Annotated in this window: 217 protein-coding genes, 14 tRNA genes and 1 other RNA gene (2 of these 232 running past the window's edge); 117 read left to right on the forward strand and 115 right to left on the reverse strand. The window is 66.6% G+C overall.

The window, feature by feature from the left end; translation table 11 throughout:
- From B9Y64_RS02515 to B9Y64_RS02555, 9 genes are all read left to right on the forward strand, one after another.
- On the forward strand, positions 1–531 hold the 3' portion of the coding sequence (locus B9Y64_RS02515) for a tetratricopeptide repeat protein (protein WP_100439369.1). Its footprint begins 189 nt before the window's first position; only the last 531 of its 720 coding nucleotides appear in the window; its start codon lies off the left edge, out of view; its stop codon occupies positions 529–531.
- Between the two features lie 10 nt (positions 532–541).
- The gene (locus tag B9Y64_RS02520; RefSeq protein WP_100439370.1) at positions 542–1,219 is read left to right on the forward strand and encodes a Fe2+-dependent dioxygenase; all 678 of its coding nucleotides are present in this window, start codon (positions 542–544) and stop codon (positions 1,217–1,219) included.
- 164 nt (positions 1,220–1,383) lie between these two features.
- On the forward strand, positions 1,384–1,785 hold the full coding sequence (locus B9Y64_RS02525) for a hypothetical protein (RefSeq protein WP_100439371.1): 402 nt from the start codon (positions 1,384–1,386) through the stop codon (positions 1,783–1,785).
- Between the two features lie 145 nt (positions 1,786–1,930).
- Complete coding sequence (locus tag B9Y64_RS02530) at positions 1,931–4,351, forward strand: TonB-dependent receptor domain-containing protein (protein WP_100439372.1); 2,421 nt, start codon at positions 1,931–1,933, stop codon at positions 4,349–4,351.
- A 468-nt stretch (positions 4,352–4,819) separates the two neighbouring features.
- Positions 4,820–5,458: a PepSY-associated TM helix domain-containing protein gene (locus B9Y64_RS02535; protein WP_100439373.1), complete on the forward strand. Its 639-nt coding sequence runs from the start codon at positions 4,820–4,822 to the stop codon at positions 5,456–5,458.
- Positions 5,459–5,499: 41 nt separating this feature from the next.
- Positions 5,500–6,018, forward strand: a complete 519-nt coding sequence (locus B9Y64_RS02540; RefSeq protein WP_021202573.1) for a DUF2271 domain-containing protein — start codon at positions 5,500–5,502, stop codon at positions 6,016–6,018.
- A gap of 119 nt (positions 6,019–6,137) precedes the next feature.
- The gene (locus B9Y64_RS02545) at positions 6,138–6,941 is read left to right on the forward strand and encodes a DUF4198 domain-containing protein (RefSeq protein ID WP_100439374.1); all 804 of its coding nucleotides are present in this window, start codon (positions 6,138–6,140) and stop codon (positions 6,939–6,941) included.
- Between the two features lie 52 nt (positions 6,942–6,993).
- Positions 6,994–7,965 (forward strand): FAD:protein FMN transferase, encoded by a 972-nt coding sequence (locus B9Y64_RS02550; RefSeq protein WP_100439885.1) that lies wholly within the window; start codon positions 6,994–6,996, stop codon positions 7,963–7,965.
- Positions 7,962–9,566 (forward strand): sulfite reductase subunit alpha, encoded by a 1,605-nt coding sequence (locus tag B9Y64_RS02555; RefSeq protein ID WP_100439375.1) that lies wholly within the window; start codon positions 7,962–7,964, stop codon positions 9,564–9,566. Before B9Y64_RS02550 ends, B9Y64_RS02555 begins: the two co-directional genes overlap by 4 nt.
- A gap of 36 nt (positions 9,567–9,602) precedes the next feature.
- On the opposite strand, the gene B9Y64_RS02560 is transcribed toward B9Y64_RS02555, so the two are convergent.
- The 4 genes from B9Y64_RS02560 to B9Y64_RS02575 all read right to left on the reverse strand — a co-directional run bounded on the left by B9Y64_RS02560 (position 9,603) and on the right by B9Y64_RS02575 (position 12,756).
- Positions 9,603–10,214, reverse strand: coding sequence for a HutD/Ves family protein (locus B9Y64_RS02560; protein ID WP_100439376.1), 612 nt, complete (start codon positions 10,212–10,214; stop codon positions 9,603–9,605).
- Positions 10,215–10,248: 34 nt separating this feature from the next.
- Complete coding sequence (locus B9Y64_RS02565; protein WP_100439377.1) at positions 10,249–10,974, reverse strand: murein L,D-transpeptidase catalytic domain family protein; 726 nt, start codon at positions 10,972–10,974, stop codon at positions 10,249–10,251.
- A 17-nt stretch (positions 10,975–10,991) separates the two neighbouring features.
- Positions 10,992–12,077 carry a L,D-transpeptidase gene (locus tag B9Y64_RS02570; protein WP_100439378.1) on the reverse strand — a complete coding sequence of 362 codons (1,086 nt, stop codon included), beginning with the start codon at positions 12,075–12,077 and terminating at the stop codon, positions 10,992–10,994.
- A 352-nt stretch (positions 12,078–12,429) separates the two neighbouring features.
- Complete coding sequence (locus tag B9Y64_RS02575) at positions 12,430–12,756, reverse strand: ComEA family DNA-binding protein (protein ID WP_238379830.1); 327 nt, start codon at positions 12,754–12,756, stop codon at positions 12,430–12,432.
- A 201-nt stretch (positions 12,757–12,957) separates the two neighbouring features.
- Here B9Y64_RS02575 and B9Y64_RS02580 point away from each other — a divergent pair, with 201 nt between their 5' ends.
- From B9Y64_RS02580 to murU, 4 genes are all read left to right on the forward strand, one after another.
- A complete protein-coding gene (locus tag B9Y64_RS02580; RefSeq protein WP_100439380.1) occupies positions 12,958–14,451 on the forward strand; it encodes a M20 family metallopeptidase in 1,494 nt (497 codons plus the stop codon).
- A 69-nt stretch (positions 14,452–14,520) separates the two neighbouring features.
- On the forward strand, positions 14,521–14,790 hold the full coding sequence (locus B9Y64_RS02585; protein ID WP_100439381.1) for a GlsB/YeaQ/YmgE family stress response membrane protein: 270 nt from the start codon (positions 14,521–14,523) through the stop codon (positions 14,788–14,790).
- A gap of 64 nt (positions 14,791–14,854) precedes the next feature.
- A complete protein-coding gene (locus tag B9Y64_RS02590; RefSeq protein WP_100439382.1) occupies positions 14,855–15,880 on the forward strand; it encodes an aminoglycoside phosphotransferase family protein in 1,026 nt (341 codons plus the stop codon).
- The gene (gene murU / locus B9Y64_RS02595; RefSeq protein ID WP_100439383.1) at positions 15,877–16,587 is read left to right on the forward strand and encodes an N-acetylmuramate alpha-1-phosphate uridylyltransferase MurU; all 711 of its coding nucleotides are present in this window, start codon (positions 15,877–15,879) and stop codon (positions 16,585–16,587) included. Before B9Y64_RS02590 ends, murU begins: the two co-directional genes overlap by 4 nt.
- 623 nt (positions 16,588–17,210) lie before the next feature.
- Here the strand turns inward: murU and hda are convergent.
- From hda to B9Y64_RS02610, 3 genes are read right to left on the reverse strand one after another with little or no spacing between them, the layout of a single operon-like run.
- A complete protein-coding gene (hda, locus tag B9Y64_RS02600; protein ID WP_014646247.1) occupies positions 17,211–17,918 on the reverse strand; it encodes a DnaA regulatory inactivator Hda in 708 nt (235 codons plus the stop codon).
- A complete protein-coding gene (locus B9Y64_RS02605; RefSeq protein WP_100439384.1) occupies positions 17,918–19,090 on the reverse strand; it encodes an AI-2E family transporter in 1,173 nt (390 codons plus the stop codon). Before B9Y64_RS02605 ends, hda begins: the two co-directional genes overlap by 1 nt.
- A complete protein-coding gene (locus B9Y64_RS02610; protein ID WP_100439385.1) occupies positions 19,087–20,226 on the reverse strand; it encodes a DUF2066 domain-containing protein in 1,140 nt (379 codons plus the stop codon). The genes B9Y64_RS02605 and B9Y64_RS02610 overlap by 4 nt, the downstream gene beginning before the upstream one ends.
- 99 nt (positions 20,227–20,325) lie before the next feature.
- Between B9Y64_RS02610 and purM the strand changes: the two genes are divergently transcribed.
- The 7 genes from purM to B9Y64_RS02645 all read left to right on the forward strand — a co-directional run bounded on the left by purM (position 20,326) and on the right by B9Y64_RS02645 (position 25,245).
- Entirely contained in the window at positions 20,326–21,384 is a 1,059-nt protein-coding gene (gene purM / locus B9Y64_RS02615; protein WP_100439386.1) for a phosphoribosylformylglycinamidine cyclo-ligase, read from the forward strand.
- A 21-nt stretch (positions 21,385–21,405) separates the two neighbouring features.
- Positions 21,406–21,891 carry a hypothetical protein gene (locus tag B9Y64_RS02620; RefSeq protein WP_100439387.1) on the forward strand — a complete coding sequence of 162 codons (486 nt, stop codon included), beginning with the start codon at positions 21,406–21,408 and terminating at the stop codon, positions 21,889–21,891.
- Complete coding sequence (locus B9Y64_RS02625) at positions 21,888–22,310, forward strand: hypothetical protein (protein ID WP_100439388.1); 423 nt, start codon at positions 21,888–21,890, stop codon at positions 22,308–22,310. Before B9Y64_RS02620 ends, B9Y64_RS02625 begins: the two co-directional genes overlap by 4 nt.
- Positions 22,311–22,351: 41 nt before the next feature.
- Positions 22,352–23,014, forward strand: coding sequence for a DUF2238 domain-containing protein (locus tag B9Y64_RS02630; RefSeq protein ID WP_100439389.1), 663 nt, complete (start codon positions 22,352–22,354; stop codon positions 23,012–23,014).
- The gene (gene purN, locus B9Y64_RS02635; RefSeq protein WP_100439390.1) at positions 23,011–23,670 is read left to right on the forward strand and encodes a phosphoribosylglycinamide formyltransferase; all 660 of its coding nucleotides are present in this window, start codon (positions 23,011–23,013) and stop codon (positions 23,668–23,670) included. Before B9Y64_RS02630 ends, purN begins: the two co-directional genes overlap by 4 nt.
- A gap of 67 nt (positions 23,671–23,737) precedes the next feature.
- Positions 23,738–24,559, forward strand: a complete 822-nt coding sequence (locus tag B9Y64_RS02640; RefSeq protein WP_100439391.1) for a DUF3108 domain-containing protein — start codon at positions 23,738–23,740, stop codon at positions 24,557–24,559.
- Between the two features lie 2 nt (positions 24,560–24,561).
- Positions 24,562–25,245 (forward strand): DUF3108 domain-containing protein, encoded by a 684-nt coding sequence (locus B9Y64_RS02645; RefSeq protein ID WP_100439392.1) that lies wholly within the window; start codon positions 24,562–24,564, stop codon positions 25,243–25,245.
- A 137-nt stretch (positions 25,246–25,382) separates the two neighbouring features.
- Here the strand turns inward: B9Y64_RS02645 and B9Y64_RS02650 are convergent, their stop codons facing one another.
- From B9Y64_RS02650 to B9Y64_RS02660, 3 genes are read right to left on the reverse strand one after another with little or no spacing between them, the layout of a single operon-like run.
- Positions 25,383–25,709, reverse strand: a complete 327-nt coding sequence (locus B9Y64_RS02650; protein WP_100439393.1) for a hypothetical protein — start codon at positions 25,707–25,709, stop codon at positions 25,383–25,385.
- A complete protein-coding gene (murA, locus tag B9Y64_RS02655) occupies positions 25,706–26,977 on the reverse strand; it encodes a UDP-N-acetylglucosamine 1-carboxyvinyltransferase (protein WP_100439394.1) in 1,272 nt (423 codons plus the stop codon). The genes B9Y64_RS02650 and murA overlap by 4 nt, the downstream gene beginning before the upstream one ends.
- A gap of 21 nt (positions 26,978–26,998) precedes the next feature.
- Positions 26,999–27,229: a BolA family protein gene (locus B9Y64_RS02660; protein ID WP_021202589.1), complete on the reverse strand. Its 231-nt coding sequence runs from the start codon at positions 27,227–27,229 to the stop codon at positions 26,999–27,001.
- Between the two features lie 54 nt (positions 27,230–27,283).
- Between B9Y64_RS02660 and B9Y64_RS02665 the strand changes: the two genes are divergently transcribed.
- From B9Y64_RS02665 to B9Y64_RS02740, 16 genes are all read left to right on the forward strand, one after another.
- Positions 27,284–28,285: a KpsF/GutQ family sugar-phosphate isomerase gene (locus B9Y64_RS02665; RefSeq protein ID WP_100439395.1), complete on the forward strand. Its 1,002-nt coding sequence runs from the start codon at positions 27,284–27,286 to the stop codon at positions 28,283–28,285.
- A gap of 66 nt (positions 28,286–28,351) precedes the next feature.
- Positions 28,352–28,900 (forward strand): KdsC family phosphatase, encoded by a 549-nt coding sequence (locus tag B9Y64_RS02670; protein ID WP_014036245.1) that lies wholly within the window; start codon positions 28,352–28,354, stop codon positions 28,898–28,900.
- The gene (lptC, locus tag B9Y64_RS02675; protein WP_100439396.1) at positions 28,897–29,472 is read left to right on the forward strand and encodes an LPS export ABC transporter periplasmic protein LptC; all 576 of its coding nucleotides are present in this window, start codon (positions 28,897–28,899) and stop codon (positions 29,470–29,472) included. The genes B9Y64_RS02670 and lptC overlap by 4 nt, the downstream gene beginning before the upstream one ends.
- Before the next feature lie 101 nt (positions 29,473–29,573).
- Complete coding sequence (gene lptA, locus B9Y64_RS02680; protein WP_100439397.1) at positions 29,574–30,140, forward strand: lipopolysaccharide transport periplasmic protein LptA; 567 nt, start codon at positions 29,574–29,576, stop codon at positions 30,138–30,140.
- A complete protein-coding gene (gene lptB, locus B9Y64_RS02685) occupies positions 30,140–30,859 on the forward strand; it encodes an LPS export ABC transporter ATP-binding protein (protein WP_005415558.1) in 720 nt (239 codons plus the stop codon). The genes lptA and lptB overlap by 1 nt, the downstream gene beginning before the upstream one ends.
- A gap of 40 nt (positions 30,860–30,899) precedes the next feature.
- Positions 30,900–32,321: an RNA polymerase factor sigma-54 gene (locus B9Y64_RS02690; RefSeq protein WP_100439398.1), complete on the forward strand. Its 1,422-nt coding sequence runs from the start codon at positions 30,900–30,902 to the stop codon at positions 32,319–32,321.
- A 58-nt stretch (positions 32,322–32,379) separates the two neighbouring features.
- Complete coding sequence (gene hpf / locus B9Y64_RS02695) at positions 32,380–32,697, forward strand: ribosome hibernation-promoting factor, HPF/YfiA family (RefSeq protein WP_005415556.1); 318 nt, start codon at positions 32,380–32,382, stop codon at positions 32,695–32,697.
- Positions 32,698–32,718: 21 nt separating this feature from the next.
- Positions 32,719–33,171: a PTS sugar transporter subunit IIA gene (locus tag B9Y64_RS02700; RefSeq protein WP_100439399.1), complete on the forward strand. Its 453-nt coding sequence runs from the start codon at positions 32,719–32,721 to the stop codon at positions 33,169–33,171.
- The gene (gene hprK, locus B9Y64_RS02705; RefSeq protein WP_005408388.1) at positions 33,168–34,118 is read left to right on the forward strand and encodes an HPr(Ser) kinase/phosphatase; all 951 of its coding nucleotides are present in this window, start codon (positions 33,168–33,170) and stop codon (positions 34,116–34,118) included. The genes B9Y64_RS02700 and hprK overlap by 4 nt, the downstream gene beginning before the upstream one ends.
- A gap of 27 nt (positions 34,119–34,145) precedes the next feature.
- Positions 34,146–35,030 carry an RNase adapter RapZ gene (gene rapZ, locus B9Y64_RS02710; RefSeq protein ID WP_162292361.1) on the forward strand — a complete coding sequence of 295 codons (885 nt, stop codon included), beginning with the start codon at positions 34,146–34,148 and terminating at the stop codon, positions 35,028–35,030.
- A gap of 273 nt (positions 35,031–35,303) precedes the next feature.
- Positions 35,304–35,696: a PTS sugar transporter subunit IIA gene (locus B9Y64_RS02715; protein WP_014036239.1), complete on the forward strand. Its 393-nt coding sequence runs from the start codon at positions 35,304–35,306 to the stop codon at positions 35,694–35,696.
- Entirely contained in the window at positions 35,689–35,958 is a 270-nt protein-coding gene (locus B9Y64_RS02720) for an HPr family phosphocarrier protein (RefSeq protein WP_005408385.1), read from the forward strand. Before B9Y64_RS02715 ends, B9Y64_RS02720 begins: the two co-directional genes overlap by 8 nt.
- Positions 35,959–35,960: 2 nt before the next feature.
- Entirely contained in the window at positions 35,961–37,730 is a 1,770-nt protein-coding gene (gene ptsP / locus B9Y64_RS02725; protein WP_100439400.1) for a phosphoenolpyruvate--protein phosphotransferase, read from the forward strand.
- Positions 37,731–38,115: 385 nt separating this feature from the next.
- Positions 38,116–39,477, forward strand: a complete 1,362-nt coding sequence (mgtE, locus tag B9Y64_RS02730) for a magnesium transporter (protein ID WP_100439401.1) — start codon at positions 38,116–38,118, stop codon at positions 39,475–39,477.
- Positions 39,478–39,541: 64 nt separating this feature from the next.
- Positions 39,542–39,808 (forward strand): hypothetical protein, encoded by a 267-nt coding sequence (locus B9Y64_RS02735; RefSeq protein ID WP_100439402.1) that lies wholly within the window; start codon positions 39,542–39,544, stop codon positions 39,806–39,808.
- 71 nt (positions 39,809–39,879) lie between these two features.
- Positions 39,880–40,695, forward strand: coding sequence for a prolyl oligopeptidase family serine peptidase (locus tag B9Y64_RS02740; RefSeq protein WP_100439403.1), 816 nt, complete (start codon positions 39,880–39,882; stop codon positions 40,693–40,695).
- Positions 40,696–40,778: 83 nt separating this feature from the next.
- On the opposite strand, the gene B9Y64_RS02745 is transcribed toward B9Y64_RS02740, so the two are convergent.
- The 4 genes from B9Y64_RS02745 to B9Y64_RS02760 form a co-directional block, all read right to left on the reverse strand.
- Positions 40,779–41,270, reverse strand: coding sequence for an REP-associated tyrosine transposase (locus tag B9Y64_RS02745; RefSeq protein ID WP_100439404.1), 492 nt, complete (start codon positions 41,268–41,270; stop codon positions 40,779–40,781).
- 360 nt (positions 41,271–41,630) lie between these two features.
- A complete protein-coding gene (locus tag B9Y64_RS02750) occupies positions 41,631–42,581 on the reverse strand; it encodes an aspartate carbamoyltransferase catalytic subunit (RefSeq protein WP_049410639.1) in 951 nt (316 codons plus the stop codon).
- A 16-nt stretch (positions 42,582–42,597) separates the two neighbouring features.
- Positions 42,598–43,092 (reverse strand): Holliday junction resolvase RuvX, encoded by a 495-nt coding sequence (ruvX, locus tag B9Y64_RS02755; protein WP_100439405.1) that lies wholly within the window; start codon positions 43,090–43,092, stop codon positions 42,598–42,600.
- On the reverse strand, positions 43,085–43,651 hold the full coding sequence (locus tag B9Y64_RS02760) for a YqgE/AlgH family protein (RefSeq protein ID WP_100439406.1): 567 nt from the start codon (positions 43,649–43,651) through the stop codon (positions 43,085–43,087). Before B9Y64_RS02760 ends, ruvX begins: the two co-directional genes overlap by 8 nt.
- 89 nt (positions 43,652–43,740) lie before the next feature.
- On the opposite strand from B9Y64_RS02760, the gene B9Y64_RS02765 reads away from it, so the two are divergent.
- The gene (locus B9Y64_RS02765) at positions 43,741–44,286 is read left to right on the forward strand and encodes a DNA-3-methyladenine glycosylase I (protein ID WP_100439407.1); all 546 of its coding nucleotides are present in this window, start codon (positions 43,741–43,743) and stop codon (positions 44,284–44,286) included.
- A 43-nt stretch (positions 44,287–44,329) separates the two neighbouring features.
- Here B9Y64_RS02765 and B9Y64_RS02770 read toward each other — a convergent pair whose 3' ends face one another.
- Entirely contained in the window at positions 44,330–45,037 is a 708-nt protein-coding gene (locus B9Y64_RS02770; protein WP_024956077.1) for a YitT family protein, read from the reverse strand.
- Positions 45,038–45,148: 111 nt separating this feature from the next.
- The gene (locus B9Y64_RS02775) at positions 45,149–45,358 is read right to left on the reverse strand and encodes a DUF4287 domain-containing protein (protein WP_100439887.1); all 210 of its coding nucleotides are present in this window, start codon (positions 45,356–45,358) and stop codon (positions 45,149–45,151) included.
- Positions 45,359–45,474: 116 nt separating this feature from the next.
- Here B9Y64_RS02775 and B9Y64_RS02780 point away from each other — a divergent pair, with 116 nt between their 5' ends.
- Positions 45,475–46,374 carry a LysR family transcriptional regulator gene (locus B9Y64_RS02780; RefSeq protein ID WP_100439408.1) on the forward strand — a complete coding sequence of 300 codons (900 nt, stop codon included), beginning with the start codon at positions 45,475–45,477 and terminating at the stop codon, positions 46,372–46,374.
- Positions 46,375–46,498: 124 nt separating this feature from the next.
- On the opposite strand, the gene B9Y64_RS02785 is transcribed toward B9Y64_RS02780, so the two are convergent.
- The 4 genes from B9Y64_RS02785 to B9Y64_RS02800 form a co-directional block, all read right to left on the reverse strand.
- Positions 46,499–47,482 carry an aldo/keto reductase gene (locus B9Y64_RS02785; protein ID WP_100439409.1) on the reverse strand — a complete coding sequence of 328 codons (984 nt, stop codon included), beginning with the start codon at positions 47,480–47,482 and terminating at the stop codon, positions 46,499–46,501.
- 111 nt (positions 47,483–47,593) lie between these two features.
- Positions 47,594–48,277 carry a hypothetical protein gene (locus B9Y64_RS02790; protein ID WP_100439410.1) on the reverse strand — a complete coding sequence of 228 codons (684 nt, stop codon included), beginning with the start codon at positions 48,275–48,277 and terminating at the stop codon, positions 47,594–47,596.
- A gap of 86 nt (positions 48,278–48,363) precedes the next feature.
- Positions 48,364–49,506 carry a PilT/PilU family type 4a pilus ATPase gene (locus B9Y64_RS02795; RefSeq protein WP_005408369.1) on the reverse strand — a complete coding sequence of 381 codons (1,143 nt, stop codon included), beginning with the start codon at positions 49,504–49,506 and terminating at the stop codon, positions 48,364–48,366.
- Between the two features lie 100 nt (positions 49,507–49,606).
- Entirely contained in the window at positions 49,607–50,644 is a 1,038-nt protein-coding gene (locus B9Y64_RS02800; RefSeq protein ID WP_004147099.1) for a type IV pilus twitching motility protein PilT, read from the reverse strand.
- 87 nt (positions 50,645–50,731) lie between these two features.
- Between B9Y64_RS02800 and B9Y64_RS02805 the strand changes: the two genes are divergently transcribed.
- Entirely contained in the window at positions 50,732–51,409 is a 678-nt protein-coding gene (locus B9Y64_RS02805; RefSeq protein ID WP_100439411.1) for a YggS family pyridoxal phosphate-dependent enzyme, read from the forward strand.
- An 18-nt stretch (positions 51,410–51,427) separates the two neighbouring features.
- Positions 51,428–52,249: a pyrroline-5-carboxylate reductase gene (proC, locus tag B9Y64_RS02810; protein WP_100439412.1), complete on the forward strand. Its 822-nt coding sequence runs from the start codon at positions 51,428–51,430 to the stop codon at positions 52,247–52,249.
- Positions 52,250–52,297: 48 nt separating this feature from the next.
- Here proC and B9Y64_RS02815 read toward each other — a convergent pair whose 3' ends face one another.
- The gene (locus tag B9Y64_RS02815; RefSeq protein WP_100439413.1) at positions 52,298–53,173 is read right to left on the reverse strand and encodes a LysR family transcriptional regulator; all 876 of its coding nucleotides are present in this window, start codon (positions 53,171–53,173) and stop codon (positions 52,298–52,300) included.
- A 98-nt stretch (positions 53,174–53,271) separates the two neighbouring features.
- Here B9Y64_RS02815 and B9Y64_RS02820 point away from each other — a divergent pair, with 98 nt between their 5' ends.
- Positions 53,272–53,874 carry a short chain dehydrogenase gene (locus B9Y64_RS02820; RefSeq protein ID WP_100439414.1) on the forward strand — a complete coding sequence of 201 codons (603 nt, stop codon included), beginning with the start codon at positions 53,272–53,274 and terminating at the stop codon, positions 53,872–53,874.
- A 66-nt stretch (positions 53,875–53,940) separates the two neighbouring features.
- On the opposite strand, the gene soxR is transcribed toward B9Y64_RS02820, so the two are convergent.
- Complete coding sequence (gene soxR / locus B9Y64_RS02825) at positions 53,941–54,375, reverse strand: redox-sensitive transcriptional activator SoxR (protein ID WP_005415534.1); 435 nt, start codon at positions 54,373–54,375, stop codon at positions 53,941–53,943.
- Positions 54,376–54,404: 29 nt separating this feature from the next.
- On the opposite strand from soxR, the gene B9Y64_RS02830 reads away from it, so the two are divergent.
- Entirely contained in the window at positions 54,405–55,826 is a 1,422-nt protein-coding gene (locus tag B9Y64_RS02830) for an MFS transporter (protein ID WP_100439415.1), read from the forward strand.
- A 38-nt stretch (positions 55,827–55,864) separates the two neighbouring features.
- On the opposite strand, the gene B9Y64_RS02835 is transcribed toward B9Y64_RS02830, so the two are convergent.
- Positions 55,865–57,886, reverse strand: coding sequence for an esterase/lipase family protein (locus B9Y64_RS02835; protein ID WP_100439416.1), 2,022 nt, complete (start codon positions 57,884–57,886; stop codon positions 55,865–55,867).
- Positions 57,886–58,860, reverse strand: a complete 975-nt coding sequence (locus B9Y64_RS02840; RefSeq protein ID WP_100439417.1) for a DUF4105 domain-containing protein — start codon at positions 58,858–58,860, stop codon at positions 57,886–57,888. Before B9Y64_RS02840 ends, B9Y64_RS02835 begins: the two co-directional genes overlap by 1 nt.
- A gap of 172 nt (positions 58,861–59,032) precedes the next feature.
- Between B9Y64_RS02840 and B9Y64_RS02845 the strand changes: the two genes are divergently transcribed.
- Positions 59,033–59,437 (forward strand): GFA family protein, encoded by a 405-nt coding sequence (locus tag B9Y64_RS02845; RefSeq protein ID WP_100439418.1) that lies wholly within the window; start codon positions 59,033–59,035, stop codon positions 59,435–59,437.
- Positions 59,438–59,798: 361 nt separating this feature from the next.
- Here B9Y64_RS02845 and B9Y64_RS02850 read toward each other — a convergent pair whose 3' ends face one another.
- The 3 genes from B9Y64_RS02850 to B9Y64_RS02860 form a co-directional block, all read right to left on the reverse strand.
- Positions 59,799–60,677, reverse strand: coding sequence for a LysR family transcriptional regulator (locus tag B9Y64_RS02850; protein ID WP_100439419.1), 879 nt, complete (start codon positions 60,675–60,677; stop codon positions 59,799–59,801).
- A gap of 38 nt (positions 60,678–60,715) precedes the next feature.
- Entirely contained in the window at positions 60,716–61,597 is an 882-nt protein-coding gene (locus B9Y64_RS02855; protein ID WP_100439888.1) for an SDR family NAD(P)-dependent oxidoreductase, read from the reverse strand.
- Between the two features lie 156 nt (positions 61,598–61,753).
- Positions 61,754–62,617 (reverse strand): DMT family transporter, encoded by an 864-nt coding sequence (locus B9Y64_RS02860; protein ID WP_100439420.1) that lies wholly within the window; start codon positions 62,615–62,617, stop codon positions 61,754–61,756.
- Between the two features lie 132 nt (positions 62,618–62,749).
- Here B9Y64_RS02860 and B9Y64_RS02865 point away from each other — a divergent pair, with 132 nt between their 5' ends.
- A complete protein-coding gene (locus tag B9Y64_RS02865) occupies positions 62,750–64,129 on the forward strand; it encodes a PLP-dependent aminotransferase family protein (RefSeq protein WP_100439421.1) in 1,380 nt (459 codons plus the stop codon).
- 227 nt (positions 64,130–64,356) lie between these two features.
- Entirely contained in the window at positions 64,357–65,031 is a 675-nt protein-coding gene (locus tag B9Y64_RS02875) for a class I SAM-dependent methyltransferase (RefSeq protein ID WP_100439422.1), read from the forward strand.
- A 3-nt stretch (positions 65,032–65,034) separates the two neighbouring features.
- Here the strand turns inward: B9Y64_RS02875 and smqnr are convergent, their stop codons facing one another.
- Positions 65,035–65,682, reverse strand: coding sequence for a SmQnr family pentapeptide repeat protein (gene smqnr / locus B9Y64_RS02880; protein ID WP_100439423.1), 648 nt, complete (start codon positions 65,680–65,682; stop codon positions 65,035–65,037).
- A 169-nt stretch (positions 65,683–65,851) separates the two neighbouring features.
- Here smqnr and B9Y64_RS02885 point away from each other — a divergent pair, with 169 nt between their 5' ends.
- On the forward strand, positions 65,852–66,628 hold the full coding sequence (locus B9Y64_RS02885) for a DeoR/GlpR family DNA-binding transcription regulator (RefSeq protein ID WP_100439424.1): 777 nt from the start codon (positions 65,852–65,854) through the stop codon (positions 66,626–66,628).
- 11 nt (positions 66,629–66,639) lie between these two features.
- Entirely contained in the window at positions 66,640–67,773 is a 1,134-nt protein-coding gene (locus tag B9Y64_RS02890; protein ID WP_100439425.1) for an MFS transporter, read from the forward strand.
- A 9-nt stretch (positions 67,774–67,782) separates the two neighbouring features.
- Here B9Y64_RS02890 and B9Y64_RS02895 read toward each other — a convergent pair whose 3' ends face one another.
- The 3 genes from B9Y64_RS02895 to B9Y64_RS02905 all read right to left on the reverse strand — a co-directional run bounded on the left by B9Y64_RS02895 (position 67,783) and on the right by B9Y64_RS02905 (position 71,964).
- On the reverse strand, positions 67,783–69,288 hold the full coding sequence (locus tag B9Y64_RS02895; protein WP_100439426.1) for a PepSY-associated TM helix domain-containing protein: 1,506 nt from the start codon (positions 69,286–69,288) through the stop codon (positions 67,783–67,785).
- A gap of 12 nt (positions 69,289–69,300) precedes the next feature.
- Entirely contained in the window at positions 69,301–71,439 is a 2,139-nt protein-coding gene (locus B9Y64_RS02900) for a TonB-dependent receptor (protein ID WP_100439427.1), read from the reverse strand.
- A 129-nt stretch (positions 71,440–71,568) separates the two neighbouring features.
- A complete protein-coding gene (locus tag B9Y64_RS02905) occupies positions 71,569–71,964 on the reverse strand; it encodes a DUF2946 family protein (RefSeq protein WP_100439428.1) in 396 nt (131 codons plus the stop codon).
- A 240-nt stretch (positions 71,965–72,204) separates the two neighbouring features.
- On the opposite strand from B9Y64_RS02905, the gene B9Y64_RS02910 reads away from it, so the two are divergent.
- Positions 72,205–72,783 carry a hypothetical protein gene (locus tag B9Y64_RS02910; protein WP_100439429.1) on the forward strand — a complete coding sequence of 193 codons (579 nt, stop codon included), beginning with the start codon at positions 72,205–72,207 and terminating at the stop codon, positions 72,781–72,783.
- Between the two features lie 239 nt (positions 72,784–73,022).
- A complete protein-coding gene (locus B9Y64_RS02915) occupies positions 73,023–73,922 on the forward strand; it encodes an XVIPCD domain-containing protein (protein ID WP_406753912.1) in 900 nt (299 codons plus the stop codon).
- A 34-nt stretch (positions 73,923–73,956) separates the two neighbouring features.
- On the opposite strand, the gene B9Y64_RS02920 is transcribed toward B9Y64_RS02915, so the two are convergent.
- Entirely contained in the window at positions 73,957–74,337 is a 381-nt protein-coding gene (locus B9Y64_RS02920) for a tautomerase family protein (protein ID WP_100439431.1), read from the reverse strand.
- 564 nt (positions 74,338–74,901) lie between these two features.
- On the opposite strand from B9Y64_RS02920, the gene B9Y64_RS02925 reads away from it, so the two are divergent.
- Both B9Y64_RS02925 and B9Y64_RS02930 read left to right on the forward strand, forming a co-directional pair.
- On the forward strand, positions 74,902–75,330 hold the full coding sequence (locus B9Y64_RS02925) for a hypothetical protein (protein WP_100439432.1): 429 nt from the start codon (positions 74,902–74,904) through the stop codon (positions 75,328–75,330).
- A gap of 171 nt (positions 75,331–75,501) precedes the next feature.
- Positions 75,502–76,737 carry an integrase family protein gene (locus B9Y64_RS02930; protein WP_100439433.1) on the forward strand — a complete coding sequence of 412 codons (1,236 nt, stop codon included), beginning with the start codon at positions 75,502–75,504 and terminating at the stop codon, positions 76,735–76,737.
- An 88-nt stretch (positions 76,738–76,825) separates the two neighbouring features.
- Here the strand turns inward: B9Y64_RS02930 and B9Y64_RS02935 are convergent, their stop codons facing one another.
- Positions 76,826–77,302, reverse strand: a complete 477-nt coding sequence (locus B9Y64_RS02935) for an Arc family DNA-binding protein (protein ID WP_100439434.1) — start codon at positions 77,300–77,302, stop codon at positions 76,826–76,828.
- A gap of 113 nt (positions 77,303–77,415) precedes the next feature.
- Here B9Y64_RS02935 and B9Y64_RS02940 point away from each other — a divergent pair, with 113 nt between their 5' ends.
- The 12 genes from B9Y64_RS02940 (at position 77,416) to B9Y64_RS02995 (ending at position 85,958) form a co-directional block, all read left to right on the forward strand.
- Positions 77,416–77,637: a helix-turn-helix domain-containing protein gene (locus B9Y64_RS02940; protein ID WP_100439435.1), complete on the forward strand. Its 222-nt coding sequence runs from the start codon at positions 77,416–77,418 to the stop codon at positions 77,635–77,637.
- Between the two features lie 105 nt (positions 77,638–77,742).
- Entirely contained in the window at positions 77,743–78,144 is a 402-nt protein-coding gene (locus B9Y64_RS21865) for a hypothetical protein (protein WP_157804473.1), read from the forward strand.
- Positions 78,141–78,479: a hypothetical protein gene (locus tag B9Y64_RS21870; RefSeq protein ID WP_157804474.1), complete on the forward strand. Its 339-nt coding sequence runs from the start codon at positions 78,141–78,143 to the stop codon at positions 78,477–78,479. Before B9Y64_RS21865 ends, B9Y64_RS21870 begins: the two co-directional genes overlap by 4 nt.
- A complete protein-coding gene (locus tag B9Y64_RS02950) occupies positions 78,476–78,691 on the forward strand; it encodes a hypothetical protein (RefSeq protein ID WP_100439437.1) in 216 nt (71 codons plus the stop codon). Before B9Y64_RS21870 ends, B9Y64_RS02950 begins: the two co-directional genes overlap by 4 nt.
- Positions 78,675–78,932, forward strand: coding sequence for a hypothetical protein (locus tag B9Y64_RS21875; protein ID WP_157804475.1), 258 nt, complete (start codon positions 78,675–78,677; stop codon positions 78,930–78,932). Before B9Y64_RS02950 ends, B9Y64_RS21875 begins: the two co-directional genes overlap by 17 nt.
- 106 nt (positions 78,933–79,038) lie before the next feature.
- Positions 79,039–79,413 (forward strand): hypothetical protein, encoded by a 375-nt coding sequence (locus B9Y64_RS02955; RefSeq protein WP_157804476.1) that lies wholly within the window; start codon positions 79,039–79,041, stop codon positions 79,411–79,413.
- A gap of 484 nt (positions 79,414–79,897) precedes the next feature.
- Positions 79,898–80,173 carry a hypothetical protein gene (locus B9Y64_RS02960; protein ID WP_100439439.1) on the forward strand — a complete coding sequence of 92 codons (276 nt, stop codon included), beginning with the start codon at positions 79,898–79,900 and terminating at the stop codon, positions 80,171–80,173.
- Between the two features lie 236 nt (positions 80,174–80,409).
- Positions 80,410–80,868 carry a hypothetical protein gene (locus B9Y64_RS02965; protein WP_238379831.1) on the forward strand — a complete coding sequence of 153 codons (459 nt, stop codon included), beginning with the start codon at positions 80,410–80,412 and terminating at the stop codon, positions 80,866–80,868.
- A gap of 575 nt (positions 80,869–81,443) precedes the next feature.
- Positions 81,444–81,905: a hypothetical protein gene (locus B9Y64_RS02975; RefSeq protein ID WP_157804477.1), complete on the forward strand. Its 462-nt coding sequence runs from the start codon at positions 81,444–81,446 to the stop codon at positions 81,903–81,905.
- Positions 81,906–81,918: 13 nt separating this feature from the next.
- Complete coding sequence (locus B9Y64_RS02980; protein ID WP_100439442.1) at positions 81,919–82,377, forward strand: hypothetical protein; 459 nt, start codon at positions 81,919–81,921, stop codon at positions 82,375–82,377.
- 134 nt (positions 82,378–82,511) lie between these two features.
- Positions 82,512–82,934, forward strand: coding sequence for a hypothetical protein (locus B9Y64_RS02985; RefSeq protein ID WP_100439443.1), 423 nt, complete (start codon positions 82,512–82,514; stop codon positions 82,932–82,934).
- 216 nt (positions 82,935–83,150) lie between these two features.
- The gene (locus B9Y64_RS02995; protein WP_100439445.1) at positions 83,151–85,958 is read left to right on the forward strand and encodes a phage tail length tape measure family protein; all 2,808 of its coding nucleotides are present in this window, start codon (positions 83,151–83,153) and stop codon (positions 85,956–85,958) included.
- A gap of 148 nt (positions 85,959–86,106) precedes the next feature.
- Here the strand turns inward: B9Y64_RS02995 and B9Y64_RS03000 are convergent, their stop codons facing one another.
- Entirely contained in the window at positions 86,107–86,352 is a 246-nt protein-coding gene (locus tag B9Y64_RS03000; protein WP_100439446.1) for a hypothetical protein, read from the reverse strand.
- A 417-nt stretch (positions 86,353–86,769) separates the two neighbouring features.
- On the opposite strand from B9Y64_RS03000, the gene B9Y64_RS03005 reads away from it, so the two are divergent.
- Entirely contained in the window at positions 86,770–87,126 is a 357-nt protein-coding gene (locus B9Y64_RS03005; protein ID WP_100439447.1) for a helix-turn-helix transcriptional regulator, read from the forward strand.
- A 44-nt stretch (positions 87,127–87,170) separates the two neighbouring features.
- Positions 87,171–87,383: a hypothetical protein gene (locus tag B9Y64_RS03010; RefSeq protein ID WP_100439448.1), complete on the forward strand. Its 213-nt coding sequence runs from the start codon at positions 87,171–87,173 to the stop codon at positions 87,381–87,383.
- A gap of 96 nt (positions 87,384–87,479) precedes the next feature.
- On the opposite strand, the gene B9Y64_RS03015 is transcribed toward B9Y64_RS03010, so the two are convergent.
- From B9Y64_RS03015 to B9Y64_RS03080, 14 genes are all read right to left on the reverse strand, one after another.
- Positions 87,480–87,554, reverse strand: a tRNA-Val gene (locus B9Y64_RS03015).
- Between the two features lie 135 nt (positions 87,555–87,689).
- On the reverse strand, positions 87,690–88,043 hold the full coding sequence (locus B9Y64_RS03020; protein WP_004146965.1) for a PilZ domain-containing protein: 354 nt from the start codon (positions 88,041–88,043) through the stop codon (positions 87,690–87,692).
- On the reverse strand, positions 88,040–88,996 hold the full coding sequence (locus B9Y64_RS03025) for a DNA polymerase III subunit delta' (RefSeq protein WP_100439449.1): 957 nt from the start codon (positions 88,994–88,996) through the stop codon (positions 88,040–88,042). The genes B9Y64_RS03020 and B9Y64_RS03025 overlap by 4 nt, the downstream gene beginning before the upstream one ends.
- Positions 88,993–89,658, reverse strand: a complete 666-nt coding sequence (gene tmk / locus B9Y64_RS03030; RefSeq protein WP_100439450.1) for a dTMP kinase — start codon at positions 89,656–89,658, stop codon at positions 88,993–88,995. Before tmk ends, B9Y64_RS03025 begins: the two co-directional genes overlap by 4 nt.
- Positions 89,655–90,716: an endolytic transglycosylase MltG gene (gene mltG, locus B9Y64_RS03035; protein ID WP_100439451.1), complete on the reverse strand. Its 1,062-nt coding sequence runs from the start codon at positions 90,714–90,716 to the stop codon at positions 89,655–89,657. The genes tmk and mltG overlap by 4 nt, the downstream gene beginning before the upstream one ends.
- Before the next feature lie 151 nt (positions 90,717–90,867).
- Positions 90,868–92,232 carry an aminodeoxychorismate synthase component I gene (locus tag B9Y64_RS03040; RefSeq protein WP_100439890.1) on the reverse strand — a complete coding sequence of 455 codons (1,365 nt, stop codon included), beginning with the start codon at positions 92,230–92,232 and terminating at the stop codon, positions 90,868–90,870.
- A 91-nt stretch (positions 92,233–92,323) separates the two neighbouring features.
- Positions 92,324–93,586 carry a beta-ketoacyl-ACP synthase II gene (gene fabF, locus B9Y64_RS03045; RefSeq protein WP_100439452.1) on the reverse strand — a complete coding sequence of 421 codons (1,263 nt, stop codon included), beginning with the start codon at positions 93,584–93,586 and terminating at the stop codon, positions 92,324–92,326.
- Between the two features lie 143 nt (positions 93,587–93,729).
- Entirely contained in the window at positions 93,730–93,969 is a 240-nt protein-coding gene (gene acpP / locus B9Y64_RS03050) for an acyl carrier protein (protein ID WP_005415509.1), read from the reverse strand.
- Positions 93,970–94,121: 152 nt separating this feature from the next.
- Entirely contained in the window at positions 94,122–94,865 is a 744-nt protein-coding gene (gene fabG / locus B9Y64_RS03055; RefSeq protein ID WP_004146899.1) for a 3-oxoacyl-ACP reductase FabG, read from the reverse strand.
- A gap of 81 nt (positions 94,866–94,946) precedes the next feature.
- Entirely contained in the window at positions 94,947–95,891 is a 945-nt protein-coding gene (fabD, locus tag B9Y64_RS03060; protein ID WP_100439453.1) for an ACP S-malonyltransferase, read from the reverse strand.
- 168 nt (positions 95,892–96,059) lie between these two features.
- Positions 96,060–96,842 (reverse strand): serine/threonine protein phosphatase, encoded by a 783-nt coding sequence (locus tag B9Y64_RS03065; protein ID WP_100439454.1) that lies wholly within the window; start codon positions 96,840–96,842, stop codon positions 96,060–96,062.
- 77 nt (positions 96,843–96,919) lie between these two features.
- The gene (locus tag B9Y64_RS03070) at positions 96,920–97,897 is read right to left on the reverse strand and encodes a beta-ketoacyl-ACP synthase III (RefSeq protein WP_100439455.1); all 978 of its coding nucleotides are present in this window, start codon (positions 97,895–97,897) and stop codon (positions 96,920–96,922) included.
- 91 nt (positions 97,898–97,988) lie between these two features.
- The gene (gene rpmF, locus B9Y64_RS03075; protein ID WP_004154640.1) at positions 97,989–98,183 is read right to left on the reverse strand and encodes a 50S ribosomal protein L32; all 195 of its coding nucleotides are present in this window, start codon (positions 98,181–98,183) and stop codon (positions 97,989–97,991) included.
- A 107-nt stretch (positions 98,184–98,290) separates the two neighbouring features.
- Positions 98,291–98,800: a YceD family protein gene (locus B9Y64_RS03080; RefSeq protein WP_100439456.1), complete on the reverse strand. Its 510-nt coding sequence runs from the start codon at positions 98,798–98,800 to the stop codon at positions 98,291–98,293.
- A 113-nt stretch (positions 98,801–98,913) separates the two neighbouring features.
- On the opposite strand from B9Y64_RS03080, the gene B9Y64_RS03085 reads away from it, so the two are divergent.
- Complete coding sequence (locus B9Y64_RS03085) at positions 98,914–99,483, forward strand: Maf family protein (RefSeq protein ID WP_100439457.1); 570 nt, start codon at positions 98,914–98,916, stop codon at positions 99,481–99,483.
- Positions 99,484–99,534: 51 nt separating this feature from the next.
- Here B9Y64_RS03085 and B9Y64_RS03090 read toward each other — a convergent pair whose 3' ends face one another.
- Positions 99,535–101,370, reverse strand: coding sequence for a glycosyltransferase family 39 protein (locus tag B9Y64_RS03090; RefSeq protein WP_100439458.1), 1,836 nt, complete (start codon positions 101,368–101,370; stop codon positions 99,535–99,537).
- A 42-nt stretch (positions 101,371–101,412) separates the two neighbouring features.
- Between B9Y64_RS03090 and B9Y64_RS03095 the strand changes: the two genes are divergently transcribed.
- The 4 genes from B9Y64_RS03095 to B9Y64_RS03110 are packed head-to-tail and all read left to right on the forward strand — an operon-like array spanning position 101,413 to position 105,779.
- Entirely contained in the window at positions 101,413–102,366 is a 954-nt protein-coding gene (locus B9Y64_RS03095) for an AAA family ATPase (RefSeq protein ID WP_100439459.1), read from the forward strand.
- Positions 102,367–102,389: 23 nt separating this feature from the next.
- Positions 102,390–103,313 carry a DUF58 domain-containing protein gene (locus B9Y64_RS03100; protein WP_162292364.1) on the forward strand — a complete coding sequence of 308 codons (924 nt, stop codon included), beginning with the start codon at positions 102,390–102,392 and terminating at the stop codon, positions 103,311–103,313.
- The gene (locus B9Y64_RS03105; protein ID WP_100439461.1) at positions 103,306–105,255 is read left to right on the forward strand and encodes a transglutaminase TgpA family protein; all 1,950 of its coding nucleotides are present in this window, start codon (positions 103,306–103,308) and stop codon (positions 105,253–105,255) included. The genes B9Y64_RS03100 and B9Y64_RS03105 overlap by 8 nt, the downstream gene beginning before the upstream one ends.
- A complete protein-coding gene (locus B9Y64_RS03110) occupies positions 105,252–105,779 on the forward strand; it encodes a Slp family lipoprotein (protein WP_014036182.1) in 528 nt (175 codons plus the stop codon). The genes B9Y64_RS03105 and B9Y64_RS03110 overlap by 4 nt, the downstream gene beginning before the upstream one ends.
- 86 nt (positions 105,780–105,865) lie before the next feature.
- Here B9Y64_RS03110 and B9Y64_RS03115 read toward each other — a convergent pair whose 3' ends face one another.
- The 4 genes from B9Y64_RS03115 to dnaX form a co-directional block, all read right to left on the reverse strand.
- Positions 105,866–106,225 (reverse strand): histidine triad nucleotide-binding protein, encoded by a 360-nt coding sequence (locus tag B9Y64_RS03115; protein ID WP_014036181.1) that lies wholly within the window; start codon positions 106,223–106,225, stop codon positions 105,866–105,868.
- 67 nt (positions 106,226–106,292) lie between these two features.
- Positions 106,293–106,892 (reverse strand): recombination mediator RecR, encoded by a 600-nt coding sequence (gene recR, locus B9Y64_RS03120; RefSeq protein ID WP_154262515.1) that lies wholly within the window; start codon positions 106,890–106,892, stop codon positions 106,293–106,295.
- Between the two features lie 81 nt (positions 106,893–106,973).
- Positions 106,974–107,294, reverse strand: coding sequence for a YbaB/EbfC family nucleoid-associated protein (locus B9Y64_RS03125; protein ID WP_100439463.1), 321 nt, complete (start codon positions 107,292–107,294; stop codon positions 106,974–106,976).
- Between the two features lie 6 nt (positions 107,295–107,300).
- Positions 107,301–109,355, reverse strand: a complete 2,055-nt coding sequence (gene dnaX, locus B9Y64_RS03130; RefSeq protein WP_100439464.1) for a DNA polymerase III subunit gamma/tau — start codon at positions 109,353–109,355, stop codon at positions 107,301–107,303.
- Between the two features lie 144 nt (positions 109,356–109,499).
- Between dnaX and B9Y64_RS03135 the strand changes: the two genes are divergently transcribed.
- From B9Y64_RS03135 to B9Y64_RS03215, 17 genes are all read left to right on the forward strand, one after another.
- Positions 109,500–109,592, forward strand: a tRNA-Ser gene (locus tag B9Y64_RS03135).
- Positions 109,593–110,328: 736 nt separating this feature from the next.
- Positions 110,329–110,658, forward strand: a complete 330-nt coding sequence (locus B9Y64_RS03140; protein ID WP_157804478.1) for a hypothetical protein — start codon at positions 110,329–110,331, stop codon at positions 110,656–110,658.
- Positions 110,655–111,710, forward strand: a complete 1,056-nt coding sequence (locus B9Y64_RS03145) for an OmpA family protein (protein WP_100439466.1) — start codon at positions 110,655–110,657, stop codon at positions 111,708–111,710. The genes B9Y64_RS03140 and B9Y64_RS03145 overlap by 4 nt, the downstream gene beginning before the upstream one ends.
- Positions 111,711–112,248: 538 nt before the next feature.
- Complete coding sequence (locus B9Y64_RS03150; RefSeq protein WP_100439467.1) at positions 112,249–112,521, forward strand: pilus assembly protein; 273 nt, start codon at positions 112,249–112,251, stop codon at positions 112,519–112,521.
- 190 nt (positions 112,522–112,711) lie between these two features.
- Positions 112,712–114,163: a pilus assembly protein TadG-related protein gene (locus B9Y64_RS03155; protein ID WP_100439468.1), complete on the forward strand. Its 1,452-nt coding sequence runs from the start codon at positions 112,712–112,714 to the stop codon at positions 114,161–114,163.
- Entirely contained in the window at positions 114,160–114,945 is a 786-nt protein-coding gene (locus B9Y64_RS03160) for a hypothetical protein (protein WP_100439469.1), read from the forward strand. The genes B9Y64_RS03155 and B9Y64_RS03160 overlap by 4 nt, the downstream gene beginning before the upstream one ends.
- Before the next feature lie 15 nt (positions 114,946–114,960).
- A complete protein-coding gene (locus B9Y64_RS03165) occupies positions 114,961–115,776 on the forward strand; it encodes a hypothetical protein (protein WP_100439470.1) in 816 nt (271 codons plus the stop codon).
- Entirely contained in the window at positions 115,760–116,428 is a 669-nt protein-coding gene (locus tag B9Y64_RS03170; RefSeq protein WP_100439471.1) for a hypothetical protein, read from the forward strand. The genes B9Y64_RS03165 and B9Y64_RS03170 overlap by 17 nt, the downstream gene beginning before the upstream one ends.
- A gap of 10 nt (positions 116,429–116,438) precedes the next feature.
- The gene (locus B9Y64_RS03175; RefSeq protein ID WP_100439472.1) at positions 116,439–116,624 is read left to right on the forward strand and encodes a hypothetical protein; all 186 of its coding nucleotides are present in this window, start codon (positions 116,439–116,441) and stop codon (positions 116,622–116,624) included.
- A complete protein-coding gene (cpaB, locus tag B9Y64_RS03180) occupies positions 116,621–117,415 on the forward strand; it encodes a Flp pilus assembly protein CpaB (RefSeq protein WP_100439473.1) in 795 nt (264 codons plus the stop codon). The genes B9Y64_RS03175 and cpaB overlap by 4 nt, the downstream gene beginning before the upstream one ends.
- Complete coding sequence (locus B9Y64_RS03185) at positions 117,402–118,898, forward strand: type II and III secretion system protein family protein (RefSeq protein ID WP_100439474.1); 1,497 nt, start codon at positions 117,402–117,404, stop codon at positions 118,896–118,898. The genes cpaB and B9Y64_RS03185 overlap by 14 nt, the downstream gene beginning before the upstream one ends.
- Positions 118,899–118,911: 13 nt before the next feature.
- Positions 118,912–120,642: an ATPase, T2SS/T4P/T4SS family gene (locus B9Y64_RS03190; protein ID WP_100439475.1), complete on the forward strand. Its 1,731-nt coding sequence runs from the start codon at positions 118,912–118,914 to the stop codon at positions 120,640–120,642.
- Complete coding sequence (locus B9Y64_RS03195; RefSeq protein WP_100439476.1) at positions 120,635–121,489, forward strand: type II secretion system F family protein; 855 nt, start codon at positions 120,635–120,637, stop codon at positions 121,487–121,489. Before B9Y64_RS03190 ends, B9Y64_RS03195 begins: the two co-directional genes overlap by 8 nt.
- A complete protein-coding gene (locus B9Y64_RS03200; RefSeq protein ID WP_100439477.1) occupies positions 121,486–122,376 on the forward strand; it encodes a type II secretion system F family protein in 891 nt (296 codons plus the stop codon). Before B9Y64_RS03195 ends, B9Y64_RS03200 begins: the two co-directional genes overlap by 4 nt.
- A 10-nt stretch (positions 122,377–122,386) precedes the next feature.
- Positions 122,387–122,770 carry a DUF192 domain-containing protein gene (locus tag B9Y64_RS03205; RefSeq protein ID WP_100439478.1) on the forward strand — a complete coding sequence of 128 codons (384 nt, stop codon included), beginning with the start codon at positions 122,387–122,389 and terminating at the stop codon, positions 122,768–122,770.
- The gene (locus B9Y64_RS03210) at positions 122,767–123,453 is read left to right on the forward strand and encodes a TadE/TadG family type IV pilus assembly protein (protein WP_202909035.1); all 687 of its coding nucleotides are present in this window, start codon (positions 122,767–122,769) and stop codon (positions 123,451–123,453) included. Before B9Y64_RS03205 ends, B9Y64_RS03210 begins: the two co-directional genes overlap by 4 nt.
- 1 nt (position 123,454) lies before the next feature.
- Positions 123,455–124,081 carry a hypothetical protein gene (locus tag B9Y64_RS03215; RefSeq protein ID WP_100439480.1) on the forward strand — a complete coding sequence of 209 codons (627 nt, stop codon included), beginning with the start codon at positions 123,455–123,457 and terminating at the stop codon, positions 124,079–124,081.
- A 143-nt stretch (positions 124,082–124,224) separates the two neighbouring features.
- On the opposite strand, the gene B9Y64_RS03220 is transcribed toward B9Y64_RS03215, so the two are convergent.
- Together B9Y64_RS03220 and B9Y64_RS03225 are read right to left on the reverse strand one after the other, a co-directional pair.
- A complete protein-coding gene (locus tag B9Y64_RS03220) occupies positions 124,225–135,120 on the reverse strand; it encodes an autotransporter-associated beta strand repeat-containing protein (protein WP_100439481.1) in 10,896 nt (3,631 codons plus the stop codon).
- Between the two features lie 358 nt (positions 135,121–135,478).
- A complete protein-coding gene (locus tag B9Y64_RS03225) occupies positions 135,479–135,796 on the reverse strand; it encodes a DMT family transporter (RefSeq protein ID WP_100439482.1) in 318 nt (105 codons plus the stop codon).
- A 300-nt stretch (positions 135,797–136,096) separates the two neighbouring features.
- Between B9Y64_RS03225 and ffs the strand changes: the two genes are divergently transcribed.
- Positions 136,097–136,193: signal recognition particle sRNA small type (ffs, locus tag B9Y64_RS03230), an RNA gene on the forward strand.
- A gap of 90 nt (positions 136,194–136,283) precedes the next feature.
- Here ffs and B9Y64_RS03235 read toward each other — a convergent pair.
- Genes B9Y64_RS03235 through B9Y64_RS03245 form a run of 3 tightly spaced genes read right to left on the reverse strand, consistent with a single transcriptional unit; the run spans position 136,284 to position 138,186 of the window.
- Positions 136,284–136,673, reverse strand: a complete 390-nt coding sequence (locus B9Y64_RS03235; protein WP_100439483.1) for a DUF4440 domain-containing protein — start codon at positions 136,671–136,673, stop codon at positions 136,284–136,286.
- On the reverse strand, positions 136,670–137,437 hold the full coding sequence (locus B9Y64_RS03240; RefSeq protein ID WP_100439484.1) for an MBL fold metallo-hydrolase: 768 nt from the start codon (positions 137,435–137,437) through the stop codon (positions 136,670–136,672). Before B9Y64_RS03240 ends, B9Y64_RS03235 begins: the two co-directional genes overlap by 4 nt.
- The gene (locus B9Y64_RS03245; protein WP_100439485.1) at positions 137,437–138,186 is read right to left on the reverse strand and encodes a 3-deoxy-D-manno-octulosonic acid kinase; all 750 of its coding nucleotides are present in this window, start codon (positions 138,184–138,186) and stop codon (positions 137,437–137,439) included. Before B9Y64_RS03245 ends, B9Y64_RS03240 begins: the two co-directional genes overlap by 1 nt.
- A 20-nt stretch (positions 138,187–138,206) precedes the next feature.
- Here B9Y64_RS03245 and B9Y64_RS03250 point away from each other — a divergent pair, with 20 nt between their 5' ends.
- Positions 138,207–139,253 carry a glycosyltransferase family 9 protein gene (locus B9Y64_RS03250; RefSeq protein WP_100439486.1) on the forward strand — a complete coding sequence of 349 codons (1,047 nt, stop codon included), beginning with the start codon at positions 138,207–138,209 and terminating at the stop codon, positions 139,251–139,253.
- 72 nt (positions 139,254–139,325) lie between these two features.
- Here the strand turns inward: B9Y64_RS03250 and B9Y64_RS03255 are convergent, their stop codons facing one another.
- Positions 139,326–139,730 carry a DUF6165 family protein gene (locus tag B9Y64_RS03255; RefSeq protein WP_100439487.1) on the reverse strand — a complete coding sequence of 135 codons (405 nt, stop codon included), beginning with the start codon at positions 139,728–139,730 and terminating at the stop codon, positions 139,326–139,328.
- A 150-nt stretch (positions 139,731–139,880) separates the two neighbouring features.
- On the opposite strand from B9Y64_RS03255, the gene B9Y64_RS03260 reads away from it, so the two are divergent.
- Together B9Y64_RS03260 and fabF (B9Y64_RS03265) are read left to right on the forward strand one after the other, a co-directional pair.
- On the forward strand, positions 139,881–140,393 hold the full coding sequence (locus B9Y64_RS03260; RefSeq protein WP_100439488.1) for a winged helix-turn-helix transcriptional regulator: 513 nt from the start codon (positions 139,881–139,883) through the stop codon (positions 140,391–140,393).
- Between the two features lie 20 nt (positions 140,394–140,413).
- The gene (fabF, locus tag B9Y64_RS03265; RefSeq protein ID WP_162292362.1) at positions 140,414–141,748 is read left to right on the forward strand and encodes a beta-ketoacyl-ACP synthase II; all 1,335 of its coding nucleotides are present in this window, start codon (positions 140,414–140,416) and stop codon (positions 141,746–141,748) included.
- Between the two features lie 192 nt (positions 141,749–141,940).
- Here fabF (B9Y64_RS03265) and B9Y64_RS03270 read toward each other — a convergent pair.
- Positions 141,941–142,031: transfer RNA gene (locus tag B9Y64_RS03270), tRNA-Ser, on the reverse strand.
- Between the two features lie 165 nt (positions 142,032–142,196).
- Here B9Y64_RS03270 and B9Y64_RS03275 point away from each other — a divergent pair.
- Positions 142,197–142,901: a PP2C family protein-serine/threonine phosphatase gene (locus B9Y64_RS03275; RefSeq protein WP_049446668.1), complete on the forward strand. Its 705-nt coding sequence runs from the start codon at positions 142,197–142,199 to the stop codon at positions 142,899–142,901.
- 65 nt (positions 142,902–142,966) lie between these two features.
- Here B9Y64_RS03275 and dnaQ read toward each other — a convergent pair whose 3' ends face one another.
- From dnaQ to B9Y64_RS03290, 3 genes are read right to left on the reverse strand one after another with little or no spacing between them, the layout of a single operon-like run.
- Complete coding sequence (dnaQ, locus tag B9Y64_RS03280) at positions 142,967–143,698, reverse strand: DNA polymerase III subunit epsilon (protein ID WP_075675240.1); 732 nt, start codon at positions 143,696–143,698, stop codon at positions 142,967–142,969.
- A 4-nt stretch (positions 143,699–143,702) separates the two neighbouring features.
- Positions 143,703–144,155: a ribonuclease HI gene (gene rnhA, locus B9Y64_RS03285; protein ID WP_014036151.1), complete on the reverse strand. Its 453-nt coding sequence runs from the start codon at positions 144,153–144,155 to the stop codon at positions 143,703–143,705.
- Positions 144,156–144,167: 12 nt separating this feature from the next.
- A complete protein-coding gene (locus B9Y64_RS03290) occupies positions 144,168–144,812 on the reverse strand; it encodes a methyltransferase domain-containing protein (RefSeq protein WP_100439490.1) in 645 nt (214 codons plus the stop codon).
- A gap of 11 nt (positions 144,813–144,823) precedes the next feature.
- Between B9Y64_RS03290 and gloB the strand changes: the two genes are divergently transcribed.
- Together gloB and B9Y64_RS03300 are read left to right on the forward strand one after the other, a co-directional pair.
- A complete protein-coding gene (gene gloB / locus B9Y64_RS03295) occupies positions 144,824–145,588 on the forward strand; it encodes a hydroxyacylglutathione hydrolase (protein WP_100439491.1) in 765 nt (254 codons plus the stop codon).
- Complete coding sequence (locus tag B9Y64_RS03300) at positions 145,585–146,787, forward strand: lytic transglycosylase domain-containing protein (RefSeq protein ID WP_100439492.1); 1,203 nt, start codon at positions 145,585–145,587, stop codon at positions 146,785–146,787. Before gloB ends, B9Y64_RS03300 begins: the two co-directional genes overlap by 4 nt.
- A 239-nt stretch (positions 146,788–147,026) precedes the next feature.
- Here the strand turns inward: B9Y64_RS03300 and B9Y64_RS03305 are convergent, their stop codons facing one another.
- From B9Y64_RS03305 to B9Y64_RS03400, 19 genes are all read right to left on the reverse strand, one after another.
- Positions 147,027–148,982 carry a peptidyl-prolyl cis-trans isomerase gene (locus B9Y64_RS03305; protein ID WP_100439493.1) on the reverse strand — a complete coding sequence of 652 codons (1,956 nt, stop codon included), beginning with the start codon at positions 148,980–148,982 and terminating at the stop codon, positions 147,027–147,029.
- Between the two features lie 181 nt (positions 148,983–149,163).
- Positions 149,164–149,240, reverse strand: a tRNA-Asp gene (locus B9Y64_RS03310).
- 106 nt (positions 149,241–149,346) lie between these two features.
- Positions 149,347–149,423: transfer RNA gene (locus B9Y64_RS03315), tRNA-Asp, on the reverse strand.
- Positions 149,424–149,507: 84 nt separating this feature from the next.
- Positions 149,508–149,584: transfer RNA gene (locus B9Y64_RS03320), tRNA-Asp, on the reverse strand.
- Positions 149,585–149,667: 83 nt separating this feature from the next.
- Positions 149,668–149,744, reverse strand: a tRNA-Asp gene (locus tag B9Y64_RS03325).
- Positions 149,745–149,770: 26 nt separating this feature from the next.
- A tRNA-Val gene (locus B9Y64_RS03330) sits at positions 149,771–149,845 on the reverse strand.
- Positions 149,846–149,856: 11 nt separating this feature from the next.
- The gene (locus B9Y64_RS03335; RefSeq protein ID WP_004146343.1) at positions 149,857–150,129 is read right to left on the reverse strand and encodes an HU family DNA-binding protein; all 273 of its coding nucleotides are present in this window, start codon (positions 150,127–150,129) and stop codon (positions 149,857–149,859) included.
- Between the two features lie 219 nt (positions 150,130–150,348).
- Complete coding sequence (lon, locus tag B9Y64_RS03340) at positions 150,349–152,799, reverse strand: endopeptidase La (RefSeq protein WP_100439494.1); 2,451 nt, start codon at positions 152,797–152,799, stop codon at positions 150,349–150,351.
- Between the two features lie 142 nt (positions 152,800–152,941).
- Positions 152,942–154,231 (reverse strand): ATP-dependent Clp protease ATP-binding subunit ClpX, encoded by a 1,290-nt coding sequence (gene clpX, locus B9Y64_RS03345; RefSeq protein WP_100439495.1) that lies wholly within the window; start codon positions 154,229–154,231, stop codon positions 152,942–152,944.
- A gap of 126 nt (positions 154,232–154,357) precedes the next feature.
- A complete protein-coding gene (gene clpP / locus B9Y64_RS03350) occupies positions 154,358–154,984 on the reverse strand; it encodes an ATP-dependent Clp endopeptidase proteolytic subunit ClpP (protein ID WP_004146318.1) in 627 nt (208 codons plus the stop codon).
- Positions 154,985–155,060: 76 nt separating this feature from the next.
- Positions 155,061–156,356: a trigger factor gene (gene tig, locus B9Y64_RS03355; RefSeq protein WP_014036145.1), complete on the reverse strand. Its 1,296-nt coding sequence runs from the start codon at positions 156,354–156,356 to the stop codon at positions 155,061–155,063.
- A gap of 189 nt (positions 156,357–156,545) precedes the next feature.
- Positions 156,546–156,630 (reverse strand) — tRNA-Leu (locus B9Y64_RS03360).
- Positions 156,631–156,737: 107 nt separating this feature from the next.
- Positions 156,738–157,016: a hypothetical protein gene (locus B9Y64_RS03365; RefSeq protein ID WP_413482187.1), complete on the reverse strand. Its 279-nt coding sequence runs from the start codon at positions 157,014–157,016 to the stop codon at positions 156,738–156,740.
- A 654-nt stretch (positions 157,017–157,670) separates the two neighbouring features.
- Positions 157,671–157,746: transfer RNA gene (locus B9Y64_RS03370), tRNA-Lys, on the reverse strand.
- Between the two features lie 198 nt (positions 157,747–157,944).
- Positions 157,945–158,020: transfer RNA gene (locus tag B9Y64_RS03375), tRNA-Lys, on the reverse strand.
- A gap of 79 nt (positions 158,021–158,099) precedes the next feature.
- Positions 158,100–158,176 (reverse strand) — tRNA-His (locus tag B9Y64_RS03380).
- Positions 158,177–158,369: 193 nt separating this feature from the next.
- The gene (locus B9Y64_RS03390; protein ID WP_238379833.1) at positions 158,370–159,116 is read right to left on the reverse strand and encodes a BPL-N domain-containing protein; all 747 of its coding nucleotides are present in this window, start codon (positions 159,114–159,116) and stop codon (positions 158,370–158,372) included.
- Positions 159,117–159,240: 124 nt separating this feature from the next.
- Positions 159,241–159,317 (reverse strand) — tRNA-Arg (locus B9Y64_RS03395).
- 39 nt (positions 159,318–159,356) lie between these two features.
- Positions 159,357–159,433 (reverse strand) — tRNA-Pro (locus tag B9Y64_RS03400).
- Between the two features lie 179 nt (positions 159,434–159,612).
- Here B9Y64_RS03400 and B9Y64_RS03405 point away from each other — a divergent pair.
- Both B9Y64_RS03405 and B9Y64_RS03410 read left to right on the forward strand, forming a co-directional pair.
- Complete coding sequence (locus B9Y64_RS03405; protein ID WP_100439499.1) at positions 159,613–160,371, forward strand: Bax inhibitor-1/YccA family protein; 759 nt, start codon at positions 159,613–159,615, stop codon at positions 160,369–160,371.
- A 92-nt stretch (positions 160,372–160,463) separates the two neighbouring features.
- Entirely contained in the window at positions 160,464–161,084 is a 621-nt protein-coding gene (locus B9Y64_RS03410) for a flavin reductase family protein (protein WP_100439500.1), read from the forward strand.
- A gap of 3 nt (positions 161,085–161,087) precedes the next feature.
- On the opposite strand, the gene B9Y64_RS03415 is transcribed toward B9Y64_RS03410, so the two are convergent.
- The 6 genes from B9Y64_RS03415 to grxC form a co-directional block, all read right to left on the reverse strand.
- Complete coding sequence (locus B9Y64_RS03415) at positions 161,088–161,849, reverse strand: sulfite exporter TauE/SafE family protein (protein ID WP_100439501.1); 762 nt, start codon at positions 161,847–161,849, stop codon at positions 161,088–161,090.
- A 25-nt stretch (positions 161,850–161,874) separates the two neighbouring features.
- Positions 161,875–162,783: a LysR family transcriptional regulator gene (locus B9Y64_RS03420; RefSeq protein ID WP_100439502.1), complete on the reverse strand. Its 909-nt coding sequence runs from the start codon at positions 162,781–162,783 to the stop codon at positions 161,875–161,877.
- Between the two features lie 53 nt (positions 162,784–162,836).
- Complete coding sequence (locus tag B9Y64_RS03425; RefSeq protein WP_100439503.1) at positions 162,837–163,577, reverse strand: cysteine hydrolase family protein; 741 nt, start codon at positions 163,575–163,577, stop codon at positions 162,837–162,839.
- 243 nt (positions 163,578–163,820) lie between these two features.
- Positions 163,821–164,825 (reverse strand): isocitrate dehydrogenase, encoded by a 1,005-nt coding sequence (locus B9Y64_RS03430; protein WP_014036138.1) that lies wholly within the window; start codon positions 164,823–164,825, stop codon positions 163,821–163,823.
- A gap of 382 nt (positions 164,826–165,207) precedes the next feature.
- Positions 165,208–165,600, reverse strand: coding sequence for a carboxymuconolactone decarboxylase family protein (locus B9Y64_RS03435; protein ID WP_100439504.1), 393 nt, complete (start codon positions 165,598–165,600; stop codon positions 165,208–165,210).
- Entirely contained in the window at positions 165,597–165,887 is a 291-nt protein-coding gene (gene grxC, locus B9Y64_RS03440; protein ID WP_100439505.1) for a glutaredoxin 3, read from the reverse strand. Before grxC ends, B9Y64_RS03435 begins: the two co-directional genes overlap by 4 nt.
- Positions 165,888–165,975: 88 nt before the next feature.
- On the opposite strand from grxC, the gene B9Y64_RS03445 reads away from it, so the two are divergent.
- From B9Y64_RS03445 to lpxH, 9 genes are all read left to right on the forward strand, one after another.
- A complete protein-coding gene (locus tag B9Y64_RS03445; RefSeq protein WP_202909036.1) occupies positions 165,976–167,676 on the forward strand; it encodes a M48 family metalloprotease in 1,701 nt (566 codons plus the stop codon).
- A gap of 116 nt (positions 167,677–167,792) precedes the next feature.
- On the forward strand, positions 167,793–168,482 hold the full coding sequence (gene phoB / locus B9Y64_RS03450) for a phosphate regulon transcriptional regulator PhoB (RefSeq protein WP_005408258.1): 690 nt from the start codon (positions 167,793–167,795) through the stop codon (positions 168,480–168,482).
- A gap of 106 nt (positions 168,483–168,588) precedes the next feature.
- Positions 168,589–169,920 carry a phosphate regulon sensor histidine kinase PhoR gene (phoR, locus tag B9Y64_RS03455; protein WP_100439507.1) on the forward strand — a complete coding sequence of 444 codons (1,332 nt, stop codon included), beginning with the start codon at positions 168,589–168,591 and terminating at the stop codon, positions 169,918–169,920.
- A gap of 4 nt (positions 169,921–169,924) precedes the next feature.
- Positions 169,925–172,012 carry a polyphosphate kinase 1 gene (ppk1, locus tag B9Y64_RS03460; protein ID WP_100439508.1) on the forward strand — a complete coding sequence of 696 codons (2,088 nt, stop codon included), beginning with the start codon at positions 169,925–169,927 and terminating at the stop codon, positions 172,010–172,012.
- A 111-nt stretch (positions 172,013–172,123) separates the two neighbouring features.
- Entirely contained in the window at positions 172,124–173,650 is a 1,527-nt protein-coding gene (gene ppx, locus B9Y64_RS03465; RefSeq protein WP_100439509.1) for an exopolyphosphatase, read from the forward strand.
- Between the two features lie 317 nt (positions 173,651–173,967).
- Complete coding sequence (locus B9Y64_RS03470) at positions 173,968–176,910, forward strand: TonB-dependent receptor domain-containing protein (RefSeq protein WP_100439510.1); 2,943 nt, start codon at positions 173,968–173,970, stop codon at positions 176,908–176,910.
- Between the two features lie 170 nt (positions 176,911–177,080).
- Positions 177,081–178,226, forward strand: a complete 1,146-nt coding sequence (locus tag B9Y64_RS03475; RefSeq protein WP_100439511.1) for a glycosyltransferase family 4 protein — start codon at positions 177,081–177,083, stop codon at positions 178,224–178,226.
- The gene (locus tag B9Y64_RS03480; protein ID WP_100439512.1) at positions 178,207–178,746 is read left to right on the forward strand and encodes a phosphatase PAP2 family protein; all 540 of its coding nucleotides are present in this window, start codon (positions 178,207–178,209) and stop codon (positions 178,744–178,746) included. The genes B9Y64_RS03475 and B9Y64_RS03480 overlap by 20 nt, the downstream gene beginning before the upstream one ends.
- Before the next feature lie 94 nt (positions 178,747–178,840).
- The gene (gene lpxH / locus B9Y64_RS03485; protein ID WP_100439513.1) at positions 178,841–179,587 is read left to right on the forward strand and encodes a UDP-2,3-diacylglucosamine diphosphatase; all 747 of its coding nucleotides are present in this window, start codon (positions 178,841–178,843) and stop codon (positions 179,585–179,587) included.
- An 87-nt stretch (positions 179,588–179,674) separates the two neighbouring features.
- Here the strand turns inward: lpxH and B9Y64_RS03490 are convergent, their stop codons facing one another.
- On the reverse strand, positions 179,675–180,928 hold the full coding sequence (locus tag B9Y64_RS03490; RefSeq protein ID WP_100439514.1) for a zinc-dependent metalloprotease: 1,254 nt from the start codon (positions 180,926–180,928) through the stop codon (positions 179,675–179,677).
- Between the two features lie 225 nt (positions 180,929–181,153).
- Here B9Y64_RS03490 and B9Y64_RS03495 point away from each other — a divergent pair, with 225 nt between their 5' ends.
- Positions 181,154–182,611 carry a DUF2235 domain-containing protein gene (locus tag B9Y64_RS03495; protein ID WP_100439515.1) on the forward strand — a complete coding sequence of 486 codons (1,458 nt, stop codon included), beginning with the start codon at positions 181,154–181,156 and terminating at the stop codon, positions 182,609–182,611.
- A 67-nt stretch (positions 182,612–182,678) separates the two neighbouring features.
- Here the strand turns inward: B9Y64_RS03495 and B9Y64_RS03500 are convergent, their stop codons facing one another.
- The 7 genes from B9Y64_RS03500 to B9Y64_RS03530 all read right to left on the reverse strand — a co-directional run bounded on the left by B9Y64_RS03500 (position 182,679) and on the right by B9Y64_RS03530 (position 191,318).
- Positions 182,679–183,503 carry a ferritin-like domain-containing protein gene (locus tag B9Y64_RS03500; RefSeq protein WP_100439516.1) on the reverse strand — a complete coding sequence of 275 codons (825 nt, stop codon included), beginning with the start codon at positions 183,501–183,503 and terminating at the stop codon, positions 182,679–182,681.
- Between the two features lie 9 nt (positions 183,504–183,512).
- A complete protein-coding gene (gene purF / locus B9Y64_RS03505) occupies positions 183,513–184,979 on the reverse strand; it encodes an amidophosphoribosyltransferase (RefSeq protein WP_100439517.1) in 1,467 nt (488 codons plus the stop codon).
- 30 nt (positions 184,980–185,009) lie between these two features.
- On the reverse strand, positions 185,010–185,789 hold the full coding sequence (locus B9Y64_RS03510; protein ID WP_100439518.1) for a CvpA family protein: 780 nt from the start codon (positions 185,787–185,789) through the stop codon (positions 185,010–185,012).
- A 46-nt stretch (positions 185,790–185,835) separates the two neighbouring features.
- Positions 185,836–186,867, reverse strand: coding sequence for an SPOR domain-containing protein (locus B9Y64_RS03515; protein ID WP_100439519.1), 1,032 nt, complete (start codon positions 186,865–186,867; stop codon positions 185,836–185,838).
- 80 nt (positions 186,868–186,947) lie between these two features.
- Positions 186,948–188,219, reverse strand: coding sequence for a bifunctional tetrahydrofolate synthase/dihydrofolate synthase (gene folC, locus B9Y64_RS03520; RefSeq protein ID WP_100439520.1), 1,272 nt, complete (start codon positions 188,217–188,219; stop codon positions 186,948–186,950).
- A gap of 41 nt (positions 188,220–188,260) precedes the next feature.
- The gene (locus B9Y64_RS03525; protein WP_010483945.1) at positions 188,261–188,905 is read right to left on the reverse strand and encodes a histidine phosphatase family protein; all 645 of its coding nucleotides are present in this window, start codon (positions 188,903–188,905) and stop codon (positions 188,261–188,263) included.
- 250 nt (positions 188,906–189,155) lie between these two features.
- A complete protein-coding gene (locus tag B9Y64_RS03530) occupies positions 189,156–191,318 on the reverse strand; it encodes a S46 family peptidase (RefSeq protein ID WP_100439521.1) in 2,163 nt (720 codons plus the stop codon).
- Positions 191,319–191,621: 303 nt separating this feature from the next.
- Between B9Y64_RS03530 and tdh the strand changes: the two genes are divergently transcribed.
- Positions 191,622–192,644 carry an L-threonine 3-dehydrogenase gene (tdh, locus tag B9Y64_RS03535; protein WP_100439891.1) on the forward strand — a complete coding sequence of 341 codons (1,023 nt, stop codon included), beginning with the start codon at positions 191,622–191,624 and terminating at the stop codon, positions 192,642–192,644.
- A 254-nt stretch (positions 192,645–192,898) separates the two neighbouring features.
- Here tdh and B9Y64_RS03540 read toward each other — a convergent pair whose 3' ends face one another.
- The gene (locus B9Y64_RS03540) at positions 192,899–193,591 is read right to left on the reverse strand and encodes a TorF family putative porin (RefSeq protein ID WP_100439522.1); all 693 of its coding nucleotides are present in this window, start codon (positions 193,589–193,591) and stop codon (positions 192,899–192,901) included.
- Positions 193,592–193,796: 205 nt separating this feature from the next.
- On the opposite strand from B9Y64_RS03540, the gene kbl reads away from it, so the two are divergent.
- Entirely contained in the window at positions 193,797–195,005 is a 1,209-nt protein-coding gene (gene kbl / locus B9Y64_RS03545; RefSeq protein ID WP_100439523.1) for a glycine C-acetyltransferase, read from the forward strand.
- 125 nt (positions 195,006–195,130) lie between these two features.
- On the opposite strand, the gene B9Y64_RS03550 is transcribed toward kbl, so the two are convergent.
- The 4 genes from B9Y64_RS03550 to B9Y64_RS03565 all read right to left on the reverse strand — a co-directional run bounded on the left by B9Y64_RS03550 (position 195,131) and on the right by B9Y64_RS03565 (position 198,194).
- Positions 195,131–195,466, reverse strand: a complete 336-nt coding sequence (locus tag B9Y64_RS03550) for a hypothetical protein (RefSeq protein ID WP_100439524.1) — start codon at positions 195,464–195,466, stop codon at positions 195,131–195,133.
- A gap of 84 nt (positions 195,467–195,550) precedes the next feature.
- Complete coding sequence (locus B9Y64_RS03555; protein WP_238379834.1) at positions 195,551–196,357, reverse strand: pseudouridine synthase; 807 nt, start codon at positions 196,355–196,357, stop codon at positions 195,551–195,553.
- Positions 196,358–196,377: 20 nt separating this feature from the next.
- Complete coding sequence (locus tag B9Y64_RS03560; RefSeq protein ID WP_049463430.1) at positions 196,378–196,884, reverse strand: hypothetical protein; 507 nt, start codon at positions 196,882–196,884, stop codon at positions 196,378–196,380.
- A 218-nt stretch (positions 196,885–197,102) separates the two neighbouring features.
- Complete coding sequence (locus B9Y64_RS03565; RefSeq protein ID WP_100439526.1) at positions 197,103–198,194, reverse strand: OmpA family protein; 1,092 nt, start codon at positions 198,192–198,194, stop codon at positions 197,103–197,105.
- Between the two features lie 357 nt (positions 198,195–198,551).
- Here B9Y64_RS03565 and B9Y64_RS03570 point away from each other — a divergent pair, with 357 nt between their 5' ends.
- The 5 genes from B9Y64_RS03570 to B9Y64_RS03590 all read left to right on the forward strand — a co-directional run bounded on the left by B9Y64_RS03570 (position 198,552) and on the right by B9Y64_RS03590 (position 203,965).
- On the forward strand, positions 198,552–199,571 hold the full coding sequence (locus B9Y64_RS03570; protein WP_100439527.1) for a zinc-binding alcohol dehydrogenase family protein: 1,020 nt from the start codon (positions 198,552–198,554) through the stop codon (positions 199,569–199,571).
- Between the two features lie 175 nt (positions 199,572–199,746).
- The gene (locus tag B9Y64_RS03575) at positions 199,747–200,376 is read left to right on the forward strand and encodes a YczE/YyaS/YitT family protein (RefSeq protein ID WP_100439528.1); all 630 of its coding nucleotides are present in this window, start codon (positions 199,747–199,749) and stop codon (positions 200,374–200,376) included.
- Positions 200,377–200,482: 106 nt separating this feature from the next.
- Positions 200,483–202,513: an NADPH-dependent 2,4-dienoyl-CoA reductase gene (locus B9Y64_RS03580; protein WP_100439529.1), complete on the forward strand. Its 2,031-nt coding sequence runs from the start codon at positions 200,483–200,485 to the stop codon at positions 202,511–202,513.
- 297 nt (positions 202,514–202,810) lie between these two features.
- Entirely contained in the window at positions 202,811–203,269 is a 459-nt protein-coding gene (locus B9Y64_RS03585; RefSeq protein ID WP_004154513.1) for a cell wall hydrolase, read from the forward strand.
- An 84-nt stretch (positions 203,270–203,353) separates the two neighbouring features.
- Entirely contained in the window at positions 203,354–203,965 is a 612-nt protein-coding gene (locus B9Y64_RS03590; protein ID WP_100439530.1) for a glutathione S-transferase N-terminal domain-containing protein, read from the forward strand.
- A 71-nt stretch (positions 203,966–204,036) separates the two neighbouring features.
- Here the strand turns inward: B9Y64_RS03590 and B9Y64_RS03595 are convergent, their stop codons facing one another.
- From B9Y64_RS03595 to B9Y64_RS03620, 6 genes are all read right to left on the reverse strand, one after another.
- On the reverse strand, positions 204,037–205,092 hold the full coding sequence (locus B9Y64_RS03595; protein WP_100439531.1) for a suppressor of fused domain protein: 1,056 nt from the start codon (positions 205,090–205,092) through the stop codon (positions 204,037–204,039).
- A gap of 46 nt (positions 205,093–205,138) precedes the next feature.
- Positions 205,139–205,642 carry a hypothetical protein gene (locus B9Y64_RS03600; protein ID WP_100439532.1) on the reverse strand — a complete coding sequence of 168 codons (504 nt, stop codon included), beginning with the start codon at positions 205,640–205,642 and terminating at the stop codon, positions 205,139–205,141.
- Between the two features lie 191 nt (positions 205,643–205,833).
- Positions 205,834–207,714 (reverse strand): propionate--CoA ligase, encoded by a 1,881-nt coding sequence (gene prpE, locus B9Y64_RS03605; protein WP_100439533.1) that lies wholly within the window; start codon positions 207,712–207,714, stop codon positions 205,834–205,836.
- A 423-nt stretch (positions 207,715–208,137) separates the two neighbouring features.
- On the reverse strand, positions 208,138–208,752 hold the full coding sequence (locus B9Y64_RS03610; protein WP_100439534.1) for an RluA family pseudouridine synthase: 615 nt from the start codon (positions 208,750–208,752) through the stop codon (positions 208,138–208,140).
- Positions 208,753–208,874: 122 nt separating this feature from the next.
- Positions 208,875–209,861: a malate dehydrogenase gene (locus tag B9Y64_RS03615; RefSeq protein WP_004153634.1), complete on the reverse strand. Its 987-nt coding sequence runs from the start codon at positions 209,859–209,861 to the stop codon at positions 208,875–208,877.
- Between the two features lie 118 nt (positions 209,862–209,979).
- Complete coding sequence (locus tag B9Y64_RS03620; RefSeq protein WP_004153629.1) at positions 209,980–210,471, reverse strand: peptidylprolyl isomerase; 492 nt, start codon at positions 210,469–210,471, stop codon at positions 209,980–209,982.
- Between the two features lie 272 nt (positions 210,472–210,743).
- Here B9Y64_RS03620 and typA point away from each other — a divergent pair, with 272 nt between their 5' ends.
- Genes typA through B9Y64_RS03635 form a run of 3 tightly spaced genes read left to right on the forward strand, consistent with a single transcriptional unit; the run spans position 210,744 to position 214,734 of the window.
- Entirely contained in the window at positions 210,744–212,591 is a 1,848-nt protein-coding gene (gene typA / locus B9Y64_RS03625; protein ID WP_100439535.1) for a translational GTPase TypA, read from the forward strand.
- Positions 212,592–212,602: 11 nt separating this feature from the next.
- Positions 212,603–213,070, forward strand: coding sequence for a DUF2127 domain-containing protein (locus B9Y64_RS03630; protein WP_005415426.1), 468 nt, complete (start codon positions 212,603–212,605; stop codon positions 213,068–213,070).
- A 41-nt stretch (positions 213,071–213,111) separates the two neighbouring features.
- Positions 213,112–214,734, forward strand: coding sequence for an amidase (locus tag B9Y64_RS03635; RefSeq protein WP_100439536.1), 1,623 nt, complete (start codon positions 213,112–213,114; stop codon positions 214,732–214,734).
- A gap of 106 nt (positions 214,735–214,840) precedes the next feature.
- Here the strand turns inward: B9Y64_RS03635 and B9Y64_RS03640 are convergent, their stop codons facing one another.
- Entirely contained in the window at positions 214,841–215,983 is a 1,143-nt protein-coding gene (locus tag B9Y64_RS03640; protein WP_100439892.1) for a mechanosensitive ion channel family protein, read from the reverse strand.
- A 474-nt stretch (positions 215,984–216,457) separates the two neighbouring features.
- Positions 216,458–217,849 carry a class II 3-deoxy-7-phosphoheptulonate synthase gene (locus B9Y64_RS03650; RefSeq protein ID WP_100439537.1) on the reverse strand — a complete coding sequence of 464 codons (1,392 nt, stop codon included), beginning with the start codon at positions 217,847–217,849 and terminating at the stop codon, positions 216,458–216,460.
- A 213-nt stretch (positions 217,850–218,062) separates the two neighbouring features.
- Between B9Y64_RS03650 and B9Y64_RS03655 the strand changes: the two genes are divergently transcribed.
- Positions 218,063–220,183, forward strand: a complete 2,121-nt coding sequence (locus tag B9Y64_RS03655; protein WP_100439538.1) for a TonB-dependent receptor — start codon at positions 218,063–218,065, stop codon at positions 220,181–220,183.
- Positions 220,184–220,290: 107 nt separating this feature from the next.
- Here the strand turns inward: B9Y64_RS03655 and B9Y64_RS03660 are convergent, their stop codons facing one another.
- From B9Y64_RS03660 to rpsM, 6 genes are all read right to left on the reverse strand, one after another.
- Entirely contained in the window at positions 220,291–220,797 is a 507-nt protein-coding gene (locus B9Y64_RS03660) for a disulfide bond formation protein B (protein WP_100439539.1), read from the reverse strand.
- A gap of 241 nt (positions 220,798–221,038) precedes the next feature.
- Complete coding sequence (gene rplQ, locus B9Y64_RS03665; protein ID WP_005408217.1) at positions 221,039–221,422, reverse strand: 50S ribosomal protein L17; 384 nt, start codon at positions 221,420–221,422, stop codon at positions 221,039–221,041.
- Between the two features lie 191 nt (positions 221,423–221,613).
- Entirely contained in the window at positions 221,614–222,612 is a 999-nt protein-coding gene (locus B9Y64_RS03670; RefSeq protein WP_005408216.1) for a DNA-directed RNA polymerase subunit alpha, read from the reverse strand.
- A gap of 55 nt (positions 222,613–222,667) precedes the next feature.
- Positions 222,668–223,297, reverse strand: coding sequence for a 30S ribosomal protein S4 (gene rpsD / locus B9Y64_RS03675; protein ID WP_004145446.1), 630 nt, complete (start codon positions 223,295–223,297; stop codon positions 222,668–222,670).
- 15 nt (positions 223,298–223,312) lie between these two features.
- Positions 223,313–223,702, reverse strand: a complete 390-nt coding sequence (gene rpsK, locus B9Y64_RS03680; protein WP_004145443.1) for a 30S ribosomal protein S11 — start codon at positions 223,700–223,702, stop codon at positions 223,313–223,315.
- Between the two features lie 11 nt (positions 223,703–223,713).
- A protein-coding gene (gene rpsM, locus B9Y64_RS03685) for a 30S ribosomal protein S13 (RefSeq protein WP_004145437.1) crosses the window boundary here: on the reverse strand, positions 223,714–223,739 show its end. It continues 331 nt past the right edge of the window; only the last 26 of its 357 coding nucleotides appear in the window; the start codon falls outside the window, past its right edge; it ends in the stop codon at positions 223,714–223,716.

Genomic DNA, 223,739 nt, shown 5'->3' on the forward strand with positions numbered 1-223,739 from the left:
GAAACCGCCGCCAACAACGGTGCTCCGATGGCGATGAACATGCTCGGCCGCTGCCATGAGCTGGGCCACGGCACGGCCGCCAACCCGGCGCTGGCGGCCGTGTGGTACCGGCGTGCGGCCGACACCGGGCTGGACTGGGGCCTGTACAACCTGGCCAACCTGCTGGCCACCGGCCGCGGCGTGGCACAGGACCGCGCGCAGGCACTGGCCCTGTACACCCGTGCCGCACACCTGGGCCACGCCAAGTCGATGAATCTGCTGGCCCGCCACCTCGAAGACGGGCTGGATACCGCACCCGATCCGCAGGCAGCACTGGCCTGGTACCAGCGCGCGGCCGAGGCCGGTGATTTCCGCGGCCAGGCCAACTACGCCTCGATCCTGCTGCAGGCCGGCCAGGTCGAGCAGGCAGTGCACTGGCTGCAGCTTGCTCTGGCCCACGGCAGCCCGGCGTTCATGGCGCACATCGTGCCGGAACTGGCCGCCTCGCCGCATCCACAGGTGCGCGCCCTGGTCGCACCGCCGTCCCTCTGAGGAGTCCCGCATGCTGCTGCACATCCCCGACATTCTCAGCGCCGACCAGGTGGCCGGCTTCCGCCGCCGCCTCGATGCTGCCGACTGGACCGATGGCCGCGAAACCGTCGGCCATCTGGGCGCGCAGGCCAAGGCCAACCAGCAACTGCCCGAGGCTTCGCCGCTGCGCCGCGAGCTCGGTGAGGTCATCCTCCTCGCACTGGCCCGGCACCCGCTGTTCTTCAGCGCCGCGCTGCCGCTGAAGTACCTGCCGCCGCGCTTCAACCGCTACAGCGGTGGCGGCACCTATGGCTTCCATGTCGATGGCGCGGTGATGAACCTGGCCAACGGCGAACAGCTGCGTTCGGACATCTCCTGCACCCTGTTCCTGTCGGCGCCGGACGAATACGAAGGCGGCGAGCTGATCATCAGCGATACCTACGGCGAGCACGAAGTGAAGCTGCCGGCCGGCGACCTGATCGTGTACCCGTCCAGCAGCCTGCACCAGGTGCGGCCGGTCACCCGAGGCGCGCGCGTGGCCTCCTTCTTCTGGGTACAGAGCATGATCCGCGACGATGTGCAGCGGCGCCTGCTATGGGAAATGGATGGATCGATCGAGCGCCTGCGGCAGACCGGCGGCGACGCAGAGGCGGTCCTGCAGCTGACCGGCGTGTACCACAACCTGCTGCGGCGCTGGAGCGAAGTCTGAGTCCCGTCTGGCGGGACTGCGACATTTTGGCAATCATTCTCATTTGCAACGGCTAACAGCTCTCATTACAATCACGCCCCGTTGATGCCGGCCGCTGCCGGCAGACCCTTGGGGACCCCCGCTTGCTGCGCCCGCTTCGCCCTCGCCCACTCATCCATCGCAAGATGGGCACCGCCATGCGCGGCCAGCGTCCCGCGCTGGCCAGCCTGCTGGCATGGGTGGCGATGCTGGCGCTGCTGCTGGGCACCCTGCCGCTGCTGCCACAGGCCCAGGCCGGACTGGCCGTGCAGATGCCGCTGGAGGAGCGCGGTGGCGAAGCTCCCCTGCAGGAAGAAGCGCCGGCCAAGCTGCGCCGCTGCGCCTCCGCTCCGGTGAAGCCGGCCGAGAAGGCACGCCCGCCACTGCTGCTGGCCAGCCAATGGCTGCGCACTGAACTCGAACTCGTACCCGCCACGCCGGCCATGCCCGGCGTGCGCCCGGACTGGCCGCTGGCCGCTCCGGACACGCCCTGGGCCGATGCGCCCGGACGTCGCCAGCAACGCGGCCAGGCGCCGCCGCTCGCCTGATCCACGGCCCGGCGTGACCGCCTTCGCGGTCGCGCCTGCACGCCGCTGCCTGCTTCATCCCTGCCGCCCCTGACCGGGCCTTCCGTGCCTGCCGCGCCCTTCGCGCACGGCAATGCACCACCCTGCATCCTTCGAGGTAACTGCCATGGCCCAGCGCCATCGTGTCCGTTCGTCCCTGTCCCGCCCCCTGCTGACCAGCGCCGTGCTGGCGGCCTTCGCCAGCCCCGCCTTCGCCCACGGTGACGCCGCAGGCGCGCCGCAGACGCTGGACAAGGTGGTGGTCACCGCCTCCGGCTTCGAACAGAAGGTGATCGATGCCCCGGCCAGCATCAGCGTGGTCAGCCGCGAGGAACTGAGCAAGCGCCCGTACACCAGCCTGGTCGATGCGCTGCGCGACGTCGAAGGCATCGATGTCGGCCTGGAGGCGACCGACAAGAACGGGCGTGCCACCGTGTCGATGCGCGGCCTGCCGTCGGAGTACACCCTGGTGCTGATCGACGGCCGCCGCCAGAGCAATGTCGGCCAGATCTACCCGAACAATTTCGGTGGCGGCCAGTTCGCCTACCTGCCGCCGCTGGATGCAATCGAACGCATCGAAGTCGTGCGCGGGCCGATGTCCACGCTGTACGGCTCGGACGCGATGGGCGGCGTCATCAACATCATCACCCGCCGCAACCAGGACAGCTGGCACGGCGCGCTGACCCAGGGCTTCACCGTGCAGCAGGACGACCAGTTCGGCGATGCACGCACCACCGACCTGTACCTCAGCGGCCCGCTGCTGAAGGACCGCCTCAGCCTGGCGGTACGTGGCAGCTACTACGACGCCAAGGCCTCCAACCCCGAATGGGATGCGCTGCCGCTGCCGGATGGCACCCTGTGGGAACGCAGCATCGGCTTCGGCGGTGGCGGCAAGTCGGTCGCCAACACCAACTGGAACAGCGGCGTGCGCCTGGACTTCCGCGTCAACGACGATCACGAACTGTGGCTGGACTACGACGTGTCGCGGCAGAAGTTCGACAACAGCGAAGGGCAGACCGGCACCCTCGACAGCCTGGCCAGCCTGTGGCGCGTCGGCAATGCGGTCATTCCCAACCCGAACGGCAACGGCACGCTTACCCGCCGCGTGGTGCAGCCGCGCGTGGGTTACACCGCCTACCAGCGCTACGAGCGCGACCAGTTGTCGCTGACCCATCAGGGCCGCTACAGCTTCGGCACCTGGCAGACCTCGCTGACCCACAGCAAGAGCAGCAACCTCGGCCGCTCGCTGCCGCTGACCCTGGACGAGCGCGCCAACCTGCAGACGCTGTGGAATGACGTCTGCCGCCGCACCGGTGCCGCCAACAACTGTGCCGCCGGCCGTGGCAATGCGCTGACCGCGCTCAACCCAAGCGAGATGGCGCGCCTGCAGGCATTCCTGCCGCGCCCGCTGCGCACCATGGAACTGGAAGGCTACGTGCTCGACACGATGCTCGATCTGGACTTCGGCGCACACAAGCTGACCGTGGGTGGCCAGTACAACGACACCGACATGGTCGACGGCGTGTTCGGCATGGACGGCGCCGGCTACCGCAGCAACGTCAAGCAGAAGCACCGCATGTGGGCACTGTTCGCCGAGGACAACTGGGCACTGACCGACACCCTCACCGCCACCTTCGGCCTGCGCTACGACGACCACAACGTGTTCGGCAGCCATGTCAGCCCGCGTGGCTACCTGGTGTGGAACGCCAGCGACGCGTGGACCTTCAAGGGTGGCATCAGCACCGGCTACAAGACCCCGCGGCCGGACCAGCTGTTCCCGGGCATCACCGGCTTCGGTGGCCAGGGCGTGCTGCCGCTGGTCGGGTCGCCGAACCTCAAGCCTGAAACCAGCACCAACTACGAGCTGGCCGCCTACTACGAAGGCCAGCGCTGGGGCTTCAACGTCACCGGCTTCTTCAACAGGTTCGAGGACAAGATCGCCAGCGGCGGCACCTTCCCGAACTGCGAAGTGGCGCGCGCCGGCAGCGGCTACTGCGTGGACATCGGCCCGGGCTGGGCGGCACTGGGCTACAGCACCTTCACCCAGAGCGTGAACATCGACAAGGCCGAGACCCGCGGTGCCGAACTGGCCGCGCATGTCGACCTGCTCGACTCCCTGCAACTGCGCGGCAACTACACCTGGACCCGGAGCGAGCAGACCAGTGGCGCGCAGAAGGGCCTGCCGATCAGCGGCACGATGCCGGCCAGGCACATGGCCAACGCCAGCCTCAACTGGCAGGTCAACGAAGCGATCAGCCTGTCGCTGATCGGCGAAGGCCGCTACGACCGTTACCGCGACACGCTGCTGGACGCCAACGGCGCCAGCCACACCCGCTACTACGAGGACTACACGATCTTCCATCTCGGTGGCAGCTGGAAGGCCACGCCATGGCTGACGGTGAACGCGCGGGTCAACAACCTGTTCGACAAGGACTTCGTCTCGCAGTCGTGCCTGCTGATCAGCCAGAGCGAGTTCAACTGCGTGGATGACTATGCGACCAAGGACCAGCGCCGCAGCTACTGGATCTCGCTCAACGCGAAGTTCTGATCGCGGTCTGGTGGATGCCGACCTTGGCCGGCGCTCCATCCACGCATGGCGTGGATCTACTGATCCGCGGGATTGCCGGCCGTTGGCCGGCATCGCCCCGACCTGGTAGATGCCGACCTTGGTCGGCGCTCCATCCACGCATGGCGTGGATCTACTGATCCACGGGATTGCCGGCCGCTGGCCGGCATCGCCCCGACCTGGTAGATGCCGACCTTGGTCGGCGCTCCATCCACGCATGGCGTGGATCTACTGATCCGCGGGATCGCCGGCCGCTGGCCGGCATCGCCCCGACCTGGTAGATGCCGACCTTGGTCGGCGCTCCATCCACGCATGGCGTGGATCTACTGATCCGCGGGATTGCCGGCCAGCGGCCGGCACTACCCCGCCAGGGATACAGAACGACACGCAATTGCGAGCTATTCTCATCAATGATGTAATGAGCAGTCCCCATCCGCCCCGAACCGTGCCGTGAGCCGTCCTGCCCCCTCCACCGTGCAGCAGCAACAGAACCGTGGCTTCTGGCTGCGGACGCTGCACCAGTGGCACTGGATCAGCTCGGCGGTATGCCTGATCGGCATGCTGCTGTTCGCGGTGACCGGCCTGACCCTCAACCATGCCGCGAAGATCGAGGCCAAGCCCGAGGTGCAGAACCAGCACCTGGAACTGCCGGCCGGGCTGCTGGGCCAGCTGGGCACGCGCGAGGACGGCAACGCGCCGATTCCGCGCCCGGCCCGGCAATGGCTGGACACGCAGTTGGGCATCGCCATTGGTGGACGCCCGGCCGAGTGGTCGGCCGGGGAGATCTACCTGTCGCTGCCGCGCCCCGGTGGCGACGCCTGGCTGAGCATCGATCGCGAGACCGGCGCGGTGGAGTACGAATCGACCTCGCGCGGCGTGGTGTCCTACCTCAATGACCTGCACAAGGGCCGCAATGCCGGCCCGGCGTGGGGCTGGTTCCTGGACCTGTTCGCCGTGGCCTGCCTGGTGTTCTGCATCACCGGCCTGTTCCTGCTGCACCTGCATGCACGGCAGCGGCGCATGACCTGGCCGCTGGTCGGCCTCGGCCTGATGATCCCGCTGCTGATCGCCCTGCTGCTGATCCACTGACTTCCACCCGTGATTTCCATCCGTTTCCCCGGAGCCGCCCCATGCGCGTCACCCTGACCATCGCCCTCAGCGGCCTGCTGGCCACCTCGCCGGCCTATGCCACCACCCTCGACATCAACGTCGAAGTGCCCAAGCTCAACGTGGCCGAGTACCACCGCCCGTACGTGGCGGTGTGGCTGGAAGGCGCCGACCAGAAGGTCGCCGCCAACCTGTCGGTCTGGTACCAGCAGACCAGCAACAGCGAAGGCCACGGCACCAAGTGGCTGCCCGACCTGCGCCAGTGGTGGCGCAAGAGCGGCCGCACCCTGCAGGTGCCGGTGGACGGCGTGACCGGTCCGACCCGCCCGGCCGGCAAGCACGCGCTGTCGTTCAACGACAAGCAGCCGGCACTGAAGCAGCTGGCCCCGGGCAACTACACCCTGGTGGTGGAAGCCGTGCGCGAAGTCGGTGGCCGTGAACTGCTGAAGATCCCCTTCACCTGGCCGGCCACCGCCGCGCAGAACGGCAAGGCGCAGGGCGCCACCGAACTGGGCCAGGTCACCCTTTCCGTCAAACCGTAATCGCCTGAGCCGGGGTCGGATCCCTTCCGCAGGAAGGGCTCTGACCCCATCGCCATCCCCGGGGTCAGAGCCCTTTCCGTTGGAAAGGGATCCGACCCCATCCAACTGGAGTCTTCCGCATGAAGCGCACGCTCGTCCTCGCCGCCGCCCTGGCCGCTGCCCTTCCCTTCTCCGCCCTGGCCCACAAGGCCTGGCTGCTGCCCTCGCAGACCGTGATCGCCGGCAACGCGCCGTGGATCACCGTCGACGGTGCGGTCTCCAACGACCTGTTCTACTTCAACCACGTGCCGCTGCGCCTGGAATCACTGGTGATCACCGCGCCGGATGGCAGCAGCGTGCAGCCGCAGAACGCTTCGACCGGCAAGTTCCGCAGCGTGTTCGACCTGGAACTGAAGCAGGCGGGCACCTACCGCATCGCCTCGGTCAACGACGGCCTGTTCGCCACCTACGAACAGAACGGCGAGCGCAAGCGCTGGCGCGGTACCACCGCTACCTTTGGCGAACTGCCCAAGGATGCGAAGAATCTGGAAGTGAGCCAGTCGGTGGGCCGCGTGGAGACCTTCGTCACCAACGGTGCGCCGAACGCTACCGCACTGAAGCCGACCAACCGCGGCATCGAGCTGGTCGCTGCCGGCCATCCGAACGACCTGTTCGCCGGTGAGGAGGCCACCTTCCGCGTGCTGGTCGATGGCAAGCCGACCGCCGGCCTGGAATTCGAGATCGTGCGTGGCGCCACCCGCTACCGCAACGCGCAGGACGAGCTGAAGCTGACCAGCGATGCCAACGGCGAAATCAAGGTGACCTGGCCGGAAGCCGGCATGTACTGGCTGGAAACCGGCACCGAAGACAACAAGACCTCGGTGAAGCAGGCCGCCAAGCGTCGCCTCAGCTACGTCGCCACGCTGGAAGTGCTGCCGCAGTAACGTGGACCGCGATGCCGGGCACGCCCCGGCATCGCCGCCGCAACGCATCACCATGACCGATTCCCTGCTCGACATCGCCCGCCTCGGCGGCACCACCATGGGCACCACCTGGAGCGTGTCGCTGGTCGCGCCGCGCCAGCGCGACCTGCACCCGCTGCATGCCGGCATCCAGGCGCGGCTGGACGATGTGGTCGCGCAGATGAGTACCTGGGAAACCCGCTCGAACCTCAGCCGCTACAACAGCGCCGATGCCGGCCAGTGGTGCACCCTGCCGGCCGAAACCCGCAAGGTCGTTGCCTGCGCCCAGGCCATCGCTGCCGCCAGCGACGGTGCCTTCGATCCCACCATCGGTCCGCTGGTGGCACTGTGGGGTTTCGGTGCACATGCCGGCGAACGCCGCCAGCCCAATGCCGCCACCGTGCAGGCCACGCGCGAGCGCTGCGGTTGGCAGCGCCTGCAATGGCACGGCGATGCGCTGCTGCAGCCGGGCGGACTGGAACTGGATCTGTCTGCGATCGCCAAGGGCTTCGGCGTCGATCACGTTGCCGCTTGGCTGCGCACACAGGGCATCGCTGCGGCGCTGGTCGAGGTCGGTGGCGAACTGGCCGGTTACGGCCGCAAGCCCGACGGCCATCCGTGGCGCGTGCTGGTGGAATCGGCGCCGGAAGAAGACGCGCACACCGAAACACCACCGCGAGTGCTGGCGCTGGACGGCAAGGCGGTGGCCACCTCCGGCGATCGCTGGCACCAGTACCAGGCAGACGGTGAGGCCTACAGCCACAGCCTCGATCCGCGTACCGGCAGGCCGGTGCGGCAGGTCGCAGCGGCGGTAACCGTGGTGGCCGACGACGCCATGCACGCCGACGCCTGGGCCACCGCACTCACCGTACTCGGCCGCGAGCACGGCATGGCACTGGCCGAACGCGAAGGACTGGCCGCACGCTACCTGCAACGCGCCGCAGAAGGCCCGCGCGAATTCCTCAGCAGCGCCTTCCAGCGCCTGCTCGACGAGCAGCACGCATGAGCACTCGGCCGTCGCGCGCATGGCTCGGCAACGCACTGGTTCTGCTCGTGCTGGCGCTGATCGGTTGCGCGTTGCTGCGCCTGCACCTCGGCGAAGCCTGGTGGCAAGGCGCGCCACCGATACGGCACTCGCAGATTGCCGGAATCGCCACGGCGCTGTACGCGCTGGCCTGCGCCGCACTGTGGTGGCGGGGTCGTCCGCGCGACGATGCTCCATCCGGTGATACCCCACCGATCCTGCTGGTCTGGTCCAGCCAGACCGGCTTCGCCCGCGAACTCGCCGAGCGCAGCGCCGAGGCCCTGCGCGGCACCGGACTGCCGGTGCGCGTGCGAGGCCTGCACGAGGTCGACGCCACGCTGCTGGCCGGCAGCCAGCGCGCGCTGTTCATCGCCAGCACCACCGGCGAAGGCGATCCGCCTGACCACGCCCTGCCGTTCCTGCGCGGCGTGATGGCCACGCCGCCGTCGCTGCAGCACCTGCACTACGGCGTGCTCGCACTGGGCGACCGCAGCTATGGCCACTTCTGCGGATTCGGCCACCAGCTCGACCAGTGGCTGCGCCAGCACGGCGCGCATCCGCTGTTCGATGCGATCGAAGTTGACAACGCCGATCCCGCAGCACTGCGTCACTGGCAACAGCTGCTGGGACAACTCGGTGGTGGCGCCAGTGAACTGCCCGACTGGAGCCCGGCCGAATATCAGCCGTGGACGCTGCTGCAGCGCGAGCATCTGAACCCGGGCAGCCCCGGCGGTCCGGTGTATTGGTTGCGCCTGCAGCCACCGGCCGACGCAGATGCGCAGTGGCAGGCCGGCGACATCGCCGAGATCGGTCCGCAGCATGCCCGCCACAGCGCGCGCGCCTGGCTGGACGCGCAGGGCTTCGATGCAGACACGGTGCTGGATGACGGGCAGACGTTGCTGGCCCGCATCGAGCGCTCGCATCTGCCTTCGCTGGTCCCCCCGGGTGATCTATCTGCGTTGCTGGCCGCGCTGCAACCACTCCCCCATCGCGAGTATTCGATCGCGTCGGTGATGGCCGACGGCGCGGTGGAGCTGCTGCTGCGCCGCCAGCTGCGCGCCGATGGAATGCCCGGCATCGGCAGCGGCTGGCTGTGCGACCACGCCACAGCTGGCGAACCCGTGCAGCTGCGCCTGCGCCGCAACGACAATTTCCATGGCGTCGCCGCCGATGTGCCGCTGCTGCTGATCGGCAACGGCACCGGCATCGCGGGCCTGCGCGCACACCTGCACGAACGCGCCCAGCGTGGCGCGCGCCGTACCTGGCTGCTGTTCGGTGAGCGCACCGCCGCGCACGACTTCCATTTCGGCGAAGAGCTGCAGGCGTTGCTGGCCGACGGCACGCTGGCGCGGCTGGATGCAGTATTCAGCCGCGATGGCGGTGCGCATCGCTACGTGCAGGATCGGCTGCTGGCCGAAGCGGCAACGCTGAGGCAGTGGGTGGATGAAGGTGCGACGATCCTGGTCTGCGGCAGCCTGCAGGGCATGGCCCCGGCGGTGGATGCAGTGATCGAGCAGGTGCTGGGTGTTGCGGGCAAGGAAGCGCTGCTGCTGGCCGGTCGCTACCGGCGCGATGTGTATTGAGGTCGCACCATCCACGCATGGCGTGGCTCTACACGGTCATGCCACCATCGCCACACTCACCCGGATTGCCAGCAGCTCACCGCCGCCCTGCAGTGCATGGCGCTGGCGCGCTCCGGCCGCAAGCCAGGCGGTATCGCCGGCCTGCAGGGCAGGCAAGCCGCTGTCAGCACCAAATTCGGCGTGCCCGGCCAGCAGATGCAGCGCCCAGGCCACGCCTGGTTCGCAGAAGAAGAACATCGCGCCCACCAGCGGCCGGTGCAGCAGCTCTGCCTGCAGCACATCGCGTTTCCACATCAGGTTGAAGTCGTGGGTGGTGCCATCAACCAATTCGCCGTGCAGTGCTTGCTCACCCGCAAACCGTACCCGCCCATGCGGCGGCAGCACCTCGGCCACGCGGCCATCTTCGAAGCGCAGGCGCACGCCATTGCCCTGCAGCAGCACCAGTTCGCGCTCCACCCCGGGGAAGGCGGAGAACGCGGCGTCCTGCTCGATCTCGGCCACCGACAGGCGCAGCGCCCAGTCATCCCCCTGTGCGGGCAGGCGCAGGATCTCGCGGGTCCAGCCCAGGCCGTTGCGCCAACGTTCGCGGCGGTAGTCCAGGCTGGAGATCACCTGGCTCGGAGTGTGCAGCAGGGAGTCGATGTTCATCGGCGCATTGCATCACGCCACGCGCCTGCATGCATCACCGCGTGGCGAGCGTGCCCTGGCCACCGCACTCGCCGGCCAGCAGCTGCGAGTGCTTCAGCCAATCCTGGTCCGGGTAGTAAGCAAACACCATCGTGCCGCCACGCAACGCATCGATCAGCGGCCTGGCCACCGACAGCCGCACCGCAGGGCAGCCCAGGCTGCGACCGAGCCGCCCCTGCAGCTGCGCGGTGGCCGGGTTCACGTACGGCGCACCGTGGATGACGATCGCTCGATCACGCGCACGGTCGTTGAAGCCGGGCTCCAGCCCGGCCAGGCGCAGCGAATAACCGTTGCCGCCCATGTAGGTCTCCTGCGCGGTGAACGCGCCGAGACTGGACATGAAACTGCCATCGCGGTTGGAGAAGTGCTCGGTGCGGTTCTCGCCGCTGTTGCGGCCATGCGCCACCCATTCCTCGAACAGCAGGCGCTGGTGGGCCAGGTCGAACACCCACAGGCGCGGCTCGGTGGATGGCCGCGAATAGTCGATCACGCTGAGGCGGTCACCGTTGATGCCCAGCTCCGGTCGCTGCAGCGCACAGCGCATGGCGTGCGCCGCCAGCTGCAACACATGGCGATCAGCCTTGGGCGCACTGCGCGACAGCAAGGCAGCCAGATCATCGGCACTGGTGGCAAGGGCGGGCGTCTGTGCCAGCGCCGGGGCGCTGGCCGAGGTCGCCAGCAGGCCGAACGCGGCCAGCCGGCACAGGCGGGATGCAGTCATGGGCACAACAGGGGGGCTCAGTTGCCCTTGAGGGTGGACCCTGGCGGCTCGGATTCCAAGACCGGCTGCATTCCGGATTCAGCCGGGCTTGGGCGGACCGCCGGCAGCGAGGTCACCAGCAGGGTCGTACCCGGCACCAGCACCTGGTACAGCTGACGGGCGAAATCGGCCGGCAGCGCCATCGGCAGCGAGGGCGTGGCCAGCAGGTCCGGCGTGGCCTGGGCGCGGTCCTGGCCCAGCAGCGGATAGGCCGTCCACTGGTGCAGGCGCTGGTTCACGTCCAGCGGGCTGGGGGTCGCGCTGTATCCCTGCCCCATCACGAACAGCGTCGTGCCCTGGAATGCCGGCAGGGCATCGGCCTTCAACGGCGACTCGCCGATCATCACGCCATCGCGCAGCACGTACAGGCGCTGGTCGTGCAGGCTGACCAGGATACCGACCTGCCCGGCCGGCGCCGCAGTGTCATCCCACCAGGCCTGCGCCGGCGTCCCGCCCGCCGTCTCTGGCAGGGCCTGGCCGCGCGCATTGACCGGCGCCAGCACCGACGGATAGGCCAGGGTCATCGGCGAGCTCTTGGCGTCGGCCACGACCACCGTATCGCCGCGCTGGGTTTCGCTGAACAGCTTCTGCGCAAAGGCCTGTGGCAGGCGCACGCAGCCATGCGAGGCCGGATGCCCGGGCAGGCTGCCGCCATGCAGGGCGATGCCGTCCCAGGTCAGCCGCTGCATGTACGGCATCGGCGCGCTGTTGTAGAGGTTGGACTTGTGGTCCTTGTCCTTCTGCAGGATGGTGAACACACCGGTCGGTGTTTCGTGCCCGGCCTTGCCCGAGCTGATCGTGGTCAGGCCGATGGCGATGCCGTTGCGGTAGACGTAGGCGCGCTGCTCATCGAGGCTGACCACCAGCACGATCGGGCCGGTCGGCGAGATTTCCGGATGCCACAGGTACTCGCCCGGCTTGAGGTCGGTCGGCCCGCGTACCTCGGCGGTACCGGCAGCGGCCGCCGCGGGCTTGGCAGCCGGCGTCGGCGCAGCAGCATGGGCCAGCAGCGGCAGGGCCAGTACCAGGGCGAGCATCAGGGTCGTGGGGCGGTGCGGAAGCATCCAGCGGGGGTCCTTTCCATGCGGAGCGGCCACCGTACACCATCGGCCCGTGGTGGCCGTGGCAAAACCAGGTGCCGGAAATGAAACTGCCCGGCGACACAGCCATGTGTCGTACCGGGCAATCGTTACGTCCTTGTCGGCCTGCTGCCGCCCCCTCGCATCCTGCGCTGTGGGGGTAGCGTTGCATCCTGCACGCGGCCGCGTCTGTCCTGTTTGTATCTCAGCCCCTTCCACAGGTCTGTGATGCCACCATCCTGGTGATTGGTGCCGCGTCCTGCGGCGGTCGGTGGTCACGGCCGTCCTGTCCGTGACCGGAGAACCAGCTTCCTGCCGGTTCCGACGATTCCTGCTGTCAGCGCCTTGGTACGGTTCGCACCGGTACCGATCCGGGTACCGGATCCGCCGGCAACAGCCTGTTGCCTACGGTGATCCGCTGTCGATTCCGTTCGACGATCGCTTTCCCTACTCCCTTCACCTGCGTCAGGTCCTCGACGCGGTGAAACGGGCCGTGCCTGCGCCGGTGCTCGACGATCGCCTCGGCCTTGGCGGCTCCGACCATCGTCAATCCCTGCTGCAGCGCCTGGGCATCGGCGCGGTTGATGTCGATCGGTTCGGCGGCATGCGCCCCAGCGATCCCCACTACCAGCACCAGTGCCCTCAACACGACAAACCAAGGCACAACGTGTATCTCCTTGTGATTCTGGCCGTCCCGACCGGCAATCCCGTCGGTAGGAACAGTGTCCGTCACCACATGTGCACAGCCTATCGGTTTCCCGCATTTTCGTAAGCCAGCCAAATACCCGACGTGATGTAGGAAAAACCCTACCCCTGGCACAGGCGTAGAATGGCCGGATCACAGCCCATGCAACCGGAGTTTCAGATGGACAGCGCCAAGCTCGGCCAATTCGTCAATGACAAGTGGGACAGCGAAATCGTCCCGCAGTTGGTCGACTACATCCGCATTCCCAACAAGTCGCCGATGTTCGACGCCAATTGGGTGCAGAACGGCTACATGGAACAGGCGGTCACCCTGATGGAGAACTGGGCCAAGGCCCAGCAGCTGCCCGGCCTGAAGGTTGAAGTGGTGCGCCTGGAAGGCCGTACCCCGCTGATCTTCCTGGAAATTCCGGCTACCGGCGGCGAAACCGGCGACGACACCATCCTGCTCTACGGCCACCTGGACAAGCAGCCGGAAATGACCGGCTGGGACGACGACCTCGGCCCGTGGACCCCGGTCCTGCGTGGCGACAAGCTGTATGGCCGCGGCGGTGCGGACGACGGCTACGCCATCTTCGGCTCGCTGGCCGCAGTGCTGGCGCTGCAGGCCCAGGGCCTGCCGCACGCCCGTTGCGTGGTGCTGATCGAAGCCTGTGAAGAATCGGGCAGCTACGACCTGCCGGCCTACGTCGACCACCTGGCCGACCGCATCGGCAAGCCGTCGCTGGTGGTCTGCCTGGATTCGGGCTGCGCCAACTACGACCAGCTGTGGTGCACCACCTCGCTGCGCGGCCTGACCGGCGGCAACTTCACCGTGAAGGTGCTCAACGAAGGCGTGCACTCCGGCGATGCCTCCGGCGTGGTGCCGTCCAGCTTCCGCCTGCTGCGCCAGCTGCTGTCGCGCATCGAGGACCAGGACACCGGCCGCATCCTGATCGACGGCATGAACGTGGAAATCCCGGCCGAGCGCCAGGCGCAGGCCAAGCGTGCCGCCGAAGTGGTCGATACCGAGATCTTCGAGAAGTTCCCGATGGTCGACGGCCTGCGCCCGATGAACGAGGACCTGACCGAGCTGGTGCTCAACCGCACCTGGCGCCCGGCGCTGTCGGTCACCGGCGTCGGCGGCATGCCGGCGCTGGAATCGGCCGGCAACGTGCTGCGCCCGCAGACTTCGGTGAAGCTGTCGCTGCGCCTGCCGCCGACCGCCGATGGCAAGACCTGCGGTGAGCTGCTGAAGGAAGCGCTGCTGCGCGATCCGCCGAACGGCGCCCACGTCACCCTGGACCTGGAAAAGGCCTCCACCGGCTGGAACGCCCCGGCGATGGCGCCGTGGCTGACCCAGGCCATCGACGACGCCAGCCAGGCCTTCTTCGGCAAGCCGGCAATGTACATGGGCGAAGGCGGCTCGATCCCGTTCATGGGCATGCTGGGTGAGAAGTTCCCGGGTGCGCAGTTCATGATCACCGGCGTGCTCGGCCCGCACTCCAATGCGCACGGCCCGAACGAGTTCCTGCACATTCCGATGGGCAAGAAAGTCACCGCCTGCGTGTCCAAGGTGATCAGCGAGCACTACGCCGCCAGCCTGCGCGGCGAGACCAGCGGTTCGCCGGTGGCTGCCGACAGCGGCACCCGCCACGGCGACCACGGCTGCTGCTGATCCGGCACTCGTGACGGACGCAGCCTGGCCTTGCTAGGCTGCGTCCACACTCAAGCGGAATCCGCGCGCATGAATGGTCTGTTCGGCAGCAGCAGCTGGCTGTACATCCTGCTGGTCGGCTTCTTCGTCGGCCTGCTCGGGCGTTTCTTCATGCCCGGCAACAACCGCATGGGCTGCCTGCTGACCATCGTGCTGGGCATCCTCGGTGCCCTGCTGGCCGGCTGGTTCGGCCAGTACATGGGCTGGTACGCCCGTGGCGAACCGGCCGGTTTCCTCGGTGCGGTAGTGGGCGCGGTGGCCGTGCTGGCCGTCCTGCGCCTGTTCAGCGGCCGCCGCTGACCCTGTCCGCCCTCCCCTTCCTGTTCCCGACGTTGGCGCGCCCGGCGCGCCCGGATATGCCCGCATGACCGAACCCGCCTCCGATCCCCAGCGCAGCGCGCAGCGCCTGCAGTGGGCCCGTACCCAGCTCGACGATGCCAACGCGGTGGTCGAACGCGCTTCGGTTGACGCCGGCATGCGCAGCTACTGGCGCACCACCAGCACGCGTGGCAGCCACATCGTGATGGACGCCCCGCCGGGGCTGGAAGATCCGCGGCCGTGGCTGCGCATGCGCGGCCTGCTGCACGACAACGGCCTGCGCGTGCCCGCACTGCTGGCACAGGACCTGGATGCCGGCTTCCTGCTGCTGGAAGATCTCGGCGGCCCGACCCTGGCCAGGATCCTCGACGAGCGCAATGCCGATGAATGGTTCGGTCGCTCGATCGAACAACTGCTTCGCCTGCAGGCGATTCCGGTGCCGGCCGACTTCGGCCAGTTCGGCGAAGCGCTGCTGCAACGCGATGCCGGGCTGTTCGACGAGTGGTTCCTGCAGCGCCACCTGAACCTGGAGCTGGACTGTGGTGAGCTCGAAGGGCTGCAGCTGGTGCATCGCCGGTTGATGGACAACGCGCTGGGCCAGGCCCAGCTGATGACCCACCGCGATTACATGCCGCGCAACCTGATGCCGGTCGACGATGGCCCCGCAGTGCTGGATTTCCAGGACCTGGTGCGTGGCCCGATCGCCTACGACGCGGTCAGTCTGTTCAAGGACGCCTTCCTGAGCTGGCCACTGCAGCGCGTGGACGGGTGGCTGGCGCAGTACCACGAGCGTGCGCGCGATGCCGGCCTGCCGGTGCCCGACCGCGCCACCTTCCTGCGCGATGCCGACTGGATGGGCATCCAGCGCCACGTGAAGATCCTCGGCCTGTTCTGCCGCCTGCGCTACCGCGACAACAAGGGCCATTACCTCGACGACGCGCCGCGCTTCATCGGCTATCTGGAGGAAGTGCTGCCGCGCTATCGCGAACTGGCCCCCCTGCAGCAGCTGCTGGAAGATCGCATCAAGCCGGCGCTGGCCGAACTGGCCGCACCGATGCGCGTGGCGCGATGAAGGCGCTGGTCTTTGCCGCTGGCCTCGGCGAGCGCATGCGCCCGTTGACCCTGCACACGCCCAAGCCGCTGCTGGACGTGGCCGGCAAGCCCCTGATCGTCTGGCACCTGGAGCGCCTGGCGGCGCTCGGCGTGCGCGAGGTGGTGGTCAACACCGCATGGCTGGCCGAGCAGTTTCCGGCGACGCTGGGCGATGGCAGCCAGTGGGGCCTGCGCCTGCATTTCATGTACGAAGGGCAGACCCCGCTGGAAACCGGCGGCGGCATCCTCAACGCACTACCGGTGCTGGGCGACGCCCCGTTCCTGGTGGTGAACGGCGACATCTGGACCGATTTCGATTTCGCCACGCTGCCCCGCGAGCCGCAGGGCCAGGCACACCTGGTGCTGGTCGACAATCCGGTTCAGCACCCGGCCGGTGACTACCGGCTGGACGCACAGGGGCTGCTGCATCACGACCGCGCTGGGCCGTGCCTGACCTATGCCGGCATCGGCGTGTACCGTCCTTCGATCGTAGCTGACTGGCGCGCGGTGATCGGCGATGCGCCGGGCAGCGAGCGGCTGCCGCCGAAGTTCTCGGTGGTGCCGCTGCAGAAGCATTTCATGGCGCAGGGGCTGATGACGGGACAGCACCATCGCGGGCGCTGGACCGATGTCGGGACCGTTGATCGCCTGCGCGCGCTGGATGCGGAGTTGGCAGCGAACGGCTGAGCCCCTCGTGGCTGGTCGCGTAGAGCGAATCGCGCGTTTGGCCGGGCGGGTGGGCCATGCAGGGGACGCTGCAAGTCCCCCTCCGGGGCCCGGCCCAGCCGCTGGCGGCTGTGCGTTCAGGCGCTTGCGAAGCAGTGCTTCGCAAGCAAAGCGCCTTCACCCCTGTAAGCTCGATGGCGCCATCCATGGCGCCAACGCCCCTGCATGGCCCACCCACCCGGCCTCTGACAGTTTCCGAGGGCGTCCAGCCACGGAAGAAAGAAAGAAAAGCAAAAGCGGGTCGCTTCGCTGCGCTTGCTCCGGTGACGACCAACGGTCGTCACCCACCACAGGCAAGACGCGTCACCCACCACAGGCAAGACGCGTGTCGACCAAGGTCGACACCCACCAACAGCCGCCGGAATCTGTCGAAGGCGGGGCGCTGTGGGCTTGCGGGGTGTGAGCCGCATGGATGCGGCGACCAAGCCCCCATGGATGGGTTTACGGCGGCCCCGCAAGCCCACAGCGCCCCGCCTCCCCTCAGAAAGCCAGCTTCTGCCGTTGACGTTGCTTCGGCTTCGGCTTCGGCTTCGGCTTCGGCTTCTGCGGGTGCAGGGCGGCAGCCCTGCAGACAAACCCCACCCTCAGTAGCGAGGCCGGCCTTCTTCCAGCACCTGGCGCAGGAACGGCACGGTGATCCGCCGCTTCGCCGCCAGCGACTCACGGTCCAGCCAGTCCAGCAGCGTGATCAATCCCCCCAGCTCGCGACCGGTATGCGACAGCAGCCACTCGATGGCCGCTTCGTCGATGGCCAGGCCGCGTCGCAGCGCGCGCTCGCGCAGCACCGCTGCCCGCCCTTCCTCATCCAGCGGCTGCAGCAGCACGCGCACGCACTGGCCCAGCCGCGAGCGCAGGTCCGGCAGCACCAGGCCCAGCTCGCCCGGTGCCTTCTGCGCCGTGTAGAGCACGGTCACACCCGCAGCGCGCGCACGGTTGTGGAAATCAAACAGCGCGATCTCGTCCTCACGGTTGCCGGCGACCTCGTCCAGGCCGTCCAGCGCCACCAGTTCGCGTGCTTCCAGCCCATCGAGCGCTGCACGAACGCGACCGGCGGCACTGGCCAGCGGCACGTAGGTCGGCAGTCGCCCCGCCTGCTCCGCACTGGAGCACATCGCCAGCGCCTGATGGGTCTTGCCGGTGCCCGCCGCACCTTCCAGGTAGACCCAATCGTGGCTGGCGCCGACCGCGATCGCGCGCAGCTGCGCCAGCGCGCCATCCGGCGCGCCGATGAAGGTCTCCAGGCGCTGGTCCCGCGGGTAATGCAGGGCCAGTGGCAGTTGCGGCACACCCATCACTTCAGGTCGGGGCCCTTGTCGTTCGCATCGAGGATGATATGGGGCTGGTCGACCACGCCATCAAGCACGATCGCCGGCTTCTCACCCACGTACAGCTCGCTCTGCCGGTAACGCTGGTGGGCATAACGCAGCAGCACGTTGGTCACCGCCGCCACCGGCAGCGCCAGCAGCATGCCCAGGAAGCCGAACAGCTGGCCACCGGCCATCACCGCGAAGATCACCGCCACCGGGTGCAGGCCGATCTTGTCGCCGACGATGCGCGGGGTCAGCACGTAGCTTTCCAGCAACTGGCCCACGGTGAACACCACGCCGACCAGGATCAGCAGCTTCAGGTCGAAGCCCTGCGCCTGCACCAGCGCGGCCACGATGGCCATCAGGATGCCGGTGGTCGCGCCCAGGTACGGGATGAAGCTGATCAGGCCGGCAATCAGGCCGATCAGCAGGCCCAGCTTGAGGCCGACCAGCGACAGACCACCGGCGTAGATCACGCCCAGCGCCAGCATCACCAGGAACTGGCCGCGGATGAACGCACCCAGCACCTCGTTGGACTCGCGTGCCAATGCGCTGATGGTGCCGATGTGGTTGCGCGGGATCACCGAAGCCACCCGCTCGACCAGCTTGTCCCAGTCGCGCAGGAAGTAGAACGCCAGGATCGGCAGCAGCAGGATGTTGACCACCCAGGTCACCATCGCAAAGCCCGAACGCGAGACGTAGCCCATGAACGTGGTGGCGAAGCCGCCGGCCTGCTGCCAGTGGCTGCGCACCCAGTCGATCAGACGGTCCGGGTCCAGCCACTGCATCACTTCCAGGCCGGTCTTCTGCTCGAACCAGGGGATGCCGGTCTGCATCAGCCACGCCTGCGCCTGCGGCGCGACCGCGATGACGGTGGTGATCTGGCGCTCGATCATCGGCACCAGCACCAGCAGCAGCGCCACGATCACCAGCACCATCGCCACGAACACCAGCACCACGCCGGTCATGCGCGAGCGGCCGGTGGCCTCGATGCGGTCCACCAGCGGATCGCCCAGCCAGGCCAGCGCCAGTGCCAGCACGAACGGGGTCAGGATCGGCGCCAGCAACCACACCACCCAGCCGATCAGGCCGGCGAACAGGATGTACTTCAGCCGGCGCAGGAACTGCGCGATTTCAGCTTCCGGGGTCAGGGTCATCGCAGCCGGTACTCGTTGCTGACCGGCGCGGCCACCGGGGCACCGGTGGTGTCATCGATCGGGGTCGGCAGGGCCGGCAGCGGCGCGCTTGGCACCAGCACGCCGTTGTCGCCGAGCATGCGGTTGAAGCCGGCCAGGCCGGTGGTCATCTCCACGCTCAGCTCCAGCTGGCCGGCCGAGGCGTGCAGCGGGGTGACATTGCGCACCACCGGTACCTCGCGCAGGCCAGCGGCCAGGCGCAGGTAGTCATCGGCGCTGTTGATGCCGGTCACCACCACGCGGTACGTGCCGGCCTGTCCGGTGGCCACGCCAGCCTTGGCGTAACGCTTGACCAGCGCGTCGGCGGCGCCATCGGCGCCCGCGGCCATCGCGCGCATGGCGTTGGCATCCTTGCTGGTCCACTTGTTCAGCTCACGGCCGTTGTCGACGAACACCCAGTCCGCCTGCCAGCCGCCGTTGGCACGGTACAGCTTGCCGATCAGCTGCATCGGCGGCGAATAGCGCGAGGAGGCACGGGCCACGGCGGCACTGTCCTGGCGCCAGATGGCACCGGCCAGAGCCTGTTCGGCAGCACCGCCGCTGGGCAGGCCCAGCTTGTAGCCACGTTCGATGGCGCGGTTCAGCAGCGGCCGGGCGGCATTGGCCTGCTGCACGCTGACCAGGCGCGGGCCACTGCCGTCGTCGACGGCCAGCCACAGCACCGGCTTCGGCCGCGGCTGCGGCCACAGCGGCAGGCCCAGCGCCGAGACAAGCGAATCGACGTCATCCTCGCGGAAACGGGCCACCAGCAGGGTCCTGAAGCTCGGTGCGCCGCTGGCGCCCACGCTCTGGTCCTGCTTGTAGTCGTAGCTGGCAACGTAGTCCTTGGCATTGCGCAGCGCCTGCACCACGCCGGGGCGGGACATCACGTTGCGGTCGCCGGACAGCTTGCCCAGCACCACGCTCAGGGCACGGGCCAGGGCACCGTTGCGATCGGCTTCGGCCTGGCTGTTGACGGGCACTTCGGCCTCGTAGGCACCCGAAGCGGTGGCGACATCTCCCTCGGTACGCAGGCCACTCTGGGCCATCGTGGCCACCGGCAGGCTCAGTGCAAGGAGCAGGGTCAGAATCAGGCTGCGGCGCATCAGGACATCCATTGGCTCGACGAATCCGGGGGAATTGTTGCCCGAATACGGACTTTGCGCCAATGCGGCCTGTTAAAATCGCTCATTCAACCCCTGCCAGCGCCGACGCCCGTGACCAACACCCCGTCTTCCGCCCCCTCCCCCCTCACCTACCGTGATGCGGGTGTCGACATCGACGCCGGCAACGAGCTGGTCGAGCGGATCAAGCCCCTGGTCAAGCGCAGCTTCCGCCCGGAAGTGATGGGCGGCCTGGGCGGCTTCGGCGCCCTGTTCGACCTGTCCAACAAGTACCGCGAGCCGGTGCTGGTGTCGGGTACCGACGGCGTGGGCACCAAGCTGAAGCTGGCCCACCAGCTGAACCGCCACGATACGATCGGCATCGACCTGGTCGCGATGTGCGTGAACGACGTGCTGGTGCAGGGCGCCGAGCCGCTGTTCTTCCTGGACTACTTCGCCACCGGCAAGCTGGACATCGATACCGCTGCGGCGGTGGTGGGCGGCATCGCCAACGGCTGCACCGAGGCCGGCTGCGCCCTGATCGGCGGCGAAACCGCTGAAATGCCCGACATGTACGCCCCGGGCGAGTACGACCTGGCCGGCTTCACGGTCGCCGCGGTCGAGAAGAGCGAGCTGAAGGACGGCGCCAGCGTAGCGGCCGGCGACGTGCTGATCGGCATCGCCTCGTCCGGCCCGCATTCCAATGGCTACTCGCTGGTGCGCCGCATCTACGACCGCGCCGGCCGCCCGGCCGACCTGGAGCTGGAAGGCGGCGTGAAGCTGGTCGATGCGCTGATGGCACCGACCCGCCTGTATGTGAAGCCGATCCTGTCGCTGCTGAAGTCGCACGGCGGTGCCATCCACGGCATGGCCCACATCACCGGTGGCGGCCTGACCGAGAACATCATCCGCGTGGTGCCCGACGGCCTCGGCCTGGACATCCAGGCCTCGGCCTGGACCCTGCCGCCGGTGTTCCAGTGGCTGCAGAAGGAAGGCGCCGTGGCCGACAGCGAGATGTGGCGCACCTTCAACTGCGGCATCGGCTTCGTGCTGATCGTGGCAGCCGACCAGGTCAGCGCCGTGTCCGAAGCGGTCAAGGCACAGGGCCTGGAGCACTGGACCATCGGCCAGGTGGTCACCGCTGAAGGCGCCGAGCGCGTCCACATCGGCTGACCCCGACCCCGAGGAGCCCGCATGGACGCAACGCCCCCCCTGCCCCCCGCCCCGGTGCCGCCAGCGACGACGGCACCGGTGTTCAGCCCCCAGGATGCTGACCATCTGCGCATGCTGTCGATTGCGCATTACGTGGTCGGCGGCCTGATCGCGCTGTTCTCGATGATCTTCATCGTCCACATCGTGCTGGGCATCACCGCGCTCACCGGCAATCTGCCGATGAATTCCGGCGACCAGCCCTCATCGCCGGCCGAACAGCGCCTGTTCGGCTGGGTGTTCATCCTCATCGGCTGCGTCATCGTGTTCGGTGGCGTGACCCTGGGAGCGTTCGTCGCCTATGCCGGCCGCTGCCTGGCGCGTCGCCGCCGCTACCTGTTGTGCCTGATCATGGCCGGCCTGGCCTGCCTGTTCACGCCGATCGGTACCGTGCTGGGGGTGTTCAGCCTGATCACGCTGCTGCGCCCGCAGGTCAAGGCCGCGTTCGACACCGCTGGCACGGCTGCATGACGAACCCGGGCACACCGCCGCCGCTGCCACAGCAGACCCTGGCGCAGCTGCAGCTGGCCAGCCACCTGCAGACACTGAAGGTGCTGTTCTACGCGCTGGCGGTTTTCCACTGGGTGGCCGCGCTGGCCTTCCTCGGTTTCATCGGCCTGGTCGCCAGCTCGCGCGGGCTGGACGATGGCGCGGTACTGGCCTCGGTGTACAGCGTCATTTCACTGCTGGCTGCCGCGCTTGGCTTCGTGCAGCTGCATACCGCGCGCCTGCTGTCGCGTCGCACCGGACTGGCCTGGTGCCAGCGCGCGGCCTGGCTGGCGGTGCTGGCCGGCCCGCTGGGCATGGCCCTGACCGCCTATGCCTGGGTGTTCCTGTCCAAGCCTGACATGGCCGCGCTGTTCGACCGCGGCGACCATCTCAGCGTCTGAGCTTGCCGGCAGACGCCCCGCCCTTGCCTGATCGACTCCCCATGTCCGCGCCTGCCCTCCCGACGACCGCCCCGCCCATCGCCTCCCGTTTCTCGGGCCCCAAGAAGCTGGCCTTCGCCGCCGTACTGGCGGTGTTCGCGGTCAGCTGGGTCCACCCGCTGTGGCCCACCGAGCAGGCCCTGCACAGCACGCTGACCGTGCTCGGGCTGGCCGCCCTGCTGTGGGTCGATCGCCGGGGCGGCTGGCTGGGCAACGGTGCCTTCATCGCGATCTGCGGCTTCATCGCCCTGCATTGCGTGGCCGCCCGCTGGCTGTACTCCAACGTACCCTACGACGCATGGGCGCAGGCGCTGGTCGGCTGGTCGCCCAATGCGGCGTTCGGCTGGCAGCGCAATCATTTCGACCGCCTCATCCACTTCCTGTTCGGTGTCTGCTTCACTCCGGCGCTGCTGCAGCTGGCACGCCATGCCTGGCCGGCGCTGCGCCGCGGCCAGGCTTTCACCCTGGCGGTGATGACGGTGATGTGCGCCAGCCTGGTCTACGAGTGGTTCGAATGGGCCATTGCGCTTGCCCTGTCGCCGGATGCCGCCGAAGCCTACAACGGGCAGCAGGGCGACATGTGGGACGCGCATGCCGACATGCTGATGGCCACGCTGGGCAGCCTGCTGGCCTGGCCGTTGATCCGCCGGAGCGTCCAGCAATGACCGCGACCACCCGCATTGCCGTGCTCGCCTCCGGCCGCGGCAGCAACCTGCAGGCCATCCTCGATGCCATTTCAGCGGGCCGCCTGCCCGCCGAGGTGGTCGGCGTGTTTTCCGACCGCCCGGCCGCAGCCGCGCTGCAGCGGGTCAGCGCCGGCCTGCGCTGGGCACATGCACCGAAGGAATTCGACGACCGCGCCGCCTACGAGCAGGCACTGGGCGACGCGCTGGCCGCGGTCGCACCGGACTGGATCGTCTGCGCCGGCTACATGCGCATCCTCGGCGCCGCCTTCGTGCAGCGCTTCGATGGCCGCCTGGTCAACATCCACCCGTCGTTGCTGCCGCTGCACAAGGGGCTGGACACGCATGCGCGGGCACTGGACGCCGGCGATGCCGAGCACGGTGCCAGCGTGCACCTGGTGGTGCCCGAGCTCGACGCCGGCGCCGTGCTGGCCCAGGTGCGGGTTCCGGTCCTGCCTGGCGATGACGCCGACAGCCTGGCTGCACGCGTGCTGGCGGTGGAGCATCCCCTGCTGATCGCCACCCTGCAGCTGCTGTGCACCGGCCGACTGGCTGAACGGGAGGGCCAGCCGCAACTGGACGGTCACCCCCTGTTTAGGCCGCTGGCCCTAGATTCCGCCGGGAACCTGAACCGGTAACTCCCATGCACACGCCCCGCTGACTGCGGGGCTGGCATCCTGCCCCCTCCTGCGGTCCCTGTCCTCCATGAAGACCACGACCCTGCTGTCCACCTCCCTGCTGCTGTCGCTGGCCGTGCTCCCCGGCGTGGGCTGGGGCCAGGCACAAGCGCCTGCGGCCCCTGCGCAGCCGGCACCCGTTGTGCAGCCGCCCGCGGAACCGGCCGTGCCGATGCCTCCGGCGCTGGCCTGGGAACCGCCGCCGCTGCAGCCGTTCAGCGCCACCTACCAGGCCTTCTACAAGAGCAAGGAGGCCGGCGACGCCAGCATGCAGGTCACCCACACCGGCGGCAACCAGTGGCGGGTGGACATGCAGGTGGTCGGCCGCCGCGGGTTCGCCAGCGTGCTGGGCCTGAACATCGAGCAGAGCACGGTGTTCGAGGAGCGCGGTGGCACCTATGCACCGCTGAGCCAGAGCACGGTGCGCAAGGGCCTGTTCCTCGGCAAGAAGGCGGTCGGCACCTACAACTGGCAGGCCGGCACCGCGCAGTGGAGCGGCGACGTCAAGAAGGAACGTGCGCAGCCGATCCCGCTGCAGCCGGGCGACCAGAGCGCCCTGCTGATCAATCTGGCGATCATGCGCGATGCCCGCCCAGGCGCCACCATGCACTACCGCTACGTGGACATGGGCAAGGTCCGCCAGCACGACTACCAGGCCGCGCCGCAGACCGAGAACGTAGAGGTCGGCGATCTGTCCTACAACGCGCTGCGGGTCTACCGGACCAACGGCGGCAACAACGAAACCATCCTCTGGATCGCCAACGGTGTCCCCACCCCGGTGCGCATCCTGCAACGCGAAGACGGCGAAGACCGCGTCGATCTGCGCCTGATCGAATACCAAGGAGTCTGAGCATGAGCACCCTGACCCGCCCCCTCACCTGGATCGCTGCGGCCGCGCTGTCGATGGCCAGCCTGCCGGCCATGGCCCTGCAGCCGTTCAAGGCCGATTACCTGGCCAGCTACATGGGCATGCAGGCCAATGGCAGCATGACGCTGAGCAGCGAGGGAGCCAACAAGTGGCGCTACACGCTGCAGGTGAAGAACCAGCTGGCCGACCTGAGCCAGAGCACCGTGTTCGAAGAGGTGCGCGGCCAGCTGCGCCCGCTCAGCAGCCAGGACCGTTCGGCGCTGCTGGTGAAGAAGCGCAATGTGCAGGCCAATTACAACTGGACCAGCAACCAGGCCACCTGGACCGGCGACATCAAGCCGGACCGCGCCGGCCCGATCGCACTGAAATCCGGTGACATGGATGCACTGCTGATCAACCTGGCGATCGCCCGCGACCTGGCAGCCGGCAAGCCGCTGTCCTATCGCATGGTCGACGAAGGCCGCATCAAGAACATGACCTACCGCGTGATCGGCAAGGAGTCGATCACCGTGGGCGGCAAGAGCTACGAAGCTACCAAGGTCTCGCGTGCCGACGGCAACAAGGAACTGATCGCGTGGATCGTGCCGGAATTCCCGGTGCCGGCACGCATGCTGCAGCGGGAAAACGACCGCGATGCGCTGGACCTGACCATCAAGGCGATGAACTGAGTGCCGGGGTCGGAGCCCATCCCCTCGGGGATGGGCGCTGACCCCGGTTGCGTGGCTGGGGTCGGATCCCTTTCCGATGGAAAGGGATCCGACCCCGGGCCCCGCGAAAAGAAACGCCCGCTTTCGCGGGCGTTTTCTTATTTCTTCTGTTCGGCCGGCTTCGCTTCGGCCGGCGTGAACTCGGTGCGGCAGTCCACGCGGATCTGCTCGCCGGTGCTGCGCCAGACGAAGGTGCGGCAATGACGGTTGCCGTCCTGGCTGTCATTCACTGCAACGGCATAGAACGACTGGATGATCTCGTCACGCGAGACCGTGCCATCGCCGTTCCAGTCCATGTCCTTCTGCTCGATGCCCTGGGTGATGGCGATATTGGCGTACCAGGCATAGCCCAGCCACGCCAGCACGATCAGCACCAGGGCCAGCAGCGCCTTGCGGCGCGGGCTGAACTTGCCGCGCAGGATCATGGCACGCGCCGGATGGTGGCACCGATCGAAGACAGCTTCTCTTCGATGTTCTCGTAGCCACGATCAAGGTGGTAGATGCGGTCGATGGTGGTCTCGCCGCTGGCCATCAGGCCGGCCAGGATCAGCGAGGCCGAGGCCCGCAGGTCGGTGGCCATTACCGGCGCACCGCTCAGGTGCTCGCTGCCGCGCACGATGGCGGTGTGGCCTTCGACCTGGATGTCCGCACCCAGGCGCAGCAGTTCGTTGACGTGCATGAAACGGTTCTCGAAGATCGTTTCGTTGATCACGCCAACGCCGTCGGCCACGCAGTTGAGCGCCATGAACTGCGCCTGCATGTCGGTCGGGAACGCCGGGTACGGCGCGGTGGTCAGGTTGACCGCCTTCGGCCGCTTGCCCTGCATGTCCAGGGTGATGGTGTCGTCGGTGGTCTCGATCTTCGCACCGGCCTCGACCAGCTTGGACAGCACCGCGTCCATGGTGTTCGGGCGCGCACGGTTGACCGTGACCTTGCCGCCGGTCATCGCCGCGGCAACCAGGAAGGTGCCGGTCTCGATGCGATCGGGCAGCACTTCGTGGCGGCCACCGGACAGGCGCTCGACGCCTTCGATGACCAGGCGGGCGGTGCCCAGGCCTTCGATCTTCGCGCCCAGCGCGATCAGGCAATGCGCCAGATCGGTCACTTCCGGTTCCATCGCGCAGTTGTCGAGGATGGTGGTGCCTTCAGCCAGCACCGCGCCCATCAGCACGTTCTCGGTGCCGGTGACACTGACCATGTCGAAGGTGAAGTGGCCACCCTTCAGGCGCTTGGCAGTGGCCTTGATGAAGCCGTTCTCGACCACGATCTCGGCGCCCAGCGCCTGCAGGCCCTTGATGTGCTGGTCAACCGGACGCGAACCGATCGCGCAGCCGCCGGGCAGCGACACTTCCGCCGCGCCGAAGCGGGCCAGCAGCGGGCCCAGCACCAGGATCGAGGCGCGCATGGTCTTGACCAGCTCGTACGGCGCAACATGCTGGTTCACCGGGCGCGGGTCGACCACGATCGCGCTGCCGCGCGACAGCGTGCCCTGGTCGATGGTGACCTTGGCGCCCAGTTCGCCCAGCAGCTTCACCGTGGTGACCACGTCGTGCAGGTGCGGCACGTTGGTGATCTCCACCGGTTCATCGGCCAGCAGGGTCGCGCAGAGAATGGGGAGGACGGCGTTCTTGGCGCCGGAGATGCTTACTTCACCGTGCAGCGCAGCGCCGCCGGTCACAACGATCTTGGCCATGTATTCGGGATCTTCTGCGGTTCAGCCGGCTTCGGCCGGGGTCACGGTTTTCAGCGCCAGCGCGTGGATCGCGCCGCCCATCAGGTCGCCCAGGGTGGCATAGACCATCCGGTGGCGGGCCAGCGGCATCTTGCCGGCAAAGGCCTCGCAGACCACGGTCGCTTCGAAATGCACGCCATCGTCACCACGCACGTCGGCGCGGGCGCCGGGCAGGCCGGTTTCGATCAGGTTGCGGATGGTGTCGGCGTCCAACGGGCTTTCCTAATAAAATGTTCGCTCATTCTACTTCCGCTGCGTGGCGTCCGCATGGCCGAGTCCCTCCTGCCCCCCCGTTCCGTCGATCCGGCCAGCCTGGTCGCCAGTGGCCGCCGCGTCTTCGAGATCGAGCAGCAGGCCCTGGATGCGGTCGCCTCCCGCCTCGGCGAGGCGTTCCAGCAGGCCTGCCAGGCGGTCCTGGCCAGCCGCGGCCGGGTGGTCGCCACCGGCATGGGCAAGTCCGGCCACATTGCCCGCAAGATCGCCGCCACCCTGGCCTCCACCGGCACACCGGCGTTCTACGTGCACCCCGGCGAAGCCGGCCACGGCGACCTGGGCATGATCACCGAGGACGATGTGGTGCTGGCCCTGTCCTATTCCGGTGAGTCCGACGAGGTGCTGATGCTGCTGCCGGTGCTCAAGCGCCAGGGCAACGTGCTGATCTCCATGACCGGGCGCCCGCAGTCGAGCCTGGCAACCGCCGCCGATATCCACCTGGACGTGAGCGTGCCGGCCGAGGCCTGCCCGCTGGCGCTGGCGCCGACCTCCAGCACCACCGCCTCGCTGGCGATGGGCGACGCGCTGGCCGTGGCCCTGCTCGATGCACGCGGCTTCACCGCCGATGACTTCGCCCGTTCACACCCGGCCGGCAGCCTCGGCCGTCGTCTGCTGCTGCACATCACCGACGTCATGCACACCGGCGAGGACCTGCCCAGCGTAGGTGCCGACGCCAGCCTCAGCGAGGCGCTGATGGAAATGAGCCGCAAACGGCTGGGCATGACCGCCGTGGTCGATGCCGGCGGCGTGCTGATCGGCCTGTTCACCGACGGCGACCTGCGCCGGGCGCTGGACAGTGCGCTGGACGTACGCACCGCGAAGATCGCCGATGTGATGACCCGCAACCCGCGCACCATCGGTGCCGACCAGCTGGCCGTGGAGGCCGCCCGGCTGATGGAAACCCACAAGATCACCGGCCTGATCGTGGTCGACGGCCAGGGCCGCGCGGTCGGCGCCCTGAACATTCATGACCTGTTGCGGGCCCGGGTGGTTTAACCGACAGTCCGTAGACCCCATTCAGTCTGTACCGCCCCACCCGAACCTACCGAGCCTGCCGCCCTGATGCCCTGGTCCCCCCTGCCCGCCTTCCCCGCCCACCTGCATGCTGCTGCGGCCCGCGTCCGCCTGGCCTGCTTCGACGTGGACGGCACCCTCACCGACGGTCGGCTGTACTACGACAAGGACGGCAACGAGAGCAAGGCGTACTTCGTGCAGGACGGCCTGGGCCTGAAACTGCTGCAACAGCACGGCATCCACCCCGTGCTGATCACCGCGCGCAACAGCCAGTCCGCGCTCAGGCGCGGCGCCGACCTCGGCATCGACACCCAGATCGCCGTGGGCGACAAGCTGGCCAGCGTGCAGGCGCTGTGTGCGCAGCACGGCATCGGGCTGGAGCAGGTGGCCTTCATGGGCGACGACCTGCCGGACCTGGCACCGCTGGGCGCGGTCGGTCTGGCGGTGGCGCCGGCCAACGCCCACCCGTGGATCGCCGAGCGCGTGCACTGGCAGACCCGTGCCGACGGCGGACGTGGCGCAGCCCGTGAGCTGTGCGACATCCTGCTGGCCGCCCAGGGCCATGTGGACGCGGTCCTGGCGAGGTTCGGCGCATGAACCTGCCGACCCTGAACTGGCGCACCGTGCTCGGTATCGGCCTGCTGCTGGCGGCGCTGCTGAGCAGCTGGGCCGCCCTGCGCAACCGCGACAAGGGCCCGGCCACGGGCGGCCAGGAGGTCGGCGTGGACTACATCCTGCACGACTTCCAGATCGTCGCGCTGGATGAGCACGGCAAGGAATCGACCACCCTGCGCGCGCCGTTGCTGGAACGCCAGCGTGGCGACCAGACCATCAACATCGCCACCCCGCTGTTCGAGATGCCGGACAAGGATGGCAAGCACTGGACCCTGCGCGCCGAGACCGGCTGGCTCAGCGCCAAGGGCGACGAGATGAAGCTGCGCGGCAATGTCGCCGGCGACAGCCCGGCCGATCCGGGCGTGGTGCCGACCACCTTCCGTACCGACCACCTGGACGTGTTCCCGAAGGAGAACCGTGCCCGCACCGATGCGCTGGTCACCATGACCCGCCCCGGCATGGAACAGTCCGGCGTTGGCTTCGAGGTGGATTCGAAGAACAACACGTATCATTTCCTCAGCCAGTCCAAGGGCCGTTACACGCCCAGACGCTGATTCCGCCGCCCTCCTGCGACGTCCCCGGACAGGCGCAAGGAAGGCAGCCCCCCCACCCGCCCCCGGTTTTCCGGGCGGCCCCACCGGTAGAACGGACCCCGATGAAGATTCCCTTTGCAGCCGTACTCGCGCTCGGCCTGCTTGTTCCCAGCGCTGCCTTTGCCAAGTCCACCGACCGCAACGAGAACATGAACATCGACTCCGGCGCCCAGTCGGGCGTGCTCACCGGCGATGGCAAGACCGTGCTCTCGCAGGGCGTGACCGTCACCCAGGGCTCGCTGGACATCCGCTCGTCCGAAGCCGAGATCTACCTGAAGGACGGCGAGGCCGTGCGTGCGGTGTTCACCGGCAAGCAGGCCACGATGAAGCAGCAGCTCGATGACGGCACCTGGATGGACGCGGTGGCCGATCGCATCGACTACGACATCAAGACCGAGATCATCACCCTGACCGGCAACTACAAGGTCACCAGCGCGCGCGGTACCAATGCCGGCCAGCGCATGGTCTACAACACCCGCAGCGGCGAGATGAACTCCGGTGGCGATGGCAGCCGTGTGCGCACGGTCATTCCGCCGAAGAACAAGAACCCGGCTGCACAGCCGGCGGCCGCGCCCAAGGCGGCGGCTCCGGCCAGCACGACGGCCAAGCCGGCCGGGAGCAAGAAGTAATGCTCGTCGCCAAGGGCCTGCGCAAGCGCTACAAGCAGCGCGAAGTCGTCAAGGACTTCGGGCTGACCCTCGACGCCGGTGAAGTGGTCGGCCTGCTCGGCCCCAATGGCGCCGGCAAGACCACCTGCTTCTACATGATCGTCGGCCTGGTCGCCGCCGATGCAGGCAGCATCGTGCTCGACGGCAAGGACATCACCAGCGACCCGATGTACACCCGTGCCAAGCAGGGCGTGGGCTACCTGCCGCAGGAACCGTCGGTGTTCCGCAAGCTGACCGTGGCCGACAACCTCCGCCTGGTACTGGAACTGCGCGAAGACCTGGATTCGGCCGGCCGCGAACGCGAATTGAACAGCCTGCTCGACGAACTGCAGCTGGGCCATGTTGCCGACCAGCTCGGCGCCAGCCTGTCCGGTGGCGAACGCCGTCGCTGCGAGATCGCCCGCGCACTGGCCGCGCAGCCACGCCTGATCCTGCTCGACGAACCGTTTGCCGGTGTCGACCCGATCTCGGTGGGCGAAATCCAGCGCATCGTCACCCATCTCAAGCAGCGTGGCATCGGCGTGTTGATCACCGACCACAACGTCCGCGAGACCTTGGGAATCTGCGACCGCGCGTATATCCTCGCCGAAGGCACCGTACTGGCCCAGGGCTCGCCGGAGGCGATCCTGGACAACGCCGACGTACGTCGCGTCTACCTTGGGGATTCCTTCAAGCTGTGACCGCAGGCGCCGGGGCCCTTTCCTTCCGTTCGGCACAGGCATGAAGACTCGGCTGCAGACATCGTTGGGACAGCAGCTGGTGCTCACGCCCCAGCTGCAGCAGGCGATCAAGCTGCTGCAGATGTCCACGACCGAACTGGAGCTTGAAATCGCCCAGGCCGTGGAGAGCAATCCGCTGCTGGACTGGGCCGACAGCAACGACAGCAGTGCCACCAGTGAAGGCGCCGACAGCACCGATGCCGACGCGCCCGCAGAACGCACCGACAACGGCGACGACTGGGCACCGGCCGAACTCGACTGGAGTGCCGCCGGCAGTGGCGGCAGCTTCGACGATGACGAAGACACCGGCAGCGCCGCCGAGCGCGTGGCCGAAACCGAGACGCTGGCCGACCACCTGCTGTGGCAGCTGCACCTCTCGCATCTTTCCCTGCACGACCGCAGCATCGGCGCTGCACTGATCGACGCGTTGGACGACGACGGCTACCTGCGCGAACCACTGGCCACCATCGCCGAAACCCTGCTGCCGGCGGTCCATGCCGAAGAGGATGAAATCCTCGCAGTACTGCATCGCATCCAGCGTTTCGACCCGGTCGGCGTTGCCGCGCGTACGCTCGGCGAATGCCTGCAGCTGCAGCTGGACGTGCTGCCTGGCGACACGCCGGGGTTGGCACTGGCGCGACAGATTGCCGCAGGCCCGCTGGAACGGCTGCCGCGCAGTGGCGTGGCCGGGCTGGCCCATGAACTGAAACAGCCACTGGACGAGGTTGAGACGGCGGTCGCCCTGCTGCGCTCGCTGGACCCGCGCCCGGGGACGCAGATCGCGCCGCTTTCGCAGGACAACTACGTCGTGCCCGATGTGGTGGTGTGGCGGCAGAACGGCATCTGGCGCGCGGCACTGGCCGGCCATGCGGGGCCGAAGGTGGTGATCCACCGCGGCTACGAACAGCTGATCCGCCGCTGTGGCGAGGCCGACGCCGGCTACCTGCGTGCCCAGCTGCAGGAGGCGCGCTGGCTGCTGAAGGGCCTGCAGCAACGCGGCGAAACCCTGCTGCGGGTCGTGCGCAGCCTGATCCTGCAACAGGCCGGCTTCCTCGAATTCGGCGAGCAGGCGCTGCGCCCGCTGACCCTGCGCGAGATCGCCGCCGAGCTGGGCCTGCACGAATCCACGGTGTCGCGTGCGATCGCCCGCAAGCACGTGCGGACCCCGCGCGGCACCCTGCCGCTGCGCGCCTTCTTCGCCTCCGGCATCGATACCGAAGGCGGCGGCGAGGCGTCCAGCACGGCCATCCAGGCGATGATCCGGCGCCTGATCGACGATGAGAACCCGCGCAAGCCGCTTTCTGACGCCAAGCTGGCTGACCTGCTCAAATCGTCGGGAATTCCAGTGGCGCGACGCACCGTGGCGAAGTATCGTGAAGCCATGAACATTTCCGCCTCGCACGAAAGGGTCAGAATCGCTTGACGCACCGCCGCGCCCGGCGGAGAGGTTCATTGGCACATCCGAACACAGGAGAAACCCGATGCGCATCGAAACGTTTGGCAAAGATGTCGAAGTCACCCCGGCCCTGCAGTCCTATGTAGAGGAGAAGCTGGCCCGGATAGGCAAACACTTCGACCAGCACTGCGAAGCGCGGGTGACCCTCAAGCTGCAGAAGACCGAACACCACGTCGACGCCAGCCTCAACATTCCGGGGCAGACCCTGCACGCCGAGGCCGGCGGCCAGACCATGTATGCCGCGATCGACCTGCTTGCGGACAAGCTTGACCGCCTTGTCATCAAGCACAAGGAGAAAAAACAGCAGCACGCACCGCTGCCGGTGGGCGACAATGGTGGCTGATCGCCACCGTTCCCCGCAGACATGCCCCTGACTGACCTCCTGGCGGCCGTGCAGACCCAGCTCTGCACGGCCACCGACCGTGACAGCGTCCTGCAGGCCGCCGCCGGGTTGCTGGCCTGCCGCCAGGCCAACGCCGAACAGATCTATCTGAACCTGTGCCAGCGCGAAGCCCTGGGCAGCACCGCGATCGGCCACGGCATCGCCATTCCCCACGGCCGCGCGCCGACCCTGGACCGCCCCCGTGGCGCCCTGCTGCGGCTGGCGACGCCGGTCGACTTCGGGGGCGATGAACCGGTGGACCTGGTGTTCGCGATGGCCGTCCCCGCCCACTACACCCACCAGCACCTGATGCTGCTGTCCGAGCTGGCCGAGCTGTTCTCCGCGCCCGGCATCCGCCAGGCCCTGCGCGACGCGGGCGATGCCCGGGCCCTGCGCGAGGCGCTGGACATGACCCCACCTGCGAGTGCCGCATGAATACCAGCATCACCGCCCGTGAACTGTTCGAACAGCAGCGCGAGCGGCTGGGGCTGCGCTGGGCCGCCGGCAAGTCCGGTGAGAAGCGCGAGCTGGAGGCCGGCAACACGGTCTCGCGGCGTCCCTCGCTGGCCGGCTACCTCAACGCCATCTATCCCAACAAGGTGCAGATCCTGGGCACCGAGGAACTGTCCTGGCTGGATGCGCTGGAACCGCGCCAGCGTTGGGAGACCATCGAAAAGATCATGCAGTCGCATCCGCTGGCGCTGGTGCTGACCCGCAACCAGGCCTGCCCGGAAGACCTGCGTGCCGCCGCTGATGAATCCGGCACACCGCTGTGGCTCTCGCCCAAGCGCGGCCACGAACTGCTCAATCATCTGTCCTACCATCTGGCGCGCACGCTGGCGCCGCGGGTGATCCTGCACGGCGTGTTCATGGAGATCTACTCCATCGGCGTGCTGATCACCGGTGAGGCCGGGTCGGGCAAGAGCGAGCTGGCACTGGAACTGCTCAGCCGTGGTCACCGCCTGGTCGCCGACGACGCCCCCGAGTTCACCCAGATCGCCCCGGACGTGCTCGACGGCACCTGCCCCGAACTGCTGCAGGACCTGCTGGAAGTACGCGGCCTGGGCGTGCTGAACGTGCGCGAGATGTTCGGCGACACGGCTGTAAAGAAGAACAAGTACCTTCGGCTGATCGTCCACCTGACCAAGCCGATGACCGAACCCACCCCGCATGGCTACGAGCGCCTGACCGGCGACTCGGGCACCCGCCATGTGCTGGACCTGGACGTTCCGCTGATCACCCTGCCGGTGATGCCTGGCCGCAACCTGGCCGTGCTGACCGAGGCCGCCACCCGCCTGCACATCCTGCGCACCAAGGGCATTGACCCGGCGGCAATGTTCATCGCCCGCCACAGCAATCTGCTGGAACGGCGAACCCCCTGATTCCCCTGCCCCTCCAAGAGCCTGTCCATGAGCACCGCAACCCCCACCGCCCCGACCCTGATCATCGTCAGTGGCCTGTCCGGCTCGGGTAAATCCGTCGCCCTGAAGACCTTCGAGGACCAGGACTACTACTGCTCGGACAACCTGCCGATCCACCTGCTGCCGGACTTCGTGCGCAGCCTGCTGGCCAACCACGACGGCAGCGCACCGCGCCGGCTGGCGGTAGGCATCGACGTGCGCGGCCAGGCCGACCTGAGCCAGTTGGGCGACTGGCGGCAGCTGGCCACCGATGCCGGCGTGGAAGTGAAGGTGCTGTTCTTCGAGGCCAGCGATGAAACGGTGCTCAAGCGCTACGCCGACACCCGTCGCCGCCATCCCCTGAGCCAGCTGGGCCTGTCACTGCCCGAAGCGATCGCCCGCGAGCGCGAGCTGACCGCGCCGCTGCGCCGCGAGGCCGATGCGGTGATCGATACCAGCAATCTCAACGTGCATCAGCTGCGGCGGCGGATCATCACCGAGTTCGCGCTGGACCATGCCACCGGCCTGTCGCTGCTGTTCGAATCGTTCGCCTACAAGCGCGGTGTGCCGGCCGAAGCGGACTTCGTGTTCGATGCCCGCGTGCTGCCCAATCCGCACTGGGACCCGGACCTGCGCGCGCTCAGCGGCCGCGAACCCGGCGTACGCGACTACCTGGAAGCGCAGCCGGACGTGCAGCGCTACCTGGCCCAGCTGATGGATTTCCTCGATACCTGGCTGCCGAAACTGGGCGATGGCACCCGCAGCTATGTGACCGTGGCGTTCGGCTGCACCGGTGGCAAGCATCGTTCGGTGTTCCTGGCCGAGCGCATGGCCCGGCATGCGCGCGAGATGGGCTGGGAAGACGTGGCGACCTACCACCGCGAACAGGATTGACCTTCGAGCGAAGACGGAACAATGAGCGTAGATCCACGCCATGCGTGGAGACCGCCCAAAGGGCGGCACAAGCGCCCGCAGCCGCACACCTGTCCACCCCCACCATGCGGCCGAAGTTGATCGCATGCCGGAGCTGCTCCGGGGCATTTGGACCTGCGCGTGGCATCCATCCGAGCATGGCGTGGAGCTACTGGGCGGCATACATGAATACGGGACACAGTGCCCCTCATCTGCTGCTATCGCCAATTCACCTTGACCTGTTAACGTGCAGTAATGACCTGTGGCATTCTCCTCGTAACACATCCTGGGGTCGGGACCGCCCTGCTTGACGTGGCGACCCGGCTCCTGCGGCAATTGCCGCTGAAAACCGAAGCTTTCGAAGTACCGTTCGACGCAGACCTGGACGCCCTGCTCCCGCTCGCCTCGGCCGCCCTGCGGCGGGTCGACAGTGGTGAAGGCGTGCTGATCCTGACCGACCTGTACGGCGCCAGCCCCGCCAACCTTGCCGGGCAGCTGGCCCGGCTGGGGACCCCGGTTCGCCGGGTGTCGGCGCTGAGCCTGCCGATGTTGCTGCGGGTGATGAATTATCCGGAACAGGGACTGGATCAACTGCCCGCCACAGCCGCGGCGGGTACCCGTAATGGAGCGATAGTCGACGATGCTTGAACGAGAACTCACCGTCAGCAACCGCCTGGGCCTGCATGCCCGGGCCACCGCCAAGCTGGTGCAGACCCTGGCGCCGTTCCGCTGCAACGTGACCATGGCCGCCAAGGGCCGTGAGATCAACGCCAAGAGCATCATGGGCGTGATGTTGCTGGCCGCCGGTCAGGGCACCCCGGTCACCGTGCGCATCAACGGCGAAGATGAAGCCGCCGCGATGGAGGCGGTGGTCGGCCTGTTCGAGCGCCGCTTCGACGAGGACAGCTGAGCGTGCCACGCGCACGCGCCGGCCAGGTCCCTTCCGGCCAACGGCCGGTACAGCTGCTGGCCGGCCACGGCGCCGCGCGCGGAACGGCGATGGGCCGGGCACGCGTGCGGCTGCCGCATGCGCTGGAAGTGGCCGAGCAACGTGTGGCCGCCAGCCAGGTCGAGGCCGAACTTGACCGCCTGCACCGTGCGCTGGATGCCGCGCGCACGGAAATGCACGAGCTGCGCCAGCGCCTGCATGGCGCACTGAACCAGGAAGTGGGCGAATTCCTCGACCTGCACGCGCTGCTGCTGGACGACCCCGAGCTGCTGTATGGCCTGGACGAACTGATCCGCAGCGGGCCGTACAGTGCCGGCTACGCGCTGCGCCTGCAGCGTGACCGCCTGGCCAAGGTCTTCGATGGCATGGACGATGCCTACCTGAAGAGCCGCATGGACGATCTCGACCATGTGATCGGCCGTATCCACGCCTTCCTGCAACCCGAACGCCCACCGGTGATGAAGGGCCTGGCCGGCGAGATCCTGGTCTGCGACAACATCGCCCCGTCCGAGCTGGCACAGCTGCAGGCGCAGGGCGTGGTCGGCATCGTTACTGCCGCCGGCAGCGCGCTGTCGCACAGCGCAATCCTGGCGCGCAGCCTGCACCTGCCGCTGATCGTCAACGTGCCGCAGCTGCTCAGCCGCGTCGCCGACGGCGACGTGCTGATCATCGATGGTGCCGATGGCAGCATCACCGCCAACCCGCTGGCCGACAACCTGCGTGACTACCGCGCACGCCTGAAAGAGCACGCGCGCGAGCAGCGCGAGCTTGGCCGCCTGCGCAGCAAGCCCAGCCGTACCCGCGACCAGGTCGACATCGCCCTGCTGGCCAACGCCGAATCGCTGGAAGACGTGACCCAGGCGCATGCGCTGGGTGCGCAGGGGCTGGGCCTGTACCGCACCGAATTCCTGTTCCTGCAGCGCAACGAACTGCCGGACGAAGAAGAACAGTTCCAGACCTACCGCGATGCCGCGCTGGGCATGAGCGGCCGGCCGGTGACCATCCGCACGCTCGACCTGGGTGCCGACAAGGCCGATCGCACCGGCCTGACCCTGAGCAACGAAGAAAACCCGGCACTGGGCCTGCGCGGCGTGCGCCTGTCGCTGGCACGGCCCAAGGTGGCCGACACCCAGATGCGCGCGATCCTGCGCGCCTCGGCCTACGGCAAGCTGCGCGTGCTGGTGCCGATGGTCAGCACCCGCGAGGAACTGCTGGCGGTGCGCCGGCGCATGCTCAAGCTGAGTGAACAGCTGCGCGGCGAAGGCCACATGGTGTCCGAGCACGTGCCGCTGGGCGCGATGATCGAAGTCCCGGCGGCGGCCCTGGCGCTGGAGAGCTTCATCGATCTGGTCGATTTCCTGTCGATCGGCACCAATGACCTGGTGCAGTACCTGCTGGCCGCCGACCGCAACAACGAGGCGCTGGGCGAGCTGTACTCGCCGCTGCACCCGGCCGTGCTGCGGCTGTTGCAGATGGTGATCGAGACCGGCGCACGCCACCGCATCCCGGTGGCGGTCTGCGGCGAGATGGCCGGTGATGCCCGGATGACCCCGCTGCTGCTGGCGCTGGGCCTGAGCGAGTTCAGCCTGCACCCCGGTACGTTGCTGGAGGTGCGCCGCGCGATCCGCGACGCCGACCTGTCCGTGCTGCGTGCGCGCGCACCGAAGCTGCTGGCCGCGCGCGACCGCCGTGCCATCGAACGCTGGCTGGCGCTGGTGGCCGATACGCCCTGACCCGCCGCATGGCGGGGTCAGATCCCTTTTTCGCAGGAAAAGGGATCTGACCCCATTCCCCTAACCGCCGTGCCATCGAGCGCTGGCTGGCGCTGGTGGCCGATACGCCCTGATTTCCGCGCTACGCGCTCGCCGGGCATGGCCCGGCGGAATATGTGGACCCCGCTGGCCGCTGGCCCGACGCAGATTCGATCCGCAGAAACAGCCCCTTGTTGTTCAAGGGGCGCGCCGACAGGCGGGGGATAAGGTTGAATGCGTGGACCCCGGTGGCCGCAGGCCAGCGGGGTATGCGCTGAAACATCCCCTTGCGATAATGACGCGCTGAACACCCCTGTTGCCGCATCCTTGCCGGGATCGCGGCTTTTCTTATCCCGCGGGAGCTGCGATGGCTGAAGCTGTACGCCACGACAAGACTGCGCGCCAACTGCGGATGTTGTCCGATGCACTGGACAGCGGCCGGCTGGGCCCGGTGCGTCGCCTGGTCAACACCCTGGCCCCGGCCGAGATCGGCAACCTGCTGGAATCGCTGCCGCCGGGCAAACGCGAGGTGGTGTGGGGCCTGGTTGATCCGGAAGACGACGGCGAGGTGCTGGTCCACGTCGGCGAAGACGTGCGCGAAAGCCTGCTCGCGGACATGGACCCGGACGAGATCATCGCCGCGGTCGAAGACCTGGATATCGACGATCTGGCCGATCTGGTTGAAGACCTGCCGGATACGGTCATCGACGAAGTCCTCAAGTCGATGGACCGCGAGAACCGCGAGCGGCTGGAACAGGTGCTGTCCTATCCCGAGGACAGCGCCGGCCGCCTGATGAACCCGGACGTGGTGACCGTGCGCGCCGACGTCAACGTCGACGTGGTGCTGCGCTACCTGCGCCTGCGCGGCGAGCTGCCGGACCACACCGACCACCTGTTCGTGGTCAGCCGGCGCCATCAGTACCTCGGCCGGGTGTCGCTGGCGGCATTGGTGACCCACGAGGACACCACCCCGATCAACCGCCTGATCGACGACGAGCAGCCGGCCATCGACGTCGGCGAGAGCGACCAGGAAGTCGCCCGCCAGTTCTCTGACCATGACTGGATCTCCGCCCCGGTGGTGGATGAGAACAACATCCTGGTCGGTCGCATCACCATCGATGACGTGGTCGACATCATCCGTGGCCAGGCCGAGCACCAGGCGCTGGGCGCCGCCGGCCTGGACGAGGACGAAGACCTGTTCAGCCCGGTCTGGCGCGCGATGCGCCGCCGCCTGATGTGGCTGTCGGTGAACCTGTGCACGGCCTTCCTGGCCTCCAGCGTGGTTGGCCACTTCGAGGGCACGATCGACAAGCTGGTGGCGCTGGCGGTGCTGATGCCGATCGTGGCCGGCCTGGGCGGCAATGCGGGCACCCAGGTGCTGGCGCTGATGGTGCGCGGCCTGGCGCTGGGCCAGGTGGGTGCCTCCAACGCGCGCACGCTGCTGTGGAAGGAAGTACGGGTGGCCGCGCTCAATGGCCTGCTGCTGGGCTCGGTGCTGGGCCTGATCGTGCTGGCCTGGTTCCACTCGCCCGGGCTGTCGGCGGTGATCGCCATCGCGCTGACCTGCAACCTGCTGTTCGCCGCGCTGGCGGGCGTGCTGGTGCCGCTGACCCTGAAACGTTTCGGCTTCGACCCGGCGCTGGCCAGCGGCATCTTCCTGACCGCCGTAACCGACTCGATGGGCTTCTTCACCTTCCTCGGCCTGGCCACGCTGGTGCTGCTGCACTGATTCCTGCTGGCCCGGAGCCCCGCGACGCAGGGCTCCGGACCCGCTTCCCTTGCTGGAACATTCCATGGCAACAACGATCGAAAACTATTTCCAGCCCGGCTGGCGCGACCAGCAGCACACCTGCCCGGCCTGCGAATGGAAGGGCAGCTCGCGCGCCATGGTGATGGAGCTGGACGAGGACGCCACCGAGTACGACTGCCCGGTCTGCGAGAACCCGTTGCTGGTGGTGCTGCACCCGGACATGGCACAGGTGCAGGCCGCTGCCGCCGAAGGCAATGCCGAAGCACAGGAGCAGCTGGACATCATCGCCAGCTTCCCGCGCCCGCAGTGACGCGGCGCATGATGCCGCGTTGACCTGCGGCGGACTAGGATGCAGCTGACCTTGCTGCCCTGGGAAACGCCATGCTCCGTTCGATTCCGCGCTGGCTGCCCTTGCTGGCGGTCCTGATGGTGACCGGTTGCGCCTCGATGCCGGACGGCGCACGCGGCCACTTCGAGGGCCGCGCGGTGAAGGTGGATGGCGAGACCGCCTACTACCAGGTCTTCATTCCGGCTGGGGTGCGGGCGGGACATCCCGCACACCCCGGCAGCAGCGGCGGCGTCCCGGTGGTCCTGTTCCTGCATGGCTCGGGCGAACGCGGCGGCGACGGCATCAAGCAGACGTATTCGGGGCTGGGCCCCTACCTGCGCGAGCATCCCGACTTCCCGGCCCTGGTGGTGTTCCCGCAGGCACCGCGCCATTCGGAATGGAGCGGGCGCAACAACCGCATGGCCGTGGCCGCGCTGGACGCGACCATTGCCGAGTTCGGCGCCGACCCGGCGCGGCAGTACCTGACCGGCATGTCGATGGGCGGCTACGGCAGCTGGAACATCGCGCTGGATGACCCGTACCGCTTTGCCGCGCTCGTGCCGGTATGCGGTGCCGTGTTCGCACCGCGCGCGAAGCGGCCGACCCTGTTTGTTGAACAGGTGGCCCAGGAATCCGACCCGTATGCCGTGATCGCCAGGCGTCTGCAGCACACGCCGATCTGGATCTTCCACGGTGCGCAGGATGACGTGGTGCCGCCGGATGACGACCGCAGGCTGCACAACGCCTTCCAGGGCGCCAACGCACGCGACGTGCGCTACACCGAGTATCCGGATGGCAACCACAATGCCTGGGATGCCACCTATGCGGACCCGGCAATGTGGGCATGGCTGTTCGCGCAGAAGCGCTGATCCAGAGCCATTGGGGCCCAACTTCGATGGATACCAATGCGGGTCGATACCTGACTTCGGTGGGTGCCGACCGTTGGTCGGCACTATCTCTCCATTTCCGGGTGCTCCATTGCCTGGGGTCCTCCATCAATCTCCCACTGGCACCACGCATGGGCATACTCGCCAATCCGCGCGGTCAATCCTGCCCTGATCGGATTCCCCATCACATACATCGCATGCCGGAACAGTGATTCATCAGATCGAATCGCGTGATCGTGATAGCTCGATTGCCAGAATCGTCCTGATCGGCCGAGCCTGCGGTTGATCCGCAATGCACTGCGCGATTTGAGGCGTTGCATGATGTAATCCAGCGAGAACGCCCGGAGCTCCACAAGCCAATGGATGTGGTCCGGCATGACCACGTAGGCCAGTGAGTGCGTCAGACCTTCAGCATCAAGGCAGCGGATTACATCCAGCACCAGGTGTGCCGCGGCGGCATCTTCGAAGTAGCGTCGACGTCCCTGGGTAACGGTGGTCAGTAAGTAGGTCTGCCCGATCCGGGAATGACGGCCAAGGCTCAGGCGTGCGCGGTTCATGGGCACAAGCGTGTGGCCGACAGCTTTTCTTGCCTATCGGGCAACCACCTGGATGACGGTAGGGGCAGTGCCGACCAACGGTCGGCACCTACCCAGGCAGATCAAGGTGACGATCAAGGGCCACAGGCAGTGCCGACCAACGGTCGGCACCTACCCAGGCAGATCAAGGTGACGATCAAGGGCCACAGGCAGTGCCGACCAACGGTCGGCACCTACCCAGGCAGATCAAGGTGCCGATCAAGGGCCACAGGCAATGCCGACCAACGGTCGGCACCCACCCAGGCAGATCAAGGTGCCGATCAAGGGCCCTCAGGCAATGCCGACCAACAGTCGGCACCCACCCAGGCAGATCAGAGCAGATCACCCCAGCAGGGTTTCCAGCACGGCCATGCGTACGGCGACGCCGTTGGCGACCTGGCGCAGCACCCACGACTGCGGGCCGTCGGCCACGTCGTCGGTTACTTCCACGCCACGGTTGATCGGGCCCGGGTGCAGCACCGCGGCATCCTTGCCGGCGCGCGCCAGGCGCTCGCGGGTCAGGCCGTACTGGGCGTGGTACTGCTCCAGCGACGGCACCAGGCCTTCTTCCATGCGCTCGCGCTGCAGGCGCAGCATCATCAGCGCGTCGACGCCTTCCAGCATCGCGTCGAAATCATCGCCGACCACGCAGCCCTTCAGGGTCTCGTCGTCCGGCAGCAGCGACTGCGGGCCGCACACGCGGATCTCGCCCACGCCCAGCGTGCGCAGCGCATGCAGGTCGGTGCGGGCCACGCGCGAGTGCTTCACGTCGCCGACGATCACCACCTTCAGCTTGGAGAAGTCCGGGCCCTTGGCCTGGCGCAGGGTCAGCATGTCCAGCAGGCCCTGGGTCGGGTGCGAACTGCGGCCATCGCCAGCGTTGATCAGTGCGGTGCCCTCGCCCGCGGCGTCGGCCAGTGCGGCCACGGCGCCGTCATCGGGGTGACGCACCACGAAGCCGCGCACGCCCATCGCTTCCAGGTTGCGCAGCGTGTCGCAGGCGGTTTCGCCCTTGCGCGTGGACGAGGTCGAGGCATCGAAGTTCAGCACGTCGGCGCCCAGGCGCTGCGCGGCCAGCTGGAACGAGCTGCGGGTGCGCGTGGACGGTTCGAAGAACAGCGTGCACACCGCCGAACCGGCCAGCACGTGGCGCTTGTTGCCGACGCGGCCGACCGCGGCATCGCGGATCTGTCCCGCACGGTCAAGCAGCTGCAGCAGGGTTTCGCGCGGCAGGCCCTCCAGGGTCAGCAGGTGGCGCAGGCGTCCGGAGGCATCGATTTGCTGGGCGGTCATGGCGGGAGTCGTGCAGTCAGGGAATGGGGGTGGCGTCGTCCGGCGACGACAGCCAGCGGTCGATGATCACCGCCGCGGCCACGGCATCGAGGGCAGCCGCATCGCGGCGGCGCTTGCGCCCTTCGGCGCGCTCGACAGCGAAGCGGCGTGCGGCCTCGACCGAGCTGGAACGCTCGTCGATCATCACCACCGGCAGCTTGAAGCGTTCCCGCAGCTGGCGGGCAAAGCCCTGCGCGCGCTTGCGGTTGGGCTGGTCCTGGCCATCCAGGGTCAACGGGTCGCCGACCACCAGGCCGTCGGGCTTCCATTCCTTGAGCAGGCGTTCGATCGCGGTCCAGTCCGGGCCGTTGCCGTGCACATCGACCACGGCCACCGCACGCGCATGGGCGGCGAAGGCACTGCCGATGGCCACGCCGATCCGCCGCGAGCCGACATCGAAGCCCAGCACCGTGCCGTCACGGCGGATGACCGGGGCAGCAGGATCCGGCACGGGCGTGATGGGTTCAGACATGGCCGCTGTAGTCGGTCAGCCGGAACAGGTCCACGCCGATGCGCGAGGCCGCACCCTGCCAGCGCTGCTCCAGGGGCAGCTGGAACACCAGCTCGGCATCGGCAGGGACGGTCAGCCAGCTGTTCTCGGACAGCTCGCTCTCCAGCTGCCCTGCGCCCCAACCGGCACATCCGAGGGTGACCACGGCGTTGGCCGGGCCTTCGCCGCGCGCCATCGCTTCGAGGATGTCGCGCGAGGTGGTCAGGTACAGGCCGTCGCCCACGGTCAGGCTGGAATCCCATGCGCGCGCGTCGTCATGGATGACGAAGCCGCGTTCGGGATGCACCGGGCCGCCATTGAGCACCATGCGCGCCTGCAGGTCGCCATCACCGGTGATGATGTCCATCTGCGCAAGCACTTCACCCAGCGTGTATTCGGAAGGCTGGTTGACCAGCACGCCCATCGCCCCGTTCTCGTCGTGCTGGCAGATCAGCGCGACGCTGCGGGCAAAGGTCGCGTCGAGCAGCGACGGCAGCGCGACGAGCAGGTGATCGGCAAGGGAGGTCGGCGTTACAGGCATGGTTGCCATTCTAGCGGCTGGGCGCGCCGGGCGCCTCCACCCGGTGGTCACGGCGGGCATAATGGCATCCCACAGCGCTGGAGTTCGACGTGTCCGGTTACTGCCTCATCGCCCCGGGCCATCCGGTGCACGACTACTACCACGCCAACGAATACGGCTTCCCGCAGCGTGACGAGCGCGAGCTGTTCGAGCGGCTGGTACTGGAAATCAACCAGGCCGGCCTGAGCTGGGAAACGATCCTGAAGAAGCGCGAGGGATTCCGCGCGGCCTATGACGGCTTCGAGGTGGACCGCGTGGCAGCGTATGCCGAGCAGGACATCGAACGCCTGCTGTCGGACGCGGGCATCATCCGCAACCGGCTGAAGGTGCTGGCGGCGATCCACAACGCGCAGGTGATCCAGCAGCTGCGGGCCAGCCATGGCAGCTTCGCGGCATGGCTGGACGCGCATCACCCACGCAGCAAGGCCGACTGGGTGAAGCTGTTCAAGAAGACGTTCCGCTTCACCGGCGGTGAGATCACCGGCGAATTCCTGATGAGCCTGGGCTACCTGCCCGGTGCGCACGCCGCGGACTGCCCGGTGCATGCGCGGCTGCTGAAGCTGTCGCCACCGTGGTTGAAGGCCGCCGCCCGCTGATGGCCATCGGCCGGGCATGGCCCGGCGAATGCGGTACGCGCGGTCACACGCCCATGTAGCGGCCGGGGCGGTGGTTGAACATCAGCACCAGGCTGAGCACCACCGCGCCGATGGCCGAGTACAGCACCTTCGACGGCGACAGCACGAAGAACGCGGCCACCATCAGGCAGGCGTCGTAAGACATCTGCACCTTGCCCGCGCTCCAGCCACGAGTGCGCTGCAGGTACACCGCCAGGATGCCGATGCCGCCGAGGCTGGCGCGGTGGCGGATGAAGAACAGGATGCCCAGGCCCGACAACGCACCGCCCACGATCGCCGAATACAGCGGGTTGATATGCGAAAAGTCGATCCAGCGCGGCAGCAGGTCGGTCAGCACGCCACAGGCGGTGACTGCGGCGAAGGTCTTCAGGGTGAATTCCCAGCCCATGCGCCGCAGCGCCACCCAGTAGAACGGCAGGTTGACCAGCACGAACACCAGGCCGAAGTTCCAGCCCATCGAGTAGTGCAGCAGGAACGCCATGCCGGCCATGCCGCCGATCATCAGCCCGCCCTTGGCGAAGATGGCCAGGCCCAGCGAGGCCACCATCGTGGCCAGCACCATGCCCTGCACGTCCTCGGCGATCGAGTGGCGCAGCGCTTTTTCGTCGGCGGTGGTGCCGGCGCTGTCGGGCGGCGGGGTCAGCGGACCGGCGGTGACCAGGTGGCCGTCAGCGTCGTCGCACGGCGCGGGGCCATGGGAAGGGAGGGACATGCGGGTGGGGGAACAGCAGGTGGGGAGCGGTATTAGACACGATCTGCATGACAGTTGCAGATGAAATTGTTCAGCTGAATGCGCCCCACCCTGCCTTCCGTCCCCCGCTGATCAGCCCTTGCCCGCCAGATGGTGCGCCACCAGCGCGTTGGCGTGGCCATGGCCCAGCCCGTGCTCGCTCTTCAGGAAGCTGACCAGTTCCATGTGCTTCAGCTCCTTCTTCTTCGACAGCAGGCCGAACCAGTGCGCTACCGGCTGCCCGTAGGTCTTCTCGATGGACGGGAAGTAGGACGCCGGGCCCTTGGGCTTTTCAGTGCTCATGTGCAGCTCCTTGCGTTGGATGTACCGGTACGACGAACCGGGGCGCCGGGAATCGACATCGCTCGCATCCTGGGCGTCCACAGCAGCGACCCGTTGCCCGGCCGTATCATTCCCGCATGCCCCGTGAAAACCTCAACGACCTGCAGGCCTTCGTCCACGTCGCCCGCGAGGGCAGCTTCACCAGGGCCGCCGCCCAGCTGGGCGTGTCCCAGTCAGCGCTCAGCCATGCCATGCGCGGCCTGGAACAGCGCCTTGGCGTGCGCCTGCTGACCCGCACCACCCGCAGCGTATCCACCACCGAAGCCGGCGCCCGCCTGCTTGAAACGCTTGGCCCGCGCCTGGCCGAGATCGAGGACGGGCTGGCCGCGCTGGCCGAATACCGTGAACGCCCGGCCGGCACCATCCGCATCAATGCCACCGGCCACGCCGCCGAGTACCTGGCCTGGCCGCGGCTGGCGCCCCTGCTGCAGCAGTATCCGGACTTGAAAGTGGAACTGGCTGCCGACTACGGGCTGGCCGACATCGTGGCCGAACGCTACGACATCGGCATCCGCCTCGGCGAGCGGCTGGCGCGCGACATGGTCGCGGTGCCGATCAGCCCGCCGCTGCGCATGCGCGTGGTCGGCGCACCCGGCTACTTCCGCCAGCACGTGGTGCCGCGGCATCCGGACGAGCTGGCAGGCCACAACTGCGTGACGCTGCGCCTGCCCACGCATGGTGGACTGATGCCGTGGGATTTCGGCCAGGACGGCAACGAACTGAGCGTACGCGTGAGCGGCCAGTGGACCTTCAACACCATGGGCATGACCCGCGCTGCTGCGCTGGCCGGCAGCGGATTGGCCTGGCTGCCGGAAGACCAGGTGCAGCCGATGCTGGACGATGGCCGCCTGCAGTCGGTACTGGACGACTGGTGCCCACATTTCGACGGCTATTACGCGTATTACCCGTCGCGCCGCCACGTCACGGTGGCGATGCGAACGGTGCTTGATGCACTGCGTGGGCCGATGATGGGTTGAGGAATGCGGACCAGGCCGTGCGGACCAAGCAGTGCGGACCAAGCAGTGCGGACCAACGGTCCGCACCCACCACATGCTGTACCCACCTGGTCTGCACCCACCACGCTCTGCACCCAGCGGGTGATCAGCCCTTGGCCTGCGCCGCACGCTGCGGGTTGTAGCGCTCGCCGACGATCGACACTTCGTCCAGCGCCTGCGCGATGCGCTGCAGTTCCTCCGGTGCCAGCTGCAGGTCGGCCGCGCCCAGGTTTTCTTCCAGGCGATGGATCTTGGTGGTGCCCGGAATCGGCACGATCCACGGCGCCTGTGCCAGCAGCCAGGCCAGCGCCACCTGCGCCGGGGTCGCGCCACGTGCTGCGGCAATCGCGCCGATGCGGTCAACCAGCGCCTGATTGGCGCGGCGCGCCTCCACCTCGAAACGCGGCACGGTGTTGCGGAAGTCGTTGGCGTCGAAGGTGGTATCGGCGTTGATCGCACCGGTCAGGAAGCCACGGCCGAGCGGGCTGAACGGCACGAAGCCGATGCCCAGTTCCTGCAGGGTCGGCAGCAGTTCACGCTCCGGCTCGCGCCACCACAGCGAGTATTCGCTCTGCACGGCGGTGACCGGCTGCACCGCATGCGCGCGGCGCACGGTGGCGGCACTGGCCTCGGACAGGCCGAAGTGGCCGACCTTGCCCTCGGCGATGAGGTCGCGCACGGTGCCGGCCACATCCTCGATCGGCACGTTCGGGTCGACGCGGTGCTGGTAGAACAGGTCGATATAGTCGGTGCGCAGGCGCTTGAGGCTGGCTTCGGCCACGGCACGGATGTTTTCCGGGCGGCTGTCCAGGCCGGTATCGAAGCGCGCATCCTTGAAACCGAACTTGGTGGCGATCACCAGCTTGTCGCGGTACGGCGCCAGCGCTTGGCCGAGCAGGTCTTCGTTGGTGTACGGGCCGTACACTTCGGCGGTGTCGAAGAAGGTCACGCCGCGCTCGACGGCAGCCTGCAGCAGGGCGATGCCCTGGCCCTGCTCCACTGGCTGGCCGTAGCCATGGCTCAGGCCCATGCAGCCCAGGCCGAGGGCGGAAACCTTCAGGCCACTGCGGCCGAGTTCTCGTGTCTGCATCGTCGTGCTCCAGAGGGGGACCGCTGACGATACGCCTGCACGGGCGATGGATTGAACCGACTGGATGGCAGTCGGTCATGACTGGAATTCATCAATCGCCCGTGGCGCTGGTCATTCCATGACCTGCAGAGCGTCGCTGCATCCCGCCAGTTCGGCCATCATCCTGCCAGCGTTGCGGAACCTCGGATCCTGCGGCACCCATCGCGCGAACCAGCGCTGCTCGCCATCCACCACGGACTCGAACATCCACGACGAGCCATCAAGTCCAGCGCTCGAATCTTCGCCCTGCAACAGCGCAAACGCGGCGGCGATGGCCTTCCATTCCTGCGCACCCAGCGCGCGTGGTGGAGAACAGGGGCCGCCCTTGATGGCGGTGGATGGGCGCTCGCGCGACGATCCGGGAATCTCGACGTCACGCGCACCGCGCCCCACTATCCACGCCTGGCCCGCTGCGTTGCGCTGCGCGCGTATGACCACACCCGGGAAAAACGCAGGATCCCAGACGAAGCGATACGCCTGGACCGGTACGCTGCCGCAGCGGAATGACGGCTCCGGCAAGCCATCCAGATACTGCAACCGGTCCCCGTAGATCATTCTCGCAAACCCGGTGAAGTCGACGAACGGAGGCAGGTCCCCGTCGTGTCGCTCTGCAGGCGGTGGCAGAAGATACCAGGCATGTGCCTTCGGATCGCCGCAGCCTTCGGCCACGGCGGGAGCAGCGGGCTCGGGCGTGCGGGCACAACCGGCGGGCAGCAGCACGGCGATGGCCAGTATCACTTTCGCAGTCGCATGCATGCAGGCCTCCCTGGCAGGTTCACGCCGGCATGCATCCGGCGCTGCGCTCATCCCGGAGCAGCGGGCGCCCGCGGGCGCCCGTCCGGTCAACGGATCTCGGAGATCTCCACGCCATCCAGCCCCTGCGACAGGGTGCGTGCGTCGCCGCCCTGGCTGAGCTTGATGCGCAGGCGAACTTCGTTCTGCGAATCGGCGTAGCGCAGCGCGTCCTCGTAGCTGATCTCGCCGGCCTGGTACAGCTCGAACAGGCTCTGGTCGAAGGTCTTCATGCCCAGCTGGACCGAGTCCTTCATCACTTCCTTCAGCTTGTGGATCTCGCCATCGCGGATGTAGTCCTGCACCAGCGGCGTGCCCAGCAGGATCTCCATCGCCACCTTGCGCGAGCGGCCATCGGGCGACGGCACCAGCTGCTGCGCGACCACGCCCTTGAGGTTCAGCGACAGGTCCATCAGCAGCTGGTTGCGGCGGTCTTCCGGGAAGAAGTTGACGATGCGGTCCATCGCCTGGTTGGCGTTGTTGGCATGCAGGGTGCACAGCACCAGGTGGCCGGTTTCGGCGAACGCGATAGCGTGGTCCATGCCTTCGCGGGTACGCACCTCGCCGATCATGATCACGTCCGGCGCCTGGCGCAGGGTGTTCTTCAGCGCGGCTTCCCAGCTGTCGGTATCGATGCCGACCTCGCGCTGGGTGATGATGCAGCCCTCGTGCTTGTGCACGAACTCGATCGGGTCTTCGATGGTGATGATGTGGCCGGTCGAGTTCTGGTTGCGGTAACCGATCATCGCCGCCAGCGACGTCGATTTACCGGTGCCGGTCGCGCCGACGAACAGGATGATGCCGCGCTTGGTCATCGCCAGCGTCTTGATGATCGGCGGTAGGCTCAGTTCTTCCACGGTAGGAATGCGCGTCTCGATGCGACGCAGCACCATGCCGACCTGGTTGCGCTGGTAGAAGCAGCTGACACGGAAGCGGCCGACACCGGAAAGGCCGATGGCGAAGTTGCATTCGTGGGTCTTCTCGAATTCCTCGCGCTGTGCCGGGGTCATCACGTTGAGGACCAGGTCACGGCTCTGCTGCGGCGTGAGCGGAGTCTGCGTGATCGGCGAGATCTTGCCGTTGACCTTCATCGCCGGCGGCATGCCGGCAGTGATGAACAGGTCCGAGGCGCGCTGGTGCGCCATCAGCTTTAGGAATGAAGTGAAATCGATGGTGGTCGCGGTGGTGTTCACGGCGGGCTCCCAATGGGGCATGTACCAGGAAACGGTCGGTGGAGGAAACGGCGCGGGAACGGCGGCGCACTGGCGCACGCCGCCCCGCTGCAGCCCCGCCTTACTCGAACAGGCGCTTGTCCTTGGCGTATTCGCGGGCCTGGTTGCGGGTGATCAGGCTGCGCTTGACCAGGTCCTGCAGGTGCTGGTCCAGGGTCATCATGCCGTACTGCTGGCCGGTCTGGATGGCCGAGTACATCTGCGCCACCTTGTCCTCGCGGATCAGGTTGCGGATGGCCGGGGTGCCGACCATGATTTCCCAGGCTGCGGTACGGCCGCCGCCAACCTTCTTCAGCAGCGCCTGCGAGATCACCGCACGCAGCGATTCGGACAGCATCGAACGCACCATCGGCTTTTCGCCGGCCGGGAACACGTCGATGATTCGGTCGATGGTCTTGGCCGCCGAGCTGGTGTGCAGCGTGCCGAACACCAGATGTCCGGTCTCCGCCGCGGTCAGCGCCAGGCGGATGGTTTCCAGGTCGCGCAACTCGCCGACCAGGATGATGTCCGGGTCTTCACGCAGCGCCGAGCGCAGCGCTTCATTGAAGCCATGCGTATCGCGGTGCACTTCGCGCTGGTTGATCAGGCACTTCTGCGAGGTGTGCACGAATTCGATCGGATCCTCGACGGTGAGGATGTGGCCGTATTCGTTCTTGTTGATGTAGTCGATCATCGCCGCCAGCGTGGTCGACTTGCCCGAGCCGGTCGGGCCGGTCACCAGGATCAGGCCCTGCGGCTGCTGGATCACTTCGCGGAACAGCGGCGGGCAGGCCAGGTCCTCGAGGGTGAGGACCTCGGACGGAATGGTACGGAACACCGCACCGGCGCCACGGTTCTGGTTGAACGCGTTCACACGGAAACGCGCCAGCGACGGGATCTCGAAGGAGAAGTCCACTTCGAGGAATTCCTCGTAATCGCGGCGCTGCTTGTCGGACATGATGTCGTACACCAGCGCATGGACCTGCTTGTGGTCCAGGGCTGGGATGTTGATCCGGCGAACGTCGCCGTCCACGCGGATCATCGGCGGCAGGCCTGCGGACAGGTGCAGGTCGGACGCTTTGTTCTTTACGGAAAACGCCAGCAGTTCGGCGATATCCATGAGCGGCTACTCCCCAATAACGGCTTCGACTGGAAGGATCTTTCCCCGGGCGGCAGTATAGCCTCCTGATTCAACGGAACGCGTTACGTGGCCACTCCCCTGCCCCAGATCCTGAGCAACCTGCACGCCGCCGCCGAGGCGGCCGGCCGGCCCGATCCGCGCCTGCTGGCCGTTTCCAAGACCCAACCGGCCGAGGCCGTGGCTGCGCTGGCCGCACAGGGCCAGCACGCCTTCGGCGAGAACTATGTGCAGGAAGCACTGGCCAAGATGCAGGCGCTGCAGCACCTGGCGCTGGAGTGGCACCTGATCGGCCACCTGCAGTCGAACAAGGCCGATGCCGTGGCCATCCATTTCGACTGGGTGCAGAGCGTGGACCGGCCCAAGCTGGTGACGGCGCTGGCGCGCCATCGCCCGGCCGCACGCGGCCCGCTGAATGTGCTGATCCAGGTCAACATCGACGATGAATCCAGCAAGCACGGCTGTGCGCCGGAGCAAGTCGAGGCGCTGGCCGCTGCGATTGCCGCCGAGCCCCAGCTGTGCCTGCGCGGCCTGATGGCGATTCCCGCGCCATGGCCCGAGGCCGAGCGCCGTCGGGATGCATTCGTGCGCATGCGCACGCTTTTCCAGTCGCTGGCCGCCCGGCACGCGCAGGTCGACACGCTGTCGATGGGCATGAGCAGCGACTACGCCGACGCCATCGCCGAGGGCGCCACCCTGGTGCGCATCGGCACCGCCCTGTTCGGCGCGCGCCCGCGCCCGGCCTGATTTTCCAAGGAGACTTCCATGGCAGCTGATTCCATCATCTTCATCGGCGGCGGCAACATGGCGCGCAGCCTGATCGCCGGCCTGATCCGCCAGGGCGTGCCAGCCGCGCACATCCATGTGGCCGAACCGGTGGCAGCGCTGCGCGAGTCGCTGGCTGCCGACTTCGGCGTGCAGGTGCACGACAACGCAACCGATGCGGCCGCACAGGGCAGCACCTGGCTGCTGGCGGTGAAGCCGCAGGTGCTGCGCGAAGTCTGCCAGTCACTGCAGGCAGTGGCCCAGGCGAACCGGCCGCTGGTGGTGTCGATCGCCGCCGGCATCACCAGCACGCAGCTGGAGCGCTGGCTGGGTGGCAACCTGCCGGTCGTGCGTGCAATGCCCAACACCCCGGCCCTGCTCGGTGCCGGCGTGACCGGGCTGTACGCCACGCCGTCGGTGGATGCGCAGCAGCACGCCCAGGCCGAACAGGTATTGGCCAGCGCAGGGCGCACGGTGTGGATCGAACGCGAGGCACTGATGGATTCGGTCACCGCCGTGTCCGGCAGCGGGCCGGCGTACGTATTCCTGCTGGCCGAAGCGATGGAAGCGGCGGGTATCGCCCAGGGCCTGCCAGCCGACGCCGCGCGCGCGCTGGTGGTGCAGACCCTGCTGGGTGCCTCGCGCATGCTTGATGAAGCCGGCGAAAGCCCGGCCGAACTGCGCCGCCGGGTGACCTCGCCGAACGGCACCACCCAGGCCGCGATCGAGAGCTTCCAGGCCGGTGGTTTCGAAGCGCTGGTGAACACCGCACTGCGCGCCGCGCAGGTGCGTGGGCAGGAACTGTCTGCGGCGAATGATTGATCCCCTGGGGTCAGATCCCTTTGCCGAGGCAAAGGGATCTGACCCCATCTACCGCCCCAAAGTGGCCATGACGAAATCCACGAAGCACTGCAAGCGGGGGCGCGGGCGGCGGTCGGGCAGGTAGATCAGATGCATCGGTCGCGGTTCGGGCAGGTAGTCGCGCAGCAGTGGCTTCAACCGTCCTGCTGCAATCTCCCCCGCCAGCAGCGCGGTAGGCTGCAGCACCAGGCCGGCCCCGGCCACGGCGGCTTCGCGCAGCGCGACACCATCATTGCAGGTGAGACGCGCATCCCAGTCCACCTGCTGGCCATTGGCCAGCTGCCAGCCATGTCCGCCGCGCCAGGCGAGATGGCTCAGGCAATCGTGCCCCTGCAGATCGGCCGGCGTGCGCGGCGTGCCGTGCCTGCGCAGGTATGACGGCGCCGCACACAGGCTCATCGCATACGGTGGCAGCGGCCGCGCCACCACCTCCTGCGATGGCAACGGCCCGACCCGGATCGCCGCGTCGAAGCCATCTTCGATCAGGTCCACGCGGCGGTTGCTCAGGTCCAGCTCGATGTTCAACTGCGGCTGCGCGCGCAGCAGGCCGGCCAGCCGCGGCGCCAGCACGCAGCTGCCCCAGGTGGTTGGCGCGCTGACCCGAAGCAGGCCACGCGGCTGTACCTGCAGGCCGGCCACGTCGGCCTCGGCCTGCTGCACCTGCTCCAGCACCTGCCGGCATCCTGCCAGGTAAGCGCTGCCGGCCTCGGTCAGGCGCTGGCGGCGGGTATTCCGTTGCAGCAGCGCGGTACCCAGGTGCGCCTCCAGCTGCTGGATGTACTTGCCCACCATCACTGCCGACACCTGCAACTGCTCGGCGGCGCCGGCGAAGCTGCCGCGCTCGGCGACCGCCACGAAGGCCTGCATGCAGCGAAGGGTATCCATTACTAATCCAGAGTTAGGAATCAGCAAAGCATACGCCGCTTACCTAACCCCAACGTGAGGGCGCAGACTGCGCCCATCCCCCTTCGCAAGGAACGGCCATGAAGATCCTCCTCATCGGTGCCAGCGGCACCCTCGGCCAGGCGGTTGCCCGCCAGCTCGGCCCGCAGCACCAGATCCTCGCGGCAGGCCGCCGCAGCGGCGAGCTGCGCGTGGACCTGACCGACGACGCCAGCGTTGCCGAGCTGTTCACCCGTACCGGCCCGGTCGATGCAGTGATCTCCACCACCGGCTCGGTGCATTTCGGGCCACTGCAGGAAATGACGCCGGCACAGTTCAACATCGGCCTGCAGGACAAACTGCTGGGACAGGTGCGGTTGGCACTGGCCGCCCAGCACCACCTGAACGCTGGCGGCTCGATCACCCTGACCAGCGGCATCATCAGCGCGCAGCCGATCCGCGACGGCGTCAACGCCACCGCAGTGAATGCCGCACTGGAAGGCTTCGTGCGCGCAGCCGCACTGGAGCTGCTGCCGCGCGGCCTGCGCATCAACGTGGTCAGCCCGAACGTGCTGATCGAATCGATGGCGGCCTATGGCCCCTACTTCCCGGGCTTTGAAGCGGTAAGCGCGCAACGCGCAGCGCTGGCCTTCCAGCGCGCGGTGGAAGGCATCCAGAGCGGAGAGACCATCACGGTCTGGTAAGAAAAAGGGGACGGAGGGGATTAAGTCGTTTGTGCACTTGCGACTTAATCCCCTCCGTCCCCTTTTTCATTCCCAGCGCATCGGACCATCGCCGCGTTCGCCGAGGACGTCGCCGGGGTTGGCCAGGCGGCAATGCTGCAGCGACAGGCAGCCACAGCCGATGCAGCCGGTCAGTTCATCGCGCAGCAGCTGCAGCATGTGGATGCGCTCTTCCAGCTCGGTGCGCCAGCGCGCGGACAGCTTGGCCCAGTCGGCCTTGGTCGGCGCGCGGCCTTCAGGCAGGCTCTCGAAGGCGCGCCCGACCGCTTCCAGTGGCATGCCCACCCGCTGCGCCACGCGGATCACCGCCAGCCGGCGCAGCACATCCCGGCTGTATCGGCGCTGGTTGCCCGAGGTGCGCAGGCTGCTGATCAGTCCCTTGCGCTCGTAGAAATGCAGTGCGGAAACGGCCACGCCACTGCGCTGGGAGACCTCGCCCACGCTGAGTTCCTGGGATGCCATTGCTTGACCTCAACTACAGTTGAGGTGTCATGCTGCTATCTTCGCCGCCAGTTGACAAGCGCGCCCCGCGCCTGACCCGTATGACCACGACCGTCTCTCCCGCCGACAGCCACCTGCCGGCCGATACATCGATCCTGTCCGCGCGCTACCGCGCCACCACCATCGGCATGGTCGCGCTGGTCGCGCTGCACGCCTTCGAGGCCTTGGCCGTCGCGGCCGCCATGCCCACCGTGGCCGAAGCACTCGATGGCCTGCGCCTGTACGCGCTGGCTTTTGGCGGCACCCTGGCCACCAGTGTGATCGGCATGACCCTGGCTGGACGCTGGGCCGATCGCCACGGCCCGGCGAGGCCACTCTGGTATGGCCTGGGTTGCTTCGTGCTGGGCCTGTTGCTGGCCGGCTTTGCGATGCGCATGGGCATGCTGGTGGCCGGGCGCCTGATGCAGGGCCTGGGCGCGGGCGCGATTTCGGTCTCGCTGTACGTGATGGTCGGCCGCAGCTACCCCGAACACCTGCGACCGAAGGTGTTCGCCGCGTTCTCGGCGGGCTGGGTGGTGCCTTCGATGGTCGGCCCGGCATTGAGTGGGCTGATCGTGCAGCATCTCGGCTGGCGCTGGGTATTCCTGGCAGTGCCGCTGTTGGCGATACCGGCGGCACTGCTGCTGCGCCCGGCGTTGGCACGCATGCAGTCCACCGTGACCGTCAGCGATGACAAAGGGCGTGGCAACGTGGTGCGCTGGGCCAGTGGGGCGTCGCTGGCAGCGTTGCTGCTCTATCTCGGCGGTCAGCAGCAGGGCATGGCCGCCCTGCTCTGCATCGGCGTGGCGATGCTGGCGCTGCTGTTCTGCGTGCATCGGCTGCTGCCGGCCGGAACGCTGATCCTGCGCCGTGGCCTGCCCAGCGTGATCGCGCTGCGCGGCATCGCCGCGGCTGCGTTCTTCGCCTGCGAGGCCTATCTGCCCCTGCTGCTGCAGCGCGAACGGGGGCTCTCGCCCAGCTGGGCCGGTGCAGTGCTCAGCCTCGGTGCGCTGGGCTGGTTCGCCGGCTCCTGGCTGCAGGGTCACCAGCAGCGTGGCTGGTCACGCCAGCAGCTGCTGCGCGTTGGCACCGTGATGATGACGTTCGGCATCGCCGCAACGCTGGCGGTGCTGTTCAAGCAGATGCCGCTGCCGGTCGCGCTGGTCGGCTGGGCGGTGACCGGCTTCGGCATGGGCATGATCTACGCAAGCCTGTCGGTGCTCACCCTGTCGCTGTCAGCGCCGCATGAGCAGGGTGCCAACACCTCGGCGCTGCAGCTGAGCGAAGCGTTGTCGGTGACCACCGCGCTGGCGGTCTCCGGTGCGTTGTTCGCCATGTTCGTGGAAACCGCGCCGCACACCGGCTATCTGCTGTGCCTGGCGATCACTTTCGGCCTGGCGGTACTGGCCGCGCTGATCGCGCGGCGGGTGTAGCGCGGCCGCATCGCGGGATTGCCGGCCAGCGGCCGGCACTACCGGATACCGGTGCCCACGTCATCGATGTCCCGATGCAGGATGCGGCGCACTTCCAGCACCGCCTGCGGGGTCTCCTGCACGCTGTGGCCGGAAATGATCACCTTCTCCGACAGCGCACCTGGCAGGTGTGCGCTCCAGTACGGCACCAGCCCGTCATCGGACTTCTCCACCGGCAGTTCCGGCTTGCGCTGGGCGATGATCGAGTGGTACTTCAGGCCGGTTTCGATCGGCAGCTGCGCAGCGGCCTTCACGAAGGGATCGCTGGCCTTGAGGTTGTCGATGCTGTTGGGAATCTTCGGCTTGGCGGTACCGTCCACCTGCTGCTCGGCCTGCGCCAGCGCCAGGAACACATCCTCGAACTTGCCGAGGATGGTCAGCGGCAGGCGTACCAGCCGCCCGATCAGGCGCCCGACCTTGTTGCCGGCAATATCCGTGCCCTGGTGCGGCGCGGCGATGAAGATCGCGCGCTCCACATTCGGCTGCGCCTTGAAGTGCAGCAACGGCCCCAGCTTGGCCTGCACCCGCTTCAGGCGCTCTCCCTTCAGATCGTAGTTGGCCAGCAGGTCATTCCACAGCACGTCACCGGAGTCGCTCACCAGCAGGCGCGCGAGCACGCCGCCCATGCTGTGGCCGATATAGACCATGTCCTTCGATGCACGCGCAGTGCCATTGGGATCGAAGTGCTTGAGCGTGTCGTTGAACGCGTTGGCGATCTCGTAGCGGTTCAATGCGATCGGTGCGTTGGTCGGGTAATAGACCTGCCATACCTGGAACTGCTGGCGCAGTTCGGGGTCGCCCATGATTTCGTTGGCCAGGTTCACCCAGGCTTCCGGGCTGCTGGCCAGGCCGTGCAGCATGAAGATGATGCGACGGTTCGGATCCCACGGCTGCATCAGGTAGATGTGTGGTTCACCGATACCCTCGCTCATGCCGAACAGGGTGCGCAGTGACTGCCGGGCGAAGCCACTCTGCGCCAGCCACAGGCCGTAGGCGGCGGTGAAATTGCCGGCCAGCGGCACCTGTTCGCCGTGCAGGGTGATGCGCTCAGTGGCTTCCGGCGAATAGGCATCCAGCTCGACCCGGCGCGTACGCATCACATCGTCCAGGCTGCTGCCCTCGAACCGCAGCAGCGCGGTGACGTTGATCGAGGACATCTCGCTGAACTCGGGCACCGAGTCGTCATGCCGGTGGCGACGGCCACGACGCTCGCCATCTTCATCATCCGATGCCGTTTCGGCTTTGGGGCCATCCGGCGCGATCACCGGCGCAACCAGCTTCGGCGGATCCATCACCATCACCAGCTCGGCACCGAAGCCATCGCGGCGATAGGTGCTGCGCAGGCCAACGAAGCTGACTGTGCCCGCCGGCACCAGCTGCGCGGGAATGCTCTTCAGGCCCAGCTGCTGGTAGTTGGAGGCCAGCGACCAGCTACCGACCGTGAGCGGCTTGGTGTAGTCCTCGCCGGCGAGTGCCGCCGCACGCGCACGCACGAACAGCACCACTGCGGCCTTTTCAGCCGCGTAGTTGTAGTAGTCACGCACCTGCGTCTGCCGGTCTTCGAAGGCACGGTCGGACGGCGAACGCCCGCTGTAGAACAGGTAGGCATAGGCATAGCGTGCGGCTTCCAGCCAGGCGTCCAGTGCGGCATCGCTCATCGGCGGATCGCCGGCGGCGGTCTTCTTCGGCGTCAGTGCCAGCGCAGCCTTCACCCACAGTTCGGACAGCGCCGACAGCCGCTGCTCGACGTTGAGATCGTCGGTCATCAGCAGCGTGCTGCGGCAGACCAGGAAGTCCTTCTCACACTGCGACTCGTCCAGGCCCGCCGCGCTGAGCGTCTCGCGCGCGGCCGGGCTGAGCTTGCCGGTGTTGAGCACGTCGGCACGCTTGTTGACCAGCGAATCGCTGGACGTGACCTGCTTGACGGTCACCATCGCGCAGCCGCTGCTGCCCAGCAGCAGGAAGGCGGCGAACAACACCGGCAGCGCACGCTGCCAGCGGATCAGGAGGCGTCGAGTCATTACTGCGGGTCCTGCTCGGTACCAGGCACGCCCTGGCGGATCACGGTGGAGAAGTGGTCGGCGCTGCCCAGGTCCAGCGCACGCTGGGTGATGCGGCCCTTGTCATGCAGTTCGGCATAAGGCACGCCCGGGGTGAGCGCACCCACCTCCTGCGCATACTCGGCCAGATACCCGGACAGCAGCAGGCGGTAGTCCAGTGGCAGGCGCGGCGCGATGTGGCGGGCCAGGTCGAAGACGATGGTGGTGCAGTTGCTGGTGAGCGTGTTGTAGAAGCCCGGCTTCGCATCCAGTTCGCGCGCCTGCGCGATGTAGGCGGCAAACAGTTCCTTCAGCTGCGCAGGGTCCATGCCGTGCAGGCGGTACAGATAGACATCCTCGCCGCGCGCATTGGTGCGGGTGCGGATGATGTCGGTCTCCTCCGAGGCCACCAGGGTCATCTCGAACTTGCGGAAGAAGCCGCCCAGCGCCGAGAACGATTCGCCGCGTTCCTTGCGGATCTCCAGCGAGAACACCAGATGGCGCCCATCCTCGAAACCAAACGAGATGAGGGTGTGGGCGATCGCCGGGCCCATCCAGTACGAGAGCACCAGGTCGGCCGAACGCAGCTGGTCCAGGTCGTACTCGCGGCGCACCCAGTGCGCGTCGTAGTCGGTCTCAGTGCGCCAGGTGAAATCACGCACGTTGTCGAACACCACGTGGCGCCCGTCGAAGGACACCACATGCAGGCGCTGGGCCACGTCATCGGCCCACACGCGGTCCTGGCGTGGGGTCAACAGCAGCCACCACAGGCCGGCCAGCGCCAGCGAGGCGCCGAACGCCAGGCCCAGGCGACGGTGGCTGCGGCCACGCGCGACCCGCCACGACGCCCACAGCGCAAGCAGCAGCCACAGCACCGCAACGCCGTTCGCCAGCCAGCCCGGCCCCGGCATCTGATAGGCCAGCAGCCCGGTCACCCACAACGCTGCCAGCGCCATGGCACTTCCTGTCATCCAACGTCCTGCGGCTTTCACTGGCATCCTGTGGCGGTCCCGAAGCCGCATAGTTAGCCACAAGCGGGTTCACCGTGGCATCTACGGCCCGTTCAGGCACGCCGGCGCACCGTCTGCGGCGGCCCCCGCGGCCCGTATGGATCACACAGGAGCAATGATGGGCATCACTTCCGTGGCCGGCGTTCCGGTCCAACCCCAGCACCGCGCGACCTGCCACTGTGGCACGGTCGAACTGCTGCTGGACCTGCCGGATGGCATCGTCGATCCCCGCCGCTGCGACTGCTCGATGTGCCGGCGCCGTGGTGCCATTGCCGCCAGCGTCACCCGCCAGGGCCTGCAGGTGGTGCGCGGGCAGAATCACCTGCAGATGTACCAGTTCAACACCCATGTGGCCGAACACTACTTCTGCGGCGTGTGCGGCATCTACACGCACCACCGGCGCCGCTCCAACCCGGACCAGTACGGCTACAACGTGGCGTGCCTGGAAGGCATCGACCCGTTCGCACTGGGCATCATCCCGGTCAACGACGGGGTCAACCACCCGGCCGACCGCAGCGCCTAGTGGCGCGTGCGCCGTGGTGGCGTGGCGACCTTCTGCCAGGGCGCCATGCCGCTGCGCCCGGCCCGCGCAGGGCGTTTCAGCCAAGGCCGGCGTGGCGGCACCTGCGGCGCGTCCGTGACCGGGGGAGGAAGAGGTCTACGGCCGGGCCAGAGATGGTCGAGCAGCCACATGGCGGGTCTCCGTGGGGGACGGGGACGATCGACATTAGGCCTGGAGGGGCATAGGCGGCGTGAGCGGAAAACGACAACGGGATGACGGCAGAGCCCGGCGTGGGGACTTCCTTGCCCGACGGTGCGCAGCGGGAATCACCGGCGCCTGATTCCACGGGCGTGCCTTGCCGCCTGCGAACGCACAGGCGACGTCAGGCCCCGGCCGCCACCTCCAGGAAATTGCGCAGCACCGGCGACGGTTGCTCCGGCCGCGTGCAGAACGGCAGCGTGAAGCGCGCGGCGTCGCTTTCCAGCGCACGGTAGACGATCTCCTGCGGGCGGAAACTGGCCATGCTGGCGGGCACGATCGCCACCCCCGCCTCCACCGCCACCAGCGACAACACCGCATGCATGCCCTGCGCCTCCTGCACCACATGCGGGGTGAAGCCTGCGGCCGTGCACAGGCCCAGCACCTGCGCGTGGAAGCCGATGCCCTCGCCTGCCGGCCATGAAACGAACGGTTCGTCGGCCAGCAGCGCCACACTGACCTCCGGCGCGTCGGCCAGCGCATGTGCACGCGGCAGCGCGATCGCCAGACGGTCATGGTCGAAGTCGTGCAGCACCAGCTCGGTGGCGGGAATCGGTGGAATCAGCACACCGACGTCGATGCGCTGCTCACGCAGCCACAGCTGCTGTTGACGCGACGTGGCTTCCTGCAGATGCAGCTGAACCTGCGGATACTGCTGGCGGAAGCAGCGGATCAGGCCTGGCAGGCGGCCATACAGCGCACTGCCCACATAGCCTACGCGCAGGCTGCCGGACTGCCCGGCAGCCGCTTCGCGCGTACGCTGCAGCGCCTGCTCGGCCTGCTGCAGCGTCGCCCGCGCCTCCACCAGCAGCGTCTGCCCGGCCACGGTCAAGCCCAGGGTACGGTTGCCGCGCACGATCAGTTCGCTTCCAAGTTCGTCTTCCAGCCGACGTATCGCTGCCGTCAGCGGTGGCTGCGACATGTGCAGGCGGGCGGCGGCACGATGGAAATGCAGCTCTTCGGCCACGGCCACGAACTGGCGAAGCAGGCGCAGGTCGATCATCTCGGTGCAGGCAGTGGAAACCTGCCTAGGGTACGCCGTCAGCTGCGCGCGTCTACGCTGGCGCGGGCGATGGCCGGCCACTGCAGCGCGACCGATTCGATGCTGTCGGCCGTCACCGCACGCAGATCCCGCGGGTACGCCACATGCTCGGCGTCCTGCAGGCGCAGTGCATGGAACTGCCCGTTGCTGGCACGCAGGGCCCACCCTCCCTCCCGGCAGCGCGTGGATGCCAGATAGGCCACGCCCTGCGCAACGGCTTCCGGGTGCAGCTCGTCGGGCTCGCCTTCGATGCCCCACATGCGTGTCTTCGCAACCGGCGACACCGCGTTGACCACGATGCCATGCTCGGCGCCTTCCAGCGCCAGCACATTGACCAGGCCAAGCGCGGCCAGCTTGCCCATCGCATAGGCGGACAGCCCGCGCTGTGCGTACTGGGGATACAGCGCGCGATCGGATGTCGTAATGACGATGCGGCCACCGCCGGCCGCACGCATCGCGGGCCACGCCGCCTGCGCCAGCCACAACGGCGTCTTCGCCCCCAGGCACAGCATCTGCTCCATCGCCTCGTCCTCGATCGCTTCCAGCATCTGGTACTCGACCCAGCCCGCGTTGTGGATCAGGAAGTCGATGCGGCCGTGCACCTGCAGCAGCTCCTGCACCAGCGCATGGCAACCGGCGCGATGGTTGATGGGACCGCTTGCGGCCTGTACCGGCAGGCCCTGCCCCTGCAGCGTTGCGACGCTGCGCAGGATGCGCTGCGGGTCAACGCCTCGGCCATCGGTACCGGCTCCGACGTCATGCATCACCACCTGCGCACCGCGCTCGGCCAGCAGGCGGCTGTATGCCAGGCCCAGTCCACCCGCGGCACCAGTCACCAGGCCGACCTGGCCTTCAAAGGAAATACGGGAAATCGGCTGCATCGGCACAGCTTCGGCCAAGTGACGCACGCCCGGCCAATACCATTGACCACAGCGCACGATACGCCCGCGCTATCACCGAAAAAGGGGACGGAGGGGATTAAGTCGTTTCAGGCACAGCTGGGCCGATTACGACTTAATCCCCTCCGTCCCCTTTTCTTAGCGGCTGAAGCGGCGGGCGCCTGCCACGCAGATCACTGCGACCACGGTCACCAGCACCATGCTGGGGCTGACCGATTCGTGCAGCAGCAGCGCGGCCAGCGCCAGGCCGAAGAAGGGTTGCAGCAGCTGCAGCTGGCCGACGGCGGCGATGCCGCCCTGCGCCAGCCCGCGGTACCAGAACAGGAAGCCGATCAACATGCTGAACACCGCCACGTAGCCCAGCCCCCACCACGCCGACGCACCGACCGCAGTGAACGAGGCCGGGCGCATCAGCACCGTCAACGGCAGCATCACCGGCAATGCCAGCAGCAGTGCCCAGCTGATCACCTGCCAGCCGCCCAGATGACGGGCAAGCCGGCCGCCTTCGGCATAGCCCATCCCGCATACCACGATCGCCGCCAGCATCAGCAGGTCGGCCTGCAATGACGCCTCGATGCCGTTGCGCACCGCATAGCCGACGACGCAGGCACTGCCCAGCAGCGAGAACAGCCAGAATGCCGGGCGCGGCCGCTCGCCATCGCGCAGCACGCCGAACACCGCGGTGCTCAACGGCAGCAGGCCGAGGAACACGATGGTGTGCGCCGATGACGCATGGCGCAGCGCGAGCGCGGTCAGCAGCGGAAAACCGACCACCACCCCGAGGCCGACCACGACCAGGCCAGGCAGGTCACCGCGCCGCGGCCACGGCTGGCGCAGCATCAGCAGCAGGCCCAGGCCGAGCACGGCAGCGATGGTTGCGCGTGCGGCAGTGACGAACCCCGCATCCAACTGCAGCACCGCCAAGCGGGTGGCCGGCAATGAGCCCGCGAAGATCACCACACCAATGAAGCCATTGATCCAACCACTCGCCGACCGTTCCACACCTGTGATCCTGAAGTGCCAGGCGACACCTGGCGGAGCCTGTATGGAAGCATCCATGGCGGAACCGCCCCAGCTACAATCCAGTACAGTCGCAAAGAACTGTACTGCCCACACTTCCACTACAGTGCTGCCATGCCACGTCCGCTTTCCCGCATCGAATCGGTCATCCAGGCCGTCCGCAACCGCATCACCGCGCGGCTGGATGGCCCCGGCTCTCGCCTGCCTTCGGTCCGCGCGCAGGCGGCAGCGATGGGGGTGTCGGTCTCCACCGTGGTCGAAGCCTACGAGCGCCTCGCGGCCGAAGGCCTGATCAGCGCGCGCGCAGGATCCGGCTTCTACGTCAGTGGGCCCGCCGCACCGCTCGCGCTGGCCGAGATGGAGCCCCGGCTGGACCGCGCGGTGGACCCGCTCTGGGTATCCCGTCAATCGCTGGAAACGCCGGCCGGCCACCTCAAGCCGGGCTGTGGCTGGATGCCCAGTGACTGGCTGTATCACGACGGGGTGCGCCGCGGCCTGCGCCGGTTGGCGCGTGCCGATGCCGTGCATCTGGTCGACTACGCCGGCCCACTCGGGCTGCCCGCATTGCGCCAGCTGCTGCAAAGGCGCAGCGCCACGCTGGGCATCGATGCACCGATGGAGCAGATCCTGCTGACCGAATCCGGCACCCACGCGGTCGACCTGATCTGCCGCTTCCTGCTCAAGCCCGGCGACTGCGTGCTGGTCGATGACCCGAGCTACTTCAATTACCACGCGCTGCTGAAGGCGCACCAGGTACAGGCAGTGGGTGTGCCCTACACGCCCACCGGCCCGGACCTTGAAGCCTTCGAACGCGCAGTGCAGGACCATCTTCCACGGCTGTACATCACCAATTCCGGACTGCACAACCCGACCGGCGCGGTGCTTTCGGCCAGCACCGCACACCGCCTGCTGGGCCTGGCCGAACGCAGCGAGCTGATCATCGTCGAGGACGACATCTTCGCCGACTTCGAACTGCAGCCGGCGCCGCGGCTGGCCGCGCTTGATGGGCTGTCACGGGTGATCCACGTCGGCAGTTTCTCCAAGACGCTGTCGGCAGCCTCGCGCTGCGGCTACATCGCTGCACGCCATGACTGGATCGAAGCATTGACCGACCTGAAGCTGGCAACCAGCTTCGGCGGTGGCCATCTAGCCGCACAGCTGATGCACATCGCGCTGACCGACAGTGGCTACCGACGCCACATGCAATCGGTGCGTTCGCGTCTGGCCGATGCGCGCCGGCACACGCTGCGCCGACTGCACGCACTGGGCATCACACCCTGGCTGCAACCGGAAGCCGGCCTGTTCCTGTGGTGCCAGCTGCCGGATGGCCGCGATTCGGCCGCGCTGGCGCGGCAATGCCTGCGCGAAGGCATCGTGCTGGCGCCTGGCAACGCGTTCAGCCAGTCGCAGCGCGCGGCCGACTATCTGCGCTTCAACGTTTCGCAGTGCCACGACGCACGGATCTGGCAGGTGCTGGCGCGGGCGCTGCGTTGAGCTGGTAATGCGCGACCCGCGCATCCACCACCACGCGCACGCCCGGCAACACGCGGGTGGTGACTTCGCCGGCATGCCACATCGGCAGGACCTGCTGCAGGCGGCCGGCAGCAAAGGCCGCAGCACACAGGTTGTGCGGCAAGGCTGTCCTGCCCGGCGGCACCGGCACGCAACGCCCCTTGCGTGCCGCGCTACAGTGGTATGTCCCCCGCCGCAGGAATCCGCGCATGTCCACGTTCTCCGACCCGCAGGCGGTGGCCCGCTATGCCGAAGCGCCGCTGCGCCAGGTGCCCGGCTTCCTCGCGCTGCAGCAGATGAGCCAGCTGCTGCTGGCCGAACACGTACCCGCCCAGGGCCGCGTGCTGGTGCTGGGCGCCGGAGGCGGGCTGGAACTGAAGGCCTTCGCCGAGGCGCAGCCGGGCTGGCAGTTGCTGGGCGTGGACCCGGCTGCGCCGATGCTGGCCCTGGCCGAGCAGACACTGGGCCCGCTGACGTCACGCGTGCAGCTGCTGGAAGGCTACATCGACGATGCGCCGGACGTGCGCTTCGACGGTGCCAGCTGCCTGTTGACCCTGCACTTTCTCGATGCCGCGCAACGCCTGCACACGCTGCGCGAACTGCACAGGCGCCTGCAGCCCGGCGCGCCGCTGGTGGTGGCCCACCACAGCGTGCCGCAGGATCCGGCCGGCAAGCTGCGCTGGCTGCAGCGCTACGCGGCGTTTGCCGAAGCCTCCGGCGTTGCCCGCGCCGACGCGCAGCGCGCGATCGAGGCCATTGCCGAGCGGTTGCCGCTGCTGGCCCCCGAGCAGGAGGTCGCGCTGCTGCAGGAGGCCGGTTTCGACGGCGTGGAGCTGTTCTATGCAGGCTTCAGCTTCAAGGGCTGGGTGGCCTACGCCGGGTGATGCCTACGGCACCACCGTGATGCCAATACGCTGCATCAGCAGCGCCACCTGCTGCACATCCAGCGTGGCGCCGCGCAGGTTGGTACTGCGCAGGTCCAGCTCGCCCAGCTCCGAGCGGGTCAGATTGCAGTCGGTGAAGTTGGCGCTGTTCCAGTCGATCCCCTCGAACTGGCCACCGGACAAGTCCGAGCCGGCGAAGCTGGCGCCGCTCACATTCGCACCGTCCCAGCGGTTCTCCCACAGTTCGCACTTTTCCAACGTCACCCGAGAGAAATTGGCATAACGCAGGTTCGACTTCTTGATGAAGGCACTGCAGAACCAGCTGCGCGTCGTGATCTGGTTCATGAAGCTGGCGTTGCTGAAATCCGCGCCCTGCGCGCGGCATTCGCTGATCTCCAGGCCCAGTGCCTTGATGAAATTGAAGTGGCACATGCTGATGTCGCAGCTGCGGAAGCTGGCTTCCTTCAGCGTGGCCCCGTTGAAGCGGCAACCGGCGCGGCTGTCGGCATCGTAGAAGCTGCAGTTGATGAACTCGGTGGCGGTCAGGTCGGCGCCGGAAAAATCACATTCGTGGAACTGCTGGTCGACCACTTTCTGGCCGGTGTACTGGTCCGCGCCGATGCGCAGCCTGCGGTGAACGGTGGGGGACATCGGGGATTCCATGCCAGGTGCCCCGCCATGATGCCGGGCCGCGAGGACGAGCCATAGACGCGGCGGCGGTCGGATTCACCGGCAGTCCAGCCGCCCTGCCTGCGCCCGGGTCGGATTCACATTCATGCACACTGTTGCACGTTCATGCACGAACGTGCAGACTTGCGGCATGAGCTCCGACCCCAGCCCCCTCCCCGCCCAACGCACCCTGCAGATCCTTGAGGAACTGCGCCAGCAGGGCCGCGTGGTGGCCGCCGAACTGGCACGCCGCTATGCCGTCTCCGAAGATTCGATCCGCCGCGACCTGCGCGAGCTGGCCGCGCAGGGCCTGTGCCAGCGCGTCTACGGCGGCGCCGTGCTGCCGCCCCCCAAGGAACGCCCGCTGCGCGAGCGCCTGACCCGCGACCGCGGCGACAAGGCCGAACTGGCCGCACGCGTCTGCGCGCTGCTGCAACCGGGCCAGGTGGTACTGCTCGATGCCGGGTCGACCAACCTGGCCATCGCCCAGCAGTTGCCTGCCGCCCTCGGCTTGACGGTGATCACCAACGCACCGCAGATCGCCACGGCCGCCAGCGTGCTTGAAGGCACCTCGGTGCAACTGATCGGCGGCCGCCTGGCCAGCGGTGGCGGTGCGGTCGGCGCCGAAGCACTGGCCCAGGTGCAGCGCCTGCGGGCCGACGTGTACCTGCCAGGCCCCTGCGCGGTGGACGGCGACACCGGCGTGTGGGCGATGGATGCGGAAGAAGCCACTCTGAAGCGCGCGATGGTGGCCTGCAGCAGCCGTGTCATCGTCGCCGCCACCACCGAAAAGCTCGGTGCCCGTGGCAACTGGCAGATCGCCAGCCTCGACGAGATCGACGACCTGGTGCTGACCACCACGGCACCGCCGGCATTGGCGGCACGCTTCCGCGCCGCCGGTATCGCGGTGCACCCCACCCCTCCCTGACCGTACCGCTCATGTCCCTTGCCAACCGCGCGCGTGCCGAACAGCACGCGACCCGCGCTGCGTTCTTCATTCCCGGTTTCGCCACCGCGCTGTGGGCCACACTGGTGCCGTTTGCCAAGGCGCGCACGGAGATCAACGACGCCACATTGGGCCTGGTGCTGCTCTGCCTCGGTGCCGGTTCGCTGCTGGCGATGCCATTGTCCGGCGTGCTGGCCGCACGCCTGGGCTGCCGCCGGGTGATGGTGGCCAGCAGCCTGCTGATCTGCCTGACCGTGCCCGGCCTGGCCCTGGCCGGTTCGGCCTGGACACTGGGGCTGGTGCTGTTCGTGTTCGGTGCCGCCGTGGGCGCGATGGACTGCACCATGAACGTGCAGGCCGTCATCGTCGAGCGTGAAGCACGGCGGGTGATGATGTCCGGCTTCCATGCCTTCTTCAGCATCGGCGGCTTCCTCGGCGCGGCGACAATGACCGTGCTGCTCTCCGTGCAGCTGTCTCCGCTGGCATCCGTGCTGATCGGCGTCGGCGCCATGCTGCTGGTGATGCTGGCGTCGGCGTCGTACTGGCACAGCGAACGCATGCCACATGACACACCGATGCTGGCCATGCCTCATGGCATCGTGCTGTTCATCGGCGTACTGGCGTTCGTCGCCTTCCTCGGCGAAGGCGCGATGCTGGACTGGAGCGCGGTGTTCCTCAGCGACGTGCGTCGTGTCGATGCCAGCCTCGCCGGTGTTGGCTATGTAACCTTCACCTTGACCATGACCGTCGCGCGCCTGTTCGGCGATGCACTGGTGGCGCGCGCGGGCCGCCAGCGCGCGATCGTGTTCGGTGCCCTGCTCGCCGCCGCTGGCGTGCTGGTGCTGACCCTGGTCACGCCGTGGCAGGCATCGCTGATCGGCTATGTGCTGGTCGGCCTCGGCTGCGCCAACATCGCACCGGCGCTGTTCTCGCTGGCCGGCCACCAGACCCGCATGCCCGGCGCATTGGCGATCACCGCGGTATCCACGCTGGGCTTTGCCGGCATCCTCGCCGGGCCAGCGCTGATTGGCTTCGCCGCCAATCATTTCGGCCTGATCGCCGCGTTCATCGGCGTGGCCGTGGCCCTGTTGCTGGTTGCAGTGTCCACGCGTTGGCTGCGCGTCTAGCCCGGTGAATCAGCGCCGTCGACGCCGCAGCTTCATCCGCAACCGCCGATAGCCGATCACCGTGGCCGTCGCACACAGCGCTGTGCCAGCAGCGCTCAGCAGCAGCAACACACCCAGCCGGACACCTTCCTGGCGCAGCATCGCCGGCAGGTCCCAGCTGTGCAGGAAGTAGAACAACCAGCGCCCCACCCGCTCGCGATGCCCCATCGTCAGCAACGGATCGCCAGTAGCCAGGTCAAGGTAGACGCGCGTCGCCTCGGCATCGCCAAAGTCCACCACCGCCACCGGGAAGCGGCGTACCGCCGCACCATTCATGGCCTCCGGCGCACGCGGATAGAAGTAGGCATCCGCTGCATGCCGGACCACGAAACCGTGCATGGGCGCCTCGGACAGCGCGCGCGCTTTCTGCTGCAGCCACGCGGCCGGCAGCAGCCGCGCAACCTGCAGGTGCCCATGGGTGCCGGACACGATGCGGGTGCCGCCCTTCCCATCCAGCAGCACCGCGAACAGCTCGCCACCGATCCGTCGCCACTGGATTTCCACCGGCCGGAAGCCATCAGCGTCGGCCACGGCCAGAAGCCTCGCCGGCTCACCCAGCGCAACGTCCACCGCCACCGCGCCGCCACGGTAGCGCCCACCATCGATCGCTTCACGCGTGCTGTTGAAGACGCCCAATGGATTCATCGACATCAGGCCGCTGAAGATCCACGTAAACACGAAGGCCGCAGCCAGCAACCCGATCAGATGGTGCCAGCGCATCCACGGCTCGACGTACGGCGTCTTCGCACCGGAACGATAGTGCCCACGGAAACGCCAGCGCCACACCCCCACCACGATGCCGCTGACCGCCGCCAGCGTGCACAGTGCGGACAAGACGATCACCAGCCACGTCCACACCGGGTCCACCGACTGCATGCGCAGGAAGTACAGCCAGTGCAGCCAAGCGCCCACATAGTTCCAGCGCTGCTGCACATGTGGCGCGTCCAGCACCACTTCGCCAGTGTGCGAAGACACATACAGGTCACCCGGCTGCGTGCCCCCCACCTCCACCCGGTACAGCGGCCGATGCGCGTCCAGCGCGCGCGAATGCGTCCAGCGGTCCTCATCCACGCGCGTCGCGCCCACGAAGGCCTGGCCGCCGGCAAACTGCGCCGCCGACGCCTCGGCGCGCTGCGCCGACACCGGCAGCAGGGCCTGGCCGGTCCATGCCGACCAGGCGCCCACGTTGCTGCCACTGCGCACCACATAGGCCGGCTCACCCCGCAGCGTGGTCAGTGCCACGGTTTCCGGTTCGTCCTGCAGTGCCGCCGGCAACGCCGACAGTCCCCGCCAACCGCCTGCGTCCTCCAGCACCGGCAACGCCGCCAGCCGCTCCCCGGGTGTCAGCTTCGGATAGCCGATGAACAACATCACCATGCCGCTGACAAACCACAGCAGCATCAGCAGGCATCCGCCGATGCCCAGCCATCGATGCACCAGATAGGTCCAACGCCTGGCGGTGGATCGCAACGACATGGCCAGCCCCCCTCAGAACCGATGGTCGACGGTGAACTCGACGCGCCGATCCGGCCCCAGCAGCCATTGCGTACTGGTGTAGTACGCGGTGGCGTAGTACGCCTTGTCGAACACATTGAACAGCCGCGCCGACAGCCGCGTGCGCGGTGCCGCCTGCCAGGTCAGCGCCAGGTCGGTGGTGCTGTAGCCGGGCAGCTCCAGGGTGTTGGCAGTATCGGCGTAGCGCTTGCCGACATAACGCACGCCTGCGGCCGCATTCCAATCGGGAAGGAACTGCCAGCTCAGCCACACATTGGCCAGGCGCTCGGCCACGTTCGGCGGCACGTTGCCATCGCGCGAGACCAGCACCGCCGGTGAACCGCTGGTTTCCAGGAAGTCCTCGAATTCGGCCTTCAGCACCGTCGCGTTGGCATCGAGCGACCACTGCGGCGCAAAAGCCCAGTTCAGCGACGCCTCGATGCCCCTGGAGGTCTGCGCACCCACCTGTACCCGGCGATCGGGCACCAGCGGATCACGGCTGAGCAGGCCGGTCTTGCGGATGCGATACGCGGCCAGCGTCCACTCGCCACCGTCGAAGGCCTGCTTCAGGCCCACTTCGACCTGCCGCCCCTTGGCCAGATCGAATGCACCATTGGCCGGACTGATCATCAGCAGGCCACTGACCGGATCGGCCGCCTGCGAATACTGCGCATACAGGCTCAGCGTCGGGCGCAGCGCGAACACCGTACCCGCACGCCAGCCGGTGCTGCTGTAGGTCTTCGAGAATGCATTCTGGCCGCTGATCAGATCGGTGCGGTCGATACGCGCGCGATCGTGGCGCAGCCCACCCAGTACCGACCAGCGCTCGCTCAGCGCCAACCGGTCTTCCACGAACAGCGCGTATTGCTCGGCACGGTTACGGTAGCGCGGCAGGTTCGGCGCGTCGCTGACGAACTGGCCCGGCACCGGATCGAACGGATCGACCGGGCCCGAGCTGCCGGCATAGGTGTTGTTGGTGTGCTTGAAATGCGCACGGTTGGCATCCAGGCCCACGGCAAAGTTGTTGGCCAGGCCGCCTACATTTCCTTGCACGCGCAGCGTCGAGGTCAACCCGCTCTGGTCCTGGTTGTGGGTGATCTGGGTGTTGCCCGAGCGGTCGACCAACCCGGTACGGGGGTTGTAGACATAGGCCTCGGCATTGCGCCAGTCGCGCTGGCTGTCGATCTGGTAGAGGCGCGTGCGCCATTCCACGTTCGCGGTCGGCGTCCACAGCGCATCGAGCTGGGTCCAGCGGTCGCGGAAGCGGATCTCGCTGTCGTCCACGTTGTAGTTGCGGTGGCGCAGTGCGTCCAGCTGGCGGCCCTCGACCAGTGGCGTGCCGAAGTAGCGCATCGGCTGCTGGTAACCCTGCGCATGGGTGAGGGTCAACTGCAGGTCCGAGCGTGGCTGCCACAGCAACGCACCGGAGAAGGTCGCGTCACTGTTGCGCCCACGGTCGACCCAGCCGCCGCTGTAGTTGCCACTTACGTCCAGCCGGTAAGCCAACGCTGGTGTCAGCGCGCCGCCACTGCCGAAGCCCAGCCGTGCGGTGTCCTCGCTGCCCACGGTCACGCTGATCTCGTTCTCGATCGCGCCGCGCGAGGGCTTCTTCGGCACGATGTTGATCACGCCTCCAATCGCACCGTCACCGTGGATCACCGAGGCCGGGCCGCGCAGCACTTCGATGCGCTCGATGGACCACGTGTCGAACGGGAAGGTGATGCCCACGCCACCGTACTGGCGCAGCCCGTCGTACAGCCGCATCACCGACGCACCATCGGTGAAGCCGCGACTGGAGAGCGCGCTCAGTCCGTTGCCCGGGTGCGGCATCGCACTGATCGCACCAGCACGGCTGATCGCATCGTTGAGCTGGGTGTCGCCACGCTGTTCCAGCTGCTCTCGCGAAATCACCGTCAGGCTGGCCGGTGTCTGCAGCACGCTCAGGCCCAACGCAGAGCCGGCAGTGGCGGTGGATGACAGTTCGCCGCTGCGGGTATCGACCACGCGCACGGTCTCCAGCGTGGTCGGGGGTGCCGCGTCGGCGGCAAGCAGGGGCGCGGCATGCAGGAGCAGCGCGCACAGGACAGGCAGCGACGCCCGGCGCAGGCGCGCGGGATTGGGGTTCGTTTTCATTTTTTCACGGCATGCAAGGCCACCCCGCAATGGCAGGGCAGCTCAGGGAGTTCGGGAAGCGCGCACGCAGTAGTGCCAGGCCATGCCTGGCAGCTCGGAAAAATCAATCCAAAGGCGCACGCGCAGGGCTCAGACGGCCATCAGGGCCGGCGGCCCACGCGCTCCCAATGTGCCGCTGATCCGCTGCGGCAGCGCCTGCACCGCACCGCGCAGCGCGCGGCACACTGCTGCCATCGGCGCCAGCAGCAGCAATGCCGCCACCAGCAGGGTGATCAGCCGTGCGGCGATCAGGCAGTAATCGCAATCCACGCCCATTTCATGATCGGCGTGGGGATCGGCAGGCGGCTTCTTCGCGGCCTCGCCGTGCTGCATCGCCATCGCGTGGTGGTCATGGTGCCCTTCCATCGCATGCTGCGCGTGCTCTGCGTGCATTGCGTGGTCCATCGCTACCACTGGCGCGGCAGCCGCAACGTGGCCATGTGCCAGGAAACGGCTCACCAGCGGGGCAAGCAGCACCAGCAGCATGGCAAGCCATGCCAGGGCCTGGAACCGGCGGTGGAGGACAGATTGACGCACCCGGCCATTCTACGGGCCCGCAGCCAACCTTGGACCTCGTTCAGGGTTTACCCCCTGCGACACGGTGACGCAGGGGCTCGCCTCCAGCGGCGACGTGTGAATGCACCGCACCGCGGTCCCGGTGCTTGCAGGCCCCGCATCGCCAGCGCTAGGGTTCAGGGGCTACGGCAAGGAGCCAGAGGAAACTGCATGACAATCCGCATCAAACAGCAGTTGCATGCCAGCCTGCTCGGCCTGACCACGCTGCTGCTTGCCGCCTGCGCCGACAAGGGACCGCCTGTGCCACCGGAGCCGCTGGAACTCTCGAAACCGATCGCGGTAGACACGCCCGGCCAGCAGGTGCAGTTCGAGTTCGAAACCACGGCACGCAACTTTGCCAGCTACCGTACGTATGCGGTGGAGCTGGATCTGCAGCATGTCTCCCCCTCGCCAGATGCCGCCTCTCCGCGCGACCTGCACATTCCTTTGCGCGTTGGACTTCAGCAATGGTCCGGTGGCACCTGGCAGTCGCTGGCAAGCCCCGACGCCTACCAGATCGCACAGTCGCAGTCTGGCCAGCCGCTGCCAGACTGGCATCGTGACGCGGGGCTGAACTATGCCCAGACCCAACGGGGCAGCGATGGCGCATACCGGTTGCATGTCGCGTTGCTGCCGTTGCAGGCGCATAGCCGCTATCGGGTTCAGATCAGCACGGTTGAATACATCACACCACTTCGTGGCGCAAGCGCCAGGATACTGATTCACGAATCGCGTCCGCTCGCCAAGTAGCACAACGCCTTCGTACACCCTCCAGGAGGATCACCACGCACATGGACAAGCCACGCTACGTCGTCGATATCGTCATTGCGGCGCCGGGAACACCGCTTCTCGACCCCGTAACGCAGCAACCGCTGCGCAATCCGGATGGTTCCGCGCAGACATCCGGGCCGGGGCATATGTTCTACGTCCTGCGAGCACCGGGAAAAGATCCGGCGAGCTACGGCTTTGCACCGATCGAGCACGGCAGCATGAACGGACCAGGCGACATCGTGGACAACGATGCAAAAACCTACAAGAACCCGCATTACACGCGTTCTCTGGAAATCACCGAAGCCCAGTACAACAAACTCAGAGCATTCGGCGATGACCCAGTGAAGCACGGCTTCAGCAAGCACTACGCCGACGTGCGCCATAACTGCGTGGACTTCACCTGGGGCGCATTGAATCATGCCGGCATCCAGCGCAAGCACAGCCTGGACATGAACAGCATCGGCGGTCCCGCCGGCCAGTTGCTGCCTGATGTACGCATTCCGCTGGGTATCCCGTCACAGGGCAAGGACGGTTACCGCCCGCTGCGCAACATCCATGGCGTGGACAGCATTGAGCCGCCCTTTCCCAACAGCGAACTCAATCGCACCACCACCCATCCCCTGCCCGAGCGCACCTTGAAGCAGCGTCTGCTCAGCGAAACCGATGGCATCAATGGCTCCTTGGGCGAGCGCCTGGCTGCGGACGCACGCACACCAGGGCACAGCCTGCATGCCCTGGACCAGAACGTGCGAACCGCACTCGCCCAGGCTGGCGAACAGCAGGGGCTGCCCGCCGGGCAGGAACACGAACAGCTGGCCGGCCATCTGACACGCGCAGCAGTGCAGGCCGGCTTCAGCGAGAAAGACACGTTGCAGGTGGCCTTCAGTTCAAACAGCACCGCCGAAGCACCTGGCTACGTGTTCCTCCATCGCAGTGGCGACACCGCATCACCGGACCCGGCCGCCAACCGCCAGCGCCTGTCCCTGCTTGATACCCAGCAGGGCGACGTGGATACGCTGTATCAGCAGGCCACTGTGCAGCAGCAATACCGCGACGCCAGCCGCCTGGCGCAGGACGAACAACAGGCACAACAGCAGGCATCACCGCGCATGGCCTGACCGGACCGTGCCAGGCGCAGATACCGCACCCGCATCAACTCACGTACTGCGCCTGGCCATTCCCGAACGACCAGTTCTCCTTCTTCACTTCCACCAGGTTGATGAACACATCCTCGCGGCGGATGCCCACTGCCGCGTGCAGGCCATCGGCGATGCCGGCGTACAGCGCCTTTTTCTGCTCCAGCGTGCGCCCTTCGTTCCAGGTGATCTGGATGCAGATGAAGTCATCGGTGCGGTCCACGCCCAGGTAGCCGGGGTCGTAGATCAGCGTGCCTGGCTCGTGCTGCTGGAAGATCTGGAAACGATCATTCTCCGGCACACCCACCGCGCGCATGGCCTGGTAGATGGTTTCGCCGACGCGTTGCAGGTAGTCGGCGGATTTACCTTTGCGAAGATCGACACGGGCAAGCGGCATGGTGGCACTCCAGTGAGGATGGGCACGGCAACGGGCTGAGACTACGCCTGCCCGGGGCGGCGGGACAGCGCATGGATGGAACCCTCTGCTTCCATCCGTGGCATGTTCCCGCCTCTGCTGCGCGGGGTGACGTGATTGCCTTGGCGGCACGCCTCCGAAGTCGTCATGTGCACGGTCGGAAGGGGCGGCGATATGCGCCATCAGTGATGGGCGGCACTACTCGCAGGTGTTGGACGGCACACAACGGGAAACGTCTGGCGCGCCTAGGGACAGTTGAGAACTTTCCTTACAGACCGATGTGACTACCCGGCTTGATGATCGCCGCGCCGGGGCAGATGGCCCGGGCCGGGATTGGCGTCTCGAATAAACAAACACACCTACACGGTTGCGAAGTTCACCGCAGCCCAGAGAATGCACCGACTGCCCCCAATGGCGGCCGGTGCGTGGGGATCGACAGATCCGCCGGGCGTTTCTCAAGTAGGTGTGTTCGTTCCCGGTACGCCAACCCGCACCGTCCGCCACCTTCGCTCCGGAAGGTGGCCCTATGCCAGTGAGGGTTTCGCCATGACCAACCGCACCGCCATCCATCCCCGCCTGCATGCCCTGATCGGCGATATCGCCGCCGACGTGCCCGCAGACCTCGCACGCGAAATCGAATGCGCTCTGGAAGAGCGACAGCTCCCCCCCTCCCGACCAACCTTCCTTTCTTGCCTCAATGCCATCCGCACCGGTGATGACCAGGCCGGGCGCGCGTGTACCCCGCAGACACTCAGCGCCGCAGGCTTCGGTTCACTCGACCGCTCACTGGCCGCATTGAATGCCGTACTGGATCTCCTGCATGCCGCCGAGCGTGCGCGACTGGATGGCGATCCACAGGATCAACTCGGTGACCTCCATCGGGACGGATTGATCGTTGCCGCGCGCCAGATCGCGCGCGCTGCGCAGGATGGGCTGGGTGATGCCCTGGAGCCGGCGGGCGCAAGGCCTCGCTGATATGCGAGGCAACAAAAAAGCCCCCATCGCTGGAGGCTTTTTTCGTTCTGCAACATGGTGGGCGGTACAGGGATCGAACCTGTGACCCTTGCCGTGTGAAGGATAGCCTAGGACCTTGCGGCACAAGGGCTTGACCCGTAACTCATTGATTGACCGTGTCATTGCGTCCCGATGGATTTGGCCGCACACTACTTTTTGCAGGAGATTTGCAGGAGCAACGTGATGCCGAGAGTAACGAGAGAGGCGCTGACGCGGAAAACGGTAGACGCAGCGAAGGCCACAGGCAGGGCCTACCGCCTGCGTGACGCGACGGTGCCCGGCCTGGTGCTTCGCGTGTCCGCCGCCGGCGCCAAGTCGTGGGCGATGGTATGGGGCCGCGGCCAGGAGAAGGCCTTCGCCAACTACCCCGCCACGACGCTGGAGGGTGCACGCGAGGCCGCCCGCCGGCTCTCCGCCGAGATCGACAAGCACGGCGCGCCGGCGGCCGTAGTGACGCCCAAGAGCGAACTCACGGTGGCCGATGCCTGCCGCGACTACGTGACCGCCTTGGAGAAGGACGGACGCAAAACTGCGTCGGATGACGCCAAGCGCCGGTTTGAACGCTGCCTCTATGGCGACAAGCTGGGCAAGGTGCGGCTCAAGGATCTCCACCAGGATCACATTGAGGCCTGGCGCGATCGCGTGGAGAAAGGCGACCTCCCGCCGCTGCCAGTGAAGCGCGGCCGGCCACCAGTGGCGAAGCCCTTGGCGCGGTCCAGCATCAACCGCATCCGCACGACTCTGGTGGCCGCACTGAATCACGCCGTGGCCCGACGCAAGGTCTCCCCTGACCTCGCCTTCGAGTGGAACGCCGTGAAGCCGCTCAAGGACGCCGGGCAGCGCCGGGGCCTGTACCTGGAGCGGGAGCAGCGCCGCGCGCTGCTGGAGGCCGCTGAGGGGCCAGTGCGCGACCTGATCGAGTGTGTGGCGCTGACGGGCTGCAGGCCGGGCGACCCGTCGCTGTGCCTGCGCTCAGACTATGACGGCCGCACGGCCAGTGTCAGGTTCCGGAGCAAGGATCACGACCGCAAGATTCCGCTCTCCCCCGCTGCCACTGAGCTGTTCGACCGGCTGGCCAAGGGGAAGCTGCCCAAGGCGCACTTGTTCACCCAGGACGGGAAGAAGGTGTGGACGCCCACCGACTGGAGCGAGCTGGTTCGTGATGCCGCTGCGCGCGCTGGATTATCTGCAGGTGTGACCCTCTACACGCTGCGCCACTGCTGGATCACCGATGCCATTGTCGGAGGCATGGACCTACTGACGGTGGCCAAGCTCGCCGGCACGTCGCTGGCGATGATCGAGAAGCACTACGGGCACCTGGTGCAAGGCGCTGCGCGCGACAAGCTGGCGCAGGTGCAATTCCTCTGAGCGATGCTCAACCCGTTGCTCAGGGCAAGCTCAGGTTTGAGCGTTGAAGGAACATCAGCAGCCTGCGAGGTTCAGGCTCCTCGTCAGGCTATGGATAAATGGCACCGGTACTGAGCGCGCGCTCCCGGAACGCTTCAACGTCGACCTCAATTCCGTTTGCTAAGGCGACCGCTAGCTCCATAAGCAGGAGCTCAGCGCTATCAATCGCGTCCTGAAAAACCTTCTGTGTTCTCTCGGACTGCTTGATGGCCTCATCAACCGACTTGCCGTCAGCTTTGCCAGGATACGGCGCGTCCCGGCCTTCCCTCTTGATTACGTTAAGAAGCTCAACGGATCGCGACAGCATCTCAATCGTTGCCTGGTGGATTTCCCTTTGCTTGGCCAGTTCAGCACGCAGTCCGAGCGTGCCAGTGAGCTTCGGCCGGTCTGGCACAAACGACCGCTCTAACCTGTGAACGATCTCCGCGTTCATTGAGCGCCCCGTCTCTGCGGTGGCGTCGACTAGGCGCTGATGCAGGGTTGCCGGAATGCGGAGCTGGCTCTTGATTGGGTCTGACTGGCTCATACGGAAATTATGCCACTGAAACAGAGTCAAAGGGGTTGACACTGAAATAGTGGCACATGCAGTATGCACCTACCGTAGTGGCATCCCGCGACTACATGTAGGAAAACCCCGCAATGACCCATCAAACCAAACAGTCCCAGGGAGAGCGCCTCAGTTACACCGTGGACGAGGCATGCGCAGTCACCGGCCTCAATCGGAACGCCATCTATCGCGCCATCACTCTCGGCCAGATCAGCACCTTCAAAGTCGGTCGCCGGCGCATGGTGTCGACCCGCGCGCTGCGCGAATTCATCGAGGCGCGCGAGAAGGAGGCGTCAGGCGGCGCCGCCGCTTGAGGGCTGGCCATGTCCGCGACCGTAGAAAGTGAAACGGCCCACCCGGTTGCAGCCGGAGTGAGCCGTGAAAGCCATGTCCGTACCCTACCAAGGAACGACCTGACCATGAATAAGACTGTACAGCAACCAGCGCCCGAATCAATCGGGCAAACCCCTGACGCGCATTCAGAAAAATCTGACGCGCCCCACAATTGGATGGTTTGGTCGGACGAGCACTGGCTAGAATCGGGCGCCCCACCGTCGGTTCAAAACCGCTTGATGCGGGTGGACCGCGCGCTGCAGGGTGTCCGGGCGATCCACGACCTCTTGGCCCTGAACTTTCAGCGCAACAACTCTATTCGCTATCACGGCGCCGAAGCGTTCTGCGCCTTCTCTGGCCTTACGGATAGCCACGAGGAAGGGCTGTACGTTGCCATGCGCGTGCTACTTGATACTGCGGATGTTCCCATTGGCGAGCTCCGCGATAACGCCGGCCGCTGCTGGGGCGGCAAGGGGGGCGCCAGGTGAAGGTGCACTCCCTTGCCAGTAGGCGCAAAGCCGGTTACACGCCGGCGTTATCCACCGACGAAGCCGGCCAGCAGAAGGTTGGCCAACTGCTCGTGTTTCCGCAATCGGGCAACTGGATTCCAGAGGATCTCCGTCGGGCTGCTGAATGCCTGGCGCGATCGGCGTTCCATGAGATGCAGCGCCGCGGCAGACCCACCACGCTAGGCGGCTGCTACCGGCGATCCATCGACGCTGTCCGTAATTTGACCACCATCGTTCCAACTTCGGGACACGACGCCGCTCTGAGCGCCCGCCGCGACCTGGAGATGATCCGAGCGGAGGGAATCGAATCATGAACCGGCCTTCATTCCAGAACCAGCAGCCCGCATTGGCGGGCAACATTGAGTTCGCCTTCGTCTTCGTGTCGTGGATGCAAAGCCGGCGCACGCCGGCCACACCGAACGACCTGATGAATCGTTTTGGGATGTCCCAGGCCACGGCCTACCGCTACTTGCGCCGCTACCGCGACGCGTTTGGCCAGGGGGAGCGAAATGGCACGACCCATTGAACCTATCGCGTGCGATTGCTGCGGAAAAGCGCTGCTGCCGGTATTCGGCACGTACAGCCGGGTAGAGCGGGATTTCGGTCTGGCATCCCTGCCCTACGTGCTGTGCGGCGACTGCGCCCTGCAGCACAGGGGCAACCCGTCTGAGGCCCGCGTGCGCGAATGGATCATGACGCGCGCGGCGCGCGCTGGAACGGACTGGCTGTGCGCAGTCACCAACGTGGTTACGCCAAATGGCGGCTGAGAGGAACCGCCGCAAGATCACTGGTAGGCAGTCGAGCGACACATTCGTTCGGCTGCCCCACTCGATGATGAGGCACCCGAGCTTCTTCGCGCTCAGCGGCGCGGCGATGAAGATGCTCCTGTTTCTGGCCGCCCAGTACAACGGCCGCAACAACGGTGATCTGAGCGCTACTAAAGCGATGGTAGAGGCCGCCAGCGTCTGCGCGGCGAGCAAGAGCAAGGATCTGCTGGGCCAGCTGGAAGAGGCAGGGTTCATCGTGCAGACGCGGCACGGGATCAAGAAGCAATGCCATCTGTACGCGCTCACTTGGATAGGTATTGATCGCTGCCCCGGCAAGAACCTAGAGATCGCTGCGGGCCCACCACGCAACGATTGGCGCAAAACGCATCTTCAACACCCCTCAGGGGTGCAAACAGAATCGCACTCTCAACACCCCTCAGGGGACCACCCAACACCCCTAAGGGGTGCAAAAGCAGCATGAGCCAGATGATAAACACCCCTGAGGGGTGCAAATGCAGGCAAATAGCCCGCTTTTTACACCCCTCAGGGGCCCCCCTTATAGATATCTACCAAGCGGGAGCGCAGCGGACGCTTGGCGCTGTCGCTCCACCGCTCTTGCCGGTAACGCTCTCCGCGCTGTCGGCACTTCACCGCACGACCCGCGCTGTTACGGGTAGCGCACTGCCTCGGCTGAAAACGCAGGCATGGGCAACAGACCACACGTTGGGCGCGCGGCTGAACGCAGCGCAGTGGAACGGCGAGCAACTGCGGCGCGCAATTCACCCAGGGCGCGCGCTGTGCGGTGTCAGCGAGAATCACCAGCGGGTGAGCAACGTGCACCACCACCGCAGCCGGTGGGCATCAAAGCCCGCGACCGGCGCGCGCTGCCATCGATCCATCAGGGCATTGATCGGCGGTGACCGTGGCAACAGGCGCCGCGCGGTGGCAGACCTTCGGAGGAACACGTGAGCAGTCGCGACGAGAGCACGAGCATTGGTTCCGGCACGCCGGCCTGCATTGTGGAGGTCCGCCAACGCCTGGAGGCTGAGGGCCACTACGTGACGATCGATGGGCGCATTACGGAGCAGACCGCAGCATCAATCATTCCATGCCCGGCGAGTCGTCTACGGCGGTGGCGACAGGAGGGCAAGGGTCCACGCTTCTACCAGCCGGCGAAGACACCGTGGTACTACCTGGGCGACGTGCTCGCCTGGATACAGCAGGGCGAAGGATTGCGCTAGCGAGCGGCGTCTGTTGCGTGGACGAAGGCTAAATCCGGGGATCTCCGGATTTAGGAATGGAATCGCCTTCCATTCGCCCAAGCCTGGTATCGCTATCGAGCACCAGCGCCAACAGCTAGCAGCGTCCCTCAGGTGACCATGGTGAAGCAATGTCACACCTGCATGTCACGCGTGACAGGTGTGACATGCAGGCGTGACATTAGCCGCTGATCGCCACAGCACAGACGCGACGCGACATGCTGCCGATGCCGCCGGCGATGGCACTGGCGCAGCAGTTGCGCCGCCTGCTCGGCGTTGCACCTGTGGTGCATGGCAGTGGACCTGGTACTGAAGATCGCCGCTGCGTTCGTGCAAGAGGATCGCGCCCTGGAATCACCCATCACTCTCGGCAGGAGGATCGCGCCATTAGGTTTCCACTCCTGCTGGCGGTCTCGGTGCTGGCCGCGTGCCAGCCCGCACCTACCAAGCCGAACCCGCCGCCGGTTGTCGTCATCACGGTTCCGGTGGCCACCTACGTACCGATCGACGCCCAGCTGCGTAAGCGGTGCAAGTGGGTGAAGGAGACGACGCCGTCTGCTGTATTCGATGTGAGCAACGGCCGTAAGCGTTGCCTTCTGCAGTACGAAACGCAGTTCGACGCCATCAACCAGGTGCAGGGCAAGCCGGCACCCGCGAATATCGACCGCCGGCCATGATGTTTCACGAGTGGCGTTTCACGCCGGGGCGCGAAGGCGAAACTGAACGAAATTGACGAATGTTCACAGGTTATCCACAGAAAGATGAACGGGCGGGGCCCCTGGGCTTATCCACAGCCACCGGGGGGAATTCGGACCCCGGTAAACGACAGTGTTTCGGCCCCTAGGGATGCTCCACCACAGGCTCGCCGGAAGCGGCGTTTCCCCGAGGAAAAGGCGCATTTCCTGCCCGTGCGACCTGTGCATACCCAACCATCGATCGATTGAGGCGATGCACAGGCGCGCTTTACCCAATTCGCCAACAGCAAGTGCGCGTTGCTACGCATTCCGAGGCGGCTCGGCATGGCCGCTTGGGATGAAATGGAACGGTCCTCACGGCCTGCCGCCATGCCTCGAATCGAGATCGACCTCCCCCAAGTTGTCAGCGACACCCTCTGCGACGCAGCGGCTGCAGCCGGCATCCCTCCGGCCGAGCTCCTCGCGGATGCGCTGCGCTGCCTGCCTGCCTTCCAGCGGGCGCTGGCGGCCAGGCCCGAACGGCTGCCCGCATTCGCCAACTCACCCAGGAGCTAACCGTGGCCGATCAAATCCACGATGTCCCGCAAACCCTTATCAAGCTGGAACAACTGCGGATCCGCAGCGATCTGCATAGAGCCGCACGCGATGCACTGAACGAGCGCCGGAATGATCTTCGCGCCCATCGGCGGGAAATCGAAGAACAGATGCGGGTTGAAGCTGGAAGCTTCAGCGGCCCGCAACCCGCCATCGAGAGCGTTCCCATGCGTGGTTACGACGCCGGCGTCCGCCAGGGCGGAAGCAGTAGTTTTTCGAGTACCGCGAGCAAATTGACCCTCGATCAGCACCGGGAGAGGAGGCTCGCGGTGCTGCAACGTCACTTGGCCGCGGTCGATGCCGTCGCCGTCGTCGTGGAAGCCGCACTCGCTGAAACGGAGCGGACCAGCGGCGACGTCTCGGCGTTCCGAGCCGCCGAGTCCCACCTCCAGAAAACGCTGGCCGATTGGGGCCTGAGCAGCTAACCAGGAGAAGACCATGATCGATGCCCCCCCCAAACTGACGCGCTTGCGCGCACAGATATCCAAGCTGGCCGAGGATATCGAGGGTATGCGCGAAGGCGTGCGGCCTGAGTCAGAGGCCCTCGCAGCCGTTGACCAGCATATCCAGAAAATGGCGGAGAGCGTGAGAATCCAGCCCTTTGCGTTCGCGCACACCTCTGGCGGCGGTGACCCCGTATCGATGTATCCGGAAGACAGCCACAGGTATGCCTGCAAGTTCTTCCCCGACGTCATCCGGGCCCGCCTCTACGATGAAGTCAAGGCGATCTATCAGAGAGGCCTGACGGTCGCCGATGACGCCGCTCGCGAAGAGATGGAAGCCCAGCTGCTGGACCTGGAGCACCAGGAAGAAGCATTCATTCGCCAGGCGGCTGCCGAGGGAAAGAGCATCCCTCGCCGCGCGGACGCAAACCCTGTCGTGCTGCTGGCCGACTAGCCAGAAGGGAGGGACCAGCAGGCGGTGTCCCAAACAACACCTGCAGCCCAGGCCGGCTCTTTGCGGATCCGCATACCTCGTGCCGGTGACTGGGCCCCGCTCACCACAGTCCCATCCGATAACTGGAGCCATACATGAACCAGCTTGACACCATTTCCCCACCAAGCAGAAACCTGGAATTCCGAGGGGAACAGCTGCACGTCACGCCGTTGCGCCTGCAACAGATCGGCCCCTTCATCACGGCCATCCGCACCCTGATCGCTCGGGTGGCGATGATGGCTGGCGCGGTTGAGGGCTCGGAGCGCGCTGCTGTCGGCGCCATCCTGCTGGACCTGCTCGAACAGGACGGGGCCGAGATCGCCGCCGCATTAGCTGTGGCCACGGGCCGCGATGCCGAATGGATCGCAGGCGCCACCCTGGACGAGATCGCCGACCTGGTGGATGCCGTGGTTGGGCTTAACCGGGATTTTTTCGCCCATCGCCTGCGGCAACTTCTGGTGCAGGCCAAGCAACAGGTGGACGCGAATACGGACTCGCCGACCTCGTCCAGTACCTGATCGCTCATGGGCACTCTCGTGCTGACGTGATGACCTACACCCTGGCCCAAGTGCGGGGCTTTACGGCTGCAGCTGCTCGGGACGACCGCGATCGCATCGCGGAGCTTGCAGTCGCCACTCGGACGGCCATGGCTGCGCCGCCGGCGGATTGGCAGCTGTACTTGGCCGCCCTGCGCGGCCAGACCCAACCATCGCCGAAATCAGGAACCTCAACCAATGGCTGAACCATCTGCAAATCTACGCGTCCGCATCAGTGCGGATCTGGCTGACATCAGGCAAGGCCTGGGTACGCTCACCCGCCAACTACGTGAGGTGCGCAGCGAGGCAACCCGGCCGCTGCCGACCAAGAACAACATCACTGATCTGGGCATCTCGGCCGGCCAGACCGCGCAGGCGATGCGCCAGCTGCCGGCACAGTTCACCGACATATTCACCAGCCTGCAGGGCGGCATGCCCTTCTTCACGGTGCTGGTGCAGCAGGGTGGCCAGATCAAGGACAGCTTCGGTGGTGTAGAGCCGGCCTTGAAGGGTGTCTCGTCGGCGCTGCTGGGCATGGTCAACCCGTACACCGTTGCGGCAGCAGCCGTGGGGTTGGTGGTGGTCGCCTGGTACGACGCAGAGAAGCAGGCTGAGGCCTATACCAGGGCGCTCGTGCTGTCGCGCAATGAGGCAGCCGCGACAACCTTGACACTGGTCTCGATGGCTCAGAAGACCAGCGACGCGCTGCAGGTTTCCATAGGCGCAGGCGCGGAAGCAGCGCAAGCGGTCGGTGCGAACGGCAAGATCGCGGCGCAAAACCTGCAGGCCGTCGCCAACGCGGCCGTGGCCATGAAGGAGGTCAGCGGGCAGGCGATGGAAGACACCATCTCCCTCTACGCGAAGTTGGCGGAAGACCCGCTCAAGGGAGCGCAGAAGCTCAACGAGCAGGTCAACTTCATGACCGTCGCTCTGTACGAGCAGGTAAGGGCTTTGCAGGAGCAGGGGCGCAACCAGGACGCGGTGACGGTGATTACCCGGGCGGCTTCAGACGAGACGGCGATGGCTCTGGCCAAGGTCCGTGCCAGCCAGAATCCTGTAATCCAGGGATTCAAGGATCTTTGGAAGGAGGCTACGAAGGCCTGGTCAGCCATGCAGGCCAGCACAGGCATGGGACCGCAGGCGCTGCAAATGCAGCAGCTGGTCGCAGCCAATGCTCAGGACGTCGCAACAATGAAGCGGGGTGTTGCAGATGGGATGAGCGATGCATGGGTTTTCCAGTACACCCAGCGCATCAAAGTTCGCAGTAAGCAAATCACCGAAATAGCCACCGACCTGATCAAGGAACGAAAGGACGCCGAGGTGAAAGCGGCGGAAGATGCAAGCCTTGACTACCTCCAACGAGCTGACGCTATCGCCGAATCACAGGCCAGCAAAGAGGAGAAGAAGAAAGCAGAGATCGCTAGGATCACCATAGAGGCAGAGAAAGTTCGCCGCCAGGCCGAGGCTGCTGGCTTGGTAGAAGAGGTGAACAAGATCGAAGAGCGGCGTGCTGCAGCCGTAGCCGCGGTCGAGAAGAAATATGCCAAGAAGCCGAAGGCCGGCGGCGGCACCGGGTCTGCAACACGCTCAGCCGGCCTGCAGGGCTACAAGGACGATCTGATCGAGGAACAGGCACAGATCACGGCTGGCACCCAGCTGCTCAGGGCTCAGTTCGCAGCACGTGAAATCACCGCTGCCGAGTACTACAGCCGCATGCGGGAGCAGGTGCAGAAGGGCACTGACGCCCAGGCGAAGTCGCTGGAGCAGCAGATCTCGTTCCTGCAGAAGCAGGCCGTGAGCGGAAAGGATGCCATCGGCGTTAATCGCCAGATCGGCGAGCTGGAAGCACGACTTGCCAAGCTACGCATCGAAGGCGCGACGGCATTGGAAATCCTCAAGAAAGAGGAAGAGGGGGTTACCAAGGCACGTGAAAATGCGGTCAAGGCCTACGCCAGCGCCCTCGAGGCCAGCAACGACGCGCTCGCGCGACAATTGGCCACCCAGGCGCAGCGTGTGGGGATGGGCGACCGCGAGTATGAAATCCAGCAGCGGATCAATGACGCCCTGGCGGATGAGGCCGAAAAGCTCAGGGAGCTTAGCCTGCAGCGCAATGCCGACCAGATCGATCAGGTGACGTTCGATGAAGAGAAGGCGGTGCTGCATGCCAAGACGCTGGACCGACTGCAGCTGATCAAGGACGGGTACGACGAACTGCGGCAGGCCGAGGGCGACTGGCTGTCTGGCGCGAGCGCGGCGTGGGCGAACTATCAGCAGCAGGCCAGCAACGTAGCCCAACAGATGGGTGATGTGGTTGGCACCGTCATTGGCGGCTTCGAAGACGCCTGGGTGAAGTTCACCACCACGGGGAAGCTCAGCTTCTCGGACCTGACGAAGTCGGTGCTGGCCGACCTGGCAAGGATCGCAGCGCGCCAGGCAATCATGGGCATTGTCAACGCGGTGGCCAGCGCTTGGGGGGGCGGAGGTGGCACTTACACCGGGAACGGGACCGGTTCTGGTTCGATCGGTGGGTTTGGCAACAATCTGAGCAACTTCGGCACCAGCAGCATCAATAACCAGCTGTTCCAGAACATGAAGCTGGGCGGTGGCTACTCCACCGGCGGCTACACGGGCGATGGGGGGGTGAACGAGCCGGCCGGCGTCGTGCATAAGGGCGAGGTGGTGTGGTCCCAACGGGACGTCGCGCGCGCTGGTGGCGTGGAAATTGTCGAGGCCATGCGCCGCGGCTTGACCGGCTACGCAAGTGGCGGCTCACCGGGCATCGATCCCAGTACCAGGGCGTTGGCCGCCGGGCCGGACGGTTTCAATCTAACCTTCAACTCGAAATTCGAGGTCAATAGCGAGGGCAGCAGCTCCGACCGGGATGCCGGCGGAAACAAACCTACCGAGCAGCAGGTCCGGGACAGTTTCAATGCAATGGCCGGCGAATGGGCGGTCAAGCAGATGCGCCCCAACGGAGTGCTTTGGCTGCTGAAGAACGGCGGCTAACGCTGCTCCGTCGCTCCAGCCGGAGAGTGTCTACAACACAACGACAGTCGCTGGCCGTTTCTTGTGCCGGCAGAAGGCCACCGGTGCCGCCTGATTCCTTGGAGGAACTGCCCCCACCACGCTATGCGCCGGTAGGGGGCGGTATCTCCTAGAGCACGGCTTTCAGCAGCATCTCGTCCAGCTCATCCGCTGTAAGCCTGCCCTCTTCTTCGAGCTTTTCGATCAACAGGGACAACAGCTTCGCCGTGCGGCTAGCAGTGGCGTGCGCCGCCGGCAATGATCGATCGATGGGCTTCAAGTGATCGGGCTGGGTGAGCGTGTAGTACACGCGCCTCATGGTGCCATCGGCATCATTGAAGGTCTTTTCGAGCAGCAGAGATTCCTTCGTAGACATTGCAGCAGCCCTCACCTGGATGAAGCACCGATTCTAGCCATGTAGCCAGTGAGCGAGGGTGAGGTAATCCAACGGGATAACGGTCTCTGCGCAGTTCGTCACGCCGGCGGGAGGTGACCGGTACCGCCCCGGGAATAGCTGGCGACATCGTCAATCGGCGTAGGTCGACCGAGGATCCTTCCTGCGCCCCTGCCGATGGCAGTGCTGACTTCGAGCGGGTCGCCAGCAGATCAGGTCCAGCCTTCGCACTCTCTCCCCTGAACCCGAAAGCGCATAGCTCGACTTGTACTCGGGCCCCTGGCTCCGGATCCTTTCGGCGGAGGCCTGGTCGGCAACGGAAGAGAATCTTCCACCGCCTTTCGCAGCGCCAGGCCACACCTCCGCGACCGCCATTTGGACCGCTCTACCGGAAGAGAAATGACCATCGATCGTGCTACCCGCTTGCAGTTCGCCATCAGTGAAATAGTCGACATCCTCACCGAGGACCTCACAACGCTTGCCCTGGCGGCGATCGCCAAGCAGGAGAGCGCCCAGCCCCAGCCGGCACCGGCTCAGGTGGATAGCTCACCCGATACCGGAGCACGACCGCAGCGTCTACTGCGGCGGGCAGAGGTTGAGGAACGGACAAGCCTGCGCAAGAGCACAATCTACAAGTGGATAGAGCGGGGAACGTTCTCTGCGCCGGTTCGCCTGGGTGGCATGGTGGTCGTATGGCTCGAAAGCGACATTGAGGCTTGGATAGATGTCCAGATCGCCAATCGAGATGCAACCTGAGCGGGGTGCACTTACCTTGCCGCGCGTGGTGCAGCGAGGCAACGATGCAGATCAACAGCCCGATCAACGTACAGATCGCCTGCGGCACACCGACGACGGGGCAGGAGCAAGCTCAGGCCTCGACCACGGCGGCGGTGCAGCAGAGCAATGCTCTGCTCGCGCAGGTGGTGGATCGGTTAGATCGTTTGGAGGCCGTCACGACGCAGGGCGTGCGGGCATCCGGCAGCAGCGCTCTGCGGGCATCGCTCAATCGGTAAATCACCGGGAAGTCGGCGAATTGCGGTTTGCAGGAGCGTTGCAGGAGAACAAAAAACCGGCTTTCGCCGGTTTTCTTGTAACACACTGATTTTAAATGGTGGGCGGTACAGGGATCGAACCTGTGACCCTTGCCGTGTGAAGGCAATGCTCTACCGCTGAGCTAACCGCCCGGTGTGTTGCTGAGCCGCTCATTATAGGGGCTTTTCAGAGGCCGTCAACCGTTTTTCACATTCGTGTTCACGGATGTTTTCGGGGGCAAGCAGCCGAGCATGGCTCGGCTCTACAAAGAGGCCCCGCGGCGCCCCTCACATCGTATGGGTCGGCTTGTCCGAGCTGGTCAGGCCGGCCAGCAGGGTCTCGATCTTGTGGCGCACGCCCTCGCCTTCGGCGCCGTCGGCCAGCTGCACGCCGATGCCGGCGGTACGGTTGCCCTGCGCGCCGGCCGGGGTCACCCAGATCACCTTGCCGGCCACTGGCAGGCGCTCGCTGGAATCGGGCAGGGTCAGCAGCAGGAACACCTCGTCACCCAGGAAGTAGCGCTTGGGCGTGGGCACGAAAATGCCGCCGTTCTTCACGAACGGCATGTACGCGCTGTACAGCGCGGCTTTGTCCTTCACGGCCAGGGACAGGATGCCCTGGCGGGCGTTGCTGGCACTCATCGATTTCCCCTTGCGGCAGGCCGCTCGTTCACCTTGTTCCAGGCCAGCAGCAACTCGACCACCGCAAGGTCTGCACGCACCGTGGTGCGCAACAGGTCGCGGGTGCGGTTGGCAGCGTCGAACCAGGCTGCAAGCTTGTGCAATCGCTCCGGCGTGGTCAAGGCATCGGTGCTGGCCTGGGCCAGCGCCAGATCGGCAGCAAAGCGCAGGCGCAGCGCCGCGTTGTCATCGCCACACCACTTCTGCGCCAGCTCCACCGCGCCGGTCTTGCCGGCGGCCAGCTGCTCCAGCTCACGGCCCACTTCGCGGCGCAGGCTCAGGCCGTCTTCGCGCAGCCAGTTGTCGGCCTGGCCCGGATGGCCGCGCGCCGCGTCCAGCGCTTCGCGCGCCGATGCCTCGCTGTGGCCCTGCTGCTGCAGCCAGGCCAGCGCCTCGTGCTGCGGCGGCAACTTGAATTCCAGGCGCTGGCAGCGGCTGCGGATGGTCTGCGGCAGGCGCGCCGGGTCGCTGCTGATCAGCCACAGGTAGCGGCCGGGCTGCGGCTCTTCCAGGGTCTTCAGCAGCGCATTGGCGGCCGAGCGGTTGATCGCATCGGCGGGGTCGACGATCACCACCTGGGCCACGCCGTACTGCGGGGTCAGTGCCAGCTTGTTGGTGATCTCGCGCACCTGCTCGATGACGATCTCGGTGCGCAGCTTGTCGCCGCTCTTGTTCGGAATGAAGCCGACCAGCTGCAGGTCCGGATGGGTACCGGCGGCAATAAGCTGGCGCGTGCGCGTGGCATGCGTGGCATCGCCGCGCGCCAGCACGTGGTCGGCCAAGGCCAACGCCACCTCGCGCTTGCCCAGCCCGGCCGGGCCGCAGATCAGCAGGCCATGGCCGAGCCGGTCGGCATCGAGCGCGGCGGCCGTCTGCTCGAATGCGCGCTGCTGCCACGGCGAGAACATGCTCATGCGCCCTCCCCGTCCTGCAGCCAGCGCTCGACGCGTGCGACCACGTCGGCCGCCACGTGCGCCTGCGCCTGGCCGGCATCGATCAGGGCGAAGCGCTGCGGGTCCTGCTGCGCGCGGCTGCGGAACACGGCGCGCACACGCTGGAAGAAATCATCCTGCTCGCTCTCGATGCGGTCCGGCCACAGGTCACGGCCATTGGCGCGCGCACGGCCCACGGCTACGTCCACGTCCAGCAACAGGGTCAGGCCCGGCAGCAGGCCGACCGCACGGCGCTCCAGGTCGGCAATCCACTGCGGGTCCAGGCCACGGCCACCGCCCTGGTAGGCGTAGCTGGAATCGGTGAAGCGATCGCTCAGCACATAGGCGCCGCGCTGCAGCGCCGGCCGGATCACCTGGCGCACATGCTGCGCGCGTGCGGCGAATACCAGCAGCAGCTCGGCTTCGGCGCTGAGCGGTTCGGCCGCAATCTCGGCATCGGGCTTCAACACCAGGCCGCGGATGCGCTCGGCCAGCGGCGTACCGCCCGGCTCGCGGGTCAGCACCACCTCGTGGCCGTGGCTGCGCAGGCACTCACGGATGGCATTGATGGCGGTGGTCTTGCCCGCGCCCTCGCCGCCTTCCAGGCTGACGAAACGCGGGTGGCGAAGCAGCGCGGGACTCATTGCGCCGGGGTCTCCTGGGTACGTTGCTGGCGCAGCTGCTGCAGGTAGCGGGCTACCGCAGCGTTGTGCTGGTCCAGGCTGGGCGAGAACACGTGCGCGCCACTGCCATCGCCGACGGCGACGAAGTACAGCGCGTCGCCCGGCAGTGGCTGCGCGGCCGCCATCAGCGCATCGCGGCTGGGCATGGCGATCGGGGTCGGGGTCAGGCCGGCACGGGTATAGGTGTTGTAGGGCGTATCGGTGGTCAGGTCGCGGCGGCGGATGTTGCCGTCATACGCGGCACCGATGCCGTAGATCACGGTCGGGTCGGTCTGCAGGCGCATGCCGATCTTCAGGCGGCGCATGAACACGCCGGCAATCTGCGGGCGCTCGCTGGCCAGCGCGGTTTCCTTCTCGATGATCGACGCCATCGTCAGCAGTTCGTAGGGCGTATTGATCGGCAGGTCCGGCGCGCGGCTTTCCCAGGCTTCGTCCAGCGCCTTTTCCATCGCGGCGTGGGCGCGCTTGAGCACATCCAGATCGCTGTCGCCACGCTGGTAGATGTAGGTCTCCGGCAGGAAACGGCCTTCCGGATGCTGGCCACCGAAGCCGAGACGCTGCATCAATGCCGCGTCATCGAGGTTGTCGATGGTGTGCAGCAGCGGCTCGGCGCGCTTCAGCGCGGCACGCAGCTGGCGGATGTTCCAACCCTCCACGATGGTGACGCGGTGCTGCAGCACCTTGCCGGCGCGCATGCGCAGCAGCAGCTCGCGCGGGGTCAGGTCACCACTGAGCGCGTACTCGCCCACCTTCAGCTTGCCGGCCGCATCGAGCTGGCGCGCCAGCAGCTGCCATTGCGCGTCCTGGCCCTCGTCCACACCGGCATCGCGCAGCTTGCGCAGCACGCTGTTCATGCCATCGCCACTGGCGATGACCATGCTCTGGGCGGTCGGGGTGATCGGGGCATCGGCAAACCGGGTCTGCTGGTAGAAGAACCACGCGCCCGCACCGGCCACGACGGCGGCCAGCACCACCACCAGCGTTACCACGAACAGACACCCGCGCTTGGCTCCCGCCATGGACTACCTCTGAACTCGATTCCGTCGTGCAGGATACCGTGCCGGTGGATTGGGGTCATGACCGGGGACACCCCCCGTGCCGACCCACGGCCGGCACCCACCATGGGGACATGAGGTTGCCGGCCAGCGGCCGGCACTACCAGAAGGTCGATCAGCCCTGCTGGCCGAGCGCGCGCAGCAGGCCGCGGGCCTTGGCGCGGGTTTCGTCCAGTTCCTTGTCCGGGTCCGAATCAACCACGATGCCGGCGCCGGTGCGGAAGCTCACCTCGTGGCCATCCACTTCGGCGGTGCGGATCAGGATGTTCAGGTCCAGGTCGCCATCGCGGTTCAGCCAGCCGAACGCGCCGGTATAGGCACCGCGCGGCACCTGCTCCAGCTCGCTGATGATCTGCATGCAGCGCACCTTGGGGCAGCCGGTGATGGTGCCGCCGGGGAACGTGGCGGCGATCACCTCGCCGGGGGTGATTTCCGGGCGCAGGTGACCACTGACATTGCTGACGATGTGATGCACATGGGCGTAGCTCTCCACGGTCATCAACTCATCGACCACCACGGTGCCGGGCAGGCAGATGCGGCCCAGGTCGTTGCGTTCCAGGTCGATCAGCATCACGTGTTCGGCTCGCTCCTTGGGATGGCCGACCAGCTCCTGGATGCGCGCGGCATCATCGTCCCCCTCGAAGCGCGGACGCGTGCCGGCAATCGGACGGGTCTGCGCGTGACCGGCATGCACCGACACGAGCCGCTCCGGCGAGGAACTGACCACGTGGCGGCCGTGCGCGCTGAACAGGCCGGCGAACGGTGCCGGGTTGGCACGGCGCAGCTGCGCGTACAGCGCTTGCGGGCTGACCGGCGCGGCGAACTGCGCGCTCCAGCGCCGCGACAGGTTCACCTGGAACACGTCGCCGGCACGCAGGTACTCGATCACCCGGCGTACGCCGTCGGTGAAGCGCTGCGGCGCATCCTCGCCCACCGCCTGCGGCGGCTGCCAGCCCTGCCCGGCTTCGGGCAGCGCGGCCGCGGCCAGTGCCACCAGCGCCTCCAGCAACGCCTGCTGGCCGGCCTCGGCGATGACGAAGCTGGCATCGCTGTGGTGGTCGTGCAGCACCGCAGCCGGGCAGCGCAGCGCCAGCGCGGTCGGGCGGCCGTCCTCGCGCGCACGCGCCGGCAGCACCGGCTCGATCTGGCTGGCCACTTCGTAATCCAGCATCAACGCCCAGCCGCCACGGAACGGCAGGCTGTGGCTGCCGTCATGCGGCAGGCGCTCGCACTGCCAGGCACGGTCCAGCACCTGCAGGAAGCTGCCGGCATGTACCGCGTCGTGCTGGTCGCGCACCTGGCCATCGGCATCCAGCCGCAGGCAATCGCCCTGCGCGGCCAACAGCAGGCTCCAGCGGCCCTGGGCGGTACCCGAGGCGGTGGATTCCATCAGCAGCGGGAAGCGCGCCGGGTCGTGCTGCTGCAGGGCCAGCAGATCGATCGGGTGCGGCAGCGGGTGGATCAGCGGTGCGTGGGTCATGGCAGCCAGTTCGGGGTTCAGATGCACGGAAGCCGCCTTGCGGCGGCTCCGTAGAACGCGGAGTCGAGTATGGCTCGACTCTACAACTCGGTCAGACGCGCTTGAAGATCAGCGTGCCGTTGGTGCCGCCGAAGCCGAAGCCATTGGACATCACCACATCGACCTTGGCCTGGCGCGCTTCGTTGGGCACGTAGTCCAGGTCGCAGCCTTCGCCCGGCTGCTGCAGGTTGATGGTCGGCGGAATGACGTTGTCCTGCAGCGCCATCACCGAGAAAATCGCTTCCACGCCGCCGGCAGCGCCGAGCAGGTGGCCGGTCATCGACTTGGTGGAGCTGACCATCATCTTGTAGGCGTGGTCGCCGAAGGCGGTCTTCATCGCCATGGTCTCGCCCAGGTCGCCCAGCGGCGTGGAGGTGCCGTGCGCGTTGAGGTAACCGACCTGTTCCGGGGTGACGCCGGCGTCCTTCATGGCCATGACCATGCAGCGGGCGGCGCCTTCGCCGTTCTCGCTCGGTGCGGTCATGTGGTACGCGTCGGAGCTGGCGCCGAAGCCGGCCAGTTCGCAGTAGATCTTCGCGCCACGCGCCTTGGCGTGCTCGTACTCTTCCAGGATCAGGATGCCGGCGCCGTCGCCCAGCACGAAGCCGTCACGGTCCTTGTCCCACGGGCGCGAGGCCTGTTCCGGGGCATCGTTGCGGGTGCTCATGGCCTTCATCGCGCAGAAGCCGCCCAGTGCGGTCGGCGACGAGCCGCGCTCGGCACCACCGACCACCATCACGTCGGCATCGCCGTACTGGATCATGCGCATCGCGGTACCGATCGAGTGGTTCGAGGTCGCGCACGCCGACACCGCCGAGAACGACGGGCCCTTCAGGCCGGTGATGATGCTCAGCTGGCCCGGCAGCATGTTGATGATGGTCTTGGGCACGTAGAAGGGCGAGATCTTCTTGCCCTCGTGGAACTCGATGGTCTGCTCTTCGATGCCCAGCAGGCCGCCGATGCCGGCGCCGACGATGGCGCCCATGCGATCGGCATTGGCTTCGGTGATCTCAAGGCCCGAGTCGTGCAGGGCCATGAACGAGGCACCGAGGCCGTAATGGATGAACGGGTCCATCTTCTTGGCATCCTTGCCGCTGACCCGGAACTTGCCGAACAGTTCATTGTCGGCGGTGATGTCAAACCCCTTGACCTCACCTGCAATCTTGGTGGTGAACCGATCCAGGTAGGCATCAGAAACGTTGGTCAGCGGACCGATGCCCGAACGACCATGGGTGATGCCTTCCCAGCTGCTGGCCAGATCATTGCCCAACGGCGAGACGATACCCAGGCCGGTTACGACGACGCGACGCTTCATTGCTGATTCTCCTGACCCGGATGATTTCAACGGGCAACTCGGTTTGCTTCGGTGTGGTGCTCAAACACACGGGGCCGCAACAGCGGCCCCATGGGGTGCGGTGCGCGGCGAGCATGGGCCCGCGCGCGCACTGCCGTCTGACATCAGGCCTTGACGTGGGCCTTGATGTAGTCGATGGCGGCCTGCACGGTGCTGATCTTCTCGGCTTCTTCGTCCGGGATCTCGCACTCGAATTCTTCTTCCAGGGCCATCACCAGCTCAACGGTGTCCAGCGAGTCAGCGCCCAGGTCATCGACGAACGATGCGCTGTTGGTGACTTCTTCTTCCTTGACGCCAAGCTGTTCGACGACGATTTTCTTGACGCGTTCTTCGATGGTGCTCATGGGATCTCGCTCCAGATGGAGTTGTGGTTCAAAAGTGGTCGCCATCAATGGCGATGGCCGTGGGATAGTGTAGTGGAAACCGGCGCGGCCTTGCATTGCAGCAAAAACCTTCGCAGATCAATCACTTGCGGCGCAATCCCTGCGCCCCTTGCTTACGGCATGTACATGCCACCGTTCACATGGAGGGTTTCGCCGGTGATGTAACCGGCAGCCGGGCCGGCCAGGAAGGCCACCGCATGGGCGATGTCCTCCGGCGAACCCAGGCGTTCGAGGGCGATGTCGTTGATCAGCGCGGTGCGCGCTTCTTCCGGCAACGCCTTGGTCATGTCGGTGTCGATGAAGCCAGGTGCGACAACATTGACCGTGACACCGCGCGAACCGATTTCCTTGGCCAGCGACTTGCTGAAGCCGATGATGCCGGCCTTGGCCGCGGCGTAGTTGGCCTGGCCGGCATTGCCGGTCACGCCCACCACCGATGCGATGTTGATGATGCGGCCCTTGCGCGCCTTCATCATGCCGCGCATCACTGCCTTGCTGGTGCGGAACACGCTGGTCAGGTTGGTGTCGATGATCGACGCCCAGTCCTCGTCCTTCATGCGCATCAGCAGGTTGTCGCGGGTGATGCCGGCATTGTTGACCAGGATCGAGATCGGGCCGAACTCCTTGGCGATGCCATCGAGCACGCTGTCCAGCGCGGCGGCGTCGGTGACGTTCAGCGCGCGGCCGTGACCGCCGTGGGCGGCCAGGCGCTCACCGATCGCGGCAGCGCCGGATTCGGTGGTGGCGGTACCGATGACGGTGGCGCCCTGGGCGGCCAGCAGATCGGCGATGGCGGCACCAATGCCACGGCTGGCGCCGGTGACCAGTGCGATTTCACCCTGCAGGGGCTTGCTCATGATGTTTTCCTCAGGCTGGGGCGGCCGCCGCACCCGTGCCGCTTGCAGCGGCCACCGGTACGGTCGGCAGGAACAGGGAAATCAGGCCGACCACGCCTCGCGGGCGGCTTCGAAGTCACCCGGAGTGGCCAGCGGACGGCCGTCGATGGCCTTGTCGATGCGCTTGACCAGGCCGGTCAGCACCTTGCCCGGGCCGCACTCGGCGACCTGGGTGATGCCACGGGCGGCCAGCGCCTGCACGCAACCGGTCCACTGCACCGGCTGGTACAGCTGCTGGACCAGCGCAGTGCGGATCGCGTCGATGCCGCTGTGAATCTGGGCGTCGACGTTCTGCACCACCGGCAGCTGCGGCGCCTGCCAGGACAGGCCGGCCATCACTTCGGCCAGACGGTTGGCGGCTTCGCGCATGAGCGGAGTGTGCGAGGGCACGCTGACGGCCAGCTTGACCGCCTTGCGCACGCCCTTCTCGGCCAAAAGCGTCAGCGCGCGGTCGACTGCGTCGGCGTCGCCACCGATCACGATCTGGCCCGGCGAATTGAAGTTGGCCGGCACCACCACCTGGCTGCCCGCGGCTTCGGCGCAGACGTCCAGCACCAGCTGGTCTTCGGCGCCGAGCACGGCGGCCATGGCGCCGACACCGGCCGGTGCCGCTTCCTGCATCAGCTGGCCGCGCAGGCGCACCAGGTGCGCACCGTCATGCAGGCTCAGCGCGCCAGCGGCAACCAGGGCGGTGTACTCGCCCAGGCTGTGGCCGGCCAGCACCGACGGGCGCGGACCGCCCACGGCGTTCCAGGCGCGCCACACGCCGATGCTTGCGGCCAGCAGGGCCGGCTGGGTGTATTCGGTGCGGTTGAGCATTTCCTCCGGGCCACCCTGGGACAGCGCCCACAGGTCGACGCCGGCACCATCGGATGCCTCGGTGAAGGCTTCACGCACCTGCGGGTGCAGTTCAGCCAGCTCGGCCACCATGCCCACAGACTGCGAGCCCTGGCCGGGGAAGACAAAAGCGAGGGTGGATACGGTCACGCGGTCATCCGCTTGTTGCAATCGAAGCGGGCCATGATAAGGGGGAACATGCCGTGTCGTCTGTACGTGCGCGTATGCACGCGTATGGTGAATGGCTGTCGCAACGCGCTGGAGATCCGGGGTCAGATCCCTTTTCCGCAGGAAAAGGGATCTGACCCCGATCTGCCATCAGCAGAACAGCTCCAGCACGTCCAGGTGGCCGTCGGCGAGGAAATCCACGCACAGGCCCACCAGCACCAGCACGCCGGTGGTGCTGGCGCCGTGGGTGATGAAGATCGAATGGGCCAGCGCACGCGCTGAGCGGCCCAGCTTCATGCAGACCCTGGCCAGGCTGCGCAGGCGGCCACTGACCGCATGCACGTGCTCGCGCACCGGCGCCTGCGCTTCGCCCATCGCTTCGGCCATCATCGCCTGCAGGTGTTCGGGGCGATCGGCGTAGTACTTGGCCACGCCATAGCCGAACATCAGCCAGTCGCGGGCCTGCGCTTCGGGCAGATCCATCACTTCCAGCGGATCTTCCTCGAAATCGATGAAGCCGACCTGCTGCCCATCCCAGGTGAGATTGCGCGGCAGCGGCTGGCCGAAATAGGCGCCGCGGGCATGCGCCTCGGCAATGGCCTGCATCGCCGCCATCACCAGCCGATCGCGACCGGCCTCGTCGGCTTCGCGCAGACAGGTATTGAACGAGCTGCCGTTGTCGCCAATTACCAGCGCGGCATGGCCGGTGCCCAGGACATCAGGCACGTTCACACCCTGTGCCTGCAACTCCCTCAGGCGACGGGCTTCGGTTCTGCGCGCCGCATCGCCGCCGCGATGCGGTGGCGGGCGCAGGGCATCCAGATGGAAACGGCGGGCAACAAAATTGAGCAGGCCCAGGGCCATGGCCCGGCTTCCTTTGCCGTACTGCTTCAGCCAGGCACGTTGCCCTTCGATGACGATGGGCTCAACCATGACAGGTCCTCCTTAAACGCGTTACGGCCCCAGGGGGGCCGTAACGACAAAGCTTCACATTGTCGTAACTAGCGCTATCAATAGCGCAGCAGGGCCGAACCCCAGGTGAAGCCGCCGCCAAAGGCTTCCAGCAGCAACAGCTGGCCGCGCTCGACCTTGCCCGAACGCACGGCGGCGTCCAGTGCCAGCGGCACCGAACCGGACGAGGTGTTGCCGTGCTTGTCGACGGTCACCACCACCTGGTCCATCGACATGTCCAGGCGCTTGGCGGTGGCTTCGATGATGCGCAGGTTGGCCTGATGCGGGATCAGCCAATCCAGGTCGGACTTGTCCAGGCCGTTGGCAGCCAGGGTCTCGTCCACGACCGAGTCCAGCGCCTTGACGGCGTACTTGAACACGTCGTTGCCCTTCATGTTGATGGTGCCACCACCGTTGGCGCCGTCCTTGAAGCCGGTCGAAACGCCGACCGGGTTCCACAGCAGCTCCTTCTTGCTGCCGTCGGCATGCAGGTGGGTGCTGAGGATGCCGGTGTCTTCGTCGGCCTTGAGCACGACAGCGCCGGCGCCATCGCCGAACAGCACGCAGGTGGTGCGATCGTTCCAGTCGACCATGCGGGTCAACGTTTCGGTGCCGATCACCAGCACGTGCTTGCAGTCGCCGGAGCGGATGAACTTGTCGGCCACGCCCAGCGCGAACACGAAGCCGGAACAGGCCGCGTTGACGTCGAAGGCGGGGCACCCGGCCACACCGAGCTTGGCCTGGATCAGGCACGCGGTGGACGGGAAAATGAGGTCAGGAGTGGTCGTGCCGACCACGATCATGTCGAGCTGCGAGGCATTGATGCCTGCGGCTTCAAGCGCGCGCAGGGCGGCGTTGTAGCCAAGGTCGCTGGTGGTTTCGCCTTCGGCCGCGATGTGCCGTTCACGAATTCCGGTGCGCGACTGGATCCACTCATCCGAGGTTTCGACCATTTTTTCCAGGTCGGCATTGGTCAGGACTTTTTCCGGCAAATAGCTACCGGTGCCCGCGATCCTCGAATAGATCCGCTTGCTCATCATGTTTCCTGTTGCGCGGGCCGCCGATCACCGGCACGCCCGGGAAAGAAGGCAAAGGCCGCCGCCCGGAGGCAGCGGCCTTCCCGGCACATCAATCTTCTTCGACGGCCGAGGTCTTGGTCTGGATGACCTTCTTGCCGCGGTAGAAACCATCGGCAGTGATGTGGTGACGCAGGTGCACTTCGCCGGTGGTCGGGTCGGTCGACAGCTGCTTGGCGCTCAGGGCGTCATGGGCACGACGCATGCCGCGGCGGGACGGGGTGACACGGGATTTCTGCACAGCCATGGGATTGCTCCAAACTCGGTTCGATTTGCTTCGTCGTATCGTCGCGCAGGACGCCAGCGCCCAGCACACTTTCGCTTTCGCCGCAGCCGCCGACGACAATCCGGCTGCTATTGTTTCTTCAGTGCTGCCAACGCCGCAAACGGGTTGGCCTTCTTCGTTTCTTCTTCGCTCGGTGCCCAGTCCTTGTCGACTGCCTCACCGTCGGGCGACAGCGGCACCACAGGCACCGCCAGCACCAGCTCGTCCTCGACCAGATCCAACGGACGCAGCTGGCCGTCTTCCGGCACCAGCAACGCCTCGTATTCCTCCGGCAGGGACGATTCCTCGTCCTCGTCGCGGATCAGGCCAAGCCTCTGGGTCATCTTCACCGGCAACAGGAATCGCTGCATGCTGCGCTGACAGGTCAGCGGCAACGCGGTGTCGATGGTCAGTTCCACATAGGATACCCGCAAGACGTCGTCGCGACCGAATTCAAGCGAGTAGACACACTCGCCGTCGGTATCTGCGACCAACCCCTGCAGGCGGGTCAATTCAGCCAGGGAGACCTGGCCGTCGAAGCGCCTTCGCGCTACAACCATCCGCCAGGCATCCAGCGTTTCGGGCACGTTCGCGGACATAAGCCGCTGAATACTAAGGATCGCGTTGCCCGCTGTCAAATGCCCGCCATACAGGACTTGCCGCTGGCGCCGTGGACGGGCCAGACTGCCGCGCCCTGCCCCGGTATTGTCACATGTCACTGGTCCTGGCCTCCACCTCCCGCTACCGCCGCGAACTGCTGGAACGGCTGGGCCTGCCCTTCGACTGCGCACGCCCGGACGTGGATGAAACCCCTCTGGGCGCCGAGCCCCCGCTGGCCCTGGCCACGCGCCTGGCCGCCGCCAAGGCGGCCGACGTGGCCGCCCGCTACCCGGGCGCCTGGGTGATCGGCTCGGACCAGGTAGCCGACCTGAACGGGCAGCCGCTGGGCAAGCCAGTCACCGTCGAGGCCGCCTGTGCGCAGCTGACGGCGATGTCCGGGCAGACGGTGCGCTTTCACACCGCGATCAGTCTCAGGCGGGATGGAGAATCCCTCGCCGCCCAGGATCTGACCGAAGTACGCTTCCGCACGCTGAACCCGCAGGAGATCAGCCGCTACGTCGCCGCCGAGCAGCCACTGGACTGCGCCGGCAGCTTCAAGTGCGAGGGCCTGGGCATCAGCCTGTTCGAGGCGATCGACAACCGCGACCCGACCGCGCTGGTCGGCCTGCCGTTGATCGCGCTCTGCGGCCTGCTGCGCCAGGCGGGCTTCGTGGTGCCCTGAAACGATGGAGCCGAGCATCGGCTCGGCTCTACATCTACATGGCCAGGGGCTTCAACGAACCTCGAACGGCTGTTCCTGCCACTCCTCCACACTGCCGTCGCGCCCGTGCAGGCGCAGGCCGAGCCAGTGCCGGCCCGGCGCCAGCGTGGTGGTATCCAGCGATGCGTCGAAGCCCACGGCCGGATGCTGCGGATCGGTGCTGTCCGGCCATGTCTGGCGGATGTCGAACGCGCGCCCGTATCGGGCATCACCGATCGGACGGCCGTCGACCTGCATTTCGATGCGCGCCAACCCGACGCCGTCCTTGAATGCCCACCCCTTGATGGCGAGCGTTCCAGAGACCACCTCACCATTGGACGGCGCATCAAGCCAGGCCATCGCCGGCGTCACGCACGGCCCCTGCGCACGCTGCACCGGCAGCCGGAACAGCAGGAACCGCTGGAAACCATGATCGCTGCTGACCACGCGCGGCGCCGGCAGCGGCCCGACCTGCTCGCAGAGGGTGTGATAGCGCGCCAGCAGATCGCGGTAGCGCTGATCGCTGGGTGACAACACCAGCAGCATCGGTGTACTGCGCGGGCCCTCGTGCAGCAGGTCCCACTGCGCCAGCTGCGCGGTCCGCCCATGCTTGTCGTTGAGCGGATGCGGCAACACCTCGATATCACCGTTGCCCAACTGGAAGCCCAGTTCGGCACCGACCTTGAAGTTGCCCGCCAGAACGCGCGTGCCCGGCGGCATCTGCCGCAGTTCGTCGCGCACCGCCACAGCCAGTGGCTGCCAGCCGGCAAAGTTGCGCGGGTAGTACTTGCTGCCGGCCATCTGCTCGCGCAGTGCCGGCGTGGACGCCATCAGGTAGTAGCCGAAGGCCAGTACGGTGCCTGCGGCCGCCAGCCACCAGCCGGTACGGCGCACCCAGCGCGGCCAGCCGTTGAGCACCACCGGCACGGCCACCAGCAGCGCCAGGTAGCCCGGCAGCGGCCAATGGAAACTGATCCGCTCGACATCGGTGAAGAAGCCCAGCAGGAAGATGCCCAGCGTCGACACCCCGCCCACCAGGCCGAAATAGCGCCACTGCACCCGCGCACCACCACCGCTGCGGGTACCCGCCAGCGCGACCTTCCACATCGCGATGCACAGGATCGGCGTCACCAGCATCGGCTGGATCACCAGGAACCACAGCCCCTCCCACTCGAAGGTCCACGGGTGGCGCTCGACCACCTGGAACTTCAGGCCGGCATCATGGTTGTCCGCATTCCACGCCAGCAACGGCAGCCAGGCCAATACGCCCACCGCCAGCGCCACCCATACGCGCGGGTCGGCCAGCATGCGGCGGCCCTGCGGCAAGGCCAGCAGCGCAATGAAGCCGACACCGATGACACCAATGAAACGGTAGTGGCTGAGCGCACCGATCAGCAGGCCCAGCGCCAGCTTCATCGCCGACGACGCATCCACGCTGTGCAGCAGGCGCGCACCTGCATGCAGGCAGATCACCGCGGCCAGTGCCATCGGCACATCCGGCACCGCCAGCAGGCCCAGCGTGGCCGACAGCGGCATCAGCAGGGTGAGGCTGCCTGCCTGCCAACCGGCCACGTTGCCGAACCAGCGCGTGGCGGTGCGCACCACCAGCAGCGGCAGCAGCGCACCGATGGCCAGGAACGGCAGGCGCAATGCGAGTACGTGATGGCCACCGATCTCCACGCCCAGGCGTGCAAGCCACGCCGTCAGCCCCGGCAGATCGGAATAGGCAGCGGCCAGGTGCTGGCCTTCCTGCCAATAGAACGCCTCATCGACGAACAGCGGCAGGCGTGCGGCCACCACCAGCTTGGCCGCTGTGATCAGCGTCCACAACCAGAGAAAAATTGTCCGCGCGCGCTGTTCGCCTTGCATTGCTCTATGGATAATCGAATGGATTCCAGACCTGAGACGATCATGCCAGCCTCGTCCCCCAATCCCAGCATGCTAACCGATCAACTGCGCCACGCCCTGCGGGAGGCACAGGATCAGGTGAACGCACTGGTGCTGGGCAAGGTGCCGGAAGTCAGGCTGGCCTTTGTCGCCCTGCTTTCCGGCGGCCATCTGCTCATCGAGGATCTGCCCGGGCTGGGCAAGACCACGTTGGCGCATGCATTGGCCAGCAGCCTCGGCCTCAGCTTCCAGCGTGTGCAGTTCACCTCCGATCTGTTGCCGGCCGATGTACTGGGCGTGTCGGTGTACGAGGCCGGCAGCCGCCAGTTCCAGTTCCACCCGGGACCGGTGTTCACCCACGTACTGCTGGCCGATGAGATCAACCGCGCACCGCCGCGCACGCAGAGTGCGCTGCTGGAAGCGATGGCCGAGCAGCAGGTCACCCTGGACGGACAGACGCATCCGCTGCCCGACCCGTTCTTCGTGATCGCCACGCAGAACCCGGTCGACCTGTCCGGCACCTTCCCGCTGCCGGATTCGCAGCTGGATCGTTTCCTGCTGCGCCTGGCGATGGGCTACCCCAGCGCACAGGCCGAGCGCGAGCTGCTGCGTGGCAGCGACCGCCGTGACCTGATCGCACGCGCCGTGCCAAAGCTGGACGACACCCAGGTGCGCGCGCTGCGCGAAGCGGTTGGCCAGGTGCATGCCAGCGATGCGCTGATCGACTACGTGCAGGCACTGCTGACCCGTAGCCGCCAGCATGCCGGCGTACGCGTGGGCCTGTCACCGCGTGCCGGACTGGCCCTGCTTCGTGCCGCAAAGGCGCATGCGCTGCTGCTCGGCCGCGGGCATGTGGTGCCCGAAGACGTGCAGACCCTGTTCGTGGCGGTGGCCGGCCATCGCCTGGTGGCGGAGGCCGAATCCAGCTCCGGGCCCGCGCTGGCGCGGGCAATCCTGCAGACCGTCGCGGTGGACTGAAGGTGGCCACGCGCTGGGCACGCATGCAGCTGCTGGCACGCCCACGCAGGCCCGAAGCCTTGCCGCAGCGACTGGACCGCCATCGCATCTACGTACTGCCGACCCGCTTCGGCCTGTTCGTTGCCACCCTGCTGTCGGCGATGCTGCTGGGCGCATTGAACTACAACAACAACCCGGCCCTGCTGCTGGCCCTGCTGCTGGCCGCAGCGGCGATCGCCAGCGCCATCGCCGCGCACCTGCAGCTGTCCGGCATACAGATCGATGCAATCTCCGCCGAACCGGTACCGGCCGGGCATCCCCTGCGCCTGCGCGTGGATCTTTCGCTGCGCGACCCGCGCGCGCGCCATGGGCTGCACCTGCAGCTGGGCGGAAGCGAGGCCTGGGTTGCACTGCCCGCACACGGCCGCGGCGAAGTGGAGCTGGATGTTCCCAGCGAGCGCCGCGGCTGGCTGGAACTGCCCCGCATCCGCCTGTCGAGCACGCAGCCGCTGGGGCTGGTGCGGGCATGGTCGTGGGTGTGGCCGGAGCAGCCGCTGCTGGTCTATCCACTTGCCGAGGCACTGGCACCGCCACTTCCGGAAAGTGGCAGTGATCCACTGCACACCCGCGCCCATGCCAGTGGCGATGAGCTGCACCAGCTGCGCCCCTATCGTGCCGGCGACGCCCCGCGCAGCATTGCCTGGAAACACTCGGCACGCCGCGACAGCCTGCTGGTGCGCGAATACGAGAAGCCGATCGGCATCGAAGTGGTGCTGGACTGGCGAACGCTGGCACCGCTGGGCCATGAAGCACGCATCGCGCGGCTGGCACGCTGGGTCGACATCGCCGAGCGCGAAGGCCGCCGCTATACGCTGCTGCTTCCGGCCCATCCACCGTTCGGGCCCGGCCAGGGCGCCAGCCACCGCCACCTGTGCCTGCGCGCACTGGCATTGATGCCCCATGACTGAGCCCGCCATCCTGCTCGACCGCAACGCCCGCAGCTGGACCCTGGCCAGCGCAGCGCTGGCGCTGCTGCCACTATTGCTGCAGCTGCCGCCGGTGCTGGCCAGCGTGATCGCGATCGCCGCCGTGCTGACCGCTGCACTGTCGTGGCGGCGGGTGCTGCCGATGCCGGTGCGCCTGCTGCTGGTGCTGGCCATGCTCGCCACCATCGTCTGGCAGATGGGCATGGTGCGGCCAGGCCGCGATACCGGTTGTGCACTGCTGGCGGCGATGCTGGCGATCAAATCCAGCGAGCTGCGCAACCTGCGCGATGCGCGCAGCCTGCTGGGCTTCGCGCTGTTCTCGCCCTTCGCGGCCTTCCTGCTCGACCAGGGGCCGCTGACCACCGCACTGGCGGCGCTGGCCGCGGTTGTCGCTCTGATTGCCCTGCAGCGCCTGGCCCAGGACGAAGGCCACAGCCCGCGCCTGCCGCTGCGCGGGCAACTGCGTGGTGTCAGCCGCCTGCTTGGCATCGGCCTCCCGCTGGCCCTGGCCTGCTTCTGGTTGTTCCCGCGCTTGTCCACGCCGTTGTGGGGCGTACCCGAGCGAGCGGTGGGTACGCCCGGCCTGGCTGACAGCATGGCGCCGGACCAATGGCTGGACCTGATGGCCGACGACACCCCGGCGCTGCGCGTCCAGTTTTTCGGCGCGGTACCCGAGCCCGCGCAGCGCTATTGGCGCGGCCCGGTGCTGACGTCGTTCGACGGCCACCGCTGGACCCGCGATCGCACGGCGGCCCGGCGCCCCGCCCCCGTGGTCGAAGCCGCCGCACAGGGATGGGACTACCAGATCGACTACGAGCCCACCGACCGTCGCCTGCTGGTGGCACTGGACCTGCCCAGCCGCGCGCCGGAGGGCAGCAGCTTCGATGCCGACATGAGCCTGCGCAGCGACCGTACGCTGTCCGCGCTCAGCCGCTGGCGGATGCATTCGGCGCCTCCGCAACGGTTCGATACCGATCTGTCGCCCTCTCTGCGCCGCGCCGCGTTGCAGCTTCCGCCCGGCTTCAATCCACGCACCGCCCAGCTCGCACGGCAATGGCGGCAGGAGGCTGGCAACGATGACGAGGCTGTCGTCCGCCGTGCGCTGCAGTGGATCACCCGCGACTTCTCCTACACGCTGGAAACGCCGGTGGCGGGGCGCGATCCGGTCGACGACTTCCTGTTCAACTACAAGGCCGGCTTCTGCCAGCACTTCAGCTCGGCCTTCGTGGTGCTGATGCGCAACGCCGGCATTCCGGCCCGGGTGGTGACCGGCTTCGCAGGCGGCACCCGCAACCGCATCGGCGACTACTGGGTGGTACGGCGCATGGATGCCCACGCCTGGGCCGAAGTCTGGCTACCGCAACGCGGCTGGGTCCGGGTCGACCCGACCGCGGCCGTGGCACCGGAACGCATCCTGGACACGCTGGACGACCGCCTGCAGGGCGGCACGGATACCCCGCTGCAGCAGCGCTGGCTGCAGCTGGGGCAGATGGGTGACTGGCTGCGCCGCGGCTGGAACGACCTGGTGCTGTCCTTCGACGCACGCCGCCAGCAGCAACTGCTCAAGCCGTTCGGGCTGGATGACCTGGGGCCGGCGCAGTTGGTAGCCGGCTTCGTGGTCGCGGCCCTGCTGGCCCTGGCGTGGATGGCCTGGCTGCTGGCCCGCGGCGAGCGCGAGCGCGACCCGCTGCTGCGCGCCTGGCATCGGCTCGGGCAGCGTTATGCGCGCCTTGGCCTGGCCCGCGCGCCCCACGAGACCGCACGCGACTGGTCACGACGGGTGCACGCCCAGCGCCCCGACCCGGCCCTGCTCGCGCTCAGCCAGCGTTTCGCCGACGCGCGTTACGCTGGAACTTGCACCGACCTCGCTTCATTATTGCGGGACCTGCGCAGGCATCGCCCGACTTCCGGAGCCTCCCCATGAACACCAAGTTCCTCCTCACCGCTGTGGCCACGCTGGCCCTGTCGGCCTGCGCCACGGCCCCCAAGCCGCTGCAGGGACAGTTCAGCCTGGTCTCCCCGCGCGACTCGGTCGCCACCCAGCAGGTCGGCACGCCGGTCCGTTGGGGCGGCCGCATCATCGAAACCAAGCCCGGCCAGGGCGAGACCTGCTTCCAGATGATCTCGCGCCCGCTCAATGCCAGTGGCCGCCCGAACACCACCTCGTCCGACGCCAGCGACGGCCGCTTCATTGCCTGCCGCGCCGGTTTCTACGACCCGGCGGTGTTTGAAGCCGGCCGCGACGTGACCTTCATCGGCAAGATCGACGGCTACCAGAACACCCGCATCGGCGAGTACGACTATCGCCTGCCGAAGCTGTCGGCCGATGTGATCTACCTGTGGCCGGAACAGCGCCAGGTCGATGTGGTGCCCTACCCCTATGGCCCGTGGGGCCCGGGCCCGTATGGCCCTTATTGGGGCGGCTATGGCCGCTGGGGCTGGTGGTGATCGCCAGCCGCCACGCGTGATGAAAAAGGCCGCCCGAGGGCGGCCTTTTCCATGGTCTGCATCCGCGCGCCGCGCGGATGCACGCATCACCGCCCCGGCGTACCGAAATGCCCCAGCGGCGCACCCGCCAACAGGTGCATGTGGATGTGGAACACGGTCTGCCCGGCATGCTCGCGGCAGTTCATCACGATGCGGTAGCCGTCCTGCGCGAAACCCTCGCGGCGCGCGTACTCGGCGGCGGCCAAGGCCAGCTTGCCGATCAGGTGCGCCTGCGATGGCTGCAGGTCATCCAGGGTCGGGATGATCTCGTTCTTCGGAATGAACAGTACGTGCACCGGCGCCTGCGGTGCGATGTCCTTGAAGCCCAGCACCTCGTCGTCCTCGTAGACGATGGTGGCCGGGATCTCGCGACGGATGATCTTGCTGAAGAGGGTTTCGTTGCTCATGGTCGGCCTCGGCGGGAGTGTCTTCCGCATTGTAGGCCGGCCGCGCCGGGCGATGCCCGGGTGGCACTCAATCGCGGAATTCGCTGCGCGTTCCGAACGCGTGCGACAGCGTGCCGCGATCAACGTATTCGAGCTCGCCGCCGAGCGGCAGGCCCTGCGCCAGCCGGCTGGGCTGCACCTTGCGCGCACGCGCCAGCTGCGCAAGGTAATGCGCGGTGGCTTCGCCTTCGACGGTGGCGCTGGTGGCGATGATCAGCTCCTGCACCTCCCCTTCGGCCAGCCGCTGCTCCAGCTGCTCCAGGCCCAGCTCGCGCGGGCCGATGCCATCGAGCGGCGACAGTCGGCCCTGCAGCACGAAGTAGACACCGCGGAAGCCGGTGGCGTTTTCGATGGCCAGGCGGTCGGCCGGCGATTCGACCACGCACAGCTGGCTGCGCTCGCGGCTGCTGTTGGCGCAGGTCGGGCACAGCTCGGTTTCGCTGAAGTCGCGGCATTGCGCGCAGTGGCCGATACGTTCCACCGCCAGGGCCAGCGTTTCGGCCAGGCGCTGGCCACCTTCGCGCTCGCGCTCAAGCAGGTGGTAGGCCATGCGCTGCGCCGTCTTCTGGCCTACGCCAGGCAGCACCCGCAGTGCGTCGATCAATTGTTCAAGCAGGGGTGCGGACACGGCGGCATGCTTCATGGCGTCGAGCAAGCTCGACGGCTACAGGTTCTGTGGCACCGGCCTGCGCAGGTGCCACACTGAAGGTCAGAACGGCAGCTTCATGCCCGGCGGCAGCTGCATGCCGGCGGTGGCCGAACCCATCCTCGACTTCGACTCGGCATCGATCTTGTTCGAGGCATCGTTGAAGGCGGCGGCGATCAGGTCTTCCAGCATCTCCGGGTCGCTGGCCAGCGACGGGTCGATGCGCACCTTGCGACACTCCTTGGCGCCGGTCAGGGTCACGCTGACCATGCCACCACCGGCACTGCCGGTCACTTCGATCTTGGCGATTTCTTCCTGGGCCTTCTGCAGGTTCTCCTGCATCTTCTGGGCCTGCTGCATCAGTTGGGCGATGTTTCCGCGCATGGTGTCTTACTCGTCAAAAGAACGGATGGAATCGGAAACAACCCGGGCGCCGTGCTGCTGGATCAGCACCTGCACTTCCGGGTCGTCCATGAAAACGGCCTCTGCCACCTGCTGCCGCTCGCCACGCTGGCGGTCGGCACGCTGATGCAGGGTCTCGGCCGGAACGTGTTCGGTTTCCACGGTCTCGACCACGATCTTCGGCGCCTGGCCCAGGGCTTTCTGCAGCATCTCGCCCAGGGCAGCCAGCGCACGCTCCGACCGCAGGTATTCAAATCCGGGCGAAAGGCCCAGTTTCAAGGTCCCGTGCTGGCAGCTGATGAAGGCGGCATTGGCAGCCAGCTGCCGCGAGGGGCCGCTGAGGCCACTGTTGGCGACCAGGTCCAGCCAGTCTTCGGCAGTGGCCAGCTCGCTGACACCTTCCTGCGGCGAGGCAGCGGGCGCCGGGGCCGGTTCGGCCGGCGCAATGGCAATGCCTTCGGCGCGGAACGGGCGCTCCGGCGGCGCAGGCTCAGCAGGGGGCACGGCGGGAGCCGGCGGTTCATGCCAGGGCGCGACCATGGCGGCGTCCGGGCCAGCCATCTCGGCCGCCAGGGCCTCGTCACGCGCCTCGGCTTCGTCGGTGGCCCACGGTGGCACATCGTCGCCTGCCTGTGCAGCGATGGCAGACGCCGGCGTCTCGGCCTCGGCCTTCACCGGCGGCGGCGACACGGGCTCTTCCACCGGAACCGGCTCGGGCTCAGGCGTCGGATCCGGCTCGGGTTGCGGGGCCGGCTCGGGTTCGGGTTCAGGTTCGCGCGGCGCAGCCTGCACCGGAGCGGCCACCTGCGCCGCCACGGCCGGGCTGGCCGAAGCAGCAGCGGCCGGCGTCGCTTCATGGGTACCGGCACCGGCGCCACCACCGGCAGCGTTGCCGCCCGGCGCGCCGCCCACCGCACCGTCGACTGCCTTCGGCACCGCCGGTACCGCTGCGGCCGGACGGAACGCCAGCATGCGCAGCACCGTCATTTCAAAGCCCGCGCGCGGGCTTGGGGCCAGCGGCAGGTCGCGGCGGCCATTCAAGGCCATCTGGTACCAGAGCTGCACCACTTCCGGGCGCAGGCACTCGGCGAATGCGGTGGTATCCAGCCCTTCCGCGGCGGCAGCACCCGGCACCAGCTGCTGCACCTGGATACGGTGCAGCCCTTCGGCCAGCGCTTCCAGCACGCCACCCCAGTCCGGCGAGAATTCAGCCAGCGCCGCCACCACCTGCAGCAGGCGCGGGCCATCGCCCTCGGCCAGCGCATCCAGCATCGCCGCCACCTGGGTGCGGTCCACGGTGCCCAGCATGGTGCGCACCACGTCCTCGCGCAGCGCGCCGCCGGCATAGGCGATCGCCTGGTCCAGCAGCGACAGGCCATCGCGCAGGCTGCCGTCAGCGGCCTTGGCCAGCTGCACGATGGCGCTGGCGTCGGCCTCGATCTCTTCCGCTGCCAGGATGCGGGTCATCTGGCCCTGGATCTGGTCTTCGTCCAGGCGCTTGAGGTTGAACTGCAGGCAGCGGCTGAGCACGGTGACCGGCAGCTTCTGCGGATCGGTGGTGGCCAGCAGGAACTTCACGTGCTCCGGCGGTTCTTCCAGCGTCTTCAGCAGTGCGTTGAACGCCGCCTTGGACAGCATGTGCACTTCGTCGATCAGGTAGACCTTGTACTTGCCGCGCGAGGGCATGTACTGCGCGTTCTCGATCACCTCGCGCACGTCGTCCACGCCGGTGTTGGACGCGGCGTCGATCTCCAGCAGGTCGATGTAGCGGCCTGCGTCGATGTCCAGGCAGGCCGCACACTGGCCGCACGGGTCGGCGCTGGTGCCCTGCTCGCAGTTCAGCGACTTGGCGAAGATGCGCGCGATGGTGGTCTTGCCCACGCCGCGGGTACCGGTGAACAGGAACGCGTGGTGGACCCGGCCACTGTCCAGCGCGTTGCTGAGCGCACGGACCACATGCTCCTGGCCCACCAGCTCGGCAAAACGCTTCGGACGCCACTTGCGGGCAAGGACGAGATAGGACATCAGGCCACCGTTTTCCATCGGATGTTCCATTGTGCCATGCCTGTCCAGCCCCCTCGCCAACAATGCCCATGGATGCGCCCCCCGATCAGGGTGCTTGTGTCCGGCCGCGCCGCCCGCTAGAATCTGCGCCCCTGCTGAGGCGTTTGCCGATGGCAGGGATCCGGAGAGGTGTCCGAGTGGTTGAAGGAGCACGCCTGGAAAGTGTGTAAGCGTCTAAACCGCGCTTCGGGGGTTCGAATCCCCCTCTCTCCGCCAGACAAATGAAGAAGCCGCCCTCTGGGCGGCTTTTTTATTTGGCTGGCGGAGAGCATCGGGCGAGAGAAGCCCTGCCGGGGTTCGACGGTTCTGCAGGAGCAGAACCGGACCGCCGAAGGCGGGTCCCGGGGCGCAACGCGCACCGGGATCGGGTGCATGGATGCACCCGACAATCCCCCTCTCTCCGCCAGATAACTGAAAAAGGCTGCCTTCGGGCAGCCTTTTTCAGTTATCTGGCGGGGGACGCGAAGTGCGCTGCGCGCGCTTCGCCCCAAACGTTGCTGCGCAACGTTCGGGCCCCTCCCCTTGCCGGCCTCTCCCCGCCCCTGTCGGGGCAGCCCCTCAACAGAGGGGCTTGTTGCTCCAGATCCATCAGTGGATCCACGCCACGCGTGGATGCCCGGCCGACCTCATCTCGCAGAAGCCCCTGGCTGGCGACGCGAAGTGCGCTGCGCGCGCTCCGCCCCAAACGTTGCTGCGCAACGTTCGGGCCCCTCCCCTTGCCGGCCTCTCCCCGCCCCTGCCGGGGCAGCCCCTCAACAGAGGGGCTTGTTGCTCCAGATCCATCAGTGGATCCACGCCACGGCACACCGCTCTCCTGTCCACGCCCTGAGCGCGGGCCATGCCGTGGCGATGCAACGACACGCTGGCACTCACTGCCTGTTGCTATGCTCGGGCCACAGGGGATTGATGCCCGCTAACGGGCCGGATGAGGAACATCAACATGCGGTATTTCATGACGAAGCTAGTGATCACCTCCGCCTTGCTGATCGGCAGTGGCAGCGCAGTCGCACAGGGCGGCGGCGCGGCGCAGTTCGGCGCACTGGGTGGCACGCATGCAGGCAATGCCCTGGCGTGCGGTGCAACCCCGGAACAGGCCGCCAAGCTGCGCGCAAGCCACAAGGCGCAGGCAAAAACCGTATTCGGTGCCGAAGCAGGCTTCGACCAGGCCTATGACACTGCCGAAGCGCAGACGCAGAAGAAGATCACCGATGCCTGGAAGAAGGGCCAGTACAAGCCCACCAGCGAAGTCTGCAGCGAATTGATGAAGCAGGTGCGTTCATGATGCAGAAGCACGGATCAACGATGTCCACGGTGCGCGCGAGCCTGTTGGCTGCCAGCCTGGTGCTGGCACTGGGCGCCTGCAAGCGCTCTGGCGAAGCTCCCGCAGAGGGCGGCGCTTCATCGGCCGCGCCTTCCGGCGCCGCAGCAGAGCCCTCCCCCCAGGCCGCCTCGGCCACGGGTGGAAGCCAGAAAGCCAGTGCTTTCAATGTAGCGGAGCTGCCCGTTTCGCAGGCGACCATCGGCAGCTTCCCCTATCTCGGCCTGCCGCAGGGCTACGCCAGCCAGGACGTCGTGGACAGCGAATTCGATCGCGTGCCGTTCTGGACCGGCGATCGCGTGGAATGGATTGAAGGCAAGGTTCATTCTTCGGTACTGCAGAGCAACAGTGATCACCCGTACTCGCAGCTGGAACTAAGCCGCAACGTGCAGAGCCTGGTCGAGACCCTGGGTGGCAAGCGTATTTTCTCCGGCACCATTCCTGCCGATGCATCGCGCGACATCGGCAACAGCAAGGCGGCGACCACCTATGTCGGCGGCATCGGCGATATCTACAACGAACCCGCAGAAACCTATGTCATCCATCGCGAAGATCGCGATATCTGGGTTCACCTGGGCTCGGGTGGAAACTCCGGCAGCCTGCTCGTCGCAGAGACAAAGCCAGTGCAGATCACCGCAAAGGTCATTGAAGCCGATACGCTGAAGCAGGCACTGGACAGCAGTGGAAAGGTATCCATCCAGGTGAACTTCGCAACCGACGCCGCCGAGATCCTGCCCGATTCGGAGCCGCAGATCGCGCAGGTCACCAACCTGTTGAAGGCCGACCAGCAACTTCGTCTTTCCGTGGAAGGGCACACCGACAACAGCGGCAGCCAATCGCATAACCAGACACTCTCGCAAGCGCGCGCGGAGTCGGTACGCAATCGCCTTGTCGGCAGCGGCATCGCAGCCGATCGACTGACGGCCAAAGGCTACGGCCAGAGCCAGCCGGTCGCCGACAATTCAACCGAAGATGGGCGTCGCGCCAATCGTCGCGTGGAGCTGGTCAAGCGCTGATATCGCGACGACGGTGCTGCGCTGTCGCAATCCGGAAAAAGCACATGCCCTGCATGTGCTTTTTTCTTTTCCACGACACAGGGTCATCCGTTTCATTGCGGATCCCGCGGAGTAAATGCATTCGGATTGCTGATCCGATTCAAATACGGAGCAGACCCCGCACGCATCACTGTGATCGCGCCAATATTCCGACACGCCGGACCACCTGCGTGACACAAATGTGTCAGTTGAGTGTTAATTTCATCAACCAAAATGGGCGCATCTAGCTCAAATTTGACGTGATTATGTGCAGGTAATTGTTAATCTGCAATACGAGTCACATTTTCAAATATTTCATTGCATATCGGGAAAACCTGACTTGTGTCGTCAATTTTCTGTCGATAGGCTTGGCCCCGTTCTCGAACAAGCGACAAATTTTCGACGAACCAGGGTGTGAGCTTCCTGTCTTTACCTCGCCCTGCCATTAATCAGGATCCCCCAGCGGACACGCCGAATATTCCGCACGCCCGGAGGATTCCTGCCATCAAGGAGGAAATACATGGAACGCAGCCGTCGTCACATCCGTTTTTCCCGTAAGCAGGCCGGTCAGGGCATGACCGAGTACATCATCATCACCGCACTGATCGCCATTGCCGCGATCGCGGCCGTTACCTTCTTCGGAGGCACGGTTCGCAGCCAGGTGGCGGGCATGTCGAAAGAACTGTCCGGCCAGAGCGCGACGCAGTCGATCAATCGCGCGAAGAACCAGTCCAACAGCGCCCAGCAGGAAGCTGACAAGACCAAGGGCATGGACGCGTACAACAACAAGTAATACCCCTGCCCTGGCGGCGTAACGCCGCCAGGGCCCTCCCAGCATAATTTCCCTGCGCGCACCGCACGCGACGCGCGACGGGCAGCCATGGCCTCCGGCCCAGGAATTCGTTATGCGCAGCGCATTGGCTTTGGCACGAAGCCGTGCGGCCCGGGGCGTTTCCAGCCACCGAACGGTCGCCGGCCAAGCAATGGTTCTCGGGCTGGCACTCATCCTGGTTCTGTGCATCGGGATTGTCCTGCTGTTCAACACAGGGCAGGTGGTGAACAAGAAGGTCGAGCTGGTCAACGCGGCGGACGCAGCCGCCTACAGCGTTGCGATCCAGCAGGCGCGCGCACTGAACTATGCGGCCTACATGAACCGCGCCCGGGTAGCCAACGAAGTGGCCGTGGCACAGACGATCAGCCTCTATTCGTGGCTGAACCAGATGCACACCACCTCGATCGTCATCCGCACCACGCTGGATGTGCTCTCCGCCATTCCCTACATCGGCGTGGTGTTCAAGGCACTGGCAACCGCCTTCAAGGTCGCCGAACGCATTCTCAAGGTCACCCGCCAGGCGTTCCAGCCTGTGGCGCAGGCAGCCATCATCGCCATCGACAAGCTCAACATGATGTTCGCTGCCTCGGTGCAGCTCGTCATCGAAGGCGTATCGCGGCTGGACAGCTACACCATCGCCAAGGATGTGCTGCAGCGGAACTCACCGCAGGCACAGCTGGGCACCATCGGAACCGCGGTGCTCGGCACGCAACTGGCCACGGCCGAGAACCGGCTGCTGCAGCGTTACAGCATTCCCCGCACCGCCAACGGTGGCTCGGCCACGCAGCGCCAGGGCGCTGATCGCTTCCGCAATGTGGTGATGCAATCGCGTGATGGCTTCAGCAAGAGCCGCAGCGATGACTTCCTCGGTTTCCTGGTGCAGTCCGGCGGCACCGACATGGTCGACTACAACCGATGGGCAGCGCTGGACACCATGGCCGTCGAGCTTCCGCTGCCGTGGCCGCTTCCCGATATCGACATCCCGGTCGGCTGGGGCGGCGCGCAGGCTGTGGAAAGCTATCGCAACCAGCGCTTCCTCAATGGCTTCGGCAACGGCAACGGCTGGTACTCGGACTGGGATCGCCGCCGCTACCGCCCGTACGGCGAAGCGGTGCGCCGCAATCGTGGCGCGGCGTGGATCGTCGACCGCAGCCAGGATGCCAACGTCCGCTTCGCCAACGGCCAGCATCGCAAGGCCTTCTTCACCGGCTACAACGGCCTGCGCGACTATCACGACGTCAAGGCCGGGCAGGCACTGCAGCCCTACGCCGACAATGATCGCGACCGCGACAAGGTCGGCCCGGTCTTCACCATCTATGCCGAGACCAGCGGCGCCAGCGCGCGTACCACCTCCGGCGCCGGCATCGGCGCTCCGGCCGGCTCGCAGATGGAACTGCCGGACAAGATGGCCAACAACAAGATCGCCGCACTCTCCTCCGCGCAGGTGTTCTTCGACCGTCCGGTGCAGCTGCGCATGTTCAGCCGCGATGACCGCAAGCGCGAAACCGGAAATCTGTTCAGTCCTTACTGGCAGGCACGACTGGTCAAGACCGATGCCACCACCAAGGCTGCCCTGGCGGCAGCCGGAGCCCTGATGCCATGACGTTTGCTGTTTTCAATCGCCTGCACCTGTCGATCGCCACACTGCTGATCAGCGGGTGTGGCAGCGCGGCGGACAACGGCGAGCCGGCCGCTGCCAGGAACATGCCGGGCATCCATCTTGACCAGATTGCCGAAACTCTGGTGGATGGCCGCAATGCTGCACGCACCAGCTACCAGCAGGCACTGAGCGACTGCCAGGCGGCCGGGTTGCCGACCCGCGCACTGGATGACGCCGACGTCGCCCGCCTGGGAACCGTCCGTTACGAAGTCTGGCTTTCCAGCAATGAGGAAGTGTTCCGTACGCGCGAGTGGCGCCTGCTCAACGATGGCCCGTCGACCAGCTGCCAGTTCCGGCTGGAAGCCACCGGCCTGCAGGAAACCCAGAGTGCCTCCGGCCTGGAGCAGGTCGATCTGGCAACGGGAGAGCGCAGCCAATCACCTGCCGACAGCGACGGGCTCACCCGCTTTGCCGCCGAAGCCGACGAAGGCACCGCCTCCCCGGGCTTCCAGCGCGCGGGCAACCGCAGGGTCGCCGGCCAACCGTGCAACGCGTGGAAGGACGAGAACGGACGGTTCAGCCAGTGCGTGTGGTCGGCCGGTGCCAGCTGGGGCTTCACTCCCGGCGCGCTGAACGACTACCGGCCAAGCCGCTACGCCATTGTCCTGGAGCAGGAGCCCCTGGACGGCAATGGCACCCGCCTGACCACGCAGCGCATGACGGTGGGCCAACCCTTTGAACGCGGCGACCTCGAGGTACCGCGCCAACCGTCCTCCCAACGATGACCTGCTGAGGTAGCCATGGACAGGGAACGCCCATTTAGCGGCGCGCGTCGCCAGCGCGGCCAGAGTCTCACCGAAGTCGCAGTGCTCTGCGCCGTGCTGGTGCCGATCTTCCTGCTGATCCCGATCCTGGCCAAGTACATCCACGCCCGCCAGGCCACCCAGCAGGCCGCGCGCGCGATCGCCTGGGAAGCCACCGTATCGCCGGACTACAGACTGCCGGCCAGCGGCCGCCAGCGCGATCTTGCCGTCGACCGCTACTTCGGGCGTGCCAACGATCCCATCGTCAGCCAGCCGCAGACCGGTGCACGCGATGCAGCCGTCGGCGACGTGCTGATGAACACCTTCTCCAACCAGCCGCTGGTGCGGCGCGGCGACCTCGCCCTGGTCTCCTACACCAGCACGTCGGCGGGCGGCATGATGAAGAAGATCGGCGACGTGACCTCGATGTTTGGTTCGTTCCCGCCCAACCGCAACGGCCTGACCCAGGCCCAGCTGCGGTTGGACGTGCAGGATCTGAAAAGTGCCAATGGCAGCGCTGCCGCCTACCTGGAACCTTTCGATTCGCTGGGCCTGAAGCTGCAGGCCACCCATGTGGTGCTGGCCGACCCCTGGAATGCCGCCGGCTCCGGGCTCAAGGTCAACTCGTCACGCTCGGTGATCGCGCAGGTCAAGCCGTTGGTGCCGTCCCAGCACATGGCGGGTATCGCCAAGGCATTTGACGGCCTCTCCGGCATCCCGATGATCGGGACGCTGAGCAGGCTTGATCCCGGCTACATCGCACCCGACGTGGTGCCTGTCGACAAGTTGCCTGCCTATGCGCCGTCGCGTTGACATCCTGGCGGCATTGGCCGCACTGCTGCTCGCCTGGCCGGCACTGGCCGCGTCCTGGCCCGACATTCCAGAGCCCGAAGGCGCGCAGAGCGAGTGGGTGGCCAAGGACATGCTCTACAACGGCCTGCCCATGCGGATCTCGCGCTTCACCTCCACATTGCCGGTGTCGTCCATCGTCGCCTATTACAACCGCGAATGGCCCGGCCAGACCGTGATCAACGAGGTCGGCGGCAAGACGGTGATCGGGCATGCGCACGGCGAGCACTACGTGACCATCGAGGTATCGGCCAAGGGCAGTGGCAGCCAGGCGCAGATCGGCATTACACGCCTGCTCAAGCGCAAGCCCGATGCTGCAGCCGGCGCCGATTTCCCCAAGCCGTCCGGGACGCAGGTGATCAACGACATCACCTACCTGGACACGCCCGGGCGCAGCCTGTCCATGGAAAGCACGCTGTCTCCGTTCCAGACCGATGCCTTCTACGCCAGCCGCCTGCCCGCGGACGGCTGGAGCCGCAGTTCCGGGCCCGCAGGGTGTTCGATGATCGCGCTGCAGTGCGTTGTCCGCTACAGCAAGGGCAGCCAGGAAATGACCATGACCTTCAACCGACACGAGCAGGGAACCTCGATTGTCGTCAACCAGTCGCAGCACTGAGACCACTGCCATGAGAAAACGCATTCCACCGTCCCCACGCCGCCAGCGCGGGGCCGCACTGATCGAGTACGCCGTGGTCGCTTCTGTCGGTGTCCTGGTCCTGGTCGCCGAGCCGAACATCGTGCTCGAGCTGATCGATTCACTGCGCAAGGCTTACCAGGGCTTCACCTACATGCTGTCGATGGGAGTCGTATGAAGGCGCTCCCGCTGAAAGCCAACCGCAACGTCGTCTTCATCATCATCGCCCTCGCCCTTGGCCTGGTCGCGGCCCTGGTCGCCGTGCGCTACGTGCAGAAGGCAGTGAACGAGCGTGCCGCCCCACCCGTGGAAATGGTGCCGGTGGCCGTGCCCAAGACCGACATGGAACCGGGCAGCATCGTTACCGTTGCCGACCTTGCGGTGCGCGAAGTCCCCGCCGACCTGCCGCCCGCCGATGCGATCACGCCGGACAACGTGTCCGAATACAGCGGCCGCATGCTGCGCGCACCGATCCGCGAAGGTGCACCGCTGGGTGCCAGCGCACTGGTGCCGCTGTACGACCAGTTCTCGCGCGTGATCGCCAAGGGCAACGTGGGCTACACCCTCCAGGTGGACGAAACGAACTCCATCTCCGGCATGATCGCCCCCGGTGATCATGTCGACATCCTGCTGACCGTCGAGCAGGAACAAACCGGTGCCCGGGTGCTGCCCTTGCTTGAGGACATCAACGTGCTGGCAACCGGCAACCGCGTCGGCGAAACGCCGGCCTCGGAAGATCAGCAGGGCTATTCGAACATCACCCTGGAACTGACGCCGGCGCAGGCGCAGCGACTCACCGTCGCCGCCAAGGCCGGCTCGATGCGGGTGATGCTTCGCCAGGTGGAGGATCGTGGTGCGTTCGGCCTCAGTGGCATGACGCAGAAGGAACTGCTCGGCAACGGCACGCAGGGTCGTGCCGGCGTGCAATTCATCATTGGGGGCAAAGGATCGACGAATGCGCAGCAATAATGGAATCCGCAGCCTCATCGCCGCCACCGCGGCCATCGCTGTTGTCACCGCACCTTTGCTGGCCATGGCACAGACCACCGGCACCCAGCTGACCCCGGTACCGGTCATGGCCGCACCGCGTCCTGCCGTCCAGGCGCAACCGCAGGCCAATGCCAACCATGCACCGGTGCCCGGTGGGCAAACCACCTTCCCCGCTCCGGTTCCCGATCCCGCCTATCGCACCAGCGCATCGGCCATGCCTGCCGTCCCGCTGCCCACCCGCGCCCGGATCTATGCCGGCCAGGCCGCCGTCTACACGCTGCCCAGCGGCCTCAAGCGCGTGGCCGTCGGTAGTGGCGAGATGCTCGAGGTCACCAACGTCGGCCCGCGTGACCTGATCATGATGGGCATGAAGGCAGGCTCCACCACGGTTCACCTGTGGCTGCAGAACGGCAAGCAGCTGCAGGTGCAGGTGGACATCTCCGAGAACGATGCCGTCAGCCTGGCCGAAACCATCCGCACCCTGCTGGCCGATGTGGAAAAGATCAATGTGCATGCCGTCGCCGACCGCGTGGTCATCACCGGCCAGGACATCAATCCGGGCATCGGCAGCCGCATCGATGCGATCCAGAAGATCTATCCGACGGTACTGAACTTCACTACCGCCGACCCGGTCGGCATGCGCCCGATGGTGCAGATGGACGTGAAGATCATGGAGTTCGACAGCAATGCGCTGGAAGAGCTCGGCATCCAGTGGGACAACGTCATCCGTGGCCCGGTGGCGGGCATCGTCAAGGATTTCACCAACAACAACTACTACCGCATAAACCCCGAGCAGAGCCCGGCCAACGGGGTGCTGCTGCCGAACAAGCTGCAGGGAACCCAGGCCTTCTTCGGCATCGCCACGCAGATCGGCTCGGCGATCAACCTGATGATGAACAAGGGCAAGGCGTTCCTGCTTGCCTCGCCTCAACTCAGTGCCCGCAGCGGCGGGCAGGCGAAGTTCCTGGCCGGCGGCGAGGTGCCGATCCCGGTTCCGCAGGGCTTCGGCCAGGTCACGGTTGACTACAAGGAATACGGCATCAAGCTCGACATCGAGCCACTGGTCAACTTCAACCAGGACATTTCCACCCGCATCCTGGCTGAGGTCAGCCGCGTTGATCCGACGGTGACGGTGCAGGGCGTGCCGGGCTTCACCACCCGCCGCACCGAGTCGGAAATCAATGTCCACGCGGGGGAAACCATCGTGATCTCCGGACTGATCGACTCCAGCGCGCAGCAGGATGCCAAGCGCCTGCCGTTGCTGGGCGATATCCCGATCCTCGGGAAACTGTTCCGTTCCGATGGCTTCCGCGGCAATCGCACCGAGCTGGTGATGTTCGTCACCCCGCGCGTAGTGACGCCGAGCTCGCAGGAAAACCTCGATGGCCTGGAGCGTGCGCGGCAGATCCAGGAGCGCGGCCAGCAGGCCATGCCGCGCCGGAACAAGAATTTCGTGCAGTAACCGGAGCCGGCGCATGTTCAACATCCTCATCGACACACCCAACCGCGACCAGCGCCGTGTCCGTTGCCTGCACCGCGAATGCGGGATCGGCCGCGGCGACGGCAACCTGGTGGTCCTGCAGGGTTGGAGCATCGCCCAACGCCACGCGGCGCTGAAGCGCGAGGATCAAGGCATCTTCATCGAGAGCCTCGGAGGCCGCTCACCGGTACTGGTCAATGGCGAGCAGGTGAAAGGCAGCCGTGGCCCGCTCACCAGCCGTGACCGCGTGCAGATCGGCGACTACCTGCTGCAGGTGGTGGACGACGACCCGCCGGCCGAACCCACCGCCGACGCCGGTAGTTTCAATGCGGGTGCGGCCAACGACACGCTGGTGGAGTCCGCGCCGGCACCGGCGCCATCACCTGCACCTGCGCAGGCATCCAACGAGCGCCAGCTGGCGCGGCCGGAGCAGCTGCCGCCGGACATGGCCGTCTACCGTGCAAAGCTGCATGCCTCCCTGGTCAAGCAGATGGACCTGCGCCGGCTGGATGTCCGGAGCATGGACGATGAGTCATTGCGCAACGCCACGATCAAGCTGATCGATGAAGTGATGCAACGGGAGTTCTCCGAGCTCCCCAAGACGATCAACCCGCGCAGGCTGGCCAAGGAAGTGCTCGATGAGGCCATTGGCCTGGGCCCGCTGGAAGACCTGATCGACGATGCGACGGTGACGGAAATCATGGTCAACGCGCACGACCAGATCTTCATTGAACGCGCAGGCCGGATCGAAAGGTCCCCCATTGTCTTCACCAGTGACCGCGCGGTGCTCTCGGCCATCGAGCGCATCGTGACGCCGCTCGGTCGTCGCATCGACGAAAGCTCGCCGATGGTCGATGCGCGGCTGAAGGATGGCTCCCGCGTCAACGCCATCATCCCGCCGGTAGCCCTGCGTGGCCCAAGCATCAGTATCCGAAAGTTCGCCAAGCGCAAGCTGGAAGGCAAGGACCTGCTCACATTCGGTTCCCTCAGCCAGCCGATGCTGGAGTTCCTGATCGTTGCGGTGCGCGAACGGCGCAACATCGTCGTTACCGGCGGCACCGGCTCCGGCAAGACGACCCTGCTCAACATCCTTTCCAACTTCATTCCCGATACCGATCGCATCGTCACCATCGAGGACGCGGCCGAACTGAAGCTGGTCCAGCCCAACCTGGTCGCCCTGGAAGCACGTCCTCCCAACATGGAAGGCAAGGGCCACATTTCCATCCGCGACCTGGTGCGCAACGCGCTGCGCATGCGCCCGGACCGCATCGTGGTCGGCGAGTGCCGCGGCGGCGAAGCACTGGACATGCTGCAGGCCATGAACACCGGCCACGAAGGATCGCTGACCACCGCCCATGCCAACAATCCACGCGAGGCGCTGTCGCGCCTGGAAGTGATGGTCATGATGTCCGGCATGGAACTGCCGATGACCGTGGTGCGCGAACAGATCTCGTCGGCGGTGGATCTGATCGTGCACCAGAAGCGCTTCCCCTGCGGCTCGCGCAAGGTCAGCCACATCACCGAGCTGACCGGCATGGAAAGCGGAACCATCCAGCTGCAGGATGTCTTCCTGTTCAAGGCACGCTCCAGCGCCGGACGCGATGGCAAGGTGGTGGGTGAGTTCGTCGCGACCGGTGCAGTGCCGGAGTTCTATGAAGAGCTTGCCGAGCGTGGCGTCTCGGTCGACCTGGACATCTTCCGCAGCGGGGGACGGCGGAATGAGTGACATCCTGCTGATCGCCCTGCTGTCTTTTGCCTGCGTGACGGGCTCGGTACTGCTGCTGGCGCGCGCCAGCACAGGCTTCATGGACCGGTACCGCGCCAACTTCATGGACCAGGCGCGGGTCAATCTGGCCGACATGTTCCTGTTCATCGATCCGCGCGTCCTGTTCAGGACCAATGTCCTGATGCTGCTGGCGGTTCCCGTGTTGCTGTGGATCGTCACCGGGGGCAACCTGCTGCTGCCGATCCTGGCCCTGATCCTGCTGGCCGTAGCGCCACGCAAGATCTACCTGTGGTTGAAGCAGCGCCGCCTTGACCAGATCCAGCAGCAATTGCCTGACGGCCTGCTGATGCTGGCCGGCAGCCTCAAGGCCGGCGTCGGCTTCAACCCCGCCCTGGAAGCACTGGCCCATGATGGCCTGCCTCCGCTGGCGCAGGAACTGGCACTGGTGCTGCGCGAGCAGCACATGGGGGTGCGCACCGAAGAAGCGCTGGACAACTTCGCCGCCCGCGTGCCCATCGCCGACGTGAAGCTGTTCGTAGCTGCCGTCAGCATTTCGCGCGAGGTCGGTGGCAATCTCGCCGAGAGCCTCTCCACGCTCGCCGAGACACTGCGGCGCAAGCTCATCATGGAGGGCAAGGTCAAGGCGCTGACCGCGCAGGGGCGCCTGCAGGGCATTGTCATGGCGATGCTCCCGGCCGGCCTTGTCGGCTTCCTCGTGCTGTTCTATCCGGAAACGATGAACCCCATGTTCCATACCTTCATCGGCTGGTGCGTCATGGGCCTGATCGGGGTACTGGAGTACCTCGGCTACCGCATGTGCCGCAAAATCATGACGATCGACATATGAACACCCTGCTCATCCTGGTCGCACTGCTTGCCGCTGCCGCTGTAGGGCTGCTTGCATTCGCGCTGCGCGGACTGGTGCAGTCGGTCGAGGTGGACCAGCGCAACTATCAGGATCCGCTGCCGCTGCTGCTCCGCATCCTGTGGCCATTGATCACGGTCGCTACGCGCCTGGCCGGGCCGCGCCTGTCCTCGGCGCAGCTGGAGCGGGCGCACCGCAGCCTGCAGTCGGCCGGCCAGGACTTCGTGCTGTCACCGGAAGAGCTGTATGGCGCCCGCATCGTTTCCGCCGCCGTGGCCAGTACCTTCCTGCTGTTCACCATCATCCTGCTGGGCAGATTCGGATTCGGCTCCGTACTGATGGCCCTGGCGTTCGGCGCCCCCTTCGGCTGGATGTATCCCACGCTGTGGCTGGGTGAAAGGCGGAAGGCGCGCTCCAAGCACGTGATCCGCGACCTGCCCATCTTCCTCGACTTCATCACCATGGCCGTCGAAGCCGGCCTGAACATCACCGGTGCGATCGAACAGTCCGTCGACAAGGGGCCACCCGGACCGCTGTCACAGGAGTTCTCGCGCATGCTGCGTGATCTGCGCGCGGGCCTCCCGCGCGCCGAAGCACTGCGACGCATGTCCGATCGCGCCGACATTTCCCAGTTGACCAGCTTCACCAGCGCCTTGATCCAGGCGGACCGGGTGGGTGCCAGCCTGAGCGACACACTGCGCTCGCAGGCCATGCAACGCCGCGAAGAGCGCTTCCTTCGCGCCGAGAAGCTGGCCCTGGAAGCGCCGGTAAAGATGATGCTTCCGCTCGTGTTGTTCTTCTTCCCGCTGATCTTCGTCGTCCTGGCCTACTTCATCTTCCTGCAGATGAAGCAGCAGGGAATCCTGTGAGGCCGCACGCATGAGAACCGGCGCCCTGATCCGCGGCCACCAGCAATTGCTCAGCTGCGTCTGGCATGCCGATCGCTGGCACCAGCGGCTGCGCGGCCTGCTGTTGCGCGCCCCGCTCCAGCCCGGGCAGGGCCTGCTGATAACCCCGTGCTCGAGTGTGCACACGCTGGCGATGGGCTACCCGCTCGACCTGTTGTTCCTGGACCGCGATCACCGGGCCGTTGGCTGGCGCGAAGCCGTGCGTCCGTGGCGAGGCGCCTGGTGCCGCGGTGCCTACTCCACGCTGGAAATGCCGGTGGACAGCCTCAGGCATATCGCTCCGGTGCTGGGCGAGGCGTTCCAATGGTGCCCTTCCCCGCCGGCGACACCGTCACCCACGAGGGCATTGCAATGAAGTACATCCGCACATCCATCCGCCGTCAGCGCGGCCAGTCGCTGATTGAATTCTGCATCGTGGTCCCGGCCTTCATCTTCCTCATCCTGGTCATCTTCCAGTTCGTCCTGATCTATCGCGCCAAGTCGCTGCTGGATTTCGCCACGCTGCAGGCCGCGCGTGCCGGCGCGGTCAGTGGCGTCAATCATTCAGAGATGCGCAGCGCGCTGGAAATGGCGATGGCTCCCCTGTACGCAACCTCACCGGATGCGGCGGGTGCCGTCGCCGCACGCGCCAAAGTCGCCCTGCTGTGGAAGAACCCCTTGCTGTCGCCGAAGATCGAGGTCATCTCGCCCAGCCGCTCGGCATACAACGAGTTCCGCGAACGCCAGTTCGATGGGCGCTACGCCTTGCCGAACGACAATCTTGCGTTCCGCGATGCACGCGTCGGCAGCAGCCGCGTCAGCGTCCAGGACGCCAACATTCTCAAGATCAAGGTCACCTATCCGATGCCCCTGATCGTCCCCTTCGCAGACCGGGTAATCGCCGGTCTGTCAGACCTGGTCAGCGAAGGTGACAGCTTCCGGCCCGCTTCGATGCTGATCGAGGATCCGATCACCGGCCACCGCCGCATGCCGATCGAATCCTATGCCATCGTCCGCATGCAGAGCCCCGTGCATGACAGCAACAACCTGGCGCGTTGACATGCGTGTACTGCTGGCCGGCCTGCTGATGGCAACGACCTGGACCGCCGCTGCCCAGGCCACGGACACTGCAGACAGCGAACCTCCGCAGGCGCGACTGCTGGCGCGTGCCTATGGCCTGGGTCCGCTCGGCCCCAGCGCTGCTGGCGGCGAGGTCGAAGTCGAGATCCGCTTGCGCGGGCCGGCCATCCGCATTGATTTCCGCGGCAGCAATGCACCCGACGCATGGCTGACGACCCAGGGCCAGCGCGGTCGGGCATGGCTGGTAAGCGAACGTGGCAACTACACGCTGCCGGTGGCCGACTCCAGCGGGCCCTACTGGTACGACCCCGCCGCCCCATGCCATACGATCGGCGGGCGCTGCTCACCAGCACCCGGCGAGTTCATCCTGGGCCGCCTCGCTGCCGGCTGGCGCTATGACAACGCGCGGGGCCCCGATGGCACCACCTCCGGCACGTTGTGGATCGATACCCGCACCGGCCTGCTGCTGGGCTACCGCGGACGCACCGGCAACCAGCGTACCGAGCGCGGCCTGCGTGTCACCGAGGTCTCATTCGATGAAGTGCCTTCGAGCCTGTTCGACCCGCCCGCCGGGTTGCGTCGGCGCAAGCAGGATGCGGTGAACTGAGCGGCCTGCGCGACAGGGCCAGCCATGCGCCCGCCATGGCCGATGGCCACGGCGTCACCGGCGCCGCCCTGGAACGGCATCGCCCACTCCCGCCGCGGCGGTAGATCCACGCAGCGCGTGGATCTACCCCTGGCCCACTCCCCTTAGAAACCTACCCGCAGGTTGATCTGCCCGCCCACATCGCGGCGGCCATCACCATGCTGGCCCTGCACGAACATCGACAGTTGGCTGTTGCGACCGAGGCCGACCGCCACGCCGAGCTGGCTGACCAGCGCATTGCGTGCCATCACCGCGCTGTAGACGTCGAAGGCATCACCACCGACCGCGAAGCGGTTGCGGCTGGCCACATCGGTATCACCCGACGCGTGCTGCCAACCCAGGCCAACCGTCAGCTGCGCCGGGAAGCGCTCGCCACTGCCCACATCCCAGCGGCCCCGCACGCCGACGGTGCTGACATTGAGCGTGTCCTTGCCGCCTTCCAGCACCAGCGCGGCGCTGCCGCCCTGCTCCACCGCACGATCGCTGTCGACCCAGTGCCGGGTGAACTGCACGTACGGCTGCAGTTGGGTCCTGCCATGGGTCCAGGTCCAGCTGCCTTCGACCTGGGCAATGGTCACGTCCGAATCCTGGCGGCTGTACAGGGTCTGGCCCAGCAGCGGCACTTCACGCGTGGTGCGCGTGCGGTAGTCACCGCGCGACACGCTGCCACCGACCGCAAAGCCGTTGTTCCACTCGCCCTGCGCATACAGGCCGAAGGTGTTGCCACGCAGCCGTGCGCGCGAGCTGCGATCGTACAGGCGCGTGTCGAGCCGTTCATTGCCTGCCGCTGCACCCAGCACCACGTGTTCACCCAGCTGCCAGTCCACACCCGCCATCAGCGCGTTGCGGTTGGAACGGATCTCATCACCGTTGCCATCGCCATCCTGCTTGAACACCTTGCCGCTGCCGGCCAGCCAGGCCGAGGCGCGCTCGCCACGCACGGTCGGCAGTTCACTGCCCAGGCGCTGGCGGATGCCCTCTTCCAGGTAGTTGTCGTACAGCAGCACCGCACGGCTGGCCGCATGCACTTCACCGGACAGCTGGTCGAACGCGCTGCGTGCGGTGGCCGCGTCATACATCAGCACCGTGTTGTACAGGCCCAGCGCCGAACCACTCTGCGGCAGGCTGTCCAGCGCGGCCGCGGTGTTGTACTGGTTGCGGCTGTTGGCCACCGTGGTGAACGCTGCGGTCTGCGCCACGTCGATCTTCAGGTTGGCGGTGTTGGCGGTGTAGACCGGGGTGATGGTCAGGAAGGCCGACGGCGAGGTCGCCGAGGCGAACTGCCCGCTCACCCCACCGCCCGCATTGACCACGGTGTACTGCTGGCCCTGCTGGTAGCTGGTGCTCGGCGAAATGGTGTTCACCTGCACCGTGCTGCCACCCACGTTGGCGCTGCCACCCACCTGCACCGTGTCGCTGCCGGTGGCACCCAGATCGATGCCCAGCGTGCTGCCCGGCGACAGGGTCAGGTTGCCGCCCACGGTGATCGTGCCGGTGCCGTTGCCTGCGCCGCTGCCGTTGCCCGGGCCATTGCCCGGCGACAGCACGCCGCCGCTGGACACCGTCACGCCACCACCGGCACCCCCGATGGTGCCGGTGCCGGACAGGGTCGTACCGCTGCCGATGTTCCACTGGCCGCCGATCGTGCCGGTGACATTCAAGCCGCCGCCGGTGACCTGGCCGGTGCCGTTGAAGCCACCACTGTTGCCGCCCAGATTCAGAGTGCCCGGGCCGGCCTGCACGATGCTGCCGCCGCCGGTGATGCTGCCGCCGAGTGTGGTGGTGCCACCGGTGTTGATCACCAGGCCACCGTTGTTGGTGATGTTGCCGGTGATCGAGCCGCTGGCCCCACCGTTGCCAACCTGCACGGTGCCGCCGGCATTGATGGTGGTGCCGCCGGTGTAGGTGTTGTTGCCGGTCAGGGTCACGATGCCGGTACCGGCCTGGGTCAGGCCGCCGCTGCCGCTGATGGTGCCGCCCACCGTGGTGTTGCCGCCCACGTTGAACACCAGGCTGCCGTTGTTGCTGACGTTTCCGGTGATCGCACCACTCGCACCACCATTGCCGACCTGCAGCGTGCCGCCGGCGTTGATGGTGGTACCCCCGGTATAGGTGTTGTTGCCGGTCAGGGTCACGGTACCGGCACCCGCCTGGGTCAGGCCGCCGCTGCCGCTGATGGCACCGCCGACGGTGGTGTTGCCACCCACGTTGAATACCAGGCTGCCGTTGTTGGTGACGCTGCCGCCGATCGCGCCGGTGGCGCCGCCATTGCCCACCTGCAGGGTGCCACCGGCGTTGATGGTGGTCGGGCCGGTATAGGTGTTGTTGCCGGTCAGGGTCAGCGTACCGCTGCCGGCCTGGGTCAGGCCGCCACTGCCGCTGATGGTGCCGCCCAGCGTGGTGTTGCCCGCCACGTTGGACAGCAGCGTGCCGTTGTTGGTGACATCGCCGACGATCGAGCCCGTCGCACCGCCATTGCCCAGCTGCAGCGTGCCGCCGGCATTGATGGTGGTTCCACCGGTGTAGGTGTTCGTGCCGGTCAGCAGCAGCGTACCGCTGCCGGCCTGGGTCAGGCCGCCACTGCCACTGATGGTACCCCCCAGCGCAGTGTTGCCGGCCACGTTGGAAATCAACGCACCATTGTTGGTGATGTCGCCGGCGAGGGAGCCGGTCGCACCGCCATTGCCCACCTGCAGCGTGCCACCGGCATTGATGGTGGTACCGCCGGTGTAGCTGTTGTTGCCGACCAGGGTGAGCACACCGCTGCCGGCCTGGGTCAGGCCACCACTGCCACTGATCGCGCCACCGACGGTGGTATTGCCCGCGACGTCGAAGACCAGGCTGCCGTTGTTGGCGACATTACCGGTGATTGCACCGGTCGCACCGCCATTGCCCACCTGCAGCGTGCCACCGGCATTGATGGTGGTCCCTCCGGTGTAGGTGTTGTTGCCGGTCAGGGTCAGCGTGCCACTGCCAGCCTGGGTCAGGCCACCAGCGCCGCTGATCGTGCCAGCCAGCGTGGTATTGCCGGCTACGTTGGAGACCAGCGCGCCGTTGTTGGTGATGTCGCCAATGATCGCGCCGGTCGCACCACCATTGCCCACCTGCAGCGTGCCACCGGCATTGATGGTGGTACCACCGGTGTAGGTGTTGTTGCCGGTCAGCACCAGCGTGCCGCTGCCGGCCTGGGTCAGGCCGCCGCTGCCACTGACCACCGCGCCCACGGTTGCCGTCGTCGCCAGGTTGTAGACCAGGCTGCCGTTGTTGGTGATGTCGCCCAGCACCGAACCGGTGCTGCCACCGTTGCCGATCTGCAGCGTGCTGCCACCGTTGATGGTGGTGCCGCCGGTATAGGTGTTGTCGCCGCTCAGCGTCAGCGTGCCGGTACCGCTCTGCACCAGGCCACCGGTGCCACTGAGCACACCGCCGAATGTGGTGCTGCCGTTGTTGCCGCCGGTAGTCAGGGTTGCACCGCCCAGCACCACGCTGGACCCGGTCACGCCGGCCAGGCCGCCGATGCTCTGGCTGCCGCCGGCGCTGATATCCAGCGTACCGGCACCGGCCAGGTTGACCGTGCTGGCACCGGACAGGCTGCCACCGGCCGCCACCGCCAGCGTACCGCTGTTGATGGTGGTGGTGCCGGCATAGGTGCTGGCACCGCCCAGGGTCAGCGTCGCCGCGCCATCCTTGGTCAGGCCGCCGGCACCGGAAACCGCGCCGGCCAGGGTCAGGTCGTTGCTGCCCAGCAAATCGAGCGCCGCACCGGCGCCGAGCGCGACATTGTTGGCCAGGGTCACCGCCGCATTGGCATCCAGCGAGCCGTTGCCTGCGACGGTCAGCGCACCGCTGCCCAGAGCCGCGCTGTTGCCGACCAGCAATCCGCCGGCATTGAGGGTGACGCCCCCGCTGAAGGTATTCGCGCCCCCCAGCGCCTGGGTGCCCGCTCCGTCCTTGATCAACGCGCCGGTACCACCAATGACACCGTCGAACGTGGCGTTGCCGACGCCGCCAAGGGTCAACGTGTTACCGCCCAGGGACACATCCGAACCCGCCACACCGGCCAGCGAACCGATCGCCTGCGCGCCGGCCGCGCTGATGTCGAAGGCGGTACCGGCGTTGGCCAGGTTCACTGCGCCGGTCGCAGCCAGGCTGCCACCGGCCCCGATCGCCAGCGTGCCGGCGTTGATGGTGGTACCACCAGTGAAAGTGTTGGTGCCGGTCAGCGTCTGGGTACCCGAGCCCTCCTTGATCAGGCCACCGGAACCGGCCACCGAACCACTGAACGTGCCATTGGTGGCGTCTCCGATCGTCAGCGTGTTGGCGCCCAGATTCACCGTACCGTTGCCGACCAGGGTACCGAACTGCTGCGTGCCGCTGCCCGCCGACAGATCGAAGGTCGCACCCGAGGCCAGGTTGACGATGCCACTGGCGTGCAGGCTCGCGCCTGCGCCCAGTGCCAACGTACCGGCGTTGATGTAGGTGCCACCGGTGTAGGTGTTGGTGCCGTTCAAGGTCAGCGTCGCGGCACCCTCCTTGGTCAGGCTGCCGGTGCCGCTCAGGCTGCCGTTGAGGGTGAGGTTGTTGCTGCCGAGGACGGTCAACGCATTGTTGAGGATGAAGTTGTTGGCGAGGATGACCGCCGTGTTCGAATCGAGCGTAGCAGCGCCTCCCACCGTCACCGCACCGGTGCCCAGCGCGGCATTGTTGCCGACCACCAGGCCACCGGCGTTGAGCGCCACGCCCCCGTTGAAGGTGCTCGCGCCATTGAGCGTCTGCACGCCCGCACCGTTCTTGATCAGGCCGCCACTGCCGCCGATCACACCGTTGAAGGTGCTGTCCACCGTGCCGCCCAGGGTCAGCGTGCTGCCCCCCAGCGCCACCGTGCTGCCGGCCACGCCGGCCAGCGAACCGATGGTCTGGTTGCCCGCGGAGATGTCGAGCGTGCCGGTGCCGGCCAGGTTCACCGCGCCGGTCGCGGCGAGGCTGCCACCGGCACCGATCGCCAGCGTGCCGCTGTTGATGGTGGTACCACCGGTGTAGGTGTTGGCACCGCTCAGGGTCACGGTCGCCGCACCGTCCTTGATCAGCCCGCCGGTGCCGGAAATCACGCCGCCCAGTGTCAGCGCCTGGCTGCCGAGCAGATCGAGGTTGGCACCCGCTGCCAGCCCGATGTTGTTGGCCAGGCTGGCGCCGGTCGATGCATCCAGTGTTGCGCTGCTTCCGACCGTCAGCGCACCGCTGCCGAGCGCCGCGTTGTTGCCGACCACCAGGCCACCACCGTTGAGTGCAACGCCACCACTGAACAGATTGGCGCCGCCCAGAGTGAGGATGCCGGCACCATTCTTGACCAGGCCACCGGTGCCGGAAATCGCGCCATCGAAGAGGCTGTTGCCAACCCCACCGAGTGTCAGCGTCTGTGCCCCCAGGCTCACCGTCGAGCCCGCCACGCCGTTCAACGAGCCAATGGTCTGGCCGGCCCCCGCGGTGGAGATATCGAAGCCGGTACCTGCAGCACCCAGCGTCACCGCGCCCGTTGCTGCCAGGCTGCCGCCCGGACCAATCGCCAGCGTGCCTGCATTGATGAAGGTGCCGCCGGTGTAGGTGTTGGTACCGGTCAGCGTCTCGATGCCCGCACCGATCTTGGTCAGGCCGCCCGTGCCTGCGATCGAACCACTGAAGGTGCCATCGGTGGCGCCGCCGACTTCGATCGAGTTGGCACCGAGGTTCACCGTACCGTTGCCGACCAGGGTGCCGAACACCTGCGTACCGCTGCCGGCAGACAGATCCAGCGTGGCACCGGTGGCAAGGTTCACTGTCCCGCTCGCTGCCAGACTGGCACCGGCCCCCAGCGCCAGTGTGCCGGCGTTGATGTTGGTGCCACCGGTATAGGTGTTGATGCCATTCAAGGTCAGCGTTGCGCCGCCATTCTTGGTCAGGCTGCCGGCCCCGGAAAGGACGCCGTTGAGGGTCAGCGCATTGTTGCCGAGCACGGTCAGCCCGGCATTGAGCGCGATGTTGTTGGCCAGCGTTGCCAGGCCGGTGGTATCCAGCGTGGCGGCACCACCGACGGTCAGCGCCCCCGTGCCCAGCGCCGCGTCATTGCCGAGCACCAGCCCGCCCGCATTGAGCGTCACGCCGCCGCCAAAGGTGTTGGCACCGGACAACGTCTGTACGCCCGCGCCCACTTTGATCAGCCCGCCGCCGCCACTGATCACGCCGTCGAACGCGGCGTTGCCGGCCGTACCGAAGGTCAGTGAATTCCCGCCCAGCGTCAGCGTGCTTCCACCCACGCCATTGAGTGCGCCGATGGTCTGGCTGCCACCGGCACCGGAGATATCGAAGCCAGCGCCCGCACCCACCGTGACATCACCCGCTGCAGCAAGGCTGCCGCCCGCGCCCAGCGCCAGCGTGCCGGCGTTGATGGTGGTGCCGCCGGTATAGGTATTGGCACCGGACAGCGTCAGCGTGGTGGCGCCATCCTTGATCAGGCTGCCGTTGCCACCTATCACGCCCGACACCGTCAACGCGTTGCTGCCCGGCAATGTCAGTGCGACACCCGAGGCCAGCGTGACCGCATTGCCGAGCGTCACTGCAGCGCCCGCATCCAGCGTGGTGCTGGCATTCACGGCCAGCGAGCCAGTACCCAGCGCACCATCGGCGCCGACCACCAGGCCACCACCGTTCAAGGTCAGGCCACCGCCGAAGGTATTGGTGTTGTTGAGGGTCAGCAGGCCCGCACCATTCTTGATCAGGCTGCCACTGCCGGCCACCACGCCACCCAGGGTGACATCGTTGCTGCCGCCCAGCGTCAGCTGCGTACCGGCACCGAAGTTCACCGCGTTGGCCAGGTTCAGCGCCACGGTGCTGTCCAGCGTGGTGGTGCCGCCGATGCCCAGCGCACCCGTACCCAGCGCGCCGGCGTTGCCGAGAATCAGGCCACCGGCATTGAGCGCAAGGCCACCACTGAAGGTATTGGCACCGGACAGCGTCTGCACGCCCGTACCGGTCTTGATCAGGCCGCCGGTGCCACCGATCACGCCGGCAAAGCTGCCATTGCTGGCGCCGCCAAAGGTGAGCGACTGCGCCCCAAGTGCCAGCTGGCTGCCTGCCACGCCGTTCAACGCGCCGATGGTCTGCGCCGCCCCGGCTGTCGAAATGTCCAGCGTCGCGCCGGCACCGGCAAGATTCACCGCACCGGCTGCGGCCAGGCTGCCGCCCGCGCCCAGCGCCAGCGTGCCGGCATTGACGGTGGTGCCACCGGCGTAGACGTTGGCGCCGGACAGGGTGAGGCGCGCCGCGCCGTCCTTGATCAGCCCACCGGCACCGAACAGCGGCCCGGCCAGCGTCAGATCATTGCTGCCCAGCACGGAGAGGTTGGCACCGGCAGCGAGGCTGATGTTGTTGCTTACAGCCAGTGCCGATGTTGCATCCAGCGAAGCGTTTCCGCCCACGTCCAGCTGCCCGGTACCCAATGCCTGCGCATTGCCAAGCTGCAGTACGCCCGCGTTGAGGCCGACACCCCCGCTGAAGGTATTGGCCCCATTCAATGCCAGTGTCGCCGCACCGTTCTTGACCAGGCCGCCGGTGCCGCCGATGACACCGGCAAGCGACACGTCCTGGCTGCCCAGCAGATCCAGCACTGCGCCTGCCCCGAGGTTGACGCTGTTGGCGAGGTTCAGCGCCACCGAACTGTCCAGCGTTGCATTGGCTCCCACCGAGAGGGCACCGGTGCCCAGTGCGCCAGCGTTCCCCAGCAGCAAGCCACCGCCGTTGACGGTCAGCCCGCCACCGAAGCTGTTGGCGCCATTGAGGGTCAGGGTGCTGGCACCGTTCTTCACCAGCCTGCCCGCGCCCGACACCACCCCACCCAGCGTGATCGCCTGCGAGCCCGGCAGCGACAACGCGGCACCCGCACCCAGTGCGACGTCGTTGCCCAGGTTCAGCGCTGCGCTGCCATCGAGCGAGACATTGCCGCCAATGCCCAGCGCCCCCGTGCCGAGTGCGCCGCTGTTGCCCAGCAGCAGGCTGCCCGCATTTGCGTTCAAGCCACCACTGAACGTGTTGGAGCCGTTCAAGGTCAATGTCGACGCACCGTTCTTGACCAGGCTGCCGGTGCCGCTGATGTCACCGGACAGGGTCAGGTTCTGGCTGCCCGGCAACGTCAGCGCAGCGCCGAGAGTGATCGCATTGCCCAGGTTCAGCGCTGCAGTAGTGTCCAGTGAACCGTTGCCACTGACCGTCAGCGCACCCGTTCCCAGCGCACCTGCGTTGCCCAGCACCAGCCCACCTGCCGCAAGATTCAACCCACCGCTGAAGGTGTTGGCGCCGGTCAGCGTCTGCACGCCGCTGCCCTGCTTGATCAGGCCACCGGTGCCGCCGATCACGCCGGCGAAGGTCTGGTTGGTGGAATCACCGAAGGTCAGCGTGCTGCTGCCCAGCGCGAGGCTGCTGCCAGCCACGCCGGACAACGCACCGATGGTCTGGTTGCCACCCAGCGAGATATCCAGTTCGCTGCCAGCAGCGGCCAGCGTCACCGCGCCGGTTGCCGCCAGGCTGCCACCACTGGCCAATGCCACCCTGCCGGCATTCACCGCCAGCCCGCCGGTGAAGGTGTTTGCACCGCCCAGCGTCAGCGTGGCGGCACCGTTCTTGACCAGGCTGCCGGTTCCGCCGATGACGCCGCCCAGTGTCAGCGCGTTCGAGCCCAGCACATTGAGCGAGCCCCCCGCACCAAGCGTGATGCCATTGCCCACGGTCATCGCAGCAGTGGAGCCGAGGGTCACCGCACCGTTGACATTCAGTGCGCCGGTTCCCAATGCGCCCCCGTTGCCCAGTACCAGGCTGCCGGCGTTGAGCGTCAGGCCACCACCGAAGGTATTGGCACCGTTGAGTGTCAACGAGGACGCACCATTCTTGATCAAGCCACCCGCGCCGCCGATCACGCCGTTGAAGGTGAGCGGCTGGCCACCCAGCAGATCCAGGCTGGCGCCCGAACCGAGGTTGACTGCATTGGCCAGCGCCAGCGCCGTGGTGCCGTCGAGGGAGGCGTTGCCACCGACAGAGAGCGTACCGCCGCCCAGCGCAGCCGCATTGCCCAGCAACAGGCCGCCGGCGTTGAGCGCAATACCGCCACTGAGGGCGTTGACGCCCGACAGGGTCTGCACCCCGGTGCCGAGCTTGATCAGGCCACCGGTGCCTGCAGCAAACGTTCCGCTGTAGCTGGTATTGCCCAGTCCGCCCAGCGTCAGCGTGCGGCTGCCGAGATTGACCGAGCCGCCGAGGCCGGCCAGCGAGCCGATGGTCTGGTTGGCCGCCGCTGAAAGATCCAGGCTGGTGCCAACGCCCAGCGTGATCGCACCGGTCGGCGACAGGCTGCCACCCGCGCCCAGCGCCAATGCTCCGCCGGCCAGGCTGAAGTTGCCGGTCAGCGAATTGGTACCGTTCAACGTGAGCGTGCCGGCACCATTCTTGGTCACGTTGCCGGCACCGGAAATCGAGCCGCTCAATGTCAGCGGGTTGTTGCCCAGCAGGTTCAGCGAGCCCCCTCCATTGATCACCAGATTGTTGCCCAGGTTGAAGCCGGCCGTCGTATCCAGCGAAGCGCTGCCACCTACGGTCAGGTTGCCGACGCCCAGTGCACCGGCATTACCCAGAACCAGGCCGCCGGCATTGAGGTTGACGCCGCCGGAGAACAGGTTTGCGCCCCCGAGAGTGACGATGCCGGTGTTGTTGACCGTCAGCCCACCCGCGCCGGAAAGCACACCACTCAGGCCGAATGCATTGGTCCCCGACAGCTGCAGGTTTCCACCCAGGCCGAAGTTGTTGCCCAGTGTGAGGCCTGCGCTGCTGGCGGCAATCGCACCACCGTTGGCGCTGAAAAGGCCGCTGCCGAACGCAGCCGCGTTGTTGAAGTTGACCAGGCCATCATTGAGCGTGGTCGTCCCCGCGCCCGCCCACGCACCCTGCAGGTTCCAGGTACCGCTGTTGACGGTCAGCTTCTGGAAGTTGAGGTACTGGTTCCAACCCAGCGTGGTCACCGCCCCGCCGGTGCCTGACCCGGGGCCGCTGGCGCTGTTCTGCAGCACCAGCGTGTTGTTGGCGGCACCGGTACCGGCGCCTGCATCGACCGTGCCTGCAGCCGCAACCTTGACTCCGGTAACGCCGGTTATCGTACCGGCAGCGGCGACGCCACCACCTGCAGAGACGCTGGAACCCGCCACCGCGGTAAAGGTATTGCCACCGGTCGAATCACCCAGGTGGACACTGCCGTTGACAGCCCCCGAATTGATGAATGTATTGCCGCCGGACGCGCCCAGGCCAACGCGCCCATCGATGGTTCCGCTGTTGGTTACGTTGGCGGCGGCGCCACCGTAGGTCACCACCGAAGTTGCATCGGAGACACTGCCCAGGCCAATCAACGACATGCTGATCAAGCCGCTGTTGTTGATGGTGGTGGTGCCGTTGACGTTCTGTGCAACCAGCGCCTGGCCACCGAAGCCCAGCAAGGTTGCAAGGTTGACGACACCCTTGATCTGGCCGCCAGAGTTGTTGTTGACGATGATGCTGCTGTTTCCGGCCGCACCATTGCCGATGACCAGGCCAGGCGACGCCAGGACAATCGAGCTGGGATCGATCGTGCCACTGTTGTTGACCGTGACGTTGTCACCGCTCAACGTTGCCGCGTTGCCGCCGCCGACAAGGGGAGGCGTGCGCAGCGTCGCCCCTGCCAGCACATCCAGCGTGATGCCTGAAGCGTTGTTGCTGTAGTTGTTGATGGTGGTGCCGGGATCGCAGGTAACCGTTGTAGTCACCGTGTTGCACGCCGCGAATGCCGATCCACTGGCCAGCGTGGCCGCCAGCGCCACCGCCAGCTGGTGCGCTCTCAAACGCGGCACCCGCGCCGCGCTGACCGCTCCTCCGCCGGGATTCTGGGCGACCTCCGAAGCAACCTGCATTACGCCGAGGGCGCGATTAAAAACCAGACGGTAAATGCGGTTCATCGGTAAATCTCCATGAAAAGACCGGATGGCACTGCAGGCAGTTTTTTTGAAGACGATGCTGCCCATCCCGGCTCCCGGCACGGGAGCAAGGCCTGGCGGCATTAACTTCTGGAAATCCTCACATCTTCACGCGACCGCACCCGGAACAGGCACGCCAGCGTGTCCGTCAAGGCGAAAACTCCCCGATTTCGCATGACGAATGGCGGCACTGTGCGACCGATGGCGCCAGCAGCATGTGAATCACGCTCGTTATTTTTATGACGTACGTCAAATAAATCCGGCAAACAAAATGGTTTTGCCGAAAATGCATATACCTGCAGAAAGCGGAGATTCCCTTCCCCGCCATAAGTAAATGCATTCAGCTGCTGGAGAGTTTCATCAGCACCAGGCCGGAAACGATCAACACCGCTGCACCGATGCGCATCGGGCTGACCTGCTCGCCGAGGAACACGATGCCAACCACGAACGCACCGACCGCACCGATGCCGGTCCAGATCGTATAGGCGGTGCCCAGCGGCAGGCTGCGCATGGCCACCGCCAGCAGCCAGAAGCTGGCGATCATGCCGATGAGGGTGACCACGGTGGGGGTGAGCTTGGTGAAGCCTTCGGACTGCTTCATGGACACGGCCCAGACGATTTCCAGCAGGCCGGCAAACAACAGATAGATCCAGGCCATGACGGCCCTCCTCTTGGTAGGGCCAGGCCGTCCTGGTCTTTGATTCCCGATGCGGGGGAGGTCGTTCCTCCTGGCCGGCATTCTAGCAACGGGGGCCGGCCCCGGCCGCCGCAGCCGGGAACGGGTTACAGCCGATTCAGTGCGCGAAGCTGGCGTCGATGTACCCGCCTGCGCTAGAATACGCGTCTGCCATCGGCGAGCCGATGTGCAGTCCGGCTGTGGTCTCCGGCGCATCGCGCGCTGCTTCCCCTGATCCGTGAACTGGCCGCCCACCGGGCGGCCAACGTCTCTATGGTGGCCCCGTCGGCCCCTCGCGACGCTAGGTCGAAAACTCCGCCAGGGCCGGAAGGCAGCAACGGTATCGATCGACGCGGGCGCCGAGGTCAGCCGGCGGGGCCACCGCCTTTTCTGCACTGGGGTCAGATCCCTTTGCATGGCAAAGGGATCTGACCCCGGCTTCCCATTCTTCGCCGGGCATGGCCCGGCGCTACCCTGCCTCGGGCGTGCCCTGGTGGAACACCATGCGCCATCCGTACCCGTGCCGGCGCCACAGCGAACTGCGCAGCACCCAGCGCTGCGCCTGCCCATCGACGTGATGGCGGCTGCGATAGCGCACCTGGGCCAGATCCTCGGCCAACAGCCGCACCGCGTACTGATCGGACTCGATCAGCACCGCCGCGCGCTCCAGCGGGATCTCCTCCAGCGCGGCCTGGCGTCCATGGCACCGCCCGGAACTGCCGATCTCGGTGAAATCCTCGTCCAGCAATGCGGCAAGGCGCCCACGGTCAGTCCGCACCTGGGGGGCGTGCAGCGCGCGCTCCAGCGCCTCCAGTTCGGCGGCCAGCGCCGCGTCGGCAGGCCGGCCGGTTCCGCTCACGGCGGGTCCTGTACCAGCACGTGCGGTGCGGTCGGGACAGCCAGCGGCACGCACTGCCCCGGCTGCGCGACGCGGTGGCCGCGTGCGGCCAGCGCCACGCCATCGGCCACGCTGGCGTAGTGGTAGAGCATCATCCGGGACTGCAGCTCGGCGCTGTAGTCACGCTCCAGATCGTCCACGCCGGTGTGCGACGGGTTGCCGTGCAGGCCACAGTCGTGGGCGATCAGCTCGTTGTCATTGGCGAAGCGGGCCAGCATCTCCGGAATCGGTCGTGTATCGCCGCTCCAGGTCAGCGCGCCCTGCAGGCGCAGGCCATAGGCGGTCTCCGGCCAGTGGTGGCGCACCGGAAACACTTCCAGGCGCACGCCCTCGTGCCAGAAGGCCTCGCCCACCACGATCAGCTGGAAGGCATCCCAGAAGTTCGCACCGCCCTCGGCCAGCACGTTCGGGTAATCCCCGATGCGCCGGTGCAGCAGCGGCACCACCGTGGCGGGCACGTACAGGCGCACCTTGCCGCGCCGGTGCGCATTGAAGAAGGTGTCCACGAACAGGCGCTCGAAGCCGGCGACGTGGTCCAGGTGCACATGGGTGACGAACAGCGCCTGCGGCAGGTGCCCGTAATGCGCCTTGAACGCGGTCAGGCCTTCACCGCCACAATCGATGGTCAGCCACGGACGTCCATCCCGCTCGATCACCGACATCGGCGATCCCAGCTCGACCGCCGACGCATTGCCGACGCCGAGGAAACGCAACGACCAATCCATCAGGTGCCCCGGTTCCAGGCCATGTCATAGGCGCGGCGCAGCCGCGCGTAGTCCTTCTGCACATCTTCCACGCTGCGCTCGCCGCGCAGCTTGACCAGCGAGCGCAGCAGCCGCTTGAGATTGCGTTCGCGCCAACCGGTGGCCGGGATGCGGATCACCCCGCGGTCGAAGTCGATCAGCCAGCCATGGCCACTGCCATCGAACAGGATGTTGTGCGCGTTGAGGTCGGCATGGTCCAGCCCGGCACGGTGGAAGCGGGCGATCAGCCGCCCGGTCTCTTCCCAGGGGGCGCCCCGGCCAGCGACCAGTGCGCGGTCGGCCAGCGAGCGTACGCCCTCGATCCGCTCCATCAGGATCGCTGCCCGGTAGCGCAGGCCCTCGCGCATGTAGAACGCAGCGATAGGCCGTGGCACCGGCAGTTTTTTCTCGCGCAGCGCGCGCATCAGGCGGAATTCAGCGAAGCTGCGGGTCCGGTCCGAGCCGCGCCACAGGTACTGGTCGTGGCTGATACGGGCCGCCATGCCGCCGCGCAGGTAGTGGCGGAGCACGCTGGCACCGAACGGCGCATCGACGAACCAGGCGCTGCCGCGGCCGCCCTCGCCCACCGGCCGGGCCTTGCTGCCCCAGTGCTGGGGCGAGAACAGGCCGATCTCGGCTTGCCGCAGCCGCTCGCGGTCGAACAGAATGGCCCCGATGCCGCGACCCTCGCGGCATGGCGTCAGCGCTTCATTGGCGTCGAATGCGACCATTTCATTGAGTCTAACAACACATGGCATCAGCGTCCTCATCCTTGTGCCTCCTGCGCCTGTCCGCACTTGGCGATGTCACCCACGTGGTGCCCCTCGTGCGCACCCTGCAGGCCGCGCGCCCGGACACGCCGATCCACTGGATCATCGACAAAGCCGGCCACAAGCTGCTCGATGGCCTGCCCGGCGTCACCTTCCATGCCTACGACAAGAAGAGCGGCATGGCCGGGGTCAAGGAACTGCGCAGGCAGCTGCCGCCGGGGCGCTTCGAAGCGCTGCTGCAGATGCAGGTCGCGTTCCGCGCCAACCTGCTGTCGGCGTTCATTCCAGCCGAGCGCCGCATCGGCTACGACCGCAGCCGCTCCAAGGACCTGCATGGGCTCTTCATCAACGAGCGCATCCCCGACCGCCCCGGCATCCATGTACTGGATGCGATCGGCAGCTTCTGCGAACCGCTGGGCCTGCGCCAGACCGGGGTCAGCTGGGACCTGGCCGTGCCGCCGTCCGCCTTCGAGTGGGCCGCCGCGCAGTGGCAGGACGATGGCCGCCCGGTGCTGATGATCTCGCCCTGTTCCAGCCACGTGCGCCGCAACTGGTACGCCGACCGCTACGCCGCAGTGGCCAACCACGCCGTGCAGCGCGGCTGGCAGGTGGTGCTGTGCGGTGGCCGCAGCGAGCTGGAACGCAGCATGGCCGACGCCATCCAGGCGCAGCTGCACACGCCGGCACTGGACCTGGTCGGCAAGGACACGCTGAAGCAGCTGCCCGCCCTGCTGGCCCGCGCCAACCTGGTGATGACGCCCGATTCCGGCCCGATGCACATCGCCAATGCCATGGGCACCAAGGTGCTGGGCCTGCATGCGGCCAGCAATCCGCACCGCAGTGGCCCGTACTCGGACCGCCGCTACTGCGTGGACCGCTATGACGATGCGGCACGCAAGTACCTGGCCAAGCAGGCCGCCGACCTGAAGTGGGGCACCAAGATCGAGTTCGACGATGTGATGGAACTGATCACCGTCGAAGACGGTATCGCCGCCTTCGAACGCTACGTCGCCGACCACCTGGGGTGATCCCTGCCGCGCCGGGCCATGCCCGGCTGCGGTGGAAGCAGCCGAGCATGGGCTCGGCTCTACAGGAGCGGATTACGCGCGCTGCGCGTAATCCTGATAGGACTTCTCTTCCACGTACGCCGAGCCCAGCGCCAGGTTGATCGCCTTCTTGATGCGCGCGCGTTCGTCGTTGCGCAGGTAGACGCTGCGCGCCAGGTCGATGAAGCCCTGGTCGAACGCCTGCGCCTTCTCCTTCAGCCGGATGTCGTCCTCGATGTCCCACAGCTGCTCGTTGACCGCCTTCAGCTCGGCACGCAGCTTGGCGACATCCTTCACCGCCGCCGGGTGTGCCATCCAGGTCTGCTCCAGCGCCGACAGCTCCCTGCGCACATTGGCCAGCTTGCCCTCGTCACTGATGCGCTCGGACTTGATCTGCAGGATCGAGATCTTGTCCAGCAGCTCGCCGAAAGAAACGGGGACGAGGATTTCAGCGGTCATCGGGGAAAGCTCCAGCAGGTGATGCGCACATGGTAACCCGCGCCTGCGCGATCGCTGGCGGGTGCATGTGCCGCACCACCGCCTGAACCGGCAACGTGCAGCATCCACTAGTAACTTCCATATTTGAAGTTACTCGTTTACGCTGCCCGTATGAGAACGACCAGCTTCGCCACGATGGAATGCCCGACGGCACGGGCACTGGACTGCATTGGCGAATCCTGGAGCCTGCTGATCCTGCGCGACGCCTTCCAGGGCTGCCGGCGCTTCGACGACTTCCAGCAGAGCCTGGGCATCCCTGCCAACACCCTCGCGCGCCGCCTGAAGCACCTGGTCGACAACGGCCTGCTGCAGAAGCAGGCGTACAGCGAACGCCCACCGCGCCATGAGTACGTGCTGACCAGCAAAGGCCAGGAGCTGTTCCCGGTGCTGGTGGTGCTGTTCGACTGGGGCAGTCGCCACCTCACCCCTGAGGGGACCGCCGTTTCGCAGATCGACCGCGCTAGCGGTGCGCCGCTGCAATCGATGGTGGTCGACCGCCACACCCGTACGCCGATCACCGTCGATCGCGTCCTGCTGCAGCCGGGCCCGGTGGCCTCCGAACAGGTCAGGCAACGCGCCGCGCAGGTCGAAGCGCTCTGGAAAGACGTCCCCCTGCCCGAATGAACCCCACCGTGCCTGCCGCCATGAACACCTCCTCTCTTTCTCCCCCGTATCCGCTGGGCTATCGCCGCGTCGTGGTCACCGGCATCGGCATGATCACGCCACTGGGCATGACCGTGGCGACCAGCTGGCGCAACCTGCTGGACGGCCACAGCGGCGTGCGCCCGATCGATCGTTTCGACGCCGCACAGCTGCCCTGCCGCGTCGCCGGACTGCTGCCGCACGGCAACCGCGCGAGCGGCGGCTTCGATCCGGCCGACTGGGCCGACAGCAAAGAACTGAAGAAGATGGACGACTTCATCGTCTATGCGCTGGCTGCTGCGCATGAAGCCATCCACGATGCGGGCTGGTTGCCGCAGGACAACGCGCAGCGCGACCGCACCGGCGTCATGGTCGGCGCCGGCATCGGCGGCCTGCCCGGTATCGAAGCCACCGCGCGCGTGCTTGAGCGAACCTCCGCGCGGCGCATCTCCCCGTTCTTCATCCCCTCCACGCTGATCAACCTGGCCGGCGGGCATATCGCCATCCAGTACGGCTTCCGTGGCCCTGCGCATGCCGCCGTGACCGCCTGTGCGTCGGGGGCCCATGCCATTGGCGATGCCGCGCGGATGATCGCGCTGGACGATGCCGACGTCATGATCGCCGGCGGTACCGAGGCGGCCGTGTGCGAACTCGGCATCGGCGGCTTCTGCGCGGCGCGCGCACTGTCAACGGCGTTCAATGACACACCGGAGCAGGCATCGCGGCCCTGGGACAGGGATCGCGATGGTTTCGTCATGGGCGAAGGCAGCGGCATCCTGGTGCTGGAGGAGTATGAGCACGCGCGTCGGCGTGGCGCCCGCATCCATGCCGAGATCGTGGGTTATGGGATGTCCGGCGATGGCTACCACATCGTGTCGCCGCCGGAAGACGGCAATGGCGCCGCCCGTGCCATGCAGGCCGCCCTGCGCCGCGCCGGCATCGCCCCGGAGCGCATCGACTATCTGAATGCCCATGCGACCTCGACCATGGCTGGCGATCTGGCCGAGATTGCCGCCATCAGGAGCGTGTTTGGTGCGCACGCCACCACAGGTACGATGTCGATCTCTTCAACCAAGTCCTCGATGGGCCACCTGCTGGGCGCCGCCGGCAGCGTCGAAGCCATTCTCTCGATCCTCGCACTGCGCGACCAGGTGGCTCCGCCCACCCGCAACCTGGACACCGCATCGGATGCCTGTGCCGGGCTCGACCTCACCGCGAAGGTGCCGCGACACCGCCGCATCGATTACGCGCTGTCGAACTCGTTCGGCTTTGGCGGCACCAACGCCAGCCTGGTGTTCCGCAGGCTGCCCGAACAGGACATGGCCGCTACGGCGTAACTCCCGCTATGCATCCACGCATGGCGTGGATCTACTGATGCATCTGGAGCAACAAGCCCCTCGGTTGAGGGGCTGCCCCGACAAGGGCGGGGAGAGGCCGGCAACGTGTAGGGCGACGCGTGAAACGCGCGTCGCGTCCCGCGCCAGATAAAAGAAAAAGGGCTGCCTTTCGGCAGCCCTTTTTCTTTTATCTGGCGGAGAGGGGGGGATTCGAACCCCCGAGGCGCTATAAACGCCTGCCTGATTTCGAGTCAGGTACATTCAACCACTCTGCCACCTCTCCGGGTGGTCCCCGGCGGACCGGGGACGCGCATCATACGAGGAAGTAAGGCCGACGACAAGTCATTCCGGTCAATGAAGTGAAAATTTCCTGAGTGCATGCCTTGCCGGATGCCTGCAGCCCCCTGATGATGCCTGTCTCCCCAGCAATACCCCGCCCCCGCACACCATGATCGAATTCGGACATCTCACCCACCCCGGCCTGCGCCGCGAGCTCAACGAAGACACCTACTACGGTGACAGCGAGCTGGCCCTGTGGCTGGTGGCCGATGGCATGGGCGGCCACGCCTGTGGCGAGGTGGCCAGCGCGCTGGCGCGCGAAACCATCGTGCGCGAGATCCGCCGTGGCGCGCCGCTGGCCCACGCCATCCGCACCGCCGACGAAGAGATCATCCGCGCCTCGCGCCGGCGCAACGACACCCTGCCGATGGGCACCACCGTGGTCGCAGCACGTGTGCAGGGCAATCGCTATGAAGTGGCCTGGGTCGGCGACAGCCGTGCCTATCTGTGGCGTGATGGCCAGCTGGCGCAGCTCAGCCAGGACCACAGTGTGGTGCAGGAACTGGTCGCGCAGGGCAACCTGACCGCCGAACAGGCGCGTGCGCATCCGCATCGCAACGTGGTCACCCAGGCACTGGGCGTGACCGATCCGGCGCATCTGAACGTGGCCACCACCAGCGGTGAACTGCGCCCGGGCATGCAGTTGCTGCTGTGCAGTGACGGCCTGACCGAGGAAGTGGACGACCGCGGTATCGCCCGCACCCTTGCCTTCGAGGACGCCAGCGCGCAGGAATGCGTGGACACGCTGGTCGCCGCCGCGCTCGACGGCGGTGGCCGCGACAACATCAGCGTGATCCTGGTGCGCTGCCACTGACCGGTAGATCCACGCCATGCGTGGATACGGCACTGCCGGCCAGCGGCCGGCACTTCCCCGATGCATTACGCGCTGGCGGCTTCTTCCACCTTGGGGCCATCCCACAGTGCGTGGCCGGCCTTCTTGCGCAGCCGCTCCAGCCGTGCGGCATGTGCTTCCAGCTCCGACGGCGTCGCCACCACGCGCGGGCGCGGCAGCAGCTTGCTGGTATCGAAGGCCTGCAGCGCCGCACCGGCGCCACCGCCATCGTCATCACCCAGGCCGAAGCCGATCTCTTCCTGGCCCGAGGTCAGCGCGATGTAGACGTCGCCCAGGATCTGCGCATCAAGCAGGCCGCCATGCAGCGCGCGGTGCGAGTTGTCCACGCCCAGACGCTTGCACAGTGCATCCAGCGAATTGCGCTGGCCCGGGAAGCGCTCCCGCGCCATCACCAGGGTATCGATCACCGTGCAGCGATCGGTGATCTTTCCGTACTGCGGGCCCAGCAGCGACAGCTCGTTGTCGAGGAAGCCCAGATCGAACGCCGCGTTGTGGATGATCAGTTCGGCGCCATCGATGAAGGCCAGGAACTCATCGGCGATCTGCGCGAAGTCCGGCTTGTCAGCCAGGAACTCCAGGGTCAGGCCGGTGACTTCCTGCGCACCCTGCTCGAACTCGCAGTCCGGCTTGATGTACTGGTGGTAGTTGTTGCCGGTCGGGCGGCGCTTGAACAGCTCCACGCAGCCGATTTCGACGATGCGGTTGCCCTTCTTCCATTCCAGGCCGGTGGTTTCGGTATCGAGGATGATCTGACGCATGGGCTCAGTTTACCGGGCTCGAGTCACGGATCTGGATGGCCGCATTGCGCGCCAGGGTATCCACCCGCTCGTTGTCCGGGTCGCCGGAGTGGCCCTTCACCCAGCGCCAGTCGATCTGGTGCCGCAGCGTGGCGGCATGCAGGCGCTCCCACAGCTCGCGGTTCTTCACCGGGTCGCCGCCGGCGGTCTTCCAGTTCTTGCGGATCCAGCCGGGCATCCACTGGGTCAGGCCCTGCCGGACATACTGCGAATCGGTGTAGAGCACGATGTTGCAGGGCTCGGTCAGCGTCTCCAGGCCGGAAATGGCTGCCATCAGCTCCATCCGGTTGTTGGTGGTGTGCGCTTCGCCGCCGCTCAGCTCACGCTCGTGGCCCTTGTAGCGCAGCAGTGCAGCCCAGCCGCCGGGGCCGGGATTGCCAAGGCAGGAACCGTCGGTGTGGATTTCGATGGTTTTCAATACAACTCCAGATCAGGTAGCAACGGTGCCGTGCCAACGCACCGGCAACGGTTTCGGCCCGGGCAGGGCCAGCGTGCGCTTTTCAGCATGGAACAGGCAGGCTGCGCGCAGCGGCGCCCAACCGCCCGGGCGGCGGCTGCCGGCGCCGCGCCAGAGCGGGCCGAGGTAACGCATATCGTCGCACTCCAGCCCGTGGCGGCCGAGCAGCAGGCGGATCCGCTGTGGCGTGCGCACCACCAGTCCGTGCTGGCGCCAGTGCGTGCGGTAAGGGCTGAACGGGTTGAGGCTGCTCAGCCACAGGTGACCACCCGGCATCAGCACGCGCTCGCACTCGTCCAGCAGCTGGTCGGCATCGCCCGTGGTGACATGCTGCAGCACAACCGCGTTGACGCTCTCGTTGGCCAGCGGCAGCGGCAGTGCGCAGCGGGTATCGCCGGCATAGCCCTGCCCTTGCCGGAACAGGCGCAGACCGCGCCCGCCCGGCTGCGCATCGTCCAGCCAGGCCGCACTCGGTGCGATCCACAGCCAGGGCTGCGTCGGCAGCACCGACAGCTGCGGCAGCAGCAACTGCCGCTCCAGCACGCGCAAGGCTTCCGCCGGTTCACTGTCGAACCACGGGGTCTGGCTCGCTTGACGGGTGCTCTGCAGCGCGGGCATGGTCCAATTCTATGCGACTGACTGCCCTGCCCGCATTTGCGGACAACTACATCTGGACGTTGATCGACGACGATGGTGCCGCCGTGGTCGTCGATCCCGGCGATGCCGCGCCGGTGCTTGCGCTGGCCGACCAGGGCCTGCGCGTGGACACGATCCTGCTCACCCATCATCACGATGACCACATCGGTGGCGTGCCCGCGCTGCAGGCACGCTTTCCCGGCGTACGGGTCATCGCGCCGGTTGAGGAGCGCATCCCCACGGCAACCGGACGGGTCAGCGAAGGTGAACGCGTTCAGGCACTGGGCCGGACGTTCCACGTACTATCCGTGCCCGGGCATACCCGCAGCCACATCGCGTTTCACACTGCTGAACATCTTTTCAGCGGAGATTCGTTGTTCAGCCTGGGCTGTGGACGCCTGTTCGAAGGTACGCCGTCCCAGCTTCTGGCATCGATGCGCAAGCTGGGTACCTTGCCCGCGCAACTGCTGCTTTGTTGCGCCCACGAGTACACCGTGTCAAATGCCGTCTTCGCGCGGCATGTCGACCCCGCCAACGCTGCTTTGTGGCAGCGCCAAGAGGAGGCTTTGGCCATGCGCCGCGATGACCGTTCCACCCTGCCGGTAACCCTGGCCAACGAATTCGACTGCAATCCGTTCCTGCGTGTGCACACTGCGCCGATCCGCGCAGCAGTGTCGGCGCACCTGGGCCGCGACGTCGTTGACGACGTCGACGTCATGGCCGGCCTCCGGCACTGGAAAGACGGCTTCCGCGCATGATGCGCCGAAGTCTGCCGCTGGCCCTGGGCCTGGTCCTGGGGCTGGCCGGAACCGCTGGTGCCCAGTCGCTGGGCGCCGGCATCAGCCAGAACCTGACTGCCGCTGCGGCCCTGCCGCTGGATCCGGCCGCGTTGCCGGCCGCGTCGGTCCGCAATGGCCAGGAGATCTTCTCCAGCTTCCGCGACGGCCTGGCCGAGCCCACCTGCGACGCCGAGGCCACCAGCCCGCGCTGGCAGAAGCAGTTCGCCCACGCCCCGTCGCGCCTGGCCAACCAGGATGACGATGCGCTGGTGCTGTTCGGCTACGTGGTCGAAGAGCTGCGCAAGGCCAACCTGCCTACCGAATTCGCGCTGATTCCGTTCGTGGAAAGCGGCTATCGGCCCAACGCCCGCAACGGCAGCGGCCCGACCGGCCTGTGGCAGTTCATCGCCACCACCGCGCGCAACCACCGCGTACCCATGGCCAACGGCTACGATGGCCGCCTGTCGGCGGTCGACTCCACCCAGGCCGCAGTGCGCTACCTGAAGACCCTGCACGGCATGTTCGGCGGCGACTGGCGCCTGGCCACCATGGCCTACAACGCCGGTGAGTACCGCGTGCTGCAGTCCATGCGCAAGGCCGGCATGAACGCGCAGAATGCCAAGCCGTCGGCGCTGCCCGGCCTGTCGCCGGTCACCCATGCCTACGTCGAGAAGCTGCATGCCCTGGCCTGCGTGCTGGAAGACGTGGAAGACCAGCCGGGCGTGATGGCCTCGCTGGACCGCACCGTGCCGGTGCTGAAGGACCACACCCTGCCCGCCGGCACCAGCGTCCAGCAGTGGGCCGCACAGCGCGCCCTGGACCCGGCCAGGATCGCCCGCCTCAACCCCGCCCTGGCGGGCGGTGGCCGCGCCTCGTCGGGCGCCACCCGCGTGCTGGCGCCGGTCTCGGCCACCAATGCGACCGTGGCGGACACCGCCACCGCGCTGGTCGCCAGCGCCGTGCCGGTTGCCACCGCCGCGCCAACGCCGCAGGTCGCCAAGACCGTCGCCGCGATTGCCGATCGTCCGCGCAGCCGCCGCCACACCGTGCGTGATGGCGAGTCGGCCTGGACCATCGCCCGTCGCTACGGCATGCCGGTCAAGGCCCTGCTGTCACTGAACGGCCTGAGCGGCAGCAGCGTGCTGAAGCCGGGCGCCGTGCTGCGCGTCGAAGATTGAAAACGGTAGAGCCGAGCCCATGCTCGGCTGCCCATCTGTAGAGCCGAGCCCATGCTCGGCTACCCATCTGTAGAGCCGAGCCCATGCTCGGCTACCCATCTGTAGAGCCGAGCCCATGCTCGGCTGGGTTTGGCGGGCAGCCGAGCGTGGGCTCGGCTCTACAGAAAAATGCCGGGGCGCGCGCCCAAACAAAAAGGCCCGGCAATGCCGGGCCTTTCCGTTCCTGTCCGCCAGAAGGCTTACAGGTTCGCTTCGGTGGTCTGGACCACGAACTTCTTGCGCATCGCCTCGATGTAGGCCTTGGCCGCGGCCATGCCGTCGATCTGGCTCAGCTGTTCCTTCAGCTGCTTCTGCTGCTCTGCAGTCACTTCCTTGATGTCGCCCGGATTGACCTTGTTCACCGCGAACAGCAGCGCGTGGCCATTGACGTCGACCTTGCCATAGCTCGGCTTGCCTTCGGCCGGCACCGGCGCACTGAAGATCGCGCGGTTGATTTCCGGGGTCGGCACCGGCTGGCTGCGCGGCAGGCCCGGCATCGGGCTCAGCTGCAGCTTCTCGCTGGCGGCCAGCGACTGCAGGGTCGCGCCCGCCTTCAGCTTGGCCAGGATGGCGTCGGCCGCCTTGTCACTGGCCTGGCGCTGGCGATCGGCGCGGATCGCGGCGATCACCTGCTCACGGGCCTTGTCCAGCGGCATGGCCTGTTCCGGGGTGTGCGCAGCCACACGGATGACCACGCTGTGGTTGGTCGCGCCGCCCAGGGCAATCGGGTCACTGGCGGTACCGTCCTGCACCAGCACATCGGAGAAGGCAGCACGCAGCACGGCCGGGTCAGCGGCGATGCCACTGGCGGTCGCGCGGGTGATCGGGCCCAGCGTCTGCAGCGGCAGGTTCACTTCCTTGGCCGCAGCGGCCAGGTCGCTCGGGCTCTTGTTGATGGCATCGACCAGGCGGCCGGCCAGCTCGTTGAAGCCGCGCTCACCGTCGGCCTTCAGCTGCTCGGCGGCCAGCGTGTCACGCACTTCCTCGAACGACTTGCCTTGGCCACCGCGCACAGCGGCCACCTTGATGATGTGGTAACCGAACTCGGTCTTCACCGGGCCGATCACGTCACCGGCCTTGGCCGCAAACAGCGCGTCCTCGAACGGCTTCACCATCGCACCGCGCTCGACCCAGCCCAGGTCACCGCCCTGGTCCTTGGAGCCCGGATCTTCCGAATTGGCCTTGGCCAGCGCGCCGAAATCGGCACCGGCGGCCTTGGCTTCGGCAGCGATCCTGTTCGCCTTGGCTTCGGCACCGTCACCGGTGATCAGGATGTGCGAGGCCTGGCGCTGCTCCGGCGAGGTGAACTTCGCCTTCTCCTCTTCATAGCGCTTGCGCAGGGTTGCTTCATCGGCCGCAGTCGGTGCCGGCAGGTTCGCGCCATTGATCTCGACGTATTCCAGCGACACGCTCTCGGCCTGGCGGAAATCCTTGCCGTGGCTGTCGTACCACTTCTTGATCTGCTCATCGGTCACCGGCGCGGTATCGGCCGGTACCGCCGGCAACGCGGCCAGCTCGACGTCGCGGGTTTCGCCCAGCAGCTTCAGCAGGCGCTCGGTCTCGGCCTGGGTGACAAAGCCGGAGCTCTGCAGGCCCGACGGGATCACCGACTGCTGCAGGCTCTCACGCACCAGTTCCTGGAACTGGGTCGGCGTACGCGGCGGGTTGCCGCCGGCCAGGGCCAGGCGATAGTTGTTCTCGTTGAACTTGCCGTTCGAATCGAGGAACGCCGGCATGGTCGCGATGTACTCGCGCACCGCGCCGTCGCCGATCACCACGCCTGCCTGTTCACCGACCAGGCGCACGACCTGCTCGTCGATCAGCTGATCGAGCACGGCCATCTTGTTCTCGGTGCTCTCGAACGCGCGCGGGTCGAAATTGTCGCCCTGCTGCTGGCGCTCACGCATGCGCTCCTGCTCGAAACGCGTGCGGAAATCCTGCGAGCTGATCTCGTGGTGCTGCCACAGCATGCGCACCGGCCACCACGACGGCGCCGAACGCCACCAGGTCGGCGGCGCGGAAACCTTGGCCACGTTCTGTGCGCCAACGCCACCGAGGTAGCTGTTGTCGATCACGAACAGGAACGGAATCATCAGCAGCCCCAGGATCACAGTGACGATCCAGCCTGAGGTCTTGTCGCGGAGTTTCTGCAGCATGGTGAGGAATCACAAGGCCTGATTGGCGAGCCCGGCAGTGTAACCCGCTTCGCCGCAGGGACCAAAAGCAGCACCGGCGTGGCCTGCGCCCGCCTCCACAACCCTGCGCCATCAGTGCATCGGCCATCTTCATCACGGCGCAAAGAAAAAGCCCCCGGCTTGCGCCGAGGGCTTTTAAAGTTGGCGGAGCGGACGGGACTCGAACCCGCGACCTCCGGCGTGACAGGCCAGCATTCTAACCAGCTGAACTACCGCTCCGCGCTTGAACTTTGCAGGCGCCCAGTATATCCGAAGACTTCCTGGAAACCCAGCCCGATGAACACTTTTTTCAAAGTTTTTTCACAGGGACTTAAGAATTCTGCAATGGCGGAGCGGACGGGACTCGAACCCGCGACCTCCGGCGTGACAGGCCAGCATTCTAACCAGCTGAACTACCGCTCCGTTCTTGCAAAAACCTTTTTGTCTTCCCGAACCTGTCGGTGAGAAGACAAGGCCCCCAGCTTTCGGCCGGGGGCCTCGATGTAATGGCGGAGCGGACGGGACTCGAACCCGCGACCTCCGGCGTGACAGGCCAGCATTCTAACCAGCTGAACTACCGCTCCGCGTTGTTACCTTTTCTGCTTTCAGCCGGCCTGGACCGGGGAGAAAACAAAGCCTCCAGCTTTTGGCCGGAGGCCTCGTTGAATGGCGGAGCGGACGGGACTCGAACCCGCGACCTCCGGCGTGACAGGCCAGCATTCTAACCAGCTGAACTACCGCTCCACACTCAAACTTTTACCGCGGTGCTGTGGTGGGTGCTGAGGGTTTCGAACCCCCGACCCTCTCCGTGTAAAGGAGACGCTCTACCGCTGAGCTAAGCACCCCAGCGAGCCGCTTAGTTTACAGCATCCTTCAGGGCCTTACCAGCCTTGAACGACGGATTCTTCGAAGCAGCGATCTTGATGGTGTCGCCGGTCTTCGGGTTGCGGCCGGTGCGGGCAGCACGGTCGCGGACCTGGAAGGTACCGAAGCCAACCAGGGTGACCGCATCGCCGTCCTTCAGCGCCTTGGTGACGGCAGCAACGACGGCATCGACAGCGCGGCTGGACTCGGCCTTGGTCAGGTCTGCAGCTTCAGCAACGGCATCGATCAATTCGGTCTTGTTCATTCTCTACAACTCCTTTGGCGGTGGGTTCCGCTTATTCGACAGGGAAGCAACCGCACGCGCTCTGCATGCGGCCGCCATGTGGAAACGGTTCGCCGAATTCAGCGATCGCCAGACTGCGATCACTCATTCGCGAGTGCTGCTTTTATACCAGCGGCCCTACCCCCACGCAAGCTGGAAAGCCAGCAACGACGCGGGTTTCAGGCCATTGGACAGCGCGCGTCAATGCTTGACGCGCGCGTTTCCACTCGGTTTGGCCTTGCTGCGCACCGTGACACGTTGCGCACTCTTGCGCGCCTTCTTCGGTGCCAACGGACGCTCCAGCGCCAGGTCCAGGACTTCTTCGATGTACTTCACCGGCACGATCTTCAGATCACGGGTGACGTTGGCCGGGATGTCGGCCAGGTCCTTGCGGTTCTCTTCCGGAATGATGACCGTGCGGATGCCGCCGCGCAGTGCGGCCAGCAGTTTCTCCTTCAGGCCACCGATGGCAGTGACGCGACCACGCAGGGTGATCTCACCGGTCATCGCCACATCGGCGCGCACCGGCACCTTGGTCAACATCGACACCAGCGAGGTGACCATCGCCGCGCCAGCACTCGGGCCGTCCTTCGGCGTGGCGCCATCGGGCACGTGCAGGTGCACGTCGTGCTTCTGCAGGAAGTCGCTGTCGATGCCGAAGCCGACCGCGCGCGAACGCACCACCGACAGCGCCGCCGAAGCCGATTCCTTCATCACGTTGCCGAGCTGGCCGGTCAGGATCAGCTGGCCCTTGCCCGGCACCAGCGTCGATTCGATCTGCAGCAGATCGCCACCGACTTCGGTCCAGGCCAGGCCGGTGACCAGGCCGATCTCGTTCTCTTCCTCGGCACGGCCGAAGTCGAAGCGACGCACGCCCAGGTACTTGTCCAGGTTCTTGCCGGACACGCTCACCAGTGCCTTCTTCTTCGCACCCTTCTTCACCTTCGCCGCCGGCTGCGGGCCGGCCAGCGCGATCTCCTTCACCACCTTGCGGCAGATCTTGGCGATCTCGCGTTCCAGGTTGCGCACGCCCGATTCGCGCGTGTAGTAGCGCACGATGTCCTGGATCGCATCACTGCCGATCTCCAGCTCTTCCGGCTGCAGGCCGTTGGCCTTGATCTGCTTCGGCACCAGGTAACGGGTCGCGATGTTGAGCTTCTCGTCCTCGGTATAGCCGGGGATGCGGATCACCTCCATGCGGTCCAGCAGCGGGCCGGGAATGTTGAGCGAGTTCGAGGTCGCCACGAACATCACTTCGGACAGGTCCAGGTCCACTTCCAGGTAGTGGTCGTTGAACGCGTTGTTCTGCTCCGGATCGAGCACTTCCAGCAGCGCCGAGGACGGATCACCACGGAAGTCCATCGACATCTTGTCGATCTCGTCGAGCACGAACAGCGGGTTCTTGCTGCCGACCTTGTTGAGGTTCTGCACGATGCGGCCCGGCATCGAACCGACGTAGGTACGGCGGTGGCCACGGATTTCGGCCTCGTCGCGCACGCCGCCCAGCGACATGCGCACGAACTTGCGGTTGGTGGCCTTGGCGATGGACTGGCCCAGCGAAGTCTTGCCCACGCCCGGCGGCCCGACCAGGCACAGGATCGGCCCCTTCATCTGCTTCACGCGCGACTGCACCGCCAGGTATTCAAGGATGCGCTCCTTGACCTTCTCCAGGCCGTAGTGATCGGCATCGAGGGTGTCCTGCGCGGCCTTCAGGTCCTTGCGCACCTTGCTGCGCTTCTTCCACGGCACGCCCAGCAACCACTCCAGGTAGTTGCGCACGACGGCGGCTTCGGCCGACATCGGCGACATCTGCTTGAGCTTGTTCAGTTCGTTGCGTGCCTTGGCTTCAACGGGCTTGGGCATGCCGGCTTCGGCGATCTTGCGGGCCAGCTCTTCCAGCTCGCCCGGTGCATCGTCCAGGTCACCCAGTTCCTTCTGGATGGCCTTCATCTGTTCGTTGAGGTAGTACTCGCGCTGGCTCTTCTCCATCTGCGACTTCACGCGGCCGCGGATGCGCTTCTCCATCTGCTGCACGTCGATCTCGCCGTCGACCAGGCCGACCAGCATCTCCAGGCGGTCACCGACGGCCAGGGTTTCCAGCAGGCGCTGCTTGTCGGCCAGGCGTACGCTGATGTGCGCAGCGATGGTATCGGCCAGGCGTGCCGGCTCATCGATGCCCGACAGCGTCTGCAGCAGCTCCGGCGGCAGCTTGCGGTTGGTCTTCACGTACTGCTCGAACAGCGACATCAGCGAGCGGGCGATCGCCTCGACCTCGCGGGCCTCGCGCGCGTCGGTGGCATCGATCTCCACCGCCTGGCCGTGCAGCGAGCCGTTGCGCTCGTCGACATGGGTGACCTGCACGCGCGACAGGCCTTCGACCAGCACCTTGATGGTGCCGTCGGGCAGCTTCAGCAGCTGCAGCACCTGTGCCAGCGTACCGACCTGGTAGAGGTCGGCCGCATGCGGGTCATCGGTCTCGGCCGACTTCTGCGCCAGCAGCAGGATGCGCTTGTCCGCCTCCATTGCCTGTTCAAGCGCGTGCATGGACTTGTCACGGCCGACGAACAGCGGGATGACCATGTGCGGGAACACCACTACGTCGCGCAGCGGCAGGACCGGCAGGTCGAGGGTTTCACTTGGGGAACGGGCCATGGGGGCTCCAGGGAAGGGGGAAAACCGCCTCCGGGAGGGCATCTTCCGGAGACAAAAAAGCCGATGGCCCCGTTATGGGGCCATCGGCTTTCAGATGCAAGGCATTCCTTGAAAATCCTTTCCAATCAACAACCTGGAAGGATCACTCGGCGCCTGCGGCCTTCTGTTCAGGGGCCGCCGGGGTCTGGTAGATCAGGTACGGCTCGGACTTGTGCTCGATCACCGATTCGTCCACCACCACCTTGCTGACGTTTTCCTGCGACGGCAGGTCGTACATGGTGTCCAGCAGGACCGATTCGACGATGGTGCGCAGGCCACGGGCGCCGGTCTTGCGCTTGAGCGCCTTCCTGGCGATGGCCGACAACGCGTCCGGACGGAACTCCAGCTCGACGTTCTCCATCTCGAACAGCTTCTTGAACTGCTTGGTGATGGCGTTCTTCGGCTCGGTCAGGATCCTGATCAGGGCCGGCTCGTCCAGCTCTTCCAGGGTCGCCACCACCGGCAGGCGGCCGACGAACTCGGGGATCAGGCCGAACTTGATCAGGTCTTCCGGCTCGACTTCCGCCAGCACCTTGCCCACTTCCTGCTTGCGCTCGGTGCTCTTCACCTTGGCGCCGAAGCCGATGCTGCCGACGTCGGTGGAGCGGGCCTGGATCACCTTGTCCAGCCCGGCGAACGCGCCACCGCAGATGAACAGGATGTTCTTGGTGTCCACCTGCAGGAATTCCTGCTGCGGGTGCTTGCGGCCGCCCTGCGGCGGAACGCTGGCCACGGTGCCTTCGATCAGCTTCAGCAGGGCCTGCTGTACGCCTTCGCCGGACACATCGCGGGTGATCGACGGGTTCTCGCTCTTGCGCGAGATCTTGTCGATTTCATCGATGTAGACGATGCCCTGCTGTGCCTTCTCGACGTCGTAGTCGCACTTCTGCAGCAGCTTCTGGATGATGTTCTCCACGTCCTCGCCCACGTAACCGGCTTCGGTCAGCGTGGTGGCGTCGGCCATGGTGAACGGCACGTTGAGCAGGCGGGCCAGGGTCTCGGCCAGCAGCGTCTTGCCCGAACCGGTCGGGCCGACCAGCAGGATGTTCGACTTCGCCAGTTCGACGTCGTCGTTCTTCTGCCGGCTCTCGATGCGCTTGTAGTGGTTGTACACGGCCACGGCCAGGGTGCGCTTGGCACGGTTCTGGCCGATCACGTACTGGTCGAGGACCTCGAGGATCTCGCGCGGCTTGGGCAGCGAACTGCGCGCCGACTGCGCCTTTTCCTCAAGTTCCTCACGGATGATGTCGTTGCACAGCTCCACGCACTCATCGCAGATGAACACGCTCGGACCCGCAATCAGCTTGCGCACTTCATGCTGGCTCTTGCCGCAGAAAGAGCAGTAGAGGATCTTGCCGGTGTCCGTGGAACGACCTTGGCGGTCTTCGCTCATGCTTCGCTTACCCAGTTACCCCACCCGCTGAACGGGGGTTCGATTCGAGAATAGCACAGGGCCGAGGGGACACCAGTCCCACCCGACCCTGCAGGAACGGGGCCTCCCTGGCCCCGTGAAGGCCGGTCAGCCAGCCTGGATCGACTCATCCGGACGACGCTCCAGGACCTGGTCGACCAGACCGTAGGCCTGCGCCTCGAAGGCACTCTTGAAGTTGTCGCGCTCGGTGTCGCGGGCGATCGTCTCCAGCGACTGGCCGGTGTGCTTGGCCAGCACCTCGTTCAGGCGCGAACGCAGGGTCAGGATCTCACGCGCGTGGATGTCGATGTCCGTGGCCTGGCCCTGGTAGCCGCCCAGCGGCTGATGGATCATCACGCGCGAGTTCGGCAGCGCATAGCGCTTGCCGGCTTCGCCCGCGGCCAGCAGCAGGGCGCCCATCGAGGCGGCCTGGCCGATGCAGGTGGTGCTCACATTCGGCTTGATGTACTGCATGGTGTCGTAGATCGCCATGCCGGCGGTAACCACGCCACCCGGCGAGTTGATGTAGATGTTGATGTCCTTTTCCGGGTTTTCCGACTCCAGGAACAGCAACTGCGCCACCACCACGTTGGCCATGTGATCGTCGATCGGGCCCACGAGGAAGATCAGGCGCTCCTTCAACAGGCGCGAATAGATGTCGTAGGCACGCTCGCCGCGGCTGGTCTGTTCGACCACCATCGGAACCAGGTTCAGGGCTTTGGTTCGGTTGTCCATTACGTGAGGTACCTATCTTGGGGGGCAACAACCCCGCGCCGGCAAAGGCGCGGGGCATCCGGTGATCCGCCCGGGCTTACTGGCGGATCGCGTCCTGGAACGACAGCTTCTCTTCGGTGTGCTGGGCACGCTCGGCGATCCAGTCGATCACCTGCTCTTCCATCACACGGTTCTGCAGGCCAGACATCAGCTGGGGGTCGTTGCGGTACATCTCAATGACCTGCTCCGGCTCTTCGTAGGTCGAAGCGATCAGACGCATCGTTTCGTTCAGGCGCTTGGCTTCCAGGCGCAGGTCGTTGATGCGGGCCACTTCACCGACCAGCAGGCCGACCAGCACGCGCTTGGCGGCGGCATCCTTGAAGCCTTCATGGGCGTCGGCCGGGATCTCGCCGACGTTCTGGCCGTTGCGGCGGATCTGCTCGACCTGCTGGGCCAGCATGGCGCGGGCTTCGTTCTCGACCAGGCGCGGCGGCATTTCGACCGACGCGTAGGCCGCGATCAGCTGCTCGCCCACTTCGCGGCGCAGGCGGTTCATCAGGGCGCCCTTCAGCTCGCGCTCCAGGTTGGCGCGGATGTCGCTGCGGAACTGCTCGACGTCGCCACCCTTCACGCCGAAGCTCTTGATGAAGGCTTCGTCGACCGCCGGCACGACCGGCTCGGACACTTCGGCAACCTTGACGGTGACCTGCACGGTCTTGCCCGCCAGCACCGGCACGCGCCAGTCAGCCGGGAACTCGACGTCCAGGGTCTTCTCTTCACCCTTGGCCAGGCCGACCAGGCCCTTTTCGATGGTGTCGAACATCATGCCCTGGCCGAGCACGATCGAACCCTTCTCGGTGCCCTCGGCCGGCAGGCGCTCTTCGCCGGCCTGCGACCAGGTTTCCACCGCGACCAGGTCACCGTCCTGCGCGCCACGGCTGACCGGGGCCCAGGTACGGCGCTGGTTCTGCAGGTTCTCGATCATCTGGTCGATGTCGGCATCGGTGATCTCGGCGCTGTGGCGCACGACGGTCAGCTTGCTGACGTCGATATCGCCGAAGTCCGGCACCACTTCCACGGTGGCCACGAAGGAGAACTCGCCTTCGTCACCCTTGTCGATGCGCGGGCTGCCGACGATGCGCAGATCGTGCTCACGCACGGCGGCATCGAAGGTTTCGCGCAGCAGGCCGTCCAGCGCCTCACCACGGACCTGCGCGCCGAAGCGCTGCTCGATCACCTTGGCCGGCACCTTGCCCGGACGGAAACCCTTGATGCGGGTGGTACGGGCAATTTCGCCCAGGCGGCCGACGATGTGGCTCTGCAGACGCTCTTCCGGCAGCGAGAAGCTCAGGCGGCGTTCCAGGTTGCCGGTGGATTCGATCGAAGCTTGCATGTTGACTCCTGCCACCGGTGGCCCAGGCCCCCGGCTCGATGATTGGGATGAAACGGTTGTAAGGACACGACGTCTGGGACGCGCCTGCTTGCCGCAGCCCTTTAGTTTCGCCCAATTCGGCCTGCACTGCCAGCGCGTGCCGGTCAAGGGGGCGCCGATGGCCCGATCAGGGCGGGGACAGGCCGGCACTGGTGCGAAAGGGGGGACTCGAACCCCCACGCCTTGCGGCACTGGAACCTAAATCCAGGGCGTCTACCAATTCCGCCACTTTCGCGTGGCCGGCACAGGCGTTCATTGTCGCAGGCGATGGCAGGAAGCGAAAGGCCTGCACAAAGCTGAATCCGCCATCCCGGGCACCCCGCCGCCAGGGATGGCCATGGATCAGTGCTGCTGCGCTTCGGTGGCGACCGCTTCGGCGCCCTGCCCGGACAGTGCGTCCACTTTGCGGAGTTCAACACCGCCGTCGCTGGTCCTGCGCAACTGCACCGCCTCGGCCCGGGTCACGCCCTCAGCCGGCACCGCCGGCTGCATCGGCGCCGCCTCACTGACCGGACGCGCAGGATCGCGTTGGGCTTCCGCGTCGCGCTGCACGGTCTGCGCCGGGTCGCCCGGCTGACTGCAGGCAGCGAGCACCACCAGCGCGAGCGGAACCAGTCCCATTGGAACCCATCGATTGATATCACCCATCAGGATCGTCCTTCATGCGTGCGCCATCGGCGCGGAGGAACCATTGGGTGCGATGCAGGACGCGATGCGGTGAGAAGCAGCGCACAGCATTGAAAACACTGATGACGCATATGCCGCTGATTTCAGCACCGCTTCAGTGGATCCACGCCATGCAAGGAGGAAGGCCATAAGCGACACACAGGCAAGAAAAAAGCCACTTGGCGAACCAAGGGGAAGCTGCCGCGCATTCGCGCCGCAGCCCCACGCTTTGCCGGGCAAAGCGCGGGCCCCACTTCATCAGCCCCCACATCCCCGCGGCTTCGCCGCGCCCCCTTGACTCAAGGGGGCTCCACTCCGGGCAGCGCCATGGCATCCGCAGGCGCATCACCCGGCGCACAGGCAAGAAAAAAGCCACTTGGCGAACCAAGGGGAAGCTGCCGCGCATTCGCGCCGCAGCCCCACGCTTTGCATGGCAAAGCGCGGGCCCCACTTCATCAGCCCCCACATCCCCGCGGCTTCGCCGCGCCCCCTTGACTCAAGGGGGCTCCACTCCGGGCAGCGCCATGGCATCCGCAGGCGCATCACCCGGCGCATCACCCGGCGCACAGGCAAGAAAAAAGCCACTTGGCGAACCAAGTGGCTTTTGTCTGGTGGGCTGTCAAGGATTCGAACCTTGGACCTATTGATTAAGAGTCAACTGCTCTACCAACTGAGCTAACAGCCCGAAATCGGGGCGCGAATTATGGCTTGATCCGAGCGGTGGGTGCAAGCACTTTTTTCAACGACGTTGAATCAAGTACCGCTGTTCCAGCACCGCAGCAGATCCACGCCATGCGCGGGTACCGCTACGTGCGATCCCTCAAATCGAAGGGGTCACACTTATAAGAAAAAAGCCACCTGGCGTACCAGGTGGCTTCTGTCTTGGTGGGCCGTCAAGGATTCGAACCTTGGACCTATTGATTAAGAGTCAACTGCTCTACCAACTGAGCTAACGGCCCGTGAAACTCAGACGCACATTGTAGCGTGCTTTCTGTTTATTGCAATACCGTTTCGGCTGCGCCGATGCGGTTGAATCAGTGGGGTGGCTGAGGGGATTCGAACCCCCGACCACCGGAATCACAATCCGGTACTCTAACCAACTGAGCTACAGCCACCACTGAAACTTTCGCTCCCCGCCGATACCGCCAGCGATGGAACCTTTGTGCGTTGCGACCGGGTCGAACCAGAAGTCCGTCCCCCGAAGCGAGTCCGGCATTTTCCGGGAGTCGCGAAGGAATTGCAAGCATTTCTTCACATTGATGTGCAGGGCCGTGTTCCACCCCGCTCCACCGCCGTCGCACCGCCAGTTCATGGTCGGGCGGCATCCAGCAGATCCTTGAACAGATCGGTCGACGGCATCTGCGAACGCGGGATGCCTGCCGCCCCGAACCACTGCGCTGATGCTTCCGGATGCGGGCCGGACAGCACCACCACGCCCTTCCCACGGCGATACGACGCCGCGGCGATGTCGCCATTGGCGTAGCGGGAAATCACCTTGAACCCCTGACCGCGTGGCGCGGCATGCAGGTAGGGGCCATCCTGGAAGTACACCGTCTCGCGACGCCCGTTCCAGATGACCGGAACCACGGCATCGTCCTCATCCTTCACCGGGAATCCCGGCCTTCCCGCCTCGGCGTCGAGGTCCTGCGCAAGCAGGCCGAAGTGCGATGCGCCCGCCAGATAGGCGCCCATGCACAGGCCGATGTAGGCTCCCCCGGCGTCGACGAAACGGCGGATGGCCGCTGCTCCATCCTCGCCCACGGCCTCCATCGCGGCCTCGATGTCCTGGCCGCCACCCGGCTGCACATAGGCCCGGTAGCGCGACGCGGCGAGCGAATCGACGTCGACGGCCTCGTCCGGGCCCAGAAAGACCACGCGATAGTCCGGACGTGAACGGTGGATGGCCTGCTCGACCGCTTCCGAGCACCCCGGACAACCGGCCTCGCCGCGGTAGACCGCAATGACAGGCTCGGCAGCGGCCTGCGCACTTGGCATCAGGCCCATCGCCAGCAGCAGCCAGCACGATCGCGCAACGTTCATGGAGGGATGGCTCATGGCGGGCACCCCTGCATGGGGCAGGCCGACTATGCCTTGGCCACGACGGGCCAGATTGAATGCGCGCCAACGCAGCACTGGGCCAGGCAAGGTCCGGCAGCCGCAGGAAATCCAGAAGATGAGATGGCGCGCCCGACAGGAATCGAACCTGTAACCGCCGGCTTAGAAGGCCGGTGCTCTATCCAGTTGAGCTACGGGCGCCCGAACCGGAACGGTGTCCAATCCGACGTGATGTGGGATTGGTCGGGGTAGAGGGATTCGAACCCCCGACATCCTGCTCCCAAAGCAGGCGCGCTACCAGACTGCGCTATACCCCGGTCTTGCAATCCCCTCGGGCCAGGCCCGGGGAGTTGGTCATTGTCGCCAAGCCGGTCGCGAACTGTCAACGCGGACTCTCGAGCCTGACGCCTGCCACGGCGCCGTACGTGCTCATCGGCTATGCTCGCGGTCATCGGCCGGATGGCCGTCCTGACCCTCATTCGCACGGAGAACTCGCATGCGCAGCGGCAACCCGGCTCTTTCCGAGTCGACCTTCCTCGACCTCGCCAGCGGTTCGGTGGTGACCAGCCCCGACCAGGTGATGACCCTCAACGGCACCGCCAACAAGACCGGCATCCTGCTGCTGTTGACCGTGCTGACCGCGGCGTTCGCCTGGAGCCAGTCGGTCGACGAGTACGGCCAGATTTCCGGCAGCGCGGGCCTGTACGCCATCGGCGGTGCCATCGGCGGCCTGGTGCTGGCGCTGATCACCATCTTCAAGAAGGAATGGTCGCCGGTCACCGCGCCGATGTACGCGCTGGTCGAAGGCCTGTTCCTGGGCGCCGTGTCGGCCCTGTTCAACATGAAGTACCCGGGCATCGTGTTCCAGGCCGTGCTGCTGACCTTCGGCACCCTGGCCGCGCTGCTGTTCGCGTACCGCAGCGGCGTGATCAAGGCCACCGAAAACTTCAAGATGGGCGTGGTCGCCGCCACCGGCGGCATCGCCCTGCTCTACCTGGCCTCGTTCGTGCTGGGCTTCTTCAACATCAATGTGCCGGTCATCCACGACTCCAGCTGGCTGGGCATCGCGTTCAGCCTGTTCGTGGTGGTGGTGGCTGCGCTGAACCTGGTGCTGGACTTCGACTTCATCGAAACCGGCGTGGCCCAGCGCGCGCCGAAGTACATGGAGTGGTATGGCGCGTTCGGCCTGATGGTGACCCTGGTCTGGCTGTATGTGGAATTCCTGCGCCTGCTGTCGAAGATCCAGCAGCGCTGAGTCCAGCCACGCCGTAAACGACAGGCCGCGGCCCGCAAGGGTCGCGGCTTTTTTCGGGCCGCAGCTGCCCGACCCTACGCAACAAGACCGCCATGCCCGACACCTTCCACAGCTACCGCCCGGCAGAGGGCCACCGCCTGCCGCACGACCCGTTCAACGCCATCATCGGCCCGCGCCCGATCGGCTGGATTTCCAGCCACGACGCGCAGGGCGCGTTGAACCTGGCGCCCTACAGTTTCTTCAACGCCTTCAACTACACCCCGCCGATCATCGGATTCTCCAGCCAGGGCCGCAAAGACTCGCTGCGCAACATCGAAGCCACCGGCGAGTTCGTCTGGAACCTGGCCACCTTCGACCTGGCAGAGGCCATGAACGAAAGCTGCCGTGCGGTCGCACCGGATGTCGACGAGTTCGCCCTCGCCGGCCTGACGCCGCTGGCATCCACGCAAGTGGCGCCGCCGCGTGTGGCACAGAGCCCGGTGAGCATGGAATGCCGCTGCACCCAGATCTTGCGCCTGCGCGACGCCGCCGGACAGGACACCAACGGCTGGCTGGTGCTGGGCGAGGTGGTCGCCGTGCATATCGATGCGCGGTTGCTGGTCGATGGCATCTACGACACCGCGGCTGCCGCCCCGATCCTGCGCGGCGGCGGGCCTGCCGATTACTTCCGCATCGGCGCCGAACAGCGCTTCCGCATGTTCCGCCCGGCCTGAACCTCAGCCCGCGACTGGGCGCGCCAGCAGCACCGGCAGCGACGACGCCAGCAGCGCGATGCCCGAGGCGGTCAACAGGCTCAGTACGATCTGCCGGAAACGCGCCTCGCTGATGCCGATGTAGACGCGCGCACCCAGCAGGGTCGGCACCAGCATGGCCGGTGCCACGATGGCGAAGTACGGCAGCATCTGCCGGCTCACCAGGCCGCTGCCAACATAGGTGGCCATGGTCACCGCCAGCATCGCCAGATTGAAGTTCTGGATGACTGCACGCTGCTCATCCTTGCCGAAGCCTCGCAGCGTGCTCCACAACGTCGGCACCGGTCCGGCGAAACCACCGATGCCGCTGAGCACGCCACCAGCCATGCCAGCGATCGCGTCACCGATACGGCCGCCCACGCGGATCGGCGGCAATGATCGCGCCATCAGCATCACCGGGCACCACAGCGCCAGGAAACCGCCCAGCAGCGCCTTGAACCAGTCCATGTCCAGCTGCGGCAGCACCATCACGCCCAGCGGAATGCCCGCCAGTCCACCCAGCACGAACGGCAGCAGCAGACGCAGATTGAATCCGCGCCGCACGGTGAACACGGCCACCAGCTGGCCGACCAGCGCGCCGAACACCGACAACGTGGCAGCCAGTCGCGGCTCCAGTCCCCATGCCCAGAACGACATCGCCACCATTCCGAAGGCGAAACCGGACAGGCCCTGCACGAATCCGGCAACGATCGCACCAAGCGCGACCAGCAGATACACCGACTCCATCACCACCTCGGTTCCAGCCGCGCGACTACCCTGCCGCGCCCACCTGTGCAGCGTAGTGCGCCGCAAGGTGCTCGACCAGCGCACGCACCTTGGGCGCCAGCGCACGTGCATGCGGATACAGCGCGAAGTAGCGTCGCTGGCCGGCATGCCAGGCCGGCAGCACGCGGATCAGGCGACCCGCGCGCAGGTCCTCCTGCACGGTCAACGCGGTGAACAGGCTGATGCCCATTCCGGCCAGCACGGCAGCGTACAGCGCGGGCGTGGCATCCACGCGCAGGCGCTGCCCGGCTTCGACGCTCACCATTGCGCCGCGCGGCCCCTGCAGCTGCCAGGGCGGCATTGACGCCGTTGGACTGAAACCCAGCAGCGTGTGCTGTTCGAGATCCGTTGCCTGCCGGGGCAGGCCGTGACGTGCCAGGTAGGCTGGTGCGGCGACCAGGATGCGCGGGCAGCTGGCCAGTTCGCGCGCGACCAGCTGGCTGTCCGGCAATGAAGCCGCAATGCGCAATGCCAGGTCGAAACCACCGCCCACCACATCGACCAGCTGATCATCCGCCGACAGGTCCAGCGTGACCTGCGGGTAACGCTGCAGGAACGAGGGCAGCCAGTGCGGCAGCTCCTGGCTGGCCACCACCTGCGGCACGCTGATCCGCACGCTGCCACTGGGTTGCGCCTGCCCGGCGCGGGCACGGTCGTCCGCTTCCTGCAGGCGGTCCAGCAGCGTTGCCGCCTCACGGTAGTAATCGCGCCCGGCCTCGGTCAATGACAGCCGGCGGCTGTTGCGATCAAGCAGGCGCACCTGCAGGTGTTCTTCCAGCTGCCGCAGTTGCCGCGACATCGCCGAGTGGGTGGTACCCAGGCGTTCGGCGGCCGCAGTGAAGCTGCCCGCATCAACGATGGCGCGCAGCGCACGCAGGGCGGCGAAGTGATCCATCGTCGGGCAGCTCCACATGGCGGGGCCCACGGCATGCGGGCCCCGCCAGCTTATCAAGCGCCGTCGCCGACCTTGCGCACCGGCAGTGCCAGGATCGCGTCAGTGGTCATGACATCGCCGAAGGTGTCCTCGATCTGGGCCAGAGAAGCTTCATGCAGCGCACGATGGCCGATGCGCTGGCCGCCGGCCAGATCCAGGTCACGGCTGGCGCTGGCATCGGACGACACGATCACCCGGTAGCCACGCGGCGCGGCCGCTGCGTCACGCGCGGCACCGGCCACGCAGGCATGGGTCTGCAGGCCGGTGACGATCAGGGTGTCGACGCCGGCGTTCTTCAGCACCTGGTCGAGCACTGCGGCGGAGGCGCCAGCGAACACACTGACGTTGTCCTTCTGCACCACGGTCTCGCCCTGGCGCGGCTGCAGGTCGCGATGGAAGGCGGCATTGACGCTGCCCTGCGCGAACAGGGGGGCGCCGGCCGGCAGCACATGCTGCACATGGATCACGCGGATGCCGTGGGTATCGGCGAACTGCACCACGCGCTGGGCCTGGCGCAGCGCAGCCACGCCATCGGGGATGACCATGCGGCCACCGGCAAAGCCCGGTGCGGCCTTGGCATCGAAGTACTCGTTCTGGAAGTCGATCACCAGCACGGCGGTCTTCGCCGCATCCAGCGAGGTCGCGACCGGCGCGCCGGCCATGTGGCGGATGGTGGGATGGGCCGGCTCGGCGGCGGCGGGGGTAGCGACGGCCATGCCGATCAGGCTGGCCACGCCAAGGGCGGTGAGATTCATGTGCGGGATCCTGTGCGGCGGGTGGGGAGCACAGGATGCGGAGCGGATGGCGCACGAACCAGCCATGTATCGGCACATTATCTGTGCGATGTACGCACAGACCATGCCTGGTAGAGCCACCCCAGGAAGGCTACGCACCACCAGGGCTCGTCATCCACGCATGCGGTGGATTTACCCGAACGTAAACGCAACAGGGCGCCCGAAGGCGCCCCGCTGTGGATCCAACCGAGGTCGGCCGGCCGCTTACAGGCGGCTGGCGATGGCCTGGGCAAAGCTCATGGTGGTGCCGGTGCCGCCCAGGTCGCCGGTCAGCGAATCCTTGGCTTCCATGGTCGCCACGATGGCCTTGCGCAGGCGCTCGGCGTTTTCCGGCTGGCCGACATGGTCCAGCATCTGCGCGGCTGCCAGCAGCAACGCACACGGATTGGCCTTGCCCTGGCCGGCGATGTCCGGCGCGGTGCCGTGCACGGCTTCGAAGATCGCCGCGTCCTTGCCGATGTTGGCACCCGGGGCCAGGCCCAGGCCGCCGACCAGGCCGGCGCACAGGTCGGAGATGATGTCACCGAACAGGTTGGTGGTGACGATCACATCGAACTGTTCCGGACGCATCACCAGCTGCATGCAGCAGTTGTCGACGATCATTTCCTGGAACTCGATCTCCGGGTACTGCGCGGCCACTTCACGGGCGACATTCAGGAACAGGCCCGAGGTCGACTTGATGATGTTGGCCTTGTGCACGGCAGTGACCTTCTTGCGGCCGGTGCTCTTGGCCAGCTCGAAGGCGTAGCGCACGATGCGCTCGGAGCCCTTGCGGGTGATGCGGGTGCCGGAGAAGGCGGTCTCGCCGTCAGCCGATACCTCCTGGCCTTCAGCCAGGTAGGCACCTTCGGTGTTCTCACGAACGGTGATCAGGTCGACGTTGTCGAAACGCGACTTGGTGTTCGGGAAGGTGTGGGCCGGACGCACGTTGGCGTACAGGTCGAAGTGGCGGCGCAGGCTGACGTTGATCGAGGTGAAGCCACCACCGACCGGGGTGGTCAGCGGGCTCTTCAGCGCGACCTTGTTGCGCGCGATCGATTCCAGGGTCACCGCCGGCATCAGGTCGCCGTGCTTTTCCAGGGCCACCAGGCCGGCGTCGGCGTCTTCGTACTCCAGGCCAGTCTTGAGCTGGTCGAGCACGAACAGGGTGGCGTCCATGATTTCCGGGCCAATGCCGTCGCCGCGGATGACCGTAATTTTCTGCGTCATTGATCGATGTTCCGAACAGGGGGAAAAACGCCGTCCGGACGTGCCCGGAAACGCCGGCGCAAAGGAAGTTTCACCAGCAATTATGCCTTAGCCGGGGGCGGCTACCCAAGTAGACGTTGGTCCCAGCCCCGGCCAAGACATAGCTGCCCGCGCATTTCTCCTCTACCCCCGCCTGTCGGCGCGCCCCTGCAAACCGCTCTGCGGCTTGCCCGCGCATTCCACCTTATCCCCGCGCCTACCGGCGCGCCCCCTTGAACAACAAGGGGGCTCTTGGTCAGGGAGATCGCGGGGAAGGCCTGGCGGTAGTGCCGGCCGCTGGCCGGCAACCCCGGCCAGGTCGGGTTCAGGCGATGCCGGCCAGCGGCCGGCACTACCGGAGCACTCAGTGCTCGTGCGCTGCCGGGGCGGCGCCGCCGCCTTCAAGCTGGTCGAGGAAGTCGACCGCGCGGCGCAGGTGCGGGATCACGATGGAACCACCAACCACCAGGCCGACCGAGAAGGTCTCGAAGAACTCCTCGCGGGTCACGCCGGCGTCCTTGCACTGGGCCACGTGGTAGCTGATGCAGTCGTCGCAGCGCAGCACCATCGAGGCCACCAGGCCCAGCAGCTCCTTGGTCTTCACGTCCAGCGCGCCGGCCTGGTAGGTCTGCGTATCCAGCGCGAAGAAGCGGCGCACCACCTGGTTCGGTTCCCCCAGGATGCGCTCGTTCATGCGCTTGCGGAACTCGGTGAACTCGGCGATGCGGTCCTTGCTGCCGTCGTCGGCGGTGCTCATGCCTGGCCCTGCCCGGCCAGCAGCGGCTCGAGCTTGCCTTCACGGTGCAGGGCCATCATGTCGTCGTAGCCGCCGACATGGACATCGCCGACGAAGATCTGCGGCACGCTGGTGCGGCGGGTCAGCGCCATCATCTTCTCGCGCTCGGCCGGGTCCAGGTCGATGCGGACCTCGGTCCACTGCTGGCCCTTGCTCTTCAGGAAGTTCTTGGCGGCCACGCAGTACGGGCAGACGGCGGTGGAATAGATGGTGATGGCGGGGGTACCGCCGGCGGTCTGGGCTGTCACGGGAAACTCCACGATGGATCGACGGTCTACATATGGTACCGGTGCGCTGGAATTTCCACGCCACGGCCGCAACACTGTGGATTAACGAATGGTTGCCCCCCGCCCTGCCACGCTTGGCGCGCCCCGCCCGAGGACCTTCTGCTTGCGAGCCCTGCTGCTGACTACCGCCGTCACCCTGGCCCTGGCCATGCCGCTGGCCCAGGCCCAGGAGAAGCTGCCCGACATCGGCTCCTCGGCCGGCGAGCTGCTGACCCCGGCCCGCCAGGCCGAGTACGGCGCGATGATGCTGCGTGAGCTGCGCAACTACGGCTACCTGCTGGACGATCCGCTGGTCAACGACTGGCTGCAGACCATGGGTACCCGGCTCGGCTCCAACAGTGACCAGCCGCGGCAGCCGTACACCTTCTTCGTGATGAACGACCGCCAGATCAACGCCTTCGCCACGCTGGGCGGCTACATCGGGGTCAATGCCGGACTGGTGCTGACCGCCGAGCGCGAGGACGAGGTCGCTGCGGTGCTGTCCCACGAAATCGCCCACGTCACCCAGCAGCATGTGCTGCGCGGTGTCGAGCGCGCCCAGCGTGACCAGATCCCGATCCTGCTGGGCATGCTGGCGGCGGTAGTAGCGGCCCAGGCCAGCAACAGCACGTCGTCCGGCAACGCGACGATGGCCGCGATCAGCTCGGGCATGGGCCTGATGCAGCAACGACAGATCAACTACACCCGTTCCAACGAGTCCGAGGCCGACCGCCTCGGCATCCGCACCCTGTCGCGCAGCGGCTACGACGTGGATGCCATGGCCGGCTTCTTCGAACGGATGTCGGCGGCCATGCGCGGCAACGATGGTGGCTACAGCGTTCCCGAGTTCCTGCGCACCCACCCGGTCAACATCACCCGTATCAGCGAGGCCAAGTCCCGCGCCGAGCAGATGAAGAAGGATACGGTGCTGCTGACCACCAGCACCCCCACCGGCGAGCGCAGGGAACGGGTGGACCCGGCCGATCCCAGCCTGGGCGAGCCGCTGCTGCGCGGCAACAACCCGCTGCTGCCCAGCAGTGTGCTGCGCTTTCCGATCGGCCAGCTCAACCGTGGCGCCAGCGGTGACTTCGACTGGGCGCGTGAGCGCCTGCGCGTGCTCAGCGCGGACTCCCCCCCCGAGCTGGAACGCGAGTATGCCGACCTGGCCAAGCGGCAGAAGGACGGTCTCAACGATGCACAGCGCTATGGCCAGGCGCTGGCGGTGATGCGCGGTGGTCGTGCCGGTGCCGGCCAGGCCCGGCAGACGCTGGCCAGCCTGCTTCAGGCCCACCCTGGCAACCTGTGGCTGGCGCTGGGCCTGGGCGAAGCGGAGTCGCGGGCGGGCCAGACGGCCCAGGCCAACAGCCGCTTCGAGCAGCTGCTGCGCGAACACCCCAACAGCCGCCCGGTGGCACTGACCTATGCCGAGATCCTGAACGAACAGGGCAACCGCGAGGCCGGCCAGCGCGCGCAGGCGATGCTGCGCCCGCTGCTGTCGCAAAGTGGTAACGATCCGGTCTTCCAGCAGCGTTTCGCCCGCGCCAGCGAGCTGGCCGGTGACAGCGTGCGTGCCAGCGAGGCCTATGCCGAGGCCGCCTTCCTCAGCGGCCGGCCGGAACAGGCGCTGATGCAGCTGCAGGCGCTCAAGCGCAACCCGGCGCTGGATTACATCGGCCGCGCGCGGGTCGACGCCCGCATCGAATCGATCACCCCGACCGTATTGGAACTGCGCCGCCAGGGTGTGCAGGACCCGGACCTGGACCGCCGCTGAGCGCCGCATGACCGGCCGATGGCAATCCAGACCGGTTCCGGCCGGGTAGTCACAAACATGTCATCAAACCGTAGTCTACTGGCACCACTCCAGTAACCGAGCCCTACGGTGTCCTCGTGCAGAAACGCATCCTGATCGTCGATGACGAGCCCGCGATCCGTGAAATGGTCGCCTTCGCCCTCCGCAAGGGCGATTACGAACCGGTCCACGCCGGCGATGCCCGGGAGGCCCAGACCGCGATCGCCGACCGCGTTCCGGACCTGATCCTGCTGGACTGGATGCTGCCCGGCACCAGCGGCCTGGACCTGGCCCGCCGCTGGCGCAAGGAAACGCTGACCCGCGAAGTGCCGATCATCATGCTGACCGCCCGCGGCGAAGAGAACGATCGCGTCGGTGGCCTCGAAGCCGGTGTCGATGACTATGTGGTCAAGCCGTTCTCGGCGCGCGAACTGCTGGCCCGCATCCGTGCGGTCATGCGCCGCGCCCGCGAAGATGATGAAGACGGAAGCGTGGCGGTCGGCCCGATCCGCATCGACGGCGCCGCCCATCGCGTGTTCGCCAACGACCAGCCGGTGCCGATCGGCCCGACCGAATACCGCCTGCTGCACTTCTTCATGACCCACCCGGAGCGCGTCTATACCCGTGCCCAGCTGCTGGACCATGTGTGGGGCGGCAGCGTGTACGTGGAGGAACGCACCATCGACGTGCACATCCGCCGCCTGCGCAAGACGCTGGAGCCGTTCAACGCCGAGAACATGGTGCAGACCGTGCGCGGCGCCGGCTACCGCTTCTCCACTGCCACCTGAGTCTCGTCGTGCCGGCACCGCGCACCTGCGGGTGCCGGTGCCGGCAACTCTGCTATAACCCTCGGTTCACCCCAGTGAACCGCCGCACCTCAACGACGAGATCGCAATGCCCCGCCACATCCGCTCTGCCTGGTTGAAGACCCTGGCCACCGTTGCCGCGGTACTGCTGTTCGCCGGACTGGTGGGGTGGTTCACGGGCCATCTGTGGTTGTGCATCGCGCTGGGCGCGCTGGCCACCCTGGCCTGGCATTACTGGCGCCTGCGTACCGTGCTGCGCCGCCTGACCGCACGCCAGCGCTGGGACACCGCCGAGGAAGGCACCGGCGTCTGGAACGAACTGGACCGCCTGCTGTACCGCAACCAGGTGGAAATGCGCGTGCGCAAGCGCCGCCTGCTGGACATGCTGCGCAGCTACCGCGCCGCCGCCGCCGCATTGCCCGACGCAGTGGTCGTGCTGGACCGCAACAGCCAGCGCGTGCAGTGGTTCAACGAAGCAGCCACCGCCCTGCTCGGCCTGCACCATCCCGGCGACCTGGGCGAGGCCCTGGTCGAACGCCTGCAGCCAATGCCGCTGGCCCACTGGCTGGCCGGTGGCCGCAATGCCGAACCCATCCTGGATGTGCCCTCACCGGTCGATCCGGCGATCCGCCTGAACCTGCGCCTGATTCCCTATTCGTCGGATTACTGGCTGCTGATCGCCCGTGACGTCAGCAAGCTGCTGCGCCTGGAACAGGTGCGCCGCGACTTCGTCGCCAACGTTTCCCACGAGCTGCGCACACCGCTCACCGTGGTCCACGGCTACCTGGACATGATGGACCCGGAGGATTTCCCGGGAACCGGGCCGATGCTGGAAGAAATGCGCAAGCAGAGCCAGCGCATGGCCCAGCTGGTGGAAGATCTGCTGACGCTGTCGCGCCTGGAATCGCAGGAACACAGCGAGGAAGAGACCGTGGCCATGCAGCCGATGCTGGCGACCCTGCGCCGCGAGGCCGAGGCGCACAGCCAGGGCCGTCACCAGATCAGCATCGACGACCTCGCCGGTGTCGACCTGCAGGGTTCGACCAAGGAACTGCACAGCGCCTTCTCCAACCTGGTCACCAACGCGGTGCGCTACACCCCGGCCGGTGGCCGCATCGCGGTGGAGTTCCGCCGCGAGGGCGACGGTGCGGTGCTGGCGGTGCGCGATTCCGGCTACGGCATCCCGGCCACCCACCTGCCACGCCTGACGGAACGCTTCTACCGTGTTTCCAGCAGCCGCTCGCGCGAAAGCGGCGGCACCGGACTGGGCCTGTCCATCGTCAAGCACATCCTCGGCCTGCACCACGCACGGCTGGAGATTGAAAGCGAAGTCGGCAAGGGCTCGGTGTTCTCCTGCCATTTCGATGCCGACCACGTGCGCCCGCGCGAGTCCGCCCCCCTGACCTCCATCGAAGAATGACGCCATGAGCAGCCTCGGATCCCTCCCCCTCCCCGTGAGCCCGGACAACGATCCGTTGCGCGACCCGGCGCTGTACATCAACCGCGAACTGTCGCAGCTGGATTTCAATTTCCGCGTGCTGGCGCAGGCCATGGACCCGCAGGTGCCGCTGCTGGAACGCCTGCGCTTCATGTGCATCTCCTGCACCAACCTCGACGAGTTCTTCGAGATCCGCGCCGCCGCCGTGCGCCATGCGCAGGAATTCGGCCTGCCGCCGACGCCGGACGGCATGAGCCCGCAGACCGTACTCACCTCCATCCATGACCGCGCAGCGGAACTGGTGGACCAGCAGTACCGCTGCTGGAACCAGACGCTGCGCCCGGCACTGATGGACGCCGGCATCGGCGTGCTCGGCCGCCATTCCTGGACCGACCGCCAGAAGCGCTGGCTGCGCGCGTATTTCCGCAACGAGATCATGCCGGTGCTGTCGCCGCTGGGCCTGGACCCGGTGCATCCGTTCCCCAAGATCCTCAACAAGTCGCTGAACATCGTGGTGGTGCTGAAGGGCACCGATGCATTCGGCCGCACCGGCCACCTGGCCATCGTGCGTGCACCGCGTTCGCTGCCACGCATCATCCAGCTGCCGGAAAAGCTTGGCGGGCCGCAGAACTTCGTGTTCCTGTCTTCGGTACTGTCCGCCTTCGTCGATGAGCTGTTCCCGGGCCTGGAAGTCCAGGGCGCCTACCAGTTCCGCGTCACCCGCAACTCCGAGCTGGTGGTGGACGAGGAGGAAGTGGAGAACCTGGCGCTGGCACTGCGCGACGAGCTGGTCGACCGCGGCTACCGGCCGGCGGTACGCCTGGAGATCGCCCACGACATGCCGCGCGAGATCGTGCGTACCCTGCTGCAGAATTTCGGCCTGACCGAGAACGCGGTGTACCGTATCGATGGCCCGGTCAACCTCAACCGCATCATCCAGCTGTACGACCTGATCGCGCAGCCGGACCTGAAGTACCCGCCGATGACCCCGCGCACGCTGCGCGACAGCGACGGCATCTTCGAGACGGCGGCACGCCAGGACCTGCTGCTGCACCACCCGTTCGATGCCTTCACCGCGGTGCTGGAGCTGATCCGGCAAGCGGCGATCGACCCCAACGTGCTGGCGATCAAGCAGACCCTGTACCGCACCGGCAAGGATTCGCTGATTGTCGACGCGCTGATCCAGGCCGCGCGCAACGGCAAGGATGTGACGGTGGTGGTGGAGCTGCGCGCGCGCTTCGACGAAGAGGCCAACCTGGGCCTGGCCGATCGGCTGCAGGAAGCCGGCGTGCAGGTGGTGTACGGCGTGGTCGGTTACAAGACCCACGCCAAGATGCTGCTGATCGTGCGCCGCGAGGGCCGCAAGCTGCGCCGCTATGTGCACCTGGGCACCGGCAACTATCACAGCGGCACTGCCCGCGCGTACACCGACATCAGTCTGATCACCGCCGATGCGGACATCGGCAACGACGTGCACCTGCTGTTCCAGCAACTGTCCGGGCTGGCGTCGAAGATGAAGCTCAAGCGCCTGCTGCAGTCGCCCTTCACCCTGCACACCGGCATCCTCGGCCGCATCGAGCGCGAGACGCGCATCGCAGCTGCCGGCCGCCCGGCGCGGATCATCGCCAAGATGAACGCACTGAACGAACCGCAGGTGGTGCGCGCGCTGTACGCCGCGTCGCAGGCCGGCGTGCAGATCGACCTGATCATCCGCGGCGCCTGCACCCTGCGTCCGGGCGTGCCGGGCATCTCGGACAACATCCGCGTGCGTTCGATCGTCGGCCGCTTCCTGGAGCACAGCCGCGTCTACTGGTTCGGCAACGACGGCGCACCCGAGCTGTACTGTGCCAGCGCCGACTGGCTGGAACGCAACCTGCTGCGCCGGGTGGAAACCTGCTTCCCGATCCTGGACCCGGAACTGGCCAAGCGGGTGTACCGCGAGGTGCTGCAGAACTACCTGGACGACAATCTCAACGCCTGGGAACTGGATGCGGACGGTGTGTACCACAAGCGCGCACCGGCCCATGACGAAGCACCGCATTCGGCACAGATGGCGTTGATGCAGGGGCTCTGATCCGGTGTACGGGGTCAGGTCCCCTTTCCTGCGGAAAAGGGCTCTGACCCCACTCCCCTTGTGAAGATCGCGCGGTGACGCCGCGACCCGGCCTTCGGCTAACATTCGTCCATGCCGCATACCACCACGACTCCGCCCGCATTGCAGGATGGCGACCTGCTGGCCGCCATCGACCTTGGCTCCAACAGTTTCCACATGGTCATCGCGCGCTATACGCTCGGCCAGCTGCGGGTGATCGACCGCCTGCGCGAGACCGTGCGCATGGCCGATGGACTGGATGGCAAGGGTGGCCTCTCCGCAGCGGCCCGCCAGCGCGCACTGGAATGCCTGGCGCGCTTCGGCCAGCGCATCCGCAATGTGCCGCCGCACCGGGTGCGCGCGCTGGCCACCAACACCGTCCGCCAGCTGCGCTCGCCGCAGTCGTTCCTGGTCCCGGCCGAAACCGCACTGGGGCATGCCATCGAAGTGGTCAGCGGACGCGAAGAAGCCCGCCTGATCTACCTTGGCGTGGCCCACGCGCAGCCGCCCAAGCCCGGCCAGCGCCGGCTGGTGATCGACATCGGCGGCGGCTCCACCGAATTCATCATCGGCATGGGCATGCAGACCCTGGAGCGCGAAAGCCTGCAGGCCGGCTGCATTGCCAGCACGCGGCGTTTTTTCCCCGGCGGCAAGCTGAGCAAGAAGCGCTGGAAGGACGCGCTGGCCGAGATCGGCCGCGAGTTCCAGCCCTTCGCCAGCAAATACCGTGCGCTGGGCTGGCAGGAAGCGCTGGGTTCTTCGGGCACGCACAAGGCGATCAGCGAGATCTGCGCAACGATGAAGCTGAGCAAGGGCGCGATCACCGCCGAGGCCCTGCCGCAGCTGCGCGATGAACTGCTGAAGGCCAAGAAGATCGACGACATCCAGTTGCCGGGCCTGTCCAGCGACCGCCGCCCGATCATCGCCGGCGGCATCCTGGTGCTGGAAGCGGCGTTCCAGGCGCTGGGCCTGCAGAAGCTGCTGGTCAGCAAGGCGGCGATGCGCGAAGGCATCCTGTATGACATCGTCGGCCGCGCCGGCGAGAACGACCTGCGCGATGAATCGGTGGCTGCACTCAGCCAGCGCTACGGTATCGATACCGTACAGGCCGAGCGCGTGCAGGAGACCGCCCTGTCACTGCTGGAGCAGGTGCAGGAACGCTGGAGGCTCGATGCCGACGATGCGCGCATGCTCGGCTGGGCCGCGCGCCTGCACGAACTGGGCCTGATGATCGCGCACAGCGGCTATCACGTGCATGGCAGCTATGTGCTGGAACACTCGGATATCGCCGGCTTCTCGCGCCAGGAGCAGCAGATGCTGGCGGCCCTGGTGCGCAGCCACCGCCGCAGCGTGACCAAGACCGCCTTCGATGCCCTGCCCGAGCGCCTGCTGGTGACTGCGCGCCGGCTGGCGGCCCTGCTGCGCCTGGCGGTGCTGCTCAACCGCGCCCACGAAGACGACCCGCTGCCGGCGCTGGAACTGACCGCCGACTACAACCGGCTGTCGCTGATCGTGCCGCAGGCCTTCATCGATGCCCGCCCGCTGCTGCGCGCCGACCTGATCGGCGAGACCGATGGGATCGCCGGGCTGGGCATCCAGTTCCGTCCGTTCGTGGCCTGAATACGCTGTCCCCTGTTGTCCACTGGACAACAGGGGTGACACGCTTCGCGCTTCCACTTTGCGCAGTCTGGCGGTTTTTTGTGCTGCTTCGCAACACAACCGCGCGCTACGGGCGATCGCCACCCTCACGTAAGCGCCTGCTTTTGTTCACGTTTCGTGAAGGTTCGCGCCAGCTTGTGACATAAATGGATACGAACCCTTTACAGAGCATTAACTAACGAGACTACTATCGGGTCACCGGCTCGGTCATCGACCCTGCTGGCTCCTTCGACGCCCACTTTGGCGTCCTTTGCACGACCTGAGAGAGAGAGCTCGCCATGACTTCACGCACCACCGCACTGGGGCAGGCCATCCGCTATGCCCTGGCTACCACCGCAACGCTGGCTGCCCTGCCCGCGTTTGCCCAGGACGGCAGCAGCGCCACTCCCACCAACCTCGACCGCATCGAGATCACCGGCTCGCGCATCCGCCAGGTGGACGTGGAAACCGCCCAGCCGGTGTTCGCGATCACCCGTACGGCCATCGAGCAGCAGGGCTTCAGCTCGGTCGCCGACATCCTGCAGAACGTCACCGCGATGGGCAGCCCGGCGATCAGCCGCGCCAACGCGCTGACCGCCGGTGAGAACGCGGGTGGTTCGTACATCGACATGCGCAACCTGGGCACCCAGCGCACGCTGGTGCTGATCAACGGCAAGCGCCTGGGCATCAGCACCTCCGGTTACCAGGACATCTCCACGATCCCGGTCTCGGCGGTGGAGCGCATCGAAGTGCTGAAGGATGGCGCGTCGGCCATCTATGGTTCCGATGCCATGTCCGGTGTGGTCAACATCATCACCCGCTCGAATGTCACCGGTGTGACCGCCAACGTCTACCACGGCCAGTTCAGCCAGGGCGACGGCGCACGCGACCGCTTCGACGTGGTGGCGGGCTGGAGCAATGACCGCATCTCGCTGACCGTCGCTGCCGAACACGCCGAAGAAAAGGCGGTGTGGGCCAAGGACCGCGGCTTCAGCGCCTACGGCCTGACCGACCGCCATGCCGACAACCTGACCAACTGGACCACCATCAGCCAGTGGGGCCAGTTCACCGGCCTGAAGGGTCGCCCGGGCTGCACCAACGCGAAGGACGGCTGCAACTACTCGCTCAACCGTGGTGCCGACCCGACCAACCCGGCCAACTACCACATCACCGATCCGTCGGCGTTCACCGGTGACGTCAGCAACGCCAACGACCAGATGCACCTGAACTTCCCGCTCAAGCGTGATTCGGTGTACTTCGACGGCCGCTTCAAGATCACCGACAACGTCAACTTCCGCACCGAGCTGGGCTACAACAAGCGCAAGGCCGTGCGCCAGATCGCCGGCTACCCGCTGCAGTCCAGCACTGCAGGCGTGGGTTCGATGTCGATCGACAGCTACTTCAACCCGTTCGGCCGCCAGCACGGCTACGCCACCCCGACCGCCGTGGCCTGGAACCGCCGCACCTGGGAAGTGCCGCGCGTGACCACCAGCGAGCTGAAGACCTACCGTGCGGTGGCGTCGTTCGACGGTTCGTTCGAGATCGGCAGCCGATTCTTCGATTGGGAAGCGGGCTACCAGTACAACCGCAACGAGCTGGAAACCATCGCCACCGGCAACCTGCACAAGTCCCGCGTCGCCGGCGGCGTCGGCCCGTCGTTCTACAATGCCGCCACCGGCAAGGTCCAGTGCGGCACCGCTGCTGCACCGATCTCCTATGACGTGTGCAAGCCGTGGAACCCGCTGGTGCCGTACGGCACGATCGATCCGAACGGCATCGATGGCAATGCTGATCTGCAGGCCTGGCTGTTCCCGCCGGAAGTCACCACCGGCAAGACCACCAGCAAGAACTTCTTCGCCAACATCGCCGGCTCCATCGTGACCCTGCCGGCCGGCGACCTGGGCTTCGCGTTCGGTGTGGAAAGCCGCAAGGAAACCGGTGAGTACCGTCCGGATCCGCTGGCGCAGACCGGTGCCACCACCAACCTGGCCGCTGGCCCGACCGGTGGCGGCTACAAGGTCAACGAGGCGTACCTGGAAATCAACGTGCCGGTGCTGGCGGACCTGCCGGGTGCGAAGGAACTGACCTTCAACGGTGCTACCCGCTTCTCCGACTACGACACCTTCGGCAACACGCTCAACAGCAAGTTCGGCTTCAAGTGGAAGCCGTTCGACCAGCTGCTGGTCCGCGGCACCTGGGCCGAGGGCTTCCGTGCCCCGACCATCAGCGACCTGTACGGTGGTGGCTCGCAGACCTTCGCCCAGTTCAGCGATCCGTGCGACGTGCAGTTCGGCTCCTCGCGCACCAGCGCCGAGGTGCGTGCCCGCTGTGCGCGTGACATCGCCAATGCCGCGACCTTCCGCCAGCTGCGCCAGGGCAACCAGCCGGTTGCCACCTCCGTCGATGCCACGCCGGTGCCGTTCGTGTCCGGCTCCAACCCGAACCTGACCCCGGAAACCTCGACCAGCAAGACCCTGGGCCTGGTCTGGAGCCCGAGCTTCATCAAGAACTTCAACGCCTCGCTGGACTGGTGGAAGATCCGCATCGAAAACACCATCGTTGCCGACAGCCCGACCCAGATCCTGATCGACTGCTACGAGCAGGGCATCGATGCACGCTGCCAGCGCTTCACCCGTGACAAGTCGACCGGCCCGACCGCCGGCATCGTCGACACCCTGCAGTTCGGCAGCCGCAACGCCGGCTTCATGGAAACCGAAGGCTACGACCTGGACCTGAACTACCGCCTGGAAACCAGCGTCGGCAAGTTCAACGCCGGCTGGGCCACCACCTATGTCAGCAAGAGCATCTACCGCTCGACCAACGACAGCGCGGTGGTGCCGACCGTCTCCAACGGCATCGGCAGCAACTTCCGCGTCCGTTCGAACCTGGTGGTGGGCTGGGACCTGGGCAACTTCGGCGTCAGCTGGACCGCGCGCTACTACTCCGGCGTGAAGGAACAGTGCGTGGATATCCGTGCCTATCCGGACGAGTGCTCCGATCCGGGCGTGTATGCCCCGTGGTACAAGGGCGCACGCAACTACAACGAGCGTGGTTCGGTCACCTTCCACGACGTGCAGTTCCGTTATTCGCTGCCGTGGGATGCCACCGTCTCGGTCGGCGCCAACAACGTCTTCGAGAAGACCGGCCCGATCATGTACACCAAGCCGAACTCGGCCTTCTCGTACTACGGTGGCTACGACATCGGCCGCTTCGTCTACATGAAGTACCAGCAGCGCTTCTGATCCATCGCGCTGTGACGTGAAGCACGACGACCACGGCCCTTCGGGGCCGTGGTTTTTTTGTGGGCGACCTTTCCATACGGCGACCAGAGCCGCCGTCATCTGTTGGTCGCAAAGCGGTCATGTCGGCTACATCGCCAGGCCCGAGCATGCCGGAAACCGGGAGGCCCGCCATGCGCTATGCCATCGTCACCGAGACCTATCCGCCGGAAGTGAACGGCGTCGCCCTCACCGTACAGGGGCTGGAACAGGGTCTGCGTGCAGCCGGACACGAGATCGACCTTGTCCGCCCCCGCCAGTCCACCGAGGCGCTGGATTCGGCACCCGGCACGCTGCTGGTTCCCGGCGCCGCCCTGCCCCGCTACCCCGGCCTGCGCTTCGGCCTGCCGGCGCCGATCCGGCTGGGCCGCCACTGGCAGAAGCAGCGCCCGGATGCGGTCTACATCGCCACCGAAGGTCCGCTCGGCTGGTCGGCACTGCGCACCGCGCGCCGCCTCGGCATCCCGGTCGCCAGCGGCTTCCACACCCGCTTCGACGAATACCTGCCCGACTATGGCGTGGCGTGGCTGCAGGCTGCGGCCATGCGCTGGATGCGCCGTTTCCACAACCAGGCTGACGCCACCCTGGTGCCGACCCGCGAGCTGCAGCAGTTCCTCGGCGAACAGGGCTTCGAGCGCGTGCGCCTGCTGGCCCGCGCGGTGGACAGCCAGCAGTTCGATCCGGGCCGGCGTGATCCCGCGCTGCGCGAGGAGTGGGGCGTGGATGGCAACGGCCTGGTGGCGATCTATGTCGGCCGCATTGCTGCCGAGAAAAACCTCGGCCTGGCAGTGAAGGCATTCCGCCGGCTGCAGCAGATCCGGCCCAAGGCACGATTCGTGTGGGTGGGAGATGGCCCGGCCCGCGAAAAACTGGCACATGAAAACCCCGACTTCATCTTCTGTGGCATCCAGCGCGGCGATGCCCTGGCCCGGCACTTCGCCAGCGGCGATCTGTTCCTGTTCCCCAGCCGCAGCGAGACCTTCGGCAACGTGACTCTGGAAAGCATGGCCAGCGGTGTGGCCACCGTGGCCTTCGACTACGGCGCCGCACGCGAGTACCTGCGCAACGGCGAGAACGGCGCGGCGGTGGACAGCGACGAGCAGTTCATCGAGGCTGCCGTGCAACTGGCCGCCGATGACGCGCAACGCCGCGAACTGGGCGGCAATGCCGCACGCGCAATGAAACGACTGCATCCACAGCAGGTGGTGGCCGAGTTCGACGCGTTGCTGGCCGAGCTTGCGCAGTCGCGGAGGAGCGGCCATGCGCACCACGCCGCTTGAACTGCTGGCGGGGCGCGAGGCACGGTTGTGCCGGCGCGCGAACCACTACTGCCGACGCCGGCGCGTGCGCCGCCTGTTCTCGGCCATCAGCCGGCTCGGCGATGGCGTGTTCTGGTATGTGCTGATGGGCGCGCTGGTGGTGCTGGACGGCTTCGATGGCCTGCGCGCCTCGGTGCACATGGCCGCCACCGGCCTGGCCGCACTGCTGCTGTACAAGGGCCTCAAGCGCTGGACCCGGCGCCCGCGGCCCTACGCGGCCGATCTGCGCATCCGCGCCTGGGTGGCACCGCTGGACGAATTCAGCTTCCCCTCCGGGCACACCCTGCACGCGGTGTCGTTCACCATCGTCGCGCTGGCCTACTACCCCTGGCTGGCGCCGCTGCTGGTGCCGTTCACCCTCGGTGTCGCGCTGTCGCGGGTGGTGCTGGGCCTGCACTATCCTTCCGACGTGCTTGCCGCCACGGGCATCGCCGTCCTGCTGGCTTCGGCCAGCCTGACCTGGCTGCCGCTGCCGGTGTAGCCCCGGGGGTCAGATCCCTTTTCCGCCGGAAAAGGGATCTGAACCCACGATGCCCGCGGCGCTACCGCCGTCGTTGATGGCCTAGAATGCAGGCATGACCACGCTGTTCATTTCCGACCTGCACCTGGACCCCAGCCGTCCGGAGATCACCGACCTGTTCCTGCGCTTCCTGCGCGAGCAGGCGCCCGGCGCTGATGCGCTGTACATCCTCGGCGACCTGTTCGAGGCCTGGATCGGCGACGACACCCCCTCGCCTGCCGCCGACGCGGTGGCAGATGCGTTGAAGGTGCTGTCCGACAGCGGCGTGCCGGTGTACTTCATCCGCGGCAACCGCGACTTCCTGCTCGGCGAGGATTACGCGTGCCGCGCCGGCCTGCGCATCCTGCCCGACCCGTGCGTGGTCGAGCTGTACGGCCGCCCGGTGCTGCTGCAGCACGGTGACCTGCTGTGCACCGATGACATTCCCTACCAGCAGTTCCGTGCACAGACGCGCGACCCGGTGTTCCAGGCGCAGTTCCTGTCGCAGCCGCTGGCCGCACGCATCGCCTTCGCGCAGAAGGCGCGCGAGGCCAGCCAGGCCCGCCAGTCGGAAATGAAGCAGGGCGATCGCGCGCAGTTCGAGACCGTCACCGACGTCGCCCCGTCCGAAGTCGATGCCACCTTCGTGCGCCACGGCGTGGACACCATGATCCATGGCCACACGCACCGCCCGGCCATCCATACGTTGCAGGCCGGTGGGCGCGACCGCACCCGCATCGTGCTCGGCGACTGGTACGAACAGGGTTCGGTGCTGCGCGTGGATGCCAACGGCTGGTCGCTGGATACCCTCGCGCGCGAATGATGGATCGCAGGGTGCCAACCAAGGTTGGCATCTACCAGAGCAGGTGCACATGCCCGGGTAGACGCCGACCTTGGCCGGCGCCTGGCATCAGCGGAACGCCGCGATCGTGTGCTTGGTGTTGACCAGCACGCGCTGGTTGTCGGCGGTACTGGCATTGCCCATCGGGATGCCGTTGTAGCTGATGTTCGGGTTGGACCAGTAGTTCAGCCTCGGGCAGCTGCGGGTGCAGTTGTAGGCCATGATCGTGCGCCAACCGGTGCCGGTGGCCGGCTCGTAGCGATAGCCATGGCCGTAGGCATAGGGTGAGGTGCTCGAGTCGGTGGCGATGTCATGCCGTGCGCTCTGCAGGTGCCCGATCTCGTGCGCGAACGAGTAGTAGCCGGTTGCGCAATCCCAGTACACCGCAGCGAACGCAGTCGACGCGGTCGAGCCAATGCCCGACGCCAGGCCGCAGTAGGCGGTGTTGTTGATCAGCAGCACGCCCACGTCGGCTGCGGTGTTGTTGCGGCTGGTATGGATGCTGTCCATGTAACCATCGCTGGTGCCACGGAAGCGCGCCAGGTCGGTATCGAAGCTGCCCGACTCGGTGTAGCTGGTGGTCTCGTAACCGGCCAGCTGCATGGTGATGCCGACGTTGCTGTTGACGTAGCCCTGGTTCGACTCGGCCACTGCCAGCTGCACCAGCGACTGCATGTTGCCGCCATAGGCGGTGACGGCGGCATTGGTCGCCACCACCAGCACGCGGATGGTGGCTGGCGTGCCGGACGAAGCCTGTGCGATACCGATGCGATCGTTGTCGCCCATCGGAATCTTCGGCAGCTGGTTGTAGTCGGCCGGATGGTCGGCGGGCATCCGCGACTCATCCACTTCCACCAGCACGTGGCGATTGCCCAGCGGGCGCAGGCGGTACAGCTTTCCATCCTTGCGGATCGAGCCGGTGATGGTATTGCCCGAGCGCACCAGGATCAGCGAATTGCCGGGATCGTCCTGGCCGGTGGAGGATGCCGCGGTCAGCTTGTCCGAGGGCGAACGGAACTGGCCGTACCAGATGCTGCCGCCATCGGGCAGCGCTTCGACCTTGCTGCGCACCGCCTGCACGCGCTGGCCGAGCAGTTCGAATTCCAGCTGCGGTTGCGCAGTGGCCGCTGCATCGACACGCACTTCCTGCACCGTCGCCGTGGACGGGGTGGCCAGCAGCTTGCCCAGTGCGGGCTCACTGCTTGCCGATGCGCGGCTGATGACCGTCACCGGCTGGAACAACGATGCCGCATGCGCGGACGCTGCCACCGAGAAACCCAACACCAGGCCACCTGCCGCTTTGCCAATCGATCTGGACAACATTGCGTCGCTCCTTGAGTGATGTGAACAGCGTTGATGCAGCACGACCCGGTTTGCCGGGTTTGGCCATATGGCCTGCGCAGGTCGTGTGAATTCAATAGGCGAGAGGAGTGAAATTCAGGATTTGTGATCGACCGCATCTGCGTTCAGTCAGGTCAAAAGCGTCGCTACACTTCGCCAATACACCGTTTTCGCGCTACCGTGACGCAGCCACGACGGGGAATGCACATGGCGCGATCGCGGAACACGGACGAAGATGTCGACTTGCTGCGGATCGGCCTGTTCTTCGATGGCACCCGCAACAACGCACACAACCTGGCGCGTGGTCGGCCACAGCTGCCGCAGCCGCGCCCGCCGCAACTGCGTGCGGATGACGATTCGACCTACCAGAGCCGGCTCACCAGCAGCTACGACAACGGCCTGACCAACATCGCCCGCCTGCAGCAGCTGTATCCGGACAGCCGCACCGGCACGTCGGCCACGCCCTCTCTGTCGATCTACGTGGAAGGTGTCGGCACCCGCGATGACGCCGACGACGACCTGATCGGACTGGCATTCGGCATCGGTGCCAGCGGCGTGCGCGCCAAAGTGCAGCGTGCGCTGCAGGTGCTGCTGCCGGCTGCACTGGGCGTGCTCGCATTGCGCTGGCGCCAACCCCTGCGGCGCGTGCAGCTGGATCTGTTCGGCTTTTCACGGGGTGCAGCCGCCGCGCGTGATGTCGCCAACCAGTTGCGGGCCTGGGATGGCACGCGCTGGCGGCAGCTGTTGCAGGCCGCCGGCCTGTCCTGCACAACGGACTTTGCCCCTGCCGATCCGGTATTGCGCTTCATCGGGCTGTTCGACACCGTGGTTGCGGTCAACGGTGGCCGCGCCGACGAACATCCCCGCCTCGCGCTGCAGGCCGGCGTTGCCAGGCAGGTGGTGCAACTGAGCGCACGCGACGAGCACCGCCAGCACTATCCGCTCACCAGCGTATCGCCGCCCTTCCCCGAGATTGCGCTGCCGGGCGTGCACGCCAACATCGGCGGCGGCTACAACCAGCTCGAAGAAGGGCCCAAGCTGCTCAGTCGCCCGCGCCGGCAGTTGCTGCGCCGCCCGACCGTGGCCGACTACCAGACGCCACCCCTGGCGGTCCTGCAGGCGACCACGGCCTATGCCGAAGCACAGGCTGACGCCGAGCGCTGGCGGCAACAGCTGGGCGTTGACGAGAAGGAAGTCTGGGTGGATGTCTGGCACCAGTGGCAGCAACAGCGCCGCGCCGGCAGCCGCAGCGTGCTGCTCTCGCCGGTGCTGTATGTGACCGCCGCCGTCGTGCTGCGCCGGCGCATCGATTGGCGCTACCAGCTGATCGCGCTTCAAGTGATGCAGCAGCACGCCATCGATGCCGGCGTGCAATGGCACGCCAACGCCGCCGAAGTTCCTGGCTGGGAACTACCCGCCGCCCTGCAGCCGATCGCACGGCGGCTGGTGGCCGGACAAGCGCTGACCCAGACCCAGGAGGCGCTGTTGCGGCGGCGCTACCTGATGCAGTCGGCACACTGGAATTTCGACGCGCTGGGCGACACTGCGCTGACCTATGCCGCCGACGCCGGCGTCAGCGAGCTGCCGTATCGACCGGGCCCCGGCCTGTTCTACATCAACCGGCCCACGGTGGATGGCAAGCGCGTGGTGCTACCCAACGCATGAAAAAAGGGGACGGAGGGAATTAAGTCGTTTGTGCCAAAACGACTTAATTCCCTCCGTCCCCTTTTTCTCAACCGGCCTGTTCGACCAGGTTGGCGAGTTCGTCCGCGTCAAAGCCGGCCAGCAGGCGCGCTTCGATGTTGAATGGCCCGTGCAGGTAGCCACCGGCGTATTCCACCAGCAGCTCCTTGAATCGCGCGCGCGGTTCGACACCAGCCCGGTCGCAGTACCAGCGGTACCAGCGCGAGCCGGCGGCAACATGCGCCACTTCCTCGCGCAGGATCACTTCCAGCACATCGGCGGTTTCGCCATCACCGACATTGCGCAGCTTTTCGATCATGCCTGGGGTGACGTCCAGGCCGCGCGCCTCCAGCACGCGCGGTACCAGCGCCATGCGTGCCAGGCCATCATGCGCGGTCTTTTCGCACATTTCCCACAGGCCGTTGTGCGCGGGGAAATCGGCGTAGTCGTGGCCATGCGCCTGCAGGCGCTCGCGCAGCAGCATGAAGTGCCGCGATTCATCGTCGGCACAGCTGACCCAGTCGGCATGGAACGCCGGCGGCAGGCCGCGGAAGCGGTACACCGCATCCCAGGCCAGGTCGATCGCATTGAGTTCGATGTGGGCGATGGCGTGGATGAAGGCCGCTCGCCCTTCCACGCCACCCAGTCCGCGCCGCGGCACTTCGCGCGGATGCACCAGCACCAGCCGTGCCGGCCGGCCGGGCATGCGGATCGATTCCGGCGGCGGCGCATCGGCGGCCACCTTCAGGCGACCGGCACGGAACGCGGCGGCATACGCCTGGGTCAGCGCGACCTTGCGCAGCGGGTCGGCTTCGGCCAGGCACTGCTGCGCGGCGCGCAGCAGGTCACCTTCAACGTCGAGCACCGCAACCACGCCTGTGCCTCAGGCGCGGCGCTTGTGCTTGGCGTCGTCCGAACGCAGCTGCTGGATGCGCTCGAAGTAGCCCGGCTCGATACCCGTCGGGTAGTGGCCGTTGAAGCAGGACGAATCGAAGCTGCGCAGCGCCGGGTTGCCCTCGCTCACCGCCGCTTCCATGTCTTCCAGGTCCTGGTAGATCAGCCAGTCGCAGCCCAGGTGGGCCTCGATCTCTTCCACCGTGCGGTTGTGCGCGACCAGCTCTTCGGCCGCCGGCATGTCGATGCCGTAGATGTTCGGGTAGCGCACCGGCGGCGCAGCGCTGGCCAGGTAGACCTTGCGCGCGCCCGCATCACGGGCCATCTGCACGATCTGCTGGCTGGTGGTGCCTCGCACGATCGAATCGTCCACCAGCAGCACCACGCGGTTGCGGAACTCCAGGTGGATCGGGTTGAGCTTGCGGCGCACCGACTTCACGCGTTCGCCCTGGCCCGGCATGATGAAGGTGCGGCCGATGTAGCGGTTCTTGATGAAGCCTTCGCGGTACTTCACCCCCAGCACGTTGGAGATCTCCAGCGCGGCATCGCGCGAGGTATCCGGGATCGGGATGATGGTGTCGATGTCGTGGTCCGGGCGCAGGCGCAGGATCTTCTCGCCCAGCTTGATGCCCATGCGCATGCGCGCCTTGTGCACCGAGACGTTGTCGATCATCGAGTCCGGGCGCGCGAAGTACACGTACTCGAAGATGCACGGGGTGTGCTCGGCCGGCTCGGCGCAGATCTCCGAGAACAGCTCGCCGCGCGCGGTGATCACCAGCGCTTCACCCGGCTGCACGTCACGCACGCGCTGGAAGCCCAGCACGTCCAGCGCGGCCGACTCGGACGCCACGATGTACTCATCGCCTTCGGCATGGCTGCGCTTGCCCAGTACCAGCGGGCGGATGCCATGCGGGTCGCGGAAGGCAACCAGGCCCAGGCCCAGCACCACGCTGACCACCGCATAGCCGCCCTTGCAGCGGCGGTGCACGCCGGCCACCGCGCGGATCGCGGCTTCCGGGCTGAGCTGGCGCTGCTGTTCCAGTTCGTAGGCGAACACGTTCAGCAGCACTTCGCTGTCCGAATCGGTGTTGACGTTGCGGCGATCCTGTTCGAACACCTGCTGGCGCAGCGCCTCGGTGTTGATCAGGTTGCCGTTGTGGGCCAGCGCGATGCCGTACGGCGAGTTCACGTAGAACGGCTGCGCTTCGTCCATGCCTTCCGAACCTGCCGTCGGGTAGCGCACGTGCGCGATGCCGACGCTGCCTTCCAGGGTCGACATGGTGCGGGCGTCGAAGACATCGCGGACCAGGCCGGTGGCCTTCTGCACGCGCAGGCGGCTGCCACTGGCGGTCGCGATGCCTGCCGCGTCCTGGCCACGGTGCTGGAGAACGGTCAAGCCGTCATACAACTGCCCGGCGACGTTCTGGTTGCCGACGATTCCGACGATGCCACACATGGTGCGAGGTCTCCGCTGGGCTGTGCCCAGTTACAAGGAAGGTGGCCGTACCTGGCCGCGGTGGTCGCCGCGCCTGCGGTCGACATTGGCCGGATCGCCCGGCTCGATACTGTCTGGCAGTGCTGGGGCGTCCGGGCGCACTTCGGCCGGATCGTATGCGTCGCCCTGTTCCGCTTTCGCGGGCCGCAGCCATCCGCCGCCCGCCACTACCTGGTTGAGGATGCCATTATCGCCTGCCGCGCCCGGCTTTCCCAAATCGGCGCCTGCGTTCTTCCCCAACTCCATCAATGCAGATGGGGACAGCATGTCGGTCGGCAAGGTCTTGGGCAGCAGATCGGCGCCCGGCACCTGCCAGTGCGGCAGCTTCCCGTTCATCCAGGCCACGGCGGGGTTCAGTACCGGGCGGACCGCCGAGCGCTTCCAGGAGGGTTCGGCGGTCAGCGGGGTGAAGCCGGCCAGCAGCACCAGGATCGCGGCGATCAGGCCGCCACGCACGGCTCCCAGTACACCGCCCAGCAAGCGGTCCAGGCTGGTCAGCATGCTGCGGTGGATCATCGCCTTGATGACCATGCCGATCACCGCGACCACGATCATCACGCCGATGCCCACGCCCAGGTAGCCGCCGACGAAGTGCTCGCCGCCAGGCGCGGCCGGGGCCGCCCACCAGCGCGCCGCATCGTTGCCGAAGGCGAAGGCCGCCCACGCGGCCAGCAACCACGACAGCGTGCCGATGACGATTCCAACAAAGCCACGCAGCATCCCGAGCAGGGTCGAGGCGGCGATCACGATCAGCAGCACCACGTCGATCATGGCGCCCCGCTCCTTCGGCGGCGCTGGCAACGGGCCTGCGCGTTGGTCATGGGTGCGGTCGGACCATACCGGCAACGCCGACCTTGGCAGCGACCTGCGCCTTCAGCTGCTCGGCGTCAGCCCGGTTGGCCACCGGTCCGACGCGGACGCGATGCAGGGTGCCCTTTTCGGTGCGCACCTGCTCGACGAAGGCACTGAAGCCGGCAGCCCGGACCTTGTCGCGCAGTGCGTTGGCATCATTGGCCTGGCCGAACGCACCCAGCTGCACGGCGAAGCCGACGCCACTGGCCGCCGGTGCGGCCGGCGTGGCCGGCGCCGTCGCCGGCTTGCTGGCGGTGGCCTCCGGCTTCGGCTCGGGCTTGGCTTCCGGCTTCGGGGCCTCGGGCTTCGGCGCTGGCTTGGCGGCCGGCGTGGTGGCCGCGGTCGGCGAGCTCGGCGGCAGGCTTTCGCTGCGCACCGGGTTGCTGGTGGCCGACGGTGTGGTGGCCGCCGTCGGGACGCTGGCCGCCGGCGCTGGCGTGGCGGCGACCGCCGCACTGCTGCCCGTCGCCGCATCCAGGGTAATGACTTCGGCCTTCACATCGGCGCGGATCTTCACCGCCTGCAGACGGGCGGCCTCGGCCTGGGCACGGTCGGCATACGGCCCGACGCGCACACGCCATGCCTGGCGCCCGCTGATGGTGGTCGTTTCGGCGAAGCCCGGCAGCTGGGAGCGCTGCAGGTAGGCGATCACCGCATCGGCGTCGGCCTTGCTGCCGTATGCGCCGAAAGTGACCGCGTAGTTGCCGGCGGCAACCGCCGGGGAGGTGTCCACGGTCGGCGGCGTGGCTGGCGCGGCCGCCTCCTGCAGCGGCTTGGCCTGCCCGCTCTGCAGGCCGGTGGCTCCGCCGGCCGGAGCAACCAGGGGCAGCTCACGGGTTTCGAACTGGCCGTCGGCCGGTGCATCCGGCGCGGCGATCGGCACCGAGGCCACACCACTGTCAGGTGCAGGTCCCTTGACCAGCATCGGCAGGAAAATCACGGCCAGTGCGACCAGCACGATGGCACCAATCAGACGCTGTTTCAGAGGCGTATCCACGTGAGGCGGCAACTGTCCGGAGGTTGCGGTCGATTATACGGGTGCCGGACCGGACGGCGTCGGCATTGGCTGAACGTGGATCAGGCGCGGACCTGCAACCATTGCAGGGCCGCGGCGGCAGTATGGAAGGAGCCGAACACCAGTACGCGGTCGCCGCGCCCGGCCTGGGCCAGTACCTGCGCCAGTGCCTGTTCGACGGAGTCGGCCAGCTGCGCACTGGCGGCGACGGTCCCGGCCAGGCGTGCCTGCAGCTGGGCGGCGCTCTGCCCGCGCGGGCCGTCCAGGCCGGCCAGCGTCCACTCGCCGACCACCTCCTGCAATGCCTGCACCACGCCCACCGCGTCCTTGTCCTGCAGCGCCGCGTACACGGCCAGGGTACGTCCGGCCGACGCTTCGGCCTTCAGCGCGCGCGCCAGCTGGCCCGCCGCCTGTGGGTTGTGCCCGACGTCGACGCGGACCTGCACACCGTCACGCTCGAACGCCTGCAGGCGGCCAGAGATGCGCGCCGCGGCAATACCCGCAGCCCACGCCGCACGCGGCACCGGCTTGTCCAGCGCGCGCAGCGCGGCGATGGCGGCACCGGCATTGGCCAGCTGGATCGGGCCGGCCAGCGCCGGTGCCGGCAGTTCCATGCGCAGGCCGACGTCGCGCCAGCGCCAACGCTGGGCATCGATCGGCTCGTAGAAATAATCGCTGCCACCACGGATCGCATTGGCACCCACCAGGTAGGCACGCGCGAGCACGCTCGACGGCGGATCGGTCTCGCCCAGGATCACCGGCTTCCAGCCACGGATGATGCCGGCCTTCTCGGCGCCGATCGCTTCGCGGTCCTCGCCCAGCCACTCGGCATGGTCGATGTCCACGGTAGTGATCACCGCCACGTCGGCATCGATGATGTTGACCGCATCCAGTCGACCGCCCAGGCCCACTTCCAGTACCGCCAGGTCCAGCCCGGCATCGGCGAACAGCTGCAGCGCGGCCAGCGTGCCGTACTCGAAATAGGTCAGCGTGGTCTCGCCACGCGCGGCCTCGACCGCATTGAACGCAGCGACCAGCGCCGCATCGTCCACGTCCTGGCCATCGATGCGCACGCGCTCGTTGTAGCGCAGCAGGTGCGGCGACGTGTAGGCGCCGACCTTCCAACCGGCAGCACGGCCGATGGCCTCGATGAAGGCCACGGTGGAGCCCTTGCCATTGGTGCCACCGACCACGATGGTGCGCTGGGCCGGCGTACCCAGGCCCATCGCCGTGGCCACGGCGCGCACGCGCTCCAGGCCCATATCGATGGTCGCCGGGTGCTGGCGTTCAATGTAGTCCAGCCAGTCGGCCAGGGTGGTCGGGGTGTTCGTCACGGCAGCGGTTCCAGCAGAAGCAGTTGATGCGAGGGGATGGATCAGAGTGCGCGGTGCTTGGCTTCGCCGAAGAACGGCGTGTGGTGGGCACAGTCGTTCAGGCGCACCACTTCCAGGCTGTCCAGGTCGGCGCCTTCGAGCAGGTTGAGCGTGGTCGGCGCCTGGCGGAAGGTCCACAGGCGGGAAATCGGCAGGCCCAGCACCTTGCACAGGATCACGCGGTTCACCGCGTCATGGGCCACCACCAGCAGCGTGTCGTGCTCGCCGAGGCCTTCGGTGGCACGGGCCAGGCCGCGCCAGCTGCGCTCCAGCACCAGGCGCAGCGATTCGCCGCCGGGCATCAGCACGGTATCCGGCTCCTCGCGCCAGGCCTGCAGGCGCGACGGATCCTTCTCGTTGATTTCGCTGGCCAGCAGGCCTTCCCATTCGCCGTGGGCGATTTCCTGCAGCTCCGGCTCGGTCAGCAGCATGTCGGCACGGGCGGCGCCAAGCGCCAGCTGCGCGGTGCGCTGCGCGCGCGACAGCGGCGAGGCGACGGCACGGGTGATGTCCACCGAGGCCAGCCGGGCACCCAGTGCCTGGGCCTGGGCTTCACCGATCGGCGAAAGCGGGATGTCGATCTGGCCCTGGTAGCGGCCTTCGGCGTTCCACGGCGTTTCGCCGTGGCGGGCAAGCAGGATGCGCATGCGTGCAAGGGGTCCTGGGGGGAGGAGGTTTCCGCGTTTCGTTCACATCCTGTGAAGTACGCGGAACAGGGATGATACCTGTTCGGCGTACCCGGCCGGGCCGGGCATGAAAAAACCCCGCGACCGAAGTCGCGGGGTTTCGGAATTTCCGGCCATCGGCGCGAGGTTGCCGGCCAGCGGCCGGCACCCCCGTCCGGTACAAGCAGTAGATCCACGCCATGCGTGGATGAACCGCCTGGGACCGCGAACCTTACTTGGCCAGGTTCAGTTCCTTCAGCAGCTGCGGCGCCGGCGCCACTTCCTGCATGATCCACTGCACGTAGCGGCTGTCGACGGCGATCATGCGGGTCATCACCGGATCGAACACCCAGTTGGAGCTGACCGATTCCCAGTTGCCGTCGAACGCCAGGCCGACCAGCTTGCCATTGGCGTCCAGCACCGGCGAACCCGAATTGCCGCCGGTGATGTCCAGGTTGGACAGGAAGTTCACCGGCACCGAACCAATGCGCTTGTCTTCCAGGCCGCCGTAACGCTTGGCCTTGACCGCATCGAGCAGCGCCTTCGGCGAATCGAACGGATCTTCACCGGTTTCCTTGGCCACCACGCCTTCCAGGGTGGTGAACGGGGTGTACTTCACGCCATCCTTGCCATAGCCCATGACGTTGCCGAAGGTGATGCGCAGCGACAGGTTGGCGTCCGGATAGACGAACTCACCCTGGCTCTTCTTGTAGTCGGCCACGGCCTGCAGATACAGCGGGCGGGCGGTCAGCGATTCGCCTTCGCGGATCTTCTTCTGCTCTTCCTGCTTCAACAGTGCCGGCATGACCGCCACGGCGTACTGGATGGCCGGATCGCTGCTGGCTTCAAATGCGGCACGGTCGGCCTTGAACCACTTCAGGCGGTTGTCCAGGCTGCCCAGTCCGGTGCCGCCCAGCTTGGCCACCAGCGACTTCACCGCAGCGGCATCGCTGCCGGCCAGCCACTTGTTCAGTACTTCGTTGTCGCGCTGCGCGGCCGGCAGGGCCACGTACTGGTCCAGCCAGTAGGCCTGCAGCTGCTGGTCCATCTTCGCCACGTAACGACGATCCATCTGCTTCAGGCCACCTTCGATGGTGGTCAGGTCACGCTCCTGGTAACCGGCTTCGCGCTCGGCATCGGGCTTGCTGCGCTCGATCGACAGGCGGTACAGGGTGATCGCCGCGGCAACGGCCGAGGTGTTGTTGAACTGGCCCACGAACAGGTCGCGTTCGCGGGTCGACCTGCTGGTATCCAGATGCTTGAGCAGCTGCGCGTGTGCCGCCAGGGCCGGCTTGCCGGCAGCGCCCTGCTTCTTCAGCCATGCCAGCACGGCGGCTTCTTCGGCCTGCTTCTGGCCGGCGGCGTCGATGCGCTTGAAGCCTTCCAGCTGGCCCAGGTAGTTCTTGGCCACGTTGTTCATGCTGGCGGCGGTGGCCGCGTACTTCACCTTGACGTCGGCGTCGGCCTTGCCGGCGTCGGCGATCATCTTCAGCACCGCGTTGTAGTGCTTGGCGATGGTCGGGTAGGTGAAGCTGGCGGTTTCGTTGAACTCGCCGGCCAGGGCATAGCGGTTGGTGCGGCCCGGGTAGCCGGCCACCATCACGAAGTCGTCGGCGCCCAGCGGCTGGTCGGCGAACTTCAGGAAGTGCTTGGGCTGGTACGGCACGTTGTCGGCGGCGAAGGCGGCCGGCTTGCCGTCCTTGCCGACGTAGGCGCGGTAGAACGAGAAATCGCCGGTGTGGCGCGGCCACATCCAGTTGTCGACGTCGCCGCCGAACTTGCCGACGCTGCCCGGGGGCGCGTAGACCAGGCGCACGTCCTTGATTTCCATGTTGCGGAACAGGCGGTAGGTGTTGCCGCCGGAGAAGCTGTACAGGCGGCAGCGGAAGCCGGCATCGGCTTCACAGGCGGCGACCTGGGCCTTGTCGAAGGCGTCCAGCGCGCGGCTGCGGGCCAGCGGGTCGTTGCCGGCGCCGGCAATGGCGGCCTTGGCCTGGGCGGTGACGTCGGTGATCTGGTCGAGCACGAACACGCGGGCGTTCGGGCCGGCGCTCAGTTCATCCTTCAGGGTCGGCGCGTTGAAGCCGTCCTTGATCAGGTTCTTCTGCGCGGTCGAATTCAGCTGGATGGCGCCATAAGCGCAGTGGTGGTTGGTGACCACCAGACCCTGCGGCGAGACGAAGCTGGCGGTGCAGCCACCCAGCGCAACCACCGCGCCCATCGGGTCGCCGGTCAGGTTGGCCAGCTGTTCCGGGGACAGCTTCAGGCCGGCCTTCTGCAGCGGCCCGGCGATTTCCGGCAGCTGCTGCGGCACCCACATGCCTTCTGCGGCATGGGCGACCTGGACCAGCCCAAGGCTGGCGACGATGGAGAATGCAAGCAGGTTCGAGCGCATGGAGCGGCCCCTGGTAGTGGAACCCTCGATTGTAGCCCGCTGCCCTGCCCCGGCCCGAACCCCGGAAGTCATGGGCCGGGCCCCGATGCCCCGGTAGCTGCCAACCTCGGTTGGCACCCACGCATCCGCCGGGCATGGCCTGGCGAGCGCAACGTCTCCACCGCGCGCCGCCGTTCGAAACGCCCGCCTGCGCCCAGCTTTCGTTCCACCACTGCACCCGCAGCGCAACATGGGAAATCCGCGCGGCACCCTATAATCCGCGCTTTCCCCCTGATGAGTTCCACCCCGATGGCGCAGCAAACGATGAAGGCCCTGGTCAAGCGCGAAGCGGCCAAGGGCATCTGGCTGGAAGAAGTTCCGGTTCCGACCCCGGGCCCGAACGAGGTCCTGATCAAGCTGGAGAAGACCGCGATCTGCGGTACCGACCTGCACATCTACCTGTGGGACGAGTGGAGCCAGCGCACGATCAAGCCGGGCCTGACCATCGGCCATGAATTTGTCGGCCGCATTGCCGGAATCGGCCCGGGCGTGACCGGCTACGAGATCGGCCAGCGCGTCTCGGCCGAAGGCCATATCGTCTGCGGTCATTGCCGCAATTGCCGTGGCGGCCGCCCGCACCTGTGCCCGAACACTGTCGGCATCGGCGTCAACGTCAACGGTGCCTTTGCCGAATACATGGTGATGCCGGCCAGCAACCTGTGGCCGATTCCGGACCAGATCCCGTCGGAACTGGCCGCCTTCTTCGACCCGTACGGCAACGCTGCGCACTGCGCACTGGAATTCGACGTGATCGGTGAAGACGTGCTGATCACCGGCGCGGGCCCGATCGGCATCATCGCCGCCGGCATCTGCAAGCACATCGGTGCGCGCAACGTGGTGGTGACCGACGTCAACGACTTCCGCCTGAAGCTGGCCGCCGACATGGGCGCCACCCGCGTGGTCAACGTCGCCAACCAGTCGCTGAAGGACGTGATGAAGGAACTGCACATGGAGGGCTTCGACGTGGGCCTGGAAATGAGCGGCAACCCGCGCGCGTTCAATGACATGCTCGACTGCATGTACCACGGTGGCAAGATCGCCATGCTGGGCATCATGCCCAAGGGCGCCGGCTGCGACTGGGACAAGATCATCTTCAAGGGCCTGACCGTGCAGGGCATCTATGGCCGCAAGATGTACGAGACCTGGTACAAGATGACCCAGCTGGTGCTGTCCGGTTTCCCGCTCGGCAAGGTGATGACCCACCAGCTGCCGATCGACGACTTCCAGAAGGGCTTCGACCTGATGGAAGAAGGCAAGGCCGGCAAGGTCGTGCTCAGCTGGAATTGACCCGAAGGGTCAATTCCCCGCATGTTTCCTTATCCCCGCGCCGTTATGCCCGCCGTCCATGGCGGGCACCCTGCGGGCCGCCGCTTCGCGACGTTGGGAATCGCTCCTGCGATTCCCTGCGGCGCGCCCGCTTGAACAACAAGGGGGCTCTTCCCCAGATGGGATCGAGAACACCGCGGAATTGAAAAAGGCGCCCGATGGGCGCCTTTTTCCTAAAGCGTGCCAGGCAAGCCTGGCACCTACCGAAGCAAAAGTTATTTGCCTACGGCCACGGTCAGCAGCACGCGGCTGTGGGCCAGCTTGCCGGAGTTTTCGCGACCGTTGCTGTCGGTGCCGTAGTAGCCCAGGCCGACGTTGAACAGGCCGAACTGGCGGCTGACGCCGACGTTCCAGTCGGTGTAGTTCTTGGCCAGGCCCTTCTCGAAGCGGCTGCGGCCGACATTGGCGTTGAGGGTGAATTCCTGCGGCAGGCCCCACTGGCCGCCGACACCGTAGTACCAGCCGTCGGTGCCGCTGTTCCACTGGTCATTGGTGTAGGCCACGGTCAGCTTGTAGGTCTCATCCAGCGTGGTCGTGGTGACCAGCTCGTTGTAGTTCTGGTCGCTGCCACCGATGTAGGTGTAGCGGTTCAGCAGCACGTCGAAGTTGACACGCGGGGTGACGTCCACGCCATAGCCGATCTGGTAGTCGATCTCGGTGTTCGGGTCGCCCGGACCGAAGTCCACGCCCGAACCCCAGACACCGGCGTACAGGCCCACCGGCGAGGTGTAGGTGAAGCCTGCCTGCAGGGTCGGCTTCTCGTCGGTCTGCGACACGCCACGGAACAGGTAGTCCGACACCGCGGTGACGTTCCAGCTGTACGGCGATTCGTTGTCCTGGGCACTGGCCGCGAACGGCGCAAGGGTCAGGGCGGCGGCAATGGCGAGGCAGGCACGGGCATGCTTCATGAGCGTCTCCGGTGGGGGCGGTGGCGTGGAAGGCGGGGAGCGGGCGTTTCAGCCGGAACGGGACAGCTCCGGTTCACGAATTCTTAACCAATTTGCTATTGCGATGCAACATGTGCCGGCCGTGGCGATGCCCCATCCGGGCCGGTTGGCAAGCGGCGATGCCCGGTAGAATCAGCGGTTTCCCGTTCAGAGCCGTGCCCACGCCATGACCGACGCCTCCTCCGCCCTGACCCGCCACTACGCCGAGGAACTGGACGCCATCCGCGCCCAGGGCCTGTTCAAGTCCGAGCGGATCATCACCAGCCCGCAGTCGGCCGAGATCACCCTCGACGATGGCCGCAAGGTGCTGAATTTCTGTGCCAACAACTACCTGGGCCTGGCCGACCATCCGGACCTGATCCAGGCCGCCAAGGACGCACTGGATACCCACGGCTTCGGCATGGCCTCGGTGCGCTTCATCTGCGGCACCCAGGACCTGCACAAGCAGCTGGAGAAGCAGATCGCCGACTTCTTCGGCAAGCAGGACACCATCCTGTACGCGGCCTGTTTCGACGCCAACGGCGGCCTGTTCGAGCCACTGCTCGGCGAGAACGACGCGATCATTTCCGATGCGCTGAACCACGCCTCGATCATCGACGGCGTGCGCCTGTGCAAGGCCAAGCGCTTCCGCTATGCCAACTGTGACATGGCCGACCTGGAAGCCCAGCTGCAGGCTGCCGATGCCGCCGGCTGCAAGACCAAGCTGATCACCACCGACGGCGTGTTCTCGATGGACGGGTTCATCGCGCCGCTGGACGAGATCACCGCGCTGGCGAAGAAGTACAACGCCCTGGTGCACATCGATGAGTGCCACGCCACCGGCTTCCTCGGCGCCACCGGCCGCGGCTCGGCCGAGGTCAAGGGTGTGCTGGAGAAGATCGACATCATCACCGGCACCCTGGGCAAGGCCATGGGCGGCGCACTGGGCGGCTTCACCTGCGCCAGCGCTGAAGTGATCGAACTGCTGCGCCAGCGCTCGCGCCCGTACCTGTTCTCCAACTCGCTGCCGCCGCACGTCGTGGCCGCCGGCATCAAGGCATTCGAAATGCTGGCTGCCGCCGACGACCTGCGCAGCACCCTGGCCGGGAACACCGCCTACTTCCGCGAAAAGATGACCGCCGCCGGTTTCGACGTGAAGCCGGGCGTGCATCCGATCAGCCCGGTGATGCTGTATGACGCGCCGCTGGCGCAGAAGTTCGCCGAGCGCCTGCTCGAAGAGGGCATCTACGCCATCGGCTTCTTCTTCCCGGTGGTGCCCAAGGGCCAGGCCCGCATCCGCACCCAGATCAGCGCCGCGCACAGCCGCGAGCACCTGGACCGCGCGATCGACGCCTTCACCCGCATCGGCGTCGAGCTGGGCGTGATCAAGGCCTGATCGCACCGGGGTCGGATCCCTTTCCTGCGGAAAGGGCTCTGACCCCACCGGTCAAAGCGTGCCGACCAAGGTCGGCACCTACCGGGGCTTGATGGCGCGCCGACCAGGGTCGGCGCCCACAGGCGTCACTTCTTTTTCTTCTTGCCCTTCGGCTCGTCCTTGCTGGCCACCACCACCGGCTTGGCAGCAGCGTCCTGGGCGTTGCCCTTGGCAACGCGGATGCCGTTGGCCTTCATCCAGGCATCGAACTCATCGGCGGTCATCTTCTTGTCGCCGTTGCTCATCAGGAAGCGGTAACTGCCGCGACCATCCAGCTCCGGGGTCTTCACTTCCACCACCGGGGTCTCGGCAGGCGTTTCCGCCTTGGCCATCTTCTTGTGGCCGCCACAGGCGGTCAGCAGCACCATCGGCAGCAGCAGGCCTGCGCAGCGCAGGGTTTGATTGAGGGTCGGGTGGTACATGGCAGGCTCCGTTCGGGAATTTCGACAGCCAGGCGCCCCCTACGCCTGGAACGGTGGCCGGCAGCCGCCGGCCGCGGGCGGTGATCAGCCCGGTGCAGCGGCCCCCAGCCGCTGCTGGTCGCTGACCTCCAGAACCCGCCACTGGCCCTTGCCGAGATCGCCGAGCACCAGCCCACCGATCGCGACCCGGACCAGGCGCAGCACCTGCAGGTCGAAGGCCGCCAAAAGGCGGCGGATATGGCGGTTGCGGCCCTCGTCGAGGACGACCTCCAGCCATGCGGTCTTGTCGCCGCTGCGCAGCACGCGCACGGCCTGCGCGGCGAGGAACTCGCCCTCGTCCTCCACGCCGGCCTGCAGTGCCGCCAGGGTGGCGTCATCGGGCAGGCCATCCACCTGCACGTGGTAGGTCTTGTCCGGCCCGGTCTGAGGGTCGGTCAGGCGCGCTGCCCATTGCGGATCGTTGCTGAACAGCAACAGCCCTTCGCTGGCCTTGTCCAGGCGCCCGACCGGCGCGATCCACGGCAGGCCGGCACCATCAAAGCAGCGATACACGGTGTCGCGGCCACGCTCGTCCTGCGCCGTGGTCACCACGCCACGCGGCTTGTTGAGCATCAGGTACAGGCGCTGCGGCGCCCCCATCGGCTGGCCATCGACCTCGATCGGCGGGTGCGGGCTGGCGATCGGGAACTCGGGATCGCGAACAATGCGGCCAGACACGCTTACACGGCCCTCGGCAATCCAGCGCGCGGCCTCGCTGCGCGAGCACACACCGGCCTTGGACAGCACGCGCGCCAGGCCATGGCGCACGCCACTGGAGGCATTCGGAGCCGCACGCCCACGCGATGCGTGGGAGCGGGCAGCGGGGGCGGCAGGTGGGCGGCGCGTGCGCAAGCCTCTGCTCCCCGCGATGCTTACTTCTTGTCGACCGGCTTGGTCTCAGCCGGTGCTTCGGCCGGAGCCGGAATGGCGGCCGGAGCCGGACGCGCCTTGACCACGCGCACACCGCGCGCCTTCATCCAGGCATCGAATTCTTCGGCGGTCATGCGCTTGCCGTTCTGGCTCATGTCGAAGCGCCACGGCGTGTTGTCGAACTCGGTCTGCGGCTTGTAGGCCGCCGGATCGTTCGGCTTCACCGCCGGCGCGCTCGGGATCGCCTTGGCGATGTTCTGGCAGCCATCAATGCGCAGGCGCTGCAGCACCTGGTCCAGCGACTGCGACGGATCGTAGTTGCTGCTCAGCACGCCGGCCGGCATGCCCAGCTGGTTGCCACGGATGTACAGCTCGTCAGCCACCGGTGCGATGGTCGTGGCCGGCAGCGGCAGCGGCGATGCGCTGGTGTTGACCGAGCAATCGACCGCAGCGTGGGCGGCGGGAACCAGGGCCAGCGCCAGGACGGCGGCCGATGCAGAGCGCAGCATGAGGGACATCCACGGAAGGAAGTGACGCGGCGAGTTTAGCAATGCCGCGTCAGCTTTCAAGCGCCACTTTCAATGAATACGGCAACTCATTGGTTTTACGGACAAAATCCCGACGAACGGTTGTCCTCGCGCATGAAAAGCCGGGTTCCCGGCCGCAGAAACAACAAGACCCGGCCGAAGCCGGGTCCTGCTGTGTCTTACAGGCAGAGCGTCAGAACTTAGTTCTGGACGTTCAGCTCGGTACGACGGTTCTTGGCGCGACCTTCCGGGTTGTCCGAACCATCCGGGTTGGTGTTCGGAGCAATCGGACGGCTCTTGCCGTAGCCAACCGGACCGATCAGGCGACCGGCGTCGACGCCGTTCTTGGTCAGGTAGTTGTACACGGCGGTAGCACGACGCTCCGACAGCTTCTGGTTGTAAGCGTCGGTACCCTTCGAGTCGGTGTGACCGGCAACTTCAACGCGCAGATCCGGGTAACGCTTCAGGATCTCGGTGGCTTCGCCCAGGATCGCCACGGCGTCCGGACGCAGGTTCGACTTGTCGAAGTCGAAGTTGACGCCCTTCAGGTCGATGGAGACCGGAACCGGGCAGCCGTCCGGACCGATGGTCTGACCCGGCTGCGAGTTCGGGCACTTGTCGTCGCAGTTGTTGACGCCGTCACCGTCGTCATCCAGGTCGGCGCAGCTCGGGGCAACCGGAGCCGGAGCCGGAGCAGCCGCGACCGGAGCCGGGCCCAGCGGGATCACGACGCCGACCGAAGCCAGCACGTCGCCGAACCAGCTTTCGTTCTTGGCGGCGATGCTCTGGTCGTCGAAGTCAGCGCGGTAGGCCACTTCGGCGCGGACAGCAACACGCTTCTCGAAGGTGGTCTGCAGGCCGACGCCCAGCTTGGCGGCAACGTTGCCGTCCTTACGCTTGCGCGGACCGTTGTTGTCCAGGGCAGCGTACTGCTCTTCCGACTTCTGGTAGCCCAGGCCACCAACGATGTACGGGTTCCAGCCGCGGCCTTCCTTGATGAAGTGGCGACGCAGGTCCAGCGAGACGCCGTACTGCGACCAGTTCAGGTCCTGGTTGCTGTCGAAGTTCGGGTTCTGGTAGTTCAGCTCACCGTCCAGCGACCAGTTCGGGCTGATGAACTTGCCCAGGCCCAGGGTCACGAACGGAGCGTCATTGGTCAGACGGTCGCTGTCCTGGAAGTTGAAGCCGGCCGAACCGGTCAGGTACCAGCGGTCATCGAACTCCTGCGCCGAAGCTGCCTGGGCAAAAGCCAGGCCGCCCAGCAGCGCGGCAGTAAGGATCTTCTTGTTCATTGAGTACAGCTCCTATTTCGGGGGTATGAAACCGGTAGAGGCATGGGCCAGCACTAGTGCGTCGATGTACGACAGCCGATTCAGCACGCCACCGCCGCGAACATTATGCTCAGGCGGGTGAAGGCCATGTTAACAGTCCCGTAACATGTGAAGTGTTGCGCCCGACCGGCCACCGGTCCGACGTTGAAACCCTATACAGGATGATGAAAATCCGCAAGACCCACACGCTGCAAGGGTTTGACGGGGTTTAAGCGCGAAAAACGACATACTGCGCAACGCGTTGCATCACACGGTTCAGCACGTTTGCGGAAACGTGAGGAACCTTATGATGGGATCACGAACCCAGCCGGAGCCGTGATGAAAGCCGTCGCCCTGAGTCGTGAATACGCACCTGCCCTGCGTGATGTCCTGCTGCCGCCGCCGCTGCCTCCTCGCGGCCGCGACCTGCTGGTCCGGATCGAAGCGGTGTCGGTCAACCCCGTCGACGGCAAGCAGCGCGCCGCCACCGATCCGGCCACCCTGGAGGTTCCCCGGGTGCTCGGCTGGGACGCAGCCGGCGTGGTCGAAGCCATCGGTGACGAGGCCATCCTGTTCGCCTCCGGTGACGAGGTCTACTTCGCCGGCGACGTCACCCGACCGGGCTGCAACGCCCAGTACCAGTGGGTGGACGAGCGCCTGGTCGCGCGCAAGCCGACCACCCTCGATTTCGCTGAAGCAGCCGCGCTGCCGCTGACCACCCTCACCGCCTGGGAACTGCTGTTCCAGCGCATGCCACTGCAGCTGGATGACCGCCGCCATGTCGGCCAGCACCTGCTGGTGATCGGTGGCGCCGGTGGCGTCGGCTCGATGGCGATCCAGCTGGCCCGCCATGCCGGTTTCGAGGTGATCGCCACCGCCTCGCGCGAGGCCTCGATCGGCTGGTGCCGGCAGATGGGGGCCACGCACGTGATCGACCATCGGCAGCCGCTGCAGCCCCAGTTGCAGGCACTGGGCATCGATGCGGTGCAGGTTGCGCTCAATCTGGCCGACACCGACCACTACTGGGATGAGCTGGGCCAGCTGCTGGCACCGCAGGGACATGTCGGCCTGATCGTCGAGCCGCGTGGCGCGCTGCGCATCGGCGATCCCTACAAGGCCAAGTGCATCGGCATCCACTGGGAATTCATGTTCGCGCGCTCGCGCTTCGCCACCGCCGACCGCATCGAGCAGCACCGCATCCTCAGCCGTGCCGCCAGCATGATCGATGCCGGCCAGCTGCGTGGCACTCTCAGTGAGACGCTGGGCACGATCAATGCGGCCAACCTGGACATCGCGCATCAGCGCCTGGCCAGCGGGCGCACCGTGGGCAAGCTGGCGCTGGCGGGCTGGGACGACTGAGGCGTCATGGAGAGCCGAGCACGGGCTCGGCTGGCGGCGTAAAGCAAAACAGCCGAGCGTGGGCTCGGCTCTGCGGATCCCGCCTGTGCGAGCGGATTGGCCGGCATCTGTATCTATGGATGCGACAGAAACAGGGATACGGTGGAAACAGATCCCCCACTCCCCCAGGACTGCCATGCCCACCGCCCTGCCCCTGCGCCTGCTGCAACTGATCACCGGCCTGTTCCTGTACGGCTTCGGCGCCTCGCTGATGATCCGTGCCGCCATCGGCGTGGCGCCCTGGGATGTGCTGTCGCAGGGCATCGCCGCGCAGAGCCCGCTGTCGTTCGGACTGGCGACCAATGTCATCGGTGCACTGGTGCTGTTGCTGTGGTGGCCGCTGCGGCAGAAGCCAGGCGTCGGCACCGTGCTCAACGTGATGCTGATCGGCCCCTCCGCGCAGTTCGGGCTGTGGCTGCTGCCACCGGCCGTCGGCCTCGGCTGGCAGCTGGCGATGTTCTGTGCCGGCATGCTGCTGGTCGCGCTGGCCACCGGCCTGTACATCGGCGCCCGCCTCGGTCCGGGGCCCCGCGATGGCCTGATGACCGGCCTGCATGCCCGCACGGGCTGGCCGATCTGGAAAGTGCGCAGCCTGATCGAAGGCAGCGTATTGCTGCTGGGCTGGTGGCTGGGCGGCAATGTCGGCCTCGGCACCCTCGCCTTCGCGCTGCTGATCGGCCCGCTGTGCGGGATGACGCTGGGCTGGTTCGGGATTGGCCGCCCCCCGGTCGTACCCGCCGCTGGCCGGCAACCGCAATCACCCTGAGCTGGCTGGAATGCCGGCCAGCGGCCGGCACTACCCACCAGGCGGCCCTTGCCCCGGCCGCCGTTTCGCGGCACGCTTCGCGCTTCCGTACGCAAGCGTATCGACCATGTCGCCAGCCAACGAAAGCGCCTATCCCCATCTGTTCGCCCCGCTGGACCTGGGCTTCACCCAGCTGCGCAACCGCGTATTGATGGGCTCGATGCACACCGGCCTGGAAGATCGCGCCCGCGACTTCCCGCGGCTGGCGGCCTACTTCGCCGAGCGCGCCGAGGGCGGCGTCGGCCTGATCGTCACCGGCGGCTTCGCACCGAACGTGGTCGGCTGGCTGAAGCCATTCGGCGGCAAGCTGTCCTGGCCCTGGGAAGTACGGCCGCACCGCCAGCTCACCGCTGCCGCGCACCAGCACGGCGCGAAGATCTGCCTGCAGCTGCTGCATGCCGGCCGCTATGCCTACCACCCCTTGTCGGTGGCACCGTCGAAGCTGAAGGCACCGATCAACCCGTTTACCCCGCGTGCGTTGTCAGCCGGCGGCGTCGAACGCCATATCGCCGACTACGCACGCAGCGCGAAGCTGGCCCGCGAAGCCGGCTACGACGGCGTGGAAGTAATGGGCTCGGAGGGCTACCTCATCAACGAGTTCATCGCCCCGCGCACCAACAAGCGCACTGATGCCTGGGGCGGTGACGCACGCCAGCGCATGCGCTTCGCGGTCGAGATCGTGCGCCGTATCCGCGAGGCCTGTGGCCCCGACTTCATCATCATCTACCGCCTGTCGCTGGTCGATCTGGTGGAAGACGGCAGCAACTGGGACGAGATCGTGCAGCAGGCTCAGGCGATCGAGGCGGCCGGTGCGACGATCATCAACTCCGGCATCGGCTGGCATGAAGCGCGCATCCCGACCATTGCCACCTCGGTGCCGCGCGCCGCGTTCGCCGGCGTCACCGCCAAGCTCAAGCCGCATGTGAAGGTGCCGCTGGTGGCGACCAACCGCATCAACATGCCCGACGTCGCCGAGCGCATCCTCGCCGATGGCGGCGCCGACATGGTGTCGCTGGCCCGCCCGCTGCTGGCCGACCCGCAGTGGCCGAACAAGGCCCGTGCCGGCCGCGCCGAGGCGATCAACACCTGCATCGCCTGCAACCAGGCCTGCCTGGACCATGTGTTCGAGAACAAGCTGGCCAGCTGCCTGGTCAATCCGCGCGCCGCACACGAGACCGAGCTGGTCTATCGCCCCACCGCCGCACCGAAGAAGGTGGCCGTGGTCGGTGCCGGCCCGGCGGGTCTGGCCTGCGCCACGGTGGCCGCCGAACGTGGCCACCAGGTCACCCTGTTCGATGCCGGCGACGAAATCGGCGGCCAGTTCAACGTGGCCAAGCGCATCCCGGGCAAGGAAGAGTTCCACGAGACCCTGCGCTATTTCCGCCACAAGCTGGCTGAGACCGGCGTGCAGCTGCGCCTGGGCACCCGTGCCGATGCCACCCAGCTGGCCGGCTTCGACGAGGTGGTGCTGGCCACCGGCATCACCCCGCGCAAGGTCGATTTCCCAGGTGCCGACCACGCCAAGGTGGTCAGCTACCTGGACGTGCTGCTGGGCCGGGTCGAAGTGGGCACCAATGCGGCGATCATCGGCGCCGGGGGCATCGGCTTCGATGTCGGCGAATTCCTCAGCCACGCGGGGGAGTCACCCTCCCTCGACCCGCAGCGCTGGATGGCCGAATGGGGCGTGGACAGCAGCTTCCAGGCCCGTGGCTCGCTGGCCAGGCCCGAGGTTGAGGCGTCGCCGCGCCGGCTGTGGCTGCTGCAGCGCAGCCCGGGCAAGCCGGGCGCGCGACTGGGCAAGACCACCGGCTGGATCCATCGCGCCACGCTGAAGGCCAAGGGCGTGCGCATGCTCGGTGGCGTCGAGTACCTCGGTGTGGACGACGAGGGCCTGCGCATCCGCGTGGACGGCAGCGAACAGCTGTTGCCGGTCGACCATGTGGTGATCTGCGCCGGGCAGGAACCGAACCGCGTGCTGCAGGCTGAACTGCAGGCAGCCGGCATCAACGCGCAGCTGATCGGTGGTGCCGATGTGGCCGCCGAACTCGATGCAAAACGCGCCATCGACCAGGGCAGCCGGGTCGCCGCTGCGCTCTGATGAGCGCCTGAATGGGGGGCGGAATGTGATTTCCGTCACCCCCGTTGAACCTGAATGTCAAGCCGGGCGGTTCACGATGCGTTCGGCTATCCCCCCCTACCTTGCGCCATCTTTCCGCTCACCAGCCAGTTTCCGGTGAGCCGGCGCAGCCCCCACGATCGGTACTGATCGTTTCTTTTGGGGCTGCCCACGGGGCGGCCCCGATGGCCGCCTCCCCATGACGCCAAGTCGTACCCCGCTTCCTGTCGCCCCGCGGCCGGAACCGGAGAGTGCGGCCCATACGGAGCAAGGAGTTATATGAAACTGGCCTGGATTCTCTGGCTGTCGCAGTTGTTGCCACAGCCGGCCGCTGATTCACTGTGTTTGAGCACCACCGTATACCTGGAAGCCCGCGACCAGACCCTGCGCGGCCAGCAGGCCGTCGCCGAGGTTGCACTGCGCCGTCTCGACAGTGGCCTGTGGGGCGACTCGATGTGCCAGGTGGTCACCGCACGCAAGCAGTTCGCGCCGACCATCGTCTCCCCCGGCACCCAGCTGGGCAACGACGCAGCCTGGAGCGAGGCGATGAACGTGGCCTTCGACGCCGAGCGCAACTGGGCGCTGCCGGCCGGCGAGCGCCGCGAGATCGTGCCCGGTGCCAGCCACTTCGCTGCGCTGTCCATCGCCAGCCCGAACTGGCGCAATGCCTACCAGGTGGCCACCATCGGCGATCACACCTTCTATAAGGTGCAGAATCTCAAACCGCGGCAGTCGTAACGATCCGTGCTGGCGGCAGCGTTGCCGCCCGCCGGCAGGCTCTGGGATAGTGGGCGTTTCCCGCCCGCATCACCTGGAGTTCCCATGAAGCTGTACAGCAAGCCCGGTGCCTGTTCCACCGCCGACCACATCGCCCTGCAGTGGACCGGCCAGCCGTTCGAGGTTGAACTGCTGAACAAGGACACCCTGAAGGGTCCGGAATTCCTCAAGATCAATCCGGCCGGCGCCGTTCCCGCGCTGGTCGACGGCGACTTCGTGCTGCTGCAGAACGCCGCGATCATGGGCTACATCGCCGACAGTTTCCCGCAGGCCGGCCTCGGCGGCGATGGCAGTCCGCGCCAGCGCGCCGAAGCCACCCGCTGGCTGGCCTTCGTCAATTCCGACGTGCATCCGGCCTTCTCGCCGCTGTTCTCGCCGGGCAAGTTCATTGCCGACGAAGGCCAGTTCGACGCGATCCGCGCTGCCGCGCACAAGCGCCTGCGCGGCCTGTTCGAGACCGCCGACAAGCAGCTGGCCGACAAGCCCTGGCTGGCCGGCTTCCGCAGCTTCGCCGACCCGTACTTCTACATCACCCTGCGCTGGGCCGCTGGCACCAAGGTCGACCTGTCCGGCCTGGACAACCTGGCCGCCTACAAGGCGCGCATGGACGCCGATGCCGGCGTGCAGGCCGCACTGAAGGCTGAAGGCCTGGCCTGACGCCCTGAACGGCGGGGCCGGATCCGCCTGCACGGCAGGCGGCTCTGGCCCCACCGGCTCCATCGGCCTGGTCAGCCGATCTGGCGGATCACTTCACCCTTGGCATCGCGCAGGTAGGTCGGTACCACCTCGATGCGCAGCGCCCCCGCCAACGGGTAGACCCCGCGCTCCGCGCGCACCCCTGCCAGCGCCTGCAGGCCCGTCTCGTCCAATGCCCAGCGCGCGCTGTCGGCCGATAGCTTGCCGGTTTCACCGCGCGCGGCCGGAATGAATTCCCACTGCCGCTCGCGGCTGGCCAGTTCCAGCGATTTGCCGTGCCGCAGGCGCAGCGGCAGCAGCTCGCACACGCTGGCCACCTGGCCGGCGCCGAGCACCAGCGTGGTGACGCCCGCCTCCTGCCGCCAGTCCAGCGTCTCGATGAACAACATGCCGGTGCTGGAGCCCTCCTGCTCGCTGCCGGCCTTCACCTGTGCAGACAGCGCCGGATCCTCCAGCAGGTTGCCGCGGTGCAGGTCGCTGATCCACAGCGGCATCGCCGGCTGCAGTGCCTGCAGCACGCCGCGTGTCGACCAGCGCTTGACCGCCTCCATCTCCTCATCGGTCAGCCCGACCAGCTGCAGGAACTGCAGGTTGCCATTGGCGGTGTCGCGCGCCGGCAACTGCGGGTCGGCAATGAAGGCCAGATGGCACAGCCGCGTGCCGGTCTCCAGCGCGATCGGGCCGTTGGCGTTGAGGTGGTGGCCATCCTCGAACACGTTGCCACTGCCGAACACATAGCGCGCCAGGTTCTGCAGCAGGTTCATCGGCCACACTGGCGGCGTGCTGCCGGCGTGCTCACCGGCTTCGGCAGCGAGACGGAAGGTCAGCTCGAAACCATAGCCGCTGGCGGCGGCATCACTGCTCTCCTTGGCGTACAGCTCGGAGAAGCCGTAGGTGATGTAGTGCCAATGCGGTACCGGCGCATCTGCCCAGTACACGCTGATGCCATCCAGCGGATCCTGGCCCCCGAGCGTGTAGGGAAGCGCGGTGCCATAGTGACGCGGCTCCTGCCCGGCATACAGCGGCGCCAGCGCCGCATTGATCGCGTCCCAGCCAGGGGTGTCGGTGTCGTCGTGGTCGTCCTGCACGCGGGACTCCTTGTGGGGAAGTGAACCGATCACTTTACGCGGTGGCTCAGGCCTGCACGACCTCATTGCCAGCGTTCGCCACCGCCGACCGGGTTTCCTGCCACCAGCGCTGGGCCAGCGCCGGGCTGCGCGCCTTGGCCACCGCCGCCAGCAGTTCCGGGCACAGGCGTTCCAGCGCCAGCGCATCGGTGCAGCGTTCGATCTTCAACTGCATGAAGTAGCCCTTCAGCCCCAGATGGCGGCGCACCGCCTCGCTCATTGCGTCGTACAACTGCTGGTACAGCGCCGGGTCCTGCTCGCGCCCAGTGCTGATGCCATGCACCGGCGCCACCTCTGCGCTTCCGCCGATCACTTCGATCAGGCCCTGCGCGGCCAGCTGCTCCAGTGCATCGGGTGGTGCGCGCAGGCCTTCGAACAGGCCGCGCAGTTCGGTGTCATCGCGATGGCCGTCGACCATCAGCAGGATCGAACGCAGAGCCGCCGGCAGGCGCCGGCCACGGTCTTCGATTTCCTGACGGCCAGCAGCCGTCTTGGCGTGCAGCAATGCCATTGCCTCCCCCTCCCTCGATGCGCCATGCCGGCGCGCCCTGGCGGGCACGCTCCCCTGGGGCCGAGCTTAGCGCACCGGTTGCAGGGAGGAAGCTGCGGTGCAGCAACGTCCTCTTCTTTAGAGCCGAGCCCATGCTCGGCTGCTTTGGCAAAGCATGCAGAGCCGAGCATGGGCTCGGCTGCAGAAGCCGATCAGCGGCCCAGCGCCCGGCGGATCTCCTCCAGCGCGCTGGGGTCGTCCAGCGTCGACAGGTCACCCGGATCGCGCTGTTCGGCCAACGCCTGCAACGAGCGCCGCAGCAGCTTGCCCGAACGGGTCTTGGGCAGTGCGTTGACCACGTGCACGTGCGCCGGGCGCGCCACCGCGCCGAGCGAGGTGGTCACCGTGGCCATCATCTCGGCCACCACCGGCGCCGGATCCTCGCCATCCAGCCCCTGCTTGAGGGTGACGAACACCAGCGGCACCTGCCCCTTCAACTCATCCTTGACCCCGATCACGGCGGCCTCGGCCACCCGCGGGTGACTGGAAATGGCCTCCTCGATCTCGCGTGTGCCCAGGCGGTGCCCGGCCACGTTGATCACATCGTCGGTGCGGCCGAGGATGAAGGTGTAGCCATCGTCGTCGCGGATCGCCCAGTCCAGCGAGCTGTACAGCAATTCCTTGAAGTGGCTGAAGTAGCTCTGCAGGAAACGGTTGTCGTCGTTCCACACCGTGCTCATGCAGCCCGGCGGCAACGGCGGCGATACCACCAGCACACCTTTCTGCCCCGGTGCCACTTCCTCGCCGGTGTTCTCGTCGATCACCTTCATCCGGTAACCGAGGTTGGGGAAGCCCGGCGAACCGAAGCGCACCGGTTTCATCTCCAGGCCCGGCAGCAGGGTCAGTGCCGGCCAGCCGGTTTCGGTCTGCCAGTAGTTGTCGATGATCGGCTTGCCCAGCGCTTCGCTGATCCAGTGCGCAGTTGGTTCGTCCAGCGGCTCACCGGCCAGGAACAGGTACTTCAGCGCACGCAGGTCGTGGCGATGGATGAAGTCCGCATCGTGCTTTTTCAGCACCCGGATCGCGGTGGGTGAAGAGAACATGGTGCGCACGTTGTACTGCTCGCACAGCGCCCACCAGATGCCCGGGTCCGGATTCGTCGGCAGCCCTTCGTACAGCAGTGAAGTGCAGCCGCCGATCAACGGGCCGTACACGTTGTAGGAATGGCCCACCGCCCAGCCGACATCGGAGGTGGAGAACATCACCTGCCCCGGCCTGCAGTCGAACACGGTCTCCATCGACTGGGCCATCGCCACCGCGTAGCCCCCCACGTCGCGCTGCACGCCCTTCGGCTTGCCGGTGGTGCCGGAGGTGTACAGCAGGTAGCTCGGTTCGCTCGCTTCCAGCCATTGCACCGGCACATCGACTTCACCCACCTGCGCTCGCAGTTTGGCGTACTCCACATCGCGGCCCGGCACGCGAGGTTCGGCGGCATCCAGTCCGCGTGACACGATCAGCACATGCGGTGGCGGCGAAGCTGCTTCAGCGCAGGCCGCGTCGACCATCGGCTTGTATGGAATCAGCTTGCCACCGCGCATGCCGGCATCGGCCGCGATCAGCAGCTTGGGCTTGGCGTCGTCGATGCGCAGCGCCAGGTTGTGCGCGGCAAAGCCACCGAACACCACCGAGTGCACCGCGCCGATGCGCGCGCAGGCCAGCATCGCGAACACGGCTTCGGCCATGTTCGGCATGTAGATCACCACGCGATCGCCATGACCAACGCCGAGATGCTTGAGCACGGCGGCGAAATCGTTCACTTCGCGATACAGCTGGCGGTAGGTGATCTCGCGGGTACTGCTGGTCTCGGTGGAAATGGCCACCAGCGCGAGCTGGTCGGCGCGCTCGGCCAGGTGGCGATCGACGGCGTTGTAGCAGAGATTGGTTTCACCACCGACGAACCAGCGCCGGAACGGCGGGGTGCTGTAATCGAGCACCTTCTGCGGCGGCTTGTGCCAATGGATGCGCTTGGCTTCCTCGCCCCAGAAGGCCTCCGGCTCGTCGATCGAGCGACGGTAGGTTTCCTCGTAGTTCATGACGCAGCCCTCCCAGACAAAGTCATGGGTTCGAGCATAGTCCGGGGCTGGCGCGCGGGCCGCCCTACCTTGGTAGGGGGGTGGGTTTGTTCTGCAGGGCTTGCAGCCCTGCACCTGCAGAATCAACGTCAACGTCAACGTCAAAAGCTGGGCTGCCGAGGGATGGCGGGGGGGGTCCGGTTGCGGGGGACGTCGCAACCGGACCCACCCCGCCTTCGACAGGTTCCCGCGATCTGTCGGAACGGCTTATGGGGTCAGATCCGTTTTCCTGCGGAAAACGGATCTGACCCCGAATTTCATTCGATATCTGACAGATGTGTCGACCAAGGTCGACACCTACCAACAGCCGCGCGGAACAATGGCCGCAGTTACCAACAGCCGCAGAAATCTGTCGAGGGCGGGGCTGCAAGCCCTGCCGAACCCCTAGAAGGGAGTGGCGGACTCGAACGCGAGCGCCTCGCCCGTCAGCGGATGCGTGAACCGCAGGCTGCGCGCATGCAGATGCACCCGTTGTGCCGGTGCGGCGTCATACAGCACGTCACCGACGATGGGATGGCCGAGGCTGGCCATGTGCAGGCGCAACTGGTGGCTGCGGCCCGTGACCGGTTCCAGTTCAACGCGCGTACGTTGCGCCGCGATGTCACGCGACAGCACGCGCCAGCGCGTCAGCGCCGGCTTGCCGCGTTGGTGGTCGATCATCTGCTTCGGCCGGTTCGGCCAGTCGACGATCAACGGCAGGTCCACTTCACCCGCATCACCTTCAAGCAGCCCCTGCACGACGGCATCATAGCGCTTGCCCACCTGGCGCTTCTCGAACTGCATCGACAGCGCCACCTGCATCTCCTTGCCACGCGCATGCAGCAGCAGGCCAGAGGTGACCTGGTCCAGGCGGTGCACGGTCAGCGCATCGGCATACACCGCCTGCAACCGCGCCACCACGCAGTCCTGGTTCTCGGCACTGCGGCCGGGCACGGACAGCAGGCCGGCGGGCTTCTCGGCCACCAGCAGCGCGTCGTCGATGTAGTGCAGATGGATCATGTGGTTCCAGGAATTCCAAATGAAAACGGGGAAGCCGAAGCTTCCCCGTCTTCTGCGTACCGACCAGTGGCCGGCACCTGCCTTGATGGAAGACGTACCGGCCGGGGCCGGTACCGCCTGCATCAGCCCAGCAGGTGGGCGACGCCGGCGCGCTCTTCTTCCAGCTCGGCCAGGGTCTTGTCGATGTACTTCTGGCTGAAGTCGTCGATCGGCAGATCCTTGACCAGGGTGTACTTGCCGTTCTCGGTGGTCACCGCGAAACCGAAGATCACGCCTTCCGGAATGCCGTAGGAACCGTCGGACGGCACGCCCATGGTGACCCACTTGCCGTTGCTGCCCAGCACCCAGTCACGCACGTGGTCGATGGCAGCGTTGGCGGCCGAAGCAGCCGAGGACGAGCCACGGGCTTCGATGATCGCCGCGCCGCGCTTGCCCACGGTCGGGATGAAGGTGTTGGCGTTCCATTCCTGGTCGTTGATCGCATCGGCGATCGACGCACCATCGGCGGTGGCGAAACGGTAGTCCGGGTACATGGTCGGGCTGTGGTTGCCCCACACGACCAGCTTTTCCATGCCACCAACCGGCTTGCCGAGCTTGGTCGACAGCTGGCTCAGCGCGCGGTTGTGGTCCAGGCGCAGCATGGCGGTGAAGTTTTCCGGCTTCAGGTCCGGGGCCGACTTCATGGCGATGTAGGCATTGGTGTTGGCCGGGTTGCCGACCACCAGCACCTTCACGTCACGGCTGGCGACCTTGTTCAGCGCCGCGCCCTGGGCGGTGAAGATCTTGGCGTTTTCCAGCAGCAGGTCCTTGCGCTCCATGCCCGGGCCGCGCGGACGTGCGCCAACCAGCAGGGCGATGTCGGCGTCCTTGAACGCGACTTCGGCGTCATCGGTGCCGACCATGCCGGCCAGCAGCGGGAAGGCGCAGTCTTCCAGCTCCATCATCACGCCCTTCAGGGCGGCCTGGGCCTTGTCGACCGGCAGTTCCAGCAGCTGCAGGATGACCGGCTGGTCCTTGCCCAGCATTTCGCCGGAGGCGATGCGGAACAGCAGGGCATAACCGATCTGGCCGGCGGCGCCGGTCACGGCAACACGAACGGGTGCTTTCATGGGGGTTTCCTCTTGCTTGCAAGCGTTTGATGGGACGCCGCGGGCATGGCCACGCAGGCCGGGCGGGCGGCGGGGAACGGGGAAACGGCCACCCGAGGGTGGCCGTTTCGAAGGGGGATCAGGCGGCGAGGTGCTTGTTCCACTCCGCCACGCGCTCGGCCTGGGCGGCCAGCACGGCGTCGACGTCGCCTTCCAGGGTGATCGAATGGATCACATCGCCCTGCTTGACCGAATCGACGATGGCCTGGCCTTCCAGGACCTTGCCGAAGACGGTGTGGCGGCCGTCCAGCCAATCGGTCTTGATGTGGGTGATGAAGAACTGGCTGCCGTTGGTGTTCGGGCCGGCGTTGGCCATCGACAGCGAGCCGACCTCGTGCTTCACGCCATTCTTCTCGTCTTCGAACTTGTAGCCCGGGCCGCCGGTGCCACGACCCTGCGGGCAGCCGCCCTGGATCATGAAGTCGGCGATCACGCGGTGGAAGATCAGGCCGTCATAGAAGCCGTGCTTGACCAGGTTCACGAAGTTGGCCACGGTCAGCGGCGCCTTGTCGGCGAACAGCTCGACCTTGATCGGGCCCTGGGTGGTGTCGAAAGTGGCGATGAGGGACATGAAGATCCTTGATGCAAAGGGGAATGCGTCTAGCCACCTAGTTTACACCTGCCTCGTGGCGGCGGCGCCTTCGACCATCGGTGGAGAGCCTGGCTTCAGCCACTGGAAGGCCCCCCGGCCACCGGCGCTGGCGGCCTCGGCCGAGGCGCCGGACAGCCAGCTGAATGGGGCCCCCTGACCGGCGTGAAATCCACCTTTTCGCGAATCGTCAAGTTAGACGTATAATGTTGGACTTCTTTTTCCAAATCCGGCGCCGACTGGCCCCCTTTCGTATGTCCATCGAAAATCTTCGCAACATCGCCATCGTCGCCCACGTCGACCATGGCAAGACCACCCTGGTCGACCAGCTGCTGAAGCAGTCCGGCACCCTGTCCGAGCGCACCGTCCTCGCCGAGCGCGTGATGGACAGCAACGACCAGGAAAAGGAACGCGGCATCACCATCCTGGCCAAGAACACCGCCATCACCTGGGAAGACAAGAAGACCGGCATCAAGAACCGGATCAACATCGTCGACACCCCCGGCCACGCCGACTTCGGCGGTGAGGTCGAGCGCGTCCTGTCGATGGTCGACACCGTGCTGATCCTGGTCGATGCGATGGACGGCCCGATGCCGCAGACCCGCTTCGTGACCCAGAAGGCCTTCGCGATGGGCTTCAAGCCGATCGTCGTGGTCAACAAGGTCGACCGCCCGGGTTCGCGTCCGGAGTGGGTGATCGACCAGGTCTTCGACCTGTTCGACAAGCTCGGCGCCACCAATGAGCAGCTGGACTTCCCGATCGTCTACGCCTCGGCCCTGAACGGCTACGCCGGCCTGGAAGACACCGTGCGCGACGGCGACATGACCCCGCTGTACGAAGCGATCATGCAGCACGCGCCGAAGCCGGAAGTGGACCCGGAAGGCCCGTTCCAGATGCGCATCAGCCAGCTGGACTACAACAACTTCGTGGGCGTGATCGGCATCGGCCGCATCCAGCGCGGCACCCTGAAGAAGAACATGCAGGTCGCCGTCATCGACCGTGAAGGCAAGAAGCGCAACGGCAAGGTCGCCCAGGTGCTGGGCTTCCTGGGCCTGGAACGCATCGAGCAGGACACTGCCGAAGCCGGTGACATCGTGGCCATCTCCGGTATTCCGGAGCTGACCATCTCCGACACCCTGTGCCACCCGGAAAACCCGGAAGCGCTGCCGGCACTGACCGTCGACGAGCCGACCATCTCGATGACCTTCCAGGTCAACAACTCGCCGTTCGCCGGCAACAAGGACCTGTCCGGTGGCAAGTTCCTGACCAGCCGCCAGATCAAGGACCGCCTGGACCGCGAACAGGTCCACAACGTGGCCCTGAAGGTCGAGCAGCTGGAAGACGCCGACAAGTTCCTGGTCTCCGGCCGTGGCGAACTGCACCTGTCGGTGCTGATCGAGAACATGCGTCGTGAAGGCTACGAGCTGGCCGTGTCGCGCCCGGAAGTGATCATCAAGGAAATCGACGGCCAGATGATGGAGCCGATCGAGCAGCTGGTGGTGGACATCGAAGAAGTGCACCAGGGCGGCGTGATGGAAAAGCTCGGCACCCGCAAGGGCCAGCTGAAGAACATGGAACCGGACGGCAAGGGCCGTGTGCGTCTGGAGTACCAGATCCCGGCCCGTGGCCTGATCGGTTTCCAGAACGAGTTCAAGACCCTGACCCAGGGTTCGGGCCTGCTGTTCCACGTGTTCGACCATTACGGCCCGAAGGAACAGGGCGCCATCGCCAAGCGCATCAACGGTGTGATGATCGCGAACGCCCCGGGTACCACCCCGGCCTACTCGCTGGGCCCGCTGCAGGAGCGCGGCAAGCTCTTCGCTGCTGAAGGCGACAACGTGTATGAAGGCCAGCTGGTCGGTATCCACTCCAAGGACAACGACCTGACCGTCAACGCGATCAAGACCAAGCCGCTGACCAACATGCGCGCTTCGGGCAAGGACGATGCGATCCAGCTGACCCCGGCGATCAAGTACTCGCTGGAACAGGCCCTGGACTTCATCGAAGACGACGAGCTGGTCGAGATCACCCCGAAGGAGATCCGTCTGCGCAAGAAGTTCCTGACCGAAAGCGATCGCAAGAAGGCTTCGCGCGGCGGCTGAGCCAGCACCTCGTGAACCAGAGCGGCTACAACCCGGATCCGCACCGGCATCCGGGTCTCCACGTCATCGCCCTGCTCGAAGCGAGCAAGGCGATGCTGGCGCTGTTGGCCGCCACCGGGCTGGAAGTGCTCGGACCGCAGCCGCTGCGGCACGGCATCATGGTCCTGATCCGGCGATTCAGCCTGGATCCGGACCATGGCACCCTGCCCTCGCTGCTGCACATGATCAGCCCCGACGCGGTGCACCTGGCCGCGGCGGGGATGATCGGCTACGGCCTGCTGCACCTGGTCGAAGCCTGGGGCCTGTGGCGGGCCAAGGCCTGGGCCTCCTGGCTCGGCTGCCTGACCGCCTCCCTGTACCTGCCCTTCGACATCTTCGCGATCATCCGCCACCCCGGCTGGCCGTCGTGGACGATCCTGGCGATCAACCTGATCGTGGTCTACGTCCTCGCCCGCGACCTGCGCAAGCGCCACCGCTGAGCACCGGCTACACTGGGGATTGGAGCCGACCAAGCCGCCCCATGCGCCCGTCCTTGCCGCCTCTGCTGACCTGCCTGCTTGCCGCGCTGCCTGCGCTGCTTTCGGCTGGCTGCGGCCCGGCCACGTCCAGCGCGCATGCGGCCGAACCCGCGAGCCGCAACGTGCCGTTCCCGTACGCCGAAACCGATGTCGCCGACCTGCAGGCGCGGATGACCGCCGGCGAGCTGGACAGCGCCACCCTGATCCAGGCGTACCTGCAGCGTATCGCCGCCCTGGATCGCGCCGGGCCACGCCTGCGCGCGGTGATCGAGCTCAACCCCGATGCCCTGAAGGAAGCCGCTGAACGCGACCGCGAGCGCCGTGATGGACGCCTGCGCGGCCCGCTGCACGGCATCCCGGTGCTGCTGAAGGACAACATCAACGCCGCGCCGATGGCCACCAGCGCCGGCTCGCTGGCACTGCAGGGGTTCCGCCCGGACGACGCCTATCTGGTACGGCGGCTGCGCGAAGCCGGCGCCGTGGTGCTGGGCAAGACCAATCTCAGCGAATGGGCCAATTTCCGCGGCAACGATTCCGTGTCCGGCTGGAGCGCGCGCGGTGGCCAGACCCGCAATCCCTATCGCCTCAGCCACTCGCCCTGCGGTTCCAGCAGCGGCAGCGCGGTGGCGGTCGCCGCCAACCTGGCCAGCGTAGCGATCGGCACGGAAACCGACGGCAGCATCGTCTGCCCCGCAGCGATCAATGGCATCGTCGGTCTCAAGCCGACCGTCGGCCTGGTCAGCCGCGACGGCATCATCCCGATCTCCTTCAGCCAGGACACCGCAGGGCCGATGACCCGCAGCGTCGCCGACGCGGCGGCCGTACTGACCGCGATCGCCGGCCGCGACGATGCCGACCCGGCCACTGCGACCATGCCCGGCCGCGCGGTATACGACTACACCGCGCGGCTGGATCCGCAGGGCCTGCGCGGCAAGCGCATCGGCCTGCTGCAGACACCGCTGCTGAAGTACCGCGGCATGCCGCCGCTGATCGAACAGGCCGCCACCGAGCTGCGTCGGGCGGGTGCCATCGTGGTGCCGGTGGAACTGCCCAACCAGGGCGCCTGGGCCGAGGCCGAACGCACGGTACTGCTGTACGAGTTCAAGGCCGGACTGGAGCGTTACTTCAGCACCCACCATGCCCCCCTGCGCAGCGTGGCCGATCTGATTGCCTTCAACCAGGCGCACAGCAAGCAGGAGCTGGGCCTGTTCGGCCAGGAACTGCTGGTGGAGGCCGACGCGACCGCTGGCCTGGCCGACGCCGCCTATATCCGCGCGCGCAGCGATGCGCGCCGGCTGGCCGGTCCGGAAGGCATCGACGCCGCCCTCGCCGCCCACCAGCTCGACGCCCTGGTCGCCCCCACCACCGGGGTGGCGTGGCCGATCCGCAGCGAAGGCGACGATTTCCCCGGCGAGAGCTACAGCGCCGCCGCCGTGGCCGGCTACCCCAGCCTCAGCGTGCCGATGGGCCAGATCGATGGCCTGCCGGTCGGCCTGCTGTTCATGGGCACCGCCTGGAGCGAACCGAAGCTGATCGAAATGGCCTACGCCTACGAACAGCGCACCCGCGCGCGGCGACCACCGCGCTTCGACACCGACACCCTGATCGACGCCGGCGAGCCGTGATCCGGTAGTGCCGGCCGCTGGCCGGCGACGCCGCTGTAGAGCCGAGCCCACGCTCGGCTGCATTTCCAACGCCAACCGCCAAGGCGAGCCGAGCATGGGCTCGGCTCTACAGGGGTGGGTCCGGCTCCACCGCCACGATGGCCGCCTCACCATCCTCCGCCCCCGGCGAACGCACGTCGGCGGTGCGCGCGCGCGGACCGCGCGGCATGTCCTGCTCATCCTCGTGCTGCAGCCGCGCACGCACCTGCGGCAGCGCCTGCGGATGCTCGCGCGCGAGGAAATCGAGCATGCGTTCGCGCACCAGGCAGCGCAGGTCGAAGGCATCGCCGGAACTGCGCGCACTGACCAGCAGGCGCACCTGGATCGCGCGCTCGCTGGTCTCGGTCACCTGGGTCACGCAGACCCGGCCATCCCACAGCGCTTCACCACGGCAGATGCGCTCCAGCTCGGTGCGTATCGCCGCGATCGGCGCACGATAGTCCAACCACAGGAACGCCGTGCCGAGCAGGTCGGCACTGCGCCGCGTCCAGTTCTGGAAGGGGTTCTCGATGAACCAGGTCAGCGGTACCACCATCCGCCGCTCATCCCAGATGCGCACCACCACATAGCTGCTGCCGATCTCCTCGATGCGTCCCCACTCGCCTTCGACGATCACCACGTCATCCAGCCGGATCGGCTGCGTCAGCGCGATCTGCAGGCCGGCGATCAGGTTGCCGAACACCGGCTTGGCGGCGATACCGGCCACCAGGCCGATCAGGCCCGCCGAGGCCAGCAGCGCGGTGCCGATCTTCTGCACCATCGGGAAGGTCAGCAGCACCAGCGACGCGCCGAGCACGATGATGCCGCCCATCAGCACGCGGCTGAGCACCCGCGTCTGGGTCTGGATGCGACGCGCTTCAAGATTGTCGGCGACATCGATGGGATGGCTGCGCAGGATCGCGCGCTCACCCGCTGCCACCGCGCGCACCAACAGCCAGATGAAGCACGCGGTCAGCGCGATGTGCAGTACGTGCTGCAGGTTGCCCAGCAACGGATCCCGCAACGGCGTGGCCTGCAATGCAGGGATCAGCAGCAGCAGCGGCCATGCAGTGGCCATCGGCAACCCGAGCACACGACCGATGCGCGCGCGCCGGCGGTCACGCCCCTTCAGCCGATGGTAGATCCACAGGATCAACCACGCGCCGATGCCGCCCACCAGCACCGTCACTCCCAATGGCCATGCATACGCCTGTGCGCTTTCCCAGTGCACCGTTGCCACCTCCACTCGAACAGCAGCGGACAGCCTCGCGCATGGCGCATGAGCGTCACGTCAGTCGTTCGTAAGGAGGGTGTTGGTCGGCAGGGCTTGCAGCCCTGCACCTGCTACGAGCCGAAGCAACGGCAACAGCAACAGCAACAGCCGAAGCAGAAGCGGGTTTCCTGTGGGATGGCGGGGTGGGTCCGGTTGCGGGGGACGCCGTGAATCCGTCCATGGAGGCTCGATCGCCGCATCCATGCGGCTCACGCCCCCGCAACCGGACCCACCCCGCCTTCGACAGATCTCCGCGATCTGCAGTAGATCCACGCCATGCGTGGATGAATCTCCATCGGAATCGAATATTTCGAATTGGAATCCAAAAGCATCCACGCATGGCGTGGATCTACCGGGTCGACCAAGGTCGACACCTACCAACAGCCGCCGGAATCTGTCAGAGGCCGGGCTGCAAGCCCTGCCGAACAACCCTTACCGCACTTGTTCCTGCTTGCGCACGATCGCCATCGCGATCTCCAGCGACTGCTCGTAGTTCAACCGCGGGTCCACCGTCGAACGATACGCGCGCTCCAGGTCACGCTCGGTCAGTTCGCGCGCGCCACCGGTGCATTCGGTCACGTCTTCGCCGGTCAGTTCCAGGTGCACACCGCCCAGGCGCGTGCCTGCGGCTGCATGCAGATCAAACGACATCTCCACTTCGCCGCGCACGTTGTCGAAGCGACGTGTCTTGAAACCGTTGGCGGTGCTTTCGGTATTGCCATGCATCGCATCGCACACCCACAGCACCCGACGACCATCGCGCTTGACCGCGTCCAGCAGCGGCGGCAGCTTCTCGGCGATCTGCGCTGCACCCATGCGGTGGATGAAGCTCAGCCGGCCCGGCTCGTCATCCGGGTTGAGCACATCGATCAGGCGCAGCAGCTGGTCCGGCGTCACCGACGGGCCCACCTTGATCGCAACCGGATTGCGCACACCGCGCAGGTATTCCACGTGCGCGCCGTCGAGCGCGGCGGTGCGCATGCCGATCCACGGGTAATGCGTGCTCAGGTTCAACCAGCCCTGCTGGCGCGGCACCTGCCGGGTCAACGCCTGCTCATAGGGCAGCAGCAGTGCTTCGTGCGACGTGTAGAAGTCGATGCGGTTGAGGTTGTGCACGCGGGCCCCGGCGAGGGTTTCCATGAAGTGCACCGCATCACCGATCGACGCCACCATCTTCTGGTACTCGGCGGCCAGCGGCGAATGCCGCACCCACTCCAGGTTCCAGTATTCGGGGTGGTGCAGGTCGGCGAAGCCACCATCGATCAGCGCACGCACGAAGTTCATGGTCATCGCCGAGTGCGCGTGCGCCTGCAGCATCCGCTTCGGGTCCGGCAGGCGTGCTGCCTCGGTGAACGCCGGTGCATTGATCACGTCACCGCGGTAGCTGGGCAGGGTCACGCCGTCGCGGGTCTCGGTGTCGGCCGAACGCGGCTTGGCGTACTGGCCGGCAAAGCGCCCAACGCGGATCACCGGCTGGCGCAGGCCGTGCACCAGCACCAGGCTCATCTGCAGCAGCACCTTCAGCCGGTTGGAGATGGTGCCCGATTCGCAGTCGCTGAAGTTCTCGGCGCAATCGCCGCCCTGCAACAGGAAGCGCTTGCCTTCCTGCGCGTCGGCCAGCTGCTGCTTCAGCGCCAGGATCTCCCACGACGTGACCAGCGGCGGCAGCCGCTTCAGGTCGTGCAGGGCGGCGTCCAGCGCCACCGGGTCCGGGTAGGACGGCATCTGCAGCGCGGTCTTGCCACGCCAGCTCTCCGGCGACCAGGCAGCGCCAGCAGCGGTCGCGGCAGGATCGGGGACAGGCGAAACGGCGGACAGGCTCATTGCAGACTTCCGGAGGTGGGGGACGGTCATGGTCGCAGAGCCGACCGCTGGCGCAAAGGGCTGGGCGCCATCTGCACATGACTGAACGCCGGGAAAAGGACATCGCGAACGGCCACAACCCGCATGCCCGCGGCCGCCCGGACAGGCGCATGATTCGCCACGCACTGTTACGAAGTAACACTCCCCATCGGCCCCTTCCACAGCCTATCTGCCATGAAGCCCTCCCTGCTCGCTACCGGCATCACCTTCGCCCTGACCCTGGCCAGCCTGCCCTCCCTCGCCCTGGCGGCTGATGCCGCCCCGGTGAAGGACCTCGACACGGTCACCGTCAGCGCCCAGCTCGACCAGGCCCGCAATGCGCTATCGCCGGACATCGGCAGCAGCCAGTACCAGATCACCGCCGAGGACATCCAGAAACAACCGCTGGGTGCCTCCGCGCCGCTCAGCCAGGTACTGCTGCAGGCCCCGGGCGTGGTCCAGGATTCCTACGGCGGCGTGCACGTGCGCGGCGACCACGCCAATCTGCAGTACCGCATCAACGGCGTGCTGCTGCCCGAATCGATCTCGGGCTTCGGCCAGACGCTGGATGCCCGCACCATCAAGAGCATCCGCCTGATGGATGGCGCGCTGCCGGCGCAGTTCGGCGAGCGCACCGCTGCAGTGGTCGACATCACCACCCGCAGTGGTGCCGAGCTCGGCAATGGCGGCAGCGCCGGGCTGACCGCAGGCTCGTTCGGCAAGATCAATCCGAATGCCTCATGGTGGGGCAACCAGGGACGCTGGAGCTGGTTCCTGACCGGCAACTACGACCAGAACGAGGTTGGCCTGGAGAACCCGACCCCTTCGCGCAAGCCGCTGCACGACGACACCCACCAGGGCAAGGCCTTCGCCGACCTGACCTACCTGGTCAACGAGAACACCCGCCTGAGCGTGTTTGCCGGCTTCGCCAACAATCGCTTCCAGATCCCGGTCAACCCCGGGCAGACCCCGCAGTTCGGTTACCTGGACACCACCACCTTCGACTCCAGCCAGCTGGATGAGACCCAGCGCGAGACCACCCGCTTCGGCATGCTGGTGCTGCAGGGCACGCTGGGCAACACCGCCTACCAGCTGTCCGCCGGGCAGCGCTACAGCGATGTGGCGTTCAATCCGGACGTCATCGGTGACCTGGTGTTCAGTGGCGTCGCCTCGCAGGTGCAGCGCAGCAACCGGGCCAACACGCTGCAGGCCGATTTCTCCACTCCGCTGGGCAACGACCACACGCTGCGCTATGGCCTGTACGGGAACTACGAGAACGCGCGCGCCAGCAACAGCAGCTGGGTGTTCCCGGTCGATGACGCCGGCCAGCAGTCCAGCACCACGCCGCTGCTGATTCCCGACCGCAGCGCCTTCCATGCCAGCACGCTGGCGTTGTACGTACAGGATGAATGGAAGATCGGCGACGACTGGACCGTCAACTACGGCCTCCGCGGTGATCGCTACAAGGCCTTCGGCCACACCGAGGGCCAGCTCAGCCCCCGCGTGGGGGTGGTCTGGAATGCCAGCGACAGCACCACCGTGCATGCCGGCTATTCGCGCTACTTCACGCCACCGGCCAGTGAGCTGATCGCGAGCAGCGATATCGCCCTGTACGACGGCACCACCAACCAGCAGCCGAGCGGCGGCAACAACACGCCACTGGCCGAGCGCAGCGACTACTACGACATCGGCGTCTCGCAGCAGCTGGGCGAACACCTCACACTGGGCCTGGACGCGTACGACCGCCGCGTTGCGCGCCTGCAGGACGAAGGCCAGTTCGGCGCCGCCTACATCTACTCGACGTTCAATTACCGCCGCGGCCATATCCGTGGCCTGGAGTTCAGTGCCGACTACAGCAATGGTCCGTTCAGCGCCTACCTCAACGCGGCGTACAACAAGGCCATCGGCACCCAGGTCATCACCAGCCAGTACAACCTCGATCCGGACGCACTGGCCTACGTGGCCAACCATTGGATCCACCTCGACCACGACCAGAAGCTGACCTCTTCGGGCGGCTTCAGCTACGCCTTCGCCGGCCACAACCGGGTCGGTGCCAACTACGTGTTCGGCAGTGGCCTGCGTTCGGACATCGAGGGCGTACCCAACGGCGGTGAACTGCCGTCCTACCTGCAGGTGAACCTCAGCGCCGGGCATGACTTCAATGCCGACAGTGGCCATCCGCTGCATGTGCAGCTGGCCCTGATCAACGCCCTGGACCGCAGCTACCAGCTGCGCGATGGCGGCGGTGTCGGCGTCTTCGCGCCGCAATGGGGGCCCCGCCGCGGCGCCTACCTGAGCCTGCAGCAGGACTTCTGAGGTAGTGCCGGCCGCTGGCCGGCATCCGCACGGGGCTGCCCCAGCCCAAGGGTTGCCGGCCAGCGGCCGGCACTACCCAGTAGAGCCACGCCATGCGTGGCTGCGCTTCAGCGCCTGACCTTGCGCAGCGACACCACCAGCGCCCACAGGGCCAGCAGCACGAACCACACGCCCGACCACATCGGCATGGTCAGGCCCAGGAACGTCCAGTCGATGTTGCCGCAGTTGCCGGTACCGGTCAGCACCGTGCGGAACACTTCCAGCGGCCCCATGGTCTCGCGCAGGAAGCTCAGCGGCGGGCCGCAGGTAGCGCCCATCTCCGGCGGCAGCATCTGCACATAGACGTGGCGCGCAGCGATGCCTACACCGACTGCCGCAGCAATGAAGGCGAGCACGCCGTAGGTCGCGCGGCCAGGGCGGTTGGAGGGCCCGTGCAGTGCACCGATCAGGAACAGCAGGCCCAGCGCGGCGAATGCCAGGCGCTGGAAGATGCACAGCGGACACGGCTCCAGGCCCATCTTCAGCTGCAGGAAGATCGCGTAGCCGAGCAGGCCCGCGCAGATCAGGAAGCCCAGCAAAAACTGGGCGCGGAAGGGCCAGCGCAGTGGATTCATCGTCAACGCTCGAATGGATCAAGGCGCCAAGCGTAACCGAGAGTGCGCGCCATTCGAACCGCCACAGGTGACGCCTGTCGGAACGGTGCGGGTCAGATCCCTTTGCGAATGCAAAGGGCTCTGACCCAGCGCCCAGCGTTGGGGGGTCAGAGCCCGTGCCTGCGGCACGGGATCTGACCCCTGGAAACGCAAAAGCCCGGCAGAGGCCGGGCTTTCGCTGTGTCGCGTTGGAGCGGTCCGATTACTCGGCCACTTCCTCGGCCACGACCGGACGGTCAACCAGCTCGACGTAGGCCATCGGCGCGTTGTCGCCGGCGCGGAAACCGCACTTCAGCAGGCGCAGGTAGCCGCCCGGACGGTTCGCGTAGCGCGGGCCCAGGATGGTGAACAGGTTGCCCACGGCTTCGTTGTCGCGCAGACGGGCGAAGGCCAGACGGCGGTTGGCGACGGAGTCGACCTTGGCCAGGGTGATCAGCGGCTCGGCAACGCGGCGCAGTTCCTTGGCCTTCGGCAGGGTGGTCTTGATCAGCTCGTGCTTGAACAGCGAGGCGGCCATGTTCTTGAACATCGCTTCGCGGTGGGCGCTGGTGCGGCTGAACTTACGGCCAGACTTCTGGTGACGCATGGTGATATTCCTTGGTTAATGATGAGGCTGTGCGGATCGTTGTCGCCATCCTGGCGTTGCTGCGCGGACTGCGGTTGGTCCTGGTCGCCCGTCCTGGACGACCTGCCCCGCGAACCTGCGGTTCGTCGTGGCATGTTGTGTTGCGTTGAAGGCCCCACCGCGAACGGTGGAGCCTTCAGGCATTACCGATATCAGCCCAGCATGCCGTGGCTGGCGACGCCGGCCGGCGGCCAGTTCTCCAGCTTCATGCCGAGCGACAGGCCGCGCTGAGCCAGCACTTCCTTGATCTCGGTGAGCGACTTCTTGCCCAGATTCGGGGTCTTCAGCAGCTCCACTTCGGTCTTCTGGATCAGATCGCCGATGTAGTAGATGCTTTCAGCCTTCAGGCAGTTGGCCGAACGCACGGTCAGCTCCAGATCGTCGATCGGGCGCAGCAGCACCGGATCCACGCCGTTGTTGGCCGGCTTGGCCGCACCGCGGTCGCGGTGGGTGAAGTCACCGAACACCGACAGCTGGTCGCTGAGGATGTCGGCGGCGGTGCGCACGGCTTCCTCGGCGTCGATGGTGCCGTTGGTCTCGATATCGATGACCAGCTTGTCCAGGTCGGTGCGCTGTTCGACACGCGCCGCTTCCACGGCATAGGCGACACGGCGGACCGGCGAGAACGAGGCATCCAGGACCAGGCGGCCGATGGCACGGGTTTCTTCGTCCGGACGACGACGCGCGGCAGCCGGCTGGTAGCCGAAACCACGTTCGATCTTCAGACGCATGTTGATCGCCGTATCCTTGGTCAGGTGGCAGATCACATGGTCGCCGTTCAGGATCTCCACATTGTGGTCGACCTTGATATCGGCAGCGGTGACAACGCCCGGGCCCTGCTTGGACAGGGACAGGGTGGCGCTGTCGCCGGAGTGCATACGGATGGCCACGTCCTTGAGGTTCAGCAGGACTTCGAGCACGTCCTCCTGCAGACCTTCGACCGTGGTGTACTCATGCAACACGCCGTCGATTTCGACTTCCGTGATGGCGAAGCCCGGGATGGACGACAGCAGCACGCGACGCAGGGCGTTGCCCAGCGTATGCCCGTAACCCCGCTCCAAAGGTTCGATAACGACCTTTGCACGGGTGTCGGTAAGGCGTTCGATCTGCGGACCGCGAGGACGCAGAACCTGGTTGGCGGTAACCGTCATGTTGCGGGTTCTCCTAGTGAACCCCCGGCCGTCGCCGGGGGCTCTCCAATGTGAATTACTTCGAATACAGCTCGACGATCAGCGCTTCGTTGATGTCCGCAGGCAGATCCGAACGATCCGGAACAGCCTTGAAGATGCCGGTGAACTTGCCGGAATCCACTTCAACCCACGACGGGCTCAGGTCATGCTGGGCGGCGACGGTCAGGGCTTCCTGGACGCGCAGCTGCTTGGCAGCCTTTTCGGACAGGGCGATGGCGTCGCCAGCCTTGACCTGGTACGAAGCCAGGTTGACCGACTTGCCATTCACGGTGACGCCGCGGTGCGACACCAGCTGACGGGCAGCCGGACGGGTCACGGCGAAGCCCATGCGGTAGACGACGTTGTCCAGGCGGGTTTCCAGCAGCTGCAGCAGGTTCTCGCCGGTGTTGCCCTTCTTGGTCGAGGCCTTCTTGTAGTAGTTGCGGAACTGACGCTCCAGCAGGCCGTAGATACGCTTGACCTTCTGCTTTTCACGCAGCTGGGTGGCGTAGTCGGACAGCTTGCCCTTGCGGGCAGTGGCGCCGTGCTGGCCGGGCTTCTGCTCCAGCTTGCACTTGGAGTCCAGCGCACGCGCCGGGCTCTTCAGGGACAGGTCGGCGCCTTCGCGACGGGCGAGCTTACAGGTAGGACCGATATAACGAGCCATTTCTTATCGCTCCCTTTAGACGCGACGCTTCTTCGGCGGACGGCACCCGTTGTGCGGGATAGGCGTCACGTCGATGATGTTGGTGATCTTGTAGCCGACGTTGTTCAACGAACGCACGGCCGACTCACGGCCCGGACCCGGGCCCTTGATGCGGACTTCCAGCGACTTCACGCCGTAGTCCAGCGCAGCACGACCGGCCTTTTCAGCAGCCACCTGGGCAGCGAACGGGGTCGACTTGCGCGAACCGCGGAAGCCAGCGCCACCGGAGGTTGCCCACGACAGAGCGTTGCCCTGACGGTCGGTGATGGTGACGATGGTGTTGTTGAACGAAGCGTGGACGTGGGCAACGCCGTCGGTGACGACGCGCTTGATCTTCTTCTTGGTCTTAGCAGCGGGCTTAGCCATTTATAGGTCCCTTACTTCCTGATCGCCTTGCGCGGGC

The organism is Stenotrophomonas maltophilia (assembly GCF_002799245.1).
GTDB lineage: Bacteria > Pseudomonadota > Gammaproteobacteria > Xanthomonadales > Xanthomonadaceae > Stenotrophomonas > Stenotrophomonas maltophilia_S.

What these genes read in the sequence shown, in the direction of transcription:
- B9Y64_RS02520 (WP_100439370.1), top strand. Translation starts at nt 542, where the DNA reads ATGCTGCTGCACATCCCCGACATTCTCAGCGCCGACCAGGTGGCCGGC.
- B9Y64_RS02525 (WP_100439371.1), top strand. Translation starts at nt 1,384, where the DNA reads ATGGGCACCGCCATGCGCGGCCAGCGTCCCGCGCTGGCCAGCCTGCTG.
- B9Y64_RS02530 (WP_100439372.1), top strand. Translation starts at nt 1,931, where the DNA reads ATGGCCCAGCGCCATCGTGTCCGTTCGTCCCTGTCCCGCCCCCTGCTG.
- B9Y64_RS02540 (WP_021202573.1), top strand. Translation starts at nt 5,500, where the DNA reads ATGCGCGTCACCCTGACCATCGCCCTCAGCGGCCTGCTGGCCACCTCG.
- B9Y64_RS02545 (WP_100439374.1), top strand. Translation starts at nt 6,138, where the DNA reads ATGAAGCGCACGCTCGTCCTCGCCGCCGCCCTGGCCGCTGCCCTTCCC.
- B9Y64_RS02550 (WP_100439885.1), top strand. Translation starts at nt 6,994, where the DNA reads ATGACCGATTCCCTGCTCGACATCGCCCGCCTCGGCGGCACCACCATG.
- B9Y64_RS02555 (WP_100439375.1), top strand. Translation starts at nt 7,962, where the DNA reads ATGAGCACTCGGCCGTCGCGCGCATGGCTCGGCAACGCACTGGTTCTG.
- B9Y64_RS02560 (WP_100439376.1), bottom strand. Translation starts at nt 10,214, where the DNA reads ATGAACATCGACTCCCTGCTGCACACTCCGAGCCAGGTGATCTCCAGC.
- B9Y64_RS02565 (WP_100439377.1), bottom strand. Translation starts at nt 10,974, where the DNA reads ATGACTGCATCCCGCCTGTGCCGGCTGGCCGCGTTCGGCCTGCTGGCG.
- B9Y64_RS02570 (WP_100439378.1), bottom strand. Translation starts at nt 12,077, where the DNA reads ATGCTTCCGCACCGCCCCACGACCCTGATGCTCGCCCTGGTACTGGCC.
- B9Y64_RS02580 (WP_100439380.1), top strand. Translation starts at nt 12,958, where the DNA reads ATGGACAGCGCCAAGCTCGGCCAATTCGTCAATGACAAGTGGGACAGC.
- B9Y64_RS02585 (WP_100439381.1), top strand. Translation starts at nt 14,521, where the DNA reads ATGAATGGTCTGTTCGGCAGCAGCAGCTGGCTGTACATCCTGCTGGTC.
- B9Y64_RS02590 (WP_100439382.1), top strand. Translation starts at nt 14,855, where the DNA reads ATGACCGAACCCGCCTCCGATCCCCAGCGCAGCGCGCAGCGCCTGCAG.
- murU (WP_100439383.1), top strand. Translation starts at nt 15,877, where the DNA reads ATGAAGGCGCTGGTCTTTGCCGCTGGCCTCGGCGAGCGCATGCGCCCG.
- hda (WP_014646247.1), bottom strand. Translation starts at nt 17,918, where the DNA reads ATGGGTGTGCCGCAACTGCCACTGGCCCTGCATTACCCGCGGGACCAG.
- B9Y64_RS02605 (WP_100439384.1), bottom strand. Translation starts at nt 19,090, where the DNA reads ATGACCCTGACCCCGGAAGCTGAAATCGCGCAGTTCCTGCGCCGGCTG.
- B9Y64_RS02610 (WP_100439385.1), bottom strand. Translation starts at nt 20,226, where the DNA reads ATGGATGTCCTGATGCGCCGCAGCCTGATTCTGACCCTGCTCCTTGCA.
- B9Y64_RS02620 (WP_100439387.1), top strand. Translation starts at nt 21,406, where the DNA reads ATGGACGCAACGCCCCCCCTGCCCCCCGCCCCGGTGCCGCCAGCGACG.
- B9Y64_RS02625 (WP_100439388.1), top strand. Translation starts at nt 21,888, where the DNA reads ATGACGAACCCGGGCACACCGCCGCCGCTGCCACAGCAGACCCTGGCG.
- B9Y64_RS02630 (WP_100439389.1), top strand. Translation starts at nt 22,352, where the DNA reads ATGTCCGCGCCTGCCCTCCCGACGACCGCCCCGCCCATCGCCTCCCGT.
- purN (WP_100439390.1), top strand. Translation starts at nt 23,011, where the DNA reads ATGACCGCGACCACCCGCATTGCCGTGCTCGCCTCCGGCCGCGGCAGC.
- B9Y64_RS02640 (WP_100439391.1), top strand. Translation starts at nt 23,738, where the DNA reads ATGAAGACCACGACCCTGCTGTCCACCTCCCTGCTGCTGTCGCTGGCC.
- B9Y64_RS02645 (WP_100439392.1), top strand. Translation starts at nt 24,562, where the DNA reads ATGAGCACCCTGACCCGCCCCCTCACCTGGATCGCTGCGGCCGCGCTG.
- B9Y64_RS02650 (WP_100439393.1), bottom strand. Translation starts at nt 25,709, where the DNA reads ATGATCCTGCGCGGCAAGTTCAGCCCGCGCCGCAAGGCGCTGCTGGCC.
- murA (WP_100439394.1), bottom strand. Translation starts at nt 26,977, where the DNA reads ATGGCCAAGATCGTTGTGACCGGCGGCGCTGCGCTGCACGGTGAAGTA.
- B9Y64_RS02665 (WP_100439395.1), top strand. Translation starts at nt 27,284, where the DNA reads ATGGCCGAGTCCCTCCTGCCCCCCCGTTCCGTCGATCCGGCCAGCCTG.
- B9Y64_RS02670 (WP_014036245.1), top strand. Translation starts at nt 28,352, where the DNA reads ATGCCCTGGTCCCCCCTGCCCGCCTTCCCCGCCCACCTGCATGCTGCT.
- lptC (WP_100439396.1), top strand. Translation starts at nt 28,897, where the DNA reads ATGAACCTGCCGACCCTGAACTGGCGCACCGTGCTCGGTATCGGCCTG.
- lptA (WP_100439397.1), top strand. Translation starts at nt 29,574, where the DNA reads ATGAAGATTCCCTTTGCAGCCGTACTCGCGCTCGGCCTGCTTGTTCCC.
- lptB (WP_005415558.1), top strand. Translation starts at nt 30,140, where the DNA reads ATGCTCGTCGCCAAGGGCCTGCGCAAGCGCTACAAGCAGCGCGAAGTC.
- B9Y64_RS02690 (WP_100439398.1), top strand. Translation starts at nt 30,900, where the DNA reads ATGAAGACTCGGCTGCAGACATCGTTGGGACAGCAGCTGGTGCTCACG.
- hpf (WP_005415556.1), top strand. Translation starts at nt 32,380, where the DNA reads ATGCGCATCGAAACGTTTGGCAAAGATGTCGAAGTCACCCCGGCCCTG.
- B9Y64_RS02700 (WP_100439399.1), top strand. Translation starts at nt 32,719, where the DNA reads ATGCCCCTGACTGACCTCCTGGCGGCCGTGCAGACCCAGCTCTGCACG.
- hprK (WP_005408388.1), top strand. Translation starts at nt 33,168, where the DNA reads ATGAATACCAGCATCACCGCCCGTGAACTGTTCGAACAGCAGCGCGAG.
- rapZ (WP_162292361.1), top strand. Translation starts at nt 34,146, where the DNA reads ATGAGCACCGCAACCCCCACCGCCCCGACCCTGATCATCGTCAGTGGC.
- B9Y64_RS02715 (WP_014036239.1), top strand. Translation starts at nt 35,304, where the DNA reads ATGACCTGTGGCATTCTCCTCGTAACACATCCTGGGGTCGGGACCGCC.
- B9Y64_RS02720 (WP_005408385.1), top strand. Translation starts at nt 35,689, where the DNA reads ATGCTTGAACGAGAACTCACCGTCAGCAACCGCCTGGGCCTGCATGCC.
- mgtE (WP_100439401.1), top strand. Translation starts at nt 38,116, where the DNA reads ATGGCTGAAGCTGTACGCCACGACAAGACTGCGCGCCAACTGCGGATG.
- B9Y64_RS02735 (WP_100439402.1), top strand. Translation starts at nt 39,542, where the DNA reads ATGGCAACAACGATCGAAAACTATTTCCAGCCCGGCTGGCGCGACCAG.
- B9Y64_RS02740 (WP_100439403.1), top strand. Translation starts at nt 39,880, where the DNA reads ATGCTCCGTTCGATTCCGCGCTGGCTGCCCTTGCTGGCGGTCCTGATG.
- B9Y64_RS02745 (WP_100439404.1), bottom strand. Translation starts at nt 41,270, where the DNA reads ATGAACCGCGCACGCCTGAGCCTTGGCCGTCATTCCCGGATCGGGCAG.
- B9Y64_RS02750 (WP_049410639.1), bottom strand. Translation starts at nt 42,581, where the DNA reads ATGACCGCCCAGCAAATCGATGCCTCCGGACGCCTGCGCCACCTGCTG.
- ruvX (WP_100439405.1), bottom strand. Translation starts at nt 43,092, where the DNA reads ATGTCTGAACCCATCACGCCCGTGCCGGATCCTGCTGCCCCGGTCATC.
- B9Y64_RS02760 (WP_100439406.1), bottom strand. Translation starts at nt 43,651, where the DNA reads ATGCCTGTAACGCCGACCTCCCTTGCCGATCACCTGCTCGTCGCGCTG.
- B9Y64_RS02770 (WP_024956077.1), bottom strand. Translation starts at nt 45,037, where the DNA reads ATGTCCCTCCCTTCCCATGGCCCCGCGCCGTGCGACGACGCTGACGGC.
- B9Y64_RS02775 (WP_100439887.1), bottom strand. Translation starts at nt 45,358, where the DNA reads ATGAGCACTGAAAAGCCCAAGGGCCCGGCGTCCTACTTCCCGTCCATC.
- B9Y64_RS02780 (WP_100439408.1), top strand. Translation starts at nt 45,475, where the DNA reads ATGCCCCGTGAAAACCTCAACGACCTGCAGGCCTTCGTCCACGTCGCC.
- B9Y64_RS02785 (WP_100439409.1), bottom strand. Translation starts at nt 47,482, where the DNA reads ATGCAGACACGAGAACTCGGCCGCAGTGGCCTGAAGGTTTCCGCCCTC.
- B9Y64_RS02790 (WP_100439410.1), bottom strand. Translation starts at nt 48,277, where the DNA reads ATGCATGCGACTGCGAAAGTGATACTGGCCATCGCCGTGCTGCTGCCC.
- B9Y64_RS02800 (WP_004147099.1), bottom strand. Translation starts at nt 50,644, where the DNA reads ATGGATATCGCCGAACTGCTGGCGTTTTCCGTAAAGAACAAAGCGTCC.
- proC (WP_100439412.1), top strand. Translation starts at nt 51,428, where the DNA reads ATGGCAGCTGATTCCATCATCTTCATCGGCGGCGGCAACATGGCGCGC.
- B9Y64_RS02815 (WP_100439413.1), bottom strand. Translation starts at nt 53,173, where the DNA reads ATGGATACCCTTCGCTGCATGCAGGCCTTCGTGGCGGTCGCCGAGCGC.
- B9Y64_RS02820 (WP_100439414.1), top strand. Translation starts at nt 53,272, where the DNA reads ATGAAGATCCTCCTCATCGGTGCCAGCGGCACCCTCGGCCAGGCGGTT.
- soxR (WP_005415534.1), bottom strand. Translation starts at nt 54,375, where the DNA reads ATGGCATCCCAGGAACTCAGCGTGGGCGAGGTCTCCCAGCGCAGTGGC.
- B9Y64_RS02830 (WP_100439415.1), top strand. Translation starts at nt 54,405, where the DNA reads ATGCTGCTATCTTCGCCGCCAGTTGACAAGCGCGCCCCGCGCCTGACC.
- B9Y64_RS02835 (WP_100439416.1), bottom strand. Translation starts at nt 57,886, where the DNA reads ATGACTCGACGCCTCCTGATCCGCTGGCAGCGTGCGCTGCCGGTGTTG.
- B9Y64_RS02840 (WP_100439417.1), bottom strand. Translation starts at nt 58,860, where the DNA reads ATGGCGCTGGCAGCGTTGTGGGTGACCGGGCTGCTGGCCTATCAGATG.
- B9Y64_RS02845 (WP_100439418.1), top strand. Translation starts at nt 59,033, where the DNA reads ATGGGCATCACTTCCGTGGCCGGCGTTCCGGTCCAACCCCAGCACCGC.
- B9Y64_RS02850 (WP_100439419.1), bottom strand. Translation starts at nt 60,677, where the DNA reads ATGATCGACCTGCGCCTGCTTCGCCAGTTCGTGGCCGTGGCCGAAGAG.
- B9Y64_RS02855 (WP_100439888.1), bottom strand. Translation starts at nt 61,597, where the DNA reads ATGCAGCCGATTTCCCGTATTTCCTTTGAAGGCCAGGTCGGCCTGGTG.
- B9Y64_RS02865 (WP_100439421.1), top strand. Translation starts at nt 62,750, where the DNA reads ATGCCACGTCCGCTTTCCCGCATCGAATCGGTCATCCAGGCCGTCCGC.
- B9Y64_RS02875 (WP_100439422.1), top strand. Translation starts at nt 64,357, where the DNA reads ATGTCCACGTTCTCCGACCCGCAGGCGGTGGCCCGCTATGCCGAAGCG.
- smqnr (WP_100439423.1), bottom strand. Translation starts at nt 65,682, where the DNA reads ATGTCCCCCACCGTTCACCGCAGGCTGCGCATCGGCGCGGACCAGTAC.
- B9Y64_RS02885 (WP_100439424.1), top strand. Translation starts at nt 65,852, where the DNA reads ATGAGCTCCGACCCCAGCCCCCTCCCCGCCCAACGCACCCTGCAGATC.
- B9Y64_RS02890 (WP_100439425.1), top strand. Translation starts at nt 66,640, where the DNA reads ATGTCCCTTGCCAACCGCGCGCGTGCCGAACAGCACGCGACCCGCGCT.
- B9Y64_RS02895 (WP_100439426.1), bottom strand. Translation starts at nt 69,288, where the DNA reads ATGTCGTTGCGATCCACCGCCAGGCGTTGGACCTATCTGGTGCATCGA.
- B9Y64_RS02900 (WP_100439427.1), bottom strand. Translation starts at nt 71,439, where the DNA reads ATGAAAACGAACCCCAATCCCGCGCGCCTGCGCCGGGCGTCGCTGCCT.
- B9Y64_RS02905 (WP_100439428.1), bottom strand. Translation starts at nt 71,964, where the DNA reads ATGCTGCTGGTGCTGCTTGCCCCGCTGGTGAGCCGTTTCCTGGCACAT.
- B9Y64_RS02910 (WP_100439429.1), top strand. Translation starts at nt 72,205, where the DNA reads ATGACAATCCGCATCAAACAGCAGTTGCATGCCAGCCTGCTCGGCCTG.
- B9Y64_RS02915 (WP_406753912.1), top strand. Translation starts at nt 73,023, where the DNA reads ATGAACGGACCAGGCGACATCGTGGACAACGATGCAAAAACCTACAAG.
- B9Y64_RS02920 (WP_100439431.1), bottom strand. Translation starts at nt 74,337, where the DNA reads ATGCCGCTTGCCCGTGTCGATCTTCGCAAAGGTAAATCCGCCGACTAC.
- B9Y64_RS02925 (WP_100439432.1), top strand. Translation starts at nt 74,902, where the DNA reads ATGACCAACCGCACCGCCATCCATCCCCGCCTGCATGCCCTGATCGGC.
- B9Y64_RS02930 (WP_100439433.1), top strand. Translation starts at nt 75,502, where the DNA reads ATGGATTTGGCCGCACACTACTTTTTGCAGGAGATTTGCAGGAGCAAC.
- B9Y64_RS02935 (WP_100439434.1), bottom strand. Translation starts at nt 77,302, where the DNA reads ATGAGCCAGTCAGACCCAATCAAGAGCCAGCTCCGCATTCCGGCAACC.
- B9Y64_RS02940 (WP_100439435.1), top strand. Translation starts at nt 77,416, where the DNA reads ATGACCCATCAAACCAAACAGTCCCAGGGAGAGCGCCTCAGTTACACC.
- B9Y64_RS21865 (WP_157804473.1), top strand. Translation starts at nt 77,743, where the DNA reads ATGAATAAGACTGTACAGCAACCAGCGCCCGAATCAATCGGGCAAACC.
- B9Y64_RS02950 (WP_100439437.1), top strand. Translation starts at nt 78,476, where the DNA reads ATGAACCGGCCTTCATTCCAGAACCAGCAGCCCGCATTGGCGGGCAAC.
- B9Y64_RS21875 (WP_157804475.1), top strand. Translation starts at nt 78,675, where the DNA reads ATGGCACGACCCATTGAACCTATCGCGTGCGATTGCTGCGGAAAAGCG.
- B9Y64_RS02955 (WP_157804476.1), top strand. Translation starts at nt 79,039, where the DNA reads ATGAAGATGCTCCTGTTTCTGGCCGCCCAGTACAACGGCCGCAACAAC.
- B9Y64_RS02965 (WP_238379831.1), top strand. Translation starts at nt 80,410, where the DNA reads ATGCTGCCGATGCCGCCGGCGATGGCACTGGCGCAGCAGTTGCGCCGC.
- B9Y64_RS02980 (WP_100439442.1), top strand. Translation starts at nt 81,919, where the DNA reads ATGATCGATGCCCCCCCCAAACTGACGCGCTTGCGCGCACAGATATCC.
- B9Y64_RS02985 (WP_100439443.1), top strand. Translation starts at nt 82,512, where the DNA reads ATGAACCAGCTTGACACCATTTCCCCACCAAGCAGAAACCTGGAATTC.
- B9Y64_RS02995 (WP_100439445.1), top strand. Translation starts at nt 83,151, where the DNA reads ATGGCTGAACCATCTGCAAATCTACGCGTCCGCATCAGTGCGGATCTG.
- B9Y64_RS03000 (WP_100439446.1), bottom strand. Translation starts at nt 86,352, where the DNA reads ATGTCTACGAAGGAATCTCTGCTGCTCGAAAAGACCTTCAATGATGCC.
- B9Y64_RS03005 (WP_100439447.1), top strand. Translation starts at nt 86,770, where the DNA reads ATGACCATCGATCGTGCTACCCGCTTGCAGTTCGCCATCAGTGAAATA.
- B9Y64_RS03010 (WP_100439448.1), top strand. Translation starts at nt 87,171, where the DNA reads ATGCAGATCAACAGCCCGATCAACGTACAGATCGCCTGCGGCACACCG.
- B9Y64_RS03020 (WP_004146965.1), bottom strand. Translation starts at nt 88,043, where the DNA reads ATGAGTGCCAGCAACGCCCGCCAGGGCATCCTGTCCCTGGCCGTGAAG.
- B9Y64_RS03025 (WP_100439449.1), bottom strand. Translation starts at nt 88,996, where the DNA reads ATGAGCATGTTCTCGCCGTGGCAGCAGCGCGCATTCGAGCAGACGGCC.
- tmk (WP_100439450.1), bottom strand. Translation starts at nt 89,658, where the DNA reads ATGAGTCCCGCGCTGCTTCGCCACCCGCGTTTCGTCAGCCTGGAAGGC.
- mltG (WP_100439451.1), bottom strand. Translation starts at nt 90,716, where the DNA reads ATGGCGGGAGCCAAGCGCGGGTGTCTGTTCGTGGTAACGCTGGTGGTG.
- B9Y64_RS03040 (WP_100439890.1), bottom strand. Translation starts at nt 92,232, where the DNA reads ATGACCCACGCACCGCTGATCCACCCGCTGCCGCACCCGATCGATCTG.
- fabF (WP_100439452.1), bottom strand. Translation starts at nt 93,586, where the DNA reads ATGAAGCGTCGCGTCGTCGTAACCGGCCTGGGTATCGTCTCGCCGTTG.
- acpP (WP_005415509.1), bottom strand. Translation starts at nt 93,969, where the DNA reads ATGAGCACCATCGAAGAACGCGTCAAGAAAATCGTCGTCGAACAGCTT.
- fabG (WP_004146899.1), bottom strand. Translation starts at nt 94,865, where the DNA reads ATGAGCAAGCCCCTGCAGGGTGAAATCGCACTGGTCACCGGCGCCAGC.
- B9Y64_RS03065 (WP_100439454.1), bottom strand. Translation starts at nt 96,842, where the DNA reads ATGGTTGAGCCCATCGTCATCGAAGGGCAACGTGCCTGGCTGAAGCAG.
- B9Y64_RS03070 (WP_100439455.1), bottom strand. Translation starts at nt 97,897, where the DNA reads ATGAGCAAGCGGATCTATTCGAGGATCGCGGGCACCGGTAGCTATTTG.
- rpmF (WP_004154640.1), bottom strand. Translation starts at nt 98,183, where the DNA reads ATGGCTGTGCAGAAATCCCGTGTCACCCCGTCCCGCCGCGGCATGCGT.
- B9Y64_RS03080 (WP_100439456.1), bottom strand. Translation starts at nt 98,800, where the DNA reads ATGTCCGCGAACGTGCCCGAAACGCTGGATGCCTGGCGGATGGTTGTA.
- B9Y64_RS03085 (WP_100439457.1), top strand. Translation starts at nt 98,914, where the DNA reads ATGTCACTGGTCCTGGCCTCCACCTCCCGCTACCGCCGCGAACTGCTG.
- B9Y64_RS03090 (WP_100439458.1), bottom strand. Translation starts at nt 101,370, where the DNA reads ATGCAAGGCGAACAGCGCGCGCGGACAATTTTTCTCTGGTTGTGGACG.
- B9Y64_RS03095 (WP_100439459.1), top strand. Translation starts at nt 101,413, where the DNA reads ATGCCAGCCTCGTCCCCCAATCCCAGCATGCTAACCGATCAACTGCGC.
- B9Y64_RS03100 (WP_162292364.1), top strand. Translation starts at nt 102,390, where the DNA reads ATGCAGCTGCTGGCACGCCCACGCAGGCCCGAAGCCTTGCCGCAGCGA.
- B9Y64_RS03105 (WP_100439461.1), top strand. Translation starts at nt 103,306, where the DNA reads ATGACTGAGCCCGCCATCCTGCTCGACCGCAACGCCCGCAGCTGGACC.
- B9Y64_RS03110 (WP_014036182.1), top strand. Translation starts at nt 105,252, where the DNA reads ATGAACACCAAGTTCCTCCTCACCGCTGTGGCCACGCTGGCCCTGTCG.
- B9Y64_RS03115 (WP_014036181.1), bottom strand. Translation starts at nt 106,225, where the DNA reads ATGAGCAACGAAACCCTCTTCAGCAAGATCATCCGTCGCGAGATCCCG.
- B9Y64_RS03125 (WP_100439463.1), bottom strand. Translation starts at nt 107,294, where the DNA reads ATGCGCGGAAACATCGCCCAACTGATGCAGCAGGCCCAGAAGATGCAG.
- dnaX (WP_100439464.1), bottom strand. Translation starts at nt 109,355, where the DNA reads ATGGAAAACGGTGGCCTGATGTCCTATCTCGTCCTTGCCCGCAAGTGG.
- B9Y64_RS03140 (WP_157804478.1), top strand. Translation starts at nt 110,329, where the DNA reads ATGACGAAGCTAGTGATCACCTCCGCCTTGCTGATCGGCAGTGGCAGC.
- B9Y64_RS03145 (WP_100439466.1), top strand. Translation starts at nt 110,655, where the DNA reads ATGATGCAGAAGCACGGATCAACGATGTCCACGGTGCGCGCGAGCCTG.
- B9Y64_RS03150 (WP_100439467.1), top strand. Translation starts at nt 112,249, where the DNA reads ATGGAACGCAGCCGTCGTCACATCCGTTTTTCCCGTAAGCAGGCCGGT.
- B9Y64_RS03155 (WP_100439468.1), top strand. Translation starts at nt 112,712, where the DNA reads ATGGTTCTCGGGCTGGCACTCATCCTGGTTCTGTGCATCGGGATTGTC.
- B9Y64_RS03160 (WP_100439469.1), top strand. Translation starts at nt 114,160, where the DNA reads ATGACGTTTGCTGTTTTCAATCGCCTGCACCTGTCGATCGCCACACTG.
- B9Y64_RS03165 (WP_100439470.1), top strand. Translation starts at nt 114,961, where the DNA reads ATGGACAGGGAACGCCCATTTAGCGGCGCGCGTCGCCAGCGCGGCCAG.
- B9Y64_RS03170 (WP_100439471.1), top strand. Translation starts at nt 115,760, where the DNA reads ATGCGCCGTCGCGTTGACATCCTGGCGGCATTGGCCGCACTGCTGCTC.
- B9Y64_RS03175 (WP_100439472.1), top strand. Translation starts at nt 116,439, where the DNA reads ATGAGAAAACGCATTCCACCGTCCCCACGCCGCCAGCGCGGGGCCGCA.
- cpaB (WP_100439473.1), top strand. Translation starts at nt 116,621, where the DNA reads ATGAAGGCGCTCCCGCTGAAAGCCAACCGCAACGTCGTCTTCATCATC.
- B9Y64_RS03185 (WP_100439474.1), top strand. Translation starts at nt 117,402, where the DNA reads ATGCGCAGCAATAATGGAATCCGCAGCCTCATCGCCGCCACCGCGGCC.
- B9Y64_RS03190 (WP_100439475.1), top strand. Translation starts at nt 118,912, where the DNA reads ATGTTCAACATCCTCATCGACACACCCAACCGCGACCAGCGCCGTGTC.
- B9Y64_RS03195 (WP_100439476.1), top strand. Translation starts at nt 120,635, where the DNA reads ATGAGTGACATCCTGCTGATCGCCCTGCTGTCTTTTGCCTGCGTGACG.
- B9Y64_RS03200 (WP_100439477.1), top strand. Translation starts at nt 121,486, where the DNA reads ATGAACACCCTGCTCATCCTGGTCGCACTGCTTGCCGCTGCCGCTGTA.
- B9Y64_RS03205 (WP_100439478.1), top strand. Translation starts at nt 122,387, where the DNA reads ATGAGAACCGGCGCCCTGATCCGCGGCCACCAGCAATTGCTCAGCTGC.
- B9Y64_RS03210 (WP_202909035.1), top strand. Translation starts at nt 122,767, where the DNA reads ATGAAGTACATCCGCACATCCATCCGCCGTCAGCGCGGCCAGTCGCTG.
- B9Y64_RS03215 (WP_100439480.1), top strand. Translation starts at nt 123,455, where the DNA reads ATGCGTGTACTGCTGGCCGGCCTGCTGATGGCAACGACCTGGACCGCC.
- B9Y64_RS03220 (WP_100439481.1), bottom strand. Translation starts at nt 135,120, where the DNA reads ATGAACCGCATTTACCGTCTGGTTTTTAATCGCGCCCTCGGCGTAATG.
- B9Y64_RS03225 (WP_100439482.1), bottom strand. Translation starts at nt 135,796, where the DNA reads ATGGCCTGGATCTATCTGTTGTTTGCCGGCCTGCTGGAAATCGTCTGG.
- B9Y64_RS03240 (WP_100439484.1), bottom strand. Translation starts at nt 137,437, where the DNA reads ATGGATTGGTCGTTGCGTTTCCTCGGCGTCGGCAATGCGTCGGCGGTC.
- B9Y64_RS03245 (WP_100439485.1), bottom strand. Translation starts at nt 138,186, where the DNA reads ATGGTCGCATTCGACGCCAATGAAGCGCTGACGCCATGCCGCGAGGGT.
- B9Y64_RS03250 (WP_100439486.1), top strand. Translation starts at nt 138,207, where the DNA reads ATGGCATCAGCGTCCTCATCCTTGTGCCTCCTGCGCCTGTCCGCACTT.
- B9Y64_RS03255 (WP_100439487.1), bottom strand. Translation starts at nt 139,730, where the DNA reads ATGACCGCTGAAATCCTCGTCCCCGTTTCTTTCGGCGAGCTGCTGGAC.
- B9Y64_RS03260 (WP_100439488.1), top strand. Translation starts at nt 139,881, where the DNA reads ATGAGAACGACCAGCTTCGCCACGATGGAATGCCCGACGGCACGGGCA.
- fabF (WP_162292362.1), top strand. Translation starts at nt 140,414, where the DNA reads ATGAACACCTCCTCTCTTTCTCCCCCGTATCCGCTGGGCTATCGCCGC.
- B9Y64_RS03275 (WP_049446668.1), top strand. Translation starts at nt 142,197, where the DNA reads ATGATCGAATTCGGACATCTCACCCACCCCGGCCTGCGCCGCGAGCTC.
- dnaQ (WP_075675240.1), bottom strand. Translation starts at nt 143,698, where the DNA reads ATGCGTCAGATCATCCTCGATACCGAAACCACCGGCCTGGAATGGAAG.
- B9Y64_RS03290 (WP_100439490.1), bottom strand. Translation starts at nt 144,812, where the DNA reads ATGCCCGCGCTGCAGAGCACCCGTCAAGCGAGCCAGACCCCGTGGTTC.
- gloB (WP_100439491.1), top strand. Translation starts at nt 144,824, where the DNA reads ATGCGACTGACTGCCCTGCCCGCATTTGCGGACAACTACATCTGGACG.
- B9Y64_RS03300 (WP_100439492.1), top strand. Translation starts at nt 145,585, where the DNA reads ATGATGCGCCGAAGTCTGCCGCTGGCCCTGGGCCTGGTCCTGGGGCTG.
- B9Y64_RS03305 (WP_100439493.1), bottom strand. Translation starts at nt 148,982, where the DNA reads ATGCTGCAGAAACTCCGCGACAAGACCTCAGGCTGGATCGTCACTGTG.
- B9Y64_RS03335 (WP_004146343.1), bottom strand. Translation starts at nt 150,129, where the DNA reads ATGAACAAGACCGAATTGATCGATGCCGTTGCTGAAGCTGCAGACCTG.
- lon (WP_100439494.1), bottom strand. Translation starts at nt 152,799, where the DNA reads ATGGCCCGTTCCCCAAGTGAAACCCTCGACCTGCCGGTCCTGCCGCTG.
- clpX (WP_100439495.1), bottom strand. Translation starts at nt 154,231, where the DNA reads ATGAGCGAAGACCGCCAAGGTCGTTCCACGGACACCGGCAAGATCCTC.
- clpP (WP_004146318.1), bottom strand. Translation starts at nt 154,984, where the DNA reads ATGGACAACCGAACCAAAGCCCTGAACCTGGTTCCGATGGTGGTCGAA.
- tig (WP_014036145.1), bottom strand. Translation starts at nt 156,356, where the DNA reads ATGCAAGCTTCGATCGAATCCACCGGCAACCTGGAACGCCGCCTGAGC.
- B9Y64_RS03365 (WP_413482187.1), bottom strand. Translation starts at nt 157,016, where the DNA reads ATGGGACTGGTTCCGCTCGCGCTGGTGGTGCTCGCTGCCTGCAGTCAG.
- B9Y64_RS03390 (WP_238379833.1), bottom strand. Translation starts at nt 159,116, where the DNA reads ATGAGCCATCCCTCCATGAACGTTGCGCGATCGTGCTGGCTGCTGCTG.
- B9Y64_RS03405 (WP_100439499.1), top strand. Translation starts at nt 159,613, where the DNA reads ATGCGCAGCGGCAACCCGGCTCTTTCCGAGTCGACCTTCCTCGACCTC.
- B9Y64_RS03410 (WP_100439500.1), top strand. Translation starts at nt 160,464, where the DNA reads ATGCCCGACACCTTCCACAGCTACCGCCCGGCAGAGGGCCACCGCCTG.
- B9Y64_RS03415 (WP_100439501.1), bottom strand. Translation starts at nt 161,849, where the DNA reads ATGGAGTCGGTGTATCTGCTGGTCGCGCTTGGTGCGATCGTTGCCGGA.
- B9Y64_RS03420 (WP_100439502.1), bottom strand. Translation starts at nt 162,783, where the DNA reads ATGGATCACTTCGCCGCCCTGCGTGCGCTGCGCGCCATCGTTGATGCG.
- B9Y64_RS03425 (WP_100439503.1), bottom strand. Translation starts at nt 163,577, where the DNA reads ATGAATCTCACCGCCCTTGGCGTGGCCAGCCTGATCGGCATGGCCGTC.
- B9Y64_RS03430 (WP_014036138.1), bottom strand. Translation starts at nt 164,825, where the DNA reads ATGACGCAGAAAATTACGGTCATCCGCGGCGACGGCATTGGCCCGGAA.
- B9Y64_RS03435 (WP_100439504.1), bottom strand. Translation starts at nt 165,600, where the DNA reads ATGAGCACCGCCGACGACGGCAGCAAGGACCGCATCGCCGAGTTCACC.
- B9Y64_RS03445 (WP_202909036.1), top strand. Translation starts at nt 165,976, where the DNA reads ATGGTTGCCCCCCGCCCTGCCACGCTTGGCGCGCCCCGCCCGAGGACC.
- phoR (WP_100439507.1), top strand. Translation starts at nt 168,589, where the DNA reads ATGCCCCGCCACATCCGCTCTGCCTGGTTGAAGACCCTGGCCACCGTT.
- ppk1 (WP_100439508.1), top strand. Translation starts at nt 169,925, where the DNA reads ATGAGCAGCCTCGGATCCCTCCCCCTCCCCGTGAGCCCGGACAACGAT.
- ppx (WP_100439509.1), top strand. Translation starts at nt 172,124, where the DNA reads ATGCCGCATACCACCACGACTCCGCCCGCATTGCAGGATGGCGACCTG.
- B9Y64_RS03470 (WP_100439510.1), top strand. Translation starts at nt 173,968, where the DNA reads ATGACTTCACGCACCACCGCACTGGGGCAGGCCATCCGCTATGCCCTG.
- B9Y64_RS03475 (WP_100439511.1), top strand. Translation starts at nt 177,081, where the DNA reads ATGCGCTATGCCATCGTCACCGAGACCTATCCGCCGGAAGTGAACGGC.
- B9Y64_RS03480 (WP_100439512.1), top strand. Translation starts at nt 178,207, where the DNA reads ATGCGCACCACGCCGCTTGAACTGCTGGCGGGGCGCGAGGCACGGTTG.
- lpxH (WP_100439513.1), top strand. Translation starts at nt 178,841, where the DNA reads ATGACCACGCTGTTCATTTCCGACCTGCACCTGGACCCCAGCCGTCCG.
- B9Y64_RS03490 (WP_100439514.1), bottom strand. Translation starts at nt 180,928, where the DNA reads ATGTTGTCCAGATCGATTGGCAAAGCGGCAGGTGGCCTGGTGTTGGGT.
- B9Y64_RS03495 (WP_100439515.1), top strand. Translation starts at nt 181,154, where the DNA reads ATGGCGCGATCGCGGAACACGGACGAAGATGTCGACTTGCTGCGGATC.
- purF (WP_100439517.1), bottom strand. Translation starts at nt 184,979, where the DNA reads ATGTGTGGCATCGTCGGAATCGTCGGCAACCAGAACGTCGCCGGGCAG.
- B9Y64_RS03510 (WP_100439518.1), bottom strand. Translation starts at nt 185,789, where the DNA reads ATGATCGACGTGGTGCTGCTGATCGTGATCGCCGCCTCGACCCTGCTC.
- B9Y64_RS03525 (WP_010483945.1), bottom strand. Translation starts at nt 188,905, where the DNA reads ATGCGCATCCTGCTTGCCCGCCACGGCGAAACGCCGTGGAACGCCGAA.
- B9Y64_RS03530 (WP_100439521.1), bottom strand. Translation starts at nt 191,318, where the DNA reads ATGCGCTCGAACCTGCTTGCATTCTCCATCGTCGCCAGCCTTGGGCTG.
- tdh (WP_100439891.1), top strand. Translation starts at nt 191,622, where the DNA reads ATGAAGGCCCTGGTCAAGCGCGAAGCGGCCAAGGGCATCTGGCTGGAA.
- B9Y64_RS03540 (WP_100439522.1), bottom strand. Translation starts at nt 193,591, where the DNA reads ATGAAGCATGCCCGTGCCTGCCTCGCCATTGCCGCCGCCCTGACCCTT.
- kbl (WP_100439523.1), top strand. Translation starts at nt 193,797, where the DNA reads ATGACCGACGCCTCCTCCGCCCTGACCCGCCACTACGCCGAGGAACTG.
- B9Y64_RS03550 (WP_100439524.1), bottom strand. Translation starts at nt 195,466, where the DNA reads ATGTACCACCCGACCCTCAATCAAACCCTGCGCTGCGCAGGCCTGCTG.
- B9Y64_RS03560 (WP_049463430.1), bottom strand. Translation starts at nt 196,884, where the DNA reads ATGCTGCGCTCTGCATCGGCCGCCGTCCTGGCGCTGGCCCTGGTTCCC.
- B9Y64_RS03565 (WP_100439526.1), bottom strand. Translation starts at nt 198,194, where the DNA reads ATGAACAAGAAGATCCTTACTGCCGCGCTGCTGGGCGGCCTGGCTTTT.
- B9Y64_RS03570 (WP_100439527.1), top strand. Translation starts at nt 198,552, where the DNA reads ATGAAAGCCGTCGCCCTGAGTCGTGAATACGCACCTGCCCTGCGTGAT.
- B9Y64_RS03575 (WP_100439528.1), top strand. Translation starts at nt 199,747, where the DNA reads ATGCCCACCGCCCTGCCCCTGCGCCTGCTGCAACTGATCACCGGCCTG.
- B9Y64_RS03580 (WP_100439529.1), top strand. Translation starts at nt 200,483, where the DNA reads ATGTCGCCAGCCAACGAAAGCGCCTATCCCCATCTGTTCGCCCCGCTG.
- B9Y64_RS03585 (WP_004154513.1), top strand. Translation starts at nt 202,811, where the DNA reads ATGAAACTGGCCTGGATTCTCTGGCTGTCGCAGTTGTTGCCACAGCCG.
- B9Y64_RS03590 (WP_100439530.1), top strand. Translation starts at nt 203,354, where the DNA reads ATGAAGCTGTACAGCAAGCCCGGTGCCTGTTCCACCGCCGACCACATC.
- B9Y64_RS03600 (WP_100439532.1), bottom strand. Translation starts at nt 205,642, where the DNA reads ATGGCATTGCTGCACGCCAAGACGGCTGCTGGCCGTCAGGAAATCGAA.
- prpE (WP_100439533.1), bottom strand. Translation starts at nt 207,714, where the DNA reads ATGAACTACGAGGAAACCTACCGTCGCTCGATCGACGAGCCGGAGGCC.
- B9Y64_RS03610 (WP_100439534.1), bottom strand. Translation starts at nt 208,752, where the DNA reads ATGATCCATCTGCACTACATCGACGACGCGCTGCTGGTGGCCGAGAAG.
- B9Y64_RS03615 (WP_004153634.1), bottom strand. Translation starts at nt 209,861, where the DNA reads ATGAAAGCACCCGTTCGTGTTGCCGTGACCGGCGCCGCCGGCCAGATC.
- B9Y64_RS03620 (WP_004153629.1), bottom strand. Translation starts at nt 210,471, where the DNA reads ATGTCCCTCATCGCCACTTTCGACACCACCCAGGGCCCGATCAAGGTC.
- typA (WP_100439535.1), top strand. Translation starts at nt 210,744, where the DNA reads ATGTCCATCGAAAATCTTCGCAACATCGCCATCGTCGCCCACGTCGAC.
- B9Y64_RS03635 (WP_100439536.1), top strand. Translation starts at nt 213,112, where the DNA reads ATGCGCCCGTCCTTGCCGCCTCTGCTGACCTGCCTGCTTGCCGCGCTG.
- B9Y64_RS03650 (WP_100439537.1), bottom strand. Translation starts at nt 217,849, where the DNA reads ATGAGCCTGTCCGCCGTTTCGCCTGTCCCCGATCCTGCCGCGACCGCT.
- B9Y64_RS03655 (WP_100439538.1), top strand. Translation starts at nt 218,063, where the DNA reads ATGAAGCCCTCCCTGCTCGCTACCGGCATCACCTTCGCCCTGACCCTG.
- B9Y64_RS03660 (WP_100439539.1), bottom strand. Translation starts at nt 220,797, where the DNA reads ATGAATCCACTGCGCTGGCCCTTCCGCGCCCAGTTTTTGCTGGGCTTC.
- rplQ (WP_005408217.1), bottom strand. Translation starts at nt 221,422, where the DNA reads ATGCGTCACCAGAAGTCTGGCCGTAAGTTCAGCCGCACCAGCGCCCAC.
- B9Y64_RS03670 (WP_005408216.1), bottom strand. Translation starts at nt 222,612, where the DNA reads ATGACGGTTACCGCCAACCAGGTTCTGCGTCCTCGCGGTCCGCAGATC.
- rpsD (WP_004145446.1), bottom strand. Translation starts at nt 223,297, where the DNA reads ATGGCTCGTTATATCGGTCCTACCTGTAAGCTCGCCCGTCGCGAAGGC.
- rpsK (WP_004145443.1), bottom strand. Translation starts at nt 223,702, where the DNA reads ATGGCTAAGCCCGCTGCTAAGACCAAGAAGAAGATCAAGCGCGTCGTC.